Origin of the sequence: Sorangium sp. So ce448 (genome assembly GCF_051520915.1) — a bacterium.
GTDB classification, from domain to species: domain Bacteria; phylum Myxococcota_A; class Polyangia; order Polyangiales; family Polyangiaceae; genus Sorangium; species Sorangium cellulosum_B.
Map to the genome: position 1 here is coordinate 2,820,745 of NZ_CP150343.1, position 230,686 is coordinate 3,051,430.

General features: G+C 71.9%; 177 protein-coding genes, 2 tRNA genes and 1 pseudogene (2 of these 180 running past the window's edge). 89 read left to right on the forward strand and 91 right to left on the reverse strand.

The annotated features are described in order from the left end of the window. From WMF45_RS10870 to WMF45_RS10920, 11 genes are all read left to right on the forward strand, one after another. Positions 1–345, forward strand: partial view of an NAD(P)-dependent oxidoreductase gene (locus WMF45_RS10870; RefSeq protein ID WP_437716843.1) — the final stretch only. The gene continues 555 nt to the left of window position 1, outside the view; the window shows 345 of its 900 coding nt (coding positions 556–900); its start codon lies off the left edge, out of view; its stop codon occupies positions 343–345. Beyond that, entirely contained in the window at positions 342–1,631 is a 1,290-nt protein-coding gene (locus WMF45_RS10875) for an ABC transporter substrate-binding protein (RefSeq protein ID WP_437716844.1), read from the forward strand. The genes WMF45_RS10870 and WMF45_RS10875 overlap by 4 nt, the downstream gene beginning before the upstream one ends. Positions 1,632–1,634: 3 nt before the next feature. Further along, positions 1,635–2,540, forward strand: coding sequence for a branched-chain amino acid ABC transporter permease (locus WMF45_RS10880; RefSeq protein WP_437716845.1), 906 nt, complete (start codon positions 1,635–1,637; stop codon positions 2,538–2,540). Positions 2,541–2,612: 72 nt separating this feature from the next. Next, a complete protein-coding gene (locus WMF45_RS10885) occupies positions 2,613–3,590 on the forward strand; it encodes a branched-chain amino acid ABC transporter permease (RefSeq protein WP_437716846.1) in 978 nt (325 codons plus the stop codon). Then, positions 3,577–4,326 (forward strand): ABC transporter ATP-binding protein, encoded by a 750-nt coding sequence (locus WMF45_RS10890; RefSeq protein ID WP_437551686.1) that lies wholly within the window; start codon positions 3,577–3,579, stop codon positions 4,324–4,326. Before WMF45_RS10885 ends, WMF45_RS10890 begins: the two co-directional genes overlap by 14 nt. Then, positions 4,319–5,008, forward strand: coding sequence for an ABC transporter ATP-binding protein (locus WMF45_RS10895; RefSeq protein ID WP_437551688.1), 690 nt, complete (start codon positions 4,319–4,321; stop codon positions 5,006–5,008). The genes WMF45_RS10890 and WMF45_RS10895 overlap by 8 nt, the downstream gene beginning before the upstream one ends. Next, entirely contained in the window at positions 5,005–5,622 is a 618-nt protein-coding gene (locus tag WMF45_RS10900) for an ATP-binding cassette domain-containing protein (protein ID WP_437551690.1), read from the forward strand. Before WMF45_RS10895 ends, WMF45_RS10900 begins: the two co-directional genes overlap by 4 nt. Positions 5,623–5,631: 9 nt before the next feature. After that, complete coding sequence (locus WMF45_RS10905) at positions 5,632–6,405, forward strand: SDR family NAD(P)-dependent oxidoreductase (RefSeq protein WP_437716847.1); 774 nt, start codon at positions 5,632–5,634, stop codon at positions 6,403–6,405. A 7-nt stretch (positions 6,406–6,412) separates the two neighbouring features. Beyond that, positions 6,413–7,201 carry an SDR family NAD(P)-dependent oxidoreductase gene (locus WMF45_RS10910; protein ID WP_437716848.1) on the forward strand — a complete coding sequence of 263 codons (789 nt, stop codon included), beginning with the start codon at positions 6,413–6,415 and terminating at the stop codon, positions 7,199–7,201. Between the two features lie 31 nt (positions 7,202–7,232). Beyond that, on the forward strand, positions 7,233–8,732 hold the full coding sequence (locus tag WMF45_RS10915) for a CoA-acylating methylmalonate-semialdehyde dehydrogenase (RefSeq protein ID WP_437716849.1): 1,500 nt from the start codon (positions 7,233–7,235) through the stop codon (positions 8,730–8,732). After that, positions 8,733–9,617 (forward strand): MurR/RpiR family transcriptional regulator, encoded by an 885-nt coding sequence (locus WMF45_RS10920; protein WP_437716850.1) that lies wholly within the window; start codon positions 8,733–8,735, stop codon positions 9,615–9,617. A gap of 125 nt (positions 9,618–9,742) precedes the next feature. Here WMF45_RS10920 and WMF45_RS10925 read toward each other — a convergent pair whose 3' ends face one another. Further along, positions 9,743–10,825 carry a transaldolase family protein gene (locus WMF45_RS10925; protein ID WP_437716851.1) on the reverse strand — a complete coding sequence of 361 codons (1,083 nt, stop codon included), beginning with the start codon at positions 10,823–10,825 and terminating at the stop codon, positions 9,743–9,745. Between the two features lie 105 nt (positions 10,826–10,930). Here WMF45_RS10925 and WMF45_RS10930 point away from each other — a divergent pair, with 105 nt between their 5' ends. The 4 genes from WMF45_RS10930 (at position 10,931) to WMF45_RS10945 (ending at position 17,103) form a co-directional block, all read left to right on the forward strand. Next, entirely contained in the window at positions 10,931–11,149 is a 219-nt protein-coding gene (locus tag WMF45_RS10930) for a hypothetical protein (RefSeq protein ID WP_437716852.1), read from the forward strand. A 490-nt stretch (positions 11,150–11,639) separates the two neighbouring features. After that, positions 11,640–13,337, forward strand: coding sequence for an Ig-like domain-containing protein (locus WMF45_RS10935; RefSeq protein ID WP_437716853.1), 1,698 nt, complete (start codon positions 11,640–11,642; stop codon positions 13,335–13,337). Positions 13,338–13,339: 2 nt separating this feature from the next. After that, positions 13,340–15,694, forward strand: coding sequence for a PKD domain-containing protein (locus tag WMF45_RS10940; RefSeq protein WP_437716854.1), 2,355 nt, complete (start codon positions 13,340–13,342; stop codon positions 15,692–15,694). Continuing rightward, positions 15,691–17,103, forward strand: a complete 1,413-nt coding sequence (locus tag WMF45_RS10945) for a c-type cytochrome (RefSeq protein WP_437716855.1) — start codon at positions 15,691–15,693, stop codon at positions 17,101–17,103. The genes WMF45_RS10940 and WMF45_RS10945 overlap by 4 nt, the downstream gene beginning before the upstream one ends. Positions 17,104–17,958: 855 nt before the next feature. Here the strand turns inward: WMF45_RS10945 and WMF45_RS10950 are convergent. Further along, the gene (locus WMF45_RS10950) at positions 17,959–19,623 is read right to left on the reverse strand and encodes a glycoside hydrolase family 43 protein (RefSeq protein WP_437716856.1); all 1,665 of its coding nucleotides are present in this window, start codon (positions 19,621–19,623) and stop codon (positions 17,959–17,961) included. 582 nt (positions 19,624–20,205) lie between these two features. Between WMF45_RS10950 and WMF45_RS10955 the strand changes: the two genes are divergently transcribed. Next, positions 20,206–20,625, forward strand: coding sequence for a hypothetical protein (locus tag WMF45_RS10955; protein WP_437716857.1), 420 nt, complete (start codon positions 20,206–20,208; stop codon positions 20,623–20,625). 529 nt (positions 20,626–21,154) lie between these two features. After that, positions 21,155–22,207, forward strand: coding sequence for a LacI family DNA-binding transcriptional regulator (locus WMF45_RS10960; protein WP_437716858.1), 1,053 nt, complete (start codon positions 21,155–21,157; stop codon positions 22,205–22,207). Between the two features lie 234 nt (positions 22,208–22,441). Here WMF45_RS10960 and WMF45_RS10965 read toward each other — a convergent pair whose 3' ends face one another. Continuing rightward, positions 22,442–23,065, reverse strand: coding sequence for an RNA 2'-phosphotransferase (locus tag WMF45_RS10965; RefSeq protein ID WP_437716859.1), 624 nt, complete (start codon positions 23,063–23,065; stop codon positions 22,442–22,444). Positions 23,066–23,273: 208 nt separating this feature from the next. On the opposite strand from WMF45_RS10965, the gene WMF45_RS10970 reads away from it, so the two are divergent. Continuing rightward, positions 23,274–24,212: a LysR family transcriptional regulator gene (locus WMF45_RS10970; RefSeq protein WP_437716860.1), complete on the forward strand. Its 939-nt coding sequence runs from the start codon at positions 23,274–23,276 to the stop codon at positions 24,210–24,212. A 69-nt stretch (positions 24,213–24,281) separates the two neighbouring features. Here the strand turns inward: WMF45_RS10970 and WMF45_RS10975 are convergent, their stop codons facing one another. Beyond that, on the reverse strand, positions 24,282–24,623 hold the full coding sequence (locus tag WMF45_RS10975) for a hypothetical protein (RefSeq protein WP_437716861.1): 342 nt from the start codon (positions 24,621–24,623) through the stop codon (positions 24,282–24,284). Between the two features lie 597 nt (positions 24,624–25,220). Here WMF45_RS10975 and WMF45_RS10980 point away from each other — a divergent pair. Beyond that, positions 25,221–26,600: a hypothetical protein gene (locus tag WMF45_RS10980; RefSeq protein WP_437716862.1), complete on the forward strand. Its 1,380-nt coding sequence runs from the start codon at positions 25,221–25,223 to the stop codon at positions 26,598–26,600. Positions 26,601–26,682: 82 nt separating this feature from the next. On the opposite strand, the gene WMF45_RS10985 is transcribed toward WMF45_RS10980, so the two are convergent. Continuing rightward, a complete protein-coding gene (locus WMF45_RS10985; RefSeq protein ID WP_437716863.1) occupies positions 26,683–27,225 on the reverse strand; it encodes a DinB family protein in 543 nt (180 codons plus the stop codon). A gap of 286 nt (positions 27,226–27,511) precedes the next feature. Here WMF45_RS10985 and WMF45_RS10990 point away from each other — a divergent pair, with 286 nt between their 5' ends. The 5 genes from WMF45_RS10990 to WMF45_RS11010 all read left to right on the forward strand — a co-directional run bounded on the left by WMF45_RS10990 (position 27,512) and on the right by WMF45_RS11010 (position 33,972). Further along, entirely contained in the window at positions 27,512–28,315 is an 804-nt protein-coding gene (locus tag WMF45_RS10990; protein ID WP_437716864.1) for a class I SAM-dependent methyltransferase, read from the forward strand. Positions 28,316–28,537: 222 nt separating this feature from the next. Next, positions 28,538–30,487 (forward strand): GNAT family N-acetyltransferase, encoded by a 1,950-nt coding sequence (locus tag WMF45_RS10995; protein WP_437716865.1) that lies wholly within the window; start codon positions 28,538–28,540, stop codon positions 30,485–30,487. A 143-nt stretch (positions 30,488–30,630) separates the two neighbouring features. Next, positions 30,631–31,020 carry a DUF4156 domain-containing protein gene (locus tag WMF45_RS11000; RefSeq protein ID WP_437551736.1) on the forward strand — a complete coding sequence of 130 codons (390 nt, stop codon included), beginning with the start codon at positions 30,631–30,633 and terminating at the stop codon, positions 31,018–31,020. A gap of 349 nt (positions 31,021–31,369) precedes the next feature. Beyond that, on the forward strand, positions 31,370–32,101 hold the full coding sequence (gene aqpZ, locus WMF45_RS11005) for an aquaporin Z (RefSeq protein ID WP_437716866.1): 732 nt from the start codon (positions 31,370–31,372) through the stop codon (positions 32,099–32,101). Between the two features lie 137 nt (positions 32,102–32,238). After that, positions 32,239–33,972 (forward strand): DUF6798 domain-containing protein, encoded by a 1,734-nt coding sequence (locus WMF45_RS11010; RefSeq protein WP_437716867.1) that lies wholly within the window; start codon positions 32,239–32,241, stop codon positions 33,970–33,972. Here the strand turns inward: WMF45_RS11010 and WMF45_RS11015 are convergent. The 4 genes from WMF45_RS11015 to rfbF are packed head-to-tail and all read right to left on the reverse strand — an operon-like array spanning position 33,930 to position 37,766. After that, a complete protein-coding gene (locus WMF45_RS11015) occupies positions 33,930–34,967 on the reverse strand; it encodes a glycosyltransferase family 2 protein (RefSeq protein ID WP_437716868.1) in 1,038 nt (345 codons plus the stop codon). The genes WMF45_RS11010 and WMF45_RS11015 overlap by 43 nt on opposite strands. Next, positions 34,964–35,926 (reverse strand): NAD-dependent epimerase/dehydratase family protein, encoded by a 963-nt coding sequence (locus WMF45_RS11020; RefSeq protein ID WP_437716869.1) that lies wholly within the window; start codon positions 35,924–35,926, stop codon positions 34,964–34,966. Before WMF45_RS11020 ends, WMF45_RS11015 begins: the two co-directional genes overlap by 4 nt. Beyond that, entirely contained in the window at positions 35,923–36,999 is a 1,077-nt protein-coding gene (gene rfbG, locus WMF45_RS11025; protein ID WP_437716870.1) for a CDP-glucose 4,6-dehydratase, read from the reverse strand. Before rfbG ends, WMF45_RS11020 begins: the two co-directional genes overlap by 4 nt. After that, positions 36,996–37,766 (reverse strand): glucose-1-phosphate cytidylyltransferase, encoded by a 771-nt coding sequence (gene rfbF, locus WMF45_RS11030; RefSeq protein ID WP_437719520.1) that lies wholly within the window; start codon positions 37,764–37,766, stop codon positions 36,996–36,998. Before rfbF ends, rfbG begins: the two co-directional genes overlap by 4 nt. Before the next feature lie 112 nt (positions 37,767–37,878). On the opposite strand from rfbF, the gene WMF45_RS11035 reads away from it, so the two are divergent. Further along, positions 37,879–39,012, forward strand: coding sequence for a lysylphosphatidylglycerol synthase transmembrane domain-containing protein (locus tag WMF45_RS11035; RefSeq protein ID WP_437716871.1), 1,134 nt, complete (start codon positions 37,879–37,881; stop codon positions 39,010–39,012). A gap of 15 nt (positions 39,013–39,027) precedes the next feature. Further along, a complete protein-coding gene (locus WMF45_RS11040; protein ID WP_437551752.1) occupies positions 39,028–39,648 on the forward strand; it encodes an SAM-dependent methyltransferase in 621 nt (206 codons plus the stop codon). Between the two features lie 21 nt (positions 39,649–39,669). Here WMF45_RS11040 and WMF45_RS11045 read toward each other — a convergent pair whose 3' ends face one another. After that, entirely contained in the window at positions 39,670–40,467 is a 798-nt protein-coding gene (locus WMF45_RS11045) for a sulfite exporter TauE/SafE family protein (RefSeq protein WP_437716872.1), read from the reverse strand. A gap of 124 nt (positions 40,468–40,591) precedes the next feature. Here WMF45_RS11045 and WMF45_RS11050 point away from each other — a divergent pair, with 124 nt between their 5' ends. Then, positions 40,592–42,655, forward strand: coding sequence for a hypothetical protein (locus tag WMF45_RS11050; protein WP_437716873.1), 2,064 nt, complete (start codon positions 40,592–40,594; stop codon positions 42,653–42,655). Between the two features lie 106 nt (positions 42,656–42,761). Here the strand turns inward: WMF45_RS11050 and WMF45_RS11055 are convergent, their stop codons facing one another. Continuing rightward, positions 42,762–43,190 carry a hypothetical protein gene (locus WMF45_RS11055; RefSeq protein WP_437716874.1) on the reverse strand — a complete coding sequence of 143 codons (429 nt, stop codon included), beginning with the start codon at positions 43,188–43,190 and terminating at the stop codon, positions 42,762–42,764. A gap of 431 nt (positions 43,191–43,621) precedes the next feature. Between WMF45_RS11055 and WMF45_RS11060 the strand changes: the two genes are divergently transcribed. Further along, positions 43,622–45,691 (forward strand): hypothetical protein, encoded by a 2,070-nt coding sequence (locus WMF45_RS11060; protein ID WP_437716875.1) that lies wholly within the window; start codon positions 43,622–43,624, stop codon positions 45,689–45,691. Positions 45,692–45,890: 199 nt separating this feature from the next. Here the strand turns inward: WMF45_RS11060 and WMF45_RS11065 are convergent, their stop codons facing one another. The 7 genes from WMF45_RS11065 to WMF45_RS11095 form a co-directional block, all read right to left on the reverse strand. Then, positions 45,891–46,958 (reverse strand): S41 family peptidase, encoded by a 1,068-nt coding sequence (locus WMF45_RS11065; RefSeq protein ID WP_437716876.1) that lies wholly within the window; start codon positions 46,956–46,958, stop codon positions 45,891–45,893. 12 nt (positions 46,959–46,970) lie between these two features. Continuing rightward, the gene (locus WMF45_RS11070) at positions 46,971–47,663 is read right to left on the reverse strand and encodes a DUF3540 domain-containing protein (RefSeq protein ID WP_437716877.1); all 693 of its coding nucleotides are present in this window, start codon (positions 47,661–47,663) and stop codon (positions 46,971–46,973) included. A gap of 16 nt (positions 47,664–47,679) precedes the next feature. Further along, positions 47,680–49,419, reverse strand: a complete 1,740-nt coding sequence (locus WMF45_RS11075; protein ID WP_437716878.1) for a pentapeptide repeat-containing protein — start codon at positions 49,417–49,419, stop codon at positions 47,680–47,682. Then, positions 49,416–51,851, reverse strand: a complete 2,436-nt coding sequence (locus WMF45_RS11080) for a DUF2169 family type VI secretion system accessory protein (protein WP_437716879.1) — start codon at positions 51,849–51,851, stop codon at positions 49,416–49,418. The genes WMF45_RS11075 and WMF45_RS11080 overlap by 4 nt, the downstream gene beginning before the upstream one ends. A 25-nt stretch (positions 51,852–51,876) precedes the next feature. After that, a complete protein-coding gene (locus WMF45_RS11085) occupies positions 51,877–52,995 on the reverse strand; it encodes a hypothetical protein (protein ID WP_437716880.1) in 1,119 nt (372 codons plus the stop codon). A 45-nt stretch (positions 52,996–53,040) separates the two neighbouring features. Beyond that, the gene (locus tag WMF45_RS11090; protein WP_437716881.1) at positions 53,041–54,294 is read right to left on the reverse strand and encodes a hypothetical protein; all 1,254 of its coding nucleotides are present in this window, start codon (positions 54,292–54,294) and stop codon (positions 53,041–53,043) included. 144 nt (positions 54,295–54,438) lie between these two features. Then, positions 54,439–55,560, reverse strand: coding sequence for a DUF4419 domain-containing protein (locus WMF45_RS11095; RefSeq protein ID WP_437716882.1), 1,122 nt, complete (start codon positions 55,558–55,560; stop codon positions 54,439–54,441). 308 nt (positions 55,561–55,868) lie between these two features. Here WMF45_RS11095 and WMF45_RS11100 point away from each other — a divergent pair, with 308 nt between their 5' ends. Together WMF45_RS11100 and WMF45_RS11105 are read left to right on the forward strand one after the other, a co-directional pair. After that, positions 55,869–56,615, forward strand: a complete 747-nt coding sequence (locus tag WMF45_RS11100; RefSeq protein WP_437716883.1) for a Bax inhibitor-1/YccA family protein — start codon at positions 55,869–55,871, stop codon at positions 56,613–56,615. 130 nt (positions 56,616–56,745) lie between these two features. Then, positions 56,746–57,150: a cupredoxin domain-containing protein gene (locus WMF45_RS11105; RefSeq protein ID WP_437716884.1), complete on the forward strand. Its 405-nt coding sequence runs from the start codon at positions 56,746–56,748 to the stop codon at positions 57,148–57,150. A gap of 33 nt (positions 57,151–57,183) precedes the next feature. On the opposite strand, the gene WMF45_RS11110 is transcribed toward WMF45_RS11105, so the two are convergent. Further along, complete coding sequence (locus WMF45_RS11110) at positions 57,184–57,693, reverse strand: hypothetical protein (protein WP_437716885.1); 510 nt, start codon at positions 57,691–57,693, stop codon at positions 57,184–57,186. Positions 57,694–58,040: 347 nt separating this feature from the next. Here WMF45_RS11110 and rplC point away from each other — a divergent pair, with 347 nt between their 5' ends. Then, positions 58,041–58,739 carry a 50S ribosomal protein L3 gene (rplC, locus tag WMF45_RS11115; RefSeq protein ID WP_437716886.1) on the forward strand — a complete coding sequence of 233 codons (699 nt, stop codon included), beginning with the start codon at positions 58,041–58,043 and terminating at the stop codon, positions 58,737–58,739. A gap of 69 nt (positions 58,740–58,808) precedes the next feature. Beyond that, positions 58,809–59,414, forward strand: coding sequence for an SAM-dependent methyltransferase (locus WMF45_RS11120; protein ID WP_437716887.1), 606 nt, complete (start codon positions 58,809–58,811; stop codon positions 59,412–59,414). Between the two features lie 108 nt (positions 59,415–59,522). Here the strand turns inward: WMF45_RS11120 and WMF45_RS11125 are convergent, their stop codons facing one another. From WMF45_RS11125 to WMF45_RS11175, 11 genes and pseudogenes are all read right to left on the reverse strand, one after another. Continuing rightward, entirely contained in the window at positions 59,523–60,707 is a 1,185-nt protein-coding gene (locus tag WMF45_RS11125) for an acyl-CoA dehydrogenase family protein (RefSeq protein WP_437299045.1), read from the reverse strand. 62 nt (positions 60,708–60,769) lie between these two features. Then, positions 60,770–62,773 carry a L,D-transpeptidase family protein gene (locus WMF45_RS11130; RefSeq protein ID WP_437716888.1) on the reverse strand — a complete coding sequence of 668 codons (2,004 nt, stop codon included), beginning with the start codon at positions 62,771–62,773 and terminating at the stop codon, positions 60,770–60,772. Between the two features lie 222 nt (positions 62,774–62,995). Beyond that, on the reverse strand, positions 62,996–64,873 hold the full coding sequence (locus WMF45_RS11135; protein ID WP_437716889.1) for a DNRLRE domain-containing protein: 1,878 nt from the start codon (positions 64,871–64,873) through the stop codon (positions 62,996–62,998). A 579-nt stretch (positions 64,874–65,452) separates the two neighbouring features. Continuing rightward, positions 65,453–66,247 (reverse strand): creatininase family protein, encoded by a 795-nt coding sequence (locus tag WMF45_RS11140; protein WP_437716890.1) that lies wholly within the window; start codon positions 66,245–66,247, stop codon positions 65,453–65,455. A 3-nt stretch (positions 66,248–66,250) separates the two neighbouring features. Further along, positions 66,251–67,954 (reverse strand): benzoate-CoA ligase family protein, encoded by a 1,704-nt coding sequence (locus WMF45_RS11145; RefSeq protein WP_437716891.1) that lies wholly within the window; start codon positions 67,952–67,954, stop codon positions 66,251–66,253. After that, positions 67,932–69,431: an NADH:flavin oxidoreductase gene (locus WMF45_RS11150; protein WP_437716892.1), complete on the reverse strand. Its 1,500-nt coding sequence runs from the start codon at positions 69,429–69,431 to the stop codon at positions 67,932–67,934. Before WMF45_RS11150 ends, WMF45_RS11145 begins: the two co-directional genes overlap by 23 nt. A gap of 2 nt (positions 69,432–69,433) precedes the next feature. Further along, positions 69,434–70,723, reverse strand: a complete 1,290-nt coding sequence (locus WMF45_RS11155) for an acyl-CoA dehydrogenase family protein (RefSeq protein ID WP_437716893.1) — start codon at positions 70,721–70,723, stop codon at positions 69,434–69,436. Continuing rightward, positions 70,720–71,694: pseudogene (locus WMF45_RS11160) on the reverse strand (enoyl-CoA hydratase family protein); the annotation flags it as partial. The gene WMF45_RS11155 and the pseudogene WMF45_RS11160, both read right to left, overlap by 4 nt. Further along, positions 71,648–72,226 (reverse strand): MarR family transcriptional regulator, encoded by a 579-nt coding sequence (locus tag WMF45_RS11165; RefSeq protein WP_049876225.1) that lies wholly within the window; start codon positions 72,224–72,226, stop codon positions 71,648–71,650. The gene WMF45_RS11165 and the pseudogene WMF45_RS11160, both read right to left, overlap by 47 nt. Further along, positions 72,223–72,654: a RidA family protein gene (locus WMF45_RS11170; RefSeq protein WP_437716894.1), complete on the reverse strand. Its 432-nt coding sequence runs from the start codon at positions 72,652–72,654 to the stop codon at positions 72,223–72,225. The genes WMF45_RS11165 and WMF45_RS11170 overlap by 4 nt, the downstream gene beginning before the upstream one ends. Further along, entirely contained in the window at positions 72,651–73,412 is a 762-nt protein-coding gene (locus tag WMF45_RS11175; protein ID WP_437555358.1) for an SDR family NAD(P)-dependent oxidoreductase, read from the reverse strand. Before WMF45_RS11175 ends, WMF45_RS11170 begins: the two co-directional genes overlap by 4 nt. 241 nt (positions 73,413–73,653) lie before the next feature. Between WMF45_RS11175 and WMF45_RS11180 the strand changes: the two genes are divergently transcribed. Both WMF45_RS11180 and WMF45_RS11185 read left to right on the forward strand, forming a co-directional pair. Then, complete coding sequence (locus tag WMF45_RS11180) at positions 73,654–73,962, forward strand: hypothetical protein (RefSeq protein WP_437716895.1); 309 nt, start codon at positions 73,654–73,656, stop codon at positions 73,960–73,962. Further along, positions 73,926–74,720, forward strand: a complete 795-nt coding sequence (locus WMF45_RS11185; RefSeq protein ID WP_437716896.1) for a hypothetical protein — start codon at positions 73,926–73,928, stop codon at positions 74,718–74,720. Before WMF45_RS11180 ends, WMF45_RS11185 begins: the two co-directional genes overlap by 37 nt. A gap of 56 nt (positions 74,721–74,776) precedes the next feature. On the opposite strand, the gene WMF45_RS11190 is transcribed toward WMF45_RS11185, so the two are convergent. The 3 genes from WMF45_RS11190 to WMF45_RS11200 all read right to left on the reverse strand — a co-directional run bounded on the left by WMF45_RS11190 (position 74,777) and on the right by WMF45_RS11200 (position 77,558). Beyond that, positions 74,777–75,421: a Uma2 family endonuclease gene (locus WMF45_RS11190; RefSeq protein ID WP_437716897.1), complete on the reverse strand. Its 645-nt coding sequence runs from the start codon at positions 75,419–75,421 to the stop codon at positions 74,777–74,779. Between the two features lie 161 nt (positions 75,422–75,582). Further along, positions 75,583–76,980, reverse strand: a complete 1,398-nt coding sequence (gene sthA / locus WMF45_RS11195; RefSeq protein WP_437716898.1) for a Si-specific NAD(P)(+) transhydrogenase — start codon at positions 76,978–76,980, stop codon at positions 75,583–75,585. Between the two features lie 50 nt (positions 76,981–77,030). Then, positions 77,031–77,558, reverse strand: a complete 528-nt coding sequence (locus tag WMF45_RS11200; RefSeq protein ID WP_437551803.1) for a tetratricopeptide repeat protein — start codon at positions 77,556–77,558, stop codon at positions 77,031–77,033. 62 nt (positions 77,559–77,620) lie between these two features. Here WMF45_RS11200 and WMF45_RS11205 point away from each other — a divergent pair, with 62 nt between their 5' ends. The 5 genes from WMF45_RS11205 to WMF45_RS11225 all read left to right on the forward strand — a co-directional run bounded on the left by WMF45_RS11205 (position 77,621) and on the right by WMF45_RS11225 (position 83,733). Next, the gene (locus WMF45_RS11205) at positions 77,621–79,672 is read left to right on the forward strand and encodes a hypothetical protein (protein ID WP_437716899.1); all 2,052 of its coding nucleotides are present in this window, start codon (positions 77,621–77,623) and stop codon (positions 79,670–79,672) included. Next, positions 79,669–80,553 (forward strand): hypothetical protein, encoded by an 885-nt coding sequence (locus WMF45_RS11210; protein WP_437716900.1) that lies wholly within the window; start codon positions 79,669–79,671, stop codon positions 80,551–80,553. The genes WMF45_RS11205 and WMF45_RS11210 overlap by 4 nt, the downstream gene beginning before the upstream one ends. Before the next feature lie 48 nt (positions 80,554–80,601). Then, complete coding sequence (locus tag WMF45_RS11215; RefSeq protein WP_437716901.1) at positions 80,602–81,168, forward strand: hypothetical protein; 567 nt, start codon at positions 80,602–80,604, stop codon at positions 81,166–81,168. A gap of 1,119 nt (positions 81,169–82,287) precedes the next feature. After that, positions 82,288–82,848 (forward strand): hypothetical protein, encoded by a 561-nt coding sequence (locus WMF45_RS11220; RefSeq protein WP_437716902.1) that lies wholly within the window; start codon positions 82,288–82,290, stop codon positions 82,846–82,848. A gap of 681 nt (positions 82,849–83,529) precedes the next feature. Further along, the gene (locus tag WMF45_RS11225) at positions 83,530–83,733 is read left to right on the forward strand and encodes a hypothetical protein (RefSeq protein WP_437716903.1); all 204 of its coding nucleotides are present in this window, start codon (positions 83,530–83,532) and stop codon (positions 83,731–83,733) included. Between the two features lie 58 nt (positions 83,734–83,791). On the opposite strand, the gene WMF45_RS11230 is transcribed toward WMF45_RS11225, so the two are convergent. The 10 genes from WMF45_RS11230 to WMF45_RS11275 all read right to left on the reverse strand — a co-directional run bounded on the left by WMF45_RS11230 (position 83,792) and on the right by WMF45_RS11275 (position 98,438). Next, positions 83,792–87,751: a protein kinase domain-containing protein gene (locus WMF45_RS11230; RefSeq protein WP_437716904.1), complete on the reverse strand. Its 3,960-nt coding sequence runs from the start codon at positions 87,749–87,751 to the stop codon at positions 83,792–83,794. A gap of 98 nt (positions 87,752–87,849) precedes the next feature. After that, entirely contained in the window at positions 87,850–89,214 is a 1,365-nt protein-coding gene (gene gcvPA, locus WMF45_RS11235; protein WP_437716905.1) for an aminomethyl-transferring glycine dehydrogenase subunit GcvPA, read from the reverse strand. Between the two features lie 56 nt (positions 89,215–89,270). Next, complete coding sequence (gcvH, locus tag WMF45_RS11240; RefSeq protein ID WP_437716906.1) at positions 89,271–89,672, reverse strand: glycine cleavage system protein GcvH; 402 nt, start codon at positions 89,670–89,672, stop codon at positions 89,271–89,273. 88 nt (positions 89,673–89,760) lie between these two features. Next, positions 89,761–90,882, reverse strand: coding sequence for a glycine cleavage system aminomethyltransferase GcvT (gene gcvT / locus WMF45_RS11245; RefSeq protein ID WP_437716907.1), 1,122 nt, complete (start codon positions 90,880–90,882; stop codon positions 89,761–89,763). A gap of 116 nt (positions 90,883–90,998) precedes the next feature. Continuing rightward, a complete protein-coding gene (locus WMF45_RS11250) occupies positions 90,999–91,550 on the reverse strand; it encodes a hypothetical protein (protein ID WP_437716908.1) in 552 nt (183 codons plus the stop codon). Further along, on the reverse strand, positions 91,547–95,170 hold the full coding sequence (locus WMF45_RS11255; RefSeq protein ID WP_437716909.1) for a hypothetical protein: 3,624 nt from the start codon (positions 95,168–95,170) through the stop codon (positions 91,547–91,549). Before WMF45_RS11255 ends, WMF45_RS11250 begins: the two co-directional genes overlap by 4 nt. Before the next feature lie 16 nt (positions 95,171–95,186). Further along, positions 95,187–95,786, reverse strand: a complete 600-nt coding sequence (locus WMF45_RS11260; protein WP_437716910.1) for a hypothetical protein — start codon at positions 95,784–95,786, stop codon at positions 95,187–95,189. After that, positions 95,780–97,120 carry a PilW family protein gene (locus WMF45_RS11265; RefSeq protein ID WP_437716911.1) on the reverse strand — a complete coding sequence of 447 codons (1,341 nt, stop codon included), beginning with the start codon at positions 97,118–97,120 and terminating at the stop codon, positions 95,780–95,782. The genes WMF45_RS11260 and WMF45_RS11265 overlap by 7 nt, the downstream gene beginning before the upstream one ends. After that, on the reverse strand, positions 97,117–97,722 hold the full coding sequence (locus WMF45_RS11270) for a type IV pilus modification PilV family protein (RefSeq protein ID WP_437716912.1): 606 nt from the start codon (positions 97,720–97,722) through the stop codon (positions 97,117–97,119). The genes WMF45_RS11265 and WMF45_RS11270 overlap by 4 nt, the downstream gene beginning before the upstream one ends. After that, a complete protein-coding gene (locus tag WMF45_RS11275; protein WP_437716913.1) occupies positions 97,719–98,438 on the reverse strand; it encodes a pilus assembly FimT family protein in 720 nt (239 codons plus the stop codon). The genes WMF45_RS11270 and WMF45_RS11275 overlap by 4 nt, the downstream gene beginning before the upstream one ends. Positions 98,439–98,620: 182 nt before the next feature. Between WMF45_RS11275 and WMF45_RS11280 the strand changes: the two genes are divergently transcribed. Continuing rightward, positions 98,621–99,727: a DUF6599 family protein gene (locus WMF45_RS11280; RefSeq protein ID WP_437716914.1), complete on the forward strand. Its 1,107-nt coding sequence runs from the start codon at positions 98,621–98,623 to the stop codon at positions 99,725–99,727. A 72-nt stretch (positions 99,728–99,799) separates the two neighbouring features. Here WMF45_RS11280 and WMF45_RS11285 read toward each other — a convergent pair whose 3' ends face one another. The 4 genes from WMF45_RS11285 to WMF45_RS11300 form a co-directional block, all read right to left on the reverse strand. Beyond that, on the reverse strand, positions 99,800–100,522 hold the full coding sequence (locus WMF45_RS11285; RefSeq protein WP_437716915.1) for a peptidylprolyl isomerase: 723 nt from the start codon (positions 100,520–100,522) through the stop codon (positions 99,800–99,802). Positions 100,523–100,573: 51 nt separating this feature from the next. Next, positions 100,574–101,422, reverse strand: coding sequence for a MaoC/PaaZ C-terminal domain-containing protein (locus WMF45_RS11290; protein ID WP_437551835.1), 849 nt, complete (start codon positions 101,420–101,422; stop codon positions 100,574–100,576). A gap of 129 nt (positions 101,423–101,551) precedes the next feature. Next, on the reverse strand, positions 101,552–102,403 hold the full coding sequence (locus tag WMF45_RS11295; RefSeq protein WP_437716916.1) for a hypothetical protein: 852 nt from the start codon (positions 102,401–102,403) through the stop codon (positions 101,552–101,554). Positions 102,404–102,413: 10 nt separating this feature from the next. Then, the gene (locus tag WMF45_RS11300) at positions 102,414–104,777 is read right to left on the reverse strand and encodes a serine/threonine-protein kinase (RefSeq protein ID WP_437716917.1); all 2,364 of its coding nucleotides are present in this window, start codon (positions 104,775–104,777) and stop codon (positions 102,414–102,416) included. 125 nt (positions 104,778–104,902) lie between these two features. Here WMF45_RS11300 and WMF45_RS11305 point away from each other — a divergent pair, with 125 nt between their 5' ends. Together WMF45_RS11305 and scpB are read left to right on the forward strand one after the other, a co-directional pair. After that, entirely contained in the window at positions 104,903–106,834 is a 1,932-nt protein-coding gene (locus WMF45_RS11305) for a segregation/condensation protein A (protein ID WP_437716918.1), read from the forward strand. Continuing rightward, positions 106,821–108,425, forward strand: a complete 1,605-nt coding sequence (scpB, locus tag WMF45_RS11310; RefSeq protein WP_437716919.1) for an SMC-Scp complex subunit ScpB — start codon at positions 106,821–106,823, stop codon at positions 108,423–108,425. The genes WMF45_RS11305 and scpB overlap by 14 nt, the downstream gene beginning before the upstream one ends. 42 nt (positions 108,426–108,467) lie before the next feature. Here scpB and WMF45_RS11315 read toward each other — a convergent pair whose 3' ends face one another. Further along, positions 108,468–108,812: a helix-turn-helix domain-containing protein gene (locus WMF45_RS11315; protein ID WP_437716920.1), complete on the reverse strand. Its 345-nt coding sequence runs from the start codon at positions 108,810–108,812 to the stop codon at positions 108,468–108,470. 78 nt (positions 108,813–108,890) lie between these two features. On the opposite strand from WMF45_RS11315, the gene WMF45_RS11320 reads away from it, so the two are divergent. Together WMF45_RS11320 and WMF45_RS11325 are read left to right on the forward strand one after the other, a co-directional pair. Continuing rightward, complete coding sequence (locus WMF45_RS11320) at positions 108,891–110,501, forward strand: lamin tail domain-containing protein (RefSeq protein WP_437716921.1); 1,611 nt, start codon at positions 108,891–108,893, stop codon at positions 110,499–110,501. Between the two features lie 199 nt (positions 110,502–110,700). Beyond that, the gene (locus WMF45_RS11325) at positions 110,701–111,330 is read left to right on the forward strand and encodes a helix-turn-helix domain-containing protein (protein WP_437716922.1); all 630 of its coding nucleotides are present in this window, start codon (positions 110,701–110,703) and stop codon (positions 111,328–111,330) included. A gap of 241 nt (positions 111,331–111,571) precedes the next feature. Here WMF45_RS11325 and WMF45_RS11330 read toward each other — a convergent pair whose 3' ends face one another. Together WMF45_RS11330 and WMF45_RS11335 are read right to left on the reverse strand one after the other, a co-directional pair. After that, positions 111,572–112,954, reverse strand: a complete 1,383-nt coding sequence (locus WMF45_RS11330; RefSeq protein ID WP_437716923.1) for a TldD/PmbA family protein — start codon at positions 112,952–112,954, stop codon at positions 111,572–111,574. Positions 112,955–113,044: 90 nt separating this feature from the next. Beyond that, the gene (locus tag WMF45_RS11335; RefSeq protein ID WP_437716924.1) at positions 113,045–113,797 is read right to left on the reverse strand and encodes a hypothetical protein; all 753 of its coding nucleotides are present in this window, start codon (positions 113,795–113,797) and stop codon (positions 113,045–113,047) included. Positions 113,798–113,962: 165 nt separating this feature from the next. Here WMF45_RS11335 and larB point away from each other — a divergent pair, with 165 nt between their 5' ends. After that, a complete protein-coding gene (larB, locus tag WMF45_RS11340) occupies positions 113,963–114,715 on the forward strand; it encodes a nickel pincer cofactor biosynthesis protein LarB (protein ID WP_437716925.1) in 753 nt (250 codons plus the stop codon). A gap of 72 nt (positions 114,716–114,787) precedes the next feature. Then, positions 114,788–116,242: a nickel pincer cofactor biosynthesis protein LarC gene (gene larC, locus WMF45_RS11345; RefSeq protein WP_437716926.1), complete on the forward strand. Its 1,455-nt coding sequence runs from the start codon at positions 114,788–114,790 to the stop codon at positions 116,240–116,242. Positions 116,243–116,315: 73 nt separating this feature from the next. On the opposite strand, the gene trxA is transcribed toward larC, so the two are convergent. From trxA to WMF45_RS11385, 8 genes are all read right to left on the reverse strand, one after another. Beyond that, positions 116,316–116,957 carry a thioredoxin gene (gene trxA, locus WMF45_RS11350; protein WP_044964524.1) on the reverse strand — a complete coding sequence of 214 codons (642 nt, stop codon included), beginning with the start codon at positions 116,955–116,957 and terminating at the stop codon, positions 116,316–116,318. A gap of 159 nt (positions 116,958–117,116) precedes the next feature. Beyond that, positions 117,117–118,109: an ABC transporter permease gene (locus WMF45_RS11355; RefSeq protein WP_437716927.1), complete on the reverse strand. Its 993-nt coding sequence runs from the start codon at positions 118,107–118,109 to the stop codon at positions 117,117–117,119. Then, positions 118,106–119,635, reverse strand: a complete 1,530-nt coding sequence (locus WMF45_RS11360) for an ABC transporter permease (protein ID WP_437716928.1) — start codon at positions 119,633–119,635, stop codon at positions 118,106–118,108. The genes WMF45_RS11355 and WMF45_RS11360 overlap by 4 nt, the downstream gene beginning before the upstream one ends. Positions 119,636–119,651: 16 nt before the next feature. After that, positions 119,652–121,253 (reverse strand): trypsin-like peptidase domain-containing protein, encoded by a 1,602-nt coding sequence (locus WMF45_RS11365; RefSeq protein WP_437719521.1) that lies wholly within the window; start codon positions 121,251–121,253, stop codon positions 119,652–119,654. After that, complete coding sequence (locus tag WMF45_RS11370) at positions 121,253–122,362, reverse strand: S1 family peptidase (RefSeq protein ID WP_437716929.1); 1,110 nt, start codon at positions 122,360–122,362, stop codon at positions 121,253–121,255. The genes WMF45_RS11365 and WMF45_RS11370 overlap by 1 nt, the downstream gene beginning before the upstream one ends. 1 nt (position 122,363) lies before the next feature. Next, the gene (locus tag WMF45_RS11375; protein ID WP_437716930.1) at positions 122,364–124,175 is read right to left on the reverse strand and encodes a Stp1/IreP family PP2C-type Ser/Thr phosphatase; all 1,812 of its coding nucleotides are present in this window, start codon (positions 124,173–124,175) and stop codon (positions 122,364–122,366) included. Then, a complete protein-coding gene (locus WMF45_RS11380) occupies positions 124,172–126,133 on the reverse strand; it encodes an FHA domain-containing protein (protein WP_437716931.1) in 1,962 nt (653 codons plus the stop codon). The genes WMF45_RS11375 and WMF45_RS11380 overlap by 4 nt, the downstream gene beginning before the upstream one ends. Before the next feature lie 74 nt (positions 126,134–126,207). Beyond that, the gene (locus tag WMF45_RS11385) at positions 126,208–127,050 is read right to left on the reverse strand and encodes a hypothetical protein (protein WP_437716932.1); all 843 of its coding nucleotides are present in this window, start codon (positions 127,048–127,050) and stop codon (positions 126,208–126,210) included. Between the two features lie 138 nt (positions 127,051–127,188). On the opposite strand from WMF45_RS11385, the gene WMF45_RS11390 reads away from it, so the two are divergent. Then, positions 127,189–127,722, forward strand: a complete 534-nt coding sequence (locus WMF45_RS11390) for a hypothetical protein (RefSeq protein WP_437716933.1) — start codon at positions 127,189–127,191, stop codon at positions 127,720–127,722. A 48-nt stretch (positions 127,723–127,770) separates the two neighbouring features. On the opposite strand, the gene WMF45_RS11395 is transcribed toward WMF45_RS11390, so the two are convergent. The 4 genes from WMF45_RS11395 to WMF45_RS11410 all read right to left on the reverse strand — a co-directional run bounded on the left by WMF45_RS11395 (position 127,771) and on the right by WMF45_RS11410 (position 132,176). Then, the gene (locus tag WMF45_RS11395) at positions 127,771–128,886 is read right to left on the reverse strand and encodes a tetratricopeptide repeat protein (protein WP_437716934.1); all 1,116 of its coding nucleotides are present in this window, start codon (positions 128,884–128,886) and stop codon (positions 127,771–127,773) included. Beyond that, positions 128,883–129,986: a low-specificity L-threonine aldolase gene (ltaE, locus tag WMF45_RS11400; RefSeq protein ID WP_437716935.1), complete on the reverse strand. Its 1,104-nt coding sequence runs from the start codon at positions 129,984–129,986 to the stop codon at positions 128,883–128,885. The genes WMF45_RS11395 and ltaE overlap by 4 nt, the downstream gene beginning before the upstream one ends. 97 nt (positions 129,987–130,083) lie before the next feature. Beyond that, on the reverse strand, positions 130,084–131,658 hold the full coding sequence (locus tag WMF45_RS11405; RefSeq protein WP_437716936.1) for a GMC family oxidoreductase N-terminal domain-containing protein: 1,575 nt from the start codon (positions 131,656–131,658) through the stop codon (positions 130,084–130,086). Then, the gene (locus WMF45_RS11410; protein ID WP_437716937.1) at positions 131,655–132,176 is read right to left on the reverse strand and encodes a hypothetical protein; all 522 of its coding nucleotides are present in this window, start codon (positions 132,174–132,176) and stop codon (positions 131,655–131,657) included. The genes WMF45_RS11405 and WMF45_RS11410 overlap by 4 nt, the downstream gene beginning before the upstream one ends. A gap of 279 nt (positions 132,177–132,455) precedes the next feature. Here WMF45_RS11410 and WMF45_RS11415 point away from each other — a divergent pair, with 279 nt between their 5' ends. The 8 genes from WMF45_RS11415 (at position 132,456) to WMF45_RS11450 (ending at position 139,831) form a co-directional block, all read left to right on the forward strand. Then, positions 132,456–134,033 (forward strand): hypothetical protein, encoded by a 1,578-nt coding sequence (locus tag WMF45_RS11415; protein ID WP_437716938.1) that lies wholly within the window; start codon positions 132,456–132,458, stop codon positions 134,031–134,033. Positions 134,034–134,350: 317 nt separating this feature from the next. Next, positions 134,351–134,848, forward strand: coding sequence for a Spy/CpxP family protein refolding chaperone (locus WMF45_RS11420; RefSeq protein WP_437719522.1), 498 nt, complete (start codon positions 134,351–134,353; stop codon positions 134,846–134,848). A gap of 16 nt (positions 134,849–134,864) precedes the next feature. Further along, positions 134,865–135,101 (forward strand): hypothetical protein, encoded by a 237-nt coding sequence (locus WMF45_RS11425; protein WP_437716939.1) that lies wholly within the window; start codon positions 134,865–134,867, stop codon positions 135,099–135,101. 58 nt (positions 135,102–135,159) lie between these two features. After that, the gene (locus WMF45_RS11430; RefSeq protein WP_437299102.1) at positions 135,160–135,846 is read left to right on the forward strand and encodes a response regulator; all 687 of its coding nucleotides are present in this window, start codon (positions 135,160–135,162) and stop codon (positions 135,844–135,846) included. Beyond that, complete coding sequence (locus tag WMF45_RS11435) at positions 135,843–137,297, forward strand: ATP-binding protein (RefSeq protein WP_437716940.1); 1,455 nt, start codon at positions 135,843–135,845, stop codon at positions 137,295–137,297. Before WMF45_RS11430 ends, WMF45_RS11435 begins: the two co-directional genes overlap by 4 nt. Positions 137,298–137,352: 55 nt before the next feature. Further along, the gene (locus WMF45_RS11440; RefSeq protein ID WP_437716941.1) at positions 137,353–137,727 is read left to right on the forward strand and encodes a response regulator; all 375 of its coding nucleotides are present in this window, start codon (positions 137,353–137,355) and stop codon (positions 137,725–137,727) included. Positions 137,728–137,842: 115 nt separating this feature from the next. Then, a complete protein-coding gene (locus WMF45_RS11445) occupies positions 137,843–138,985 on the forward strand; it encodes a hypothetical protein (RefSeq protein WP_437716942.1) in 1,143 nt (380 codons plus the stop codon). A 369-nt stretch (positions 138,986–139,354) separates the two neighbouring features. Next, positions 139,355–139,831, forward strand: a complete 477-nt coding sequence (locus WMF45_RS11450; RefSeq protein ID WP_437716943.1) for a hypothetical protein — start codon at positions 139,355–139,357, stop codon at positions 139,829–139,831. Positions 139,832–139,846: 15 nt separating this feature from the next. Here the strand turns inward: WMF45_RS11450 and WMF45_RS11455 are convergent, their stop codons facing one another. The 6 genes from WMF45_RS11455 to WMF45_RS11480 all read right to left on the reverse strand — a co-directional run bounded on the left by WMF45_RS11455 (position 139,847) and on the right by WMF45_RS11480 (position 148,971). Continuing rightward, on the reverse strand, positions 139,847–140,860 hold the full coding sequence (locus tag WMF45_RS11455) for a hypothetical protein (RefSeq protein WP_437716944.1): 1,014 nt from the start codon (positions 140,858–140,860) through the stop codon (positions 139,847–139,849). Next, a complete protein-coding gene (locus WMF45_RS11460) occupies positions 140,857–143,475 on the reverse strand; it encodes a Kelch repeat-containing protein (protein ID WP_437716945.1) in 2,619 nt (872 codons plus the stop codon). Before WMF45_RS11460 ends, WMF45_RS11455 begins: the two co-directional genes overlap by 4 nt. Before the next feature lie 7 nt (positions 143,476–143,482). After that, positions 143,483–145,153: a protein kinase domain-containing protein gene (locus WMF45_RS11465; protein WP_437716946.1), complete on the reverse strand. Its 1,671-nt coding sequence runs from the start codon at positions 145,151–145,153 to the stop codon at positions 143,483–143,485. Positions 145,154–145,293: 140 nt separating this feature from the next. Continuing rightward, complete coding sequence (locus WMF45_RS11470; protein WP_437716947.1) at positions 145,294–146,325, reverse strand: diacylglycerol/lipid kinase family protein; 1,032 nt, start codon at positions 146,323–146,325, stop codon at positions 145,294–145,296. Further along, positions 146,326–147,531 (reverse strand): hypothetical protein, encoded by a 1,206-nt coding sequence (locus WMF45_RS11475; protein ID WP_437716948.1) that lies wholly within the window; start codon positions 147,529–147,531, stop codon positions 146,326–146,328. 156 nt (positions 147,532–147,687) lie between these two features. After that, a complete protein-coding gene (locus tag WMF45_RS11480; RefSeq protein WP_437716949.1) occupies positions 147,688–148,971 on the reverse strand; it encodes a hypothetical protein in 1,284 nt (427 codons plus the stop codon). A 356-nt stretch (positions 148,972–149,327) separates the two neighbouring features. Between WMF45_RS11480 and WMF45_RS11485 the strand changes: the two genes are divergently transcribed. Continuing rightward, complete coding sequence (locus WMF45_RS11485) at positions 149,328–150,668, forward strand: MFS transporter (protein ID WP_437716950.1); 1,341 nt, start codon at positions 149,328–149,330, stop codon at positions 150,666–150,668. A gap of 24 nt (positions 150,669–150,692) precedes the next feature. Here WMF45_RS11485 and WMF45_RS11490 read toward each other — a convergent pair whose 3' ends face one another. Continuing rightward, positions 150,693–151,556 carry a hypothetical protein gene (locus tag WMF45_RS11490; protein ID WP_437716951.1) on the reverse strand — a complete coding sequence of 288 codons (864 nt, stop codon included), beginning with the start codon at positions 151,554–151,556 and terminating at the stop codon, positions 150,693–150,695. A gap of 1,280 nt (positions 151,557–152,836) precedes the next feature. On the opposite strand from WMF45_RS11490, the gene WMF45_RS11495 reads away from it, so the two are divergent. Then, the gene (locus WMF45_RS11495; protein WP_437716952.1) at positions 152,837–153,610 is read left to right on the forward strand and encodes a CPBP family glutamic-type intramembrane protease; all 774 of its coding nucleotides are present in this window, start codon (positions 152,837–152,839) and stop codon (positions 153,608–153,610) included. Positions 153,611–153,615: 5 nt separating this feature from the next. Here the strand turns inward: WMF45_RS11495 and WMF45_RS11500 are convergent, their stop codons facing one another. The 7 genes from WMF45_RS11500 to WMF45_RS11530 form a co-directional block, all read right to left on the reverse strand. Further along, the gene (locus WMF45_RS11500; RefSeq protein WP_437716953.1) at positions 153,616–155,031 is read right to left on the reverse strand and encodes a phospholipase D-like domain-containing protein; all 1,416 of its coding nucleotides are present in this window, start codon (positions 155,029–155,031) and stop codon (positions 153,616–153,618) included. Next, complete coding sequence (locus tag WMF45_RS11505) at positions 155,028–155,993, reverse strand: diiron oxygenase (protein ID WP_437716954.1); 966 nt, start codon at positions 155,991–155,993, stop codon at positions 155,028–155,030. Before WMF45_RS11505 ends, WMF45_RS11500 begins: the two co-directional genes overlap by 4 nt. After that, positions 155,990–157,996: an asparagine synthase (glutamine-hydrolyzing) gene (asnB, locus tag WMF45_RS11510; RefSeq protein WP_437716955.1), complete on the reverse strand. Its 2,007-nt coding sequence runs from the start codon at positions 157,994–157,996 to the stop codon at positions 155,990–155,992. The genes WMF45_RS11505 and asnB overlap by 4 nt, the downstream gene beginning before the upstream one ends. A gap of 9 nt (positions 157,997–158,005) precedes the next feature. Next, positions 158,006–160,291: an iron-containing redox enzyme family protein gene (locus WMF45_RS11515; protein ID WP_437716956.1), complete on the reverse strand. Its 2,286-nt coding sequence runs from the start codon at positions 160,289–160,291 to the stop codon at positions 158,006–158,008. A gap of 89 nt (positions 160,292–160,380) precedes the next feature. Then, a complete protein-coding gene (locus WMF45_RS11520; protein WP_437716957.1) occupies positions 160,381–161,001 on the reverse strand; it encodes a LysE family transporter in 621 nt (206 codons plus the stop codon). A gap of 118 nt (positions 161,002–161,119) precedes the next feature. Beyond that, positions 161,120–162,151, reverse strand: coding sequence for a hypothetical protein (locus tag WMF45_RS11525; RefSeq protein WP_437716958.1), 1,032 nt, complete (start codon positions 162,149–162,151; stop codon positions 161,120–161,122). Continuing rightward, the gene (locus WMF45_RS11530; RefSeq protein ID WP_437716959.1) at positions 162,148–163,359 is read right to left on the reverse strand and encodes a hypothetical protein; all 1,212 of its coding nucleotides are present in this window, start codon (positions 163,357–163,359) and stop codon (positions 162,148–162,150) included. The genes WMF45_RS11525 and WMF45_RS11530 overlap by 4 nt, the downstream gene beginning before the upstream one ends. A gap of 919 nt (positions 163,360–164,278) precedes the next feature. On the opposite strand from WMF45_RS11530, the gene WMF45_RS11535 reads away from it, so the two are divergent. Then, positions 164,279–165,598, forward strand: coding sequence for a M16 family metallopeptidase (locus WMF45_RS11535; protein WP_437716960.1), 1,320 nt, complete (start codon positions 164,279–164,281; stop codon positions 165,596–165,598). Next, positions 165,595–167,154: a M16 family metallopeptidase gene (locus tag WMF45_RS11540; protein ID WP_437716961.1), complete on the forward strand. Its 1,560-nt coding sequence runs from the start codon at positions 165,595–165,597 to the stop codon at positions 167,152–167,154. The genes WMF45_RS11535 and WMF45_RS11540 overlap by 4 nt, the downstream gene beginning before the upstream one ends. A gap of 72 nt (positions 167,155–167,226) precedes the next feature. On the opposite strand, the gene WMF45_RS11545 is transcribed toward WMF45_RS11540, so the two are convergent. The 3 genes from WMF45_RS11545 to WMF45_RS11555 all read right to left on the reverse strand — a co-directional run bounded on the left by WMF45_RS11545 (position 167,227) and on the right by WMF45_RS11555 (position 173,346). Then, a complete protein-coding gene (locus tag WMF45_RS11545; RefSeq protein ID WP_437716962.1) occupies positions 167,227–167,832 on the reverse strand; it encodes a hypothetical protein in 606 nt (201 codons plus the stop codon). A gap of 66 nt (positions 167,833–167,898) precedes the next feature. Next, positions 167,899–169,350: a DUF6600 domain-containing protein gene (locus tag WMF45_RS11550; protein WP_437716963.1), complete on the reverse strand. Its 1,452-nt coding sequence runs from the start codon at positions 169,348–169,350 to the stop codon at positions 167,899–167,901. A 384-nt stretch (positions 169,351–169,734) separates the two neighbouring features. Then, positions 169,735–173,346 (reverse strand): HEAT repeat domain-containing protein, encoded by a 3,612-nt coding sequence (locus tag WMF45_RS11555; protein WP_437716964.1) that lies wholly within the window; start codon positions 173,344–173,346, stop codon positions 169,735–169,737. A gap of 351 nt (positions 173,347–173,697) precedes the next feature. On the opposite strand from WMF45_RS11555, the gene WMF45_RS11560 reads away from it, so the two are divergent. Together WMF45_RS11560 and WMF45_RS11565 are read left to right on the forward strand one after the other, a co-directional pair. After that, positions 173,698–174,912, forward strand: a complete 1,215-nt coding sequence (locus tag WMF45_RS11560) for a hypothetical protein (RefSeq protein ID WP_437716965.1) — start codon at positions 173,698–173,700, stop codon at positions 174,910–174,912. Beyond that, positions 174,909–175,703, forward strand: coding sequence for an MXAN_2562 family outer membrane beta-barrel protein (locus tag WMF45_RS11565; protein ID WP_437716966.1), 795 nt, complete (start codon positions 174,909–174,911; stop codon positions 175,701–175,703). The genes WMF45_RS11560 and WMF45_RS11565 overlap by 4 nt, the downstream gene beginning before the upstream one ends. Before the next feature lie 49 nt (positions 175,704–175,752). On the opposite strand, the gene WMF45_RS11570 is transcribed toward WMF45_RS11565, so the two are convergent. After that, entirely contained in the window at positions 175,753–176,343 is a 591-nt protein-coding gene (locus WMF45_RS11570; RefSeq protein WP_437716967.1) for a serine protease, read from the reverse strand. A gap of 155 nt (positions 176,344–176,498) precedes the next feature. Continuing rightward, a tRNA-Pro gene (locus WMF45_RS11575) sits at positions 176,499–176,572 on the reverse strand. Positions 176,573–176,787: 215 nt separating this feature from the next. Here WMF45_RS11575 and WMF45_RS11580 point away from each other — a divergent pair. The 20 genes from WMF45_RS11580 to WMF45_RS11675 all read left to right on the forward strand — a co-directional run bounded on the left by WMF45_RS11580 (position 176,788) and on the right by WMF45_RS11675 (position 201,300). Then, the gene (locus WMF45_RS11580; protein ID WP_437716968.1) at positions 176,788–177,195 is read left to right on the forward strand and encodes a VOC family protein; all 408 of its coding nucleotides are present in this window, start codon (positions 176,788–176,790) and stop codon (positions 177,193–177,195) included. Between the two features lie 157 nt (positions 177,196–177,352). After that, positions 177,353–178,357, forward strand: a complete 1,005-nt coding sequence (locus WMF45_RS11585; RefSeq protein WP_437716969.1) for a hypothetical protein — start codon at positions 177,353–177,355, stop codon at positions 178,355–178,357. A 177-nt stretch (positions 178,358–178,534) separates the two neighbouring features. Beyond that, positions 178,535–178,607 (forward strand) — tRNA-Arg (locus tag WMF45_RS11590). 583 nt (positions 178,608–179,190) lie between these two features. Continuing rightward, positions 179,191–179,850: a DUF4255 domain-containing protein gene (locus WMF45_RS11595; protein ID WP_437716970.1), complete on the forward strand. Its 660-nt coding sequence runs from the start codon at positions 179,191–179,193 to the stop codon at positions 179,848–179,850. Then, on the forward strand, positions 179,847–180,746 hold the full coding sequence (locus WMF45_RS11600; protein WP_437716971.1) for a hypothetical protein: 900 nt from the start codon (positions 179,847–179,849) through the stop codon (positions 180,744–180,746). Before WMF45_RS11595 ends, WMF45_RS11600 begins: the two co-directional genes overlap by 4 nt. A gap of 27 nt (positions 180,747–180,773) precedes the next feature. Beyond that, entirely contained in the window at positions 180,774–182,657 is a 1,884-nt protein-coding gene (locus WMF45_RS11605; RefSeq protein WP_437716972.1) for a phage tail sheath family protein, read from the forward strand. 30 nt (positions 182,658–182,687) lie between these two features. Continuing rightward, positions 182,688–183,140 (forward strand): phage tail protein, encoded by a 453-nt coding sequence (locus WMF45_RS11610; RefSeq protein WP_437299152.1) that lies wholly within the window; start codon positions 182,688–182,690, stop codon positions 183,138–183,140. Between the two features lie 91 nt (positions 183,141–183,231). Then, the gene (locus tag WMF45_RS11615; RefSeq protein WP_437716973.1) at positions 183,232–185,838 is read left to right on the forward strand and encodes a hypothetical protein; all 2,607 of its coding nucleotides are present in this window, start codon (positions 183,232–183,234) and stop codon (positions 185,836–185,838) included. Between the two features lie 4 nt (positions 185,839–185,842). Next, the gene (locus WMF45_RS11620; protein WP_437716974.1) at positions 185,843–186,349 is read left to right on the forward strand and encodes a phage tail protein; all 507 of its coding nucleotides are present in this window, start codon (positions 185,843–185,845) and stop codon (positions 186,347–186,349) included. 3 nt (positions 186,350–186,352) lie between these two features. Beyond that, the gene (locus tag WMF45_RS11625) at positions 186,353–187,123 is read left to right on the forward strand and encodes a CIS tube protein (protein ID WP_437716975.1); all 771 of its coding nucleotides are present in this window, start codon (positions 186,353–186,355) and stop codon (positions 187,121–187,123) included. A gap of 13 nt (positions 187,124–187,136) precedes the next feature. After that, positions 187,137–187,301 carry a hypothetical protein gene (locus tag WMF45_RS11630; protein WP_437716976.1) on the forward strand — a complete coding sequence of 55 codons (165 nt, stop codon included), beginning with the start codon at positions 187,137–187,139 and terminating at the stop codon, positions 187,299–187,301. Positions 187,302–187,307: 6 nt separating this feature from the next. After that, on the forward strand, positions 187,308–188,369 hold the full coding sequence (locus WMF45_RS11635) for a phage late control D family protein (protein WP_437716977.1): 1,062 nt from the start codon (positions 187,308–187,310) through the stop codon (positions 188,367–188,369). Positions 188,370–188,373: 4 nt separating this feature from the next. Continuing rightward, positions 188,374–189,093, forward strand: a complete 720-nt coding sequence (locus WMF45_RS11640; RefSeq protein WP_437716978.1) for a phage baseplate assembly protein V — start codon at positions 188,374–188,376, stop codon at positions 189,091–189,093. Between the two features lie 13 nt (positions 189,094–189,106). Then, complete coding sequence (locus WMF45_RS11645; RefSeq protein ID WP_437716979.1) at positions 189,107–190,705, forward strand: hypothetical protein; 1,599 nt, start codon at positions 189,107–189,109, stop codon at positions 190,703–190,705. Positions 190,706–190,713: 8 nt separating this feature from the next. Continuing rightward, positions 190,714–191,106 carry a GPW/gp25 family protein gene (locus WMF45_RS11650; RefSeq protein WP_437716980.1) on the forward strand — a complete coding sequence of 131 codons (393 nt, stop codon included), beginning with the start codon at positions 190,714–190,716 and terminating at the stop codon, positions 191,104–191,106. Positions 191,107–191,119: 13 nt separating this feature from the next. Continuing rightward, the gene (locus tag WMF45_RS11655; protein ID WP_437716981.1) at positions 191,120–193,414 is read left to right on the forward strand and encodes a baseplate J/gp47 family protein; all 2,295 of its coding nucleotides are present in this window, start codon (positions 191,120–191,122) and stop codon (positions 193,412–193,414) included. Between the two features lies 1 nt (position 193,415). Next, positions 193,416–196,331 carry a phage tail protein gene (locus WMF45_RS11660; protein WP_437716982.1) on the forward strand — a complete coding sequence of 972 codons (2,916 nt, stop codon included), beginning with the start codon at positions 193,416–193,418 and terminating at the stop codon, positions 196,329–196,331. Beyond that, a complete protein-coding gene (locus tag WMF45_RS11665; protein WP_437716983.1) occupies positions 196,328–198,067 on the forward strand; it encodes a collagen-like triple helix repeat-containing protein in 1,740 nt (579 codons plus the stop codon). The genes WMF45_RS11660 and WMF45_RS11665 overlap by 4 nt, the downstream gene beginning before the upstream one ends. An 18-nt stretch (positions 198,068–198,085) precedes the next feature. Continuing rightward, positions 198,086–199,420 (forward strand): hypothetical protein, encoded by a 1,335-nt coding sequence (locus WMF45_RS11670; protein ID WP_437716984.1) that lies wholly within the window; start codon positions 198,086–198,088, stop codon positions 199,418–199,420. 35 nt (positions 199,421–199,455) lie between these two features. Continuing rightward, positions 199,456–201,300 carry a hypothetical protein gene (locus WMF45_RS11675; RefSeq protein ID WP_437716985.1) on the forward strand — a complete coding sequence of 615 codons (1,845 nt, stop codon included), beginning with the start codon at positions 199,456–199,458 and terminating at the stop codon, positions 201,298–201,300. Between the two features lie 3 nt (positions 201,301–201,303). Here the strand turns inward: WMF45_RS11675 and WMF45_RS11680 are convergent, their stop codons facing one another. Both WMF45_RS11680 and WMF45_RS11685 read right to left on the reverse strand, forming a co-directional pair. Next, positions 201,304–202,014 carry a hypothetical protein gene (locus WMF45_RS11680; protein ID WP_437716986.1) on the reverse strand — a complete coding sequence of 237 codons (711 nt, stop codon included), beginning with the start codon at positions 202,012–202,014 and terminating at the stop codon, positions 201,304–201,306. Between the two features lie 16 nt (positions 202,015–202,030). Beyond that, positions 202,031–202,819: a hypothetical protein gene (locus WMF45_RS11685; protein WP_437716987.1), complete on the reverse strand. Its 789-nt coding sequence runs from the start codon at positions 202,817–202,819 to the stop codon at positions 202,031–202,033. 312 nt (positions 202,820–203,131) lie between these two features. On the opposite strand from WMF45_RS11685, the gene WMF45_RS11690 reads away from it, so the two are divergent. The 6 genes from WMF45_RS11690 (at position 203,132) to WMF45_RS11715 (ending at position 215,964) form a co-directional block, all read left to right on the forward strand. Continuing rightward, positions 203,132–205,162 (forward strand): ATP-binding protein, encoded by a 2,031-nt coding sequence (locus WMF45_RS11690; RefSeq protein WP_437716988.1) that lies wholly within the window; start codon positions 203,132–203,134, stop codon positions 205,160–205,162. A 4-nt stretch (positions 205,163–205,166) separates the two neighbouring features. Beyond that, the gene (locus tag WMF45_RS11695; protein ID WP_437716989.1) at positions 205,167–208,472 is read left to right on the forward strand and encodes a phage tail protein; all 3,306 of its coding nucleotides are present in this window, start codon (positions 205,167–205,169) and stop codon (positions 208,470–208,472) included. A gap of 35 nt (positions 208,473–208,507) precedes the next feature. Continuing rightward, positions 208,508–208,810 (forward strand): Imm32 family immunity protein, encoded by a 303-nt coding sequence (locus tag WMF45_RS11700; RefSeq protein ID WP_437716990.1) that lies wholly within the window; start codon positions 208,508–208,510, stop codon positions 208,808–208,810. A gap of 226 nt (positions 208,811–209,036) precedes the next feature. Then, on the forward strand, positions 209,037–211,040 hold the full coding sequence (locus WMF45_RS11705) for a CmcI family methyltransferase (RefSeq protein WP_437716991.1): 2,004 nt from the start codon (positions 209,037–209,039) through the stop codon (positions 211,038–211,040). A 42-nt stretch (positions 211,041–211,082) separates the two neighbouring features. Further along, complete coding sequence (locus WMF45_RS11710; protein WP_437716992.1) at positions 211,083–213,338, forward strand: glycosyltransferase family 2 protein; 2,256 nt, start codon at positions 211,083–211,085, stop codon at positions 213,336–213,338. 106 nt (positions 213,339–213,444) lie between these two features. Next, positions 213,445–215,964, forward strand: a complete 2,520-nt coding sequence (locus WMF45_RS11715; RefSeq protein ID WP_437716993.1) for a catalase — start codon at positions 213,445–213,447, stop codon at positions 215,962–215,964. Positions 215,965–215,970: 6 nt separating this feature from the next. Here the strand turns inward: WMF45_RS11715 and WMF45_RS11720 are convergent, their stop codons facing one another. Then, entirely contained in the window at positions 215,971–218,196 is a 2,226-nt protein-coding gene (locus WMF45_RS11720) for an amylo-alpha-1,6-glucosidase (protein ID WP_437716994.1), read from the reverse strand. Positions 218,197–218,648: 452 nt separating this feature from the next. Between WMF45_RS11720 and WMF45_RS11725 the strand changes: the two genes are divergently transcribed. Further along, positions 218,649–219,212, forward strand: a complete 564-nt coding sequence (locus WMF45_RS11725; protein ID WP_437716995.1) for a vitamin K epoxide reductase family protein — start codon at positions 218,649–218,651, stop codon at positions 219,210–219,212. 77 nt (positions 219,213–219,289) lie between these two features. On the opposite strand, the gene WMF45_RS11730 is transcribed toward WMF45_RS11725, so the two are convergent. The 6 genes from WMF45_RS11730 to WMF45_RS11755 all read right to left on the reverse strand — a co-directional run bounded on the left by WMF45_RS11730 (position 219,290) and on the right by WMF45_RS11755 (position 229,138). Then, positions 219,290–219,595 (reverse strand): hypothetical protein, encoded by a 306-nt coding sequence (locus tag WMF45_RS11730; RefSeq protein ID WP_437716996.1) that lies wholly within the window; start codon positions 219,593–219,595, stop codon positions 219,290–219,292. A gap of 79 nt (positions 219,596–219,674) precedes the next feature. Next, positions 219,675–223,013, reverse strand: a complete 3,339-nt coding sequence (locus WMF45_RS11735; protein ID WP_437716997.1) for an FAD-binding and (Fe-S)-binding domain-containing protein — start codon at positions 223,011–223,013, stop codon at positions 219,675–219,677. A 9-nt stretch (positions 223,014–223,022) separates the two neighbouring features. Beyond that, on the reverse strand, positions 223,023–224,129 hold the full coding sequence (locus WMF45_RS11740) for an enolase C-terminal domain-like protein (protein WP_437716998.1): 1,107 nt from the start codon (positions 224,127–224,129) through the stop codon (positions 223,023–223,025). 2 nt (positions 224,130–224,131) lie between these two features. Next, a complete protein-coding gene (locus tag WMF45_RS11745) occupies positions 224,132–225,919 on the reverse strand; it encodes a thiamine pyrophosphate-requiring protein (protein WP_437716999.1) in 1,788 nt (595 codons plus the stop codon). 151 nt (positions 225,920–226,070) lie between these two features. Continuing rightward, positions 226,071–227,108, reverse strand: a complete 1,038-nt coding sequence (locus WMF45_RS11750) for an SDR family oxidoreductase (RefSeq protein WP_437719523.1) — start codon at positions 227,106–227,108, stop codon at positions 226,071–226,073. 74 nt (positions 227,109–227,182) lie between these two features. Beyond that, on the reverse strand, positions 227,183–229,138 hold the full coding sequence (locus tag WMF45_RS11755; RefSeq protein ID WP_437717000.1) for a multicopper oxidase family protein: 1,956 nt from the start codon (positions 229,136–229,138) through the stop codon (positions 227,183–227,185). Positions 229,139–229,236: 98 nt separating this feature from the next. On the opposite strand from WMF45_RS11755, the gene WMF45_RS11760 reads away from it, so the two are divergent. After that, positions 229,237–230,121 (forward strand): LysR family transcriptional regulator, encoded by an 885-nt coding sequence (locus WMF45_RS11760; RefSeq protein ID WP_437717001.1) that lies wholly within the window; start codon positions 229,237–229,239, stop codon positions 230,119–230,121. A 308-nt stretch (positions 230,122–230,429) separates the two neighbouring features. On the opposite strand, the gene WMF45_RS11765 is transcribed toward WMF45_RS11760, so the two are convergent. Further along, positions 230,430–230,686 carry the end of a TIGR02679 family protein gene (locus WMF45_RS11765; RefSeq protein ID WP_437717002.1) on the reverse strand. It continues 985 nt past the right edge of the window, so the window shows 257 of its 1,242 coding nt (coding positions 986–1,242); the start codon falls outside the window, past its right edge; it ends in the stop codon at positions 230,430–230,432.

Sequence of the window (230,686 nt, forward strand, 5' to 3'; positions counted from 1 at the left end):
CTGATCGCGGAGGCGCTGTGCGCGTGCGCGGCCACCGGCGTCGACCTCGGCAAGTTCGCCAAGGTGGTGGGCGGCGGCGGCGCCAACAGCGGCATCTTCCAGCTGATCGTGCCGAAGATCCTGGAGAGCGGAGACTTCAGCGGGCTCAACTTCACGCTCGCCAACGCCGCGAAGGATCTCCGTTACTACAACCGCATGGTGGCGGACGTGCCGCTCACGGCGCCGATGGGGCCGGCGGTGCTCAATTCGCTCGTGTCCGCGCTCAACTCCGGCTTCTCCGACGGGCTGGTCGGACACATGGTCGCCTCCCACTGCAAGCAAAACGGCATCGAGCTCAGGAAATGACCTCTCGCGTCCTGAACCTCGTGGGGGTGGGCGTGCTGTGCGTGCTCGCCGCAGCGTGCGACAAGAAGGCTGGCGCCGCGGGAGCTTCGTCCTCGCAAGCGGAGTCAGGCAAGCCGCCGATCCTGATCGGCATCACGGCGGACGCCAGCGGCCAGTACGCGAACAGCGGCGATTCCGACAAGCGCGGCATCATCATGGCCATCGAAGAGGCCAACGCCAGGGGCGGCGTGCTCGGTCGCCCCGTGAAGTGGGTTCACATGGATACCGAGACGACGCCCGCCACGGGGTCGCGCGTCGCCGAGCGCATGATCAAGCAGGACAAGGTCGCCTTTCTCGTCGGCGGCGTCAGCTCCGGTGTGGCCAACGCCATATCCCAGGTGGCGCAGAAGTACGGTGTCATCTACCTCAACACCAACAGCAGCTCCGCCACGGAAGCCGGCGAGAACTGCCACCGCGTGAAGTTCGTGTGGGACGCCAACGGCAGCAACTTCACCCAGGCTTCCACCAAGGGCGCGATCGAGAAGTTCGGCAAGAAGTGGCTCTTGCTCACCAACGATTACGTGTGGGGTCACGACACCGCCAAGGCTACCAAGAAGGTGGTCATGGACAACGGCGGCGAGATCATCGACGAGATCCTGGTGCCGCAAGGCACGCGTGACTTCAGCGCCATCCTGCTCAAAGTGCAGCAGAAGGCACCGAACGTTATCGCCGCCGCCGTCGGCGGCGACGACTTGAAGGCCCTGCGCGCGCAGGTCGCGCAGACGAAGCTGGGCGACAAGTACGCCTGGATCAACAACCAGCAAGACTGGCCGGACATCTACGGCTTGCCACGCACGGACCTGTTCGGCGTGTTCGGCACGACCTGGTACCAGGGGCTCGACTTGCCTGGGGTCAAGGAGTTCAACGCCAGGTACGCGAAGGCCAACCCCGACTCCAAGATCAAGACGCCGGGCAACGTGTTCTACAACGGCTACTGGGCGACCCGCTCGCTGCTGGAGGCGGTCGAGCGCGCCAAGACCACCAAGAACCACGCGGTGATCAAGGAGCTGGAAGGCCTGAAAATTCCAGCCAAAGACCGCATGCAGCACCACGACGCCTACATGAACCCGGCGACGCACCAGCTGCAGCAGACCATCTACCTGGCCACCGCCGACCTCGAGTCGCAGAACCCCGACGAGCTGTTCAAGATCCTCAGCCACGCCGACCCCAGCCAGGTCGTCGACAGGGACGCGGACGCCAAGTGCAAGCTGGAGCCGATCGAGTCGATGCCCGTCTACGAGCCGTGAGCCGTGCTGCCCCACCTGATCAACGGCATCTCGCTCGGCATTCTGTTCGGGCTGCTGGCGCTCGGCTTCATGCTCATCGTCGGCGTCATGGAGGTGATCAACCTGGCGCACGGCTCGCTGTTCGCGCTCGGCGCCTACCTGGCGGTGGAGATCATCAATCCCGGGTTCATGGGTGAGGCGGCCAGCCCGTACCTGGAGCTGCCGCTGGCGCTCAGGTACGGGCTGGCGCTGATCGTGGCGCCCCTGGTGCTCGGGGTCGTGGGCATGGGCCTGGAGCGCTGCGTCCGCCGCACCTACGGCAAGAAGGCCGAGTACGGCCTCCTGCTCACCTTCGGCGCCTCCCTGGTGCTCGAAGAAGGCATTCGCATCGCGTGGGGCCCGGGCGAGAAGAACCTGCCGGTGCCGGAGGCCGTGAACGGCGCGTTCATGGCCGGTGACCTCTTCTATTCCAAGTACCGGTTCTTCGCCGCTTTTCTGGGCATCGTGCTGATGGCGCTGGTGTGGCTCTTCCTGGAGAAGACGCCCTACGGAGCCCGCGTGAAGGCCGGCGCGCACGACGCCGAGATGGTGCGCGCGCTCGGGATCAACATCGGTCGGCTGCGGCTGTTCGTGTTCGCCATCGGCGCCGGCCTGGCGGCGCTGGCCGGCATCATCCTGACGCCGATCTGGGGCCTGCGCCCGCACGTGGGCGTCGACGCGGTGATTCCGTCGTTTCTCATCATCGTGCTGGGCGGGGTCGGCAGCTTCTGGGGCGCCGTGCTCGCCGGGATGCTCGTCGGCATCACGGTCGGCATCACCGGTGGATACGCCGCCGAGTGGTCGGTCATGTCCATGTACCTCTTGCTCATCCTGGTGCTCAGCGTCCGCGCGCGCGGGCTGATGGGTAAGAAGAGCGCGCTCGAGGCCTGACCGATGTCGCTGTACACACCCATCACCGCCAGAGATAGTCAGGCTCGCGGCCAAGCCTGGGTCACGAGGCCCATGCTGATCACGCTGGCCTTGATGGCGAGCTTCCCGCTCTGGGCCGAGCACGTCGGGCTCTATCAGTACCTCGGCATCGAGGTCGCGATCTGGACGCTGTACGCGCTCGGCTACAACTTGCTCATGGGCTACACGGGCCTGCCCGCGTTCGGCCAGGGCGCGTTCCTGGGCGTCGGCGCCTACGTCTACGGCCTGTGTTACCTGAACTGGTCGCAAAATCCGCTGATTTGCCTGGCGCTCGGCGCGGTCGCGGGCGGCGTCGGCGCCGCGCTGGTCGGGGCGCTCGTGGCGCACCGGCGCGGCATCTACTTTGCCCTCCTCACGATCGCCTGCGGGCAGGTGTTCTGGTTCGTGGCCATGAAGGCGCACTCGATCACGGGCGGGGAAGACGGCTTGCTCAACGTTCGCCGGCCGGCGCTGGCTGGGCTCGATCTGGGGGACAACGTCACGCTCTACTACGTGGTGCTCGCCATCCTGGCGCTCGCGATCGTGGCGCTGTGGCGCCTGGTGCACTCGCCGTTCGGCAAGGCGCTGCAAGCCATCCGCATGAACGAGTCTCGCGCGCGCTTCGTCGGTTACAACGTGTGGCTCACGAAGTGGGCCGTGATAGCGCTGTCCGGCGTGTTCGCTGGGCTGGCCGGCGGGCTCCTGGCCGTGTCGCAAGAGAGCGCCTATCCGGACGTGATGAGCGTGCACAGCTCCGGCTTCATCGTCATGGCGGTGCTGATCGGCGGCGGCACCGTGAGCTTCTGGGGGCCGGTGCTGGGCGCGCTGGTGTTCATCGTCGCGCGTGACCTGCTCGGCGCCGCGACCGAGACCTGGCTGCTCTGGTACGGCCTGCTCTTCATGGCGGTGGTGCTGTTCCAGCCCGAAGGCATCGCCGGCGCGTTTCAACATCACCGCGCCAAGCTCCTGGGCCGATCTCGCGCGGCCGGACCCGAGCAGCTGCCCACGGAGGCTGAAAATGGCTCTGTTTGAGGCCATCCACCTGAGCAAGCGCTTCGGCGATCGGGTGGTCCTGGAGGACATCACGCTGTCGTTCGAAGAGGGCCAGCTGTCGGGCATCATGGGCCCGAACGGCGCCGGCAAGTCGACCTGCTTCAACGTGCTCACCGGTCACTTTCCGCCGGATCGCGGGCAGGTGCTGCTGGATGGACAGGACATCACCGGCCTGTCGCCGCGGCAGATCGCGCAGAGGGGTGTGGCGCGCTCGTTCCAGATCATGAGCTTGTTCGACGGGTTCACGGTGCTGGAGAACGTGCTGTTCGCCGTGCCGGAGATGCGCCGCTCCGGCATGAACCCGTTCAAGAGCGTCGCCGCCGACTCCGCCGCCATGGATAAGGCGATCCGCATCGTCGAGCAGGTGGGGCTCGGCCAGCACCTGGACAGCAGATCGATCAACCTGTCCTACGGCCAGCGCCGCGCGCTCGAGATCGCCGTGGCGCTCGCGGCGGAGCCGCGCGTGCTCTTCCTGGACGAGCCCACGCAAGGCATGGGCGCCGAAGGGCGCGACCGGTTGCTGGAGCTGATCCTCACGCTCAAGCGCCGCTTCACCATCGTCATGATCGAGCACGACATGGACTTCTTGTTCCGCCTGGCCGATCGCGTGTCGGTGATCCACTGGGGCCAGGTGATCGCGCAGGGCACGCCGGACGAGCTGCGCTCGGATCCCTGGGTGCGCCGAGCGAAGCTGGGAGCGCCGGCCGATGCTTGAGATCCGGGGGATCGAGACCTTCTACGGCGAGACGCAGGCGCTGTTCGGCGTCGATCTGAGCGTCGGCAAGGGCGAGGCCGTGGCACTCCTGGGACCGAACGGAGCGGGCAAGACGACCGTCTTGCGCTCCATCCTCGGTCTCACGCCGGCTCGCCGCGGGGCCATCCGCTTCCGCGGCAGCGAGATCACGCGCGCGGCCACGAGCGACATCGCCTGCGCCGGCATCGGCTGGGTGCCGGATGATCGCCGCATCTTCCCCGCGCTCAAGGTGAGGACAAACCTTCAGCTGGGCAAGAAGAAGACGGCGTTCCGCAGCTGGAGCGAGAAGGACGTGTTCGGCCTGTTCCCCGCGCTGGAGTACCTTCTCGATCGCGACAGCGAGAACCTCTCCGGCGGCGAGATGCAGATGGTCGCCATCGGCCGGGCGCTGCTGGGCGGTCCCGGCCTGGTGCTGCTGGACGAGCCGTCGCAAGGCCTCGCGCCCAAGCTGGTGCAGGACGTCATGAAGACCATCGCGCGCCTGCGTGACGAGGGCATCAGCGTGCTGGTGGTGGAACAAAACGTGCGCAGCGTGCTGGCGGTGTGCGATCGCGCGTACGTCATCCGCAGCGGCCGGGTCGTGCACCACGGGCCGGCCAGGGCGTTGCTGCAGGACGAACACCTGCTGGGAGAGCTGTCATGACGGCGCCGATCCTCGAGGTGCGGAACCTGAAGAAGACGTACTCGCGCGGCCTGTTCACCAGGAAGCAGACGTTCAGCCTCAGCGCCTCGTTCACCATCGAAGGGCCGGAGATCATAGGCGTGATGGGGCCGAACGGCGCCGGCAAGACGACCTTGTTCGAGATGCTGTCGGGCAGCAACGTGCCGACCAGCGGGCAGATCCTGTGCGGCGGGCGCGACATTCAATCAGTGAAGTACCGCGAGCGTGACCGCATGGTGATTCACTATCACCAGTCGTATCAGGTGCGCTCGGTCAAGAAGACCAAGCCCAATTTCATGCTGCAGCCGGCGGGGTCCGACTACCCGCTGGTGCACATCTTCGACGAGCCGCAGTTCAGCACGCAAGACGGCTACATCGGCTTCATGCTGAGCTTCTTCAAGCAGCTCCGCGCGAGCGGCCGCGTGGTCATGCTGTGCGTTCACCCCTACGAGCCGTTTCACATCGACATCATGCGTGACCACTGCGAGCGCTTCCTGTTCGTGGCCGGTGGTCAGGTCGCGGAGCTGCCGACGTACGGCAGGCTGCTGGACCATACGGGCGTGCGCGACTACCTGGGCGCGCTCGCAGATTGCTGAGCAACGAAAATGACTCCGCCTAGAATCGAAACGAAGAACAAGAGCAACAACCCGAGCCGCGTCGCGATGGTGACGGGCGCCGGCGGCGCCATGGGCGCGGCGATCGCGCGCTTCTTGCACGCCGAAGGCCACCGCGTGGTGCTGGCCGACGCAGATCGCGCGGCGCTCGATGCGGTGACGGCCTCCCTTGGCGAAGGCTCCTACCCGCTCCTGTTCGATCTGAGCGACCCGGCGCAGATCGAGGCCGCGTGCGCCGACGTGCGCGAGCGCGTCGGGGCGGTGGAGATCCTGGTCAACAACGCGGGCGTGCTCTCCAACCACAAGCTGGCGGAGACCACTCCGGAGGAGTGGCGCAAGATCATGGCCGTCAACCTGGACGGACCGTACCACCTGAGCCGCGAGTGGGTGCCTTATATGCGCGAGCGCAAGTGGGGCCGCATCATCAACATGTGCTCGGTGGCCATGAAGACCGGCGGGCTCACGGCCGGCACCGCCTACACGGCGTCCAAAGGCGCGCTCGGCGGGCTCACGTTCTCGCTGGCGCGAGAGCTGGCGCCGCATGGCGTGACCGTGAACGCCATCGCGCCGGCCTACGTGAAGACCAGGATGATCACCGAGCAGCTCACGGAGGAGCAGCGGCAGCAGACGCTGAAGCAGATCCCCGTCGGCCGCTTCTGCGAGCCGGAGGAGATCGCGCACGCCGTGGTGTTCCTGTCCTCGCCCCTGGCCGGCTTCATCACCGGTGAGCTGCTCGACATCAACGGCGGTTTGCACCTGGATTGAGGCCATCATGAGGACCACCGCGCCCAGCATCTCAAGGACCTTGCCCGACAAGGTCGCGTACGTACCGGGCGGCACCGGCGTGCTCGGCGCGGCGATCGCGCGCGGCCTGGGCCAAGCCGGCGCCAAGGTGGTGGTGGGCGGCACCGACGAGCTCAAGCTGCGCGCGGTGACGGACTCGGTGCTCGCTACCGGGGCGGAAGCCAAGGCCGTCGCCTTCGACGCCCGCTCGGTGAAGGACATCGGGCGCTCGGTCGACGCGGTCTGCGACTACTTCGGGCGCTGCGACATCCTCGTCAACGCCGTCGGCATTCATCGCGAGCAGAGCGTGCTCGAGGCGACCGAGGAGAGCTTCGACAGCGTGCTCGACCTCAACCTGAAGGCGGCCATGTTCCTGGGGCAGGCCGTCGCGCGGCGTCAGGTGCAGCAAGGGCAAGGCGGGCGCCAGGTGCAGATCCTGTCCGTGCGCGCCTCGCTGGCCCTGCGGGGTAAAGGCTATTCGGCCTACACCTCGAGCAAGGGCGGCCTGGCCATGATCGTCAGACAGCACGCGGTGGAGCTCGCGCCGCATCGCATCAACGTGAACGGCGTGGCGCCGACCTTCGTGCAGAGCGAAATGGCGCAACACGTCCTCGAGAACCTCGAGCAACGAGCCAAGCTGCTCGAGCGCATCCCGCTCGGTCGCGCCGCGGAGCCGGAGGACGTCGTCGGACCGACGCTGTTCTTCTGCGGCCCAGGCAGCGACTTCGTGACCGGGCAAATCCTGTACGTCGACGGAGGCCTGACGGCCTGCCAGTAGCGCGGCCCGAGCCTCGATAGGTAACGAAGACATGATCAAAAAACTGCAGAACCACGTGGGCGGCAAGATGACGGACAGCTCCACTCAGCGCTGGGGCGACGTCTTCAACCCGGCGCTCGGCGCCGTCACGAGCAAGGTGCCGATGTCGACGGCCGCCGAGGTGTCGAGCGCTGTGGCCGTCGCCAAGCAGGCATTCGAGAGCTGGTCGGCGACGCCACCGGTGCGGCGCGCGCGCGTCATGTTCGAGCTCAAGGGCCTGATCGACCAGCACATGGACGAGCTGGCGGGGCTCGTCACCGCCGAGCACGGCAAGGTGCTGGAGGACGCGCGCGGCTCCGTGACGCGCGGCATGGAGGTCGTGGAATTCGCCGCCGGTATTCCGCAGCTGCTCAAGGGTGAGTACTCGGAGGGCGTGGCGCGCGGCGTCGACAGCTGGTCCTTTCGCCAGCCGCTCGGCGTTTGCGCCGGCATCGGGCCGTTCAACTTCCCGGCCATGATCCCGCTGTGGATGGCGCCGATCGCCATCGCCTGCGGCAACACCTTCGTCATGAAGCCGTCGGAGAAGGTGCCGTCGCTGTCGCTGCGCCTCGCGGAGCTGTGGGCGCAGGCAGGGCTGCCGCCGGGCGTGTTCAACGTCGTGAGCGGCGACAAGGAAGTCGTCGACGCCTTCATCGAGCATCCAGACGTCGCGGCGATCAGCCTGGTCGGCTCCACGCCCGTGGCCGAGAACGTCTACCAGCGCGCGACGCGGGCCGGTAAGCGGGTGCAGGCTCTGGGCGGCGCCAAGAACCACATGATCGTCATGCCCGACGCCGACCTGAGCCACACGGTCGACGCGCTGATGGGCGCCGCCTACGGCTCGGCCGGTGAGCGCTGCATGGCCATCTCGGTGGCCGTCGCGGTCGGCCCGGAAACGGGCGACCGCCTGGTCGAGGCGCTCATCCCCAGGGTCAAGGCGCTCAAGATCGGGCCCGGCAACCAGCCGGGGATGGACATGGGGCCGCTGGTCACCAAGCAACACCTCGAGAAGGTTTCCGGCTACGTGGACCTCGGCGTCAAGGAAGGCGCCAAGCTGCTGGTCGACGGGCGCGGCCTCAAGATTCCGGGATCTGAAAACGGCTTCTTCCTGGGTGGCTGCCTGTTCGACCACGTCACCTCGGCCATGACGATCTACCAGGAAGAGATCTTCGGCCCGGTGCTCGCCGTCGTCCGCGTGCCGACGCTCGACGCCGCCATCCAGCTGGTGAACGCCCACCGCTATGGCAACGGCGGCGCCATCTTCACCAGCCGCGGCGACGCTGCGGACGAGTTCACCAAGCGCATCCAGATCGGCATGGTTGGCGTGAACGTGCCCATCCCCGTGCCGATGGCGTTCCACAGCTTCGGCGGCTGGAAGGCCTCGCTGTTCGGCGATCACTACATGCACGGTCCGGAAGGCGTCCGCTTCTTCACGCGCATGAAGACCGTCACGTCGCGCTGGCCGCGAGGCGCCAGCGTCGGCGCGAGCTTCGCCATGCCCACGGTGAAATGAATGAGGCCGCGCGAACCCCCGCATCCGGAGACGTACGATCAGCTGGAAAAAGCGATCATCAAGCAATTTCCCAGCCTGAGCAAGCGTCTCCAGCAGATCGCCAGCCACGCTCTCGACAACCCCAGTGAGCTCGCGCTCGATACCATCGCGCAGGTCTCGCAGCGCGCCGGTGTGCAACCCAGCAGCCTCATCCGCTTCGCCAAGGAGTTCGGCTTCTCCGGTTACAGCGACATGCAGCGCGTGTTCCGCACACGGCTGACCGACGCCATGCCGGACTATAAAGAGCGCCTGCGCTCCCTCAACGGCACCGATGGCGCCCCGAGCGAAGAAGCCAAGGACGACGCCAGCGCGCTGCTCGACCAGTTCATCGAAGCGGACATCGTCGGCCTGCGCCGGTTGCAGCAGCAAAAGCGGATGGGGCCGCTGCTGGAGCGAGCCTACCAGCTGATCACGGACTCGGAGATCGTGTACCTGGTGGCGCACCGCCGCTCCTTCCCGATCGCCTGCTACCTGGCCTACGCCTTCAGCCAGATGAACGTGCGAAACGTGCTGGTGGACGGCGTGGGCGGCATGTTCATGCAGCAGGTCGGCCACGCCACGAATCGCGACGTCATCCTCGCCATCAGCTCCAAGGCGTATTCGCCGGACGTGGCGCAGGTCGTGCGTGAAGCCAAGCAGCGTGGCGTCAAGATCATCGCCATGACCGACAGCCCGCTCAGCCCGCTGGCCGAGCACGCCGACGTCAGCCTGGAAGTACAGCAAGCCTCGGTCGGCATGTTCCGCTCGCTCGCCGTCACCATTACGTTGGCCGTCACGCTCATCGTCGGCGTCGGCCGCGCCGTGGAGGCCAAGCGCAGCCACAGTAACGGCAAGAAGTCGAAATGATTGTCCTGAAGGCTTCAGGCGGGGTCAGGCGTCAGGCAAGCGGTCGCGGAGAGGTGCGACAACGCGGGGGCGGGCTGCGACGCGGCAGCCCCCCGGGCCCCAGCCGCCGGCCGGCGCTGGTCAGCTCACTTGTCTGGATTCGGAATACGCAGGTCGCGGATGAAGCTGAGCAGCCCGTAATACGCATCGAGGAAGGCGCGCAGCGCGCGGCGGGTGGCGGCGAAGCCGTCGAACTCGGCCACCTTCATGCCCTTGGGATCGTAGGCGCGCCGGAAGTCCTCGAACTGCTCGGAAAGTTCGGTCATGGCTTGCGGCGGAACCGGGTTGTCGATGCGCGGGATGACCGGGACGGTGGAGGCGTTGAACTTGCGCTGCCACTCCGGAGGAATCGTGAGGATGACGTCCCCGCCGATCAGCTCCGACCAGTGCAGGTGATGGCGGTAGGCGGCGGCGAGCAGGCGCGTGCGGTAACCGGACTGCTTGAAGGTCTTGAGCGCGTTCTTGAACACCGCGACACCGGCCCAATCCAACGTGCCGGGAGTCGGCACCTTGCCCTGTTGTTCGCACACGACCTTGAGCCAGTCGTCGAGGCGGCCGACCATGATGGTGCAGACCGGGACCATGTTGGCCGTGGAATGACCCGCTGCCTCACGGCGCTTGAGCCCTCGTTCGACGGCTTCGGCGACGGCGACGGCCTGCGGCGCCGTGAACGATACAGTGGCGTTGACGTTGACGCCCTGCGCCGTCACTTCCTCGATAGCCTGGATGCCGGCCGCGGTCGCCGGAATCTTCACCTGCAGGTTGGGGGCGAGCGACGCGAAGTGCAGCGCCTGGCTCACGAGCGCATCCGGGCTCTTGTGAAATTCCGCATTGGTCTGGATCGACAACCAGCCCTTCTTGCCTCCCGTCCGCTCGAACACGGGCATGAGCAGGCCGGCAGCCTTCACGGACATCTGTTCCATCAGCTTCCAGGCAATCTGCGCCTCCGTCCACGTGGGCTGCGCTTGAAACAGCTCCTCGACGCGCGCCTTCCAGTCGCCGAACTCGGTCTTGAGCACGCTGGCGATGATGGTGGGATTGCTGGTGGCGCCGACCGCGCCGTGCTCGATGGCATACTTGAGCTCGCCTACCGCGCACGAGTCGCTCCAAAAGTCCGTGGGGGTGGTGGAGGCCATTTCGTGCAGTGGGCTGCGGAATGCGGTGGACATTTTGATATTGGAACATATTTTTTATGAATTGGCAAGATTTGGAATAGGAATTCGCAGCTCGCTCACTGTGACCGCGGCGCCCGCCCCGGGTTATAACTTCCTCGGATGGATCGGGACTCGAGCCTCGACGGCCCGTGGTCAGAGCCCAAGAAGATCGATGTTTTTCCCCACACGCCGCCCGGCAGCGACATGTCGTACGAGCGGGGGACCGGCTTTGACAACTGGGTCTTCGTCGTTCCCGGCAGCTGCAAGACTTCCATGCTCATCAAAAATGGCCTGTGCAATGGGACGTCGACCATCCCAATGATTTCGGCATCAACCTGATCACGGAGATCGATCCGACGAGGGCCGGTCACGTGGTTCCGTCCCCCCGACGATCCAGGCAATCCGTCGCGCGGGCGCGGACTCTCGTCGCTCGGCACCGCACGCGCCGGCTGCATTGCCTTGCCAGCGGCGCTGGCCAGCCTGAAGGCACGCATCGCGAACGCGATGAGGGGTGCGTCATCCCCCGCGGGGCGAGGGCATGCTGGCCCGCGTTGTTGTGCACGGTCACGCCGCCTTCACACGGCATAAGTTCTCGAGAACTCGAGCGGTGATTGAGCTTGACGAACAATACGTGAACGTTCACAATCGCTCCTCAACAGGTCACCTTGCGCGTCGGCGAGTCCGTGCGTCGGTGGGGACGCGCGTCCGTGCGTCGGTGGGGACGCGCGGCAGCGGGCGGACACTGTCGGCTTCAAGCTACCGCGGGGTGACCATCCGTCGTGATTCCCGCCTACAGAAGAGGATAGGAATGCATTCGAAGACGATAAGGATGCGTTGGGTTGGCTTTCCTTCGTTCGCCGCCCTGCTCGCGGCGTGTTCCGGCGGCGCCGAGCTCGGCCCGACGCCGGAAGATAACGACGGCGGCAGCTCCGGCGTCACCACATCCGTTGTGACGGGCTCTGGCGGCGGGGCGCCGATGCCTGTGACAGGAGCCACGAGCGGCAACTCCAGCTCCAGCTCCAGCTCCAGCTCCACGAGCGGCTCGGGCGGAGGCGCCACGACCGGCAGCGGCGGCTCCGAGCCCATCGGCTCGGAAATGATCACCGCCCCGGAAGGCAAGATCCCGAACATGCCCATGCCGGCGAACAAGGTCAACTTGCCGCGCAACAGCTGGCGAGACGGCCTGGTGTCGCCGACGCTCGAGGCGGGCCATCACCAGAACCAGCCGATCGTCATCAACGGCTACGTACAGGGCGCCGGCAACGCCGAGATCGTCTTCTACGACATCGCCGATCCGACCAATCCGAAGATGCTATCGCGCATCCAGAGCCCTGGCTTCGATCCCAGGGGAGGGCCCAAGGGCGTCGGCGAGGCGGAGTCGCACCAGACCTCGCTCGGCCGCTATGGCGACAAGTTCTACCAGGTCACCACCTCGGGCACCGGCGTCGACATCTGGGACGTCACCGACGCCCGCGCGCCTCGTCACGTGAGGCTCGTCAAGCTCGACGGCATCAACTACGGGGACTTCACCGACTCCGTCTGGGGAATGTACTGGCAGGGCAGCGTCATCTACGTCGGCGGCACCAACACGGGCCTGCACATCCTGGACGCCGCGGATCCCGAGGACGTGAAGTTCGTCAAGAAGATCCCGATCTCGCAGTTCGGCGGCGTGAGCGCCGGTCCGCTGTGGGCCGTGGGCAATACGCTGGTCATCACGACGCCCAAGGACAACGGCGGCATCGCGACGATGGACATCAGCGATCCGATGAACCCGGTCGCGCTCGACTTCATCACCCCGAGCAAGAGCTACATCTGCGGTCTGTACGGCAAGCACATCTACGTGCAGTCGCCGCTGCGCGTGTGGGACGTGCTGACCGACCCCACCGACATCGGCTCGGCCAATTCACCCATCGCCACGCTGCCCGACTCGGCGTTCAGGGCCAAGGGCTACCCCGCCGGCTCCGAGTACATGAGCTTCTCCGACGGCACTCTGTTCCTCGGTCACCTGCGGCCGGACGCCGGCGTCTCCAAGATCGACGTGAGCGACATCCACAAGATGTCGATCGAGAGCCGGGTCTGGGGGCGGCTCGAGTTCACGAACGGCGACGACCAGTTCTCGATCCCGGTCGGCAGCCTGCTGGTGCTGGCCGACGACGAGCTGCCCTATCGCGGCATGGTCATCGCCGCGCACTCGACCGAGCCGGACACCACGCCCCCGGCGGTCGACACGGTGCTGCCGAAGAACGGAGCGACGGGGCTGTCCAAAAAGTCGCGCATCGGCCTCAGCCTCACCGACAACGTCGAGATCGCCACGGTTCACCACGGCAGCTTCATCGTAAGGCCGATGGGCGGGCAGCCGTTGAAGGGGAGCTTCGGCCTGTACATGGGCATCGTCAGCTTCGATCCCGACGAGGACCTGATGCCGAACACGACCTACGAGATCGTCCTGCCGAAGGACGGCATGAAGGATCTCGTGGGCAACGGCATGGCGGCTGAGTTCAAGTCGACGTTCACGACCGGTCCCTGAGCATGCGCTCGCTCCCGAAGCTCCTCGGCCTGCTCGGAGGCATCTGCGCGGCGGCGGCCTGGCCGGCCGAGGCGCGCGCCGTGACGGCCAGCGTCCCCGTGCGCGCGCCCTCGCTCGCCGGCGAGGCCGTCACGTTCGACCTGACGATCGGCGACGCGGTCGGCCCCGTTCAGGTGCGCTGGGACATGGGAGACGAGACGCGCACCGAGTTCATGGTCGACGACGTGCAGCAGGTCCACACCTACGCCGCTCCCGGCCACTACCCGGTGCTCGTGACGGTGAAAGACGATGTCGGGTTCACCAGCGTCGCCTTCGTGCACACGGCGCACCGGCCGCTCGTCACGGGCAGCGCGGCGGGCTCGACCGACCTCGTGTACGACCCGCCGAACGCGAAGGTCTACACGGCCAATTACGAGAACGACAGCGTGAGCGTGCTCGACGCGAGCGCGCTGACCAAGGTCGCGGAGGTGCCGGTGGCGCGCGGCCCGGTCGGGCTCGCGCTCACCGCGCAAGGCACGCTGTGGGTGCTGCACCGGGATGCGCACTCCGTCTCCATCCTCGACACCGCGTCGCTCTCGGTGGAGCGCGAGATCGCGCTGCCGTACGCGTCGCAACCGATGGGCCTCGCGATCAGCCCGACCGGGGACGCCGCGTACGTGACGCTGATGGCGGTCGGCAAGGTGCTGAAGCTGGACGTGGCGAGCGGCGCCGTCGTGGCCGAGCTTTCGCTCGGCGGTACGCCGCGGGGCGTCTCGGTGTCGCACGACGGCTCGCAGATCTACGTCACGCGCTTCCTCTCCGAGGACAGCCACGGCGAGGTGGCGCGCATCGACGCGGCGACCTTCCAGGTGAGCACGCGCTTCGCGCTCGCCGCGGACACCACGACGGAGGACACGGACCAACAAGGGCGCGGCCTGCCGAACTACCTGTTCTCGGTGGGGCTCTCGCCCGACGGCTCGTTCGCGTGGGTGCCGGGCAAGAAGGACAACATCTTTCGTGGTCCATTTCGCGATGGGCTCGACCTCACCGACGACAACACGGTACGTCCGCTCGTGGCGCTGCTGAACCTCGCGGAGGGCACAGAGGACGTCGCGCGGCGCATCGATCTGGACGATCGCAACCTGCCGAACCAGGTCGTGTTCACGCCGCTGGGCGACTACGCGTTCATCAGCGTCGCCGGCTCGGCCCTGGTGGAGGTCCGCGACGCCTACACCGGCGAGTTCGTGACCGCGCTGAAAGAGGCGGGCTTCGCGCCGCGCGGCCTGGCGCTGACCGAGACCAACAAGCTGTTCGTGCACGCGTCGCTCAGCCGCACGGTGACGGTCTACGACGTCGCAGACATCGTCAGCTCGCACGACCTCATCACCAAGAAGCTGGCCGACATTCCGACGGTCGCCGTGGAGAAGCTCGACCCGCAGGTCTTGCGCGGCAAGCAGCTGTTCTTCAACTCGGCCGATATCCGCATGAGCGACCAGGGCTACATCAGCTGCGCGTCGTGTCACTTCGACGGCGCGGAGGACGGGCGAGTCTGGGACTTCGGCAGCGCGGGGGAGGGGCTCCGCAACACCATCTCGCTGCTGGGGCGGCGCGGCACGGGCCACGGCAACGTCAACTGGAGCGGCAGCTTCGACGAGATCCAGGACTCGGACGACAACATCCGCCACCTGTTCGGCGGGAAGGGCTTCCTGACCGCCGAGCAGCTCGCCGTGGGGACGGTCGGCACGCCGCGCGGAGACAAGAAGGCCGGCCTGAGCCCCGAGCTCGACGCGCTGGCGGCGTTCCTCGGCTCGCTCGACACGTACCGGCCGAGCCCGTTTCGCAACCCCGACGGCTCGCTCACCCAGGACGGCGTGGCGGGTCGCGCCATCTTCAAGCGCCTGGGTTGCGGCTTCTGCCACACGGGTTCCGACGGGACCGACAGCGTGGGTGGCAAGCTGCACGACGTCGGCACCGTGAAGGCGTCGTCTGGTATGCGCGCCGGTGAGCCGCTGTTCGGCATCGACACGCCGACCTTGAACGGCGTCTGGGAGACGGCGCCGTACCTGCACGACGGCTCCGCGCCGACGCTGCGCGATGTCCTCGTCACGGCCAACCCCGACGATCGCCACGCCTTCATCAGCGGGCTCAGCGAAGCCGAGCTCGGGCAGCTCATCGCCTATGTGCAGCAGCTGGACGGCACCGTCGACGCGGAGGCGCCGAGCGAGGACGATGCGGAGGCGCCGAGCGAGGACGGAGGCTTCTTAGGCTTAGGCTGCAGCGTGACGGGCGGGCCTTCGGACCGTCGCGCGCCGCTCCTGGCGTTCGCGCTCGTGGCCAGTTTGATGACGTTCGGCGCTCGCCGCAGGAAACCGTCATGAAGCACCTTCCGAGCCTGTGCCTGGTTTCGCTCCTCCTACCGGCATGCGTCGTCGGCGACATCGGCGAGGTGATTGCCACGGACGAGGCCACGAACAATTGGGACACGCTGCCGCCCGTGAGCGCTCCCGACCCGGAGCTGTCGGCCCTACCCACGCGCGAGGCGCAGTACAGCGCGTTCTGCGCCACGCCGCGCGGCGACAGCTTCTTCCAGGCGGTGTGCGCCACGCCGCGACCGAGCATCACCGACGTCGCCAGCTTGCTCAAAGTCGCGAAGCTCGACGAAAATCGCGCCTTCGCGCTCACCGGCAACTCCACCTCGCTCGTGAAGAGGGCCGTCTCCTCCATCAATCCGCGCCTCATCGTCTTTCCGCGCGTGAGCGAGATGCGCGAGAGGCCGGCCGATATGACCGCGCTCGGCTTCGTTCGCGGCGAGCCCTTCGTCGAGATCGTGAGCCGCGACCTCTCGACCGGTGACTACAACTTCTACCTATTGACCTTCGAGCGACAGTGTGACTACGACGGCGGCTGCGATCTGGCGAGCCTGCTCACCGAAGAGATAGAGCACGGCTGGACGGCGTTCAGCATTTACGGCGAGGAAGACGTCGAGAACACCTCGTTCGACTGTCGCTCGTGCCACCAGCCCGACGGCTACGGCACGAAGAAGATCTTGCGCATGCAGGAGCTGGAGTTCCCCTGGACGCACTGGTTCCCGCAGCGCTTCGTGCAGCGCACGGACTCCGATCGGGTGCTCACGGCGCAGTTCCTGGAAGCCCACGCGCACGACGCGCAGTACGGCGGCATCCCCATCGCGACCATCCAGAATGCGATCGACGAGGGCAGCGGGGCGCAGCTCGAGGCGTTGCTCGTGGCCGAAGGCCAGTCGGCGCAACCGAACGCGTTCGACCCGCGCATCGAGGCCGAGGCCAAGGCCGGCCCGTCGAGCCCGATCTGGGAGAAGCAGTTCACCGTGTCGCTGGCGGGTGATTCGATTTCGGTGCCTTACCCGCTCGTGGACGTGACGGATCCCGCGCTCCGTGCGGAGCGGACGAGGTCCTACCTCGACGTGGTGACGGGCGCGGTCCCGCGACAGTCCCTGCTCGATTTGCGCGACCTCTTCTCCGCAGACGCCAAGGTGAAGCTCGGCCTGGTGCCGCCGCCGGGAGCGAGCGGGCGCGCCGTGCTCACACAGCTCTGCTCGCGATGCCATGACGGCCGCTCGAACCCGGCGCTGAGGCGCTCCGCGTTCAACGTGAAGAACCTGGACGCCATGCCGCGAGAAGTGAAGGACGCGGCCATCCTTCGGCTGCAGGAGCCCGCGACCTCGCCGCTGCGCATGCCGCCCTGGCGCGCCGCCGACAGTCTGCCCCCCGCGGAGCTCGCCGCGGCCATCGAAGAGCTGCGCAAGTAGCACTGTCTCCTTCCGGTTGACAGGCGCCGTCTGCGCTTCTCGTCGGCGTGGATCGAGTGCCAGAGCGCCATGCTCGGCGAGGACGCGACATATCGTGCGGATCGAGCAGATATAGCGTTCCTCGAGCGACAGCGTGCGCGGCGACCGCCGTGGCCTGTGCGGCCCATGGACCGGGGGCTTCCAGCGGTGATAGGTGGCACGCGAAACGCCGAGAGCGCTGCAGTGCGGCGCGATGCCGACGCGGGGGCCATGCCGGTCGATGGTCTCCATGAAGGCTGCCTGATCGGCTACTCCAGCGGCCTCCCCAACAAGGCGGCCAGTTTTTTTGAATCTCCACCAGCGCCTCGGCGCGCTCTGCACGCGCGGTGGCCCGGGAGAGCTGGCGCTTGAGATCCTCAATCAGGCGATCGCGCGGATCGGGTAAGGTGGCCTTCGGTCCGCGCTTCTTCGGTTGGAGCGCTTCAAGCGCGCCGCGCTCTTGCTCACGTTGCCAGTGCGTCAGGTGCGACGAGAACAGCCCTCGCGCCGCAAGAGCCCAGCGAGCTCGCCAGTGCGACGGGAAGCTGTACAAGCCGCCGCATCGCGCAGGATCCGCAGCTTGTACTCGGCCGTGAAGCGGCGACGGTGCGGCTTGGCCGATACCTCTGTCGGCGCGGTGGGTTGGCGTTCACTACTACCGTTTTTCATTCTATGACGCCGGTGGTGCGCTCCGTCGAGGAGGCGGGGATCGCGCGGCGCGTGACGCGGCTCTGGCCGCTCGTCACGGTCAAGGGATGAGGGCACGAGCCGGACGACGGCTCCGCCCGCGAGCGGGCGCCTGAGGGGCGCCCGCTCCTGGTTCCACCCGACGAGCGCCTACCGGCGCCGACGTCCAAGAACGAGCGCAGAAGCGGCCAGCCAGAGAGCGGCGGCGAGTCCGCCGCCCCCGGTGCTCGCGCCCGTCCGGCAAGCGCACGAGCCGTCCGAGTCGTCGCCGGCCGCGTCGTTCCCACCGGTGGGTCCGGCGCTGCCGCTGCTGCCCGCGACGGCGGAGCCGGTCGTTCCGCCGGTGCCTGCGGCGACCGCGCCGCCGCTGGCCGAGGTCGTGCCCCCGGCGGCGGCGCTGCCACCGGTGCCCGAGGTCGCGCCCCCGGCGCCGGCGGTGGCATCGCTGCCGCCCGTTCCCGGGTCCGAGCCGCCGGCACCGCCTCCGCCGCCGTCGCCCCCGTCACCCGGCATGGTGGGTCCGGTAAACCGCCACCAGTTGAACTTGAAGAGGTCGCCGCCGCCACCGACGAACTTCAGGAACAGGTCGTGTTTCCCGCTGCCCCCGCTGACCGCGCAGGTCTTGGTGGTCCAGGCCGACGCGCCCGAGACGTCGCACGTCCCGAGGAGCGTGCCGTTCTGACTGTCGAGGTGGAGCTCGATCTTCGCGTCGCCGGCCGCGGACGACACCCGCGCCTCGAAGGAGGTCACGCCGTCCAGGAAATCGACGTCCTTCACCTTGATGTAGTCGTTATTGCTGATGGACGTGACGTTCATGCCGCCGCCGGTGTCGGTGCACACCTCGGTCTTGAGCCCGGACGAGAAGGCGATGGTCTCGGCCTCGACTTGCTTGAACGGATTCAGCGTGTCGACGGCGGACGGTCCGTTCGTGGACATCATGATCTTCGGAATGCTGCCGTCGGCGCCGTAGGTGAACTCCTCCACGCACACCGAGCGCTTGAAGTCACCGCCGCCCGGCAATGCGTTGTTGTGATAGAAGAAGTACGAGTGCCCCTTGTAGTCGACGACGCCGGCGTGATTGGTGTAGGTGCGGCCAGCGCCCATGATGTCGCCGCGGATGGTCCAGGGCCCGGTCGGGCTGTTGCTGGTCGCGTAGCTGATCTTCTCGGTCCCGGCGATGGCGGCGTAGATGAGGTAGTACAGCGATCCTCGCTTGTGGAGCCACGGCCCCTCGGTGAAGCCGTTCAACGGCACCTCGGTGATGCTTCCCGAGGTGCTGATCATGTCCGAGTTCAGCTTCACGTGCCGGAGCTTGGCATTCCCCCAGTACATGTGGGCCTGTCCATCGTCGTCGACGAGCACCGTCGGGTCGATGTTGCCGCCTCCGGGCGCCACGGCCAGCTCCTTTCCCAGCGGGTCCATGAACGGGCCTGCCACATTGTCCGATACGCCCACGCCGATCTTCGCGCCGGTGTTGTTGTTCAGCGGCACGTATAGATAGTACTTGCCGTTCCTGGCGACACCCTGCGGCGCCCACGCATTGTCGGTTCCCCACTTGAAGGACTTGTAGCCCGCCACCGAGCCGTGGTCCCTCCAGTTGACCATGTCCGTGGTGGAGTAGAGCTTCCAGTCGTTCATGGTGTAGAAGTTGTTCACCGACACGTCCTCGTCGTGGGACGTGTAGAGGTACAACGTGCCTTCGTGCACCATGGGAGCGGGGTCGGCCGTGTAGTTGGTCTGCACGATCGGGTTGTCCGCCCGAGCGGGGGACGGAATCGCGGCGACGACGGCCAGCGCCATCGCCGGCAGGGTCATTCTCGTTGCTCGGTACCACGTTGTGTTCAGGCGCACGTTGAATCCTCTCGCAAGCGAAATTGCCGGCGCCCCGCACCCCTGGTGCTGACTCGACGAAGGCGCCATCGATGAGAGGATGGCCTGCGCAAAGGCACGCAGGGCGACCCCCCAGGGCAAAGAACAAGTATACCCTTTCGAAATGTGAACGATCACATTCCTGGTGTCAAACCCAATCGACCGGCCCGGGCGGCGTCCTCGATCCGAAGGAGGACAGCGCCGGCGGGCTCATCCGGCGCACCGCGTCACGGGGAGTGGGCGGGCGCCGGACCGCGGTGATCGCAGGCTCGATGCGCTCGACGCCGACCTGCGCACGGACGGCTGGCGCTCGATGGAGGCCTGCGCGCGGACGGCCGGCGCTCCATGCCGCAGGCGACAGGCGCCCTGGGTATCGCCCCTTGTGCGCGACGACTCGAGCGCGCGCTCCGGCCAAGGGCTCGCCCCATCATCGGCCGATTTGGATTGACGTTGCCCATGTGAACGATCACATTTCGAGCTGCGATGGGTTTGTTGAGCTTGCCCTTTCACCGGATCAGGAGACGCCAGATGTCGATAAGCAGGAAGCTGATGGGGGTCATGATCATGAGCGTCGGCATCGGCTCTGCCGGCGGCTTTGCGGGCGCAGCATGGGCCGCGGGCGCGAAGGCGGACGTCCCCGCATCCGTCGCCGAGGGGAAGGATTTCGGCTGCGGCGCAAAAGGACAGAAGGCCTGTCCGATGCAGGGCTGGATGAAGACGGTGATGCAGTCGGCGACCACGAGCGGCGATGGCGCGAAGATCGCGTCGGCGCTGGACTATGTGGCGTCGAAGCCGCCGCCCGGGATGGCGAAGTGGGTCGCGATATCGAAGGAAGGCGCGGAGAAGGCCAAGAAGGGCGACATCGACGGCGCCAAGGCGAGCTGCAAGGCCTGCCATGATCTGTACAAGGCGGAGTACAAGGCGAAGCTCCGTGATGCCGCCTTCTGAGGCGCCGCGCTCTGCTCTCGCATTTATCAAGCGACAGTAGAACTGGCTCTCCCGCGCAGCCCCGGACCGGCGGAGCGCCCGCGATGCGCAACCAGGCGCGAAAGTGAGCGAGGTTTCGCTCAACTCCGCGCCCGAGTGAGCGAGGTTTCGCTCACCATGCCCACGCGCGCCTCCGAGGGCTGTCGCATCGTGCCCACGAGGCACCGAGACACCATGCGAAGGAGGCGGCGTCACAGGCAGGCGTCCGGCGGCCACGGCCCACTGGGAATGGCCCGAAGCTGCGGGGGGTTGATGCGCGGGCACCGGGCGAGCGGCGCGACCCCCGGCGGCTGACGACCCACTCAGGGCAAAGCCGGAGGACGAGGCCGGACCGGGGACGTTCACTCCGATCCGCCCCTCCGTCGCCGAGATGGGGCCCGGCCAATGGCAAGCCTCCGCTCGAGCGGCGCATCAAGAGAGGCGAGCGCCGGGGCGCGGTCGTGGTGGATGTCGATTCCATTCCCCCCGCGCGCGACTAAGCTTGGCCCCGATGGACGAAAACTCTCCTCCCGAGGGGCGCATCAAGAGAGGCGGGCGCCGGGCCGCGGTCATGGTCGATGTGGCCAAGCTCGCCGGCGTCTCGTATCAGACGGTCTCGCGGGTCCTGCACGACAGCCCCCACGTGCATCGGGACACGCGGGAGCGCGTGCTCGACGCGATCCGCCAGCTCGACTACCGCCCGAGCTCCGTGGCGCAGGCGCTCGTCACCGGGCGCTCGCGGACGTTCGGTGTGGTCAGCTTCAACACGACGCACTACGGCCCGGCGTCGACGCTCCACGGGCTCGAGACGGCGGCGCACGACGCCGGGTACGGCGTCAGCGTCGTCAGCCTGAAATCGCTCAGCCGCGCGCCGGTGGTGGATGCGGTGAAGGGGCTGTGCGATCAGGGGGTCGACGGCATCATGGTCGTCGCCCCGCTGCGGTCGGCGGTGGACGCGCTCCGCCACGTCACCTCCGACGTGCCGGTGGTCGCCGTCGAGGGGGGGCCGGACGATTCGGTCCCGGTGGTCGCCGTCGACCAGCACGGCGGCGCGACGGCCGCCACGCGCCATCTCCTCGACCTGGGTCACCGGACGGTGTGGCACATCGCCGGTTCGATCGAGTCGCTCGAGGCCGAGCAGCGCATCGACGGCTGGCGTTCGACGCTGGAGGCCGCGGGCGTCGAGCCGCCGCCTCTCCTGCGCGGCGACTGGAGCGCACGCTCGGGCTACGAGCTCGCCCCGCAGCTGGCGCGCACGCCAGGCGTCACCGCCCTGTTCGTGGCCAACGACCAGATGGCGCTGGGCGTGCTCCGCTACCTCCACGAGATCGGACGCGCGGTGCCGCGGGACATCAGCATCGTCGGCTTCGACGACATCCCGGAGGCGGCCTACTTCACGCCTCCGCTCACCACCGTCCGCCAGGACTTCTCCGAGCTGGGGCGCAGGTGCCTCCACTTGCTGCTCGGGCAGATCGAGAGCGGCCGCCGCTCCTGCTCGCGCGTCGTGGTCGACGCCGAGCTGATCTTGCGCAAGAGCACCGCCGCGGTCCCCCGGGACCGATGAGCGCTCCAGCCTGCCAGCTTCGTCTGCACGCATCCCTCACGGATCAGAGACCCGTCCTAGATCCGATAAGACAGTGCAATATCCACCGCAGCCATGAGGCGCTTGTCCTCGTCGGGGTAGAGAGGGCTTTGGGTCTTGTTGCTGTCTGCCTCGGGAGCCCATCCACGTGGCAACGGATTGCTGGCGATGAGACGCGCGGGACAGGTCGCGAGCGCGAGTATCCGGTGAAGGCCATCACGCCGCCCCGCGCGACCCGTCGCCGAAGAGCATCGCCCGCAGCGCCTCGGCCTCCCGCTGCGCCCGCGCCACGATGGGCAAGAGCCCCACGAGGCACGGGGCCGGCACCTCCCGCACCAGGATCACCCCGTTCTGGCTGCGGAACACGCGCACGCCGCGCGCCCGGAGCCTCGCCGGGCTGATCTCGAGCATCACGTCGACCTTCGCGCGCTTGCCCACGGCGCTGCCCAGCGCGTCGGTGCAGTGGACGTGCGTGCGCGCTACCGGCCGGATCCCGTCGCGCGCGATGCCCCTCACGGCGTCCACGCTGGTTCCGTGCCAGATCGACGCGTCGCCGTGGACCTCCTCCCACGACGCCTCGAGGCCCGCGAGCGTCACCGGCATCCCGTCGCGCGAGTGCCCTTGCGAGGCGCGCACCCGGTCGCCGCGGATCTCGAGGCGGTTCTTCGTGTTCTTCTCCACCACCTCGTCGAGCACCGGCCGGGAGATCCGGAGCGCCTTGAGGACGTCGTCCACGGCGACCCAGCCGGCGTCGTCCATGGCGACGCCCTGCGAGGGCGCCGCGTGGCGGAGCAGCCAGGAGAGCTTCTTGCTCGTGTCGGTCAAGCGATCGCGGCCCATCGTCAAGCTCCATTCCCGTCTCGTGAACCGGAGCCGCAGCCCGCGATTCGCGCGGGCACGCAGAGGCCTCCGGAAGGCCCCTGGACGGTGCAGGGACCGGGACCGAAACCGTGAAGGGTATCGGTACGAGGATAAGAATAGACGCCCGGTTATCGTGCGGAAGAAGTATTTCTGGAGTCGCTATCGCATTTCGCGATAGCTTGCCGCCATGCTCAACCTCGACTGGCTCGGCGCCTTCGTGGTCTTCACCGAGCACCTCAACTTCACGCGCGCGGCGCGGGCGCTCCACGTCTCGCAGCCGGCGCTCCACGCCCAGATCGGCAAGCTGGGCGAGGCGCTCGGCGTCACGCTCTACCAGCGGCGCGGGCAGCGGCTGGAGCTCACGGCCGACGGCAAGCGCGTCGCCGCGTTCGGGCGCGAGGTCGGCGAGCGGACGCGCTCGTTCCTCGACGTGCTCCGTCACGGCGAGAGCCGGGAGCCGGTGGTGCTCTGCGCCGGGGAGGGCTCGTACCTCTACCTGCTCGGCGAGGGGATCCGCGCCTTCTCCGCGCGCGGCGCCGCCCCCCTCCGGCTGCTCACGCGCGACCGCGAGGGCACGATCGAGGCCGTCGCGGCGGGCGAGGCGCACCTCGGCGTCGCGCCGCTCGAGGGGGCGCCGGACGGGCTCGCCGCCGATCGCCTCACCGAGGTGGCGCAGGTCCTGGTCGTCCCCGACGACCACCCGCTCGCCCGGAAGCGCCACATCCGGCTGCGCGACCTCGAGGGGGCGCGGCTCGTCGTCCCCGGCCCGTCGCGGCCCCACCGGGCCCTGCTTGCGCAGGCGCTGCTCTCGGCGGGTGTCCGCTGGGAGCCGGCGGTCGAGGCGAACGGCTGGGAGCTGATGCTCCACTTCGTCCAGCTCGGCGTCGGCATCGCGGTGGTCAACGCCTGCTGCCGCCTCCCCCGCGGCCTCGTCGCGCGCCCGCTGCCCGAGCTGCCGCGCAAGGTCTTCTACCTCGTCCGCCGTCGCGGCGGTGAGCTCCAGGGCGCGGCCGCGGAGCTCCGGGAGGCGCTGCTCGCGCACGCCGCGGCGTGGCAGAGAAACCCTGCGTCAGGCGCGTCGGGCGCGCCCGACGCCGCCCCGACGGGGCCCGCGCGCCGGCGCTGAGCCCCGCCATCGCTCTTCCTGCCGCCTGCCGTCCTCTGCCGATCTCCTCCCGGGCTCCGGCTTCCGGGCTCAGGCCGCCTTTCTCGACTTCTGCTTGCCCTGCTTCGCCTTCTTGCCACCGACGTCGTCCGGGCGGCTCACCAGCTTGGAGAAGTTGCTCGGCTGCCCGTCCGCTGTCTTCTCCTGGTACACGAAGGCGAGGTTCGACTCCTCGAACTTGTCGAAGAAGTCCTCCCACGAGATCTCCTCCAGCGTGTCTTCCCCGCTGTACCCAGGGAAATCGATGCGGAGGATGCCAGGCTCGCCGCCCTCCTCGGTGCTCTTCACCGTCGCCGGGCGGCCTCCGCGCGATTCGGCCCACTGCCGGATCTCGTCATGAACGATGGTCGTCTTCGATGAGCTGGCGGACATGGTCTTCCCTCCTGTGCTCGTGGTTCGATGGCGCGGGAAACGGCAATCCGCATGCCATAGGCCGATGAGAAGATCCGGGCACGCGATGGCCGACCTCGTCCATACGGAGGCTCCCGGGGCCGAGCGCGGCGCGCCGCGGAGCCCGTCGCGCCGCCGAACAACCGTGCCGTCGTGCAGGCGGCGCGTCGAGGTCACCAGGCCGAGTCCGTGGTGAAAGCAGGGGATCTCTGCTGTGGTCGAGGATGGGCTCGGCGATGCAATTTGCCCCGCCTGCGGCGGAGTGCTGCCGGCTGGCGCAGGCCCTCGTCGGAGATCGCGTTACCCTGGAGCCGCTTGAACCTGAAGCAGACAGGCCGACAGACTGCCTGCTTGAGTGCTGACAGATAGACTGCCTAACTAACAGAAACAGACCGACACGCGACGCGCGGCGCCTCATGGAGGCACACGTGTACGCCGTGAGGGCATCCCGGTGGCGCTCGCCACGGAACCAGGCGTCCCCAGTGTAGCTCGCGCTCGATGTAACCCCCGTGGGCCGGGCCAACCCGGTTGGGCGGCCGAGAGATCGAGAGAGCGCGTGTCGACGCGGGGGAGCCGGTCGTGCTACCTAGAATCGAGCGCCGCGATGCGCGCGCTGCCGAGGCCGAGGACGTGACCGCCGCGCACCATCTGCTCCTCCGGGTCGCTGTGATCGCCGTCGCCATGGCGACCGCCGCGACGGCGGGCGCGCGCCCGCCGCGCCCCGCGCCGGCCGCCCCGCAGGCGCCCCCGGCTTCGCCCGCCCCGCCGGCCCTGCCTTCCGCGGCTTCCCCCGAGCCCGCGGCCTGGCGCGCGCTCGTCGTGGGCGGCGGCCCGAGGCCGCCCATGAACCAGGTGGCCATCGAAGGCCACATCCGGTACTTCCAGTCGCTGCTCCCGGCCAGGGCGGAGCGGCGCGTCCTCTTCGCCGACGGGCGCCGGGGCACGCCGAGCGTGCAGTTCCTCGACGGCGACCAGACGCGCTACCGCGCGCCCAGGCTGCCGCGCATCGACGGGGCGACCACCCGCCCCGGGTTCGACGCGATCTGGCGCAGGTTCGTCCACGCGCGCCCCGCCGACCCGTTGCTGCTGTATTTCGCCGGCCACGGGAGCCCGGATCCAGGGCACGACCTCGACAACAACGTATTCGACCTCTGGGGCGGCGGAGCGCTGTCCGTGCGCGATCTCGCTGCCCGCATGAAGGAGCTGCCCGCCGGCACTCCCGTCGTCCTCGTCATGGCCCAGTGCTACTCCGGCTCGTTCGCGAACCTCCTCTTCGAGGGCGGCAGGCCCGACGGCGAGCTTGTCGAGCGAGACGTCGTCGGCTTCTTCGCGGCGACCCGGGACCGCCCCGCGTCGGGCTGCACGCCCGAGATCGACGAGGCGGATTACACCGATTTCAGCAGCTTCTTCTTTGCAGCCCTCTCGGGCGTCGATCGCCTCGGGAAGCGCGTCGACGGCGCCGACTACGACCGGAACCAGCTCGTGGGGATGAACGAGGCGTTCGCGTACGCCCTCCTCCACCAGGAGACGGGGGATGTGCCGGTCGCGACGTCCGATGTGTTCCTGCGCCGCTTCGTCAACAAGCCCGATCACGAGACCATGGCGACGCCCTATTCCAGGGTCCTCTCGTGGTCGACCCCGGCGGAGCGGGCCGCGCTCGAGGGGCTCTCGGACGCGCTGGGCCTCCACGGAGAGCACCGGCTCCGGGCCGCCTACGAGCGCGAGTTCGGGCCCCGGGCGGGCAGGAGAGACGTCGAGGACGTGGACTCGGCCCACCGCCTGCGGTTCATCCGGCTCGCCAAGAGCGTGGTGCTCGCGCGGACGCTGCGGCAGAGCGGCAACCGCGCGCGGATCGAGCGCTTCGAGCGGCTGCGCGCCGCGGAGGCGCGCAATCCGCTCGTCGAGGTCAGGGCGGCGAGCCGGGCCCGGCAGGACGGCCGGCGGCGCGCCGCCCGGTGATCCCGGGCTGGCCCCGCCCGCCTGCCCAAGGTGCTATCGGATCATCGGACAGCCGCGCTCGCCGCGGGGCGAGGCGCGCGTGTCATGACGCACGGCTCTCGTCCCGCAGCATCGCGATCAGATCGGTCGAGCCAGGGTCGATCCCCATTTGTGTGAGCAGGGTGGTCACCTGACCCCGGTGATGGGTCTGATGATTGAAGAAGTGCCCCACGGACCACCAGAGCGGAGAGGTGTAGACCGTCCCGCTCCGCGTGTACGTCAGGTCGCCCGCGAGCGCCCGGTCATCGATCTCGTGCACCCAGGCGAGGATGTCCGCGTCCGTCCTGGCGCGCTCGCGGGAGAGATCGCCGAAGTCCGCGTAGAGCTCCTGCGAGAGCGCCGTGATCTCGATGGCCTTCCCGCTCGGATCGCGGGAGGTGAACCGATCCGCGCCGCCGGTGAAGCGCCCCATCCACGTGCGGTCCGCGAGCAGGATATGGTTCAACGTGCCGTGGATCGACCGGAAGAAGGCCCCGCGATCGCGCTTGCGCTCCACGTCGTCGAGCTTGCCGACCAGCGCAAAGAGCTTGTCGTTCATCCACCGGTTGTAGCGAGCCAAGGCGCGGTACTGGTCGATCCAGCTCATGAGCGACTCCTCGTGGTTCGAGAGCAGGCGCGAACGCTACCATGCCCGCCCCCGACGGCGAAACCTGGCCAGCACCGCCGCTATCACCCGCGGCGTCACGGCCGGCGCGCTATCCCGGGACCGCGCGTCGAGGGCGCATCGCCGCCATCGCGCGCAGCCGTCGAGATCGCGCTTGCTAGGTCCGTTATGGCGGACTATTGTCCTCGATAACAGACGCGTGGTGCTCGGGGAGACATTCCATCTGGAGCTGTCTTTCGCCGATCTCCACCTCCTCTCCCAAGGAGCCATGATGGTCAGCCTTTCGCTCGATTCAGCTGTCCTGGCCGAGACGTACGATCGCGTCAGCGATCGGCAGTTCAACCACGGGAAGCTGCTCATCGACGATCTCCAGATTTCCCCGGGCGAGCGCGTCCTCGACGTCGGGTGTGGGACGGGCCGGCTCGGGGCGTACGTCGCCGATCGGGTCGGCCCCTCCGGCGCGGTGGCGGGCGTCGATCCGCTGCCGCTCCGGGTCGAGCTGGCGAACGAGAAGCGCCGGCCGAACTTCCGCGCCAGCGTCGGGCAGGCCGAGGATCTCTCGCAGTTCGCGGCCGGGAGCTTCGATGTCGTGTTCCTGAACAGCGTGCTCCACTGGCTGCCCGAGAAGCTCGGCCCGCTGCGCGAGGCGCGCCGGGTGCTCAAGCGGGGAGGGCGCCTCGGCATCAGCTCGGCCGCCAGGGAGCGCCCGCACGAGTTCGAGCAGGTGATCGAGGGTGTGCTGTCGTCTCTCGGCCTGACCGGCACCGCGGAGACGCTCGGCAGCACGACCTACAAGGTGACCTCGGACGACCTGACCAGCACCCTCCTGCTCGCCGGCTTCGAGGATCCGAGGCTCCAGATCCGCACCTTCACGGACCATTTCGCGGACACGGACGACGTGATCGCGTTCTACCTGGCCAGCTCGTTCGGCAACTTCCTGTCCAACCTCGATCCGGCGGAGGCCGCGGGGGTCAAGGCTGCGCTCGCCGCCGAGCTCGAGCGCCGCCGCGCGTCGGAGGGGATCCGGCTGCAACGTCACCTGATCTTCGCCGTGGCGCGCGCCGACGGCTGACCGGCCGCACCCGGTGCTCGGTCACAGCTGAGCGCGCTCGGGCCTCGGTCTATCGTCCTGGATCGGTCAGCGGCAATCAGAGCCCTCTCCGAGGTAGCGCGCCGGTTGCGTGGTCGCGCGCCTCTGCGAGGATACGGCGCCGGCAGGGGCGGGGAGCCCGGTGAGCGTCCGCGCGCGCTCGACGACGACCGAGGAGCGCTGAGCCCGCCGCTCGGAGGGCAGGTGAGCGAACGACTCGACGTAGAGGTGCTGAGCCGCCGCGAGGAGCTCGAGGCGCTGCGGGAGCCCTGGAGCGCGCTGTGGCATCGCTGCCCGGCGGCGACGGCGTTTCAGCGGCCGGAGTGGCTGATCCCCTGGTGCCGCGCGCTCGGGCCCGAGGACGTGCTCGCCCTGGTCTTCCGGTCGGACGAGGGGCTCGTCGGCCTCGCGCCCCTCGCGGTTCACCGCATCGGCGACGAGCGCGTCGTCGCGCTGCTCGGCGCCGGGATCACCGATTACAACGATGTCCTGGCCGCGTCCGGGTACGAGCGCGCGGTCGCGGGCGCGGCGCTCGCTTGCCTCGAAGAGCGCGCCGACGCGTGGGACGTCGCCGATCTCCACGACCTGCGGGCGTCGTCGCCGCTGCTCCTCGCCGAGGCGCCCCCCGGCTGGTCGGACGAGGTCGAGAAGCACGAGGCGTGTCCGGCGGTGATGATCCCCGAGGGCGTTGCGCCGGACGAGCTGTTTCCGCCGGGGATGCGCGCGCGCGTCGCCCGCGCGCGGAAGCGGCTCGCGCGGGCCGGGGACCTGCGCCTCGACGTGGCCGACGCGGCGACCGTGGACGAGCTGCTCGACGCGCTGTTCGCGAACCACAAGGCGCGCTGGCGCTCGCGCGGCGAGGGGGGCGTGCTCGACGAGGCGCTCCGGCCGTTCCACCGCGAGGCCGCGCGCGCGCTGTGCGCGCGGGGCGCGCTGCGGCTCTTCGGCCTGCGGCTCGACGGGCGGATCATCGCGTCGCTCTACGGGTTCGCCGAGCGCGGTGGGCTCGCGTCGTACATCACCGGCTTCGATCCGGAGCTCGCGTGGTACAGCCCGGGGCTCGTGATGCTCGCCAGCGCGATCGAGCACGCGGCGCGCGAGGGCGCGCGGACCGTGGACTTCCTCCGCGGCCGCGAGCCGTACAAGTACGACTGGGGCGCCGTCGACCGGTGGACGTTCCGCCGGCGGCTGCGGCGCCGGGGCGCGCGCGAGCCCGGGCGGGAGGTCGAGGAGGGCGAGGGCGCGGTGCAGGCCGTGATGTCCGGCGAGGCGTCGCCGGAGGTCGGCCTGGTGCGGCTGCTCGGCGCCGCGGGGGACCTCGAGGCCGCCGCGCGCGCGATTGACGCCGCGCACGTCGCGCACGCCGCGCACGCCGCGCGGCCGGCGGCGGGGGAGGGGGAGGGGGAGCGGGCGGCGCGCCTCGAGGCGCTGCGCCGCTGCCTGGACGAGCGGCGCGCCGCGTGCGCGATCGTGGCGGCGATGCTGGGCGCGCACCGGGACGCGCGCGCCGCCGGGGAGGACGCGCTGGGGGCCTGCCGCTCCGCCGCGCGGCTGTTCGACGAGCTCTGCGAGCGCTCGGAGGAGGCGAGCGTCGCCGCGTACTCGCTCGGCGATCCGGAGATCCTCGAGCGCGCGACGCGGGAGGTGGTCGAGCTCCTCGAGCGGTGGGGCGCGATCGGGGAGGACCGCGCCATCCTGCAGATCGGCTGCGGGATCGGCCGCTTCGAGGCGGCGCTCGCGCCGAGGGTGCGCGAGGCGTGGGGGCTCGACGTCTCGCCGCGCATGATCGAGGCCGCGCGGCGCCGCTGCGCGGGGCGCTCGAACGTCGTGCTCGCGGTCTCGTCGGGCGTCGATCTGGGCGACGCGCCGTCGGCCCGCTTCGATCTCGTGTACGCGGTCGACTCGTTCCCGTACGTCGTCGCCGCGGGCGCGGAGGTCGTGGATCGGCTCGTCGCGGAGGCGCGCCGGGCGCTGCGGCCGGGAGGGGAGCTCGTCGTCCTGGGCTACTCGTACCGCGGCGACCCCGCGCGCGACGCGGCCGACGTCGCGCGGCTGGCGGCCCGCCACGGGTTCGACATCCTCGCGAGCGGCGAGCGGGCGTTCTCGCTGTGGGACGCGCGGGCGTACCGGCTGAGGAAGATCGAGCACCGGTGAGGCGCGCTCGAACCGCGACGTCACGCGGGAGATCGACGCGAGCCCGACCGGGGACGAGGCCTGTCGGAATCCTGCTGACCCGGCGGTCCAGCGAGGAAGAAGCGCTCGCGCGCGCACGTAGCAATCGACACAAGGTGCTTGCCATGAAGACATCGATCCACGGTGCGTTTGCTCTCCTCCTGTGTTGCCTGACCCTCCCCGCGTGTGCCGCCGTCGAGCTCAACCCCGGCGCCGAGAAGGTCATCGTCACCAAGCAGTCGGCCCCGCAGGGGTGCCGGTTCCTGGGGACGGTGATCGGCGAGCAGGGCGGCTCCGTGTCTGGAGCGTTCACCAGCAATGCGAACCTGCAGGAGGGCGCGGTCAACGACATGAAGAACAAGGCCCATGACCTGGGCGGCAACTACGTGGTCCTGGAGAACACGAACGCAGGGACCACCCTCTCCGGCGACCGAGACAGCATCTCTGGCCAGCAGACCGACGTCACCCACATGGGCAACGCGTACAGCTGCCCGCCGCAGCTCGTCGGCCTGTAAGACGCGCCGATCTCGCGAGGTCGCTGCGGCGAGGGTCCGCGGCGCGAGGCTCCCGACGGCGCCGCCGGCGAAGGCCTCATGGCCTCTGGGCCGCGCGGCCCGTCCGGCCGCCGCCGGGGAGGCGCGCTCGACCAGGTGAACCGATCCGGAGCGGCCCGACCGCAACGCGATGGGCCGGGGCTCATCCAATGTCGACGAAGGGCTGGCGGAGCGTCGCCTCGGCGGGGTGCCCGCCGGTCGACCGTACGGCCTGCGCCAGCCGTCGGGATGGCTCCACGGTCGGGCGCGGCCGCTGCCGCGCGTCGATCCGCGCCGAGGGGCCTGCCGCAGGGGGGATGAAGAGATGGAGATGTCGTTGTCCAGGCGTACGGCCGCAGAGTTTCTCGGAACGTTCTGGCTCGTGCTCGGCGGCTGCGGGAGCGCCGTGCTCTCCGCGGCGTATCCCAGGATGGGGATCGGCTTCCTCGGCGTGGCGCTCGCGTTCGGGCTCTCCTTCCTGACGATGGCCTACGCGGTGGGCCACATCTCGGGCGCGCACTTCAACCCCGCCGTGACGATCGGCCTGATCGCCGGCGGGCGCTTCCCAGCGCGGGACCTCCTGCCGTACGTCCTCGCCCAGATCGCCGGCGCCATCGTCGCCGCCGGGATCCTCTATGCGATCGCCAGCGGCGCCGCCGGGTTCGCCGTGCACGCAGGCTTCGCGTCGAACGGCTATGGAGGGCGCTCGCCCGGCGGATACTCGCTCTTCGCGAGCCTCCTGACCGAGATCGTCCTCACGTTCGGCTTCGTGACGGTGGTCCTCGGCGCGACCGATCACGGCGCGCCGCGCGGGTTCGCGCCGATCGCCATCGGGCTCGCGCTCACGCTGGTTCACCTCATCGGGATCCCGGTCACGAACATGTCGGTGAACCCGGCGCGCTCCACCGGTCCTGCCCTGTTCGTCGGCGGAGGGGCGCTGTCTCAGCTCTGGCTCTTCTGGCTCGCCCCGCTCGCCGGCGGCGTGCTCGCGGGCGCCCTCTATCCGGTGCTCGTGGGCCCGAGGCCGGGTCGGGCCGTCGTCACGTCGCCGCCCGCAATCTGACGGAGCAGACGAAACAGACCAGGCAGACCAAGCAGACCAGGCAGACGAGGCCGACGAAGGCGCCGGCGGACACGCCGCGCGAGCGAGCGAGCTGCCCCTTGGCGGTGCGCTCGGCCGCGCGGTAGTCTCGCGCCGCCATGTCCGTGCTGGAACGCATCTGGGATCGCGCTGAGGTCACGCTTGCCGCGGTGGTATCGCTGCTCTTCGGGGCCTCGTTCGGGTGGAATTGCGGCGTCAACAATCAGGTCGTGTACATGCTCGGGTCGCTGCGGCTCGTGCACCCCGACATCCTCGCGCGGGACTGGTTTGCGACCAGCACGACCCACTATCACCCCGCGTTCAAGTACCTGGCTGCCGGGCTCCTCGCGCTCAATGAGAAGGGGTGGGGCGTCGGCATCGCCCAGACCGTGGTCATCGGTGTCGGCACGACAGCCGTCTACTTCCTGCTGCGCACCCTCGTCGATCGCCGCCACGCGCTGCCCAGCTTCCTGCTGCTGGTCGCGTTCGCCACGCTCACGCGCACCTGGGGTCCCTGCGATACCTACGTCTTCGATTTCATCCTCCAGCCCTCGTCGCTGGGCTCCGCGGCGTTCTTGATCTCGGTGCCCCTCTTCGTGCGGGGCCAGTGGCTCGCCTCCGGCATCGCGCTCGCTGCGAGCGGCCTCTTCCACGCCAACTACCTGATCCTCTTCTTCGGCGCCTACGCGCTCGCGCACCTCGGGCTCGGCGTGCGCGACCGGAGAGAGCTCTTTCACCGCGCCGCGCGGCAGCTCCTGCCGCCGCTCGCCGTCCTTGTGCTCTTTGCGCCGATGATCCTCGCCACCGCCGGGGCGAAGGACGCGAGGCTCGCACAGGAGATCTACACCACCATCCGGGCCCCTCATCATTTCGTCATCCAGGGCCGCGAGCGCGAGTTCTTCAGCTTCATCGCGTGGCACCTGCTCGGGCTGGGCGCGGCCTTGCCGCTCACAAGGAACCGCAAGAGCCCTGCGGCGAGGCTGGTCACCCTGATCCTCGCGCTCGTCCTCGTGATCTGGACGTGCGTCGGCCTCTCGGCCCTCGCGGGGCTGCGCCCCGTCACGCAGCTCTTCGCGTGGCGCGTCGCCCCGCACGCGGAGCTGCTCCTCACGGCGCTGGGGTGCGCGGGAGCGGTGCGCGTCCTCCTGGAGCCCTCCGCCGGGCGTCGCTACGGCGTCACCGCGATGGCCCTGATCGTCGGCGGCCTCGGGGTCCTCGCCCTGTACGGCAGCGTCGAGAAGTCCGCGCGCGTCCCGGCGCTGGCCGCCGGGGTCGTGGCCGCCGCCGCGCTGTCCCGGCTCGCCTCGGAGTCCGCCAGGCGCTTCGCGCCCGAGCCCGGCCTCGCGCGCGCCCGCGCGCTCTGGCAGCGCGGCGGCGCGCTCGTGGGGCTCGCCTCCGCGCTCGCCGTCCTGCTCGTCTTTCTCGTGCCGAAGCTCCAGGAGATCCGCCGGAGCTCCAGCGTCCTCTCCGGCCTGCGCGCCGACGAGCGGTCCCTGTACGCCTGGATGCAGGCCAGCACCCCTGTGGACGCGATCTTCCTGACGCCGCCGGAGAGCGAGAAGATGCGCTTCCACGGGCAGCGGCCGATCGTCGTCGACTGGAAGTCGAACCCCATCGTCCCGGGCGACGTGCTCGAGTGGCTCCGCCGGCTCGAGGCCGTCACCGGCCGCAAGGTCCGCGGCCAGAAGGATCTGGACGGCTATGACAGCCTCGACGAGGCCCGCGTCCGGACCCTGCGGGAGCGTTATGGCGTGGATTACGTCGTCTTGCGCCGCGGCCAGAACAAGGCGATAGACGGGTACAAGACCGTCTATTCCAACAGCGGGTTCACCGTGCTCGACGTCCGCGAATAGCGGATCTCGGCCTGGGGCGCCGCGCCCGCCTCGCGCGGCGGCGCCCGGTCCACGCTCTGGTCGATGATCGTGAGCGGGCGCCTGCGCACCTGCTGGTAGATGCGGCCCACGTACTCGCCGATGATCCCCAGGAACAGGGCGTTGATGCTCAGCGAGAGCAGGATGAGCAGCGTGGTCGTCGCGAAGCCAGCAGGCCAGTCCGCGCCATAGATGACCCTGCCGACGGCGTAGCCCCCGATCGCGAGGAGCGTGAGCGCCGAGACCACGAGCCCCGTGTAGGTCGCGACCCGGAGCGGCACGGTCGAGTGGCTGAGGATGCCGTCGAGCGCCAGCCCGACGAGATCCTTCATCCGGAACTTGCTCTCACCCCGCTCCCGCGCGGCCCGATCGTAGGCGATGCCCGTCTGCTTGAACCCGAGCGTGGCCAGCATCCCGCGCAGGTAGGGCTTGGTGTCGTCGACCTGGCGCAGCACCTCGAGCACCCGGCGATCCACGAGCCGGAAGTCGCCCGCGTCGTGGGGCAGGTGATCCTCGCTGAGGAAATCGATCAGGCGGTAGAACACCCGCCGGAGCAGGGTGATCCGATAACCCTCCTTGCGGCTGCGGCGGATCCCGTAAACCACCTGGGCGCCCGCCTCCCATTCCTTCACGAAGTCGAGGATGAGCTCCGGCGGGTCCTGCAGGTCGCAGTCGATCTGCACGGCCGCGTCGCCGCGCGCCTTCATGTACCCCGTGTAGATGGAGCGCTGGAAGCCGAAGTTGCGAGAGAAGCGGAAGACGCGGACCCGCTCGTCCCGCGCCGCCAGCTTCACGAGCTCGTCGAAGGTCCCGTCGGTGCTGCGGTTGTCGGTGAAGACGAGCTCGAAGTCGTACCGATCCGCGATGCGGCGCATCACCGCGGCGACCGCCTCGTACAGCGGGGCCACGTTGCGCTCCTCGTTGTAGACAGGCACGACGATCGAGATCAGCCTGCGCCCGCTCTCCGCGTCGCTCACGGCGCCCTCTCTGCATCGGCGGCCTCGATCATGCGCCGCACCCCCTCGTCGAGCGCGATCCGGGGCCGCCACCCGGTCGCCTCCGCGAAGTGGGATGGATCACCGACGATCCACATGGGCTCGCCGTCCCGGTAGGGGAGGCGCCCGAGGCCCAGATCGCCGCCGGGCCAGCCCGCCGCGCGCGCGACGCGCTCGGCCACCTCGCGGACGCGCACCGGCGCGCCCGAGCACACGTTGTACGCGCGGCCGGACTCGAGGCCTCTCGACGTCGCGGCGGCGATCAGCGCCTCGACCACGTCGTCGACGTAGGTGAGGTCGCGCGCCTGCGCGCCCGGCGTCAGGGCCGGCGCCTCGCCCGCCCTGAAGCGCGCGATGAGGTGAGGGATGAGGCGCGCGGGGCCCTCGCCAGGGCCGTAGACGCCGAAGAGCCGCAGCGCGACGAAGGGGATCCGGAGCCGCGCCGCGACGGCCTTGCCGCAGAGGTAGGCGGCCGCCTTGGCCGCGCCGTAGACGCACGCCGGATCGAGCGGGTGATCCTCGCGGAGGCGCGCGGGCTCCGGGGCCGGGGCGTACTCGGAGCACGAGCCCGCGTGGAGGAAGCGCGCCGGCCGGTGCGGCCCGATCTCCGCGAGCGCCGCGAGCAGGCGCGTCGTCAAACCCACGTTCCCGTCCACCACGAGCTCCGGATCCCGCTCGCTCGGGTTCACCCCGGACGCGGCCAGGTGAAAGACCACCTCGGGCTGGATCGCCGCGACGGCCCGCGCCAGCTCCGGCGTCGAGAACGACGCGACGGGCAGGACCTCCACCCCGGCGATGCCTTCGAGCCGCGCCCGGCGGGGGCTCTCCGCGCGGACGAGGCACGCCGTCCGCGCGCCCGTCGCCGCGAGCCGCGCCGCCAGCGCCGCGCCGATGAACCCCGTGGCGCCGGTGACGAGGACCGCACCGAGCCCGGCGCTCATGCGAAATCGACCCCGTACGCGCGGATCTGCGCGTCGAGCTCGGCGCGGCTCGACGCGGGATCGTCGAGGTACGCGCGGTACCAGCGCGCCGTCAGCGCGACGGTCTCGTCGAGCGTGAGCCGCGGCGTCCAGCCGAGCCGGGCGCGCGCCTTGCTGACGTCGAGGTGCAGCAGCTGCGCCTCGTGCGGGCCGGAGCGGTGCTCGGGCGGCACGAGCCTGAGCGCGCCGCGCCCGAGCTGCTGGATGAGCCGCTCGGCGACGCCGCCGACCGCGCACGTGTCGCCGTCGCGCGGCCCGAAGTTCCACCCGCCCTCGTGGGCCGCGGGCGCCTCGCACAGCCGCCGCGCGAGCAGGAGGTAGCCCCCGAGCGGCTCGAGCACGTGCTGCCAGGGCCGGGTCGCGAGCGGGTTGCGGATGACGATCGGCTCCCCGGCGGCGACGCCGCGCACGATGTCGGGCACCAGCCGATCCTCGGAGAAATCGCCCCCGCCGATGACGTTCCCCGCCCGCGCGGACGCCACCGCCGCGCCGCTGCCGGAGAAGAACGAGCGCCGGTAGGCCGCCGTGACGAGCTCGGCGCAGCCCTTGCTGCTGCTGTACGGGTCGTGCCCGCCCATGGGCTCGTCCTCGCGGTAGCCCCAGACCCACTCGCGGTTCTCGTAACACTTGTCCGAGGTCACGACGACGATGGCGCGCGCGGAGCCCACGCGCCGGCACGCCTCGAGCACGTTCACCGTCCCCATCACGTTGGTCGCGAACGTCTCCGCGGGCTCGCGGTACGAGCGCCGGACGAGCGGCTGGGCCGCGAGGTGCAGCACGATCTCGGGCCGGTGCTCCTCGACGACGGAGAGCAGCGCCGGCAGATCCCGCACGTCGCCGGTCACGGAGGCGACGTCGCCCGCGATGCCCGCGAGCTCGAACAGGTTCGGCCGCCCCTCCGGCGGCAGCGAGAAGCCCACAACGCGCGCGCCCATGAGCGTCAGCCAGCGCGAGAGCCAGCTGCCCTTGAAGCCCGTGTGCCCGGTGACGAGCACCGCGCGCCCGGCGAAGAACGAGGCGCCGCGGCCGGTCATGCCCAGGTCTTCCAGGGCGCCTTGCCGGACTCCCACAGCGACTCGAGGAGCCGCTTCTCCCGCAGCGTGTCCATCGGCTGCCAGAAGCCGTCGTGCCGGTACGCCGCGAGCTGGCCCTCCGAGGCGAGCCGCTCGAGCGGCTCGCGCTCGAGCACGGTGGTGTCGTCGGTCATGTACTCGAGCGCGCGCCGCTCGAACACGAAGAACCCGCCGTTGATCCAGCCCTCGCCGGACTGGGGCTTCTCCGAGAACTCGCGGACGAGGTTGCCCTCGAGCGAGAGCCCGCCGAAGCGCGCCGGCGGGCGGACGGCCGTGACCGTCGCGAGCTTGCCATGGGACTTGTGGAACTCGACGAGGCGGCGGATATCCACGTCGCCCACGCCGTCGCCGTAGGTGCACATGAAGCGCGGGCCGTCGAGCCACGCGTCGAGCCGCCGGAGCCGGCCGCCCGTCATCGTGTTGAGCCCGGTGTCCACGAGGGCCACCGTCCAGTCCGGCGCGGCGCTCCGGACGAAGCGCTGGGCGCCGTCTCGCAGATTCACCACGTAGTCCGCGCTGCGAACGTAGAAGTTGTGGAAGTAATCCTTGATGACCTCGCCCTTGTAGCCACAGGCCACGACGAAATCGTTGAACCCGTGGTCCGCGTAGATCTGCATGATGTGCCAGAGGATCGGATACGGGCCGATCTCGATCATCGGCTTCGGGCGAGCCTCGGTGTGCTCGGCGAGCCGGCTTCCGAAGCCTCCGGCGAGCAGGACGACCTTCATGGGTTCCATGGGGCGCCGGAGGATAGATCAGAACGAAAGAACTTACACGGCGCGAACCGCGGGCGATGTGCTTCGCTACCTCGGGCAGCGGGGCCGTGGTAGACGCGGCCGCATGAGCATGGCGAAGCCGGCGTCGCTGCGAGGCCTCTTCCGGTCAGGGAGCCTGCAGAGGCATCGCCTCGCGATCGCGGCGTCGCTCCTCGTCGCGCTCGGCTGCGCGTGGGTGCTGCGCGTCGGGGGGCTGCCCGTCGTGCCGGACAGGGCCGCGTTCGCGGGCGTGACGTGGTGGGCGCTGGCGCTGCACGGCGCGCTCTATGTCGCCGCGCTCTACCTGCGATCCCACCGCTGGACGTGGTTGCTCGCGCCCATCGAGCCCGTGCCGCTCCGGCGCGTCGTCGCCGTCTCCTTCATTGGTTATGGCGCGCTCGTGCTGATGCCGTTCCGCACCGGGGAGGCGGTGCGCCCGCTGCTCATCCGCCGCCGCGGCCTGTCCGCGTGGGCGGCGGCGGGCACGGTGGCCGCCGAGCGGATCATCGACGGCCTGTTCCTCAGCGCGCTGCTCCTCGCCGGGCTCGCGCTCGCGCGCCCCCGCGAGCCGCTCCCGGATCGGATCGGCGATCTCGCCGTCCCCGCCGCCGCCGTCCCGCGCGCCGCCTACCTGGCGCTCGCCGTCTTCGGCGCGGCGTTCGTCGCGATAGGCGTCTTCTATTTCCGCAGGGCCTGGGCGCGGCGCGCGACCGAGCGCGTGGTCGGCCTCGTCTCGACGAAGCTCGCGGGCCGCCTGGCCGACGCCGTGGAGCGGGTCGCCTCGGGCCTCGGCTTCCTGCCCCGGCTCCGGTACACGGCCCCGTTCCTCCTGGCGACGGCGGGGTACTTCCTCCTGAACGTGTGGGCGATGCAGGTCGTGGCCTTCGGGTGCGGCCTTCTGCCCATCGACTTCCCGCGGGCGGCCGTCCTCGTCGGCGTGCTCCACCTCGGCGTCCTCCTCCCGAACGCGCCGGGGTATTTCGGCACGTTCCAGATGGCGGTCTATGCGGGGCTCTCGCTCTACCTCGCGCCGGAGGTCGTGATGGGCCCCGGCTCGGCGCTCGTCTTCTCGACCTACTCGCTGCAGGTCGGGCTCGTTGTGCTGCTCGGCGCGATCGCGCTCGCGGTGGAGGGCGCGCCGCTGAGCCAGGCGTTCGCTGAAAATCCGGCCGAGGACGTGAGGCCGCAGGGGCTACCCTCGCCGCCGGGCGCGAGCTAGGCTCGCCGCCCTTTCATGGCGCTCTCCTCCCACCTGCTCGATCGCGGCCATGCCGCCCTGTACGTCCTCTCCCAGCGCCTCGTCGGGGCCGACCTGGCCCGGCGCGCGTGCCTCGAGGCGCTCGATCTGCGCCCCGGCGATCGCGTGCTCGATATCGGCTGCGGCCCTGCGTACTACTTCGATCGCCTGCCGGCGGTCGACTACCACGGGTTCGACACCGACCGACGCCACATCGCGGCGGCCCGCGCGCGCCACGGGGATCGGGCCAGGTTCTACGACGAGCCGTTCGGCGAGCTGCACGCGCGCGCGCTGGCCCCCTTCGACCGGGTGCTGATGCTGGGCCTCTTGCACCACGTGGACGACGAGGTGGCGAGCTCGCTGCTCTCCCTGGTCGCGCGCTCGATCCGCCCCTCGGGCCGCGTGATCACGCTCGACACCGCCTTCTGGGAGGGCCAGTCCTCGCTGGCGCGGCTCATCGCGAAGAACGATCGCGGCGACTACATCCGCACCCCGCAGGCGTTCCGGCGGCTCGCCGACCGGTCCTTCGGCCGGATCGAAGAGCGCTTCGTGGGCGACACCCTCAGGATGCCCGCCTCCCATTTCATGATGAGCCTCGAGGCGCCGCGGGTCGCGTAGCCGTCCGGGCGAGCCGCCGAGCTAGCCGCCGAACCGGTCCCACGCGAGCTTGGCCGTGAGCGTGAGGCCGAGCGCGACGACGAACCACCGCACCTTCCTGGGCTCGATGCGGCGGGCGACCACGGCGCCGGCGAGCGAGCCGACAACCGCCGCCGCCATCATGATCGGCGTGGCGACCGCGTCGACCGCGCCCGCGAACAGGAACGCGAGCGCCGCCACGCCGTTGATCAGGCTCGCGAGCACCGTCTTGATCCCGTTCAGCCGGTGGATGTCCACGTCGCCCGCGAACGAGGAGAGCAGCGCGAGCATCATGATGCCGATGCCCGCGCCGAAGTAGCCGCCGTAGACGCTCACGAGGAACTGGAGCAGGAACACGAGCCACGGCCGCGAGGGCAGCGCGAAGCGCTCCGCGCCGGGATCCGCCGCGGGTGACGGCGCTGCAGAGGGCTTCGCCGGGCGCAGGTTCTGCCAGAGCAGGAGCAGCGTCGCGAGGAGCACGAGCCCGGGCACCGCGGCGTCGAACACGCGCTGCGGCGTCACGAGCAGGAGCGCCGAGCCCACGACGCCGCCGAGCAGCGAGGGCAGGAACAGGACGCCGAGGACCCGGTAGTCCCGGGAGAGCTCGCGGCGATACGCCCACGCCGACGCGAGCGACGCCGGCGTGAGCGCCACGGCGTTCGTCGCGTTCGCCGCGAGCGGGGGCAGCCCCGCCGCGATCGCCGCGGGGAACGACACAAGCGTGCCGCCCCCGGCCACCGCGTTGATGGCGCCGGCCACGGCGGCGCCGCCGGCGAGGAGTGCCGCTCGGGTCAGATCCACGGCGCGAGATCGCCCGAGCCCCGCCGGCCTGTCAACCGCCGCGCTTGAGGGGGCGGGCGCGGCGCCCCTAGGATGACATTGCGGCCGACCCCGGCCGCCGCACCTCCTCGGAGAGCCGAGCGACATGCCGCGATCCTTCCCGCACCTCCCCGCCGCGCTGCTCTCCGCCATGGCGTGCGGCGCGCTCGCGAAAGCGGCCGCCGGCGAGGGGCAGCCCGAGCGCGCGCGCGTCTGGGTGGCCGACGACGGCACGCGCGTCCGCCGGGAGGACGTCGGCCTGCCGCTCTCGCGCGGCGAAGGAAACGCGGTCTTCCGGCCCGGCGAGCCGATCCGGCTCGGCGCGCTCCGCGCGGAGGTCGTCGCCTTCCAGGTCGTCGTCGAGGCCGGCGCCGAGCCCGTGCGCGGCGTGACGGTCGAGCTCTCCGCGCTCGGCCCCGCGGCCGGCCCGGGCGCGCCGGCCAAGGCGCCGCCGGCGCCGCAGCAGCCCGCGCAGGGGCAGGGAGCGGCGCCCGCGGGGGCGATCTCGATCCGCCGCTTCGTCGAGCACTACGTCGAGATCACGCAGCGCTCGCGCAACGAGCAGCGCCCCCGGGAGTCGCTCGGGTGGAGCCCTGCGGCGCGGCCGCCCGACGAAGCGCACCTCGGGTTCCTCCCCGACGCGCTCATCCCGGTCGAGCTCGCGCCCCCCTGGGCGCCGTACCCGCTCGAGGTCGGCGCCCGCGAGACCCGAGCGGTCTGGATCGATCTCCACGTCCCGGAGGGCGCCCTCCCCGGCGCCTACGAGGGGAGGGTGGTGGTCGGATCGGCGTCGCACGGCGAGCTCGCGTCGCTCGATCTGAAGCTCGACGTCGCCCCCGCGACGCTGCCGTACGGCGCTGTCGACTTCATCGCGTTCTACGACGTCGACGAGGTCGCCGCGCGGGTCGGCGACGGGCCCGCCGTGGAGCAGCAGCTCTGGCAGCTGCTCCACGAGCACCACGTCGACGGCTTCGCGTCGGTCCGGAGCCCCGCCGAGGTCGAGCGGCTGCGCTCGGCGATCGACGGCTCGCTCTTCACGGAGGCGCGCGGCTACCGGGGGCCGGGCGCGGGTGTGCCGCCCGGGGCGGTGGCGCTCGGCGCCTATGGCAGCTTCGGTGATCCCGCGGAAGCGACCCTCCGCCGCGTCGAGGCGGTCGCGGACGTCCTCCCGCCGGCGGTCGACGACGTGATGCTCTACGCGATCGACGAGCAGTGCGAGAGCCCCCGCGGGCCCGGCTGGCGCCGGCTGATCCGCGGCTCGCGCCTGTCGTCGCGCGTCCTCGTCGGGCACTCGTGCGGCGAGGTCCCTCCGGTGGAGCAGGACGTCGACCTCGTGCTCACGCCGGCGAACCGCTTCGACTCCACGTGGGCGCGGGCCGCGCGCGAGGCCGGCCAGCGGCTCTGGGTGTACAACGGCGCGCTGCCGCGGACCGGCACGTTCATGATCGACGCGCCGCTCACCGGGCTCATGGCCGACGGCTGGATCGCGGCCTCCCACGAGGTGGACCGCTGGTTCCTCTGGGAGACGGCGTTCTGGCACGACGGCAACCGCGGCGGCAAAGGGCCCATCGACCCGTTCACGGTCGCCGAGAACTTCCACAACCGCGACGGCGACGCGTGCCTCGGCGACGGCATGCTGCTCTATCCAGGGACGCAGCGGGGCGCGTTCTCCTCCCGATCCGTCGGCTTTCCCGGCGTGCTCCCCTCGATGCGCCTGAAGAGCCTTCGCCGCGGGATCCAGGACGCCGGCTACATCGCGCTCGCGAGGTCGGCGTCGCCCGGCGCGGTGGACGCGATCGTCAAGGAGGTGATCCCGGCCGCGCTCGACGAGGCGCTCGACAGCGCGCCCGCCGCGTGGAGCAGCGAGGGCGCCCCGTTCTTCAGGGCGCGCTCCGCGCTGCGGGCCCTCATCCCGGCGGGCGCCTCGCTCGACGCCGCCGGCGTCCGCCGCGCGCTCGCCGAGGCGGCGGCGGCCCGCCGCGCGCTCGTCCCGCTCCCCCGCGCCGGTGGCGAGGCGGACAGCGCGGGACAGGCCAGCCGGTGGCCGTTCGGCCGGTGGAGCACGACGGCGCGGCTCATCGCCGTCGCCGGGCTGGGCGCCGCCGTGCTCGCGCTCGTCATCGCGCTCTACCGCCGGGGGAAGCCAGGGCGGGGGGCCGAGGGGCGCTGACCGGCGTACGCCTCACTCGCCTGCCTGGCGGTTGAGCCCGTATCCCACGACGCTCGAAGAGGGCTCTATCGCCGGCCGACGGAGCGGCGTTTTGGGCTCCTCGGGCTCACGACGATCGCATGATGAGCTGCTGAGTCGCCTTGCGCTCGCCCACGACGGCGACCGCCGTCTCGGAGGCGAGCCCCGCCGCGCCCTGTGACGTGCGGCGGATCGTGCCGAGCAGCGCGAACCAGCCGAGCTGGCTGCTCGAAATGGCGCGCTCGCTGATTCCGTCCACGCGGGCCAGCGCCTTGCGCGCGACCCGGAACATGCTGCGATCGATCCCCTCGAGCAGGTCGAGCGTGGCGCCGAGCCGCTCCTGCGTCTCGACGCGCACGTCCTCGAGGAAGCCGAACCCCGCGCGCACGACCTCTTCGACGACGCCGAGGCTGCCATCAACCCAGGTGGCGATCAGGCCTTCTTGCGGAACGCTGAGCTTCGCGCGTTCAGAACCATTGCTGCCGGCCGCGGCCTGGCCGGAGATGCTCTCGTCCATCTCGAACCCCCTTCCTCAAAATGGCTCGCAGGTCATTCGCCTGCTGCGAACCCATTATCAACAGCTGAGTTCTCGGATGGGTTATCACAGGGCAACAAAGGCGTGAACTCTTTCTTTGTCATCTCGTCATCGCGAACGCGCCCTCTGGTGCTCTGGTCGGTCGCGTCCGTTGCATCGTTGTATCTTGCGTCCGTCGTGTCCGTCACGTCTGTTGCGTCCGTCACGTCTGTTGCCTCCGTTCCCGGAGCCAGACGTGCCGCGCGGAGTGAGGTCGAGGCGACGCCCTCCCAGGCGTCCTGCCGAATTCGCTCTACCTCGGTAAATTTCGCTGAAATACGCGATAAACGGCCAGCGCGTCGCAGACGTAAGCTGGCGGCCACCGAAGACCCTTGATCCTTGGCAGGCGCGCCTCGGCTGGGTACGGTCCCGCGGTGCCCACGAGGCCCACGAAGATCGAGCGATTCCTGAGGGGGACCACCTTGTCCACGCTGCTTGCCGCCTCCTGCGTCTCCGGCGCACAGCACGGCGAGGCGCCCTCCGCGCCGCCACCTGCTGAGCTCTTGGCCTTCGATCTGCATGAAGGCCAGATAGACAACCACTTCTTCCGTCGTGGTCATACCGCCGCGCATCTCTTGACGACGTCGGGCGTGTCGCCGCGGCTCATCGTCGCTTTTCCGGCAGGGAACATGGGAATCGCTGTGTGGTTCGATTCTCTGCCCGCGCCGGTCGATCTCTCGGTGGAGGGGGACGTCTCTGACGTGGAGCGCGTGGAGCGGCCCGGCGTCATGCGCGGCGTGTCGGCGCTCCTCGCGAGCGAGGCGCCGGTGCTGCGTGTCCATCGGGCGCTCCTAGGGAGTGTCCGTACACTCCGTGACGTGGGGCGCGACGCCGAGGTTCCGGCCTGGCTCGGGAACGACGTCGAGGCGATCGCCTCGCAGCGGGGCGCGGCGATCGCCGTGCGGCGGACGATGCTGGACGGCGATCATCACCTCGAGCTGCTCATCGAGCCGCAGGACGGCACGACGGCCGCGCTCGGGGACGATGGCCGGATCGAGCTGGTGGCAGGGCCGAGCGGCCTCCGTGTCCGGGTGACGGCGCTCTCGGACGAGGCGCCGCTCACGCCGGTGCCCCTCGAGGAGCTCGTGACGGAGCGCGCCAGCGACGATCCGCGCCACCGCCAGGCGCTCGGCTTCCTCGCGTACCGGGAGAAGCTGCTGGCCGGGTCCTGGCGTTTCCTCACCTACTTCGGCCGGGACACGTTGCTTGCGGTAAGGATGCTCCTGCCCGTCCTCGAGCCGGCGGTGGTCGAGGCGGGCCTCGGCTCGGTCCTCGATCGGCTGAGCCTGACCGGTGAGGTCGCGCACGAGGAGGCGATCGGCGAGTACGCGGCGCTCATGCACCTCGATTCGGGCATCCCCGGGGCGCTGCGCGAGCCCGTCTACGATTACAAGATGATCGACGACGACTTCCTCCTCGCGCCGGTCGCCGCCGAATATCTCCTCGGCAGCGCGGCCGGCCGGGAGCGCGCCGCCGAGTTCCTGTCGCGCCGGACGCCGGGGGGCGACACGTATGCGGAGGCGCTCGCGCGGAACGTGGCGCTCGTGCTCCACCTCGCCGCCCCGTTCGCCGAGACGGGGGATCCGATGAAGCTGATCGGGCTCAAGGCGGGCATGAAGGTGGGCGAGTGGCGTGACAGCCAGGAGGGCCTGGCGGGCGGCCGGATCCCCTACGACGTGAACGCCGCGCTGGTTCCGGCCGCGCTCCACGCGTCGGCGCGGCTGCTCGCGAGCCCGCTGCTCGGCGCGGACGCGGAGCGCGCCGGCCTGGCGGAGCGGCTCTCGCGCGCGTGGAAGGACGCCGGGGTGTTCTTCCGTGTGGAGCTGCCGGAGGACGAGGCCAGGCGGCGCGTGTCGTCCTATGCGGCGTCGCTGGGCCTGGACGCGGCGCCGGCGCTCGCGTCGCTCTCGGGGACGCTCTCGTTTCCTGCCGTCGCGCTCGACGCCGAGGGGAAGCCGATTCCCATCATGCACTCCGACGACAGCTTCGTCCTCCTGTTCACGGAGCCGCCGCCCGCTGCGCTGGAGGAGATCGCGGGCCGCCTGATCCGCCCGTTCCCTGCCGGCCTGCGGACGCCGGTGGGGATCCTGGTCGCGAACCCCGCGTTCGCGCAGGATCCGGCGCTCTGGAGGGATTTCACGGCGGCCCATTACCACGGGACGGTCACGTGGTCGTGGCAGCAGGCGATGCTGGCCGCGGGCCTCGAGCGGCAGCTCGGCCGCGGCGATCTGCCGGCCCGCGCTCGGGGCGCGCTGGAGCGGGCGCGGAGCGCGCTCTGGGAGGTCATCGCGGCGACGCGCGAGGCGAGCACGCGGGAGCTCTGGAGCTGGGCCTTCGAGGGCGGCTGTTACAAGCTGGTCCCCTTCGGCGCGGAGCGATTGCACCACGACGAGTCGAACGCGGTGCAGCTCTGGAGCACCGTGTACCTCGCGGTGCGCCCCTGAGCCGAGCGGCGGCCAATCCCGCGTGTCACGAATCCCGCCAGGGATCTGTCTCGCAATGAAGAGAGATTTCGACGCAATGACGCCAAGAGCGCAAAGAAACAAAAATCTGTTCTTTTTTTGCGCCTTTGCGTCTTTGCGACTTTGCGTTGAGATCTCTCTCCGGATCCCTGGCCGGACCTCTGGCGGGCGGAACTAGCGCTCAGGCCTTTGCGCCGGCGATCAAGTCCATCAGCGATCGCCGCTCCCCGCCACGATCGACCCCTTCAATCGCCCCCAGCTCGACATCCGGCCGGACCCCCGTCCCCTGGATCGGCTCTCCCCCCGGCAGGACCATCCTCGCCGCCGGCGCGAGGACCGGCGCGCGATCCTCCGGATCCGCCGCGACCTTCAGCGCCGTTCCCTTTCCGTAGGTGCGCTCCCCCGCCACGACCGCCCTCCCGTGCCACTGGAGGCAGCCGGCGAAGAGCTCCGCCGCCGACGCCGTCCCGCCATTCACGAGGATCCACAGCGGCGCGCGGCACGGATCCCGGTGGCTCGACCGGTACACGATCTCGTCGCCGTCCGCGTCGATCGCCCTCCCGAGGACGCTCCCCGGCTCCAGAAAGTCGCCCGCGAGCTCGAGGAACGCCGTCAGCTCCCCACCGGGGTTGTCCCGCAGATCCAGCACGAGCGTCTCCAGCCCTTCGGCCTCGAGCGCCCTCACCGCCGTATGGACCCGGGCGGGCACGTCCAGCGAGAAGGTGCGGATCTTCACGTACCCGACCCCCGGCTCGAGCTGGACGCTCTCGACGGGCGACGCGCCGCCGCACGGGTGGAGCGACGCGACAAGCGCGTCCAGATCGGCCAGCATCGGGGCGCCGGCGGGCCGCGCGCCCCCGGCGCTGCCCCCGTTGTACGTGATGAAGACGTTGGTCACGCTCGGCAACACCTGGACGCCGATGAAGCAGTTGTAATTGTTGCCGGCCCTCGGAGAGAGCAGCGACGTGGCGGGGGCATAGTTGATGAAGACCCGCACGTTGCCGAACGTGTACTGGCCTGATCCCATGAAGGTCCAGTGCAGCGTGCCCAGCCAGTCGCCCATCGTGAGGATCGCGCGCGCCAGGAGGCTCAGCGCAGGCCCCATCGAGAACCACACGTTGAACGAGAACGGGAACTTCACCGCGTTCGGGTCGAAATTGGGGAACGGGAACGGGCCGAGCGCAGGCGACAGGCACACGTCGGGGTAGCCGGCGCTCATGCCGGTGCACTTGTTGTTCGCAGGGAGCATCGCGCCGGCCTCCTATCCCAAGAGGATCTGCTTGCCGTTCACCGTGACCGTCTCCTCGGTCAGGATCGTGGCGTTCTTCGCCTTCGTGAACGCCGTCTTCTCCACGATCGTGTGCGACTCGCTCGCCTGCACGCTCAGCAGCGCGCTCACCCGCTGGACCATCGAGGTGAACCTCTGGACCACGGCGTCGGCCACCATCCGGATCTTGCCCGCCTGCACCTCGAGCTCCGGCCCCCGGATCGCGACGCCCTTGTCCCCGGACAGCGAGAGCTCTCCGTCCCTCGCGTGCACCGCCACGTCCCCCTGGAGCGACAGCACCGTCCGACCCGCGCCATGGAGCACGCCGATGGCGTAGTAGCGCTCCTCCCTGCCGATGACGAGCAGCGTGTCGCCCACGGCGGGCTCGTAGGGCAGCGCGAGCGCCATCTCGACGGCGACCGGCTGGCCGCCCGGCAGCTCCACCGCGATCGCGCCCCCCTCCGCCGCCGTGACCCGGCCCGGGCCCAGGTACTCCCTCGGGAGCGCCGCGGCGCCCTCCTGGCCCGCGTCGTCGGCCGCCGCGCCCCCGGCCCGCGGGAGGCCGATCCGAAGCACGTCCGCGCCGCGCGCGCCGTGCGCGCCGTACGTCCGAGGCGCGTGCTCCTCGCCCGCCGCCGCGTCCACCCGCACGGCCGCCGCGCGATCGCTCTCCTTCATGGCTCCCATCGACATCGCTCCTCCTTCATTGCGAGCGCCGCTCGGGCGGCATCCATGCCTCGGCCTCCAGGCGATCGACGTCCGTGCGCCTCGCCGTGGCGAGGTTGGCATCGAGATACCGTGTCTTCTCGTCGCGGACGTGGTGCAGGTTCGCCCAGTGCAGGTCCGCGCCGGTGAAGTCGGCGCCCGAGATGTCCGCGTGCGAGAGATCGGCGTGGTGCGCCTTGACCCCCACGAACAGCGCCCCGGCAGCGCGGACCTCGTGCATCACCGTCTCCCGGATGTCGGCCCCCGCGAGGTTCGCCCCCGAGAGATCGGCCTTCACGAAGATCGCATTGCGGAGCATCGCCTGCGTCAGCCCGGCGCCGGCGAGCACGCCGTCGCCGAAGAAGGCGGCCTTCGCCATCGCGCCCGCCAGCGACGCCTGCCGCAGGTTCGCCCCCTTGAAGTTCGCGTTCGCCAGGATGGCGTTGTCGAGGCGCGTCCGCTCCAGGTTGCACGAGGTGAAGTCGCAGTTCGACAGGTTGGACCCCGAGAGGTCCATCCCCGAGAGGTTCCCGAGCACGAAGAAGCACCGCGTGATGGTCAGCCCGGAGAGCGACGCCCGCGTCAGGTCCACGCCGGAGAAGTCCACGCAGTCGAAGATCGCCTTCTCGAAGGTGATGCCCTCCACGACCGCGGTCCGCAGCGTGGTCTGCGAGACGAGCGCGCGCGTCAGGTTCGCGCCCGTCAGGTTGGCCCCCTCCAGCACGCAGCGCACGAGCCGCGATCCGGACAGGTCGGCGCCCGAGAGATCGGCCTCCTTGAAGACCACCATCTCGAGGTCCTTGCCCGAGAGATCCGCGCCCGGCAGCCGCGCCCGGTACAGCATGCACGACCTCACCGTCGCGCCCCGGAAGTCCGCGCCGGTGAGGTCGCAGCCCGCGAGCACCGTCTGGTCGAGCGTCGCGCCCCGGAAGCTCGCGCCCCGGAGGTCCGTGCCCTGGAGCGACGACAGCGTGAGGTTCGCGTTCTCGAAGCTCACCCCGGCGAAGTCCATCCCCTCCAGCGCCGAGCCCGCGAGATCCGCCCCGGAGAGGTCGAGCCGGCCGAGGCGCGCGCCGTCGAACACCGTCTTCGTGAGCTTCTTCGGGAGCACGGCCTCCCGGAGATCGGCCTTCAGGAACACCACCGTGTCGAGCTCTGCGCCCGACAGATCGGCCCGCGTCAGGTTCGCCTCGGTGAACGACGAGCCCTCGATCCGCGCCTGCGACAGCGAGGCGCCCGAGAGATCCGCCCGCGTGAACGACGACTGCGAGACGGTCACCCCGTCGAGCGCCGCGCCCGACAGGTCGGCAAGGTCGAGCCGCGTGCCCTTCAGGGTCGCCCCGGACAGCTCCGCCCCCGCGAGCTTCGACTCGGCCAGGTTCGCCTCCTCTAGCCGCGCGCCGCGCAGGTTCGCCCCGGTCAGCTGCCCGCGGACCAGGCTCGCCCCCGTGAGGTTCGCCCCGGCGAGGTTCACGCCCGAGAGGTCGCTCTGGGCGACGGCCGCGCCCTGGAGATCAGCGCCCGACAGGTCCGCGCCGCGGAGCGCGCACCAGGCCATCTTGATGCCGCGGAGATCGGCCCCCGACAGGTCCGCGCCCTCCAGCTGCACCCGCCCGAGCTTCACCCCGCGCAGCCGCGCCTTGCGGAGATCGGCCCCCCGCAGATCCATGTCGCCGAGCGTCCTGCCCTCGAGCGCCTCGCCCGCCTGGAGCAGCGCCCTCAGCTCGTCCGGGGTCATCGATCTCGCTCCAGCGTCGACTTCTTCAGGTTCGCCCCCCTGAAATCACAGCCGGATCCCGAGGTCTCGTAGAATTTTGCATCGTAGAGGTTCGCGTCGACGAACTTCGCCTCCGGGACCCGCGCCCTGAGCAGGTCTGCCTCGAAGAGGTTCGCCCGCGTGAAGTCGGCGCGCGTGAGGTTGGCCCGGTCGAACCGGGCGCCCCGCACGTTGGCCCCGAAGAAGATCGCGCCGTCGGCCGTGGCCTCGCTGAAGAGGGCGCCCGTCAGCACGGCGAGGCTGAGATCCGCGCCGGTGAGGGTCGCGCTCATCCACACGCTCCCGTCGCCCCGCGCGCCCGTGAAGATCGCGCCTGTCAGGTCGGACCCGGAGAAGCTCGACCCGGTGAGGGTGGCGCCCGCGAACGTGGCGGAGGCGCCCTTGACCTTGGACACGAAACACCGCGTGAGCGAGGCCTGCGACAGGTCCGCGCGCTCGAGCACGGTGTCCTCCAGGAAGGCCACGGCCCACGCCGCTCCGCGCGCGACGGCCGCCGTCATGTCCGCCCTCGAGAAGACGAGCTGCGACCCTTGCGTGCCCGAGAGATCGGCCTCCATGAGCCGCGCCCCGTCGAACGTGGTGCCCTCCAGCGTGGCGTCGCGGAAGACGGCGCGCTCTGCCGAGGCGCTCTGCAGGGTGGCGAGGCTCAGGTCCGCGCCCGTGAAATCGGCCTCCCTCACGTCGGCGTCGAACAGCACGGCCTGCTTGAGGATGGCGCGCGTGAGCCTGGCGCCCCGGAGGTTGGCGCCCGTGAGAAGGGCGCCCGTGAGGTCCGCGCCCGTCAGGTCGCGGCCGCTCAGGTCCTGCTCGCTCAGGTCCTGGTCGCGGAGGTCGCTGCCGGGCCCGATCTGCCCGGGCGGCCGCGGCGGGGCCATGGAGAGGCCCATCGACGCGAGCTTCGGATCGCCGGCGAGCTTGTCCCACGCCGCGAGCGCCGGGACCTGGGTCCCGCGCGCGGCCGCGAGCGCCTTCGCCTCCTCCACCGCCCGCGCGACGCGCCGGAAGGCCGTCCGGAGCGCCGCGTCCATCAGCATGGGCGACGCGCCGGAGCTCATCGGCGGCAGGGCCTGCGAGGCCTTCGGCAGGTTGCGCAGCGCCTCCGCGATGACGCTGCCGAGGACCTTCCCCCCCGGCAACGCGACGCCCGCGAGCCCCGCCATCGCCCGGCCGATCCTCTCCTGCTGCGGCTTCGCGACGTCGCCGAGCCGCGCCTTGAGCAGCGCCGACAGCGGGTCGAGCCCCGCCGCGCCGCCGCCGTCGCGCGGCGCCGCGCCGTCGCCCTGCTTCTGCAACGCCTGCAGCGCCCCCCACTCCTCCTTGAGCTCCGGCGCGAGCTGCTCCTCGATCTCGAGCGGATCGGCCTCGAAGCGCGCAAGGATCTCCCGGTAATGCTCCTCGGGCAGCGCCGGCCCGTCGAGCGGCTCGGAGGCGACGAGCGTGGTGACGCGCGAGAGGTCGTCGTCGGTCACCTCCGTGAGGCCGCGCCACGTGAGGAACAGGGCCCCCTCGTCCAGGTTGGCGAGCAGCGTATCGAGGTGCATCGGCACCTCCCGGAACCCGCGCTCCGCGTCGTTCGCGAAGACGCGGATCCGGAGGCCCGGCAGCCGCGACCGGAAGACGTCCGCGTCCGGGTGGAGGTTCTGGAACAGGAGCTCCTCGTCCCCGCGCAGGTACGGGAGCCACTGGTCGGGCCGGGCCGAGTTGAAGAACGTCCAGTCGAAGTCGTCGGCGTAGTACGGCGCTCGCTTCTCGCGGTACGCCTTGCCGTAGTTCTTCCCGACCCGGGCGCGCCGATCGGGCCGGTTCGGCGACAGGGGCCCGAACCCCGCGGGCGCCGGCCGATCCGAGCGCGACAGCAGCAGATCGTCCGCGCCCTCGACGTTGGGGAGCTCGCGCGTCCCGTGGCCCCTGCCCACCGGGTTGAGCGGGTGCCCCGGCCCTCCGAAGCTGCGCCGATCGCCGAGCGGCATCCGGTCGAACGGCACGGGATCGCTCATGGCGGGCCCGAGCAGGCCATCCATCCACACGCGCTCGCCGACCACGCGCAGGATCTTCGACCAGGACCCGACGCCGAACCGCACCGGACACTCGGTCATGCGCGCCTTGCCCGGCGTGTGGCACGTGCCGATCAGGAGCACGTCGGCCTGGGGCTTGAAGTCCGCCAGATCGCTCGGGTACAGGCACTCGCCGGTCTGCTCGTGATCGTCGTCGTGGAACACGTCGCCGCGCAGCGTCTCCTGCGCGAGCGCCGGGTGGCCCTCGGGCAGGGAGAGCGGCGCTCCGGGCGTGAGGATGAACTTCGCCCGGACGATCAGGGTCACCTCCGGCTGGGGCGGCCTCCGCGAGGTGACCTTGCTGCCGAAGAGGAACGGGGTGAGATTCTTGTTCGCCATCCGTGAGGGTCGTCGCGCTTGCGCGTCACGTCATGAGGTGGACTGCCGCGATGTTCGTGCGGACGGGCACGACCTTGCCCCGGTCCAGGGTGACTTTCACTTTCTCCGGCCCCATCGAGAGCGTGGGCCCGATGCTGGCGTCGAGCGACGCGGCGACGGTGACGGACGCCTCCAGGCCGATCGTGGCGCTCGCCGAGATGCCGCCCGTGAAGCTCACCTCCGCGCCGAGCGTCGCCTCGATCATCCCCCCCAGGACGACCTCGTTGACCATGCCGAGGTTGATCGTCGTCTCGATCCCCTCGACGACGGTCTTGCTGTTGCCCTGCGTGTAGGAGTCCGCGTCGCCGTACTTGTCGTCCTCGGTGTCGGCGTGGGTCTCCGAGATGATCTTGCTCGCCTTCGTGTAGCTCTTGATGATGTCGGCCTCGGTGTGGTCATCCATGGTCCCGGTGACCGTCGTCGAGGTCGTGATCGACCCTGCCTTCATCGTCGACTTCGACGGTCCGTCGATGGTCGTCTCGTCGGTCATCGACGTGGCGTGGGTCTTCGACACCATCGTATCCGCCCAGGTCTCGTTGGAGATCGAGGGCACCCGCAGCTTCGCCGAGCCGGTATAAGACGAGATGCTCTTGGCCCACGTCCTGTCGACGATCGTGGGGTTCTCCCCGAGGACGCCTGAAGGCGGGAGCCCCCAGGGGTCCGTGATCTCGTCCAGGTTGCGCGGCGGGCTGTCGTGTCCGGTGACGCTCTCCAGCTTGCTGCCGTAATGGAACTCGAAGGCATCGCCGTGGTAGGTGGTGTGCACCTCGCCTTTCACGGTCTTCTCGCGCAGGCGCTTCTCGCCGCGGGGGCCCTGGATGAAGTCGAACTCGCCCGACCCGTAGAAGGTGATGCTCTTCTCGTTGATCTGCCCGTCCTCCGCCTTCCAGCCGCCCTCGAACTCGCGGTGTCCGAGGACGGTCATCTTGTACGTGCCGCCGATGACCTCGACCTTGTCGCCCCGGGTTGTGATGACCCGGTTGCCGTCGGTGTGATCTCGCCAGGTGTACTCGTCGCCCTCGGCCGCGCCGATGCGCAGGTACGACGACATGCCGTCGCCGAAATCAGGCACATGGAGGATACCGTACTTGCCATCGCCGGCCATGGGAGCTCCGTATCCGGTGGCGCGTGGAGCGTTGTGCCCGCGCCCTCAAACGAAGAGGTTGAACGCCGAGACGATCTTGTTGGCGAGCGCGATCTCCGTCTTGCTCATGTGGAGCTCCACGCCCGCCGGGCTGATCTCGAGCCTGGGGCCGGCGGAGACGTCGATGGTCCCGGTCAAGCTGAAATCCGCCTTGAGCCCGACGGTCACGTCGACGATGCCGCCGGCCGTGAAGGTCACCTCCGCGCCGAGCGTCGCCTCGATCATCCCCCCGAGGACGACCTCGTTGACCATCCCGATGTTGATCGTCGTCTCGATCCCCTCGACGACGGTCTTGCTGTTGCCCTGCGTGTAGGAGTCCGCGTCGCCGTACATATCGTCCTCGGTGTCGGCGTGGGTCTCGGAGATGATCTTGCTCGCCTTCGTATAACTCTTGATGATGTCCGACTCGGTGTGGTCATCCATGGTCCCGTCGACCTTGGTGGAGGACGTGATCGACGCGGCGCGCAGGGTGGATTTCGACTCCCCCTTGACGGTCGTCTCGTCGGTCATCGAGGTGGCGTGCGTCTTCGTCACCATCACTTCCGCCCAGGTCTCGTCCGAGATCGACGGCACCGGCAGCTTCTCCGAGCCGGTATAGGACGAGATGCTCTTGGCCCACGTCCTGTCGACGATCGTGGGGTTCTCCGTCGGGATCGCCTGGGGCGAGGGCGGGTTCTTGTCATCGATGAAATCGTCGGTGACATTCAGCGTGGGGAACGTGTCCGTGCCGGTCTGGCTCTCCTTGATCTTCCCGAAGTAATGGTCGTAGACGTCGCCGTGGTAGAGGGTGTGCACCTCGCCCTTGATGGTCGTCTCGACGACCTTCCACGTCCCGCCGTAGTTCTGCACCCACTCGATCGTTGTGCCGCCGCCGAAGGTCTCGCTGACCTCGGTGACGTGCCCTCCCGACACGTCCCAGCCCGCCTGGTGCTCCCCGCGGCCGAGGATGAGCAGGCGGTAGTTCCCCCCGATCACCTCGACCTTGTCGCCCTTGGTGGTCGAGATGCGGTTGCCGTCGGTGTGATCGCGCCAGCCGCCCTTCGTGTGCAGCTTCGCTGTCTCGGCCTTTCGCTCGCCCACAGGCACGAAATTGGGCGAGCCGTCCCGCTTTCGGTCGTCGTCGGTGAACGTCTGAATCCGCTCGGCGAGATCGTCGCCCGCGCTCTCGCCGAGCGGCGCGGCGGCCCCGAGGCGCAGGTAGGACGGTTCCCCACCATTCAGATCCGGTACTTCGAGGAGCGCAAACTTGCCTCCGGACACTGGAGCCTCCGAGCGTGATGGACGACGCAAGGCGTCGCCGTGTCGCGGACCGCACAATCCTATGTCAGCGGGAGCCGCCCGTCCACGTCGAACGGCTCGCCGCGCTCGCCGTGATCGAGCGCGCGGCTCACGGGGCGGCGTGGCTCACGAGGCCTCGGCGGGGCGCTGCGCCGCCGACTCGGGGGCTTGGTGCGCGATGGCCCAGACGAACTCCGGCAGCAGCGCGAGGGAGTGCGGATCCTGCGTCACGCCGATGAGACCGCTGATGAACTCCATCGGATGCTCGCGCCTGCTCCCGTCGATGAAGCGCAGCTGGGCGCTGGTCAGGCCGGGCGGCATCTCGGAGAGCCCTGGTCCCTGCGGGTTGCCGAGGCCCCCGAGCGCGTCGCTCCGGGCCTCCGCCGTCAACCATCGCTCGTGCCAGCTCTCGAGATAGGGATTCGGGGCGAAGTAGTCGTTGGGCCACGCGCGCAGGTAGGGAAACAGCACGTGGATCCACCCGGTCAGCTCGTCGGCCGAGCTCTCGTACCTGAAGAACGCACGCCAGAACATCGTGTCGGCGCGCCCCTCCGCCGAGGCGGCGATCTGGTCGAGCACGGGCAGGAGCGCGCGGGTCCACCGATCTTGCCCGACGGAGCCGAGCATCGCCACGCGCTGGCGCACCCAGCGCCAGTCGTCGGACGTGCCGAGCAGGTACACGCGCGGGATCCCGCGCTGCGGGAACACCATGTCGCCCGGGAACGGCGGCTCCCACGCGTGGTGCGGCGCGAGCGGGGTCGCGACCGTGAGCTCCGACGACACCCGCTCGACAGGCCCCGTGGTGGAGAAATTGGACGTCACGAGGTCCCGCAGCGAGCCGACCCGCGCCGAAACCTGCCTGGAAAAGTCCGGAAACAAAGCTGGCCACGGGTTCACCTCGCCGAGGGTGAAGTCCGGGCGATCGACGACGATCGAGAACTCGTGATCGTCGGGGAGGAAGCGGCGTCGATGCTCGTCGTTCGCGGCGAGGTGGAACGTGAAGCCGCGCGCCAGGCAGAGCCAGACCACGTCGGGCGAGAGCACGAGGGGATAACGCTGGGTGAAGGCGGTATAGGCGGCCTGGACGAGCGGGTGGAGGTCCGTGCGTCCCACGAGGGGCAGGCGGTGGCGGTAGGAGGCCTCGATCTTCGAGACGAGCAGGCTCTGCACCGCAGCCTCGCTATCGAATCCCGGCAACGGCGCCGTTGCGGGCTCGACGTCGGCAACGGCGATCGTCGTGACGTTCATGAAACCTCGTGCTCCCCAAGGCTGCGCGGCGCGCTCGTGATCCTGCGCCGTCCTTGGTACACGAGCGTGCCGCGCCCGACAACGGGGGCGTGCAGCTGCCCACCGCGGCAGCGCGACATGGAGACGTGGAGCGTGCCCCGGCGCGGCACCTTTCTGCTGTCCACCCCGCGCGCGGTCGCTGGAGCGTGATTTTTTGCGGGTGGCTGATGCCGCGGGCCTCGCCGTGGTGTTGCATGTCCCGGGTGAATGGTGCACGACTAGGGGCTCATGCAGCCGCGGCGAGACGCCCTGAAGGAGGAGCGCAGCAGATGAACTCACGCCAGGCGAGTCCCCTCGGGGCGAGCGTATCGGCCAGCCCGAAGCTGGCGCTGCGGATCGACTTTCTCAAGAAGGTCTACGGGCTCTTCACGGCGAGCCTGGTGGTCTCCTCCCTGGGCGCCATGTGCGCGCTGTACATCGGGGCGCCGGACGTGGAGGAGGGGACGCTGGGGCGCGAGATGCCGCCGCTGGTCGAGCTCTTCGCGCAGCACCCGATCCTCTCGATGGGCGTCGTGTTCGGCGTGATGTTCGGCGCGCGCGCGGTGCGCAAGATCCCCGGGGTCAACGTCCTCGCGCTCTTCGGGATGGCGGCCGTCCTGGGCGTCACGGCGGCGCCTGCGCTCTACATGGCCCAGGCGGCGGCGGGCCTCGGCGGCACCCTGTCGTCGGCCCCGGTGCGGGACACCTTCATCCTGACGGTCCTCACGTTCGGGAGCCTCACGCTGGGGGTCTTCCTCTCGAGGGAGGACCTGTCGTTCATGGCCAGCGGGCTGGTGATGGGCGCCATGGTCGTCCTCGGCGCGATGCTGCTGAACGCCCTGCTCGGGAGCACGCTCCTCGGCCTCGCGATCGCCAGCGTGTCCGTCCTCGTGTTCGGGGGATACGTCCTCTACAACACGTCGCGCCTGCTCCACTCGAACGAAGAGGACCCGGTCGGCGGCGCGCTCGACCTCTACCTCAACTTCATCAACCTCTTCTCGGCGATTCTGCAGATCCTCTCGGGCCGCCACGTTTGAGCCGGCCGCGCTGCGTTCAGGTCGCGGCGCGCGCCGGCCTGCGCCCGACCTCCCCTGGGTCTCTCGCCCGGGGCGGACGGCTGGAGGGCGGCTTGACGCGCCATTTGGGCCGGGTAAGAACGCGCTGACCATGAGCCTGCAGCTCCTCGTCACCGCGCTTGCCCTCTCCCTCTCATCGCTCTCATCGCTCTCCTTGCTCGGTTGCGACAAGCCCGCCGAGGAGGCGCCGGTGGTGGCGGCCGCCGAGCTCGCCGCGCCGGCGAACGTCAAGCGCATCGACATCGCGGTGAACGACAGCGGCTTCTCCCCGTCGACGATCGAGCTGAAGAAGGGAGAGCCCGTGGTGCTGCGCTTCACGCGGACGACGAAGAGCGAGTGTCTGAAGGCGATCGCGATTCCCGATCTGAAGATCGAGAAGGACCTGCCGCTCAACACGCAGGTCGAGGTGGCCATCACCCCGCAGAAGGAGGGGAAGATGGTGCTTCAGTGCTGGATGGCGATGGTCAAGGCGACCATCAACGTGGTCGGCTCGTGACGCGGCCGCGCCCGTCGCGAGACGCGCGCGCCGTCAGAGCATGAGCCAGAGCTCGGCGTCGTAGCGCTTCGCGCCGCCGCCCGCGTCCTGCGCCGCGCGGCGCCTCCCCGAGGCGGGCTCCCCCGCGCTGTCCGGCGCGTCGTCCCGGCGCGCCCCGTCGCCTCGAACGCGCGCGCCGGCGTGAGCCAGGTCGATGCCGGAGGCGGCGCACCGGGCGACGGCGAAGCGGAGCATCTCACGCACGTCGCCCGAGCGGAGCATGCCGCGCGTCCGGTGGCGCGCGATCGCGGCCGCGCGCTCGACGCACTCGGCGCAGGGGGCCACGTCCGATCGGAACCTGAAGAGCAGCGTCCCCTCGGGCCACCCGAGCGCCGACGCCTCGATGCTCACCACGACGAACTCGCCGTCGCGGACCACCCGGGTCCGGGCCGCGCTCGCGCTGTCCTCGCCGGCGCCGTGCGCCTCGCCTCTCAGCAGGAACCAGTAACGATCCATGAGGCGCTCGACGTCGCGCGGCTCACCGTGAGCGATGATGTCTGTCATCCCTGACCTCCGATGACCCAATGTGAGGCCCGCTCCTCCGAACTTCGATGACAGGGAGAGACAGGAAATGTCCGCGCAGAAGGACAATGTCCGAGCGGTCGTGACGCGACACGACGCGGCGCGTCTCCGTTTGATGTGGTCTGTATTACCGTTGTGGTGGTGGTTTTCGCTTCCCTTTGGGGGCCCCGTGAGTAAGCTCTGCGCCCCCCAACGTGCCCGGCGGGAAGCCGCCCCGGTTCTTCGCTCCGAACCGGCTCGTGACGAGGCGCGCCGAGGGGATCGCTCCCGCGGCGCGCCGCGCGGAGCCAGTTTCAGCCACCCCAGACGGAGCGAAAGGCGATCCCATCATGAATCAGCATCCCGGCATCATCGGCAAGAAGATCGGCATGACGCAGATCTTCAACGAGACGGGCGAGGTCCTGCGCTGCACGGTCGTGCAGGCGGGCTGCGTCGTCATCGGCAAGCGCACGCTCGAGAAGGACGGCTACAGCGCCCTCATCCTCGGCCTCGGCGAGCGGGCGGAGAAGCACACGACGAAGCCGGTCGCCGGCGCGTACAAGAAGTCGGGGCAGACGCCGAAGCGGATCGTGCGCGAGCTGCGCTGCAGCCCGGAGCACGCGGCGAAGTACGAGATCGGGACCGCGCTCAAGGTCGACGAGATCTTCGAGGTGGGCCAGCGTGTGGACGCGCAGGGCCGCTCGCGCGGCCGCGGCTTCAGCGGCGTCATCCGCCGGTGGAGCTTCGCCGGCGCGGTCAGCTCGCACGGCACGCACGAGTACTTCCGCCACGGCGGCTCGATCGGTACGAACATGACCCCCGGCCGCACGCTGCCCGGCCTGAAGATGCCCGGCCACTACGGCGACGAGACGGTGAGCGCGCTCAACCTCAAGATCGCGAAGCTCCTCCCCGAGGACAACCTGATCCTCATCGAGGGCCCGGTCCCTGGCCCGAAGAACCAGCTGGTGACCATCCGCGGCGCCGTGAAGAAGCGCGGCGGCAAGGGGATCGTGCCGGTGCAGCAGCCGACCAAGAAGAAGGGCGGCTGATCCCGGCCGCCGGCGGGGCAGCTCCCCTGAGCGAGCGCCCCGCCGGTCGTGCCCGCCGAGCGTCCCTCCGTGTCGCAGAAGCCGAAGAACCCGTACAAGCGGCCTGACGCCTTCACGAAGGCGGCGAAGGCGCAGGGCTATCCTGCGCGCAGCGTCTTCAAGCTCGAGGAGATCGATCGCCGGGTGCGGCTGCTCCGCCCTGGCCAGCGGGTGCTCGACCTGGGCGCCGCGCCGGGGTCATGGTCGATGTACGCGGCGCAGCGGATCGGCGCGGGGGGCAAGCTGCTCGCGGTGGATCTGTCGCCGATCACGGCGGCGTTCGGCCCGCAGGCGACGGTGGTGCAGGGGGACGCGCTGTCGCTGACGAACGAGGCGCTCGCGCAGTTCGCGCCGTACGACGTGGTGCTGTCGGACATGGCGCCCGCGACGAGCGGCAGCAAGATCGCCGACCAGGCCCGGAGCTACGAGCTGTTCATGCGCGCCGTGGCCGTGGCCGAGGCGCTGCTCGCGCCGGGCGGGGCGTTCGTCGGGAAGATCTTCATGAGCGAGGACTTCGTGAAGGCCCGGGACGCGCTGCGGAACCTCTGCGAGGAGGTCCGGAGCATCCGGCCCGAGGGGACGCGGGCGAGCAGCGTGGAGATCTTCCTGGTGGGGCTGAAGCGGAAGGCGGGGTAGGCGCCTGTCGCTGCTCAGGAGAAGCCGATAAGAGAGGTCTCCTGAGCTTCCTCTCTTCTCTTGGCGTCCTTGGCCGTCAATCCGCTCTGAACACCCGCCGACATCCTCTCAGAACGCGTTGTGCCCCGTGATCGCGTTGCCGAGGATCAGGCAATGCACCTCGTCGGTGCCCTCGTACGTGTACACGCTCTCCAGGTTGAGCATGTGCCGGATGACGGGGTAATCGAGCAGGATCCCGTTCGCGCCGAGCACGCCCCGCGCGGTCCGCGCGATCTTGAGCGCCCAGCCCACGTTGTTCCGCTTGCACAGCGAGACCTGCACCGGGCTGATGCCGGTCGTGTCCTTCAGCCGCCCGAAGTGCAGCGCCATGAGCTGCCCCTTCGCGATCTCCGTCGCCATCTCGACGAGCTCCGACTGGATGAGCTGCCGTGACGCGATCGGCTGGCCGAACTGGACTCGCTCGCGCGCATAGGAGACCGCCGTCTCGTAGCAGGCGCGCGCGGCGCCCAGCGCGCCCCACGCGATGCCGAAGCGCGCCTGCGTCAGGCAGCCGAGCGGGCCCTTCAGGCCAACCACGCCCGGGAGCACGTTCTCCTCCGGCACGCGCACCTCGTTCAGGACGATCTCCCCGGTCGGGCTGGCGCGCAGGCTCATCTTGCCGTGGATGAGCGGGGTCTCCAGGCCCTTCATCCCGCGCTCCACCACGAAGCCGCGGATGGACTCGGCCCCTCCGTCGTCGACCTTGGCCCACACAACGCAGAGGTCAGCGATGGGCGCGCTCGTGATCCACATCTTCGTGCCCGTCAGCACGTACGAGCTCCCGTCCTTCCGGGCGCGGGTCTTCATCGAGCTCGGATCCGACCCGCTGTCGGGCTCCGTCAGGCCGAAACACCCGATCAGCTCGGCGGCGGCCATCTTCGGCAGCCAGCGCTGCTTCTGCGCCTCGGAGCCGTACTTCCAGATGGGATACATCGCCAGCGAGCCCTGGACGCTCACGAAGCTGCGCAGGCCGCTGTCGCCATATTCGAGCTCCTGCAGCGCGAGGCCGTAAGCGACCGAGTTCATGCCGGCGCAGCCGTAGCCGGTCAGCGAGCCCCCGAGCAGGCCGAGCGCGGCGATCTCGGGGATCAGGTCGGTCGCGAACTCCTCGCGCGCGAACAGGTCCGCGGCGCGCGGCAGGTACCGCTCGCGCACGAAGCGACGGACGGCATCGCGGATCATGCGCTCTTCCTCGGAGAGCAGCGGATCGATCGCCATGAGCTGATCGAGCGAGAGGGGCTCCTGGATGGCCATGGAGCGAGCGTGTAGCGTGCCTGCGCGCGGCGCGGAAGGGGCAGCGCCGGCGGGCCGCCGGCTCAGGGGCGGATGGAGACGAGCGTGCCCTTCCGTAGCGAGAGCGCGCCGTGCCATTCGGCCGGCACCTCGGGGGTCGTCCACTCGAACAGCCAGGCGGCGTCGAGCGGAGAGAGGTTCACACAGCCGTGGCTGCGCGCGGTGCCGAAATCGTCGTGCCAGTAGGCCGCGTGGAACGCGAAGCCCTCCGTGAAGTACTGGACGAAAGGCACGTCGCGGAAGTCGAACGGATCCTCGTCCTCCTCGTCGCCGTCCATCGTGACCGTGACATGCTTCGTGTGGATGCGGAACAGCCCCTGGATGGTGGAGCGCGTCGTCTTGGGGTCGCCGAGGCCGTCCGCCCCCGTCGAGACGAGCGTCACGTAGACCGGGCGGGTGCCCTCGTAGGCGACGAGGCTCTGCTTGTCGATCGAGACGTCGATCCACTTCCGCCCGCGCAGCGCCCACGCGGGCGTCCTGGGGAGCGGGTCGACGCGCACGACCTCGTCCGAGCGGACGAGCGAGCCGTCCCGCGCCTCGAGGTAGTCGATGCCGCCGAGGCGCCGCGAGGCGCCGGACAGCGGGATCGCCTCGCGGAAGCGGAGCGGGGCGCGGGTGACGCCACCGCGTTCGCCCGGGACGAGGCGCGCGGCGTGGCGGCGCCTGGCGAAGGCCACGGGCAAGGTGACGCCCTCCGGGAGCGCCAGCCCGGCGAAGGCGCTCGGCCGGATGACGCGGGTGCGGTCGAGCGGCAGGACGGCGAGGTCGGTCGTCAGGCCGAAGCGGCGGCCGTCGTGATCGAACGTCGAGAGCAGGGCGAAGCCGGAGCGCGTCCGGGCGCGGCCCAGGACGAGCGCGTCGGGAGAGCGGCGATCGCCGGCGAGCCCGGGCGCCGGCCGCCCGTAGAGCAGGACCGAGGGGGTCGCGTCCGGAGGCGGCGGCGCGACGAAGTCCGGAGCGCGCGCGGCGGTCGCGGCGCGGAGCAGGTGCCCGGCGAGGTCGGGCTCGGCGCCGCGCTGCTCGTCCCCGTCCGGAAGGCGCGCATAGAGCGGCGGGGTGGGGGAGCGAGACATCACGTACGTGTAGGGCAGGCCGCCGAGCAGGGCTGTCGCGTCTCCTGCCTGCGTCGCGGCAAGTGGGTTTGCGCCCGGCTGCGTTGCGGCAAGTGGGTTTGCGCCCGGCTGCGTTGCGGCAAGTGCTGCCTCGCCTGGCTGCGTTGCGGCAAGTGCGGTCTCGCCTGGCTGCGTTGCGGCAAGTGCGGTCTCGCCTGGCTGCGTTGCAGCAAGTGGGTTTGCGCCCGGCTGCGTTGCAGCAAGTGCGGTCTCGCCCGCCTGCGCGGCGGCAAGTGTGGCCTCGCCGGACTGTGTCGTGGCAGGCGCGGCCTCGCCACGAACGACCGGCAAGGTGGGCGAGGCGAACCGGCGGACAGGGCGGCGCGACGATGCCTCGACCGCGAGGTCGTGAATGTTGAGCGTCGCGCTGGCGCCGATGCAGACGTAGCCGTTCGGCTCGATGTGGTACCAGCCGTCGGCGCACGACGTCCTGCCGGACGGCTCCGGCCTGCGCGCGACCACGGCGCCGGCACGCAGGTACCCGATGCGCCGGCTGGTCCAGCGCGGTTCGGCGAAGATCCACGTCTCCCTGGCGACGCTCGCGAGCTCGTGGACATCCTCCTCGGCCACCGTCGGCGAGGTGGCCGGGGGAGGATCGATCTCGGGCAGCTTGTCGGACCCGTCATCGACGAGCTCCGGCGGCAGCGCCGGCAACGCGAGCGGGTCGCCGCCCGGCGCCGCGGCGAGCGCGCCCGGCGCCGTCGCGGCCTCCTCGCCGGGCGGCGCGGCGTCCTCCGCGCGGGCGGCGGAGGGCGCCGGGGCAGCGACGGTCGGCGCGGCTGCGGCGAGCGGCGCGGTGACGGCGGAGGCGGGCGCAGGGGACGTCGCGGCGGGCTCGGAGGCAGGGCGCGGGCAGCTCACGCTCAGCGTCGCGAGCGCCATCGCCGGCAGGAGGAAAATGCCTCTCACGCGCATGGAGCGCGCGTATCAGGGGGCACCGGCGAGGGCCAAGTTCAAGGGGGGCACTCAGGAGAGCGGGAGGGCAGGGAGCGAGCAGTTCGCCGGCAGGAGGCGCCCGCCCGGGAGGCCCGGCAGGGCCGGCGGGCGCCTTGGCACGAGGTGCGCGGCGGACCCGCGCCCGCCGGCTTCACCAGCGCGGCGCGCATTCGCCTCGCCGGGCCGCCGGCCGGAGCGGCGTCACGGCGTGGGGAGATCGCGCGCGCACGTCGCTGTGACGTAGTAGCGCCGCGAGGTGCCCGCGTAGGAAGCCCGAAAGTCCGTCGTCTGCTTGTACCCGGCGGCCAGGAAGCTGCCGCCGTGCATGAAGCGCCCGCTCGAGGTGTTGTCGAGCCGCGAGCAGTCGTTGCAGGGCGTCAGCAGCTGATAGTTGTCCGAACCGTCACGGGTGGCCTTGTACGCGTTGCCAGCCAGGTCGAGCTGCCCCCACCGCCCGGCGCCCTGGGGGAACTTGCCGACGTCCGTGAGATCGGCGTGCGCGCAGGGATAGTTGCTCGGGTACGGCTCCACCAGGCAGCGGTTCGTTCCATCCCCCGCGACCGTGCCGTCGCCCTGGCAGCACCAGGAGGCATACCGTGTGACATCCGTGGAGCCGTCCTGGTTGACGCCGATGATGCTCTCGACGCTCGAGCCGCCCCACGGGAAGATCCGCTGCTCGTTGCCGCCGGCAGAGGCGTAGTTCATCTCCGCCTGGGTCGGCAGCCGGCCGCCGTCCCACGCGCAGAACGCGAACAGCTCGTACCACGTCGCGCAGACGATCGGCTTCTTCTCCTTGGCTCCCGGCGTGTCGCTCCAGGACGGCCATCCATAGGGATCGCAGATGAGCGCCGTCTTGAGCGCGCCCGTGTTGGCCGCGAGATACGTGTTCCACGACGGGTCCCAGCCGCTGTTCGCGATCTTCGGGTGCGCACCCGCGCCGGCGGCCGGCGGGTTGGCCTGGGTCGGGCCGCCGGTCTGCTCGAGGTACCGCCGGAAGCGCCCCACCGTGACCGTGTACTTGTCGAGATAGAAGCTGCTGACCGTCGCCGGCAGACCCGCGTTGTTGAGCCGGTTGAACGTGCCGCCCTGGACCGGAAGGGTCGAGCAGCAGTTATCGCCCCCCTCGACGCCGCAATTGGCGCCTGCGCCAGGAGTGCCGCTGTTGCAGCTGATCGGCAGGCCAGGCACGCCGCCCCCGCCTCCGCCGCCCGCTCCACCCGAGCCCCCCGCGCCGCCCGCGCCGCCCGCGCCGCCCGCGCCGCTGGAGCTCGACGTCGTGGAGGAGGTCGTCGAGGCGCTGGAGCTCGACGTCGTGGAGGAGGTCGTCGAGGCGCTGGAGCTCGACGTCGTGGAGGAGGTCGTCGAGGCGCTGGAGCTCGACGTCGTGGAGGAGGTCGTCGAGGCGCTGGAGCTGCTCGACGTCGCCGTCGTGCCCCCTGTCTCGCTGTCGTAGCAGACGCGGAGATACGGCCGCCGATCCAGCGAGGCCTCGCTCGTTCGGATGTGGGTGCGATTCATGGTTTGCGTGAAGTACACGCCGTTGTTCGCGACGGTGCGGTTCACCCAGCTCTGTACGGTGCTGGTGAGGCTGAGCGTGTGGTAAGTGTACGTGTATTGCGAGCTCGCCGTGAAGGTCCCCAGGACCGTGTCATCCCAGGCGGTCGAGTGCGAGTTCCACGTCACGGTGTTCTCGTCCCAGGGCGTCGTGACCCGGTGCACGCGCATCTCTTCGGGGGTCACGGCGCCGATGTAGAGGTAGAGATCCGCCGAGACGATGGTGGCGTTGGCAGGGATCGACGAGAGATCGAACGCGATCAGCCCACGCAGCTGGGAGCCGGAGCTCTCGCCGGCGTACATGTCAGCCCCGGTGGGCGTGTAGTTGGGATAGGTCGAATTGATGAGGGCATCCTTGACCACGCCCGTCGTGCCGGTGCGCTGGAGAGTCACACAGACCGTCGCGGCCTGCTGCGCCTCACCGAGCAGCTCGTCACCTTCGTCTTGTGCGCCGACGCACCCGGCGAGCGCCGCGCCGGAGGCGGCGGCGAGAGACGCCAGGAGCAGATGCCGAGACCCTCTCATGATCGTTCGATTCCTCATGATGCTCTCCGATCCGCATCGCCGGGCCAGCTCCGCCCGCGAGGCTGCGTGTGATGCCGTCGCGCAGGAACGCCAGAGAGCGCCCCCGCCAAAACCCCACCATCTGCCTGCGCGCCGTAAAGCATCACCTTCATCAGGTCAGCCGTCGGATCGTTCTGGCGTCAAACAGCGCGCGAGGAAAACGATACCGTTTTACGGCTTCTAATTGAATACGTCAATTGGGAAGCGAGGTTTGTTGTCAAAAATCTGTTGATGTTGATTGTGATGTCAGAGCAAAACTAATCATTATTGATCGAGTCCTTGGTGATTGTCGAGCGCCGTGAGGCGCATTTGTGATGCAGCTCGCGTTTAGCTCACGTCTTGCTCACGTCTTGCTCACCTTCTGCGCGTGCCGCGCGACATGAGCAGCCCCATCAGCCTGAGCAGCCTGAGCAGCCTGAGCAGCCTGAGCAGCTTGCCGGGGCGCGTGAGTCGATGGCGGATTCTGCCGTTCAGTCGAGCGTGCGGGGGGTGGCGCTGGAGCAGAAATGCCTGCGTTTGTCTACCTGAACGCTCGTTGGCCTACCTGCTGCTTTTTCCTGGCGGGGGCTCGTGGCTGGAAGCGCTGGAGAGGCCTTCTTCGACCTCGGTGACAATCATCGTCGCGAGCAGATCGAGCAACGCGCGGCCTTCGTCCTCGGACGCTTCGCGCGGAGATCCGGTGTAGGCGGCGTCCATGCCCAGCGCGCGGAAGCTCTTCGCTCCTGCCTTGATGCCCTCGGACAGGCTCAGACCGACGTCCGGCAGCGCCTGGGCGATGTCTTTACGGACGAGCGCAGAGGCCGCGGCGAGGACGAGCGAGGTCTCGTAACGGCCCGCATGGCAGGCGCCGCTCCGGAACTCCGCGGAGAGCGTCCGTGCCCAGCGGCGCGCGAGCGGACACGCGACCGAGGCGCGGCCGAGGGGCAGGTCGCTGGTGGCGGCGCGCACGGCGCGGTCGTGCTCCGGCTCGAGGTGGTTGTTGATGAAGCAGACATGCGACAGGCCGGCCGACAGGTAGGCCTCGGCGACGGCGCGCAGAAAGGCGGTGAGCGCGGGCGCCGGGATCGAGATCGCGCCGGCGAAGCCCGCCGCGAAGTCGGTCACGCCATACCCTACGGGCGGGGCGAGGAGCGCAGCGACGCCGCGCGCCCAGAGCCGGCGGCCGGCCTGCTCGGCCGCGGCCTCGCCGATGAACGTGTCCGTACCGAGCGGCAGGTGCGGGCCGTGCGGCTCGACCGACCCGACCGGCACGAGCGCGACGCACGGCGCGCCGCCTGCCAGGAGCGCGGCGAGCTCCTCCGTCGTGAGCTCCGCGAGGCGCGGCGCGGCCTGCATGGGCTACAGGCCCGCCGGGTTCTCGCCGGCGACCTCGCGCTGCCGGAGCGCCTTGCGATCGACCTTGCCGCGATCGTTCCTGGGGACGTCATCGACGAAGGCGACCCAGCGCGGGTACTTGTGCTTGCTCAGCCGGTCCTTCACGAAGGCCTTGAGCTCCTGGGCGAGCTCGGCCCTCCCCTCGTCGGTGGCGACGCGGCCGCGCGCGTCGTCGCGGACCACGATGAACGCCTTCGGCTTCACGAGGCCCGCCTCCTCTGCGCCGATCACGGCGGCGAGGCTGACGGCCGGGTGCTCGGTCAGGCACTCCTCCACCTCGACCGGCGCGACCCAGACGCCGCCCACCTTGAGCAGCTCGTCGGCGCGCCCGCTGAACCAGAGGTAGCCCTCGGCATCCATGCGGAAGAGATCTCCGGTGCGGCACCAGTGGCCATGGAAGGTGCCCCAGCTCTTCTCGCGATCCTGGAAGTAGCCGAGCGCGACCGAGTCGCCCTTCACCCACATGACGCCGGTCTCGCCGGGCGGGAGCTCGGGCGCGCCCGCTCCAGGCGCGTCCGAGGAGAGGATCTTGATCGTGTACCCCTCCACGACGCGGCCGAGCGACCCGGGGCGCACGTCGCCGGGGCGGTTCGTGCAGTAGATGTGGAACATCTCCGCGGAACCGATGCCGTCATAGACGTCGGCGTGGAACCGCGCGCGGAAGCGCTCGAGGAGCGCCGGCGGCAGCGCCTCGCCCGCGGACAGGTGGAAGCGGACGCTGGAGAGGTCGAGGCGCGGCGCGCCGCGCGCCGCGCGGGCGTCGTCGTCATCGAGCAGCTTGCCCATCATCGTCGGGACGTTGGTGACCACCGTCGGGCGATAAAGCTCGATGTACCGCGCGAGCGACTCCGGCGTCGGCCGCTCGACGAAGAGGCCCGACGTCGCGCCGACGGCGAAGGGGAACATCAGGTTGGTGCCCGTGGCGTAGCCGAAGAAGAGGCGCGGCACCGAGACGGTGATGTCGTCCTCGCGGTAGCCCACGGTCGCCTTGGCGTAGCGCTCGGTGTTGAAGGCGAAGTCGCGGTGCGTGTGCATGGCCGCCTTGCTCCTGCCGGTGGAGCCGGACGTGAAGAGCCAGATGGCGATGTCGTCGCGCCGGGTGGGGCGGGGGCCTTCCGGGGCGCGCTTCGCCGCGAGCGCCGCGCGCCCCTGCGCGAGGGCGCCGCGGAGCGAGGTGCCCCGCAGCGCCGCGAGGGCCGGCGAGACCGGGAGATCGGCCTCGAGATCGCCGCCGGTCGGGACCTCGGGCACCAGCACGACGGTGCGGACGTCCGTGGCCGCGAGCGCGCCTTGAAGCGCGAGCGCCTCGGCCACGCGCGGGATCGTGACGATCGCGGCGGCCCGCGTGTACTCGACGAGGTGCGCGAGGTCGGGCGCGGGCGCCTCGGGGTTGCCCATCGCCACGACCGCGCCGTGGCTCAGCGCCGCGAAGAAGGCCCAGACGAACGCGGGCGAGTCGTGCAGGACGATGAGCACCCGCTGCTCGAGCGCGACGCCCTCGACGGCGAGGTGCGCTCGGAGCATCCGCACCTTCTCGGCGACGTCGGCGTAGGTGTGCCGCTGATCGCCGAAGAGCAGCGCGACCTTGTCGCCGAGCCCCTCGCGCAGCCGATCGAACAGGAAGTAGTCGGCGAGGTTGAGCTCGTCAGGGAACGTCGGTGCGGTCATCGTCACGCCTCCATCGCGGCGCCGTGAGCCGCCGCTTTCCGCCCTCCGTGGTCGCGACCCCCGGCTCGTCGAGCCCCTCGCGATCCCAGAGCTGGCACGTCACGGGTCGGTGGCGCTGATCGAGCGCCTCGCAGTAATTGGAATAGATGCAACGTCGGACCTCCCCGCTGCGCCCGAGCCGCACCTTCAGGAACCAGTCGGGATCCGCGAGCGTCTGCCGTGCCGCCCCGATGAGATCGGCCTCGCCGCGCACGAGGATCGCCTCGGCCTGGGCGAACGTGCAGATCCCCCCCGCCACGACGACCGGCGTGCCGAGGCCGGCCTTGCGCAGGGCGCGCCGGATCTGCGCCTGCTTCGGCACCTGCCGCCCGAACGGCCCCGCCGCGTCCGAGAGCGCGGTCGGCATGCACTCGTAACCGCTCGGGCCGGTGTAGGGGTACGCGGCCTCGCCGACCTTGGGCTGCTTCGCGTCCTCGAACTTGCCGCCGGTCGACAGCGAGAGGAAGTCCATGCCGGCGCGCGCGAACGCGAGCGCGAAGAACGCGGCGTCGTCGACCCGGCTGCCCCCCGCGATGATGTCGTCGCAGAGGAAGCGGCAGCCCACCGTGAAGCGAGCGGAGACGGCGGCGCGCACCGCCGCGTAGACCTCGAGCGGGAGGCGCGCGCGGCGCTCGCGATCGCCGCCGTAGCCGTCCGGGCGGGTGTTCAGCGCGGACAGGAACGAGGCCATGGTGTAGGCGTGCGCGTAGTGGAGCTCGACGCCGTCGAAGCCCGCCTCGCGCGCCCTCACGGCGGCCTCGGCGAAGAGGCCCGGCAGCGTCCGCGGCAGATCGCGGATGTGAGGGAGCGCGACGTCGGTGACGCGCTCGCGCTCGCCGAAGCGCAGCGCCTCGAGCTCGCGGGGCGCGAGCACGGCCTCGAGCCGCGCGTCGTCGAGCGCGACGAGCCGCTCGCGCACATCGAGCTCCGGCGCGTCCCGGAGCGGCGGCTCCCCGAGCGCCTCGGACAGGGCGCGCCGGTGCGCGCCGGTGATCTCGAGGAACTCCCGCAGGAACCTGTCCTTCGCCGGGCGCCTGCGGATGCGGAGGAAGTCGATGAGCTGCAGGAACACGCGCGTCCTGCCGGCGCTCCGCGCGCGGACCGTCCGGACGAGCTCCCGGAGCCCCGGGACGAACCGATCGTGCCCGACGCGGAGCAGCGGGCCGCTCGGCACGTCGCGGATCCCGGTCGCCTCGACCACGAGGGCGCCGGGCTGGCCTTCGGCGAAGCGGCCGTACCAGTCGAGCACGTCCTGGGTGACGACGCCCTCCTCGGTCGCGCGCCACGGGACCATCGCGGGCACCCACGTGCGTTCGGCGAGCTCGAGGCCCGAGGCGAGGCGGAGCGGCGAGAAGAGGCGCGCGCGCGCCGCCTCACCCGCGGTCAGAGGCTCCTCGCGGGGCAGCGCGTGGCGGATCCTCTCCGGCGGCCTCCACATGGCTACCGCGCCCCGTCAGGAGCGCGCTCGTCGGCCGGGGGCTCCGCGGCGGCGCGCTCGAGGATGCCCTTCGCGATGATGAGCTTCTGGATCTCCGTCGTCCCCTCGTAGATGCGCAGCGGCCGGATCTCGCGGTACAGCCGCTCGACCTCGGTCCCCTCGATGACCCCCATGCCGCCGTGGAGCTGGACCGCGCGATCGATGATCCGCTGCGCCGCCTCGGTGGCGAACATCTTCGCCATGGCCGCTTCGGTCGAGACGCGCGCCGCCGCGCCGGCCGTCCTCTCCGGCGCCGTATCGCGCTTGTGGGCCGCGCGCGCGACGAGCAGGCGGGCCGCGTCGAGCTCGGTCGCCATCTCGGCGAGGTAGGCACGCACCATCTGCTGCTCGGACAGGGGCGCCCCGAACTGCCTCCGCCGCGTGACGTGCGCGATCGCCTCGCGGAGCGCGCGCGCCGCCATCCCGTTCGCCGCCGCGCCGACCGAGATCCGGAAGGCGTCGAGCGTCTGCATCGCGAGCTTGAAGCCGCCGCCCACCTCGCCGAGCCGCGCGCTGTCCGGCACGCGGCAGCCCTCGAAGCGGAGCCGGCCGATCGGGTGCGGGACCGACATCGGGAGCGGCTCGGAGGCGACGCCCTGCGCGCCGCTGTCGACGAGGAACGCCGTGATCGCGGCGCGCCCGCCGCCGCGCTCGCCCGCCGCGCCGCCGCCGTCGCGCGGCGGCGCGCCCGTGCGGGCGAAGACCACGAGGTGGTGCGCGAGCGGCACGTTCGAGATCAGCACCTTCTCGCCGTCGAGGACCCACCCGTCGCCCTCGCGGCGGGCCTCGGTCCTCAGCGAGGCGACGTCGCTGCCCGCCTCGGGCTCGGTCAGCGCGAAGGCCCCGATGCGCCGCCCCGAGAGCACGTCGGGCAAGATCGCTCGGCGCTGCGCGTCGCTGCCGGCCAGCACGATCGGGTACGAGCCGAGCCCCTGCACCGCGAAGATCGCGTCGGCGAGCGGGGCGACCTGGCCGAGCGCCTCGCGGATGAGGACCAGCGAGCGCACGTCGATGGTGGTCGCGTCCGCGGGAAGGCCGCCGCCGCTCGGCGCCCCGCCGAGCGCCTCGGGGACGAGGTGCGCGTAGAGCCCGAGCGGCTCGCCCATGCTGCGCGCGACGGCGGCGGCGTCGTGGGTCTTGGCGAGCCGCGCGAGCGGCGCGAGCGCCTCGGGCGTCAGCCGCGCGGCGAGCGCGGCGTGGCGCTCCTCGAAGAAGACGGGGAGCTCGGCGGAGGAGAGCGCGAGCCCGCTCATACGCGGGGCGTCTCCTGGCCGGTGGACCGCGGGGTGGGGGGCGCGTCGGCGTCGCCGGGCGCGGCGGGCGCTTCGCCCCGGTCGGCGCCCTCGAAGCGCGGCGGGCGCTTCGCCCTGGTCGCCTCGTGGGCCTCGCGGAAGTCGGGGTGGGCCATGCAGATGGCCTGCGCCTGCGCCTCGGCCTCGATCGCGGCGGCGAGGGGCATCGTGCGCTCGCTCTCGAGCATCTGCTTGGTGATCGCGTGCGCGAACGCCGGCCCGCGGGCGAGGCGCTCGGCCCAGCCGCGCGCCACGCCCAGCGCGTCGCTGTCGGCGACGACGCGGTTCACGAGGCCGATGCGGAGCGCCTCGTCGGCGCCGATGAGATCGCCGAGGAGGAGCAGCTCGGCGGCGCGCCCCTGGCCGACGATGCGCGGCAGGAGGTACGAGGCGCCCATGTCGGCGCCGGACAGGCCGACCTTGGGGAAGATGAACCCGAAGCGGGCGCTCGCCGCGGCGATGCGCAGGTCGCAGGCGGCGGCGATCACCGCGCCCGCGCCGACGGCGACCCCGTTGACGGCGGCGATGACCGGGCGCCGCAGCTCGCAGATGCTCTGGATCAGCGCGCCGGTCGCGCGGGTGAACTCGAGCAGCCCCCGCGCGTCGCGCGCGAACAGCTCGGCGATGATCCCCTCCACGTCGCCGCCCGAGCAGAAGCCGCGCCCCGCGCCGGTGAGCACGACCGCGCGCGCGGCCGAGCGCTCGAGCGAGCGGAACGTGGCCGTGAGCTCGCCGTAGACCTCGAAGGTGAGGGCGTTCAGGCGGTCGGGGCGGCTCAGCGTGATCTCAGCGACGCCGCGGCTGAGCTCGAGATGGAAGGAGCGGGGTGTGAGGGTCATGGGCATCTCCTGGGTCCGGCGGGCGCCGGACGCGAGCCTCGCGCGATCAGGGCTTCGTCCGCGTGCGCCGCGGGGGGCTCCGCGCGCTCCGCTCGGCGTGCGCGCGGGCGCTGCCGGGGCGCGACGGGACGGGCATGTCCGGCTCGCGGAGCGTGGTGCGCAGCTTGTCGAGCAGCCGCGTCAGCGTGGAGAGCTCGGCCGGGCTCAGCCCGGAGAACACCTTCGCCACGCGCGCGGCGTGCCGCCGCTCGGCGTCGCGGAACGCGCGCTGCCCCTTGGCGGTCAGGTGCACCCGCCACGCGCGGCGGTCGCTCGGGTCGGCCCGCCGCTCGACCATGCCGTCGCGCGCCGCGCGATCGACGAGCCCGGTGAGGTTGCCCGCCGTGACGAGCATGCTGCGGGAGAGCGACGCGAGCGTCTGCCCGTCGCTTCGCACGAGGTTCGCCAGGAGGTCGAAGCGCGGGAGGGTCATCTCGTGCTCCAGGTCCTCCCGGATGGCCGCGAGCGCGCGCTTGTGGACCGCGAGGATGCGCACCCAGGCGCGCACGGCGGCCTGGTCGCCCCGCGCGCTCTCCGGCGGGGGGACCACGGCGAGCGGCCGCCTCGCCGGCGCCCCGCGCCTCACGGGCCGCCCTCGCCCCCGCCGCGCGCGTCGAGCGCCGCGACCGCCTCGATCTCCACGAGCGCGCGCCGCTCGACGAGCCCCGCGACGCCGAGGAGGGCCATCGCGGGGAAATGCTTGCCGAACCGCGCCCGCCACGCGGCGCCGATCGCGCGGAGCGAGCCCCTGTACGCCTCGAGATCGGTCACGTAGACGGTCATGCGCGCGACGTCGCCCGGCTCCCCGCCGGCGGCCGCGACGACCGCGAGCACGTTGTCGAGCGCCTGGGCGAACTGCTCGGCCAGATCGTCGCTCCGGAACCGCCCGGACGCGGGGTCCCACCCGATCTGCCCCGCGATGTGCAGCGTCCTGCCGCTCGTCACGACGCCGTTGGCGTAGCCTCGCGGCGCGGGCCACCCGGCCGGCTGCACGATCTCGAGATCGCCGTTCACCGCATCACCTGCCCCCCGTCGACCGGGATCGCCTGGCCATGGATGCTGCGCGCCTCGTCGCTGCAGAGCATCGCCACGACGAGCGCGACCTCGCCGGGCTCGACCATCCGGCCCTGAGGCGACATCGACTCGAGCGACCGCCGCGCCGCGTCCTCGCCCCGCCCGGTCTTCTCCGCGATGCGGGAGATCGCCTCGTCCGCCATCCTCGTGTTCACCCACCCGGGGCAGACGCAGTTGATGGTCACCGGCGTCCGGGCGATCTCCAGCGCGATGGCGCGGGTCATTCCGACCATGGCGTGCTTCGACGCGCAGTACGCGGTCGAGTAGGCGCACCCGACGAGCCCGGCGGTCGAGGCGACGTTGACGACGCGCCCGAACCCGCGCGCGATCATCTTCGGGATCAGGGCGCGGCAGAGCGCGAAGGCGCCGGTCACGTTGACCGCGAGCATGCGGTCCCAGAGCGCGTCGCTGGTCCTGTCGAACGGCGCGCTCTCGGCGACGCCCGCGTTGTTGACGAGCACGTCGATGCGCCCGAGCTGGGCTTCGAGCGCGGCGATCGCCGGCGGCGCGCCCTCGCGATCGCCGACGTCGAGCCGGACGGCGACGCCCCCGATGGCCGCCGCCGTCTCCTCGATCTCGGCCTGCGTGCGGCCTGCGACGGCGACGCGCGCGCCGCCCTGCGCGAGCCGCTCGGCGATCGCCCGGCCGATGCCGCGACCCCCACCCGTGACGAGCGCGATCCTGCCTTCCAGGGACATCCGGAGCACCTAAATCATATATATATGAAGCACAAGCCGAAGTCACCCTGGTCGGCGCGCGCTGCAGCGCCCGCTCGCTGAGGTCGGAGTCGGCCACGTCGCGACGGAACGCGCGGATCGGCCTCGTTTTCCTCGCTCTCTTCGCTCTCCTCGCTCGTCTGGCGCTCGCCGCGCGGCGTACGCTGCGCGTCGTCGTCTGGAACGTAGCGGGTGGAGAGCATGGACGAAGACCAGAGCGGGCGTGGCCGAACGACCTGCGCCGCGAGGGCGGCATGATCCGGCTCGACGGCTGCTCCGGGCTCGCCGGGGCGAGGTGAACCAGTTCCACCCCGCGATCTCGCTCGCGCAGTCGATCGTCGACGTGGTCGATCCGATCCACTACGCTGCGCGCCTGTTCGCCGCGCCCCGTGACGGCGTCGCGCCGAAGAGCATCTACATGACCGAGAGCATCAACCGGATGGCACCGGCGACACGTTCGCGCCGCCTCGCGGCATCGAGATGCATGCCCTGGCGATGGGCTTGCCGCTGCAGCTGCCGGCGGGCGCCGTGAGCGCGGCGGGCGTGCTCGCGTCGCGCGTCGCCGCGCTGCTCGCATGCGCCGGCGTGGAGGCGCGGCCCCCGGCGGCAGGGGCGGGCGCGTGGTCCCTCGCGCTGGCCGAGCCGCCGGATCTCGCGGCGCTCTACGCGGCGGCGGACGGCATGGCGCTCCCGGACGGCACGCTCATCCTGCCGCGCGGCGACGTCGCGCGGGCGACGGCGTGGCTCGCGGAGGAGCGCTCGCTCGACTGGGCGCGCGACCTCCTGGTCATCGGGGAGCGGGAGGATCTCGTCATCGTGCTCGACCTCGACGTCGCGGGCGCGCGCGCCGGGGGCGGCGTGCTCGAGGCGCCGACCGACGGGCTCTCCTCGTTCCAGCGCGTCGCCCGCTCGGTGGTCGGCTACCTGGAGCGGCGCCTCGGCGTCGCAGGGGCCGAGGCCGCGGCGCCCGAGGTGCGGGCGCGCGAGGCCGCGGCGCGCCGCGACCTCCCGGCGCTCGTCGAGGCGCTCGCGGAGGAGATGTACCCGGGCGCGGAGCGGCAGATCGCGCACGCGGCGCTCACGCTGGGCGGGCTCCTGTCGGAGCGCGGGGACGAGGCGGCGCTGGACGCCTTCGCGCGCTCGGTCGAGGCGCGGATCGCGGCGGCGCCGCGGGGCGCCGCGGGGCCGGAGCGGCTCGCAGCGTGGCGCGCATGCGAGATCGCGGCGCGGGAGGCGGGGGCTGAGGCGATCGCCGCGGCGTGCGCGGCGCGGGCGAGCGGCAGGGGGTAAGGAACTGGCCTCGAAGCGCCTCGGTGGACGGCGCTTCGTCGCTCAGCGGACCGAGCTCACCTGTCGCCCCGCTCCCGGAGCCTCGCGCGCCATGCGCGCACCACGGTCGTCTGGTCGCCCTTGCGCAGCATGAACTCCGTCATCCCCGCGACGTCGAGCCCGGGGAGGAGCCGGCTCTGCCCCACCTCCGCGTAGCCGTCCGGGCCGAGGAGGTGGATGGAGAGCTTTCCCTTCTTCAGGAACCAGACCTCGGGCACGCCGAGACCCGCATAGACGGAGAGCTTGTTGATTGTCCCGCTCTTCTCGATGATCTCGATCGCGAGCTCCGGGATCTCCCCGTCCTCGACCGTCCCGAGCACGTAGCACTCATCCGGCTCGACCCCCCGCTGCGCGAGCTTCTTGCGGACGGTCATGCTGCCGTACCCGCTGAGCGGCAGATCCGCCTCCTCCGCGTAGGTCTCGACGAGGCGGGCCAGGATCGTCTTCCGCCCCTCGTGCGGTCCGCCCGGGCTCATCAGCTCCAGCACTCCCTCGCAGTACGTCACCCGCACGCCAGCCCGGTCGCCGAGGGCGGCCAGGATGGCCTCGTACTGCTCCCACGAGACGTCATGAACGACGAAGAGCTGGTCTTCCGAGCCGTCCGCCGCGACAGCGTCGGTGGCGCCGGCAGGGGGGGCGAGGAGGGGTGCAACGGCGACCATGACAGCGTGCTCCTTCGGAGAGTATCACCGCCGGGCCGCGCCCTGGCAACCGCCGATCCGAGCGCCCGCGCGCGCTGCCCCGCTGGACGGCCCTGAAGCGCGCCACGGACTCGCCGGACGCTGCCAGGGGCGGGCCCCGGGCGCGCCCGGGAGCCGTGCCTTCAGAACACGCGCCCCAGCCCGTCGAGCGCCGCGACGCGGTAGGCCTCGGCCATGGTGGGGTAGTTGAACGTCGTGTTCACGAAGTACCGGATCGTGTTGTGCGGCGCAGGTTGCGACATGATCGCCTGCCCGATGTGGATGATCTCCGCGGCGTTCTCGCCGAAGCAGTGGATGCCGAGCAGCGCGAGCGTCTCGCGGTGGAAGATCAGCTTCAGCATCCCGACCTGCTGGCCCGTGATCTGCGCGCGCGCGAGCGTCTTGAACGTCGACTTCCCCACCTCGTACGGCACCTTCTCCGCCGTGAGCTCCCGCTCGCTCTTGCCCAGCGACGAGATCTCGGGCGTCGTGTAGATGCCCGTGGGGATGTCCCGGACCAGCTTGTCGTCGGCGTGGCCGCAGATGTGGCTGGCCGCGTACCGGCCCTGGTCGTAGCTCGCGCTCGCGAGCGCCGGGAAGCCGACAACGTCGCCGACCGCGTAGATGTGCGGCTGGCTCGTCTGGAAGGTCTCGCTCACCTCGAGCTGACCGCGCTTGTTCGGCGTGATGCCGACGCTCTCGAGGCCGAGATCGGCCGTGTTGCCCGACCTCCCGTTGGCCCAGAGGAAGACCTCGCTCCGGAGCTTCTTCCCGCTCTTCAGGGAGAGCACGACGCCCTCCTTCGTGGCCTCGACCGCCTCGTGCTCCTCGCCGTTCAGGACGCGGATCCCCTTGTCGCAGAAGTGGTACCCGAGCGCGTCGGTGATCTCGTCGTCGAGGAACTCCAGGAGATGGGAGCGCGTGTTCACGAGGTTCACGGCGACCTGCATGTTGCGCAGCATCGACGCGTACTCGCAGCCGATGACGCCCGCCCCGAAGATGGTGATGCTCCGGGGGGTGTGATCCATGCGCAGCAGCGTGTCGCTGTCGAAGACGCGCGGGTGGCTGAAGTCGATGTCGGCCGGCCGGTACGGGCGCGAGCCGGTCGCGATGACGAAGCTGTCGGCCGTGTACCGCCGGCGCTGGCCGCCGTCGCCCTCCACCTCGATCGTGTGCGGATCGACGAACCTGGCCTGCCCCGGAACGAGCTGGACGCGGTTCCGGTCGTAGAAGCTCTCCCGCAGGTCGACCTGCTCGTCGATGACGCGGTTCGCGGTCGCGAGGAGCTCGGCGAACGGGTACTCCGGAACCACATCCATCCGCTTGTAGATGGGGCTCTGGTTGATCAGGTTCATGTGGTAAATCGCGCGGCGCAGCGCCTTGCTGGGGATCGTCCCCCAGTGGGTGCAGCCCCCGCCGACCCGCGCGTAGCGCTCGATCGCCGCGACCGATTTGCCGTGCTTCGCGGCCGTCATGGCGGCGCCTTCGCCGCCCGGCCCCGTGCCGATGATGATGAGATCGAAGTGCGGGGTGGTCACCATCGAGTTCCTTGCCTCCGGCGCGCCGAGCGCGCGCGTGCGCCGGGAGAAGGCTACTCGAACTGGAGCGGCTCGTCGTCGCCCCCGACGCCGAGCATCTCGAGGATCTGCCGCACCTCCATCGCGGCCTCGACCTCCGGGCCCGCGTCCAGGAAGCCCTGGAGGTGCTTCCGCGCGAGCGCGCGGTTGCCGCGGGCCGCGTACGCCAGCCCCATCGCGTGCATCGCCTCGCCGTCCTTCGGGAACCGGCGGAGCGCCTCCTTCGCCTGCGCGGTCGCGCCGTCCGTGTCGCCGAGGCGACGGAGCGCGTGCGACAGGGCGACCCTCGCCCCGAGGAAGCTCGGCGCGAGCCGCACGGCGGCGCGGTAAGCGTCGCGCGCCGGCTCGAGCTGGCCGAGCTCGTAGAGCGCGTGCCCGAGCAGGTTGTACGCGTACGGGTTCGACGGGGAGGCCTTGATCACGTCGCGCAGCGCGACGAGCGCCTCCTGGACTTGCTCCTCTTGCAGGAGCTCGGCCGCCTCCTCGACGGCCTCCCAGTGGGCGGCGTCGATCGATTCGTCCACCACGGCTCTGAGCACCATGGCGCGCAGTCTAGCCAGATTCGGCGCGCCGTCCTGGGCTCCTTCGTGGTACCGGCCGGGCGGTGAGGCGCCCGCCGTGGATCCGGCCGCTCTTGTGGCACGCGAGCGCCGCGATCCCGGTGCTCGGCGCCGCCGCGGCGTTCTACGGGCCCGCGCTCGCCAGGACGGGCGGCGTCTGGCCGGCGCCCCTCGACGACGTCTACATCCACTTCGGGTTCGCCCGCGCCGCGGCCCTGGGCCACCCGTTCTCGTGGATCCCGGGCAACGGCTACTCGTCGGGCGGGACCAGCCTGGCCTACCCCCTCGCCCTGGCGCCCGGGTACCTGCTCGGGTTTCGCGGCGCGTGGCTCGGCCTCTTCGCCGCGCTCCTCGCGTGCGCCGCGCTGCTCGACCTCTGCCGATCGCTCCGGCGGCTCCTCGATCCGCGCGGCGGGCCGGGCGCCGCCTCCTCCCGCTGGGTCGCCTGGGCCGCGCCGCTCTTCGTCGTGGCCGTGCCGCTGCTCGACTGGAGCTGGTTCTCCGGGATGGAGGTCGCGCTGCTCGGCGCGGTGATGGGCCGGGCGCTCGTCGCGGTGCGGCGCGCCGAGCTCGCCCCGCCGGCGCAGCGCCCGGCCGAGCAGCTCCGGGCCGGGCTCCTTGCGGCGCTGCTCGTCGCGACCCGGCCCGAGGCCGTCGCGCTCGCGGCGCCGCTCGCGGTCGCCGTGGCCCACGCGGCGGGCTCGCTGGGCGCGGCGGCGTCGCTCGCGCGCGCGTCCCTGCCGACCGCGCTGCTCCTCGGCGCGCAGGCCGCCGCGAACCGCGCGCTCACGGGGGAGTGGAGCGCGGCGGGGGCGGTGCGCAAGCTCATCCTCTCGAACCCGTACCCGGCGCCGCTCGAGAAGGCGCTGGAGGTGATCAAGAACCTCGCCGCGCTGCGGGTGCAGGCGCTGGAGAGCGCGCTCGGCGGCCCGTCCTGCGCCTTCCTCTTGCCGCTGCTCGGCGCGATCGCGGCGCTCGACCGGCGGACGCGGCGCCTCGCCGTGCCGCTCCTGATCGGCGCCTACGGCTCGCTGCTCCTCGTCGCGCTCAACGCGACGGCGCGCTACCAGAACTTCCGCTACGCCGCCCCGGCGCTCGCGATGCTGCTCGTCGCCGCGGCCCTCGGGACCGGGGCGCTCGCGCGGCGGGGGCGGCTCGCGGCCGGCGTCGCCGCGGCGCTCGCGCTCGCGGCGCTCGCGGCGCCCTCGGCGTGGTTCGCGCGGCAGATCGACCACTTCGCCCGCTCCTCGGCCAACATCGCCGGGCAGCAGGTCGAGGTCGCGCGGCGGCTGGCCGCGCGCGCGCGCCAACACCGAGCGCCGCGGCGGGTGCTGGTCGGCGACGCGGGCGCGATCCCGTACCTGTCGGGGATCCCCGCCATCGACGGGCTCGGGCTCGGCGGGTACCGGGGGATGCCGTTCGCGCGCGCCTCGGTGCACGGGGTGCCGGCCGTTGTCGAGCTCATCGAGCGGCTCGACGCCGCCGAGCGGCCCGACGTCTTGGCCCTGTACCCCTCGTGGTGGGGCGGGCTCGCGGACGTCTTCGGCCGGCGCGTCGACGCGGTGAAGATCGAGGACAACGTGATGTGCGCCGCGGACGAGAAGGTGATCTACGAGGCGGACTGGTCGGCGCTCGCGCCGCCGGGGGAGCGCCGCGACGGGGCCATCGACGAGGTGGACATCGCCGACCTGGTCGACGAGCGGGCGCACGGCTACGCGTTCCCGTCGCCGCGCGGCGGCTGGGTCGTCGGCGCCGTGCTGCGGGACGGGAGCGACGGCGGCGGTGCGCCGCGGTTCGACGCCGGCAGGATCATCCCCGAGGGGCGCGAGCAGTCGTTCGCAATCCGAGCGGCCGCCGAGAGCGCCCTCGGGCCCGCCGTGCTCGCGCTGCGCACCGACGGGGGCGGCCCGATCGCGATCGGCGTGGCGATCGAGCGCGCCGCGGACGAGGCGCGCGTCGAGGTGCCGGAGCGCCCTCTGGACCGCTGGGCCGAGATCCGGGTGCCGCTGCGCGACGTCGCGCCGGGGGACGTTGTCCGGATCCGCGCGCTCCGGGGGACGTTCCGCAGCTTCCATGTCTGGCTGCTGCGGCCGTGATCGGCCTCCTTGCCGCCCGCGCGGCGACCTCGCGGCGCGCGCCCGCGACACAGCGCGTCGCGAGCCGCGAGGACGTCGCGCGGCGGATCCATGGTAAGAGCCACCACGTGGCGAGGTGGTTCCGTGCGTCGGCCTTCGCGGCGACAGCTGGCAGGGAGGTGGCCTCGTTCGCGAGGCAAGCCGTCCTCCTGCCGTACGACACCCTCGCGCCGGTGATCCCTGACGGGGCGCGCGACGGCGACGAGGTGGTGGTCATCCTTCACGGGCTCTTCGCCTCCGCCGGCGTGCTCCGGCCGTTGCGCACGGCGATCGAGCGCCACGCCGCGATGTCGCGCGCCTCGCGGGCGCGCGGTCGGGCGGACCCGGCGCGCGCCGAGCCGTCGTGGTCGGTCCACACGGCGACGATGTCCTACGCGCCGGGGCCCGGCGTCGAGGCGCTGTCGGCGCGCCTCGCGGCGCTCGTGGCGGCGCTCCCGGACGGGGCGCGCTTGCACCTCGTCGGCCACAGCATGGGCGGCATCGTGTGCCGCTTCTTCGCGCAGGAGGTCGGCGATCCGCGCGTCGTGCAGACCCTCTCCATGGCGAGCCCGTTCGGCGGCATCCCGCGCGCAGGGCTGCTCGGCTTCGGCGGCGCGCGCGATCTCGACGCGTCGAGCCCGGTCCTCCGGCGCGTCCTCCTCGGGACGGCGCGGTCGAGCATCCCGCACCTGTCGATCGTCGCGGGGGCCGACACGCTGGTCCGCTCGCCCATCGCGCACGCGCTGCCGGGCGGCGAGGTGCGGGTGATGGAGGGGCGGGGACACAACACGCTCCTCTTCGATCCCGAGGTGGCCGCGCTCGTGGCGCGGCGCATCGTCGAGCGGCGCGGCACCTTGCGTTGAAAGAGCGCTGACCTATCCCCGCTCGGCGCTTCGTGGTAGCTCGCTCGCGTGCGCTCGCCCATCGCCTGCCTCGTCGCCGTCGGGGCCTTGCTCGCCCCGCTCGCCTGGTCCTCGCCTTCGCGCGCGGACGCCTCCGCGTGGACCTTCGTGGGCGCCGGCGCGGTCGGCTGGAAGCAGGGCGAAAGCGATCTCGTCTTCGACGGCGCGCTGTCGTGCGACGTCGGCGTCGGGACCACGCCCGACGCGCCCGTCATCGTCGGCGGCCTGATGCGCGCGACGCCGATCCTCGACAGCGGCATCGATCTCGCGCTGCTCGCCCGGGTCGCGACGCGCGGCTTCCAGGCTGGCCAGCTGGGCATTGCCCTCGACGCGGGCGGCTACCGCCGCTTCTGGGGCGCAGGTTCCACCGGCGTGGCCGGCGCGCTCACGCTGGGGGCGCCGCTCGGCATCAGCCTCTCGCTCCAGGGGAGCTACGGGACCGACAAGGCGATGGCGTTCGCCGCCATCGCGGGCATCGACCTGCTGCGCCTCACCGTCTACCGGCAGTCGCTCCTGCCGCTGTGGCCGAACCCGTTCCCCGCGCAGCAGCGCGGGCAGGACGTCGCCTCGCGCTGATTGCACGCCGGAGACTCGCTCCTGACACGCCGGCGGGTCGGTCGAGCCGGGAAGCGAGCTGTCGAGAACCGGGCGTGTCACGGCGCGCCGGTGCTGTGGGGGCCGCTTGACCGGCAAAGCGCGCCCCGATAGCGTGCGGCCGAGGGGGGGGGCCATGGGAGTCATCGTGGCGCTCGCCGCCCTGCGCGCGATGAGGCGGCAGGTGCGACGGGGCGTCGACAAGAGGGGTGAGGCGCATGGGGCAGGCGCTCGGCATCGCGTGCCGGCGCCCGTGGTGAAGTACCGGCCGGCGCCCATTTCCGTCCGCGGCGCGCCATTCCCCCGCCTCGCTCTGAAGCAGAGGACCCAGCAGGGTTCTCATCGCCCTCGCGACCCTGCCGGCGCGCGACATGGTTCCACAGTGCCCAGAGGGCTAAACAGCCTGGCGATGTGCCGTCGAAGCTACACCTTCCTCGCCGCTGTTGCGCTGGCTTTATTCGGGTGCAACGCCGAGCGGGAATTGCTCTGGCATCGAACTCGGGACAATCCCAGGTGTTACTACCACGAGGAGTGTTTCTCGATGGGCTGTCCACCGGCGGATGGAGTCTTATGCGTCTGGAACGAAAGAATAAGGCACGGGGTCTGTGTGTGTCAGCAGAATGGGCTGGGATTGAAGCCGTCGGATCTGGTGGATGCAGGTCCCCCCTGAGCCGGTCCTCATTACACTTTGGAACCTATCAGTGCGCAACTTGGGAGCCGCGAACCAAAAGAGGTAACAATGTGCCGTCAGCGCTGCACCGTCTTCGCTGTTTTTTGCGCTGACCTTCGCCGGGTGCAACACGGAGCGGGAATGGTTTTGGTATAAAACTCGGGACAATCCCAGGTGCCTCTCCGATGCGGAGTGTTTTCCATGGCCTGTCCGCCTCCCAACGGCGTCTTGTGCGTATGGCATAAGAGGGTACAGGAAGGAGTCTGCGTATGTCAGCGGGACGGACTGAAGCCTTCGGATCTCGTGGATGCAGGTCCGCCTTGAGCCTGGCTATCGTCGCGTTTTCGGGTTTTCTGGCGTGCGACATGATGCCATATTGCCCCGCGGGCCAAACCAGATGGAAATGTACAATCCAGGCGACCGCGTGTCATATGGCCTATGTCAACCACGTGTGTGCTGCCGATATGCAGTCCGCGATTGCTGAGGCGAACAAGGATGCGATATTTCAATTAAAACTGCAAGACCAGAACATCGTCGGCACGACGTGCACGGACACCGGCGACACGAGGGCTCCGCTGAACTTCAATCCGCCGAAGTACAGACCCCAGGGCGTCGCGTCTTGCGATCTGACGGAGGCGGACGATGCCTGCATCGCGTGCGCCAAGGTCTATTGCTGCGACCAATACCTAGCCTGCTCCCAGGATGCGAACTGCTCCTGCCTCGTCGGCTGCCTCTACCAGGGGAACTCGGTCGAGACCTGCACGAGCCCTGCGCACTGCGGCGCAGCGTCGTTCACCTCGATCGCGACGGCGGACTGCCTCAGCCTGGCATGCGGCGACTGCTCGGGCGCCGCCGGCCTCGGCGAATCGCTCTGTCCCGAGGCGCCGCCGGACCCCACATGCACGGGCACTTCCCTGGGCGGCGAGACGTGCTCGCGGGACAGCGAGTGCATCTCTTGTTTCTGCAATCCGGTCACCCGGACGTGCGATTGACCGCAGCCCGAGCGGGTCAGACGATCCCCGGCGAATCGGTCCGATGAGGCGGCGCCGCCGCCGGCCTCGTCCGGTCGTTACGTACGGCGATCGAGCGCCACGCCGCCATGTCGCGCGCCTCGGCGGCGCATGGTCGGACGGACTCGGCACACGCCGAGCCGCCTTGGTCGGTCCACACGGCGACGATGTCCTACGCGCCGGGGCCTGGCGTCGAGGCGCTGTCGGCGCACCTCGCGGCGTTGTCGGACTGCGCGCGCTTGCACCTCCTCGGCCACAGGTGGCCACGCTCGTTGCGCGGTGGATCGTCGAGCGGCGAGGCGCCGCGCGCTGACCTAGAGCGACAAACGGGTTGAAATTCCGAGAAAAAGCAGAAATTTCACAGGGAGGCGAGGAGGCGGGGAGCGAGAGACGGCAAGAGGGAGAAATTCATTTTTTTCTTCCTCCCCGCCTCCTCGCCTCCCTGTGAAATTTCACCGGGTTTCAACATGATTGGTGCTCTAGCCGACGCGCCCGTCATCGTCGGCGGCCTGGTGCGCGCGACGCCGATCCTCGACAGCGGCATCGATCTCGCGCTGCTCGCCCGGGTCGCGACGCGCGGCTTCCAGGCAGGCCAGCTGGGCCTCGCCCTCGACGCGGGCGGCTACCGCCTACCGCCGCTTCTGGGGCGCAGGTTCCACGGGCGTGGCCGGCGCGCTCACGCTGGGGGCGCCGCTCGGCATCAGCCTCTCGCTCCAGGGGAGCTACCGGACCGACAAGGCGATGGCGTTCGCCGCGATCGCGGGCATCGACCTGCTGCGCCTCACCGTCTACCGGCAGTCGCTCCTGCCGCTGTGGCCGAACCCGTTCCCCGCGCAGCAGCGCGGGCAGGACGTCGCCTCGCGCTGACCTGGCCGCCCCCGGCGAGCGGGTTCGTCGCGCCAGCGACCCGACGAAGGCGGCGAGCTCACTCGGCGGGGCGTCCCCCCGAGCCGTCGTCGAGCCACGCCTCCGAGAGCTCGAGCGTGCGGGCATTCTCCTCGACATTGTGGAGGAATCCGTCGCGCGTCCGGGGATCGGCGATCTGCACGGCCACGGCGAGGAGCCGGTCGCGCGCGTCGGCGATCGCGGCCCGGGCCGCGCCGCGCTCGCCCGCCGCATAGAGCGCCTCCGCGTGCACGAGGCGGGCGAGCGCTTCGCCCTCCTCGACCTTCGTCACCGTGGCCAGCAGCGCCATGGCCGCGTGGCTCTCCGCGAGCGCCTCGGCCGACCGGCCGCGCGCGAGCAGCACGGAAGCCAGCGTCGCTCGGGCCGCGACCTGGGCTTGCTGCGCGGTCTCCAGCAGCGCCACCGCGCGGCGGGCCTCGCCCTCCGCCTCGTCGAGCCGGCCCGCGCTTCGCAGGATCCCCGCCAGGTAGGTGCGAGACCAGCCCTCCCCCCGCCGGCTGCCCTGCGCGGCGCACAGGGCGGCGGCCTTCGCCTCCACCACGCACGCCTCCTCGAGGGCGCCAGTACGGCCGAGGACACGACCCAGGTCGTGCAACGTGAAGCCGAGGACGTAGTCCAGCCCCATCTGCTCGGCTTCAGCGACCGCGGCGCGCAGGCGCGTCCTCGCTTCCGCGTACGCGCCGAGCAGGGATTCCCGGAATCCGAGGTTGCACCGCTCGACGCACGCCCTCCGTAGGTCGCCCACCTCCTCGTAGCAACGGAGCGCACGCGCGGCGAACGCGCAGCTCTCTTCCAGATGGCCGGCGAAGAGCTCACGCATCCCGCGCTGTCGGTAAATCGGCCCGCTCACGCTCGGGTCGTCGCGAAAGCGCTCCGCGACCGACTCGATGCGCGCATCGATCGCCTCGGCCCGCTCGTGGAGACCCGCGAGCAGGAGGTCCAGCGCGATCGAGGCGGCCGTCGTCACCGCCGGAGCGGTCGCCTGCCCGTCGGGCCGCCAGGCGTCTGCGAGCATCGTGTCGAGCAGGAGGAGATCCTCCCGCTGCCCGAGGTGCCTCGCCGCCCGTCCGGCCTCGGCCAGCGCCACATACCAGGGCGCAGTGCCCCTCGGCAGCACGCGCAAGGCCACCTGGGCGCACCGACCGAACTCCGCGATGTCCCCGCGCCACCGGCGCGCCTCCGTGCGCAGCAAGAGCAGCTCCTCCCGCGCCGCGCCGCTGACCCCGAGGGAGAGGGCGCGCTCGGCCCACCGCAGCACCGCGGCGAAGTCGTTCGCGGCGAACGCCTGCGCCGCCGCGGTCCGGTAGAGCTCGGCGGCGCGCGCGCGCTCGCCGGCGCGATCGAAATGCTCCGCGATCACCGCCGCCGACGGCTCGGCGGCGCGCTCGAGCCACGCCCCCGCCAGCCGATGCCCGAGCGCGCGATCCTCCTCGGTGAGCATCCCGTAGGCCGCCTCGCGCACGAGCGCGTGCCGGAACGCGATCTCCCGTTCGCCTTGGAACCTCGAAGCAGAACGCGTGATGATCCACTCCAGGCCCTCCAGCCGGGCGAGGTGAGCGTCGATCGACCCGTCGTCCATGCCACCCAGCAGCGCGTCGATCGCGCCTCGCCAGAAGACGTCGCCGAACACGCTCCCGGCGCGCAGCAGCCGGCGCGCCATGTCGTCCAGCCCTTCGAGCCGGGACCGCACCATGGCCAGCACCGTCTCCGGAGTGTTCTTCTTGTTCCCTTCGGAGGTCGCGCGGATCAGCTCTTCCAGGTAGAACGCGTTGCCTTCGGCCTGCGTCACGATGCGCTCCAGGGTCGCTTCGCTCACCTGGTCGCCGAGCACTTGCCTCACGAGCCGCGCGCTCGCCCTGGAGGTCAGCGGATCGAGGCGAATCTCCTGGAGCTGCCGCTCGGCCCACAACCGGGGGAACACCTCGTGGACCTCCGGGCGCGCCAGCGCCAGCAGCATCCATGGCCGATCGCGGACGCGGCGCAGCGCCTCGTCGAGGTATTGAACCGTCGGCGCGTCGCTCCAGTGCAGGTCCTCCATCACCAGGAGCAAAGGGCGCTCGCCGGACACCGCCTCGAGGAAATCCACCCAGGCGCGCTGCATCTGATCGCCGAGGAGCCGGACGTCCCGGCGCGCGGCGTGCAGCTGAATGCTGTCCTCGTCGGGAAACGGCGTATTCAGGAGCTCTCCGAGGAACTCCGAGACGCGCCGCGCGTCGGCCCCGTCGAAATGCTTGTTCACGTGGGCGCGGAGCTTCTCGCGGCGCTCCTCCAGCGGCTCTCCGTCCTGGATGCCCCCGCAGGCCTGCCGCAGCGCCTGACCGAGCAGACCGAGCGCGGCGCCCGTGCGCAGCGGGTCCCCTCGGCCGACCCACAAGGCGAAGGGGGGGTCGCGCTGGCGGACGCGGAGCAGCAGCTCGTAGGCGATGCGCGATTTGCCCATGCCGGCCGGCCCCGTCACGAGCACCGCGCGCGCCCTCGACTCCTCGATGGATTGGGTGCGCAGCGCCTCGATGGCCGCGATCACCCAGTCGCGCCCGACACATGCGGTCGGCCTGCCGAGCAGCGTTCGCGCGCCCTTCGCGAGCGCCTGTTCGCCCTGGAGCCACAGGCCGGTCTCCGTCTCGAAGACATCGAAGCGGGCGTCGAGCAGCCCGGCGGTCACCTCGTCGATCGCGATCGGCCGCGCCTGGCCTGCCGCGTGCGCGGCGCCGGCGGAGGGCGCGGACTGCGCCAGCGTCCGTGTCGCGCGGTCGACAAGCTCGCTGGCAGGCAGCCTCCCCGACAGCTCTGCGGTGCCCGTCGCGAGCGCCAGCCGACGGCCGCCGGCGTGCTTGCGCAGCGAGAGCGCGCAGCGGGCCGCTCGCACGGCCTGATCGGTCGCCAGGCCAGTCCCAGTGAACGTCATGAGGATCGAGCTGTCCATCAAGAGGTCGAGCTGAACCCCGAGCGCAGCGACCTCCCGGGTCATCTCCTCGGCGGCGGACGCGATCTCGGTCTCCGCGTCCGATCGCCCCGCGCCGCCAGCCATGGGTGGCTCCGGGGCCATCAGAAGCACGCACGTCACCCTTCGTTCCTTGTGGGTCAGCGATGGCGAGGAGGAGGATGGCGACGCGCGGACCGAGGCCACCGGGGTCGACACCTCCGCAATGGGGAGCGTCGCTCCAAGGCCCACCGCATTGAGCGCCGCGGCCACCGCTGCGCCGTCGCGCGGGCGCTCCGCCGGGTCCTTTGCGAGCATCCGGGTGCACAGCACGTCGAGGGACGGCGGCACATCGGCCCGCAGCTCGCTCGCCCGCTGGACGTCCTCCAGCACGATCTTCAGCAGGATGGACATGAAGCTGTCGCCCCTGAAGGCCTGTACGCCGGTCAGGCATTCGAACAGCACGCAGCCGAGCGCGAATACATCGGCGCGCGCGTCGACCGCCGCCCTGCTCCGGGCCTGCTCAGGCGCGATGTAGGCGGGAGTCCCGAGGATCATCCCCGACTGGGTCATTCGTGATTCGTCGGAGAACCGGGCGATCCCGAAGTCGAGCAGCTTCACCCGCGCGACGTCGCGCTCCACGAGGAACAGATTGGAAGGCTTGAGATCGCGGTGCACTATCCGGCGCGCGTGCACGACAGCGAGCGCCTCCGCTGCGCGTGTCACGAGCGTGACCGTCTCGTCCACGCTGAGCCCTCGACGCTCGAGCCTCGCGCAGAGATCCTCGCCCTCGAGCCACTCCATGGCGAGGTAGGGCACTCCCTGCGCCGTCATCCCGTGCGCCACATAGCGGCAGATGCCCGGGTGCTCGAGCTCGGCGAGCAGAGCGGCTTCGCGCATCAGGCGCTCGACGTTCCTCGGGTCGAGCTGCTGCAATAGCTTGACGGCGACGGGCTGGCCCGAGGCTCGATCGCGAGCCTGGTAGACTTCCCCCATGCCGCCGATTCCCCCGAGCTTTTCGATTTCGAATCGCCCGGCGATTACCTCTCCCCCCCGCATGGGGGCGCAGTATCCCCCGGAACGAGGAATACTTGCATCAGAGGAAATCTCGACCGTCCAGGCATCAGCCGGACAGCTTGTGGGGGCCCGCGCCCGCGTCAGCCCGTGAACCCCGCGAGCCCCTCCACGAGCCGATCGAGATCCGCGCGGCTGTGCCGCTCGGTCACGGCGACGAGCAGCTCGTCCCGCCGCCGCGCGTCGATCCGCCCGAGATCGAGCCCCGCGATGATCCCCTGCTCGGCCAGCGCCCGCGTGAGCCTCCCCGCGTCCCCGCCGCGGACCTTCACGACGAACTCGTGGAACGTCGGCGCCGACATCGGCAGCGAGTAGCCGTCGAGCCGCGCGATCTCCCGCTTCAGGTGCTCGGCCTTCGCGAGGCACTGCTTCGCCGCCTCCACGAAGCCGCGCTTGCCGAGCATGCACATCCGCATGGTGACCGCCGTCGCGCAGAGGCCGCTGTTCGTGCAGATGTTGCTCGTCGCCCGCTCGCGGCGGATGTGCTGCTCGCGCGTCGCGAGCGTCAGCACGTACCCGCGGGTCCCGTGCTTGTCGACCGTCTCGCCGACCAGCCGGCCGGGCACCTGCTGGAGGTACTTGCGGTCGTTCCGGCACGCGAACAGCCCGACGTTGGGGCCGCCGTACTGCGGCGGCAGCCCGAGCGGCTGGCCCTCCGCCACCGCGATGTCGGCGCCGAGCGCGCCCGGCGACTCGAGCAGCGCGAGCGCGTACGGGTCCAGGGTGACCGTGATCAGCAGCGCGCCCTTCTGGTGGCACACCTCGGCCACCTTCCGGATGTCGCCCACGACGCCGAAGAAATTCGGATAGCCGACCACAACGCAGGCGGTCGTCTCGTCGATCGCCCGCGTCAGCGCCTCGACGTCCGCCGTGCCGTCGCGGCCGACGTCGACCCCGACCAGCGACGCCTTGCCGGTCCCGATGCCGTGCACGTACGTCTCGACGGTGCCGATGTAGTCGGGGTGCACGCCGCCGGACAGGACGGTGCGCTCGCGCCCCGTCAGCCGGCGGGCCATCAGCACGGCCTCCGCGAGCGCGCTCGCGCCGTCGTACATCGACGCGTTGGCGATCGGCAGCCCGAGGATCTCGCTCACGATCGTCTGGAACTCGAAGATCACCTGGAGCGTGCCCTGGGAGACCTCGGGCTGGTACGGCGTGTACGCGGTGTAGAACTCGCTGCGGAGCAGCAGCTGATCGGCGGCCGGCGGGAAATGGTGCTCGTAGGCGCCGGCCCCCAGGAACGAGAGCATGCGCCCTGCGCGGTTCTTCTGGGCGAGCTCCTCGAGGTGCCGCATGAGCGAGGCCTCGTCGAGCGAAGGCTCCATCGAGAGCGGGCGCGTGAGGCGCGCCTCCTCCGGGATCGCGCTGTAGAGCTCCTCGAGCGACGACAGGCCGACGGCCTGCAGCATCTCGCTGATTTCCTCGGGTGTGTGGGGCAGGTAGCGCATGGTCTTGTGCAGCGGGAAGCGGGAAGGGTGATGCGGAACGCGGAGGGGCGCGGCGCTCAGTGCGCCGCGGTCTTCAGGAGCTCGCTGTACGCGTCAGGATCCATGAGCGTGCCGAGCTCGCCCTGGTCCGAGGGGACGACCTCGATCATCCACGCCTTGCCGTAGCAGTCGTCGTTGACCAGCTCGGGGCGGCTCTCGAGATCCCCGTTCACGCGCTGGATCTTGCCGCTCACCGGCGCGAACAGATCGCTCAGCGTCTTGACGCTCTCGATCGTGCCGAAGGCCGTGCCCGCGGTGATCGTGTCGCCCGGCTTCACGTCGAGGTTGACCAGCGTGATGTCGCCGAGCTGCTCGACCGCGAAGGCGGTGATCCCGATCACGACGAGATCGTTCTCCTGCTTGGCCCACTCGTGGTCCTTCGTGTACCGCCGGTCCGTTCGGACATTGTCGCTCGCCATGTGACTTCTTCTCCCTTTGCCAACCTGGATCTCTGGTCGCCGCGCGCGGCCGCTCGGATCGGCCCGCCGCGGCGCGCCTCGGCGCGGGTCAGGCCCGCTTGTAGAACGGGGTCTTGACCACGACCGCCTCGACCGAGCGCCCGCGGCAGTCCACCTGGAAGGCCGTCCCGATCGCCGCCATCGGCGCCGGCAGGTAGCCGAGCCCGATGTTCTTGCCGACGGTCGGCCCCGGGCTGCCGCTCGTGCAGACGCCGACCTTCGCGCCGCTCACGTCGAGCAGCGGGTAGCCGTGGCGCGCGATGCCGCGCCCCGTCATCTCGAAGCCGACCAGCTTGCGCGCGGGGCCCTCGTCCTTGATGCGCTGGAGCGCGGCGCGCCCCACGAAATCGCCCTTGTCGAGCTTCACCACCCAGCCGAGGCCCGCCTCGATGGGGTTCGTCGTCTCGTCGATGTCGTTGCCGTACAGGGACAGGCGCGCCTCGAGGCGGAGCGTGTCGCGCGCGCCGAGGCCCGTCGCCTCGAGGCCGAGCGGACCGCCGAGCTCGACGAGCGCGCGCCAGAGCCGCTGCGCGTCGGACGGCGAGCAGAAGATCTCGATGCCGTCCTCGCCGGTGTAGCCGGTGCGGGCCACGGTGCAGCGCACGTTGGCGAGCGTCGCGTCGCGGAAGTGGAACGGCGCGAGCTCGCGCAGCGAAGGGCCGTCGCCGCCCGCGAGCGCGACGATGTCGAGCGCCTTCGGCCCCTGGAGCGCCATCATCGCCGTGCGATCCGACGCGTCCTCGAAGCTGCAGTGGCCCTGCGCCGCGCCCCGGATGTGGGCGGCGATCTTGTCGCGGTTCGATGCATTGCAGACGATGAGCCACTGCCGCGCGTCGATCCGGTACACGATGAGGTCGTCGAGGATCGTTCCGGCCTCGTTGCACGCGCACGTGTAGAGCGCGTGGCCGTCCTCCAGCTTCTTCACGTCGTTCGTGACGAGGTAGTCGACCACCTGTCCGGAGTGCTCGCCGCTCAGGATGATCTCGCCCATGTGCGAGACGTCGAACAGCCCGGCGGCGGTGCGCACCGCCTTGTGCTCTTCGGTGACGCCTTTGTACTGGACCGGCATCTCCCAGCCGGCGAACGGGACCATGCGGCCGCCGAGCTTGATGTGCTCGTCGTAAAGCGGCGTCCTTCGGAGCGGAGCGGTGGGGAGCGGCTTGGTCGACACGGCCGCGATCTACTTCGAAAGGTCGGAGATGTCGACTGGCGCCGACTGGCGCCGACTGGCGCCGACCGGCGCAGCGGCCCCCGCGGCGCTGGAGGTCGAGGCCGCCGCCGCCGCGCTCACTCGAGGCGGGTGGGATCGATCACCTTGCCGTCCGGCGTGAGCCCGCTGCGGCGCCAGCGCTCCTCGACCGACAGGCCCTGCTCCGCAGGGGCCCGGGTCTCGTCGCGGACGACGAGCTCCGAGATGTGCGCGCGAGAGACGACCTCGATCCGGATCATCCGCTGCGGCGCGCTCTTCACGGTGGCGCGCGAGAAGATCGTCTTCGCAGGCCCGGTCTCGACATTTCCGGCGAGGACGCGCGTGCGCACGTAGTTCGCCACCCGCTCGGCAGGGATTTCCCCGACGGCGAAGACGGCATCGGAGAAGCGCGCGCGCACCTTCATGCGGCGCGGGATGGGCAGGCCGAACGCCTGCTCTGCCCCCTCGGCGAGCTCGCCCGGCAGCGCCTGGTCGACCGGCGGCTTCAGGGTCGCGGCCTCGCTCGGCGGCGGCGCCGGCGCCGGCGCGCTGGCGTCGCTGCGGCAGGCGGGCGCGGCCGAGGCGCACGCGACGAGCGCGGCGAGCGCGGCGAGCGCGCCGGCGGCGCGAGAGAGGCCGGCTCGCGTCATTCGATGAGGGTGGCCCACGAGTCGATCTTAACGACCTTGCGCGGCCGCTGCAGCGTCCTCGTGCTCGTTCGCGTCGCGCCCCCCTGGGCGTCCGCGTCGCCGGCGGCGCCGGTGTGGAACACGAGCTGGTACTCGGGCGGGGTGGACTGCTGGACGATCGTCTGCGGGCCGAAGACCGCATCGGTGTACTCCGTCGTATCCACGCACGTCGGCTTCTGGGTCACGGCCACGCCGAAGACGATCGTGCCCGGCGACTGCAGCTCGAAGTGCTCCGGAGGAGCGGCCGGATCGACGACGAGGCAAGCCTGCGGGTACGCCGGCGTGTCCGTGTTGCCGAGCAGGTAGTCGACGCCCCAGATCGCGCCGCGCCCGTCCGCGCACGCGTAGGTCCCGGGCGCGACGGGCGTGAACGTCGCGAAGTACGCGCAGCCGTTGAAGAGGGAGATGGGCCCGGTCACGCGCTGGCCGCCCGTGAAGGGGACGACCCAGTTCTCGCTGAAGCGGAGGCTGGTGTTGTGCGGTCGCTCGGTGATCGACCAGACCCGCGTCTCGATGGCGGCGCTCGCAGTGAACGCCTCCTGATCGCCGGTGGAGAACAGGATGACCTTGTTGCCGAGCGGATCGGTGCTCACGATCGGCGTCGTCTGGATCGGCTGGCTGCTCGCCGCGCTGTCGGTCGGGAACGAGTACGCGTCCCAGGCGAGGTCCACGGTCCAGTTGTCCGGGTTGGTGCTCGTCAGGCTGACGCGCCAGAGCGTCCCGTCGGCGTCGCCGACGTAGATGCGCTCGGCGACCTCACCGACGCCCGCCGGGAACGGCACGGGGACGCCGGTGATCGGCGAGTCGAAGTCGACCTCCGTGGTCCGCGAGGCGATCCCGGCCGGGGCCTCGGAGGGGAGGCCGCGGAACGTGCGGATGATCTCGCCCGTGTCGAGCCGGACGATCGTGAGCGAGCGCGACGGGCCGACGGGGCCGCCGGTGCCCGCGCTGCCCCAGCACCGGACCGAGTCGCGGACCGCCAGGGTGCCCGTCGGATAGAAGAGCGGGTGCGCCGTGTTCTTCCGGTTGCACGCAGGCTGGCTCGTATCGAGCGGAGCAGAGCCGCCGGGCAGGATGGCGACCGCGATCTCCTTGATCTGGCCGCCGGACTCCATCTCCACCATGCCGATCGCCGGCGTCGGCGTCGCCTCGCCGAACAGCGGGGCGCCGCTGCCGTCCGTCGAGAGCTGCCAGAGGAACCGCGGATCACGGGGGTTCGTCACGTCGAGCGCGTAGTAGAAGCTGCCGCCCGCGCCGCCGCTGGCGAGGAGCACGGTGTTCCAGGTCGCGTTGGCGCTGCTCACCTGCGCCGACGTGCGCTCGAAGACGACGTTCTTCACGACGGGCGCGCCGTCGAGCAGCAGCGATTGCTGGTTGAACGTCGCGAGCAGCCGGGGGAGCACGTGAGGCGGCAGGAACGACCAGAGCTCGTTGTTCTCGACCTTGTCCACCTTGAGCGGGTCCGCCGCGTTCGCCGCGGTCACCTGGAAGGCGTGCAGCTGCCCGTCGGTCGTCGCCGTGTAGAGCACGAGCGGCCGGGCCGCCTGATCGGGGTGCTCCGCGAAGGCCCGGTAGGACTCGTCGGGGATGTAGTCGTTCGGCGGCCCCACGACGACCGGCGTGGAGTGATAGATGCTGCCGAGCTCGTTGCCGTCGCGGGAGGCGACGCCCGAGGGCATCGGCTGGCCGACCTCCCACTCGATGAGGCGCCGGGCGCAGTCCGCGGCGTTCGTCGCCTGCAGCCCGCCCGAGCACTGCGGCGGGACCGCCGCGCTGGGATCGAGGTCGAGCGCGCGGGACGCGCTGGAGAACGCGCTCGCGAAGATCGCCCCCTGCGCGAGCGCGCCGCTGTTGGTCACCGTGCCCGTGTAGCTGCCCAGGCCGTCCGTGGCGACGGTGGCGGGGCGGATGCTCCGGCTCGACCAGATGCGCTGCGCGGTGGTGTCCAGCTCGCCGATCACGGTGAAGAACCGCCGCGGCTGCCCGGCGTTCGAGTTGACGTTGGCCGCGAAGTCATCGCCCTTGCCGGGGTCGATGTCCTTCAGCTGCGTCGTCATGACGCCGCTCACGGACTCGCAGACGAAGCGCTTGCGCTCGAGGTTGCCGCTCCAGAGCGAGCCGTCCGGCGGCGGGCTGAACGAGGAGCCGAACTGGTAGGCGACCCCCTCGTCGGTGCTGCCGTTGTTCGCGGTCGTGGTCGCGTTGGCGAAGACGGGGAGGGTGCGGCTCGTCGAGTTCGCGGCGATCTGCGCGAAGATCCGCGACATCACCGCGGAGAGCTCGTTGGCGTCGTCCGGAAAATAGCCGCGGTCGGTCCCGCCCTCGATGGCGATGCGCGAGAGCGTGCAGCACGCCTTGAGCGCGCCGGACGCGCCGTCGCAGCGCCCGCCGGCCAGGAAATCGGCCGAGGAGATCGTCGAGCAGTCGATGCCCGCCTCCGTGGAGAGGCCGAACCCGACGGTATAGGTCGGCACACGCCGGTTCGGGTTGACGTGGGAGTTGAGCGACTGGGCGATGACCTGCGGCTCCTCGTAGGGACAGCCCGTCCCATCGCGGCCGGGGCCGAGGCCCTGCGCGCAGGTCGGGCGCAGGTCGAGGTTCGGCTCGCCGTCGGAGATGAGCACGATCGAGGTCTTGCGGCAGCCGCCGCTGATGAACGGATCGTCGCGCGGCCCGAGCGGCCGGCTCTTCCAGGTCGAGGCGTCGTCAAGGATGTAGTCGCGCGCGTCGGACAGCATCCCCGCGAGCGGCGTCGCGCCGTAGGGGCGCATCGCGATGAGCGCGTTCTGGATGCTCTCGTTCACGCTGCGGATCTCGGTGGTGTCCGCCGTGTAGGTCGGGAAGGGGATGAGCGGCCCTTCCCAGAGCGGCGCGGACGGGTTCCTGGCGCCGACCTCCATGTCCGCGGGAGCGCAGGCGGGCGGGTTGCCCCGCGCCGGGAATCCTGGGCCGGGTTCGAACCCGAGGAAGTAGCTCCACATCCCCTCGATGCCACCCACGGGATCGGGAGCGCCGGAGAGGAGCCCGGTGCTCGCGTCGGGGAGCGTGTCGAACGTCATGAGCGAGAACCGGATCCGATCCTGATAGACGTCGAGCAGGCCGGCGTTGAGCTGCGTGAACGGCGTCGTACAAGGAGTGGCCGCGTTGTCCCAGCGATGCTCTCCCAGCAGATCGTAGGTCGCCCCCGGGCCCTTCGTGCAGTGGCCCGAGATCATGCGATGGAACGGGATGTAGTAGTTCCTGTCGTAGGGCGGCTCTCCCGCGAGGCTGAACTCGTTGACGAACGCGGTGCCCGTGCGGGGCTGCGCGACGCAGCTGAAGTCCTGGATCGGGCCCGTGAGCGACTCGACGAGCTTCGTCCAGCGGCTCTTCAGGGCCTCGGAGGCGGGGGGAGTGCCTGGGTTGCAGTCCGGCTCCCCGCCCGCCACCGTCTTCTCCATCGAGCCCGACGTGTCGACGAGCAAGAGCACGTTGGGCAGCGGCGGCTCCACATCCATGGCCTGCGCGCGCGCGCGCCCCGCGACGAGGCCGAGCGTCGCCGCGGAGCTCATGGTGACAAGGACCTTCGTCAGGTTTCGCATCGTGCGCTCCGGTTCGTCACTTCGAGCAGAGGATATCGGCAACGACAGACATGGATTCCTGGCTGCCCGCCGTCGCGATGGCGGAGCCGCCGGGCCAGGCGATGAGCCGCGCGTTCATGGTGACCGTGCAGTAATCGACGCTCACCGGGTTCGGGCCGCCCATGTCGCTGCCGGCGCGGTTCCCTATCGCAGGCCTTATCTTATCAGTGATCTCCACCTTGGCGATCCACTGGACGGGGGCGCGACCAAGGCTCCCGGGCGTCTCCGGCGGGCCGGGCAAGGGCGGCTCCAGGAGCTCTTCTGCCGCGTCGAACGTGTGCGGCAAGAGCGGCCAGCACGCGTCGGTGATGACCGAGCAGCTCGTCGACCTGGGGATCATCTCCAGGCCTCCCTTCTGCTCGATCTCGGCGATCGCGAGCTGCATCGCGTACTCGGTGAGATAGTGGGTCTGCGTCATCCGGCGCTCGTGGCCGCTGGCGATGGTCGACAGCGTGGCCGCGTGGGCCGCGAACAGGCCGATGGCGGTGAGCATCGTGATGACCAGCACGACGATGAAGACGGCGGCGCCCCGCTCGCGGGAGCGCCGGCGGGACCGGGCGATGCTTGCGTTCACCATTGGACGTAGGCCTGGTTGGGGAGCGCGATGTCGGCGTAGAGCGTGCGCATCCGGGCATAGACCGGCGGCGATCCCGAGGGCGCCGTGTCCCCGAAGGTGTTGGCGCTGGCGGAGATGCCGGGGATCAGGAACCTGAGCCTGCGGCCATCGGCGCCCAGGGGGAAGCCGACGTCGCGATCGGGCGCGCGGGTGCGGGTCGAGAGCCGGACCTGGACCGACCGCACGCGCTGCGGCATGGCCCCTGGCTGGTCGTTCGCGGCGGCGTTGGTGTACACCGACGCATTGTCGATCGCGGTGATCGGAAACCGCGTGATCTGCGGATTGGTCACCCCGGGCACGGTGCCCGCGGTTGCGGTGGAGATCCCGAACTTCAGATCGACGGTGTACTCCGCGATGAGCTCGAGCGTGTCCGGGAGCTCCTGATCCTCTTCGCCGAGCTCGACCCGCACGAGCTCGGTGCGGCCGTTGTCGCCGGTGAGCGCCGGCGTGACGGGCGCCACGAGGGGGGCGTAGGCCGTCGTCTTGCCGACGAGGCTCCGGATGTCGTAGCGGACGCGGGAGACGACGTTCACCCATCCTCCGTCGCCGGTGGCGCCGCCGGGGGTCACGCCGCAATCGGCGAGCCCGACCAGCGTCGGCAGGCCGGGATCCGCCTTCAGCGTGATGGAGATCTGGATGGGCGGATTACCGATCACGTTGACCTGATCGATGACGCCATACAGGAACTTCTCCTGACCGCGGACCATGATGCGCAGGAAGCGGTGAGGAGCGAAGATCTGGGTCAGGCTCTGCCCGCCGCCCCGCGAGCGCTCCAGCGTGCGCTGCACGGCGGTGCTGCTCGGGTTGAGCTCGACGACCCAGTCGCCCGACTCATCGCTGATCTTCCTGAACTCGAACAGCTCGGTGCTGTTCAAGCTGCCGCCGATGATGATGGAGTCAGGGTGCAGCCCGTTGGCGATGCTCTGGTTGAGCTCCGTCGCATGGAGGAACTCCGACCCTTGACGCAGGATCGAGATCCCGGCGAGGCGCCGCAGGCCGACCGGCGAGGCCGGGACCTGACAGACCTCCGGGTCCTGGAGGATGTTGGGCGACGAGAGGTAGCCCGCGCGCTGCAGGTCCGCGGTGAGCCGGTTCATCCCGAGCGTCGCCGCGAGGTGCGAAGCGGAGGCCCTCGCCTCGTTCTGGAAGAAGCGCGTCGCGTTCTTCGAGAGCAGGAAGGCCGCCAGCGACACGATGAGGCCGGCAGCCATCGCCACGAGCAGCTCCACGAGCGTGAAGCCTCGCTGTCCTGAGGCGCGCGCGCGGGGGCGGGTGGTGCGTCGGCTCGTCGTCATCGCCTGTCCTCGCTCGTGTTCCGGAGCACGCCCGTCGTCAGGTAGACCGCGCCGAAGCGCCCCGGGTCCGCGTCGACGGCGATCGGGGCGATCCCGCAGTTGATCGGGTCCCCGTTGCGCTCCCAGATGACGCGGATCTCGGCGCGGAGCAGGCTGTCCCAGATCAGCGCGCCCGACACGGGATCGGTGAACTGGCGGAAGCGGATGTGCGTGCAGAACGCGGACGGCGATGTGTCGCCCGCGTAGATGTCGGCCCCGAGCACGTCGGCGCTCGGCGACCCGAGCGCGGGGATCTCCGTGGGGGTCACCCTCGCGGGGAACGGGGAGGTGGTGCTGACCGTGAGCCAGTCGGTGTCGCTGTTGATGTCGGGGACCCGCATGGGATCGTTCCACTGGAGCGCGTCCACCCGCAGCCGCTCTGCCCAGGTCATGGCGATGCTGTTGGCGATCGCGAGGTTGCGCGCGTTCGTGTTGCTGATGAGCGTCGCCTTCTGCAGCGCGAGCACCCCGGTGGCGCCGATCGCGAGCACGCCGAGCGCCGCCATGACCTCGATGAGCGTGTAGCCGCGGCTCGCCGCTCTCCTCGCACGCGCCGCGCTCACAGCCCGAGCCTCGCGACGCCGTTCGGCGGGACGAAGACCGAGCGCAGGAGGCCGGTCCTTGTGTTGGTCACATCGACCCGGAGCGCGCCGAGCAGCGGCGCGAACCCGGCGGCGGTGTCGTAGCGGACGAACGTCCGCCCCCGCGGCGTGAAGCAGACGTCGGCGTCGGCGCGCGCCACGCCGGTGGGATCGAGCAGCTGCATCGCCGCCAGATCGACGCCCTGGGTGTGGAACGTCGTGACCGGCTCGGTCTCGGCCGGGTTCATCCAGTCGGCGACGCTGAGGCAGCTCTTCGCGATCAGCGGGCCGGCGGGGGTGCTATCGACCAGCGCCTGCTGCACCTGGAACGCGCCTGTCGAGGCGGTCCACCGCACGAGGACCGCCGTCCCGCGACCGATCGCCTGGTAGCGCGCGAGCCGGTAGATGCCGCTGATCTCCATCGCGGTGCGGTTCACGCGGCGATCGCGCATGCCGCTCACGAAGCTCGGCGACGCCGCGGCGGCCAGGATGCCGATGAGGACCACCACCGCGAGCAGCTCCGGCAGGGTGAAGCCGCGCGCGCCACGGCGGCGCAGCGCGCGCTGCCCCGGAGAGCAGGCCCGCGGTCGATCGGAATCACGAGGAGGAGGTCGCGAACAGGAGGGAAGGCGCACCAAAGGTTCGGCAAAGGCAAGCTGCATGCCCTCGACGTGGGGCGCTAAGTCATTGAACTTCATGGTGAATCTCTCAAAGCGATTCGCCGCGGGCGCTAACGATTGCGGCGCTATGAAAAAAGGTGCAAGGCGAACATGCCATGCGATTCCTGCCCGAAAGGTGTTCACCGAGAGGCCCACTGGACCACAGCGTGTCAGCTGCGACACGCGCGACACGCGCGACGCGCGCGTGCCCCGGGAGGCCGTTGCGCTCCCGTGCGTGGAGCTGCGCGCTGCTCGCCGGCGCGCTCGTGGCCGCGCTGTCTTCGGGCTGCAGCAAGAAGGAAGAGCCCCTCGGCGCGCCGCCGCCTCCTCCGCCGGCCGCGAAGCCGGCCGCCTGCGCTGGCGGCGGAGGGACGATCAGCGACGCGGCGAGCGCGCCGTTCTTCCCGCGCACGACGGGCGGGTTCTGCCTCGACCCGAACGGCGGGGAGAAGACGTTCGGCGAATCGGCGCCCCTGCCGCTCGACAGCATCTGCGACATGTTCGACGGGGAGTGCGAGATCTACAAGGGATTCGGCGTGCGGCGGGTGGTCGAGGCGCGGTACGTGAGCGGCGAGGGCGGCTCCGCGACCGTCGACGTCCACCTCTCGAAATTCGGATCCACGGAGGGCGCTTACGGGATGTTCACGAAGCGCACCGTGGGCGACGGTGACCCCGCCGACGAGGCGACGCCCCGCGCGATCGAGGGGGGCGGCGCGGCCGCGATGGGGGTCGGGAACGCATACCTCTGGCGCGGGCAGTACCTCGCCGAGATCACCTACAACGACGAGGCGCTGGCCGAGGCGGCGCTCAAGTCGTCGAGCGAGAAGGTCCTGCCTGGGCTCGTGAAGGAGATGGGCGCGAAGCTGCCCGGCGAGCCGTCGCTGCCGCCTGCCGCGGCGGCGCTGCCCAGGGACAACATGATCCCCCTCGGGATCCGCTACGAGACCAAGGACGTGCTCGGGGTGGATGGCGCCGGCCCCGGCGCGTTCGGCTACTACAAGGAGGTCGATAAGCGCTACCGGGTGGTCGCGATCGTGCGCGACGACGTCGACCAGGCCAAGGACGTGCTGTCGACGCTGGCGAAGCTGCCGGGCGCGGCCAGGGAGAAGGGCATCGGCGACGGCTCGGTGCGCCTCATGAACAAGGACGGCGAGGGCTCCGCGACCGAGTGGGTGTTCGCGCGCGCCGACAAGACCGTCTACGGCATCGGCGACGAGGCCCGCGTGCTCCGCAGCGGCATGACGGCCGACGAGCACGCCAAGCTGACGCTGACCAAGGAAGAGAAGACGGCGAGGCTGAAGAAGCTCGTCACCGCGCCGGCGCGCTGACCGCAGCGGGAGGGGTCGAGCCGCCCGGGGCTCGCGACGCAGTGAGCGCGCGGCCCCGGCGGCGCCGCGCGCTCACTGCGTGCGGAGGATGACGTGGTAGCCGAACGCGGTCTCGACGAGTTCGCTCACCTGGCCGACCTTGATCTTCTCGAGACCCGCCTGGAACTCCGGGACCATCGCGCCCTTCGGGAACTTGCCGAGGTCTCCGCCGCGCTTGTCCGCCCCCGGCTCGTCCGAGTACTCCTTCACGACGTCCGCGAACTTGCTCGGATCGGCCTTGGCCTTCGTCATGGCCTCGGTCGCGCGGGCCTTGGCTTCGTCCTTCGTGCGCTCGATGGTCGGAGGCGCTCGGCGGCTCCCCTTGTACATGACGAGCAGGTGCTTCGCGCCGAACATCTCCCTCGGCGCCTGCGCCGACTGCGCCGGGCGGGGCGTGGGAGCGGGCGGCGGAGCGGCGGCGGTGGCGTGCTCGTGCTCGTCGGGCTCCGGGGCGACGGGGGCCGCGAGGCGGGCGAGCGGCGTCTTGTTGAACATGCCGAAGAAGCCCAGGAGCCCGATCAGCACGAGCGCGCTGAGCACGGCGTGCGGCGCCCACCAGTACGGATCTTCGGGCTCGGCGCCGTCGTCCTCCGCGTCGTCGTCGTCGTCGTGCGCGTGGCCGTGTCCACGGCCGCGGGCCGCGGTGGCCTTCGCCTCTTCCTCCTCGCCGTCGTCGTTGCCTTCGTCGGTCGACCCGGCCTCGTCGTCGAGGTCCTCGTCGTCCTTGGCCCTGTCCTTCTCGCTCGTCTTGCTCATAACGCTTCCCCGATCAGGGCCTCGGCCCTTAGCACGCGACCACGCCGGCCGTCAGCCGATCTCCGCCCACGCGCTCGTGAGCACCGGATCGGGGCGTTCCTTGACAGAGGTGACCACCGCGACCTTGCCGCCGGCCAGCGCCCAGCCCCGCGTGATGAGGGTGTCGCCCGGCCACACCGGCTTGCGGAACTGCGCGCCGTACGCCCGCAGCCGGCTCGCGTCGCCGCCCGCCGCCTTCTGGATGATCGCGCGCGCCGCGAAGCCGTACGTGCAGAGGCCGTGCAGGATGGGGCCCTGCGTGAAGCTCGCCTTCGCGGCGACCTCCGGATCGGCGTGCAGCGGGTTCTCGTCGCCCGAGAGCCGGTAAAGCAGCGCCTGCTCGGGCGCCGTCGCCTGCTCGACGACCCAGTCGGGCTCGCGGTCCTTCGGCACGGGGGCCTCCGACTCGGCGTGCGGCGGGCGCGGCCCGCCGAAGCCGCCGACGCCGCGCACGATGATCGACCACACCGTGTCGAAGAGCGGCTCGTCGTTGAGCGTGGTCTTCGTCTCGACGATCACCTGCGCGAACTTCTTGAGGTCGTAGATGGCCGCCAGCGTGGCGGTCGTGAACAGCGTCCCGCTCGTCGGGAGCGGGCGGTGCACCCGGAGCGTCTGCCCTCCGTGGACGATGAGCGCCAGCTCGGCCCCGGCCACCTCGAGCGCCTCGAACACCGTCCCCTGGGAGGGGATCACGCCGAACGTGGGGTAGACCTTCATGCCTCCCGGCGTGCCCTCGTACAGGTACTCGAGCTCCTCGCGCTTGGCGCCGATCCCGAGCGCGTAGGTGGCCAGGGTCTTCCAGTTGAAGGTGAACGCGCTGGGCTGGGTCGTGTAGCCGACCTTCGAGAGATTCAGCGGCATCGGGGGCTCCTCGCAGGATGGAAACGGCCGCGAAGGCGTACCGACCTGGCGATGTCGCGTCAACTGCCGCCCGCCGAGCGGAGCGCGGCGTCAGGGCGTGAGGCGCCGCAGCCGGCGCCTGGCGCGGCGTCAGAGCGCCAGGCGGTACGCGATCAGGACGCCGATGTTGAACATGTCGACGCGCTCGGAGAGCGACGCGAGATCGCCGGTGGGGGAGACCTTGCGCTGCTCGGGGAGGAACCAGCTCGAGTAGCGGATGTGGCTCCCGACGCTCCAGTTGTCGGCGAAGGCCCAGTCGCCGCCGATCGCGAGCCCCGCGGCGACACCTTCGGTGCCGATCGTCGCGGCCCTGGGCCCGACATACGCCGTGTCCGAGTACGGGTTGCGATCGGCCTCGACCGACCACGAGTCGTTGACGACGACGCCGCCGACCGTCACGCCGGCCCACCACTCCGAGCTGCGGATGCGGAGGGCGTAGTAGCGAAACAGCCCGTCGAGCATGAAGTAGCTGCGCGCGTGATCGCGCTCGAGGCCGCGCGCGCCGCGCGCCGCGTCGGAGGTCAGCGTCGCCGCCCAGAAGATGCCTGCGCCGAAGCCGATGTCGCGAAAGCGGTAGAGGTTGTGGATGCCGAGGGAGACGCTCGTCTCGCCCTGCTCGCAGGCCCCCGGAGCCAGCGAGACGGGGCAGACGTCGGCGCCCGGGAGCGTCATCACGCCGCTGCTCACCTCCACCATGGTGTAGGGGAAACCGCGCTCGCGCGCGGCGACGGCGCGGCGGGCGGCCCTGCTCTCGTCGGCCCGGCCGGGGGCGGAGATCAGGAGCGAGGCGAGCGCGGCGGCGCACGCGGCGAGCGCGCCGCCGCGCGAGCGACGAGCGCGCGCTCGCGCGCTGCCACGCCCCACCAGCGCTGCTCGGCCGCCCTGCCCGGCGCGGGCGTTGGCGGGCGCTTGCGACGTCGGGTACCGGCCGCGTGGACTCACCTTCTCTGGATTATAACCAAGGACCCGTCGACGAGGGGAGCGGCGAGGCGGCGTCCGTGGGAAGCGGCGGCGGCGAGGGCGGAAGGACCGGCGCAGGTGCGGCGCTGGCCGGCGGCGAGGCGGTGCCTGTGCTGTCGGGCGAACCCGCGCCGCCCGGCGTCGGAGACGGGGCCGGCGCGCCCCGGGGGGCGGGCGCCGGCGGCTGGCCCTGGGGAGCGCCGCGGATCTCGGCCGCCGCGGGGCGGCGCGGCGGAGGCCTGCGGTCGGCGCCTGCGGCCTGTGGCCCCGAGCTCTGTGGGGCGACCTGAGGGGGCGGCGCCGGGGCGTCGCCCGGCGGGCCGCCGGAGAGCTCGGCGACGAGGTGCTGGGCGGTGGTGAGCGCCGGCTGCAGCTCGAGCGCGAGCTTCGCCAGCCGGATGGCGCCGGCCTTGTCGCCGGCGTATTTCCGCCCGAGGGCGTCGGCGACGATGCGCTCGGACGACTCGCGGCGGAGCTCGGCGAGGCGCGCGTCCCCTGGCCACCGCGCGAGCGCCTGCGAGACGATCTCCTTGACGTTCTCGCGGGGCGGGGTGTCCCAGGCGTGCCTGCCCATGCAGTCGCGCGCGCGCTCGACGTGTGCTTCGAGGGTGTCGCGCGCGGCCGGCCCCCCGAAGGCGCCGAGGTGCCGCCCGCCGAGGAACACGACGAACCCGACCGCGCTGGCACACGCGAGGAGGGCGGTCGCCCGCGCGATCATCGCCCGACGGGGGAGCGGCCGCGCCGCGGACTCGACGCCTTGCATGGTCGACGGGACGGGCGCGGCGTCGCGCATGGGATCGATGCCGAGGCCGATCGCCGTGCGCGCCGGCTCGTCCGCCGCGCCGCCGTGGTGAGCGGGGCCCCACGATGCGCGCGCTCCGGCGTCGAGCCGCTCCACCGGTTCGGCGAGCGCGCCGCCGAACCGCGCGCCGCTCGAAGGCCGCTCGCCCTGGGACGACGCTGCGAGCGGCGTGGTCCAGGAGGGCGCCGAGCTCATCGAGCTGGACGAAGCGCGCTCGACGCCGCTGGAGGAAGAGCGCTCCTCCTCGCGGCGGTGCGACGCGGGGTCGCTCTCGCGGCGGTGCGACGCGGGGTCGCTCTCGCGGCGGTGCGACGCGGGGTCGCTGTAGCGCGCTGCCTCGCCCCGCGGAAGGCGGGGATCGCGGTCGCCGATGTGGGCGCTCTCGAGCGTCGGCGCGGCGATGCCGCCGATCTGGGCGGCGAGCGCGGGGGAGAGGTCGAGCGATTTGGTGCGCGACTTCGAGGCCAGCTTCATGACCGCGCTGGCGCGCAGGAGCCCGGGCTGGGCGGCGATCTCATCGGGATCGAGCCCGCTCGCCCGGACGGCGAGGGCGAGGTCGCGGCCGAGGGCGCGCGCGTCGGGGGCCCGGTCCGACGGCTTCTTGGCGAGGTTCTGCATGACGATCCGCGCGATGGGCTCGGGCACGTAGCTGGAGCGCGCGATGCTGCGCAGGTCCGCCGGCGGGGCGTGCGTGTGCTGGACCAGGAGCGCGACGGGCGAGTCGCCCTCGAACGGGGCGCGCCCCGCGAGGCACTGGTACAGCATCGTCGCGATGGAGTAGACGTCCGCCGGCGGACCGACCCGCTGCCCTTCGGCGCCTTCGGGCGAGATGTACTTGGCGGTGCCGAAGATGAGCCCCGCCTGGGTGGTCATCGCCTTGTCTGCCCAGTCGAGGCGGGCGATGCCGAAGTCGAGCACCTTCACGTAATCCGGGTCCTCGCCGCGGCGGACGAGCATGATGTTCTCGGGCTTGAGATCCCGGTGGACGATGCCCTGCGCGTGCGCCTCGCCGACCGCGTCGCACACCTGGAGGGCGATGTGGAGCGCCCTCGGGAGCGGCAGCGCTTCGCTCTCGCCGCCTGCCCCTGCCGCGGCGAGCGCGGAGAGCAGCGAGATGCCGTCGAGGTGCTCCATGACGAGGTAGAGCTCCCCGCCGATCCGGGGGTCGGCCGTGGGGGGCACGCTCCCGGTCATGAGGACCTGGACGACGTTCGGGTGGACGAGCCGGCTCGAGATCTTGGCCTCGCGGTGGAAGCGGCTCACGAGCTCGGCGTTGCTGCTGAGCTCGCGGTGGAGGATCTTCACGGCCACGTCGCGCTCTATCCCGGCCTGGAAAGCGCGGTAGACGCGGCCCATCGAGCCGATGCCGATGAGGTGGCGGGTCTGGATCTGCCCCCCGAGCGTGATGCCCACGTACGGGTCGCGCTCCGCGGCGCCGAAGCTGGGGCTCTTGCGCGAGCTCGCGAGCGGGGTGCCGTCGCGCGGGCAGTAGAGAACGCCCGCGTCGTAGCGCTCGCCGCACGAGGGGCAGCTCTTCGCGGGGGACGGCTCCATCGACGGCGCTGATCCTAGCACCGCTCCCGCCATAAATTCTCGGACGGAGCGGCGTTTCGGCGCGCCGCGGCGCCCGAGGACGCTCGGACGTGGACCGACCGGCGCCTTGCGACTACGGTCGCGGCGTGAGCGGTTCCAAGGCGGGTGCAGCACGGGCGCGCAGCGGCAAGGGGCGCGGCAACGCGGGCGCCGCCCCTGCGCCCGCCGCGCGCCAGGCCGCCGCCTCGCTGGCCCGGGAGGCCGCCTCGCCGCCCCGGGAGGTCGCCTCGCCGGGGGCCGATGCAGGGCCGCGCGAGGGCGAGTACGTCGTCACGCTCCCCACGTTCGAGGGGCCGCTCGACCTGCTGCTGCACCTCATCCAGCAGCACGAGCTCGACATCCTCGACATCCCCGTGAGCTTCGTCACGGAAAAATACCTCGAGTACCTGAAGATCATGCGCTCGCTCTCGATCGACCTCGCGAGCGAGTACCTCGTGATGGCGGCGACGCTGACGCACATCAAGTCGAAGATGCTCCTGCCGAGCGTGCCTGCGGGGCAGGACGAGGACGGGATGCCGGGTGAGGAGGAGGATCCGCGGGCGGAGCTCGTCCGGCGGCTCCTGGAGTACCAGAAGTACAAGGTCGCCGCGGCCGACCTGGCCGAGCGCGGGACGCTCGGGCGCGACGTGTTCACGCGCGGCATGAGCGAGAGCGAGGTGCCGAAGGGCCCGGCTCCGTTCGCGCAGACGGCCATCTTCAGCCTGCTGGACGCCTTCGAGCGCGTGCTGAAGCGGACGAACGTCCAGATTGATCATGAGGTCGTCTTCGATCGCATCAGCATCACGGATCGCATCGTCGAGCTCACGGAGAAGCTCTCGGTGCGGCGCGCCATGCGGTTCGAGGATCTGCTGCTCGACAGCGTCTCGAAGGGCGGAGTGATCCCTCGCTTCGAGGTCGTCATCACGTTCCTGGCCGTGCTCGAGATGTGCAAGCTGAGGCTCATCCGGGTCCATCAGACGGATTCGCTGGCGCCGATTCACATCCAGCTCGCTGTAGCCGATGGCGCGCCGGTGGCGGACGACGGATTCGAGGACGTCGCGCCGGTGGCGGAGCGGATCGAGACGGCGGGGAGCGAGGAGGCAGGAGCGCCGCCTTCTGCCGCCGAGAGCGAGGTCGCGGAGGCGGTCGAGGTAGGGCGAAGCGAGCCGGCTGGTCCGGAGCTCGTCGAGCCGATCGAGCAGGCGCGCGGAGAACTGTCGGAATCGGAGCTCGCGGGGGCGCCGAGCGGCGCACCGGAGAGCCTGGAGCCGGTCGAGCCCGCGGAGCAGGCGGAGGACGACACCAGCGTCGCGGAGGCAGAACCGGAGCCTGCGGAGGCGTCGAGCAGCGAACCGGCGAGGTTGGAGCTGATCGAGCCTGTGGAGCAGGTGGAGGACGTCAGCGTCGCGGAGGCAGAACCGGAGCCCGCGGAGGCAGCGGAGGCGTCGAGCAGCGAACCGGCGAGGTTGGAGCTGATCGAGCCTGTGGAGCAGGTGGAGGACGTCAGCCTCTCGGAGGTAGAACCGGAGCCCGCGGAAGCAGCGGAGGCGTCGAGCAGCGAACCGGCGAGGTCGGAGCCGGCCGAGCCTGTGGAGCAGGTGCAGGTGGAGGACGTCAGCGTCGCGGAGGCAGAACCGGAGGCTGCGGAGGCGTCGAGCAGCGAACCAGCGTGGCCGGAGCTGGTGGAGCCCGTGGAAGAGAGGAACGTCGAGGCGGGTGACGCGGACCTGGCAGAGGCCGCGGAGCCACCGACCGGCGAACCGACGGGCCCGGAGCTGGCCGAGCCAGCTGAGGAGTCGAGCGGCGAAGTATCGGGGACGGAGCTTCCCGGGATGGCGGAGGAGGCGAGTCGTGCGCACGACGTCGCCGGGGGCGAGCCTGCGGTGGACGCGGCGGAAGTCGATGCCGGTCCGGCTCCGGATGAGGCGGAGCGCGATGCGGCGGTGGGCCCGAACGCGCACTCGACCGCTGAGGACTTCGCAGCGCCGCCGACAGAGGTGGATGAGGTAGACGCGGGGAGTGGCCGTGACGGTGGCTGATGCCGCGGCGAAGCGGCGGCGCATAGCAAAGACGACGACAGGTCAGGGCGCTTCGGCGCGGCTGCGGGCCGCGGCGCACGCATGGCTCGGCGAAACGAAGCGGCCGAGGGGCGGGAAGAAGGAGCCGCGTACACCGAAGACGGCAGGGCAGGGCACGCCGGCCAAGGCGAGCGCACAGGCCACGCCGGCGCGGCTGAGGGCGGCGGCGCACACATGGCTCGGCGGAACGAAGCGGCCGAGGGGTGGGAAGAAGGAGCCGCGTACACCGAAGACGGCCGGGCAGGGCACGCCGGCCAAGGCGAGCGCGCAGGCCACGCCGGCGCGGCTGAGGACGGCGGCGCACGCATGGCTCGGCGGAGCGAAGCGGCCGAGGGGCGGGAAGAAGGAGCCGCGTGCACCGAAAGGGACACGGCAAGATCCGGTCGCTCGCTTCCGCGCTGGCGCATGGGACCAGCTCGGTCACCCGGCGCGCCGCGCCGACGTTCCTGTCCGGAGCGCAACCACGGTGCCCGGGCTCTCTGCCGTCGCGCGCAAGCACCTGAAGGGAGTGCTGGAAGCGCTCATCTTCGTGGCGGAGCGACCGGTGCCGGCCCGTGATCTCGCGCGTTCGGCGAATGCAGAGCACCGCGTCGTGCGAGAGCTGCTGGCCGAGCTCGTCACGGAGTACGACGGACGAGGATTTCGTCTGGACGAGGTCGCCGGAGGGTACGTCTTTCGAACGAGCCCCGCATTTGCGCCCTTCGTTCGCGAGGTGACAGAGCAGAAGCCGGTCAAGATGTCTCGCGCCCAGACCGAGACGCTCGCGATCGTCGCGTACCGGCAACCGATCACGCGGCCCGAGATCGACGAGATCCGCGGTGTGGATTCCGGCGCGGCGCTCAAGTCGCTCCTGGAGCGTGATCTCGTGAGGATCCTGGGCAAGAAGGACGAGCCTGGGCGCCCGATGCTGTATGGCACGACGGCGCAGTTCCTCGAGTTCTTCGGCCTGAAGGCGCTCGGCGAGCTGCCCACCCTGCGCGAGTTCACCGAGCTGACCGACGAGTCGCGCCGTGCCTATGAGCGTGAGCTCGGCGAAGAGCCGCCCGAGACGGGGGTGGTGACATCGGGACAGGAGAGCTTCGCCGGCGCGGAGGGATCGCTCCGGACGAGCGTCGCCAGTGCGGGCGAGAACCTATCGGAAGACGTCGGCGCGTCGTCTGCTGCGCCGCGGGAGGGAGAGGTCGCGATGGAAGCAAGGGAAGACGAAATGTCTGAGGAGATCTCTGTCGTGGGAGCGGACGCAGCGCTTGGTGAGCCTGCTGAAGCGGACGCTTTCCAGCACGCCAACGACGTCGCGGAGGAACCGCGCGACGAGGACGACGAGGACGACGAAGACGACGAGGACGACGAAGACGAGGAGGAGGAGGAGGACGAAGGCGACGAGGACGACGAGGACGGGGACGAGGACGACGAGGACGAAGACGAGGAGGACGGGGACGAGGACGACGAGGACGAGGAGGACGGGGACGAAGACGAGGAGGACGAAGACGAGGACGAGGACGAGGAGGACGACGAAGATGAAGAGGACGAAGACGAAGATGACGAGGACTGAACGTTCACCCTTGTCTGAACGTCCATCGCGTCGCCCCGTCGCTCACGGCGGTGGAGCATCCGTCGGATCCGGATAGGCCTCGGCCAGCTTCGTTACGGTGCTTCTCAGCTCGGGGTGGGCGAGGAGCTTGCGGAAGAGCCGCCAGAGCTCGGGATCGGCGAGCACCTGGAGCGGCGAGGTGGCGACCTGCCTCCTCTTCTTGCGGGGGATCGCCTCCGGACCTTTTCGTCGAAGCTCCTCCATCATTCCCACGAAGCGCTTCGTGGGAAAGAGATCTCCGTGCTCCCACGCGAGCACGGTCTCCTGCTCGATGCCCAGCGCTCCGGCGAGCTCGCGGGCCGTGCAGCCGAGCTCCTGCCGGAGCTTCTTGATGTCCTCGGGGGCCATGCGGGGCGAGGGTAGCGGCCTCGAAAAAAGAAAGCGACGTCGAGCAACCGGCAGCGAGCTCCCGCCGAACTCCGCGTCATGACCCATCGTTGCCCGATTCGCCCCTCGTGGACTCCCCGCGCGCTCCGCGCGCTGCCGCTTGCGCTCGTGCTCACGCCGCTCGTGGCCTCACCCCTGTCCTGCGCGCCGGAGCTCGTCGTCCCCCCGCAACTCGATGAAAGCGGAGACGAAGAGGACGCCGAGGTCGCCGGCCCCGCAGACCCGGGCCCCGAGCTCCAGATCGAGCCCGCCGCGCCGCTGGACGCCGCGCCTCCGGTGCTGCGGGCGCGCGTGCTCCTCCCCGGCGCCGCTCTCGGGAGCGTCGATCCCGCCCGGGCGCTGGTCATCCGCGGCAAGCTCAGCGCGGCTCACCTCCGGCAGATAGAGCGAAGCGAGCTGTCGACCGCGCTGTCGGAGCGCGTCGTCCCCTCGATCGCGTGGCTGAACGGGACTCCCCCTGGCGAACTCTCGCTGACCGTGGCGCCGCTCGCCCCGCTCGCACCCGGGGAGACCTACGCCATCGCGAGCGGCAGCCCTGTGTTCTCGCACCACATCCAGATCGCCACGGAGGGCTCGCCGCCCGTGCTCTCACGGCTCTGGCCGCCGCCCGACGCCGGCGCGACCCTCGGCCTGGGAGTGTGGTGCGGCGACGCGCCCCTCCCGGAGGTGGTCGTCGCTGCGACACTCGCGCCTGGCGGACCGGCGGGCGAGCTGCGCCGCGGCGCTGTCGACGACATCGGCGCGCGCTGCCTGCGCTTCGAAGGAGAGCCAACCGCCACGGCGCCGCCCGAGGCCGACGGCGTGCGCCTCGTGGGGCCTCCCGTCGCGCTCCCGGGCGAGCCGACGGCAGTGAGCCTCGATCCACGTCCGTTCATGCTGGAATCAGATCCGCTTCCCGCCATCGCGGCGGCGTGTGCGCCGGACGAGCTCACGCTCGGGCCGGGCTGCGCTCAGGTCGCCGACGATCGGATTTTCGTTCGTTCGGCGGATGCGCCCCTGCTCTGGGCGATCGCGGGCGCGGGGTTCGACGAAGTCCTCGCGGTACCGCCGGGCGGGCCGTTCGTCCTCGCTCCCCTGCCGCCCTTGAGCCTCGTCGAGCTCGCCATTGCGACCGTCGACAACGCCGGTGTCGTGGAGCGCCGGACGTTCTCGGCCATGACGCGCGCGCCCATGCCCCATGTGATCATCAACGAGGTGCTGGCGAACCCCGTCGGGCCAGAGCCAGGGCAGGAGTGGGTCGAGCTCTACAATGACGGTGACGTCCCTGCTGAGCTCACAGGGGTTGTACTCGCCGATGTGGGTGGTGAAACCGAATTGCCCCCTATTTCCCTCATGCCCGGCGCGTACGCTCTGGTCGTCAACGAGGGCTATATTTCTGACGATGAGCTCGACCCTCCGCCTTCTCCCGAGACGCTTCTTCTCCGCGTCCCCAAACTTGGCAGCCACGGGCTGTCGAACTCGGGAGAACCGCTCAAATTGAAGGATCGAGGAGGTGTTGTCTTGTCCAGGTCGCCCGCCGCGCCCCTGCCAAAGCCGGGAATGAGCCTGGCCCGCGTCGCTCCGCACGCTCCAGACGGCTCGGCTGGCTCCTTCGCGACCAGCTGGCCGACGCCCGGTCGCGTGAACATAATGAACCAGGAGATCCCCTGAAGGATGGGGAGTTTGCCTCCGCGCGGGGCGAACTCGCCATGGGGCCGAGAAAATTCGAGCAAAGCGGGTGACGGACCCGTCTATGAGAGCTAGGTTTCAATCGAGTAGACAGACGGGTGGGGGGGCCGCCACCTGAGGAGACGCTGCCGCGCTGTGAACGCGAGCTGTGCGGCAGGTGCCTTTCGCGTGGAGTTCGGCGATGGCTGGTGTTCGTGAAAAGCTGTTGACGGCATCGGACCTCGCAGCCTTGTGCGAGGTCGACTTGAAGACAATCCATAACTGGGTAGATCGGGGGAGGATTGCCCATTTCCGTACGCCGGGGAGACACTTGCGCTTCAAGGCTGCGGACGTGGCCGAGTTCCTCCGTGCATGGGGCTATTCGGTGCCCCGGGAGCTCGCCAAGGCGACCTCCAAGTCGATGATGGCCATCGGCACCAAGGATACGATGGCCCACGTGGCGCGAGCCCTCGGGGAAGGCGTGCCCATCCGGCACGCGAGCCACCCGTATGACGCGCTGATCTTCGCGGGGGCGGACCCCGCGGACGTGTACATCGTCGACGTGCGGGCGGTGTCCAGCGACGTGGACGTCCCCTCCCTCTTCGAGGCGCTCCACCGAGCGAACTCGCAGGGGACCTTCGTCGCCTTGTCGGATGAGCCGATCAGCCTGCCGTCGTTCGTCGGCCGGATCGGCCGGAGCGACGCGCAGCAGCTGAAGGGCTTCCTCATGCCCGAAGCGGCCGCGCAGGCGGCGACGCCCCTCCAGGCGGCGAGCGGTCCGGCGTCGGAAGAGCCGCCGCGGAGCCTCGCCGCAGGCGGGTCCTCGCGCTGAGCCAGGGCCCCGGCCGTCCTACGCCCAGCAGAAGAGGCTGGGCTAGGACGGCCGGTCGCGCCCGACTAGGCTCCGCCAGGAGCCGCAGCACTGCAGAGCGAGCCGCTGAGGTCAGAACCCCCTCCTGCAGCACAACCCGGGGCCGGTTGATGGGTCGCTCGCAACCCCGCTGTCGAGTCCGCTTCGGCGTCTCCTGGAGGAAGACGCGCCCGAGGAGCACGGCTCCTCGGACGGAGGCGCTTCAGCTTCCAGCGATGGTCATGGAGGAGACCCGGAACGTCGGTGAGCACGTCGACGTCCGGAGATCCAGGTCGTCCCCGACGGCGTCGATCCGCTGCAAGAGCTCGTCAAGGTTGAGTGAGATGGTCACCTCGCTCACCGGATAGGCGAGCTCTCCATTCTCGATCCAGAAGCCGGACGCACCCCGAGAAAAGTCGCCGGTCACGGCGTTGAAGCCGAAGCCCATCATCTCGGTGACGTACAGCCCGCGCGGCGTGGAACGCACGATCTCGGCCGCCGGCGTGGAGGTGGGCTGGAGGAGGAAGTTCGACGTGGACGGCCCGACGCCGCCGCCAGCGCCGCGCGAGGCGCTGGCGGTCGGCGGGCGCTTGAGCTTCCGGCCGCTGTAGCTGTCGCAGAGGTACGTCTTCAGGATGCCTTGCTCGACCACGACGTTGCGCCGGGCGAGGAGGCCCTCGCCGTCGAACGGGCGCGAGCCGGGCGCGCGCGGGATCAGCGGGTCGTCGACGATCGTGATGAGATCGCTGGCGATGCGCGTCCCCTCGCGGCCGACGAGGTAGCTCGACTTGCGCCAGATCGAGCTGCCCATGATGCAGGAGCCGAGCAACCCGAGCATCGACCGGGCGACGTCCGGGTCGAAGACGACGGGCGCCTCGCAGGTCGCCACCTTGCGGGCGCCGAGCTTGCGCAGGGTCCGGCGCGCCGCCTCGCGTCCCACGGCGTCCGGGGCGTCCAGGTCGGCGAGGTGGCGCCGGCCGGTGAAGTAGAAGCCGCGGCGCTTCTTGTCGCCGCTGTCGTCGGCGATCGGGGAGACCACGAGCTGCGCGTACGAGCCGGCGAAGCCGCCGCGGAACCCGCCGGACAGGACGAGGGCGAAGGCGCCCGCGCTCCGCGAGAACGTCGCGCCCTCGCTGTTCGTGATCCGCGGGTCGGCGTCGCGCGCGGCCTGCTCGCCTCGGCGCGCGATGTCGATCGCCTGCGCGGCCGTGACCTCGCCGCCCGAGGGATCGTAGAGATCGAGCGCGGGGAACGGCCCCTTGGCGATGAGCTCCGGATCGGCGGGGCCGGCGAACGCGTCCTCCTGGGAGATGTCGGCGAGCTCGAGCGCGTCCGCCACGAAGCGATCGATGCCGCGGGGCGTGAGGTCGGACGTCGAGGTCAGCGCGACGCGCTGCTTCTTGATGATCCGCATGCCGAGGCCCTTGTGGACGGCCTCCTCGACGAGCTCGGGCTCGCCGAGGCGCACCTTGGTGGTGAGCTCGGAGCCGGAGCGGGCGATCGCCTCCGCGACGTCGGCGCCGCCCTTCCTGGCGCGCGTCACCACCTGCTCGGCGAGCTCCATGAGTTCCTCGACCTGCTGCTCCACGCGGGCTCGTTCGGACATGGGGCGACAGGGTGGTGGAGCGGGCTGGCTCCGTCAACGCGGTGACGCGGTCGCCTCCCCGCGCGCATCCCAGCGCGCACGAACGGCGTCTCAGCCCGGCCGGTTGGAGCGCCCGCCGCTGCCGACGCCGAGCCGCCGCTGAGGGCGTGTCGAGGCGGGCCGGGGCGGAACGACCTCAGGCGCTGGCTCACTCGGGACGGCGCGGGGGCGCGCGGCGGGGGAGGGCTCGACCTTCGGCGCGTTGCCCGCGGGTTCGCGCCGGAGCAGGGCGCTCACGGTGACCGCGAAGCCGGCGGCCAGCATGGTGTACATCCAGAGGAGCGCATACCCGAGCGGACCGCCGGCGACCGGGTGGACGCCGAAGTCGCCCTCGACCTGCCGGTAGGTGCCGTCGAGCGCGAGCCGCCGGGACAGGGCCAGGACGGCGACCAGGGCGATCGACAGCGGCGCGCCGGCGAGGACGGCGAGCGCGTGCACCGCGCGCTGCGCGGTCCACCTGCCGCCAGCGCTCCCGGCGAAGCGATTCGCGGCCGCGAACCCGGCGGGCACCGAGGCGGCGTTGACGAGGACGAGCACGAGGTCGACGGCGGACGGGATGCGGCGCGTGTCGACGAGGTACGCGAAGCTCCAGTCAGGGGCGAACACGAGGAAGTACGCGCAAACCGGCGCGAAGACGAGGCAGGCGAACAAGGAGACGACCGCGAGCGGCCGAGCGCGCGCGCCCGGCGCCAGCCGAGGTTCCGCCGCGCGCAGCGCGCCCAGGCGGTGAGGGGCTGCAGCGCTGAACCAGGCGAGCAGCGCACCGAGAGCAAAGCCGACGAGGGGAGCGACGAAGGCGGGCACGCGGCGCCGAAAGTAGTCCTGTCGCCCCCTCCTGAGCAAAGTGCCTGGACCTTTTCCTGACCAGGACGACTCGAGCGGCCCACACCGGGGCTCTTCCGGGCGCGGCTGGGCAGGCTGGGCGGAACGTTTGCCCTGGGGACGCCGCCGCGCTAAGCGGCTGCGCACATGGAGCCGCGCCTCGTCCGGGAGATGCTTGAGCGCGTTCGGACCGGCGAGCTTGCCGTCGAGGAGGCGCTCGATGGCCTCCGAGGGCTGCCTTTCCGGGACCTGGGCGTCGCGACCGTCGATCATCACCGCGCGCTCAGGCAGGGCGTCCCCGAGGTGATCTTCGGCGAAGGGAAGACACCGGAGCAGATCGCCCTGATCGCCGGGGAAATCTCGGGGGCGGGGCAGAACGTGCTCGTGACCCGGGTCGACGCCGCGAAGGGCGCGGCGGTCTCGGCGCTCTTGCCCGCGTTCCGTTATGTGCCCCTCGCGCGGACCGGCAGCATCGAGGTCGCGCCGCCGCCGAAGCGCGCCGCCGGGGCGGTCGCCGTCGTGACCGCGGGCACGAGCGATCTCCCGGTCGCCGAGGAGGCCATCGAGACGCTGCGCGCCGTGGGCCTCGAGGCGAAGCGGCTCTACGACGTGGGGGTCGCGGGGCTGCACCGCTTCCTCCATCGCGTCGAGGAGCTGCGCAAGGCGTCGGCCGTGATCGTGGTCGCGGGCATGGAAGGCGCGCTGCCGAGCGTGGTCGGCGGGCTCGTGGCGGCGCCGGTGATCGCGGTGCCGACGTCGGTCGGCTACGGCACTGCCCTGGGCGGCTTCACCCCGCTCTTCGCCATGCTCACGTCGTGCGCCTCCGGGGTCGCCGTGGTCAACATCGACAGCGGCTTCGGCGCGGCGATGGTGGCGCATCGCATGTTGCCGAAGGAGTAGCGCGGAACGAGCGCGACCGCGGGAGCGCCGCGCCGCGCCGCGAAGGCGCCCGGGGAACGGAGAAGGCGAGAGATGGGACACGGGCACGATCACGACGACGCGCACGGAGGCCAGCACCACCACGGGCACGCGCACGGGGGCCATGACGATCACGGGCACGCGCACGGGGACGATCACGGCCACGCGCACGGGGACGATCACGGCCACGCGCACGGGGGCCATGACGATCACGGGCACGCGCACGGGGACGATCACGGGCACGCGCACGGGGACGATCACGGGCACGCGCACGGGGACGATCACGGGCACGCGCACGACCATCCGCGCGCGCCGCTCCTCGAGGAGGGCGCGGGCACGGGCAAGGTCCTGTTCTTCGACGCCTTCAGCGGGATCGCGGGCGATATGACCATCGCCGCGCTGCTCGATCTCGGGGTGCCCCTCCTCGTCATCGAGCGCGCCGTCGCCGCGCTGCCGCTCGATGGGTTCCACCTGCACCGGGGCCACGCCCATCGGAGCGGCATCGTGGCGACCTCGTTCGACGTGCACGTCGAGGCGCCGCAGCCGGAGCGCACCTACGGATCCATCGACGCCATGCTCGCCGCCGCGCCGCTCGATCCACCGGTCGCCGCGCTGGCGCGCCGGATCTTCCGGCGCCTCGGCGAGGCGGAGGCCGCCGTGCACCGGATCCGCCTGGAAGACGTGCACTTCCACGAGGTCGGCGCCGTCGACGCGATCGTCGACATCGTGGGCTCCGCCGCGGCGATCGTGCACATCGGGGCGGAGGTCGTCGGATCGCCGCTGCCCATGGGGCGCGGGTTCGTGAAGGCGCGGCACGGGATCCTCCCGCTGCCGCCGCCCGCGGCAGTCGCGTGCCTCCGCGGCGTCCCGACCTACGGCGTCGAGCTCGACGCCGAGCTGGTCACGCCCACCGGCGCGGCCATCATCGCCACGCTGGCGACCCGGTTCGAGCGCTGGCCTACGTTCGCCCCCGATCGGATCGGCTTCGGCGCCGGTCAGCGCGAGCTGCCGGACCGCCCCAACCTGCTGCGGGTCGTGCTCGGGACGCGCACGGGTGGAGACGAGAGCCTCGGCAGCGCGTCGCACGTGATCGTCGAGGCGAACGTCGACGATCTGACGGGCGAGGTGGCAGGGCACGCGATCGAGGCGCTGTTCGCGGCGGGCGCGCTCGACGCCTGGGCGGCGCCGATCACCATGAAGAAAGGGCGCCCCGCCCTGACGATCGCGGCGCTCGCGGCCGCCCCCCAGGCCGACGCCGTCGCGACGGCGCTGCTCCGCGAGACCACCAGCATCGGGCTACGGAAGATCCCGGTCGGGCGCACCGAGCGGCCGCGGCGGATCACCACGGTGCAGACGGCATACGGAGCCATCCGGGTGAAGATCAGCGAGGGGCCGTTCGGGCCGCCGCAGATCAAGCCGGAGTTCGACGATTGCGCCGCGGCGGCGAGGACGCACGGCGTGCCGGTGCGTGAGGTCGTCTCGGCGGCGCTGTCGGCCGCCAAGAAGTGACGCCGCGCCGCGCAGAGGGCTGCCGCGCGGCGCCGAGCTCGCCGAGCGGCGCAGCGTCACCCCGCGGCAGCGGTCAGTCGGGGCGCTGGATCGGGAGCGCCTCGGCCTCCCACGAGAGGAAGCCGCCCTCGAGGAACGCGACGGGCACGCCCTCCTCGGCGAGCTTCGCGGCGACGTCCTTCGACTTGTCGCCGGAGCGGCAATAGAGGACGGGCGCGCCGGCCAGCATGTGGAGCTCGGCGAGCCGGCCCTCGATCTCCTCGATCGGGATGTGCACAGCGCCCGGGATGTGGGCGCGGCCGTAGGCGGGGGTCTCACGCGTGTCCACGGGGACCACTTGACCCTCGCGGATCAGCTGCGCCAGCTCGGCCGCCCGGATGGCGCCCTCGGCGCGCGGGAGGAACGGATCGAGCAGCTCGCGGAGCTGCTTTCGGTTGAGGACGCCCTGCTCGGCGGCCACCGGGCGGCCTCGATGAAAGACCATGAACGTCGGGACAGCCTGGATGCGCAGCGTGGTGGCGATGCGCTTCGACCGGTCGATGTCGACCTTGACCACCTTGGCCTTGCCTTCGAGCTCGCGCGCGATGGCGTCGACCTCCGGCGCGACCGTCTTGCACGGTCCGCACCAGGTGGCGGTGAAATCGATGAGCACGGGCAACTCGCTGCGGAGCACCTCGCGCTCGAACTCCTGCTCGTTGATCTCGGGAACGGCCATGGCGGGCGAATTCATAGCGGGCCTTTCCTGCGAGATCGAGCGGCGCGAGGGCTCCGGCGCCGAGATCGCGGAGATGAACGGGATTTCAGCGCAATTTCGGCGCGCGGAGCGCTGCACGGCCGGCGGCGCCTGCGGACGTGCGGCCCGCGCCCCGCCCCGTCAGCGCGGGACGCGCGCGCGCACGGTGCGTGTATCGATGGAGTCGCGCAGGGCGTCGGCGATGAGGTAAGAGCCGCCGACCGTCGCCAGGAGCAGCACGAACGGGAAGACGAGCAGCCGGATCTCGCTCGGGTGCCGCGCCGCCTGGCCCAGCGTCTCTCCCCACGAGGCCGCGCGCGCGGGCGCGCCCATCCCGAGGAACGAGATCGCCGCCTCGAGCAGGACGACGGACGCCACGCCGAGCACCGAGCTCACGATCACGGGGCCGAGCGCGTTCGGGAGGATGTGGCGGTAGAAGACGCGCAGCCGGGTGCTGCCGAGCGCGCGCGCGGCCATCACGTACTCCTCGCTCGACGCGCGCAGCACCTCGGCGCGCACGAGGCGCGCGATCTCCGCCCAGCGGACGAAGGCGACCGCGAGCACCAGCGACAGCGCGGAAGGCTCACGCTCGATCGCCCGCACGATGGCCACGACGAGGATCGCCGGGAAGGTGTCGACCGTCTCGACGAGGCGGACGAGGCCGTCGTTCCAGACGCCGCGCAGCGTGCCCGCGAGCCCGCCGAGCACGACGCCGAGGAACATGCCCACGAGCACCGCGCTGAGCGACAGGCCGAGCGCCGTGCGCGCGCCGTAGATCAGCCGCGCGGCGAGATCGCGGCTCTCGAAGTCCGTGCCGAGCGGGTGGTCGAGGGACGGCGACGCGTTCGGGCCGGCGTCGGTGCGCTGCTCCGGGCCGTAGCGGATGGGCGGCCAGATCGCGAAGCCCTCGAAGCGCACCCTGAGCTCGGCCTCGGTGAGCGACTCGAGCGCGGCGCCCTCGGTGACCGCGGGCAGGATCTCCGCGCGGCCCGGCCCGAAGCAGGCGATCGGCGCGGGGGCGGCGAGGAGCTCGGCGAAGATGGCTAGCAGGGCGAGGACGCCGAGCAGCACGGCGCCGATGGCGACGCGCTTGCTGCCCACCATCCGGCGGAGGAACGCGGTCGCGTGGGTCACGCCTCGCTCCTCCGTGAGAGCACCGCCGGGCCGAGCCGCGGATCGACGAGCACATAGGCGAGGTCGGTCGCGATCACGCCGAGCGCGGCGATGGCCGCGGCGCCGATCGAGATGGCCATGAGCCAGCTCACGTCGCGCGCCTGCACGGCGAGGAGCGTGAGCTCGCCGAGCCCGTGGAGCTCGAAGACGCGCTCGACGACGAAGGCGCCGCCGAGCGCCATCGGCGGCTCGAGCATGGCGAGCGTCACGACCGGGAGCACGGCGTTGCGGAGCCCGTGGACGGCGATGGCGCGCGCGGGGCAGGCGCCGCGCGCCCGGGCGGCCCGGATGAAGTCCTGCGTGAGGACCGCGACGAGCGCGGCGCGCTGCTGCCGCGTCGGCGCGGCGACCAGCGAGAGCGCGATGATGCACGTCGGCAGGAGCAGGGACCGCGCGCCGCCCGAGAGGAGCGCGGCGGCCACGGCCACGACGGCGGTCGGGAGGACGGCGGCGGTGAGCACGGCGGCCGCGATCGCGGAGTCGCTCCGCCGGCCCTGCGAGGCCGCGCTGAGCGCGCCGAGCGGGATCGCCACGGCGTAGGCCAGCGCGATCGCCCCGAAGACGAGCGCGAGGGTGACGGGCGCGCGCCGCGCGAGCTCGTCGAGCACCGGCTCTCCGGTCGCCGCGACGCCGAGCCGGTGGGTGACCGCGCCGAGCGCCCACTTGCCGTAGCGGGTCTCGAGCACGGTCGCCGCGAGCTGCGCCGGGCCGGTGAACACCTCGAAGTCGCTGCGGTACACGTTCCAGAACGACCTCCACCGCGTGACGCACGCGCGGGCCTCCGCGAGGTCGTCGCCCGGGGCGATCCGGTCGTCGATCTCCGCGATGTGGGCCGCGACGTCGACGAGGGCGCGCGCCTGCTCGAGCGTGGCGGCGTCGCGCGGCGGCTGCAGCGCGGCGATCACCGCCTGCAGGGCGAACGTGTCGAGCTCCAGCAGCTCGGCGGCGCGCGACGCGGAGCCGTAGCGGACGAGGCGCCGCACGGCGCTCCGGACCGACGCGCTCCGGAACTCGATGCCGCGGTCGTCCCAGAAGCGCGTCCAGAACGCGACCGCGTGCGCCGGGTCCGCGGCGTCGTCGGCCCGCGGCAGGCCCATCCGCGCCGCGACGGGGGCGAGCGCGAGCGCGACGCGGGTGCGCGGCTCGGGCGCGAGCGCGTCGAGCGGCAGGATGTGCGGCAGCGCGGCGCCGCCGAGGCGACGCAGCTCGTCGGCGGCGGCTGCCGCGTCGTCGCCGCCGGCCGCGATGGCCTGCGCGGCCGCGAGGGCGCGCAGGCGCACGTCGCGCGGCGCCAGGTTGATGAAGCGCGGCAGGTCGAGGAAGCGCTCCCGGCGGAGCCGCGCGAGCTCCGCGCTGGAGAGCGAGCTGGCGAGGAGCGGATCGTCCGTCGGATCCGGGACGAAGGAGAGCACGAAGAAGGTCAGCAGCGAGACGCCGACGAGGGTCGGCAGCGTCCAGAGGAGCCTGCGGAGCGCGTGGCGGAGCATCTCTCTCGGCCCGGAGTCAGCGCAGGATGGCGTCGAGCAGGTCGATGCGCATCCCGAACTTGTAGGGGGAGGCCTTTACCACCTCCATCTTCTGGCCAGAGATCGTCTCGTCGTTGCCCTCGAGGTACCCGCCGGCGTTGATGCCGATGACCCTGCCCTGGCCGTTGAAGATGGGGCTCCCGCTCATGCCGCTCGTGCTGCGGGCGTCGTGCTGGATCAGCCAGGCCTCCGCCGCGGGCGCGGGCCGGCCGTTCGCGCCCGTGATCCGGCCGATGTTGGCGGCGAGGAACGTGGCGACGGGGTTCGCGGTGTCCGTGAGCCGCTCCGGGAAGCCGATCAGGTACACGTCGTCGCCGGCGCCGGCCGCCGCGAGCTCTTCCCGCGTCGCGAGCTCGAGCACGGCGGCCGCGCGCCCCGCGATCGTCACGGTGCCGATGTCGGGGGTGAGCTGATCCGCGCTGTCGCGGTACTGCGGGTGCGTCCGCATGCCGGTCACGGCGAAGCTTATCTGGCCCCGGCCCTCGTTCTCGAGCGCCGCGATCGCGCCGCCGCGGCGCTTGGCCGCGGTGATGCAGTGGGCGTTCGTCACGAGGACGGAGGGACGCACCGCGAACGCCGTGCAGAACCCCTCGCGCCCTGCGGCGAGCATGAAGATCCCTTTCCTGGAGCGGTCGTGGAGGTTGCGCCCGAAGTTCGCGTTCGACGGGTGGAGCGTCCCGAGGCGGCGCTCGATCTCCTTGCGCCGGGGGTCCTCCGGCGAGAGGCCCGCGAGCTCCTCCCGCAGCTGGCTGATCTCGTCGTGGGAGGAGCGGTTGTAGACGATGAGCGCGGCGAGGCTCGCGAGCGCGATCACGAGGAGCGCGGCGAGGATGTAGGTCGTGCGGCGCTGGCCTGCCGTCGCGGCGTGCACCTCCTTGTGGAGCATGGCGTTGATCTCGACGGTGCCGCGGGGCTTCGCGCGCCCCGTGGCGGCCGCGACGGCGGAGGAGATCATCATGGCGATCGTCCGCTCGCCGACCCGCCGAGCTCCGGCCGGCGGCGCCGCCGGGACGTGCCCAGGGGGGGCGGCAGCGGGCGCCGGGTACGCGGCGGGCGCGGGGTACGCAGCGGGCGCCGGGTATGCAGCGGGCGCGGGGTACGCGGCGGGCGCGGGGTACGCGGCGGGCGCGGGGTACGCGGCGGGCGCGGAGTAGCCCGCAGTAGGCACGGGGTACGCGGCGGGCGCGGGATGGCCCGTCACTGGCGCAGGGTAAGCCGCGGCAGGAGAGGGGTGATGCGCCACAGCGTGCGCCTGCGGCGGGCCCGACGTGCGGCGCTCGACGATCTCCAGCCGCACCCGCGGGCCCTTGGCGCCGAACGTGATCTCGTCGCCCGACGCGATCGGGTGCCGCTTGATCCGCTGCCCGCCCGCGTAGGTCCCGTTGCGGCTGTCGAGGTCGTAGAGCACCCAGCCAGCCGCCTCGAGGCGCGCCTCGGCGTGGTGGCTGCTCGCGTCGCGATCGTGGTTCGGGTCGAAGACGACGTCGTTGTCCGGCGCTCGACCGAAGCGCACCGCGCGCCGGTCATGGATCTCCACAGAACCGGCGTTGCGCCCGAAGGTATGTACGACGCGCAGCATCACGGCGCCGGGACCCCCTGCAGCAGATCGATCCGCATCCCGATGCGGAACGGCGAGCTCTGCGTCACCGTCGCCTTCCGGCCGTCGATCGTGACGTTGTCCTCGTCGTCGATGTGCGCCGCGTGGATGCCGATGACGTGCCCGTACTGGTTGAAGATGGGGCTCCCGCTGTTGCCCCCGCGCGTGACGGCGTCGTGCTGGATCAGTACCGCTCGATCCGGCGTCGTCGCCTCCTCGTCGATGCCGGTCACGCGCCCGATGCGGCCCTCCAGGAACGTCGCCGAGGGGCTCAGCGGGTCCATCAGGCGACCGGGGAAGCCGATGACGTAGGCGTCGTCGCCCGGCCCGATCGCCCGCAGCTCGGCGTCGTTCGCGAGCTTCACCGTGCGCGTCGCCTTGCCGGCGATCCGGAGCAGGGCGACGTCCGGCGAGCCGGCGCCCGCCTGCCCCGGCTTGTACGCCGGGTGGGCCGACATCGCGACGATGGGGAAGCGGACCTTCCCCATCGAGTCGTTCTGCGTGACGATCGAGGTGCCGCCGCGGGCGCGGCAGTCGCGGACGCAGTGAGCGTTCGTCGCGAGCAGATCGGGCGCGATGGCGAACGCCGAGCAGCAACCGCCGATGCGGTTGTCCACCTTGTAGCCCATCACGTAGAGCGCCAGCCTGTTCTGCTCGAAGATGGCGCGCCCCGAGAGCACCTGCTCCGGGATCGCGCCCGACGGGCGCGCCGCCGGCGCGATCCCGAGGCCGACCTCGCGCGCCAGCGCGTCGGCCGCCTGGCGCGATCGGTACGTGACCACGAACGCCACGGCCACGGCGACGAGCGCCGCGGCGACGCCTAGCCCGAGGATCAGGTTGTGGCGCGACACCTTGCGCCTCGCCTCGTCCGCCTTGGCCCGCACGAGCGCCAGCGCCTTCTCCTCGCGCCGCATCGCCTGCACGACGGCATCCTTGACGATGCGCTGCGCGGTCTCGACGTCGACGCGGCCGTCCGCGTCCGGGCGCCCGGGGGGCCACTCTTCCTGCGGGGCGGCCGGAGTCTGCCGGCCACGCTTGTCGTTGCTGCGCAGCATCGCGGTGGGGGGCGCGCGCACGTGCGCTACGCGCACCCTAACGAAGCAGGTAGTAGCCGGCGATGGTAACGCACGCGACGGCGCTCACGATCATCAAGATCACCAGCCACTGCGGCGCGCCGTCGGTCGGGATCATGATCGGCTCGTCGCCCTGGACGGGCGCGCGGGCGTTGCGCTCGTCCAGCGCGTCGTCGGCCGGCACGGGCGAGGCGACGTGGTCGTAGTCGTCCCCGTCGTCGTCCATGTCGCTGTCCGCGCTGCTCAGCCACGATTTCGGCGAGGGGGGGCGCTGCGAGATCTTCTTCTCGTCGAGCTCCTTCACCTTGCGCGCCGGCTCGGACGCGGCGGCGTTCTGGGCCAGGAGGTGCTCGGGCAGCGCGTACTTCTGGTAGCGGAGGTCCTCGATGTCCTCGAGCTCCGGCAGGGCGAGCCCGTCGCCGTCGAACTTCGCGACCACCACCGTGATGTTGTCGTGCCCGCCGGCCTGGTTGGCCCGATCCGTCAGCACCTTGCAGGCCTCGATCGGATCGTCGACGCTCCGCAGCACCTCGCGGATCTCCTCGTTCCGCACCATGCCCGAGAGCCCGTCGGAACAGAGCATCAGCGTGTCGCCCCGCCTGAGCTCCACGAAGGTGAGGTCGACCTGCACCGAGTCCGCGGTGCCGAGCGCCTGGAGGATGATGTTGTTGTGCTCGAAGGTCTCGGCCTCCTCCTCGGTGAGCTGGCCCGCCTCGATGAGCTGGTTCACGAGCGACTGGTCGCGCGTCACCTGCACGAGCCGATCGCCGCGGAGGACGTACGCGCGGCTGTCGCCGACCTGGCCGAGGAACAGGTGATCGTCCATCAGCGCGGCGATGGTCGAGGTGGTCCCCATCCCCCGCCGGGTCCGATCGAGCTTCGCCTCGCTGAAGATCCGGAGGCCCGCCGCCTCGATCGCCTGCACCAGCCGCGCCGCGAGCTCGTCGTGGTTCTCCGGGGGACCGGCGGCGCTCATCCGCTGGTAGATGATGTCGACCGCGAGCTGGCTCGCGACCTCGCCCGCCGCGGCGCCGCCCATGCCGTCGCACACGCCGAGCAGGGCGCCCCGCTCGCCGACGACCTGGTAGCGATCCATCTCCATCAGGCCGCGGCTCGCGTTCGTGAGATCCGCGACGATGAAGTTGTCCTCGTTGTGCTCGCGGACCTGGCCCACGTCGGTCCGGCCGAACAGCCGCAGCACGACCTCGGGGCGACGCGGCTCGTCGGGCGGTGTCGCCGCGCCGTCCATGCCGTCGGGGCGCTGCCCGCCCTCGTCCGGCTCGCCACCCCCCGGCGCCTCGCCCGCGAAGCGCCCGGAAGCGCCGCCGTGGGCGGCCTCCGCGGCGGGGGTCTCGTCGAGCGCGCCGTCGTACGACGCGGCCGCGAGGGAGGCGTGCGCCTGAGCGGCGGCCGGCGGAGCATCGGGGGTCACAGCGTCTCCTAGGTCGTCCGACCGTGCGGCGCTTCCATCCGTGTCCTCCTCGCGCGACCCGCCGGCGGTGAGCCGCACCCGCGGCGGCGGAGGGAGCTTCCGCCCGACCTTCTCCGGGCTCGATGCGCTGGGCGCCTTCACGGGCTTCACTGCGATGCCAGCCTTGTGCGCGGCGTTCGCAGCCGGACGCGTCTTGGGCGGCGGGGGCTTCCAGTTCACGGGCTTGCCTGCTTCCACAGACCCCGCCTTGCCGGGCTCGAGCGACGCGGCGCCGTGCGGGGAGTCATGAAGCGCCTTGCCGGCGTGGCTGCTCGAGTCGGTTCCTGCGGACGTCGCGCCGGGGAGCCCCTCGACTTCCAGCGCCTCGGTCGGCGTTTCGCGGACGGTCTGGTCGCTCATCTGGGGAGATCCACGCGGAACAGGTGCTGCCCGATGCGCACGAAATCGCGATCGAGGAGGCTGACGTCCTCGCGGATGGCGACGTAGGTCCCGTTCGACGAGTCCAGGTCGCTGAGCGTGAACTCCCCCGTGGCCGGGTTCCTCCGGATGGCGGCGTGGCGTCGCGAGAGGAACGGATCGGCCGTGAATACGATGTCTCCCGTCTCCCGTCCGATCACCGTCTCATCCCGGTAGAGGTGGTACACGTCCCGCGTCACGCCCTCCACCGTCCGCTGGCAGAGTCTCGCCCGGCGGTGGATGGCGGGCGAGCCAAACAGCAACGTTCCATGCTGGATGGCATGGCCGAGGCCTCGCTCGCCGTCGTTCACGGTCTGAAACTGTAACACCTCGAGGCCCAGGAGGAGCAAGTCGCCATCTCTGAGGGGGTGCGTCTTCCGGATGCGGAGGTAGATGCGGTTGACGCTGCCCAGGTCACGGAGAACCCAGGACCCGTCCTGCGGGATGATCCGCGCGTGCCGCGGCGAGACGTACTGGTCGTCCTCGAGGAGGATATCCCCCTCGGTTCGGCCGATGTCGATCTGCGGGCCCGCGAGGGGGAAGCTCTTTCCCTCGGTCCCGTCTTCGACGATCACGATGAGCTTGCCCTCGAGCGCTCGGGTCGGCTGGGTGTCAGCCGGGACCCACGCCGGCGGGCGGACCGAGAGGGACGCGCGCAGCGGCGCGAGCGGCCGCTGGGAGGCTGGCGGCGCGCTGCTCGCCTCGTTCGAGATCGGCCCGGCGGGCTCGGCTGTCTGCGGGGGCCGCTGCGGGTCGCGCCGGGCGTCCGGGGCGAGCGCGGGCGCGGGCTGCGGGCGCTCGGAGGCGGCCCTGGATGGGCGCTCGGAGGCGGGCCGCTCGCCCTCGAGGGGCGCACCGCAATATTTGCAGAACCGCGTGCCCGCCAGGCACTGACCGCGACAGCGCGCGCACTCGACCGGCGGGACGGGAGCCCGCTGCGACGACGCGATGTCGACAACCGGCGAGCCGACGATCTTGTCCGCGTTGCTCCCGCTGGCCGCGGGCGGGGACAGCCGCGCTGGGGGCAGGGCGACCGGGGGCAGCGGGGGCGGAGCCGGCCGGGCCGGCGCGCCGGCCCGTTGATGCGCGTCTCCGGCGCCGGAGCGCTCGTCGCGCGCCGCTGGCGGCGGCGCGGCCTCGGCAGGCGGCGCGTTCCGGGGCGCGGCGGGCGTGACGTCGTGGAGACCTCGCGCGGTCGTCCCGATCTCCTCGTGAGGCGGGGGCGCCATGTACGGCGCGCCAGGGGAGAGCGCGGTGCCTGGCTCGCCGCGCTCTCCCCTGGCGCGCTTCGACACCTGGCTCACCGGCTGCGGGGCGCCCGCCGGCGCTCCGCCATCTCTCCTGTTCAGCGCCGCGCCGCACGTCACGCAGAAGCGGTAGCCCGGAGGGTTCTCCCCGTTGCAGTTCGCGCAGGAGAGCCCCAGGATCGCGTCGGTGATCGAGGGCGTCGCGGGCGGCGCGGGCGCATCACCCCGCTCGGTGACCCTCGGCCCTTGCAGGGCTGGCACCATCTGGATCGCGCTGTCCAGCGCGCCAGCGGCCGGCGTCGCGGCGCCCTCGCGCGCCGGGCGCGAGGCGCCCTCGGCGCGGCCGTGCACCACCGGCATCGCTGGCTCCGTCCTCGCCGCGCTGAGCGGGCTGAAGGAGAACACGGGCGCCTCCGGGCGAAGGCGCCCCGGCGCGCCGCGAGGCCCCGGCGCCCTGGCGGCCGCGCGGGCGTCGTTCGCCGGCGGCGTCTCGGCCTGCGCGGGCGCCGGCAGGGCCGGGAGCGACACCTGCGGCAAGCCGCTCGGCGGCGTCGGCGGGACGACCCGCGCCTCTCGAGCCTTCAGCCGGCGACCGCAATCCTGACAGAACGTCAGATCGCCAGCGTTGTCGCGGCCGCACACATCGCAGATCACGCTGCCGAGGGGACCGCGGAGCGACGGTCGAGTCAAGTAGCCGGTGCGTTCTCTCGATCGGACAGGGGAACCGCTCAGCGCCGGCCGACCTCGGTCCGCACCTCGAGGAGGAGCTCGAAGCCGACGAATTGCGCGATGGCGGTGGCCCGCTCGTAGTTGGCCGTGTCCCTCCAGCCAGCGAGCAGCACCGGCCGGTACACGCAGCTCACGCCGAGCACCGCGCGGCGCGAGACCTCCAGCTCGACCCCGACGCCGCCGAAGATGAGCGCGCCGCCCGTCTCGACGCCCCACTCGTTCCCGTAGGCGACGCCGCCGATCCCGGCGGAAAAGTAGGGAGCCGCCCGGTAACCGATGTCCGGCAGGTACCTCATCTCGGCCCGGAGCTGCTGGAAGATTCCAAGCCGGTAGAGGTTGCTCGAGTCCATCTTGGTGAACTGGTACGCGCCGCCGAAGTACCAGGGCCCCGGCGAGCGGTATCCGCCGCGGATCGCGAGCCCGCCTCCGCTGCCCAGGATGCACGCGTAGAGGGGCCCGGAGCGCGGGCAGGCAGCGCCAGGATCGAGGCTCATCTCGGCCACGAGGGCGACGCCGTACTGCACGTACTCGACGTGCAGCGGCGGCGGCCGGGAGGCGAGCTCGACGCGCGGCTTGACGGCAGGCGATGGCTCCTGCGCGGCGGCGGCCTCGTCCCCCGCCGCGTCGAGCCGAGCGCTCCCGGCGGGCGTGGCGCGGCCGTCCTCGGCCCCTTCGCCTCGGCCTCCTCCCGTCCGACCACCGGCGGGAGCGCCTGGCGCGGCGCCGTGGGGCGCGCCGTCGGGCTGGGGGGCCGGAGGCGCGGCCCGCGCTGTCAAGGACAGCAGGGCGCCGGCCGCGATGATCGCGGCCAAGAGCGCGCCGGGCGGAGATCGCAAACGCACGAGTTGTTTGAGATACGCGAGAGATCTCCCGCCGGCAACGCTCCTCCGCCGCGCGGGCGCGGGGGCGCCTCGGAGCCGAACTCCGACGTGGGCGCGCGCGGCCGCCTGGGGGCACCTCCGCGCCTCTACGTGGCCGCCGTGCCCGCCGCGCCCCCTTCGCGTCTCGCGCGCCCCTCAGGAAAAGACGCGACGGAAGGGGGAGGCGAGCGGTCTCTTGAAGCCCGACACCATACGCCGCTTGACGGCAGCTGCGAGGGTCGCCTAAACGAAGCCACCTTCATGGAGATTCACCTCGACAAGCGTGCCGTAAAGCAGATCCGCCTCTCTGCGGCGGATGCCGTTGAGGAAGGCGACACCGAAGCGCTGCGCGAGGACGTCCTCGAGGCGTTCTCGGAGGAGCAGGTCGAAGAGATCGAGCGTCGTCTGGACAGCGGTGATTTTTTTGAGTTCTTGACCGACGTGCTCGACGAGTGGGGGGGCGACGACGTGGACGAGCTCTTCGAGCTCCTCGAGACCCAGCTCGGCGACATCGGCATCGATCTGAAGTACGAGCCGCGCGAGGACGACGACGACCTCGACGAGGCCGACGATGACGACCTCGCCGACGACGACGAGGACGAGGACGGCGACGACGACGCCGAGCTGGAGCCCGAGGACGACGAGGACGACTGAGCGCGGTCGGCGCGCCGCCGCGGCGACGCGCCGCGCGGCGTCCCCGCGTCAGCGGTCCTTCCCGCCGTCGAGCTCGCGGAGGATGTAGTCCGCGCACGGGCGAGGCGCCGCAGGGAGCGACGGACATATTGCGTGCGCGCAGCGCGCGTAGCGCGAGTCGGGGAGCTCCCGGGCAATCCGGGCCGCGGTGGCGCACGCCTCCTCGCTCCGACCCTCCTCGCGCCACAGCTTCGCCTCGGCCCAGAGCGCGTCGTCGCGCAGGATGGACGCGGGGTGGTCCGTATAAAGCTTGCGCAGCTCGCGGCGCGCGGCCGCGCGATCGCCGAGCGCGTCGCGGTAGAGGCGCGCGATCTCGAGCTGCGCGTCGTCGAACTTCTCGCGGTCGTAGCTGCCGGTGACGGCCGGCTCGCGCGCCGAGAGCATCTCCCTCAGGTAGCCGATGGCCTCCTCGGGGCGCCCGAGGGACGCGGCGAGCTCCGCCGCGTGGAACAGGGCGTCGTCCGTCAAGCTGCCGACCGGATACGGGTGTGCGCGCGCGGCGGCGACGAGCGCGCGCAGCGCGGCCTCGCGATCGCCGCTCCGCTCCAGGAGGAGCGCTGTGTGGTAGGCGACGTCCTGATCGAGCTCCGTCCCGCGGAGCGCGGGGCCGTGCTGCCGCAGCCACGCGAGCGCGCCCGCCGCGCCGGCGCGATCTTCTTCGCGCTGGATGAGCCGCTTCAGCGCGTTGCGCGCGAGCCCGTGCGACGGGCGGCGCAGCGTCGCCGCCAGCAGCATCGCGTAGCCCGCGTCCGCGTCGCCGTGTTCGATCGCGAGATCGGCGAGCTCGAACTCCGCGCGCTCGGAGCGCGGCCCGCGCGGCGAGTCGGCGAGCAGCCGCTCGTACGACGCGCGCGCCTCGCCCCAGGACTCCGCGCGCTCGAACGAGCGCGCCTGCATGAGGCGGGCCTCGTCGCGGTCCTTCACGCGCAGCGCCTGCGACGCGGCGTCGTCGAACGAGCGGGCCGCCTCTCGGTAGCGCCCCGCGTGGTAGGCGCGCTCGCCGGCGGTCATCGCGGTGAGGTAGGCGTCGCCGCGCACCGGCGCGCACGCGGGGCCGAGCAGCGCGGCGATCGCGATCGCGAGGGCGAGCGCCGGCGCGGGGGCGTTCGTGGGGCGGCGGCTCATGCGCGCGCGCCCTCGGCGCCGCGATCGCGCGGCAGCGCCAGCACCTCGGCGAGCGCCTCGGCGAGGGCGCTCGCCGCGGGCGCGACCTGCTCCGGCGCGAGATCGAGGTGGGTCACGGCGCGGACGGCGCTCCGGCCCGTCGCCCCCACGAGCACGCCGCGCCGCCCGGCGGCCTCGACGAGCCGCTCCGCCGGGATGCCGGGCGTCTCGATGTAGAGGATGTTCGTCTCGGGCTCCTCGATCGTCGCGGGCGGCGCGCCCGTCGCGGACCGCGCCACCGCGCGAAGGGCCGCCGCGCGCATCGCCCGCGCGATGGCGCGCGCGGCCTCGTGGTCCTCGGTGATGCGGCCCTGGTGGTGCGTGAGCGCGTACAGGGCGGCGGCCGCGAGCACGCCGGCCTGCCGCATGCCGCCGCCGAGCATCTTCCGGAAGCGCAGCGCGGCGCGGACCACGTCGGCGCTGCCGCACAGCGCGGAGCCGACGGGCGCGCCGAGCCCCTTCGAGAAGCAGACGCTCACCGTGTCGAACGGCGCGGCGAGCTCGGCGGGCGTTCGACCGGCGGCGACCGCCGCGTTCCAGAGGCGCGCCCCGTCGAGGTGCAGCGCGAGCCCGTGCGCGCGCGCGACCGACGCGATGGCGAGCACGTCCTCCTGCGGGAAGACCCGGCCGCCCGCGCGGTTGTGGGTGTTCTCGATCGCGACGAGGCGCGTGCGCGGGAGGTAGTACTGCGGCGGCTTGATCGCGTCCTCGACGTCGGCCGCCTTGAAGAGGCCGCCGCGCCCGGCGAAGACGAACTGCACGCCGCTCCAGGCCGGCGCGGCGCCGCTCTCGTAGAACGCGCAGTGCGCGCCCTCGCCCGCGATCACCTCGTCGCCGCGCTGCGTGTGACAGAGGAGCGCGATCTGGTTGCCCATCGTCCCGCTCGGCACGAAGAGCGCCGCCTCCTTGCCCGTGAGCTCCGCGACGCGCTCCTCGAGCGCCCGCACGGTGGGGTCCTCCCGGTACACGTCGTCGCCGACCTCGGCCGCGGCCATGGCGGCGCGCATGGCCGCGGTCGGTCGGGTGACGGTGTCGGAGCGGAGATCGATCGTCGCTTGCATCCTGGAACCTCGGCTGTCGGCGTCGGCCGACGTTGTAGCACCGCGTGGCGCCGCGCCCGCTACGCGGCGCCGCGCCCGCTACGTGGCGCCGCGCCCGCTACGCGGAGCTCGCCGCCGCGAGCCGCGGGAACCGCTCGGCCATCCGCCACGCGATGCGCGTCGCCATCGCCATGATCGGCACCTGCGAGTTCACGCCGATGCTCGTGGGGAGGATCGAGCCGTCGGCGACGAAGAGCCCCGGCAGCGCGAAGCACTCGCCGCTCTGATCGACGATCCCGCGCCGCGGATCGTTCGCCACCCGCGCGCTCCCGAGCGGGTGGAACGCCATGCACTCGATGCGGCGCGCGTCGATGGGCGCGCGCTCGGCCGCGCGCGCGGCGTCCATCGACGTGACCGGCGGCGCGCCGAGCAGCGCGGTGTAGACCTCGCGCGCGCCGGCGGCGAGCGCCATCTCGCTGAGGATCGTGATGGACCGGCGGAGCCGCGCGAGGTCGCGCGGCGCCATCGCGTACGAGACGAGCGGCTCCCGGCCGGGGCCGGGGCGGACGCGGCCGCCGCCCTCGTCGTGGATCATGGCGCCGAAGACGGCGCAGCGCGACAGCGCGGCGGCCCGACGCCGCAGCGCGGGCCCGACGCCGGGCAGGCCCGCCGCGAGCACGTTCACCGCCGAGTAGACGCCGACGAGCTTGATCCCCTCGGCGTCGAAGTGGTCGGAGTAAACGCTCTGGAGCGCGCCGTCCCAGCCGTTCAGCGCGTCGTCGAACCGGGCGACCACGCGCACCGCGGGGTGCAGCGTCACGCCGTCGCCGAGCCCGGAGCTCGCCCCGAACGCGCCCGTCGTGCGGAGGAGCAGCGGCGTGTGCAGCGTGCCGCACGCGGCGACGACGGCCTTCGCGCGCACCCGGAACCGGCGCGGCGAGGCCCCGGGCTCGCCGCCGAGCAGCCTCCCCTCGACGCCGACGGCGCGCCCGCGCTTCACGGCGATCCGCTCGACCAGCGCGTCGGCCACCACGCGCGCGCCCTGCGCGGTCGCCGACGGCAGGTAGGCGACGTCGACCGAGCGCTTGGCCCCGGCGGGGCAGGTGAAATTGCACCGGCCGTTGCCCTCGCACGCGTCGCCGGTGTTGCGGCGGAGCGGGCGCATCGGGATGCCGAGCCGCCTCGCCCCCTCGACGAGCCGCGCCGTCGAGGCGGAGCGCAGCACCTCGGGGACCTCGCGGACCTGCAGCCGGTGCTCGACGCTGTCGTGCGCCGCCTCGAGGGCGCGCTCCGACAGCTCGTCGAGGCCGAGGTCGCGGGTCCACCGCGCGTGGACGCTGCCCGGGATGCGGAAGCACACCCCGCCGGTCACGACCGACGATCCGCCGACGGCGCGCCCCAGGGTGAGCGAGATCATCGGCGTCTGGCCCACGCCGAACGCGGTGAACAGGCCAGCCTCGCGGAACAGCCGCCTCACCGACTCGCTGGGCTTCCAGCGCTGGTAGTCGTCAGGGCGAACGTAGGGGCCCTCCTCCAGCACGATCACGCGCCGCCCCGCCTCGGCGAGCAGCGCGGCGACGACCGCGCCGCCGGCGCCGGAGCCCACCACGACGACGTCGCACGCCTCGTCGAACCCCGCGGGCAGGTCGCGCCCGCTGACGATCGGCTCGCTCGACGCGATGCCGCCGCTCACGCGCCGCCCCCGGCGCCGAGCCCCGGCAGCCTGCGCCGCGCCGCGGTGCTCTGCCGGTCGAAGCCCGTCAGCGCGAGCTCCGCGCCTTCCTCGAAGGCGGCGATGCTCATCGGCACCTTGAAGGCGAGGAGCAGCATCGCGAGGAGCCCGGAGCGGCTCGACTCGAGCGCCTCCAGGTACGCGAGCCGCCGGCCGAGCGAGAGCCGGCTCATCCGGCCGAAGGCGCCGATCACGAAGGGCGGCAGCAGCTCGAGGCAGGCGGCCAGCAGCGCGAAGCTGCGCCGGGTCTCGGGGCTGCCCTGCCCGAGCGCGAGATCCAGCGCCGCGACCGCGCGCTCGCACACCTCGGCGCCCGGCGGGGCGAGCTCCCCGCGCTCGTCCTCGTCGCAGAGCATCGCCTCGGCGGCGGCCCACGCGACGCGTCGCGCCCACGGCGAGAGCCCGCGCCCGGCGCGCTCCCACCGCTCGATCCCTCGCGCGGCGCGCCGGGGCGCGCTCCCTCCCCCGTCCTCTTGCATGGCCGCGAGAGCCTAGCCCGGATCGACGCAGCGCCGAGGTCGAAGGCGGCGCGCGACGGGGTCGGGTGATCCCGGGCGCTTGGCTCGGCCACGCGGACGGGCTGTTCGCGTGCCATTGCAGAACGACATCCTGACGGTCCGCTGAAGGCGCGCGCCGTGCCGCGTCGAGCGCTGCGCCGCGGCGCGCGGATCGCTCCTCGCGGCCGCGCGCGGGCTGGCTGTCCGCCGCGGATCCGGTTCTGGTATTGAGCAGTGCGGCCGGGGGAGCACGGAGGAACGATGGCGGAGCGATCGCTGCAGCACCGGGATCCCGATAGCAAGGACGACGAGACGCTGAGGAGAGAGGCGCGCGTGCACCTCGCGAGCGAGCCGGCGCTGCAGCTCGTGGCCGAGCTGATCGCGCGGCTGCGCGAGCTCGATCTGCCGTGGTGGACGCCGGTCAAGCTGCGCGATCAGTTCGGCGCGGTCGAGCGGATGGGCTGGTTCCGCGAGCGGAGCGACGTGCGCCAGCAGATCACGACGTCCCTCACCGGCCTCTCGCCCAAGGCGGCCCGCCGCAAGACGCCCGACTTCCAGGGCGCGCTCATCGACTCCGTCATCGACGAGGGCGACATCACCCCGCGCGCGTTCGAGGACGCGTTCGATCCGCGCGATCTCGCGGTGTACGGCCCCGCGGGCGGCTACTGGCAGTTCTTCCGGGACTCGATGCCGTGGGATCAGGACACGCCGCAGCTCCAGGAGATCGTCGCCTGGCTGCTCAAGGCGCTGCTCGCGGATCGCAGCCCGTTCGAGGGCATCGGCAGGACGCCGATCCTGACGCCGTGGGACGTGCGCACGGCGATCGACGGCCGGCTGTGGCAGACCCGCATCCCGCTCGAGATCCGCGTCGCCATCGACAACGCGCGGCTCAAGCAGGAGCGCGAGCGCCCGGGCGTGCCGTTCCACGCCGACGGTGAGCTCGCGATCGCCGGGCCGGACGTCATCGCCGCGAACATCCCGCCGCGCGACATCCTCCCCGTGGTGCAGCTCGCGCAGAAGGCGATGCGCTTCGACGGGCCGCGGGCCGCCACGCCGAAGGCGGCGGCGCCGGTGGAGCTCTCGTCCGGCCGCGGCGGGGCGCCCGCTGCCGCTCCGCCGGCCGGAGCGGCAGCGCCTGCATCGGCGCCTGGGGCCTCCGCCCCCGTGTCGAAGCCGGCGACGACTGCGTCCGGCGGGCCCGTGTCGGGGCCGGCGGCGTCAGCGCCTGTGTCGTCCGGCGGCGGGCCCGTGTCGGCGCCTGCCTCCGGCTCGTCCGGCGGCGCGCCCGACGCGGGCCAGGCCGGCAAGGCCGCCGCGAGCGCCGCGCCCTCCGGGGCGGCCGGCTCGCCGCCGGGAGGCCTCGCCGCGTCGGTGAGCAGCCCGCCGGCCGGCTCCCCCGCGGGGCCGAAGGCCGCCGGCGGCATCACGCCGCCGAGCGCGATCGCCGCGAGGCCGCTCGCAGCGGCGGGCGCCGCGGCGGCGGTTTCACCGCTGGGGGGGGAGCCGTCGCGCAACAGGCTCCCGAGCGACCCTGGCACCTCGTCGGCGCGCGCTTCGACGCCGCCCCCTCCGGCGGTGCGCCCGTCGACGCCGCCCGCGCCGCGCGCATCGACGCCGCCCGCGCCCCCGGCGCCGCGCGCGTCGACGCCGCCTGCGCCGAGCGCCTCGCCGGACGGGGCCAAGGTCGAGTCGCTCGACGACCTCGAAGAGGAGGAGGACGATGACGACGGAGACAGCGGCGTGCCCGAGAGCGAGCGCACGAATCCGTGGGCGACCTCGGGCGACGGGAAACCGAAGGACGACCTCGACGACATCGGCGACGTCGAGTCGGTGAAGTAGCGCCGCCGGAGCGCGGAGCGCCGTCCGCGAGCGGATGGCGCGCTCCGTCAGGGCGCCGCGCCGCGCTGCCCGCGGCGGTCTTCATGTTTCTTCACACACGCTCCTGAACATCCTTCACACGCGCTGCGCAGCTTCGAGGTGTCCCGGAGCCGCGCGTCTGCGGCTCCGGTCGTTGCTGCCCGGGGCGGCGCCCGCGCTCGGACGAACCGAAGCCGCGCGCACATGCCCCGTGCACGGATCGACGGCGGAGACGCTCACGGAGGGTACGCATCATGCTGGGATTCGTGGTTGGAACGGCCTGTCTGATAGGCCTCGTCATGACGTTGAAGCGCGGCTCTAGGTACGACTGCGGGGCGCCCTGGGGCGCTGGGCCGCGCTTCTTCGGGCGGCGCGGGTTCGGGGGGCACGGCTTCCGCCGTCGCTTCTTCCTGTCCTTCCTCTTCGATCGGCTCGGCACCACGCCGACGCAGGAGAAGGTCATCGTCGCGGCCGTCGATGAGCTCCGCTCCGCCGCAGAGGCGCAGCGGAGCGAGATCCGCAGCACGCGCGCGGACGTCGCCGCGGCGATGCGGAGCCCGAGCTTCGACGAGACGCGCCTCGGCGAGCTCTTCGCGCGCCACGACACGGCCATCGAGTCGCTGCGCAGGGCCGCGGTCGGCGCGCTCGGGAAGGTCCACGCCGTGCTCGAGGACCGCCAGCGCGAGCAGCTCGCCGATCTCATCGAGATCGGGCCCGCCGCGTTCCGCGACATGTGGTCCGGAAGGGCCGAGCGGCGCGGCGACGATCCCTACAGGACCCACGGCCGGTGGGCGTGAAGGAGGCGATGAGACCATGATGCGACGTCAGATCACCATCGCGCTGCTCGCGCTCGGCACCGTCGCCGGGTTCGCCTCCGGCTTCTCCTCGCTGCGCTGCCGGGCGGAGGCCCGCCGCGACGCCTTCCAGCGCCACGTCGCGTCCATCTGCGTGGACGCCGCGCGGGAGGCCGATCGCTCCTGGCCGCGGAGCGCCCCGCGCGCGGTCCACGCGCCCGCGGCGGCCGACGCCGACACCGGCGCGGGTCCCTGAGCTATACAAGGGGTGAGCGGCGGCCGGTCGCCGCCGCACCTGCCCCCCGGGTCCTTCCATGGCGCTGCGGCTCCTGCTCATCGACGACGACACACGGCTCCACGCCTTGCTCGCGAGCTACCTCGAGCAGAACGGATTCGCGGTGACCGTGGCGTGCGACGGCGCGCGCGGCCTTCTGGCGCTCGCCGCGGGCACCTTCGACGCCGTCCTGCTCGACGTGATGATGCCGGGCATGGACGGCATCGAGGTCGTCCGCCGCATCCGGCAGAAGAGCTCGATGCCGATCCTCATGCTCACCGCCCGCGGCGACGAGGCCGATCGCGTGGTCGGCCTCGAGATCGGCGCCGACGACTACATCGCGAAGCCCTTCAGCCCGCGCGAGCTGCTCGCGCGCCTCCGCGCGGTGCTCCGGCGGGCCACGCCCGACGCCGCCGGCGAGCGGATCGTGGCCGGCGACATCGCCATCGACGTGCCCGGCCGCGTCGTCACCGTGTCGGGCAAGCCCGCCGATCTCACCGGCATCGAGTTCGACATCCTCGTCGCCCTCGCGCGGCGCGCCGGCCGCGTCGTCGCCCGCGAGGCGCTGCTCGAGGAGGCCGGCCGCGGCGACGTCAACGTCGGCGGGCGGACGGTCGACGTGCACATCTCGCACCTGCGGCAGAAGCTGTCCGACGACCCGAGGTCGCCGAGGCTCATCAAGACGGTGCGCGGCGTCGGCTACGTGCTCGCCAAGGACCGCGTGTGAGGAGGAGGTACCGGTCCTGGCTCTACGAGAACGGGCGCAAGGTCTCGATCGGCCGCTTCCTGAGCGCGCGGCTGCACCGCCGGATCTTCATGTGGTTCGGCGCGACCATCCTGATCACCGCGCTCGCCGCGGTCGCCACGATCGGGGCCATCGATCGCGTCGGCAACTCCGGCTGGCGGCGCGAGCACGCCCGCGCCCAGTCGTTCGTGGCCCACGAGTTCGAGCGGGTATGGGACGATCCCTCGGCCCGTGACGCCCTCGCCCGCGCGTTCGCCGAGGATCTCGAGATCGATCTGGAGCTCGTCGACACGACCGGGCGGCGGCTCGCGAGGTACGGCCAGCCCTGCCGGGCGCAGACCCTGGTCGCCCCGGTCCGCGACGAAGGGGGGCCGCTCGGCACCGTGCTCCTCTGCCCCGCGCGCGGCCGCTCCGGCGGATCGCTCCGGTTCGCTCTGCCGCTGCTCGCCGTGGCCATCGTCATGTGGGGGGCCTCGGGCCTCATCGCGCGCCGCCTCGCCCGCCCGCTCGTCGATCTGGCCCACGTCGCGCACGAGATCGGCGCCGGCAAGCTGTCGAGCCGCGTCCGGCTCGACTGCCACGGGCAGCAGGGCGAGGTCGGCATCGTCGCCGAGGCGGTCAACGACATGGCCGCGCGCATCGAGCGCCAGATCGCCGACCAGAGAGAGCTCCTCGCCGCCGTGTCGCACGAGCTCCGCACGCCGCTCGCCCGCATCCGCCTGCTGACGGAGATGGCCCGCGAGGGCGGCGGGCCGAGCGCCTGCGTGCTCGACGACCTCGACCGCGAGGTCATGGAGATCGACGCGCTCGTCGGCGACCTCCTGGCCAGCTCGCGCCTCGACTTCGCGGCCCTCACCGTGGCCCGCCTCGACCCGGCCGAGGCCGGGATCCGCGCCCTGGAGCGCGCAGGGCTGGATCCGACGCTGCTGGAGGTCGTCGAGGGGACGCCGGCGCTCCAGGTGGACGCGACGCTGCTGGCGCGCGCCCTCGCCAACTTGCTGGAGAACGCGCGCGCGCACGCTGGCGGGGCCGAGCGGCTGCGGGTCCGTCCCGGCGGCCAGCGCGGCGTCGTCTTCGAGGTCGAGGATCGCGGGCCCGGGTTCGCGGACGGGGAGGAGACGCGCATCTTCGAGCCGTTCTTCCGGCGCGAACGGGGGCAGGGCGGCGAGAGCGGCGCCGAGCGCGGCTCGCTCGGCCTCGGTCTGGCGCTGTGCAAGCGCATCGCCGAGGCGCACGGGGGCCGCGCGTTCGCCGAGCGCCGCGAGGGCGGCGGGGCGCGCGTCGGCATCGAGCTCGCGCTGCGTCCGCCGACCAGCGCCGCGCGCCCACAGGGACGCGACAGGGAAGCAACCACAGCAGACAGAGCAAACACAGCAGACAGAAGAGACAGAGGAGACAGAGCAGACGGAGAGGCCCGCCCTCGCCGCGCGTAGCGTTCCCGCTTGACCGCGCGATGGGGCGGGTGCGACGCTCCCCGTGCTCGCGACCATGCGAATCCTCCTCTGCGAAGATCAGGACGCGATCCGGCGCATGATCGAGGCGCTGGTCGGAGCGAGTGGTCACGAGGTGATCGGCGTGGGCACCGGCCGCGAGGCGGTCGAGCGCGCCCTGACCGAGCCCTTCGACGTGCTGCTGCTCGACCTCATGCTGCCCGGGAGCATGGATGGCTTCGAGGTCTGCGAGCGCCTCCGCGCGCACCCGAGCACCTCCAGCCTGCCGATCATCGTGATCAGCGCCCTCGACGATCACGAGGCGCGCGCCCGCGCCTTGAAGCTCGGCGCGACCGCCTACTACGCCAAGCCGTTCCGGCCCCTCGAGCTCCTGGAGCACATCGGCGGGCTCAAGGCCACGCGGCGGGCCTGAAGCGGGGCCCCGCCCCGGCGGGAGCCGTCCGTCCGGCGCAACGCAACGGAGCGCTGGAACATGGCGCCCGTTTTGACTACACCCGGCCGTCATGCACACTCGGTGGCGCTGGGTCATGGCTTCGACGCTCGCGGCGGTCGCCCTCTCGGGGCTCGCGGGCTGCGAGGGGGAAAAGAGCAAGGCGCAGGTCGCCGCCGACGCCGGCGCGCTCGATGCCGGCCCGGCGCTGCCCGTCGTCGGCGGCAAGCTGGGCGCGGAGCTCGCGGAGGCGGCGTCCGGCAGCACCGAGAAGAAGGGGTCCGCGGCGGGCGGCACGGCGGGCGAGCCGCCGGAGAGCGGCGTGTTCTCGGCGTCCGAAGCGGCCGCCGCGCTGCCGAAGGACGTGCCTTACAAGATCGAGGTCATCGGCGACGGCAGCGAGCCGCGGGCCAGGCTCGCCCCGAAGATCGACCCGAAATCCGAGCAGAAGCTCGACATCACGCTCGGGCTGCGCATGGGCGGGCCGCAGGGGCTGCCGAACCTGGAGCTCGGCGTGAGCTTCAAGGCGGAGAAGCCGGCGGACGCACCCAAGGAGGGCGCGGCCGCGCGCGTGGCGTCGACGGCGAGCGCGGCTCCGACGAGGGTGAGCGCGAAGATCACGTCGGCGATGCTCGCCTCGATGTCGATCGGCGGCCCGCCGAAGCAGCTCGCCGACGCGCTCGCGAAGCTGAAGGGGAGCGCGCTGCGGTACGAGCTCTCGCCGGCGAACGCGGTCAGCAACCTCCAGTTCGAGCTCTCCAAGGACGCCGATCCAGGGCTCCAGCCGCTGATCGGCGCGCTCGGGGAGGCCATCACGCTCCTCACGCCGCCGCTCCCGGACAAGCCCGTCGGCGCAGGCGCCTACTGGATGGTCACCGATCGCGTGGTGGCGTCGGGCGCGCAGCTGCCGGTGCTGCGGTACCGGGTCTTCAAGATCGAGAAGGTGGAGGGAGGCGTCGTCTCGCTCAGCGTGGACACGCGGCAGTACGCGGAAGGGGCCGACCTCAAGCTGCCGAGCCCGAACGGGGAGATCACGATGACCATCGACCGGCTCGACTCCTCGGGCAAGGGCACGCTCACCTGGTCGCCGTCGAGCTTCGTGCCCGGCGTGGCCGACGCCTCGCAGCGGCTCCAGGCGTTGCTTGTGCCGCCCGGCGCCACCGCCCAGCAGGCCGCCGCTCAGCGCAGCGTCGCCCAGGTGGAGCTCACCGCGAAGTTCGCGCCGCCGGCAGCGCAGTAGCGCCGGTCCGCCGGGCGGGGACGCGGCAGCTCTCGCCAGGGCCACACCCTGCCGCCCGGGGCACACGGAGCGGCTCTCGCGCATCGGGCGGTGTGAGCGCATCGCCCTGGCGGCTGTGCACTTCCGTGCGAGCGTTCGCGCCTGCATCTCCCGCCGCGCGGTCGTGCGGTCTTCCAGGACGCAGGCGTGCGTCCCGGTCGCTGACCGCGAGCGATGGAAACCGTGGAGACCGCGACCAACCCTGGAGCGGCGCCGCGGTGCCGGGGGTGTTGGCTAATCCCGTGCATGAGCGCCCGTGCGGGGAGGCGTGACGGCTGTCCGACCCGGCTGTCAGAAGCGGGTGAGCAGACCGAGCCACGGTGCAGACGCATGACGTACGGGTGCGAGCGGAACATGCGCGGGTGCAGCCTCGAGGCGTACATCGAGGAGCCGGGCCTCACGGAAGGGCAGCGCCGGCGGCTGCGGTTGTTCCAGACGGTGGAGGAGGCCGTGAGCCGTCGCGTGGAGCGGCTGTGCACGTCCAGCGAGATCGAGGTGACGGACGCGGCCATCCTCGTCGTGTCCCCGGCGGCGCGCCGAGCGTTTTTCCGGATCGACGCGCGGGGCAGCGCGGAGGCGCCGGGCGCGGGCGTCATCGTCGACCACCGCGCGCGGCTCCACGAGTTCCTGCACGCCGTGCTGCCGCCCGTGGACGAGGCGCCGTTCGATCCGTACGTCGACCTGCTCGCGCCGTCTCCGCCCCAGTGCGTCCGCGTGCTGATCGTGGACGAGGACTCGCTCACGGTCCTGAATTACGGCGCGTTCGTGGTGGTGAACCTCGACCGCAGGGAGATGCCGAAGGCCTAGCTCCCGCGTCGGAAGTCAGAAGCGCACGGTGAGGCGGAACGGGTCGAGGGCGGCGCGCGGCGGGGGCTGCTTGCGCGGGGCGCCGGCGGGATCGCGGTCGAAGACCATCACGAGCACGCCGACGCCCGCCGCGAGGAGGCCGGCGCCGGCGACGATGTCGCCCGCGAGCGCCTGGGCGCGCGCGCCGTCGGCCGCGTCCCCGTCCCGCGTCGGTGCGTCCGACGCGCTCGCGACCCCGAGCAGCCCGATGGCCGCGCCGGCCGCCACGGTGGTCAGACCGCCGGCGACCAGCACGATCGGCACCACGCGGCTCGGCGCAGCGTCGGGCGCGGAGCTCGGCGGGGCGCCGCGCAGGACCGGTCTGGCCGGAGCGACGCTCGCCGGAGCGCTCGTCGAGGACACCCTCGGCCCGGCGGGCGCCGCCGTCGCGACGACCTCGCGCTCGAGGCTCAGCACGACGACGGCGCGGCTCCCAGGCGCCGCCGCGACGCTCCGCTCGGCCTCGCGGTAGCCCGGCGCGCTCGCGGTCACCGTGTGATCCCCCGGGTTGACCGGGCGCGGGCGATCGAGCGCCGCCGCGGGCACAACGACGCCGTCGATCTTCACCTCGAGGCCGGCGGCGTCGCCCGGGGAGAGCCGCAGCTCGAGCGCCGCGACCTTGTGCTCGAGCTCCTGGATCGCCTGCCGCGCGAGCTTCTCGTACCCTTTTGTCGCAGGCGCGGACGGCTCGACCAGGAACGCGCGGAAGTTCTCGAGCGCCTCGACGAGCTGCCCCGTCTGCTGCTGGGCCACCCCGAGGCTGTAGAGGGTGATCGGCGCGCGCTTGATCGCGAGCGAGCGCTCGTACCGCTCCCGCGCCTGCTCCCAGCGGCCTTGCCTGGCGAGCTCGGAGGCCTCGATGAAGATCTCGCGCGCGACCGCCACGTCGGCCGCGCTCTGGGCCGCGGCGGGCGCGGGCGCGGCGAGCATCGCCGCCGCGACGAGGAGCGCCAGGACGCCCGAGAGCGGGCGCGTCCGCCGCGGCGTCACGGCCTGAACCGCTCCCCGTCGGGCACCAGCGAGAACCCCTCGAGCCCGGACCACAAGATGAGCTCGGTCCCCGTCCACACGCCCACGCCGTAGGTGTGCTGCTTGCCCGCGGCCGACATGTTCGCTCCCCACGCCATCGTCATCGGATCGTACAGCTTCCCGTCTCGCCTGAGCGTCACGCCGCTCCGCCCGCCGGCGACGAGCGCGTGCGCGCCGGTCCACCCGCTCCAGCCGGTGCGCCGCTCGACGCGGCTGCGCTCCGAGGGGGCCCCCTTGTCGTCGATCCCGCGCCACGCGTCGGCCGCCGGATCGTAGATAGCGCCGCCCTTGCGGGCGACGCCCTCCTGGTCCTGCCCGCCCCAGACGAGGAGCCGATCGCCCATCCAGACCGCGAACGCTTCGGTCCTCGGGCTCGGCGCGTCGGCGCTGGGCAGCGACCGCCAGACGTCGGTGGTGGGGTTGTAGGCGTACCCCTCGTTCGTGGTCGCCTCGCGGGCCTCCCCGCCGAACAGGTAGAGCTCCGTGCCCGACCAGGCCCACGCGACGCCCTCGCGCGCGGGGGCCGCGCCGGCGCTGGAGGTCGGCGTCCATGCGTCGGCGACCGGGTTGTAGAGCCCGCCGCCGGCGACCGGGGCGCCGCCCTCGTTGCCGCCCCAGATCAGCAGGCGCGTGCCGGTCCACACGCCGATCGGCATCCGCCGCGCCGCGGGGGCGTTGGTGGTGCTCATCGCGCGCCAGGTCCGCGCCGCCGGGTCGTACACGCCGCCGGTGGACAGGCCGAAGGGGCTCGTGAACGAGCCGCCGCCCCAGACGAGCACCCGGGAGCCCGTCCACGCCGCGGCCGCGAGCACGCGCGGCGAGGGGGCGCCCTCGTTGCCCAGCGTCGACCAGGTGTCGCGCGCCGGATCGTAGAGCGCCCCGTCGCCCACGTCCCCGACCAACGTGCGGCCGCCCCACAGGAAGAGGGCGTTCCCGATCCAGGTCGCCGCGGCCATCTGCCGCGGCGCGGGCGCGCCGGTCCTCGTCATCGGGGCCCACGCGGGGGTGCACTGGCCGGTGCGGCACTCGCGCCCGCTCAGGCAGGCGTTCCCGCACGCGCCGCAGTGCTCGGCCGAGCTCAGGCTGACGCACTTGCCCTCGCAGGCCACGAGGCCGCCTCCGCAGGGCGGGATGCAGGCGCCGCCGGAGCAGATCTCGCCCCCGCTGCAGTCCGCGCTGGTGCAGCACTGGCGGCACGCGACGAGGCTGCAGCACTGCTCTCCGTCGGCGCAGCCCGTGCTCTTGCACCTCGCGCCGCCGTCCTCGCACACGTCGGCGGTGCAGCCGTCGCCGTCCGAGCAGTCCTCGTCCGAGCAGCAGGCGCGGCACGCCGTGCCGCAGTCGTGCGGCGTGAGCGCCCCGCACGCGCACGCGCCGGAGACGCACACGGCGCCCGGCTTGCAGGCGGTGCTGCACGCGCCGCAGTGCCGCGGATCCCTGGTGAGATCGGACTCGCAGCCCGGGGCGATCGGGTCGCAGTCCGCGAAGCCCTCGTCGCACACGAGCTCGCCTCGGTCGCAGCGCTGGTGCGGCCCCGCGGCGACGCCGCACGCGCCGCAGTGGAACGGGCTGACCTGCGTGTCGACGCACGAGGAGTCGCACACGGCGAGGCCGGCGGCGCAGCCGGCGGCGCACGCCGCGCCGTCGCAGTAGGCCGCCTCCGGCGCGCACCGCACGTCGCACGCGCCGCAGGTCGTCGGGTCGATGGCGATCGCCTCGCAGCCGGGCGCGCCGTCGCAGTCGAGGCGCCCGCTCGCGCAGGCGCAGCCGCTGCGGCCATCGCAGATCATGCCGCTCGCGCAGGCATCCCCGCAGGCCCGGCAGTCCGCCTCTGTCCCGAGCGTGGCCTCGCAGCCGTCGTCGGGCGAGCCGTTGCAGTCGGCGTATCCCGGAGCGCACCCGCACACGCCGGCCCCGCACTCCATGTTCGGCCCGCAGGTGACGCCGCAGGCGCCGCAGTTCGCGCGATCCGAGGAGCCGTCGATCTCGCACCCGGTGTCGTGGAGGTTGTCGCAGTCGAGGAGCGGCGGCGCGCACGCGCACTGCCCCGCGTCGCAGATCGCGCCCGAGGGGCAACGGAGCGAGCAACCGCCGCAGCGCTCGGGATCGCTCTTGAGATCGACCTCGCAGCCGTTGGTGACGACGTTCCCGTCGCAGTTGTCGAAGCCGAAGACGCACTCGGACGAGCAGTGGCCGCCCACGCAGAGGGTGTGCGGGCACTGCTCGTCGCACGCGCCGCAGTGCGACGGGTCGTTCAGCACGTTGGTGCACGACCCGCCGCAGCACGACTCCCCGTCGCCGCACGCGTTGCCGCAGGCGCCGCAGTGCTCCCGGCTCTCGCCCAGCGCGACGCACGTACCGCCGCAGCAGGCGCCGTCCGGGCAGTCGGGCGCGCAGCCGCCGCCCGTCGAGGTCGCGTCCTGGCCGCCCTCGGAAGGTTTGTCGGAGAGGGCGCTCTCCGCGAGCAGCGAGCAGGCGCCGGTGAGCACGGCCAGCGCGAGCAGCAGCGGCCAGCGCGCGCCGGTCGTGGGCCTTCGATGTCGCGTCTCGCGCGCGGGGCTTTCCTGGGAAGACATCGCGACGCTAGAAGTTCGGCCGGGCCGGGACCGGCAAGGCAGCGCCAGTGGTCTTCGCGCCCGCCCGCGAGGGCGCGGTCCGTCGCGAGCCGGCGCTCCGGGGCGCCGGCGCGGGCTCCCGCGCGTGGGCGCTCGCGGTGGGGCTCTCGGCCGCTCCGAGGCGGGCCGCGCCGGCCGAGGGCTGCGGCTCGGCCGTGCGCGCCGGCTCGGGGCGGCTCTCGGGCGCGGGGCCCTGTGCGGTCGATGGTGCGGCGGCGGCCTGCGGCTGGCCCTGCGACGCAGCGGGCGGCGCTGCAGGCGCGGGCTCGGCGCTGCCGTCCCGCGCGGTCATGGCGCGCAGGGAGAACAGCGCGGCGCCGAGGATCACGAGCGTCGCCAGCCCCGCCGCCGCGACGACGGCGACGCGCCGCCGGTCCCCGGTCGGGCGAGCGGCCTCCTGGTGGACAGGGTGTACAGCGACCTCCAGGTGGTCTTCGCTGCTCCTCTGCGCCCGCACCGCCGGCCGCTCGGAGATGCGCCGCTGCTGCGCCCGCAGCGCCGGCCGCTCGGAGAGGGGCCGCTGCTCGCCGTCGCTCAGCCAGTGCACGGCGAGCGAGGTCCCGGTCACGTCCTCCACGACGCCGTTCTCGGTCGCCCAGCGCGCGAGCGCAACGCCCATCTCGCGCATGGTCCGCCACCTGTTGAAGCGCTCCTTCCCGAGGCCGCGCGCGATGATGGCCCACAGCGCCTCGTCGCCCACGCCGAGCGCGGTGATCGGCGTCGGATCCTTGACGAGGATCGCCGCCACGAGGTCGTGGTAGTTGCCGCCCTGGAACGGCTTCTGGCCGGTGATCGTCTCGTAGAGCACCACGGCGAACGCCCAGACGTCGGTCTGCCCGTCGACGTCGGTGATGCCGCGCGCCTGCTCGGGTGACATGTAATCGGGGCTGCCGAGCACCGTGCCCGCCTTGGTCATCTCGCCGCTCGCCGTCTCGCTCCACACCTTGGCGATGCCGAAGTCGACGATCTTCGGGGTGATGTCGCCGCGATCGTTCTTCACCAGGAAGATGTTCTCGGGCTTGAGATCGCGGTGGACGATCCTCCGGTCGTGCGCCGCGGCGACGGCGCTCGCGATGGGCAGGAGGATGCGGAGCGCCGCCGTGGGCGAGAAGCGCTTCCTGCGCTCGATCGCCTCGACCAGCTGCTCGCCCCGGAGCACCTCCATCACGATGTACGGGTCGCGGTGCTCGGACTCCCCGAAGTCGATCACGCGGACGATCGAGGGGTGATCGATCCGCGCGGCGGCGCGCGCCTCCTGGTGGAGGCGCACCGTCGCCTCGGTCGAGTTGACCTCGCGCCGGATGAACTTGATGGCGACGTCGATGTTGAGGACGTCGTTGTGGGCCAGCCACACCATCCCCATGCCGCCCTCGCCGAGGACGTAGCGCAGGCGGTATTTGCCGCCGATCACGTCGCCCTCGCGGTAGATGCGCCGCGCCGCCTTCCCCGGAGCGGGCGACGGCGCGCTGGCCTCCGGAGGCGGTGTCACGAGGGACGGATCGAACAGCTCCGGGTCGAGCGAGTCCGGAGCGCCGGCGCGCGGGAACGCCGCAGACGAGGCGAACGAGCGGTTCGCGCTCTCGGGCCGCGGGGTCGAGTCCGTCGACGAGGCGGGCGCGGAGAAGGAGCGCGGCGGCATGGAGCGATCGCAGTCTAACTTTGCTGGCCTCTCACAGCCATGGTCTCGCGCACCCGTACGTCGCTGCCTGCCCGCGCGCCGCTGCCTGCCCGCGCGGCGGCGCGCCGTCGGCGCATGGTCAGCGCGTGATCCATGCATGATCAGCGTACGATTCCGCAGGGATGCGCGCGCTCGCCTCGGGCGCACATATCGTGCGATGTGCGCCGGGCGCGGGCGGGGCGATGGCCGGACTTGTGCTCCACCAGGATCTTCACCCGCGGGCCGATGCGCACGGTGAGCGGGCCCGTGTGCTCGTGCACGTCGCCGTCGCAGACGTAGTGGACCACGCCCGACCTGGCCTCGAGCACCGCGCGCCGGGCGATCTTCTCGAACGTGTGCGCCTCGCCCATCGGCCGCGCCCGCCAGATATCGGGCAGCTTCCTGACGAAGCCGAGCGCGGAGGTGTGGATGCCCAGCATGTGGAAGCTCTCCGGGCGCTCGTCGTGGCGGTGGAACGGGCGGAACCCGAGGCCGATCTGGTCCACCGTGCCGGCGGCGACGGCGAGGTAGTCGCGGTCCGGGAACGCCGAGCCGTCCTCGAAGTGGACGCGGCCCTGCCAGCGCGCGGCGACCTGGGTGCCCGTGTTGAGGAGCACGGCGGCGCTCGCGCGGGCGAGGACCTTCGCGGCCCAGAGCGCGCTCCGCTCCTCGCTGCGGTTGTACTCGGCGATGAAGCCGTGGACGCAGCCGGTGCCGAAGATGAAGCCGTAGTGGGCGCCGATCTGCATCACATGGCGCTCGATCCAGCGCAGCGGGTGCCGGCCGCGGTCGGTGTAGCGGGCGATGAGCCCCGCGAGCAGGCCGTCGGGGCGCCCGCGGGGGACGCCCACGGCGTTGGCCACGGTGTTCATCGTCCCGCCGCGCAGGAAGGCGATCGGCGGCAGCGGCTCGTTCTCGTAGACGTCGAGGAAGCCGGTGATGGTGACGTGGTTCGTGCCGTCGCCCCCGGAGATGCCGAGCACGTCGATGGAGAGCTTCCTGAAGTCCTCCGCGATGCGGGCGAGGTCCTCGCGGGAGCGCGCGGCGCGGACGACGCCGTGGTCGCCGAGCGCGCGCGCGAGCCGGACCGCCGCGCGGGGATCGCTCAGGTTCTGCCGCGAGCGGGGGTTGATGATGACGCCGATGCCGCCCATCTAGAGCCGGCCTCGCGGCGACTTCCACCGCGGGTTGAGGTGGATCCGCACGACGTCCGCCATCAGGCCGATGTGGGCGCAGTGATCGGGTTTGTCGTCGCCGGTGTACCCGCGGACGTGGAAGTCGCCGCGGTCGAAGCGCCGGATCATGTCGAGGCCGAGCACGTCGGCGCGGGAGGAGCCCCTCGTCTTGCCCCGCAGCTGCCGCACGATGAAGTCCGCCGTCTCCGCCGTCGACGCGTAGCCGGGCGGCAGGATGGAGGAGTGGCTCATGAACATGAACGCCTCGCCCGCCGCGGCGCGCCTCGCGAACGCGATGAACGGCTCGATCTGCGCGACCTTGAGCTTGTGCTGCTGCTCGTCGGCGTACCCCGCGTGGAGCGAGTCGAGCAGCACGAGGGCGTCGACCCGCTTGCCGGCCGGCTGACGCAGGATCTGCTCGACGGCGCCGTAGCCCGCGCTCCACGACGAGAGGCCGAGCTTGCGGATGTAGGCCTTCTTCTTGCCGGTCTTCTTCGCGACGGCGCGCTCGATGCTGTCGAGCAGGTTCTCGAAGACGTACGGCGCCGAGAACGCGCTCGAGTACGCGCCGGAGCCGATGCCGAGATCGATGCCGACGAGGACGGCGCCCTCGGCGGTCTTCACGAACTCCTTCCGGAGCGCCTCGTGGCCGTGGAAGTGGATGATGACGTCGAAGCCGCCGCGCTTCGTGACCCCGCCCCGGTGGGGCATGATCATCTGCCCGATCGAGGGCGCGCGGGACCACCGGTCGTAGACGCCCCAGCCCGGATCGGGCGTCATGCAGGGGTTGATGTCCCCGCGGCGCTTCTTCGGGGGGGCGGCGCGGCTGCTCGTCGCCCCGGGCCTGTCGCGCCGCGCCGCGCTGCGCTCGTCCGAGGCCCCGGCGCCCGCGCCGCCCGACGGCGCGCCGGCCCCGGCGGCTCCGTCCGTCGGGGGCGCGCCGCCCTCCGCCGGAGGGCTGTCGGCCTGCGGCGCGGCGGCCTGCGGGACGGCCGGAGGGCCATCGGCCTGCAGCGAGGCGACGTGCGTCGCGGGCGGAGCGTCGTCGGCCTGCGGCGCGGCGGCCTTCGGAGCGGCCGTGTCCTGCGCCGCTGCAGGGGGCGCGGCGAGCCACCAGGTGGCGGCGAGCAGCGAGAGGAGCGCCCATCGCCCGGACGGCCGGCGGGCCTGCAGGGGGTGTCTCATGTCGGGAGCGCCTCCATTCCATGGAACGGCGTGCGGATCGAGCGCTCGGTGCAGGGCCGTCGCCGCGCTGTGTTCGCGGGGACACCCCGCGGGAGTTCTGGGGTCGCGCAGGGGGCAGGCGCGCCCCCCGCGCCGGCCGGCGTCAGGCTGCCGGCGTCACCCTGGCGGCGGCTTCCCGTGGGTGAGGGCGGCGCCCGCGTCGGCGGCGGCGAGGATGCGCTCCTCGGCCTGGGAGGCGAGCTTCTCGACCGCCGCGGCGGCGTCGGCGGGGGGCAGCGAGCGGAGGAACTGGATGAACTCGAGCTCTAGGCCGGGCTTCACGCCGCTCAGGACGAGCACGATGGGGATGGCCGGCTTCTCGACCTCGGCGAGCTCCGTGGTGCGGGCGCGCCAGCGGCCCGCGCCGAGGGCGAGGCGGAAGGCCCACTGCGCGCCGAGGCCGATGAGGAGGCCCGCCATGACGCCCGCGACGAACAGGTCGGCGTCCCTCGGGGCGAGGAGGGCCGCGGAGAACCCGCCGATGGCGGCGCCGATCACGAGGCCGGGCTCGCCGCTGTTGTGCGCCGCGGCGGTCTTCAGGATCTCCGCGGCCTGCATGCCCGGGCGCCCGCTGCGGACCGCGTCGCGCAGCGGGAGCAGCGTCGCGAGGCGGCGCATCGACGCGGCCCGCACGCCCAGGTAGCTGATGAAGAGGGCGCAGACCGTCAGCCCGACGCCGACGCTCACGGCGACGCGCCGCGAGAAGACGCCCTGCGGCAGCGGCTCGCGGACCATCGCGGTGAGCGCGCGCTCCCGGTCGCGCTCCGCGTTCGCCTTGAACGCCGCCTCGGCGTCCTTCGTGGCCTGCGCGACCTTGTCGGCCGGGATGTCGGCGACGAGCGAGAGCAGCTGCTTCGCCGCCTCGAACTGCTCGGCCTCGGCGGCGCCCGGCGGCGTGATCGCGGCCGCCTTGGCGATGGCCTCCCAGGCGGGGATGGCGTTCACCCGAGCCCCGAGGAGCGCCTCGGTCGCCTCACGGCAGCCCGACAGGGTCTTGACCTGCTTGTAGAGCGGCTGGGCGGAGGCCCACGCGCCCTGCTTGTCCGGCTCCTTGGGCTTCGGCGGCGGCGGCGCGTTGCGGGGCGCGCGCCCCTTGATGGTCGTCGCCGGCGGCGGCGGCGGCGCGGGGGGCGCCTGGCCCGGGTCGGGCATGCGCGCCGATTTCGCGGCCGCCTTGAACAGGTCGATCTCGACGATCAGCTTCTCGCCGGCGAGGGCGCACGCCCGCGCGGGCGCGACGCGGGCCTCGGACTCCTCGGCCTGGCGCCGCGCGCCCGGGTCGGGGACGAGCCTGCCCTCCACGGTGACGAGCCGGAGGACCGCCACGGCGATGCACAGGACGAGGATGGCCGAGGCGATGAAGGTGGCGCGGACCTCCTCGCGCCGGGTGTACTCGTTCACGCTGGCTCCCTCGGAAAGACCGGAGATGAGCAAGGCGCCGGCCGCGTCGGCGCGAGGTCGGCGCGCGCGAGCGCGGCCGCACGGCCGGAGCGGCACGAAGCGCCACGATCGGCGTCGCCGCCGTGACGGCAGGGGGACACCGAGGGAGCGTGAGCCCGTCGCATGCAGTTCACCGTTTAAACCAGATGCGGGACCGATACCACAGCGTCGCTCGCGATGGAGTCCGCTGCGTCCTCGCCGCCTCGCGGCGTCGCGGCCTCAGGGCGTCGTGTTTGCTTCCACGGTCGGGCGCGGCGGTCGGGCGTCCTGGAACTTGCTCCGTCCCGGGGCGCATCGTGTAAGGGTGCCGAGAAGGCGTGGAGGCTGCCGTTACATCCCACAAGCCCGTCGAACCCGCGGCCCAGGCGCGCGCCGCGCTGCCCGAGCCGGGAGCGGAGGCGCCGAGGCGTGACGTCTCCTCGGAGGCGCCCGGTGAGGCGGCGGCGCTCGGCGTGGCGGCGCCCGATGCGGTGGCGGGAGGGGCGAGCCGGGGCCTGTGGATCTCGTCGACCTACTTCGCCGAGGGCCTGCCCTACGCGATCGCGCACAAGGTGGCGGGGGAGTTCTTCACGGCGGCGGGGGCGAGCCTGGAGATCATCGGGCTGACGTCGCTCTACGGGCTCCCGTGGAACCTCAAGTTCCTCTGGAGCCCGCTTGTCGACCTCCACGGCAGCCCGCGGCGCTGGCTCGTGGCGGTCGAGATCGCGCTCGCCGCGATCGTCCTCGGGCTCGCTGCGGCGGCGGACAGCGGCGCGATATGGCTGGTGGCGGCGCTGTTCGGGGCGGTCGCGGTCGCCGCGGCGACGCACGACATCGCGGTCGACGGCTTCTACCTGCAGGCGCTCGACAAGGACGCGCAGGCGGCGTTCTCCGGGCTGCGGGTCGGCGCGTACCGGCTCGCGCTGCTCGCGGGCGCGCTGCTCGTCGCGTTCGCGGGCTGGGCGTCCTTTGGCGCGGCGTTCGCGGTCGCGGCAGGCGGGCTCGCGCTGCTCGCGATCGGGCACGCCGCGGGGCTGCCGCGCCCGGCCGCGACGCCCGGAGCCGGCGCCGCGCCCGGAACGACCGGGCTGCGGCGCTACATCGAGCCGTTCCGTGTGTACCTGCGGCAGCCGCAGATCGCGTCGAGCCTGGCGTTCATCCTCTGCTACCGGGCAGGGGACGCGCTCATGTTCGCGATGTCGTCGCCGCTGCTGAAGAGCCTCGGCCTCGACACGGCGGCGCGAGGCAACGTGGGCGGGGTCGGGACGGTCGCCTCGATCGCCGGCTCGATCCTCGGCGGGGTGATCATCAAGCGGTGGGGGCTCGCGCGGACCATCTTCCCGATCGCGCTCGTGCAGAGCCTGGCGATCCTGCTGTACGTGGCGCTCGCGTGGGCGCGGCCGGCGCTCCCGTGGGTCGTCGCGCTCGTCACGCTCGAGCAGCTCGCTGCCGGCGTCGGGACGGCGGTGCTCGCGGTGTTCCTGATGCGGCGCTGCGTGGACGGGTACAAGTCGTCGCACTTCGCGATCGGGTCGGCGCTCATGTCCGTCTCCGCGACGTTCGCCGGCAGCGCGAGCGGCTACCTGGCCGCCAGCGCGGGGTTCACGGCGTTCTTCGCGATCGCGTTCGCGGCGTCGATCCCGGGGGTCGTCCTGTCGCGCCTGGTGCCGCGCGACTAGCGGCGGGGGGCGGAGGGGACCGCGCTACCCGGCGCGCGTCCGCGAGCTCCAAAGGAGCGCGTCGGAGAGGACGTCGGCGACGGCGGCGAGCGCATCGTCGCCGCCGATGCGCGCGATGAGCGGCGCGAGCTGCTCCACGCCGCCCCAGCGGCTCAGGATGGAGACGAGCTGGGCCCGATCGGTCTCCTGGCCGAGGCTCATGGCCAACAGCCTCGCTGCGTCCGGGACCGACATCCAGGGCGCGCAGCTCACCACGCTCGCCAGGCCGTCGGTGTCCTGGTCATCGTGGTAGGCAGCGACGGCGCGCGCCGCGATCTCGGGGCGCGACGGCTCGGGGGCGGCGTGGCACAGGGCCACGAGCGCCGTGATCCGCGTGTACTCCGACCCGCCTCCGCCGCGCTCCGCGACGTCCACCGCTGCGTCGAGCTCGAGCACCTGGATCGCCTCGGCCGCGTGATCGCGCATGAGCCCCGCGGCAACCCAGGCCGGATCGAGCGCGGCCACCGCGTCGCGCGCTGCTTGTACGAGGGAGCGGCCGCCCTCGGTCGCCGCGGCGCGCAGCAAGGGATGCGCGGCGAAGATTCCACCCCCGCAGCGCTCCCTGATGACGTCGAGCGCACACCCGGGCGCGCCGAGATCGGCGAAGCGCACGGCCACGGTGCCGGCGGTCGGGAGGGCCTCGTCCAGCAACCTGCGGAGCTCGGCCACCCCGAGAAAGGGGAGCAGCGCTGCGGTGCACGCGTCGATGGTGTGCAACTCGGCGCCCTCGTCGTGGTCGGCGAGGAACGCATCGAACGACGCGGAGACAGCGCGGGCGCGCTCCTCGGTGGCCAGTCGTGGCAGGAGCGGCGCCAGCGCGTTCGCGCGCGACGTCGGTGGGAGGGACATCGCGGCGCGAAAGAGGGCGAGCGCCTGGTCCGGCCCGAGCCGTTCTGCCGTGGCGAGCTGCGCGAGCGCGCCACCCGGCCTCGCGCTCGAGAGCGCGCTCGATGGCTTGCTGGACGAGCGTTTCGGCCTCGGGCAGCGGCAAGAAGCTCGCGGCGGTGAGCCACCCGGCCAGGTAGAGGTCGGGCCCTTTCTCCGTGCGCCATGTGGCCGACACCGCCCACCGCGCGAACGTCGCTGCCTCGTCCCCGGATGCCGCGCGCGCCGCGGCGAACAACGCCAGCGCATCTTCCCAGCCATCGCCGCGCCATGCCGCGCCGGTCCGCCTCACGAGGTCGAGCGCGCGCCCGGTGATGCGCTCACGGAGCGATGGAGAGGCACGCTCGGCGAGCGCGAAGAGCGCGACGGCGAGCGCGCGTTCCGTGTCGTTCCACGCATCTCTGTCGGGCTGGTCCATCTGTGGGGGCCATGCGTGGTGCAAGGTCGTGAGCGCGCCCTGCGCGATCGCGAGCCTCACGACGCTGGATATCGCTTCGGACGGGATCTCGAGCGCGTCCGTCACATCGAGCGGCGCCGCCAGGGTGCACCGCGCGCGGCCCAGCTCCGCCCGGCGCGCAGCGAGATCGTCGCGTGAGCACGGCCACGCCCAGCGCGGGTCGCAGAGCGGGAGGAGGTCGGCGTGCGACGCGCCCGCGGCGACGAGGTGGTCGCCGACGTAGCGACGGAGGTAGGTGACGGGGCCCCGCTCGGCTGTATCGGCGCTCGTCCATGCACGAGCCACCAGCACGCGCGCGGCGGGCCCTGGCTCGTCCAGCACCGAGCGGCCGGGATCGTCCGGCCAGTCCACGCATGTGTCGGGCGCGACGAGGCCGACCAGGAGCTGTGGCTGGCCGTCCTCGCCGTCCCAGTTGATGATCCGGTTCACGAGGCTCGTGCGGACGCCGAAGTGATGCGGGTCATACGGCGTGCCCTGGGGCCACGGGCCCGCCGAGAGCTGCGCGAGCGCCTCTTCCTCGAAGGCTGCGCCATGGACGCGCCCAGCGTGGACGACGAGCGTCAGCGTCCCAGGACGCGCGATCGAACCGACGAAGCGCTCGACGACCGTGCTCTTTCCCGCGCCGGGCGGCCCATGGACGATGCACGCCGCCGGGCGGCCCGCTTCGTGCCAGGATCGCAGCGCTTCGAACGCTTTGGACTGACCTTTTCCAAAGAACCGTCCCACCATCGCGCGCTCCTGAGCCCGGGAAAGAGGCATCATCGCGGTCCTGATGCAAGAGTCCTCGATGGCCCTCTCCGAGCCGAAGGCGCGCGCCGACCGCGCGCTGAGCCTGCTCTCCCTCGGCCTCCTGGCGCTCCAGGCCGCGCTCGACCCGCCCGCGTTCCCGCGCGCGACGCTCGCCGTCGCCGCGGTCGCGGCCCTGGTGGCGCTGCTCGCGGCCCGCGTGGCGCAGGGGCCGGCGCGCGCCGTCGCCGCGCTCGTGGCGTGCATCGTGGTGGCGATGCGCCTCGGCGTCGTCTGGCAGCTCGCCATGATCCTGGCGCTCGCGGCCTACGGCGGCCTCGCGCGGCTCGCGCCCGCGCTGCGCCCGCCCGAGGGCTGGCGCGCGGCCGGCGGGCTCCCGAAGCGCTGGACGGCGCTCGTCGGCGGCGTCACGCCGGTCGCGCTCGTCGGGTGGCTCGCGTTTGCGCGGCCCGACCTCCGCGACATCACCGGCTCGGAGCTGCTCCAGGTGTCGACGCCGGTGCTCATCGCGGGAGGCGCGGTCTTCGCCGTGCTGAACGCCACGCTGGAGGAGGTGATCTGGCGCGGCGTGCTCCAGCCCAGCCTCGCGGCGGCGTGGGGCGCGCGCGTCGCGGTGGTCCTGCAGGCCGCCTCGTTCGGCGCGCAGCACGCGCACGGGTTCCCGCGGGGGCTGCTGGGCGTCTTCCTGGCGGGCAGCTGGGCCGTGATGCTGGGCCTGTTGCGGCAGCACACCCGCGGGCTCCTTGCGCCCGTGCTCGCGCACATCGTCGCGGACGCGACGATCGCCGCCCTGGTGATCGGCATGCTCCGCTGAGCGCGTCAGGGCCGGAGGCCGAGCAGCTCGAACGCGCCCAGCAGCGCCGAGCGCGGCCACGACCCCCGGCCGCTCGACGCGCGCCGCGAGGCGGGCAGATCCCAGAGCCGCTCGAAGTGCGCGGCGAACGCGGCGACGAAGGCCGGATCGCGGGTCTCGAGGTCGGTCTCGAGCCACGCGCGCGAGAACGAGTTGGGCGTGAAGTTGGCCTGGCCGCCCACGAGCATCGGCCGAGCGCCCAGCCGCGCCGCGGTCTTGAGGTGCATCATCGCCCCGCCGCGCGAGTCGTGCACGCGCAGCGCGAAGCGGTCCGGCCACCGCGCCTCGGCCTCGAGCGCGCGGGTGATCCCGTGGTGGTTGACCAGGTTGCGGATGAGCCACGCCGCCGCGGGCGGCAGCGGGAGCGCGTCGATGGAGTCGATCAGCACACGCACCCGGGCGCCGCGCGCCGCCGCGCGCTCGAGCGCCTCGAGCATCGGCAGGTCCGAGAGGTACGTGGTCGCGACGAGGAGCTCGTCGCCCGCCTCCGCGCCGTCGAACAGGTCCCTGAGGCGCTCGCGGATCGCCTCGTGCTCGACGAGCGCGCACGTCTCATCGCCCGCGGCGGTGAGCGCGCCGGGCGGCGGGAGGGGGACGCGAAGGCCGCCGGCGTAACCCGGCACAGGCGCGAGCGTGGGCGTCGGGGACGCACACTCCGTCCCGGGATCGTCGGACGCGCGCGCGGCGTCTGCGACGAGCGCGTGGAGCGCGGCCCGGCCCTCGCCGCCGATCGCCTGCGGGATGCTGAGCGCCTCGTCGATCGCCGCCATCGCGACGCGCCAGAGCCGGCGGGCCACGGCGCCCGTGAGCCAGAACAGGTTCTCGTGCCAGTCGAACGCCGCGTCGATGAAGTTGTGCGACGTGACGGCGCCGGCGCGCCCGCCGTCGATCACCAGGTTCTTCCGGTGGTCCTCGACGTTGTGCAGCACCTGCCAGCGGTTCTGGTGCTCGACCCAGTCCTCGATCGGCACGCGCACCCGCGCGTGGTCGAGGTGGAAGTTCATCCGGGGCAGGAGCCGGCGGCGCCTGTCGAACCGCGCGCCGAACAGGCAGGCGTTCAGCACGAGGACGCCCGCGTCCGCGAGGCGCCTCCGCACCAGCGCGCCGCGGCGGCGCGTCAGGGCGGGGTTCGCGGGCGTGTTGCTGTCCAGGATCACGACGACGGTCACGTCGGGCCGCGCGCGCTTCTTGGCGATCAGCCAGTCGGCGACGGTGTCGGCGTAGGGGAACGCGCCCGGGCGCGGCAGCAGCGTTGTCTGGTCGCCGTTCGCCGCGAAGAGGTACATCTGCAGGACGACGCTCCGCTCGGCGGCCTCGATGAGGTCGCGGCACGCGGAGAGGATGCCGTGGCTGTCGCCGATGTACGCGAGCCCGGAGCTCACGCGGGATCCGTGCGCAGCGCGCGCCGCAGCGCCCAGCAGAGGGGCCGCGCCCCCGCGAGCCCGCGGCCCTCCAGCTTGCGCGTGAAGCTCTCGGTGCCCCAGCGATCGGACTGCGTCGGGGCGCGCGCGCCGAGCCGCCGCCGCTGCGCGGCGTCGAGGCCCAGCTCGCTGCCGGCCGAGGCCACCAGGCGGCGCCAGGCGTCGCCGACCACGCCGTCGACGTACACCAAGAAGGGCAGCGCGAGGGCCGTCTGGACGGCGGCGAGCCAGCGCGGACAGCGCTCGTTCAGGTGCAGGAGCACGCGCTCGTCGATGGCGACGTGCGGCGCCTCCTCGCGCGCGTGCAGGGCCATGATCTCGGCGACGAGCGCCGCGCTCTGGTCGGGCCGGGCCTCGATCGCCCGCGGCACGAAGAGCGTGATCTCCTCGAAATACCACGCGAGCAGGAAGAACGTGCCCGCCGGGGCGAGGCGCAGCGCCGCGTCGTCGCCCCGGCCCCAGCGCAGGAAGCGCGGCGGGGCCGCGTCGGTCGGGTAGAGATCCGGGCGGAGCCTGTGCAGGAGCCGGCGGAACATCTCCGCGTGCGTGCGCTCCTCGGCGACGAAGCGGGCGACGACGGGCGCGGACAGGTACGGCGCGCGGTGGGCCGACCGCTCGAGGTACCGGATCACGTAGCCCTCGAAGTGGATGAACAGCTCGCACGTGAAGCACGCGAACAGCCGGTTGATCACGACGCGCTGGCGCTCGGTGAGCCCGAGGACCGCGACGTCCATGTAGTGCGCCTCGGGGATCACCAGCGCTTCGGGCGGGATCGGCCGCGTCCAGTCGATGCGGTCCCAGCGCCGGCGCACCGCCGTGTGGAGCCGGTCCTCCCTCGCGGCGGCCTCTCCGTCGTGGGGCGGCGTGCGGGGGCTGCCTTCGTGGCCCGGGAGCGCGGGATCGGCGGAGATCTGGAGGCTCACGATGGCACCGTCCTCTCGGTCGACGCGACCGGGCGTTCGTCTACTGCCGCGGGCGGTGGGCCGGCCGCGGGCGCTGGTGGCGACCACGTGGGCAGCTCGCAGAGCCCGCCGCCGAGGAAGAGGTGGTGCCACAGCTGCGTGGTGACCACGGCGGTGTAGCTCCCGTCGGCGACGATCCGCCGCGGGGCGAGCGCGGGCAGGATCCGCTGGAAGCGCTGCTCGCGCGCGACCTTCGCGGGCGAGAAGTAGCCCGTCTTGCGCAGCGACTCGGGGCTCATGAGCTGCGCGATCCAGCGGGGCTGGGGCCCGAGCGCGCAGAGCGCGTGGGCCTTGAACATGCCCTTGGGCGGGTCGGCGATGTCGCGCGGGAGCACCCGCCGCGCCACCTCGCGGAGGAGCCATTTCTCCCGCAGCCCGCGGAGCTTGTACAGGGGCGAGAGGCCGCTGGCGAGGTCGACGAAGGCCTCGTCGAGGAAGGGGTAGCGGTGCTCCACGCCCGAGCGCATCGCCGCGCGGTCGCCCTTGCCCACCAGGAGGTGTCCGGCCAGCATCAGCTTGTACTCCACGTAGAGCGACCGATTCAGCGGATCCCAGCGGCGCATCCGCGCCGGCGCGATGTCGAGCTCGGAGAACGGGTCGTGGCCCGCGACGCGATCGCCCATCGTATCCGAGTAGAACAGCCAGCGCGCGCGGGAGAGCGGCTCGTACAGGTCGAGGAGGCTCGGGCGAACGTCGCCGAAATGGTCCTGGAACGTGGGCGCGGGTGTGCCGGGCGCCGCGAGCTCGGCCAGCGTGGCGCGGATCGCGCGCGGCAGGGCGGCGTGGACGCGGGCGAGGCGCTCCAGGGCGCGGTGGGTCTTGTGCCAGACGTAGCCGCCCATCGCCTCGTCCGCGCCCTCGCCCGTGAGCACGACCTTGAACCCACGGCGCGCGGCGCGCTCGGCCAGGAGGAGCACGCACCCGTCGGCCGTGTCCATCACGGGGCCCTCGGCGGCCTCCACCACGCGCGGGAGGGCCTCGAGGATCTCCGTCGGCGAGGGCACCAGGGTCTCGAGCCGCGCGCCCAGGCGCGCCGCGCTGCGGGTCGCGCGGCGGCGCTCGTCGGGCCCGGCGCCGTCGAAGCCGACGGTGAACGACGCGATGGGCGCGTCGCCGCGGGCCTCCCGGGCGAGGCCGAGCACCAGCGTCGAGTCGAGCCCGCCGCTCAGGTACGTCGCCACCGGGCCGTCGGAGACGAGGCGGCGCTGCACGGCGTCGCGCAGGCAGGCGCGCGTCTCCTCGACCAGCGCGTCGAGCGAGGCGACGCGCCGCTCCTCGCCCTGGGCCGGAAAATCCAGGTCCCAGTAGCGCCGCTGCTCCACCGCGCCGCCCTGCGCGCGGAGGTAGTGCCCGGGCCAGATCGAGCGCACGCCGCGGAAGCACGTCCGCTGCGTGCCCGCGGCGAACAGCGAGAAGACATGGTCGATGCCCGCCGGATCGGCCTCGGGGCGCACGAGCCCGCTCGCCAGGATCGCCTTGATCTCCGAGGCCCAGAGGAGCCAGCCGTCCGCCACCGCGTAGTGGAGCGGGCAGATCCCGATCCTGTCGCGGCCGAGCAGCAGCGTGCGCGCCTCGCGATCCCAGAGCGCCACGGCGAACTGCCCGCGCGCGCGGGAGAACGCGCCCTCGCCCGCGTCGAGGTAGAGCCCGGGCCACAGCTCGGTGTCGCACCGCGTGCGCTGCGTGTGCCCGCGCGCAGCGAGCTCGCGGCGCAGCTCGGCGTGGTTGAACAGCTCGCCGTTGTACGAGACCCACACGCGGCCGCCCGCGTCGGCCATCGGCTGGCGGCCGCCCGCGACGTCGACGACGGCGAGGCGCCGCGTGGCCATGGCGATCCCCGGCGCTGAAAAGGAGGCGCCGTCGTCCGGGCCGCGGTGCCGCACGCTCGCCGCCATGCGGTCGAGGCGCGCGGGATCGAACGTGCGTCGCCCGGCGAGGTCCAGCGCTCCGACGATGCCGCACATGATCGAGCGTTACCTCCCCGTGTCCCCGAGCAGATGCCGCCGGAGCCAGCGCCAGCCGAGCCGCGGGCCGAGGCGCACCGCGACGGCGCGCACGAGCGGCCGGCTCGCGCGCGCGTACGCGGCGTATCCGCGCCAGATCCGCAGCGTTGCGCGCTCGATCGCGAGCGCGTCGCCGGGCGCCGGGGAGGCGTCCATGAACCGCGTGATGGCCTCGATCGACCACGCGGTGTGGCCCGACGCGGCGTTGTCGATCGTGTTGTGCAGGTCGAAGAAGTACGGGTCGATCCGGTGGCGCCGCAGGAGCGCGGCGGCCATCGCGTACCCGCGGCCGATGCCGGCCATCTCGATCGCGAGGTTGAGGCCGAGCAGCTCGGGCAAGAGCTCCGTGGACCCTTGCGCGAACGCGAGCCAGAGCACGGGCATCGAGAACGCCTGCGGGAGGAAGTCGGGCCGTTCGATGAACGCGCGCGTGTCGCACGGCGGCAGCGTCACGCCCTGCTCCGCGAGCGCTCTGCGCAGCACGTTGCCGTGGTGCTGGGCGGGTACGCCCGCACCGAGCTCGTCGCGGTAGATCCGGAGCAGGAGCGACGCGACCGGCGTGTGGAACGCGCCGGGGGCCGTCATGCCCTGGAGCCAGGCGCCGTCGATCACCGCCGCCGGCGCGAGCTGGGTGAGGAGCCAGACGGCCTCGCCGCGCGTGATCTCGCGTGCGATGCCCGCGTCGTCCTTGGGCTGCGTGCGGTCGCGCGCGGGGTGTGCGGCCGCATGCGGTCCCACCGTGGACCGCGCGTGGGCGTGGCCCTCCTCGAAGATCTGGTCGCGCAGCCGCGCGTCGACCCAGCGCGAGAGCCCCGCGGCGGACCAGGGCCAGCGCCCATCCACGGCGAGCCGGGCGGGGGACACTTCGCTGTGTACCTCTCGGAGCATCTCTTCGACGTGTGCCCGCGCGAGCGCGCCCGCCTCGCGGTCCACGTCCCCGGGCCCGTGGGCGCAGAGAAGCCGGTGGTACAGATCCGGGAGAGGGAGCCCTGCGCGCGCCTGGGCGCGAGGGGCGGCTCCGCCTCGGCGATTCACGTCGATCGAGGGCCCCTGGTGATCGACGCGCGGCGAGCCCTCACGCTCCTCCGCGCCGCGCGTCGCGCGGAGGGCGGCTGGAGGCTCCGGCGTCTCGGTCAGCGCGCGGATCCAGGCGCGCATCACGTCGACCTCGGCGTCGGTGAAGACGCCGAACATCGGCCCGCCGAACTGCACGGAGCGCGTGACCAGCGGGCTCTCGTCGGGCCTCCCCGGAACGATCCATGGCGAGCGCGCGAGGCGCAGGAGGACGCGACGCGCGTCGAAGCGCGCCGGATCGAACCCGTCGTCCAGCGCCTGTCCGTCGATCCGGACGTGGCCGTGAAATCCGAACGCGTGGCGCGCCTTCGCCTCGACGAGCGCCAGCATCGCCTCCCACGCGGACGGCGCGGCGGCGGGCCGGAGCGAGGCGAGCCACGCGCGCCGCGCGGCCCAGAGCGACCACGCGCCGCGCCACAGGCGAGACCAGTCCGGCGCCCCGCCCGCGGCGTGCGCCTCGAGGCACCGCCGCGCGAGATCGCGGGCCCGGCAGGCGGTCTCCGCGCCCGCCGCGTGCTCGGCGAAATACAGGCCGTCGCAGCGCGCGCGCGAAGCGGCCCGGCGCACCGCGGCGGGCGGGCCCAGCACCGTGGCCGCCGCGTGGTGGCCCAGCGCCTCGGGCAGCCTCGCGGCCCCGAGCTGCGCGACCCGGAGTCCCGGGATCGCGAGCGCGAAGTCCGCGTCGGCGAGGCAGACGGAGCGCTCGAAGGCGGGGCTCCCGAGATCGGGCAGCGCGAGCCCCGCGGCGGCCAGCGCGGCGCCGTACAGGGCGCCGTGGTGCCGCGCGGGGTCGCCCTCGCCGCACTCGAGATAGAACGCGTCGAGGCAGGCCGCGCCGAGCGCGCCGTCGGCGTGGCGCACGCGCACCGCCGCGGCGAGCCAGCACCCCTCGAGCAGCGCGGTCGGCGCGTAGCCGAGCAGGACCCGCGCCGGGTCGGCGCTCTCGTCGTCGGGCGCGGCGCCTCGCTCGTCCTCGTCCTCGTCGCGGAGCGCGGTCAGGGCCGCAAAGAGCGCCTCGATGCCGTCGGGGGCCTCGGCTTCCGGCGCGGGCTCGTCCGCGAGATCCTCCGGGGCAGGCTCGCCGGCCCGCAGCCTGCGGTAGATCGCGCGCGGCGACGCGTCCGAGGCGCGCGACCCAGGGCTCGCCGCGCGGTCTGATGCGACGGTATGAAGGGCGTTCATACGACCGGACGACGCAGGCTGCCGGCGTCTACCCGCATCTGAACGACGTTATGCGGGCGCGCGACCTGCGTCCACACAGGGCACGGATCTCACGCGAGCCGCTGCAGCAGCCCCGCGAGCCCCAGCGCCACCAGCGCCCAGCCGAGGCCCCGCACCAGGTGCCCGTGCCATGCGCCGAGCCGCTCGCGGTAGCGCGCCAGCAAGCGCCCGAGCGTCGCGAACCAGCTCACCACGCCCGCGGCTGCGCCCACCGCGAGCGCGGCCGCGTGGGCCGGCGCGACGGCGGGCGCGAGGGCAGGGTACGCGCGGAGCACGGCGCACGAGGCGATCCACGACGCCAGGAACGACGGGTTGAACGCGACGAGGACGAACCCCGTCAGGAGCGCCGACGTCGCGCGCCCGGAGGAGGGCGCCTCCGAGGCGCGTCGAGGTGCGAGCGCCAGGGCGAGGCCCATCGCCACGACGAGCGCGGCGCCGCCCGTTCGCAGGGCGCGATCGACCGCGGGGTGCGCCTCGAGGACCCACCCGAGCCCGCGCGCCGCGGCGAGCGCCCAGAGCCCCTCCGCGAGGGCTCCTCCGATGGCGAGCAGCAAGACGCGCCGGGGCTGCCCCGCGAGCGCGGCGGCCACGAGCAGGACGGCCAGCGGCCCCGCCGCCGGGATCGAGCCGAAATAGCCGAGCAGGAACCCCACGACCAGCGCGAGCGCCATGGTTCATCCGAAGCGCGGTGTGCGGCGGAGAGCTGCAAAGGATGGCCCGCAGCGCGCCGCGGGCGACGGGCGCGGGGGCGAGACGCGGTCGTCAGGCGGTTTCAACCCGGTCGTCGCCTTAGCGCAGCGCCAGCGTGAACGCGAGCCCGAGGCTCACGCGCAGATCATGGACCGCCTGCACATCCAGGGCGGGCGGCAGCAGCCGGTACTCGCCCTCGATCACCGCGGCGATGGGTTGATCGTCGATCGCGGCCAGGATCCTCTCGACGTGCGCGGCCGAGCGCACGAGGACTCGCCAGCGCTCTTCGCTCGTCCAGTGCGGGACGACGTCGCCTCGACCATCGAAGACCGTCAGCCCGTCGTCGCTCTGGAGCCGCAGCCGCAGCGAGCCCGCGGTCATGGGCGCGATCCGGTGGACCACCCTGGGCTCGCCGAGCGTGCGGCGCGCGGGCGCGGCCCGGGGAGAGGGGGACTCGGCGTAAGCGTCGATGTCGTAACGGACCCCGAGCCCGATCTCGAAGCTGCGGCCCGGCTCGCCGGTGCGCCACGGATCGAGCATCGCCGTGGCGCGCGCCACGCCGACCCGGATCAGCGGCGCTGACGATCCATCGCCCTGGCGCCGTGGGATCGAGGGGATGCTCACCCGGCCCACCTCGGCTTCCACGCCGATGTCGAAGGGGAAGGGGACCGCGATGGGCGGCGACATCGGCAAGACCACCCGCGGCGATTCGTCGTGCCGCAAGAACGACGCGCCGTACAGCGCCGCGTCGAGCGCGGGCACGCCGTCGAGCGCCTGCCCCGCCGGAGACACCCGGCCGGCGAGGACGCGGTGATCCGCCTGCCAGATCACGCGGCCAGGCCCGGAGCCCGTCACGCTGCGCGCGCGGTAGGACAGGCCCGCGTCGATCTCGGGCTCGATCTCGATCGCCCCGACCGCGCCCCGGTGCAGCGCGGACGCGACGCCGAGCCACACCCGGCTCGCCGGGTCGAAGCGCACGCGGAAGCGCCGGCCCTCCTCGGAAACGGCGGTATCGCCGCCGCCCGCGCGCTCGCTCTCCCCGCGCGCCGGCTCGGCGCGGCCGGCGCGCAGGGGGAGCGCCGCGGCCGCCGCCACGACGAGCAGCGCGGCGAGGTGGCGCCGAGCCGTCACGGGTCCTCGAAGACGGGCATCGGCTCGAACACCCGTGGGGGAGCCCAGAACGACACCCGCAGGCCGGCGGCGGCCTTGACCTCCACGTCGCGAATGTCGCTGTCGAGGTCGTTGCGGCTCACCCCCATCGCGGCGAGCCGCAGCGAGATGGGCTGATCGTTGATCGCGAGGAGGATCCCCTCGTAGGCGATCGTGGCCTCGAGTCGGTTCATCGCCTCTCCCCTCCCGGTCCCGGCCGCGATGCTCGGGCGCCGGTAGGTGAACGCGGTCGAGAGCGCGTGGAGGCCGCCCTCGCCGAGGCTGAAGCGCGATTTGATGGCGCTCGTCGGGCCGACGTACAGAGCGCCGGTGTCCAGGCCGTCGTCGATCTCCGATCGATGCTCCCAGTACTCCCCCAGATCGGCGCCCGCCTCGATCCGGATGTGGCTGTACATGTCGCTCGACTGCCACGGATTCCACGCGAGGTGGACCTCGCCGAACTCCACGTCGAGCGTGTCGCGGCGCGCCGGAGGGCGGTCGTTCACCGACACCACCCGGAAGCCCCAGCCCATCCGCGGCGAGATCGGGTAAAGCCGCGGCTTGCCCACGAAGGTGCTGAGCCAGTGGGCCGGCCGCCGGTGCAGGTGCTGGTAATCGTAGCTGAGGAGCACCCCGGAGAGCTCGAGATCGTCGAACGTGGCTGTCCCCTCGAGGATGCGCAGGTCATGGCGGGCGCGGGAGCGCGTCGAGAGCACGCTCAGGTGGATGCCGGCCTCGGCCCTCCCGCGGCCCAGGGGGAAGCTCGTGGGCACGGGGAGCCCGTTCTCGCCATGGAACGTGGGCAGCCAGGACGCGCCCAGGTAAAGCCGGTTCAGGAGATCGAATTTGACCTGAAATGCCTTGCCCTCGGCCGAGCGCGCGTAGCCCGGCGGCGCCTCGGGGATCGCGGCGACGAGGCGGGCGCCGCGCGCGGTGAGGGCCCGGTAGGCCGAGGCGTCTTCAACCTCGTTGCACGGCTGCACCTTGTCGAGCGCGCCGCCGTCGTGGGCCAGCTGATTGGGCGCGACGAGGCAGCGCTCGCCCTCCGGCCCTGACTCGCATTGAACGCGCACCGCGCCGCCGTTTGGCGACTTGATGCAGCGAACCGGCTTGTCCCAGGAGAGCTGCGGCGGCTCGCCGGGGCGAGCAGGCGCGGACCAGAGCATCGCCGCCGACAGGGGGGCGAGCAACGCGTGAATCCGAGGCAGACGTCGTCTCAAAGCACCCTCACGAGGCAAAGGAGCTCCACGGCGGCAAAGCCGCCCGCGCTGTACGCGAGCGATTCATCAGGCGCTTCGCGGGCGCCGGAAGCGATAAAGCACGCGTCGTGCCCCGCGATACGGTGTCGGCACGCGCGCCGCGCTTCCAAAAATTCCGAGAATTCCGAACGTACCGACTTCTTCGAGAGGGCGAGGTGCGAAGCGGTCAGCGCGGCGACCGCTCTTGGGGGAGCAAGGCATTACCCAGGCGCGCAGGGTTCTTCACAGCGGGCTACGGGCGCTTCGCCATCGGCGGTCGCGGCGCGGCCGTCGCGCACGTCACGAACCTGAACGACGCTGGCGTCGGGAGCCTCCGTGCGGCGGTCGAGGACGACATGGGCCGGCGAGGCGGCGGAGAGCTCACCGGCTATCGCTCGAGGAACGCCTGGTCGAGGCAGACGAGGAGTTCGATGTCCGCCTCATCGTCGAGGCCAGGAAGCTCGCGGAAGACCTGCAACGGCCGTGAGCTCCGCCGTCCCGCCCGCGTCGCGCGCTCCTTCCGCAGCTGCGGTGCGTCCCTCCTCCGTGACAACTTGACAACCGCACCCGTTGGCCGGGCGCGTCTCCGCAATCCATGCTCCCGCCCGCTTGCGCCCCGCCCGTGACCGGCGCAACCCTCGGGCTCATGCAGACCCGCGCGCGTCACCCGCCGCTCCCGCGCTCCACCGGGCCGATCCTGGTCGCCGTGGCCGCGGCCCTCTCTCTGTCCGGGCCGAAGCTTGCCCCGGCAGCTCCGCCCGAGGCCACGTCCTCGCCACCGAAGTCCGCGCCGGCCGCGGCTCCGAAGGCTGCGCCAGCTTCAGCCCCGGCGGCCGCGCCAGCCGCGGCCCCGGCTTCCGCGCCCGCCGCGGTGGCTCAATCCGCGGCCTCCCAGGCGCCGAAGCTCGACATCCCGTTCACCAAGTACACCCTCAAGAACGGCCTTACCGTGATCCTCCACGAGGACCGCGCGCTGCCGATGGTCGCCCTGAACCTCATGGTCAAGGTCGGCTCGCGGTTCGAGGAGCCGGGGCGCACCGGCTTCGCGCACCTGTTCGAGCACCTCATGTTCATGGGCACGCGCCGCGTCCCCACGAAGCAGTTCGACGCCTGGATGGAGGCCGAGGGCGGCTGGAACAACGCGTGGACCAGCGAGGACCGGACCGCCTACCACGAGGTGGCGCCGGCCCACGCGCTGCCGCTCCTGCTCTGGCTCGAGGCCGATCGGTTCTCGTCGCTCGCGGACAGCATGGACCTCCCGAAGCTCAACGCGCAGCGCGACGTCGTGCGGAACGAGCGCCGCCAGACGAGCGAGAACGAGCCCTACGGCAAGGTCGACCTCCTCATGCCCTCGCTGATGTACCCGGAGGGACACCCCTACCACCACCCCGTGATCGGCTCGCACGAGGACCTCCAGGCCGCGACCGTCGACGACGTCACGACGTTCTTCCGGCGGTGGTACGTGCCGAACAACGTCTCCCTCGTCGTGGCCGGCGACTTCGATGCGCAGAAGACGCGCGAGCTCATCGAGCGGCTCTTCGGCGGCATCCCGGAGCGGCCCGTCCCCGCGGCGACAACGCCCGCGCCCGTGAAGCTGAGCGGCGTCGTCCGGAAGACGATCGAGGACAACGTGAACCTCCCCAAGGTGATCATGGCCTGGCACAGCCCCGCGCACTTCGCGCCGGGCGACGCCGAGCTCGACCTCCTCGCCACGGCGCTCGAGCAGGGGAAGGCGAGCCGCCTCTACAAGGCCCTCGTCTACGACAAGCAGCTCGCCCAGGAGGTGAGCGCGGTGCAGCACTCCGGCGATCTCGGCTCGACGTTCACCGTCGAGGCGATCGCGCGGCCGGGCGTGCCGCTCGAGAAGGTCGAGGCCGCCATCGACGCCGAGCTCGCCAAGGTGCGGGACGCGAAGCTGAGCCGCGAGGAGCTCGATCGGGCCAAGAACCAGTACGAGACGGCCTTCGTGACGGCGCTCGAGTCGGTCGCCGGCCGGGCCTCGATGCTCAACCGGTACGAGACGTCGAAGGGCCAGCCCGGGTTCGTGGAGCAGGATCTGAAGCGCTACCGCGACGCGACCGCGGAGTCGCTGCAGGCGTACGCGAAGAGCACCCTGGATCCCAACGCCCGGGTGATCCTGCGGGTCGTGCCGAAGGGCAGCGAAGAGGCGAAGAAGGCGGTGACGAAATGAGAGCGACACACGCAGGCGCGATGATCGCGCTGGTCGCGGCGGCCCTCGGCTGCGAGCCGAGGACGCCGGCGCAGTCCGCTGCCCGGGCGGAGGCGCCGCGTCCGAGCGCCCCGCCGGCGGCCGCGAAGCCCGCGGACCCGCTCGGGCCCAAGCCGGAGCTGCCGAAGCCGCAGCCGTTCACGCCGCCGGCGCCGGTCGTGCTCGACGGGCCGAACGGCGCGAAGGTGTGGCTGCTCGAGCGCCACACGCTGCCGATCGTGTCCGTGTCCATCGGCGTCGCGTCGGGCGCGGCGGACGATCCGAAGGGCGCGGCGGGGCTCGCGCACATCACCGCGGACATGCTCGACGAGGGCGCGGGGACGCGGAGCGCGGTGGAGCTGTCCAGCGCGATCAACGACCTCGGCGCGACGCTCTCGGTCGGGGCGCGCGCCGACGGCAGCGTCGCGACGCTCTCCGTGCTCAAGAAGAACTTCGACAAGGCGTTCTCGCTGCTCGCCGACGTTGTCGCGCGCCCGCGGTTCGAGGCGAAGGAGTGGAAGCGCGTCAGCGAGCTCTGGCAGAACGACCTCAGGAAGCGCGGAGACGACGCGACGCGGGTCTCGGGGCTGGTCTCGATGGCCGCGCTCTACGGGCCGGGCACGCCGTACGGGCACCCCGTCGACGGCCTTGTCGCGGATGCGAAGTCGATCGGGCTCCCGGCCGTGAAGGCGTTCTACAAGGCGGCGTGGCGCCCGGACCACGCGGTGATCACCGTGGTCGGCGACATCACCCGCGACGAGCTGCAGCAGGCGCTCTCGCGCGATCTCGGGACCTGGTCGGCGAAGGGCGCCACGGCGAGCGCCGCGCCGGCCACGAAGGGCGCGGCGGAGAGCGCAGCGCAGGGCGCGGCGGCCGCGCCGGCGTGGAAGCCGCCGCGGCTGGTGCTCGTCGACCGCCCGGGGGCGCCGCAGTCGGTGATCGCGGCCGTGCGGGAGGGGGTCGCGGCGAGCGATCCTCGGCGGCCGCTGCTCCAGCTGGTCAACTCCGCGCTCGGCGGCTCGTTCACGTCGCGCCTGAACCAGAACCTGCGCGAGGATCACGGCTGGTCCTACGGCGCCGGCTCGGCGTTCACCGAGACGAGGCTGCCGGGCGCGTTCGTGGCGCGGGCCTCCGTCGTGACCGAGGCGACAGGACCCGCCCTGAAGGAGATGCTCGCCGAGCTCGCCAAGATGGCCGACTCCGGGCTGACCCGGGACGAGCTGGCGAAGGTGCAGGCGCAGGACCGCGCGGATCTCGTCTCCGCCTACGAGACCGTGAACCGCACCGCCCAGCGCCTCGGGACGCTGGCGCGGCTGAAGCTGCCGGAGACGTTCGACGGCGACGCGAGCAAGGCGCGGCAGAGCGCGACGCTGGCGAGCCTCGCGGAGCTCGCGAGGGCCGTGGATCCGAAGACTGCGACCGTCGTGGTCGTGGGACCGCGGCAGGAGATCCTGCCGCAGCTCCAGGGGATCGGCCTCGGCGAGCCGGAGGCGTGGGACGTCGAGGGGCAGCCGATCCAGCCGAAGAAAGAGCCCTGAGCGGCGCGCGCCCTGGCCGAGCGCTCCTCCCGCCGCGCGGCAGCGGGAGGAGCGGGCGGCACGATCGCGCCCTCAGGGCGCCGTCGGCACGAAGTCGATCGGGCTGCTGGGCGCGCCCTCGTGCAGGACGCCGTCGCCGAACCAGTAGACGAAGCGGGGCTCCTCCGCCCCGTCGAGGTGGGCCTCCAGCCGGACGATGGCGCCCGGGGTGGTGGTGAACGTCATCGCGTCGATGTCCGAGCCGGTCTCGGCGTGGAAATACGCGACGCCGATGTCGACGAGGCGCGTCTCGTCCGTCTTCTCGATCTCGAGCCCCGCCAGGTCGATGAGCTCGGACGCCGTGTCGACCGAGGCATAGAGATCGAAGCTGCAGACGACCTTGGAGGTGTTGGTGTCGCAGGTCGTCCAGAGCGTCCACGTCCCGCCCTCCGTGTACTCGACGAAGACGCCGACGCCCTCGCCCGGCTCGGTGCTCAGGGTGGCGTCCGTGTCGATGGCGACGCGCCGCACGTCGTCCGCGGGCGGCGGGGGAACGGTGTCGTCGTCGCCGTCGTCCCAGTCGTCGTGGACGTGATGGCCATCGTGGTCGCCGTCCTCGTCGACGATGATGCAGCCGGCCGAGGCGAGGGGCGCCGCGACGAGAAGGAACGACCACAGCCCCAGTGAACGACGCTTCACAAAGTCAGCGGAAAGAGTCATCGGATCTGCTCCTGCTCGTGGACGTCGCAAGACGTGGACCAAGCGCTACCTCGACCGCGGGCGACCGGACGCCGGCGCTGTCTTCCCCGGAGCCGGACCCGACGGAAGGTGGATCCTGGGGCGCGGCGGGGACGCCGGCGCGCTCGGGAGCGCGCGCGGCTTCGCCATCGGCTGCGGCGCCGGCGTCGCCTGTGGCAGCGGCCGCGGCTCCGTGGCCGACGGCGATCGGTGCGGGAGGGCACGCGGGGCGGCCGGCGTGCCGGCGGTGCGCGGCGCCGGGGCCGCCGGCGGCTCCGGGGCGGGGCCGGGCGACGGCGGCGTGACCGTCGGCCGCGAGGGCCGGTGCGATGGGCTCGCGCCGGTGCGGGGCAGCGCGTCCGCGTTGGAGATGCCTCGCGCGGGGAGGCCGGGCCTGGCGATCGGGGCCGGAGCGTCGCCGCCGGGCGTCCCCCGCGGGTGCAGCGGCGTGCGCAGCGCGGGCGCCGCGCGACGGTCGTCGCCTGCAGGCGACGCCGGACGGCGCGCCGGAGGGGCCGCGAGGCGTGCGCTCGGCGTCGTGCTCCTGCGCGCGTAAGCGAGAGCGCGAGGATCCGGCCTGTCGCGGTGCCTCGGGGCGGCCGTGGAGGGAACGCCGGCCTCCGCGAGCGACGGCGACGCCGGGCGGTAGCCGCCAGGACGGATGCCGTGGGGCGGGCTCGAGCGGCCCGAGCCCCCGTCGCCGCGCGGGCGGACGTCGGCGTGCCCGGGCCTGCCCGCGGTCGGCCGCGCCGGCTTGTAGGTGTGCGAGTGCGCGGCGATGCGCCGGACGACCTCGCGATCGCGGACGACGTGCGTGTGGACGTGGCGGTGGAAGACGTGCGTCGTCGGGCAGAAGACGTACGCCGCCGGGGGAGCGGTCCACAGCGAGACCGCGACGCCGCTGCTCCAGTAGTAGGTGGGCGGCATCGGGGCCCAGCCGACGTAGCCGGCGTCACCGACGCGCCAGACGACCCACGCCGGGGCGTACGTGCGCCCCGGGATCCAGGCCCAGCCGTGGGAGGAGATCCAGACCCAGCGACCATAATGGAAGGGGATGTGGCCCCACGCGTAGTCGCTGACCCAGAGCCAGTCGCCGTCGTCGGTCAGCGCCCAGCGGCCCGCTGTCTGGTAGGGCGCGAAATCCGGGCCGACCACGACCGCGGAGGGCACCCAGACCGTGCCGTAGCCCGGGGTGTCGATCCAGGTGCCGTACGCGGCGAGCGGCTGCTGGAACTCGACAAGGGCGCTCGGGTCGGTGTCTTCGTACTCGTCCGCCTCGAGCTCGGCGTTCACGCGGACGTCGACCTGGACTGACGGGGGCTCGGCGGGCTGGGCGGCGGCGCTCGCGGGCGCGGCGATGAGCGCGGCGAGCAGCGGCAGGGCGCCGCCGAGCCGGCGGAGCCGGGCCCCGGGGATGCCCGGCGCCGCGGGGGCAGGGCGCAAGGGGGAAGCGGACAGCGGGAAAGGCATCGGCAGCATGATGGGTCCTTCTGGAGGGGGGTGCCAGGGAGAGGGCGGGCTGGCCTCGGGCGCCCTCAGATCTCTTCAGACGTCCCTGCGCGCCCGACGTTGCACATTGCAGGCCACCATCCGGAGCGTCGCGCTTGCGTGCCATGCGCCGCGGCACCCGACCGAGGTTGGGGCATGGGCACCCGACCGAGGTTGAGGCTGCGGCGCCCGACCGAGGTTGGGGCATGGGCACCCGACCGAGGTTGAGGCTGCGGCGCCCGACCGAGGTTGGGGCATGGGCACCCGACCGAGGTTGAGGCACGGGCACAAGTCATGTTCCGCATCGCCCGCGCCGGCGCACCAGGCGGCGTGGACCGGCAGCGCTCGTTCGATCGAGGTCGCGCGCGGCGCTCCTCAGTCCAGATCGCTGTCGTCGAGCGCCGGCGTCTCGTCCCCCGGAGGCGGCGCTCTCCCGGGTAGCGCCGGCGGCCTCGGAAGGAGCGACAGCCGCGCGTGCGCGTCGGCCAGCTTGCGGTCGGCCTCGCGCAGGCGCCGGTTCAGCACCCGGATCACGGCGTCCGCGATCTCGGCCGTCTCCCGCACCGCCTCGTGGAAATCCTCGGCGGAGACCCGGAGCAGCTCCGCGTCCTCGGTCACCACCGCGGTCGAGGTCCTAGGCTCGCTGTCGAAGAGCGACATCTCGCCGAACACGTCGTTCGCGCCGAGGCGCGCGATCTCGCGGCCGTCCAGCGTGAGGCTCACCTCGCCCGAGATGATCGAGTAGAGCGCGCCGCCAGGCTCGCCCTGGCGGAAGATGACGTCGCCCCGGGCCAGCGACACGACGAGCGAGCCGCGCGCCAGCGCCACCAGATCGTCGCCGGCCACGCGGGAGAAGAGCGGAACGCGCTGGAGGAACAGGACCTTCTCGATCGTCGTGTACATCTCGTCCTCGGGGTCGATGCCGGTGCCGCCGGTGACCGCCCAGTATCGTGCGTAACGGGCCACCGCAGGATCCTCATCGGCCCGCAGCGCGTCCAGCCGCTCGCCGGCGCCCGGCGGCGACGTGACGGCGACCGCGATGGCGGCCGCCTCGCGGACCAGCGGGTCCGGATCGTAGGTCGCGGCGAGCGCGTCCCCGGCTGCGCCGGAGATGGAGCTCCGGGCGACGGCATCGAGCGCGAGCGCGGCGCTGTAGGGGTCGCCGCGCACGATCTCGTGGCGGATCCAGGAGATGACCCCGGCCTCCGGCGGCAGGGGCCTCCGGGGGAACGCCGCGGACAGCTCGAGCAGCCGCTCGACGAGGGAGACGAGGCGCTCGCGCAGCGGGCGGTCGAGGAGCGACTCCAGCACCTCGAACGCGTTGGCCCGCAGCGCGGGATCCGGGCCGAAGACGTGGGTGCGCACGAGGGCGACGACCTCGCGCGGGTAGGCGAGCTCGCACAGGCGGAGCACGCGGATAAGCCCCTTCCGCAGCCGGCGGAGCAGGTGCTGATCGAGCAGCGCGCCGACGACGCGGGGGCGCACCGCGATGTACGCCTCGCGCGTGCGGACGTGCTCCACGGTCTCGTCGTCGATGCAGGCGCGGATCACGCGGAGAGGCGCCGGCGGCGCGCGCAGCGCGAGGCGCAGGCGCGACGCCGACGCGAGCACCTTCTGGCGGAGGGCCTCGTTCGGGTCGTCGATCCGGGCGAGCAGCACGTCGAGCGCGTCGTGGCTGCAGAGCCGCGCGAGCACCCGCGGGATCGCGAGCCGCACGACCCGCGGGGTGCCGTCGTCGCCGAGGCGCGCCGCGAGCTCGGGGATGGCGTCGTCGCCGAGCGCCTCGATGGCCCGGGCCGCGGCCGGCGCGAGGGCGCGCTCGGCGAGCGCGTCCGCGAGCAGGGGGAGCAGGCGCGGATCGGCGACGCTCGACGAGGAGCGCACGGCCGCGCGCCGCACCGCGGGGTCGGGATCGCCGATGAGCCGCGCGAGCGCGCGCTGGAGCGACGCGTGGCCGACCAGGCCGAGGATCCGGGCGGCTGCGACGCGATCGCGGGGCGACGGGCTGTCGAGCAGCGCGCGCAGCCGCGGCGCGCCCTCGAGCATGCCGTCGAGGCCGCAGTAGCGCAGGAGCGCGGCGATCGCGGCGGCCCGGAGCGCCTCGCCGCCGTTCGCGTCCGCGGCGGCGCGCGGCGCGGCGCCCTCCCGGGCCAGCGCGAGCAGCTCGTCGTGGGCGTCCTCCCGCAGCAGCGCGGCGAGCGCGGCGACGGCGGCGACGCGGACGTCGGTGTTCCGGTCGTGGATCGCCGCGCGCGCGATGCTCGCCCCCTCCTCGTGCTCGAGCTCGGCCGTGAGGCGCACCGCGAGCGCGCGCACCCTGGCCGAGCCGTGGCGCGCGAGCGCGGGCACGGACTCGCGCACGAGGCTCGGGTCGAGCTGCTGGAGCTGTTCGACCGCGAAGAGCACCTGCACCATGGCGCGGCTGTAGAGCGCCTCCTTGAGGATCGCGCGCGTCTGGGGGCCGTACGCGACGCTGTCCGGCTCGATCTGGCGGCGCATCAAGGTCCGGCGCATGGCGTCGAAGTAGCCGCGCCGCACGAGCGGGAGGAGGGCGATGGACGCGACGCAGAGCGGGAGGGAGTAGACCCCGATCCACGCGGCCTCCTCGACGAGCGCGGCGCCCGTCGCGGCCGTGGGCGCCACGGCGAGCAGGATCAGCGCGCCGAGCCCGTAGCCGAGGGGCTTGGCGATCGTGGAGACGAGCGTCCGCACCCGCTCCCGCAGCGCCGGCTGGAACGGGAAGAACAAGAGCTGCATCGTCGCGTCGTAGATCGTGAGCTGCAGCGCGTTGTCGCTCAGCTTGAGGATCGCGCCCCAGGCGAGCGACGGCGCCGCGAGCAGCGCGACCGTGCTCGCGGTGAACGCGGCCGGCATGGCGAGCAGCCCGCCGAGCACGCCGTGGCGCCGGAGGACCCGGGGGGTCGCGACGAGCTGCACGAAGAGGCCGACCACGCCGACGGCGCCGTAGAGGAACCCCATGAACCGGGTGAGGTCGTCGACCTGGGGGTAGGCCGTGAGGGCGATCGCCTTGAACTGGTAGTCGCCGATCGTGAGGACCGTGAAGAGGAGGAAGGTCAGCAGCGCGACGGTGAGGGCGTAGCGCGATCTCCACACGTCCACGCGCGGAAGGCGGGCCTGGAGGAGCTCCTCGTCGCCGGACGGGGGGCGCCCTAGCGGGTAGCGCCGCGCGAGCGCGGTCGTGAGCGCGGCCATGGCGAGGAGCGCCGCGATGAGCACGAACAGGAGGTTCTCGGTGCCGATCCACCGGACGACGGCGCCCGTCGCGAAGCCGCAGGCGACGGTGCCGACGACGCGCCCGCTGCCGATCAGGCCGAAGAGGCGCTTGGCGCTGCGCGGGTCGTGCAGGTCCTGGGCGACGGCCCAGACGAGGACGGCGGTGAAGTTCGCGATGATCTCGGACCAGATGTAGAAGACAAGGTACGCGGCGCGCACCTCCTGGCCGATGAGCACGCGCAGCAGCGCGAACGTGGCGGCGCCGAAGAGGGCGAAGGCGACGCACAGCTGGGCGCGCGGCAGGTGGCGGGCGACGCGGTTATACGCGAGCGCGGCGACGGCGGAGGCGACGCCGTAGACGATCCACATCGGCGCGATCCAGGTGACGGGGAACCTGGTGAGGAAGAGCGCGTCGCGCGCGGAGCGGCCGACGACGAAGAGGAGGGCGGCGAGGAAGAGCAGGCAAAAGAGCAGCGCGGTCCGGTGCAGCTCGATGCGGGTGAGGGGGACGCCGAGGACGGCCGTGTGGGCGTCAGGGGCGGCGCCGCTCGGCGCCAGCCGGCTGGGCCGGCTCGAGGTCGGGCGCACCGACGGGGTGGCGCCGGACGCGGGGTACGCGGGCGCGCCTTCCGGGCGCGCGCTGGGCTGGCTGGGCTGCCCAGCGCGCGCCGTCTCCGGCGCCGTGGCGCGCTCCTTCGCGCTCGGCCCTGCCTTCGAGCCCGGCTGCGGGGGAGCGGCGTCGGTCGAATCCACCTGCCTCAAGCTAGCCGAGCTCTCTCGAAGAGCGCGTGTTTCGGGCCACGCAGCCCGTCCGTCGGCCCATGGCGCTGCGCGGCGGTCTGCTCACCCTCCTGCTCCGCGGCGTCGATGCCAACTTGTCAGGAACGGACGGCGACCATGGCCAGCTCGTCATGCGGCGCGCCTCCGAGCCTCCGAGGTGGGGCGTCGAGGACGCCTCTGACGGGACCGCGGGGGCCTCCGAGGGCGCGTTCGACGCGGCATCCGGCGCGGGCGCACGCGGGCGCACGAACGATTTCCGCGCCGTTCGAAGGGCTGTGCGAGGCATTTGCGGCGTGGTACGAGCTGTGCTGAAAGGACGCGCCCATGGACACGACAAGGTATCTCGTGCGGTCCCGGCGGCGAGGGCGTCGGCACCTCCCCCGGCTTTGCGCGGTGGCCCTCGCGGCGGCGGCGCTCGCCGGTGGCGCGCGCCAGGCCGGCGCGGCGGTGACCATCAGCAGCGACGTGGTGCGCACCAAGCTCACGCGCCCGGACGCGGAGAACCCCCTCTGGATCAGCCATCAAGACTGCGTCACCGACAACGATCTGCAGTTCACGCTCACGCTCGACAACGTCTCGACCAGCGAGAGCCTGGAGGTGTGGGTCACCCAGTCGACGGATTGCAGCGTGGCCGAGAATCGCAGGTCCGGCGGTTACTGCAAGCCGCTCCCGCTGACGCTCACCCCGGCGACCACGGTGACCGTCACACTGCCGGCAAAGATGATAGCGAAGGAGTTCCTCGGCGCCGACAACTGTGAGGTCGCGTCGCAGGCGAGCACCAATGCGACCCAGATGACGATCTACTTCCTGCGGCTGCCCACAGCGGACCAGAACGCATCGAGTTACGCTCCATGGGACAAGACCAAGGTGGACCTCCTGGGCCCGAAGCCGCCGACGGACGTGAAAGCGCACTCCGGCGATGGGCGTATCCTCGTCGATTACACGCAGAACGAGGCCGATGAAGTGCTCGGCTACTATCTCTACTGCGACGACGGCGGGCAGTCCTCGCCTGCCTCGAGCGGGGCAGGGGCAGCCGGCGGAGGCGACGGCGCGGCGGGAGCCGGCGGCGGGGCAGCCGGCGGAGGCGACGGCGCGGCGGGAACCGGCGGGGGAACGACGAGCGGCGGCAGCTCCGGCTGCCAGTCGTCGCTCCTGGTGCCGGGGGAGATCCCGGACTCCGCGCAGCGGTGCGGCAGCGTGGGGAGGGCCAGCCGCGGCGAGGCCACGGAGAACATCGTCAACGGCAGGTCGTATGTCGTCGGCGTCGCGGCCTATGACCAGGTGGGCAATGCCGGGCCGCTGTCGGCGATCTCCTGTGCGACCGCGGCCGACGTCGACGGGTTCTTCGAGCAATACCGGGACGCCGGCGGGCAAGCCGGTGGGGGCTTTTGCAGCATCGAAGGGCCGGTAGGGGCTGGCCGATGGGCCGCTGCGCCGCTCGCCGCCGTCGCGGCCGGCGCGGCGCTCGGGTTGTTGCGCAGGAGCCGTCGTCGTCGACGCCACGCGCACGCGCGTTCCTTCACGCAGGAGAGCGAATGAGCTGTCATCTCCGTCATCAGGTGGCCGCCTGCCTCGCCGGCAGCGCGGCGCTCCTCGCTGCCTCCGTCGCCGGCGCGCAGACGAGCTACGGGATGGGCGATTGGCGGCAGCACGATCGCTCGAGGATCCAGCGAGAGGAGCGCTATGCGTCTCCTCAGAGCTTCGCGTTCGAGCTCCGCTTCGCCCCGTACTCTCCCCAGGTCGACGAGGAGTTCTCCGGCACGGGCCCCTACGGGAAGACCTTCGGCGATGGCCAGGAGTTCTATTTCGGGGTCGAGGTCGACTGGCTGCCGCTCCGGATCCCGTACGTCGGCGCGATCGGCCCAGGGTTCGGCTGGGGGTACACGTCGGCGTCGGCGAGCGCCTTCGTGGCGGGCAGCGACGACAGGGCCGAGGCAGAGGAGACCTCGCTCACCATCATGCCGATGCACCTGTCCGCCGTCCTGCGCGCCGACGAGCTGATGCGCAAGACGGGCGTCCCGATCGTGCCTTACGCGAAGGTGGGCCTGGGGATGGGGTTATGGACCACGACGTCTGGCCCTGGCACGCCGAAGCCCGATGGCGTTCGGGGCGAGGGCATCACGTGGGGCACCCACCTCGCGTTCGGCGGGATGCTCGCGCTCAACTGGCTGGACCGCCGCTCGGCCTCCCAGCTCGATGAGACGACGGGCATCAACCACACGTACCTGTTCGGCGAGTGGATGTTCGCGAACCTCGACGGGCTGGGCTCGCGCCCGCAGATGCACGTCGGCACCTCGACGTGGGTCCTGGGGCTGGCCTTCGACATGTGAGGCGCGGCGCCGCGTGCGCGGCGCGTGGCGCGCGGCGCCGGTACGCGCTTCACGGCGCGCTGCCCTCGAGCGGCGCGCCGCCGTCGTCTTCCTCGATCACCGTCGTTCCGCGCGGCCGGGCGGTCGTCGCGCGGCGCGGGGGGCTGTCGCTCGCGAAGACCTCGACGGTCTCCTTGGACGGGGCCCCGACGATGGGCACGACGAGCTCGCGCGCGGCGCCCTCGCGCTCGTACGTGATCTTGAGCTCGCTGGCGCTGGCCAGGGCGCGATAGGCCGCGAACAGGTCGTCCGGGCGCTCCAGGGTCGAGCCGTTGACCTGGGTGACGACGTCGCCGGTCTTGAGCTCGATGCTGCTCCAGTCCGCGGGCAGCGCGAGGATCTTCCAGCCGATGAACGCGCCCGCCCGGACGACCTCCTCGACCGGCACGCGCCGCAGGATCCAGGGCGGCCCCTGCAGCAGCACCCGGTCGACGTCGGCGCGGGCGAGCTGCCCGGCGGGGACCGCCTGCTTGGGCGGCGCCGCGCTCTGCGCGCGCGGCGCCGGAGCCGCTGCCGGGGCGGCCGTCTGCGGCCCGCCGCACCCTGCGACGACGGACAGGGAGAGACATGCGCCGAGCAGGAGTCTTACGGGCGTCGACATCGGCGGGACTATGCGCAGCGGACCCGCGGAGGCCAAGTTCGATGCGCGGCGGGTGCGATGGGGACGCGAGCGGCGATCCAGCTGAGCCGCAGGGCCGGGGCCACCGGGCTCCGGGGACCACCGGGCTCGCGAGGGGCGAGGATCGTCGGAGAGGGTCGGGGAGGCGGGATTTGAACCCGCGACAACGAGCACCCAAAGCTCGTGCACTACCGGACTGTGCGACTCCCCGGGCAGAGCGCGTCCGCGAGCGGGACCATAGACGAGGCGCCCTGCCGGAGCAAGACAGGTCGCGCCGATGGTCGAATGCGTCGAGCGCGTCGAACGCGTCGAGCGCCCGGCGCCGGCCGATCGAGCGCCCGGCGTCGGCGAGGCGTCGGCCGCGCGGCGCCCGCGTGGCTTTTCAGGTGCGTCACCGCATGAAAGGCGCTGAAATGAGGGCGCAGCATGAGCGGGACGGTCGCGCCGCTGTCGGTCCATCACCTGGCCGTGGTCGTGCGCGACCTGGCGCGGGCCGAGGCGTTCTACGTGGGCGTCCTCGGATTGCCGGTGGTGCGGCGCTGGACGGACGAGGCCGGAGCGCCTCGGTCGGTGTGGCTCGAAGTCGGGGGCGGCGCCTTTCTGGCCGTGGAGCGGGCGGGCGCCGCCGGGCCGATGCGCGCGGACGAGGCGCCAGGCTGGCACTGCGTCGCCCTTGGGATCGCGCCGTCCGAGCGGGAGGCATGGCGCCGCCGGCTGACCGCGGGGGGCGTGATCGTCGAGCGGGAGAGCGCTTACACGATGTACGCGCGCGATCCCGACGGGAACCTGGTGGCGCTCAGCCACTACCCGCACCCGCAGGCGGGGCCGGGCTGATGGCGCGGACCGCGTGCAGTGCGCGTGGAGCGCCGTGGTGAGATGATGGAAGGTCGGGCGGCGCGCCAGGGACCTGGAAGCTGATCGAGGGCCTGCGCGTCGAAGGGGAACGAACGAGCCGGAGGGTTTCAAGATGCCGCGTTCAACGTCCGATTCCATGTCGCCTGATGCGCCCGTGTCGCTCGTGCTCCCCTGCGGGGCGATCGGGCTCGTGGGCGGCTGGCTCACGGCCGACGTTCTCGAGATGGACGAGCTCGTGCCCCGCTTCCTGCTCGCGGGTGTGACCCCGATCGTCGCGGCGCTGCTGGGTCACTACCTGACGCCGCGGATCGGAGGCGTCTGGGGTGATGGATCGATGGCGTTCGGCGCGGGCGATGCGCCGGCGGACGGCGCGCCATGGGTCGACGCGCCGGGGAAGTGGACCCGGCGGGGGCCGTTCGTGGCGGGCGTGCTGGCGCTGTGGGCCATCGTGGTGGCCGGCGTCGTGAACGGGATGACCATCGGGCTCGTGGCGGGGCCGGCAGGGATGATCGTCGGCGCGGCGTTCGGCGCCGTGTTCGCGCTGCCGTTCGTTCCGGCGCTCGCGGTGGTGCTGATCGCGGCGAACCGCGTCGGGCGGGCCCGCGCCGGCTCGATCGTGGCGCTCTCGGATCGGCGGGCGGTGTGGGCGGCGACGGCGGCGGTGATCGCGGTGGCGCTCCAGCTGGGGTCGGGGCTGACGGGGGCAGCGGCGCCCGACCTGGGGCGCCTCGTGGCGGTGATGGGGTTCGCCGTGGTGGCGGGGCTGTGCGCTCTGGACGCGCTGGAGATCGCGAGGGTGCTGAAGCTGCCGCGGGAGCGGAGCGGGGTAGGGGACGAAGTGGCGGAGCGGATCGCAGCGGAGATCGAGGCGGGGGCGACGGGGGCAGGAGAAGACGGCGGGGCGAGCGGCGTTGCGTGGGCCGGGGGGAAGGGGACGGGGGAGAGGATCGATCTCGGCCTCGGGGACGAGGTGCACGTCGAGGTGGTGAGGCCGACCCACGCCTACCGGGGGGCGCAGCAGATCGCCCGGGTGGTGCGGGGGAACCGCGAGCGCGCCGTGGCGGCGCTGCGGGCAGGGCTGATGCGGGGCGCGGGCGCGCTGGCGATCGGGGCGGCTCTTTGGGGCGAGGTCTGGAAGTGATCGAGGCGCGCGGAGGGCGGTGGAAGGCGGAAGAGCGCGTGCTGGCGGCCAGCGGAGGAGCGCGGGCCGGTGAGGCGCGGCGGAAGAGCGGGCTGGACGAGGGCGTGGCTGGGGATCTGGCTTGATGCGTGAGGCGAGGTGTGCCAGGGTCCGGCGCCCGTAGCGGCTGTTGCCCCTGCCCCCGTAGCTCAGTGGATAGAGCAGCGGTTTCCTAAACCGAAGGTCGCAAGTTCAATTCTTGCCGGGGGTGCCGAAGGATTTCGGGCACTTACGAGAACGAGCCCGCGGGCCATGGGCCGATTGTGGGCTGCTCGCTCTGCCCATGGACCGCCGCGGCGGTGAGGTGCTTCTTCCAGCGGCGCGGCGCCTTCGCTGCCTGCCATCGCTCTCCTCGCGCGCCTTCGCTGCCTGCCGTCGCTCTCCTCTCGCGCCAGAGGGAACCGCTACGCGGGGGAGGACCCGATCGCCGAAGGTGCACCGCGCGCCGCCGTGGCTGCTCGAGCGCGTGTTGCCGCCGCCTCCGCGCCGGCGGAGCAAGCCAGGGGGCGGCCTGACGAGCGAGCTGCGCCTGCGGACGCACACCGAAGTCGCGCTTTCACCGGGGGGTGTTCGTCGCTCGAGTCGATCGCGTCGTTCGTATCGTGAGCGAATTGCTCGTCGCAAACGATGTGGCCGTCACCGTCGGGTAATCGGGTATGCCATTGCGATTGCGGAGCCGCTGACTCGCTCGGGGCGGCGGATGTCATCGTCATCGACTCACCGGTGTCCGTCCTGACGATTTACTGGTTGACACCAAGCGCGCCCCCCACGTTACATTGCGGACAGTTCTGGGTGTGTGTGCGAGGTCATTGCGAGACCTCGCCGAGGGGGTAGTCCTTTCTCTGGAAGGCGGGGCTGGTTTGGCTACGCACCACGCTGCAGCCGCGATTGGCGAGACGCTCGCGAAGCTCCTCGAGGGCGCAGCCCTCCAGAGCTCCGAGACGTTTCAGCGTGCGCCATTCACATTCGTGCGCGACCTCCGCACCCCGCCGGCGCAGGGCGCGACGGTGTACCTCTACCGCGTGTCTGTCAGCGCGTCTCGGCACAACTTTCAGGCACGCACCAACGCCCAGGGTCAGCGATTCCGCGCGCCGCTGCCGATCGACTTCCATTACCTCGTGACGGCCTGGGGGCGCGACGCGAGGGAGCAGAGCGCCCTGCTCGTGTGGGTGATGCGGCAGCTCGAAGACCTCGGCCCGCTCCGCGCTGCAGTGCTGAACCACCATTACGGCACCACCGCAGCCCCGTTTCATGAAGACGAAGAGGTGCAGGTCACGTTCGAGCCGCTGACCCTCCAGGACCACGTGAACGTCTGGGAGGTCGCCAAGGCGAGCATGCAGACCTCCGCGGCCTATGTCGCGCGCGCGGTGCCCATCGAGAGCACCGAGACCGAATCGCGTCACGGCCCGGTGCAAACCAGGGAGTTCGTCGCAGGGCCGCAGGTGTCGCCGTGACGGCCGACGTGATGACCCGCGTCGCCCCGCTCGGCCTGCGCTTCTGGGACGAGGTGAATCGCGATCTCGTGCGCGACGGGCTCGCCGTCTCCGCGTGGCCCGAGTCGCTGCCCTCGCGCCCTCGGTCCGCCAGCGTGAATGCTTCGGGGGTGTGGGCCCTCCACGATCTCGCCCTCATGGCTGCGTTCGAGCGAGGCGCGGGCGACGCGAGGTACTGGGAGGCGGTGGCGTCGGGAGCCGACCCCGCGCTCTCCTCGCGCAGGCCGTTCGTCGTCGAGGTGCGCGACACCGCCAGGCGCTTCTTGCCCGTGCGGCTGCGCGTCACGCTGCCCGTGCGAGGGCTCTATGACTGGCCTGCGGCGGTGGGGCTCGCGGCCGAGGCGCGCGCCCTCTCCGCGGGAGCGCCGCCCGGGGTGATCCCGCTGCCTGTCGCGCCCTCGCGCCCGGTGCGCGCGCTCGCGGTGGTGCGCGCCGAGCTCGCGGTCGACGGCGATGAGCCCGCGGCCAGCGCCCTCGTCGAGGTGTTCGCCTCGGGGCGCCTCGTGGGGCGCGGCATGTCGGACGAGCGCGGCCGCGTGGCCGTGATCTTCCCGTATCCCGACACGCTCGTCGTGTCGTCGGGCTCTCCGCTCGGGTCGCCTTCGGCGGGCGCGAGCCCGTCCGAATGGCGCTGGAACATCGAGGTGGTGGTCCGGTACGCGCCGCCGGTCGCCGGCGCGCGCCGCGGTGACGCGCCCGAGCTCGCCGCGGTGTTCGCGCAGCCGCCCACCACGGCGCTCCTCCGGCTGAGCCCCGAGGAGCCCTTGAGAGACTTCGAGTTACGCCACAGGGACGAGCAGGTGCTGCGCACCGAAGGCGCCTCCGACGGGCGGCTCTGGATTCGAACCGTGATCTGACCATTCATCGACGAGGGAGAAGAATAGATGCCCGAGTACCTGTCACCCGGTGTCTATGTCGAAGAGACATCGTTCCGGTCGAAGTCGATCGAGGGCGTGAGCACCTCGACCGCGGGCTTCGTCGGCCCCTCGCGATATGGGCCGCTCGACCTCGTCCCCGAGATCGTCACAAGCCTGGGCGAGTTCGAGCGCATCTATGGCGACGGTCAGAAGCTCGATTTTGGCAGTAGCGAGCGGCACAACTTCCTCTGGCACGCGGCGAGGGCGTTCTTCGCCGAGGGCGGCCGGCGGCTCTATGTCTCCCGCATCTTCAGGCCCAGGTCCACGACCGACGACGGCATCGCGCATGCGACCCTCGCCGCGGGCAGCCCCATCGACGACGATCTCACCATCCGCGCGCGGTACCCCGGATCGGGCGGCAACGTCCGCGTTCGCCTCACGCTGCGCGCCGGGCAGAACGTGCGCACCGGCAGCGGCGCCGACGCGCGCCTGCGCGGCGCGACCGACCGCGACGTGGTGCTCCTGTGGCAGAACGCGAATGCGCCCCTCTCCCCGGGCCAGAGCCCCTTCTATATCGCCCGCCGCAGCGCCGACGGGGTCTGGGCATTCACGCGCGACGGTGAGCGCGGGGCTGGCGAGATCCTGCTCACGTCGCTGACCGCGACGAGCGACGTGCGTCTGGTCACCGTCAGCGTCCAGGTGTCGTACGGCGCCGGGGCCGACGAGACATGGGACGGCCTCGCCCTCGACCCCTCGCACCAGCGCGACGGGGCCCGAGACGCGATCACCTCGCGCTTCGGCTTCGATCCCGACGACCCGTCGCCGCTGCGCGCGATTCCCATCGTCATCACCGCAGGGGCCGCGCTCGATCACGGCGTCGGCATCACCGAGGCCCTGATCAACAGCAACCTCGGCCTCTCCTCCGCGCTGGCGGCGGCCACCTCCGTGAGCGAGTACGTCGGCGCGCTTGCCGACAACGGCGCGCTCGAGGTCACCCTCGAGCACGGCAACGATGGCGCGCTGCCCGAGCCCGGTGAGTACGAGGGCGTCGAGAACGCCGCCAACGCGCGCAAGACGGGGCTCAAGCAGTTCGAGGACCTGGACGACATCTCCATCGTGGCAGCGCCGGGGTCCTCGTTCGGCACCGACTCGGACGTCGCCGCGACCATCGCGGGCCACCTGGTCACCCACGCGGCGACGATGCGGTACCGCATTGCCGTGCTCGACAGCATGAACAACCAGGCGATCGGCGCCGTGCGCGCGTACAGGGCCCGCTTCGACTCGACCTACGCAGCGCTCTACTACCCCTGGGTGAAGGTGCTCGACCCCATCACGCGGGCGCCCATCGCGCTCCCGCCGAGCGGGTTCGTCACGGGCATCTACGCGCGCAACGACGTCGAGCGCGCCGTGTACAAGGCGCCCGCCAACGAGGTGGTTCGCCTCGCGCTCGGCTTCGAGGTCACCCTCAACAAGAGCCAGCAGGACGTGCTCAACCCCGAGGGCGTCAACTGCTTTCGCTTCTTCGAGGGCCGCGGCAACCGGCTCTGGGGCGCTCGCACGATCAGCTCGGATCCGGAGTGGAAGTACGTCAACCTCAGGCGATACTTCGCCTACCTCGAGCACTCGATCGACAAGGGCACGCAGTGGGCCGTGTTCGAGCCGAACGGCGAGCGGCTCTGGGCCAACGTGCGGCGCACCATCGAGGACTTCCTCTTCAACGAGTACCAGAACGGCGCGCTCCTCGGCGACCGGCCCGAGCGCGCGTTCTTCGTGAAGTGCGATCGGTCGACGATGACCCAGAACGACCTCGATAACGGGCGGCTCGTGTGCCTCATCGGCGTGGCGCCGCTCAGGCCCGCGGAGTTCGTGATCTTTCGCATCGGGCAGTGGACGGGCGACCGCAAGGTCTGATGCCAGCTCGCAACGGAGGGAGTGAGATCCATGCCAGTGCAGCGTGAACGACCGTACATGCAGTTCAACTTCCTCGTGGACCTCGGCACGGGCACCGACGGGCCTGACGCCGCGTTCCAGGAGGTGAGCAACCTCGGCACCGAGTTCGCCGTGGCCGAGTACCGCGCGGGCAACGACAAGGAAAACAACGTCCGTAAGTACACGGGTCTCAACAAGGCCACGGACGTGACCCTCAAGCGCGGCATCGTGGGCTACCGGTCGTTCTACGACTGGGTCGAGCAGGTGCGCCGCGGCGACAAGGAGGCCGTCCGCCCGTCGATCACCATCAGCCTCCAGAACGAGGCCCACGAGACCGTGATGACCTGGACCCTCAAGAACGCCAGGATCATCAAGTATGTCTCGGGGCCCTTCAACGCGAAGGGCGGCGATGTGGCGATGGAAGAGATGACCCTCGCCTACGAACAGCTCGTGCTGGAGTCCTGACCCGAGGATGAGCCCCCGCGCGCCCCGACGTCTGCCCGGCGTACGCTTCGAAGCGCCGCCTCCCCGCCCGGGCGCGTTACCGCGCATGGACGTGGCGGCGTTCGTGGGCTTCGCGGCGTCGGGGCCGCGCGATCTCCCCGTGCTCATCGAAGACCCGCGGCGCTTCGCCGACCTGTTCGGCGACGATCTCGAGCTCGCGTGGGACGGCCGTCGCGGTGAGGTGGTGACATCACGCCTCGGCGCGGCCGTGCGCGACTTCTTCCGCAACGGGGGCCAGCGCTGCTGGGTGGTGCGCGTCACAGGGGCTCAGGCCGCTACCAACCAGTTTGTGGTGCCGGGGCTCATCGACATGAACAACCCCACGGGCCCGGGGATCACCCTCCAGGCGCGGTCGCCCGGGAGCTGGTCCGACCGGGTGGTCGTGGGCGCCTCGCTCGAGGCCACCGCGCTTCGCCCGGACCCCGCTCACGCCCCGGGGACGGCGTCATGGCTCGCTGCCATCGCCGCCTCCACGCCCCGCCTCGCGCTCGTCGTCGACGCAGCGTCGGGCGTCTCGGCGGGCGACCTCGTGCGCGTCACCGTCTCGCACTGGCCCGGCGCCACGTCGAGCTGGGAAGCGTGGCTGTTCGTCGATCGCATCGAGGAAGCCCGCAGCGCGGCCAGGGGCTCGCGCAGGATCGAGATCGTGGGCGCCACGCCCGCGCGGTGGCTCACCCGCATCGCGACAGCGAGCGGCGACGCGCCCGCGACGTACACCCCCTCCGTCGCCCCGGCGGCGCTCCCGCCCGGCGCGGTTGTGCGCATCGACCGCATCGAGATGGAGCTCAGGGTGCGTATCGAAGGCGAGGAGCGCTTCAGGCTCAACGGCCTCGGGTTCCACCGCGCGCACCCGCGGTGGTGGGAGGCGCTCCCGCGCGATCTCGACCTGCTCCAGCAGGACGACCCGTGGCCTTTCGAGCATCATGCCACCTTTCGCCGCGAGCTCCTCGCGCCGAGGTTCCCGCTCGCGTCGAGCCGCACGTGTGATGTCGGCGCGACGGACACGGCGGCTCTCCCCCTCGCCATGGGGCCGTGGCCGACGTACGGCGCCCCCCTCGAGCTCGCCGCACCGGCGCTGGCGCGCGATGGCCTCGCGCGCTTCGACGCCGGCGTCTTCGTCGATCAGGGCCTCGCGGACCTCCTGCCCCACCAGGTGGCGCTCGAGGCCGAACACGTGCTCCGCGCGCACGACCGCTCGCAGGGCGCGCCGTTCCAGGGCGTGCACGCGGTCTGGGCGGTCGACGAGGTGACGCTGATCGCGGCGCCTGACGCGGCTCACCGCGGCTGGGAAGCCGCTTCCGCGCCCGATGACCTCGCGCTCGGCTTCGACGTCGCGGCGCCCAGCGAGCCGCCCGTTGTCGCGCGCTGCGGCTGCGACGACAGCCGATTGCCAACCCTGCCGCGATGCCCCCCTGAAGAGGCCCCCGCCGGCGCGTTCGGCCCGTCCGAGCGCGGGCCCGCCGCCCCCGGGAATTTCACGGTCGAGCCGCGCGAGGCCCCGCCCGAAGGTCCGGTCGCGCTCCCCGTCGGCGCGCGCGCGTTCACCCTGCGCTGGACGCATACCGATGGAGCGACGTACGTGGTGCGGGAGAGCACCACGCTCGAGCGTGGGAACGGGGAGATCCGCCTCCACGACCCGAGCGTCCTGTACGAGGGACCCGGCGCGGGGGGCGACGCGACAGCCCACGTGCGCGCTCTCCCCGTCTTCGGGCGCTCGCCGGGCCTGTGGCACTACCAGGTGCGGGCCGTTGTCGACGGCGTCGCAGGGCGCTGGTCCAGCATCGTCTCGGTGAGGGTGACGACCCCCGAACGCGCGCTCCTGAGCGACGTCGACGACGGGGGGGACGCGCTCGCGCGGGTGCAGCGCGTGCTCCTGAGGATGTGCGCGGCGCGCGGCGACCTGCTGGCGGTGCTCTCGTTGTCCGAGCGCTTCCGCGAGGCGGAGGCGATCGAGCACGCCGCGCGGCTGCGCTCCTACGACGACCCCGCCGACCGCGCCGGGCTCCCCCCCGAGGCGCTGAGCTACGGCATGCTCGTCCACCCCTGGCCCGTCGTGCCCGAGCCCACGCACCGGGGCAACGCCCGGCGCGCACCGCCCGACGGCGCCGCGTCCGGCGTGCTGGCCTCGCGCGCGATCCGCCGGGGAGCGTGGATCTCCCCAGCGAACGAGGCCCTGGCCGACGTGGTAGCCCTCTCGCCCGCGCTCTCCCCGTCGCGATGGGAGGCCCTGCTCGACGCGCGGGTCAACGTCCTTCGCCAGGAGGCGCGCGGGTTCGTGGCGCTCGGCGCAGACACGCTCTCCGACGACCCCGACCTCGTGTCGGTGACCGCCCGGCGGCTGCTCTGCTTCCTGCGCCGCGTGGCGCTCCAGAAGGGCGCGGAGTACGTGTTCGAGCCGCACGACGACTTCTTCCGCCGCGAGGTGATCGGCTCGTTCGAACGGCTGTTCTCCGATCTCTTTCGCGCCGGAGCCTTCGCGGGGCGGAGCCCCGAGACTGCGTACCAGGTGCGGGCGGACACGGCGCTCAACCCGCCGTCGGCGGTCAATCAAGGGCGCTTCGTGATCGAGCTCAAGGTCGCGCCGTCCATCCCGCTGAGCTTCATCACCGTACGACTCACGCAGCGCGGCGACGTCACCGCGGTCGCGGAGGTGCGCTGACGCCATGGCCGAGCGCGAGACCGACCAGGTTGCGCGGCCCTTCATGGGCTTCGCCTTCGCCATCGAGATCTCGGTGCCGGGCACGGTGCCGCGCGTCTGCAACGCGGCGTTCGCGGAGTGCGACGGGCTCGAGATGACCATGGACGTGAAGACCATCCGCCAGGGCGGCGACAATGGTCGGCAGGTGCGCCTCACGGGGCCGATGGGCTTCGGCACGCTCACCCTCAAGCGCGGGATGACCGCGAACTTCGACCTGTGGACGTGGTTCGACAAGCTGGTCGAGAGCCCCGGGCTCCGCGCCGACGCCGTTGTCGTGCTCTACGCCGCCGGACAGACCGCGAGCCCGGAGGCCCAGCGGGCCGTGAGCGCGTCGTGGGAGCTGTCGCGCTGCGTGCCGGTGAAGCTCAAGGCGCCGCCGCTCAACGCGCGCGATGGGATGGTCGCCATCGAGGAGTTCCAGCTCGCATACGAGTCCCTGCGGCTCCGGCCGCCAGGGCAGGGAGGACGTTGAGCGATGCCAGCGCCTGTGGTGCTCGAGAAGGCTTTCCTCGTCGCTGTCGACACGGCGGGCAAGGAGCAGGGCGAGCGGGTCGTCGTGCAGTTCAACCCCGAGAGCCTCAAGGTGAGCTTCGCCAACCAGATCGCCCAGCCCCAGGGCGGAGGCAACCAGAGCGAGAAGGACCCGCAGCAGTTCGTCGGCGCGGGGACGACGAAGCTCGCCGTGCAGCTCTGGTTCGACGTGACCGTGCGCGCCGACGGCGTCGACGACGTGCGCAAGCTGACCGAGAAGGTCGCGGCCTTCATCACGCCCGAGCAGGACAAGAGCGACAAGAACAAGTTCGTGCCCCCGAAGGCGCGCTTCGGGTGGGGCACCTTTCAATACGACGGGATCATGGAGTCGCTCGAAGAGTCGCTGGAGTTCTTCTCCAACGACGGGCGGCCGCTCCGGGCGAGCGTGACATTCACCCTGTCGCAGCAGCGGATCACGAAGTTCGCGTTCGGCAGCGCGAAGGCGGCGTCGGCGCCTCCGGGCGCGCCCAACCTGGGTCAGAAGCCGCTCGACGCGGCGCCGAACAACGGGTCCGTGCAACAGATGGCGGCCGCGAAGGGCAAGGGCAACGACTGGCAGTCGATCGCCGCGGCCAACAAGATCGAGAACCCCAGGAGCCTCGCGCCAGGGACGCTGCTCGACCTGAATGTGCGTGTGCCTTCGGTGCAGCCGCCGTCGATCGCTGTATCGCAGCCGCCGTTACCGCAGCCGCCGCGCGTGGGGCTGAGGCGTTGAGGAGGGAGCGCTGATGTCGGTCGTCATCAAGGAGTTCGAGGTCGCCCCCGCGCCTGCCGCGCCCGCGCCGACGTCCCAGGCGGCGCCGCCCGGGAAGCCGCCCCCCGTCGACCCGAACGAGCTGCGTCGAGCGCTGGCCTGGCAAGCGCGGCGGGCGCTGCGCGTGAGGGCGTACTGAGCCGCCATGAACGCGCCCGCGACGATCAAGGATGCTCGGCCGACGTTCCTCATCGAGGGGAGCGAGGAGGTGGAGCTCGGCCGGGGGCTCATCGCGCTCTCGATCATCGAGGAGGCCGGCGGCCCCTCGCGCTGCGAGGCCACCTTCGGCAACTGGGGCACGAAGGATCAGACGAAGGACTTTCTGTATTTCGATCGCCGCACGCTCGACTTCGGCAAAGGGATGCAGGTGCGCTACGGGACCGACACCGTCTTCGACGGGCGGATCATGGCGCTGGAGGGGCATTTCCCCGAGGGCTCGGCGCCCGAGATCACCGTGCTCGCCGACGACAGGCTCCAGGACCTTCGCATGACCCGCCGTTCGCGCGTATTCGAGGACATGAGCGACGCCGCCGTGTTCCAGCGCGTCGCGCAGGACCACGGGCTGCAGACCGACGTGCAGCTCCAGGGGCCCACCCACAAGGTGCTCGCGCAGGTGAACCAGAGCGATCTCGCGTTCTTGCAGGGGCGCGCCCGCGCGATCGACGCCGAGCTTCACGTCGACGGGCGAACGCTGCGGGCGAAGTCGCGCGCGCGCGGGTCGTCGAGCCCCGTGGAGCTGGCTTATGGGGCGGCGCTCCGGTCGTTCAAAGTGACGGCCGATCTCGCCCACCAGCGGACCGCGGTGAAGGCGACCGGGTGGGATCCAGAGGACAAGCGGGCGCTCTCGTACGAGGCCACCGACAGCGCCATCCAGGCCGAGCTCGGGAACGACGAGAGCGGCGCGAGCGTGCTGCGCGCGAAGCTCTCGGAGCGAAAAGAGGTCGTCGCGCACGGGGGGACCTGGAGCGACGGGGAGACCCGGGCGCGCGCCGAAGCGCACTTCCGCCATGGCGCGAGGCGCTTCGTCGTCGGCGAGGGGGTGGCCGCGCCCGACGCGCAGCTCCGCGCCGGGGCGAGGGTGAAGCTCGATGGCCTCGGGGCCCTGTTCAACGGCACCTACCACCTCGCCGAGGTGCGATGGCTCTTCGACGAGGGCGGGCTCAGGGTGGAGTTTCGCGCCGAGCGCGCTGGGATTGGGAGGCCATAGACCGATGTCGCAACGTGACCCTCTGGAGTCGACCATCGATGAGCGCATCCCCTCGGGGCTGGGCGGTCGGTGGTACGGCGTCTATCCCGCGCAGGTGCGCGACATCAAGGACCCCGCGGGCAAGGGGCGGGTCAAGGTCGCGCTCCCGTGGTCGCCGGATCCGTCGGGAAGCGACGGCTACGAGGCCTGGGCGCGCATCGCGGCGATGGGCGCGGGGAAGCAGCGTGGTGCGTGGTGGATCCCCGACCTCGACGACGAGGTGCTCGTGGCCTTCGAGGGGGGCGACCCGCGCAGGCCTTATGTGATCGGCGGGCTCTGGAACGGAAAGGACGGCCCGCCCGAGTCGATGGATGGCGCGGGGAAGAACCCGCTCAAGGTGCTCCGCTCGCGCAACGGGGTGAAGGTCACCCTGGATGACACCGACGGTCAGGAGAAGCTCATTCTCGAGACCCCCGGCGGGTGCAAGCTCACGATGCGCGACGGCCCCGGCACCGTCGAGATCGCGGACGGGAACGGGAATACCCTCAAGATGGAGGCGAGCGGGGTCACGCTCACGGCCAGCAAGCTCACGATCAACGCGGGGGCCAAGATGGACGTGACCGCAGGGGCGGTGAACGTCAACGCAGGGATGTCGAAGTTCAGCGGGGTGGTGAAGTCCGACACGAACATCACCAACGCCACCGTGAGCGCGTCGTACACGCCCGGCGCGGGGAACATCTGGTGAGGCGCGCGTGACGATGAAGCACGAGATCGGCTGGGTGACCGCGGCGCCCCTGTGGCGAGGCCGCGCGGTGGCGCCCGGGGTCATCGCGGCCCCCGATCTCCTGCGCTTCGACTCCGACGATTTCATGGACGATCTCACGGCGCTCCTCGCGAAGCGCCCCGCGGATCTCGCCGGCAAGATCGCCACGAAGAAGACCTACCGCGCCAGGCCGCCCGGGGCGCCGGTGGACTGGCCCCCGCCGCCCGCCGCGCTCCGGCTCTATCAACCCGTGCACGGGCATTTCAACCTCGTGATCGCGAGCCTCGTTTGCCATACGCCGGGGCTCCCCGACCACGGCGTCGACCCGGCGAAGGGCGAGGAGGCGTGGTTCGTGCTCCGGCGGCTCCGCAAGAGCGACGCCCGCGAGATGGCCTGGGTGACCGACGCGCAGAAGCGCAACACGTGGTCGCCGATCGCGGGCGACGCGAAGCTCGGCGAGGTGGCCGAGGGGGAGCAGCTCCTGCCGCTGTTCATGGTGCCCTTCACCGAGAACGGGCGCACGCGGAGGCTCTGGGCGGGGCTCATCCCGACGTCGAGCCGCGAGACGTTCGTGGCGACGCGCGAGGCCGTGCCCGAGGTGTTCCCGGAGGAGGCCGCGCCGGCGCCCGGCGCGCCGCATCCCAGCATCCCCGAGCCGCCCTTCACGGACCCCGAGCTCGTCGAGGCGCGGGCGCGCGTCATCGGCGGGCTCCAGGCGCTCGTCACCCCGCGGACGACGCTCGCGCAGACCTCCGCCGAGCGGCACGCCGAGGAGCTCATGGAGCAGGAGGTCACGCGCTTCTTCCTCCTCGACCTCGCCGACCTGCTCACGAGGTACGCGCCTTCGGTGATGGGCTCCTCACGACCGCCCTCCACGGCCCCGAAGGCCCGGGCGCTCTACGACCTGCTCCCCGCGAGCGGGGTGCGCGCTCAGCTCGCGGTGGCGCTCTCGCAATGGGCGCAGATCACCGGTGAGAGCGAGGGCACGAGCTCGATCACCGTGAACCTCCGGAACGTCGCGCTCGATGTCTATACCTTCGCGCGCGCGCTCGATGAGGCGATCAAGGAGCACCTCGCGGCCACGCCGGCGCCGGCGCCCGCCGGGGGCGATCCGGCGCGCCCCGGGGCCATGGAGCTGCCGCAGCTCGACGACGGCGAAGCGCGTTACGTCCTCCGTTGCGTGTACAGGCGGACGAGGTGCCGGCCCCCGCACCCCGACCTCGTGAGCGCGCGATCGGCGGAGTTCACCATCGCGCCCTTCTTCGATCCCGACGCGCCGGCGCGGCCCGTGCGCATCGCGCTGCCTGTCGACACGTCGCTCAAGGGGCTGCGAAAGTTCAGGAAGGGCGTGGCATTCCTCCTGTCCGATCAGCTCCGCAAGCAGATGAGCCAGGCGTCGAACATGAAGGATCTGCTCGACGGCAAGGCGGGCTCCGAGGAGCCCTTCACGCTCGGCGAGATCTGCTCGTTCTCGATCCCGATCATCACGCTGTGCGCCTTCATCGTGCTGATGATCTTCATGATCGTCCTGAACTTCGTGTTCTGGTGGCTCCCGCTGCTGCGCTTCTGTTTCCCCATCATCAAGAGAAAGTGACGACGGTCATGGACGCAGGGAAACTCTATGGTCGTGGCATCTCGTTCCCGCCCCGCGTGGGCGAGGACGGGAGGGTCGCGTGGTCCGCGGGGGAAGAGAACATCCGCGACGCGATCCGGGTGATCCTCCTGACCGAGCCCGGCGAGAGGCTCCTCCGGCCCGATTTCGGCGCGGGCCTCCGGCGTTTCCTCTTCGAGCCGAACACCGTCACCACCCGCAGGGCCATCGAGGACGCGATCACCGTCGCCCTCAAGGACTGGGAGGCGAGGATCGCCGTGGAGTCCGTGACCGTGGAAGAAGAGCCCGACGACCCGCGCGCTGTGCTGGCGACGGTGACTTACAGGCTCGTGGCGACCAGCGCGGTCGAGCGCGTGAGCCTCAGCGTTGGCGTGGCTGGATAAGAGGAGGCGCGCGGTGCCTGTTCGCATTCCTACGATCGATGAACGCAAGTTCCAGGACCTCGTTGACGAGGCGCTGGCGCGCGTGCCCGTCCACAACCCCGAGTGGACCAATTTCAACAAGAGCGACCCCGGCGTCACGCTCATCGAGGTCTTCGCGTTCCTCACGGAGTCGCTGCTCTATCGCGCCAACCTCATCCCCGAGCGCAATCGACTGAAGTTCCTGTCGCTCCTCGGGGTGCCGCTCCAGCCCGCGTCGGCGGCGCAGGGCCTCGTGGCCTTCGCCAACGAGAAGGGCCCCCTCGCTGTGCACACGCTCACCCGGGGCGTCGAGGTGCGCGCGGGCGCGGTGCCCTTCGTGACGGGGCGCGGCGTCGACGTGCTCCCGATCGAAGCCAAGGCATTTTACAAAGCCGACGTCACCGACCTCTCCGCCGAGGCGAAGGGGTACTACGAAGATCTCTACCGATCCGCCACGGAGGAGCGCTCGGGCGCCGCGGCGCGCTTCTACCGCACGACGCCGCTGGAGACCGCGGGGCCCTCCGGCGTCGACCTCGGGGGCACCGTGGGCCACGCGCTCTGGATCGCCCTCCTCGCGCGCCCCAAGGACGACGTCGAGCAGGCGCGGAGGCTCATCGCGGGCAAGGTGCTCACGCTGGGCTGGGTGCCTGTCGTCGACGACGCAGGGCGCGCGGTGACGCCGATGACGGGCGCGGGCGCCGCCTCCACGGCGAGGCTCCTCTACGAGGTGCCGTGGATCGACGAGAACAACAAGGCCGTGCAGACGATCGGCGGCCTCCGCACGCCGCAGTACAGGCCGCTGACGGCGAGCCCGTCGGGCAACGTGCTGCTCGATCCCGGGGTCGTCGAGGTCATGCTCCCGCCCGAGGGCCGCTTCGGCATGTGGGACGACATCGAGCCCACGGAGGCCGGCGTCGGGGAGTTTCCGCCGTCGCTCGAGGACACGACCCTCGATGAGCGGCTCATCACCTGGCTCCGCGTGCGGATGGTGGGCTCGGCGGCTGCGCGCGTGTTGTGGGCCGGGATCAACACCGTGCCTGTCGCGCAGCGCGAGCGGGTGCTCAACGAGGTGCTGCCCGACGGCACGGGCGAGCCCGATCAGGCGGTGACGGTCGCGCGCAGGCCCTTTCTTCCGGGGAGCGTGCGGCTGCGCGTGCGCGCCCCGACGGCGAGCGCGTTCGAGGCGTGGGCGGCCATCGACGACCTGCTCGCCGCAGGGCCCGAGGTGCCGGCGCCCGATCCGAGGCTCCCGCCCGGGCGGCGGCAGGTCACGCCGGCGCCGTCGAAGGTCTTCGTCGAGGACGCCGAGGCGGGTGAGCTGCGCTTCGGGGACGGCCAGCGCGGCGCGAGGCCGCCGCGGGGCGCCAGGCTCGTCGTCGATTACGAGTGCTCGGTCGGCGCCGCGGGCAACGTGGGCGCCCTCGCCGTGAGCAGCGCGCCCGCGCTCCCGGCGGGGGTCACCGTCTCGAACCCCGTCGCGACCTGGGGGGGCGCCGACGCCGAGCGCGTCGACGACGGCGAGAAGCAGATCACGCGGTACCTCCAGCACCGCGATCGCCTGGTCACCGTGGCCGACTTCGAGGCGATCACCTGGCGCACCCCGGGCGTCGCGATCGGCCGCGTCGATGTGCTGCCGTCGTTCCGCCCCGTGCGCGGCGGCGAGCCGATCACCGACGCGCCCGGCGTGGTGACCGTCATGGTGGTGCCGCGCTTCGACCCGCTGCACGCCGACGCCCCGGAGGCCACGAGCGATTTCATCGACGCCGTGTGCGCGTGGCTCGACCCGCGGAGGCTCGTCACGACCGAGCTCATCTTGCGGGGCCCCGAGTACGTGGACGTGACCGTCTCGATCGGTATCGAGGCGGTGCCCGGCGCGAGCGTTCACGATGTCGTCGAGGCGGTGCGGCTCGCCATAAGGGACTTCCTTTCTCCGCTGCCGGCGCCCGGCGTCGAGAACATCGAGAAGGAAGTGGCGCTGCTCGCGCCCCCAGAGCCCACGTTCCTTCAGGTGCGCCGTGGCTGGCCGCTCCGGAAATCGGTGCTGGCGCTCGAGATCATGGCGGTCGCGAGCCGGGTCCCCGGCGTGCTCCTGGTCAAGCCCGTTGTGCTCGGGCGAGGCGCGGAGACGACGCCGGCGCCCTCGGTGGATCTCGTGGGGCTCCAGCTCCCGAGGCTCGCGGCGCTCTCGGTGATCGACGGCGATCCGCTGCCGCTCAGCGAGCTGCGAGGCGGGCCGACCACCAGCGGCGACTACCTGCCTGTGCCCGTCGTGCCCGAGGTGTGCGGCTGATATGAAGGACGTCAACGGAACGAGGTACCACCTCCTCCTCGGGCAGGACGACTGGGGCGTCCCTGGCTCCGAGTCGTCGCCGCTCACGAACGATCGGGTCGTGTGGAATGGCGCGCGCAACGAGGTCTCGCTCCGGGCGAAGACATTCAGGTTTCGTACAGGCCGGAGCGACCGCATCCCGGGCGTGAGCGACCACCGCGGCGCCGCCATGGACCATCATGGCAACTGGTACTGGATCGATCCTTCCGAGCGCGCGATCGTCGTGACCTCGTCGGGAAGCCGCGAGACAGCCACGTTCTGGCCCGTACCGGCCGAGGCGCGCGCGGAGCGCGAGACCGGCGCGTTCGGGCCCGCGGTCCGCGACGATGAGCCGCCGCGCTGGGTGCTATCGGGACTCGCGGTGACCGACGACCATTACCTCGTGGTGGGCGCACACGGCGACGACGGCTCCGTGCGGCTGCTCGTGTTCGACCTCTTCGGCGGCGGCGAGCCGATCCAGATGCTGTGGCCCAGCGCGCTGCCGCTCCGGATCCGGGACATGGCGCTCGCGCCCCAAGGGGCCCTGTGGATCCTCGACAGGGGCGATCCCGATCGAGGGGTCAGGGGCCGCTACTGGCGCCTCGACCGCCACCTCCGCGTCGTGCGGCGCGCCTCCTCGACGGCCTCGGCGCCGGGGGGCTTCTCGCCGTCGCCGCCGGCGCCGGCGTCGAGCGAACAGAGCGTCGAGCCCGCGCGCCCGGTCGACGCGAGCGACGCGTTCGACGCGCTCTCGGGCGATCCGATCGCGATCGAGGGGCTGCCCGACGGGTCGGTGATGGTCCTCGACCATGGCGGGTCCGAGTCGCGGGTGAGGCTGATTCGCCACATGACGAGCGGGGGCGCCGTCACGAGCGCCCAGGTGGCCGAGCTCTCGGTGTCGCGCTTCCAGGAGCTCCTCTGGGAGGGCGCGCGCGACGAGGCGATGGGATCGCCGGGGGACGTGCCGGAGCTCACGCCGCACGCGTTCGACGTGGCGTTCGTCCCCGACGCCGGATGCCCGTGGCCGTGGACAGGCGACGTGTTCCTCACGTCGAGCCATGGAAACCAGGCGTTTCGCGTGAGGCTCGAGGTCGACCAATCCGCGGGCGCTCTGCCCGACGCCCCTGACGCGCCGCCGCCCGTGCGGCTCGTGGCGCACACCGATTACGTGCCGATGCGCCTCCACGCGGGGCTCGGGCTCGTGACGGCCGCGGGGCGCGTGCATTACGACTCCGGCGGGCGCTGGATCCCGCTGGTGATCCAGCAGCGGCCGCGCTTCGAAGCCGAGGGCGAGATCGAGACCCGGAGCTTCGACAGCCGCGAGCCCGGGTGCGTGTGGCACAAGCTGGACCTCGACGGGGCCATTCCCGGCGGGGCCTCGGTCGAGGTGTGGAGTCGGGCGAACGACGAGCAGGACGCGCTCGCGCTCGGCGCGTGGCAGCGCGAGCCGGCGTTCACGTACAGGCGGCGCGATGGCTCGGAGCTGCCGTTCGTGCCGCAGGGCAAGCGCGAGGGCGAGGGGACTTGGGAAGTGCTCCTGCAGAACGCCCGGGGGCGGCACCTCCAGCTGCGCCTGCGCCTCTCGGGCGACGGGGTGCGGTCGCCCTCGCTGCGCGCGCTGCGGGTATGGTACCCGCGGTTTTCGTACCGGGACCGATACCTCCCGGGGGTGTACCGCGATCACGACGTGAGCGGTTTTCTCGAGCGCTTCCTGGCGAATTTCGAGGGCACCTTCACCACGATCGAGGGGCGCATCGCGGCCGGGCAGATGCTCTTCGACGTGCGCTCGTGCCCGCCCGAGGCGCTCGACTGGCTCGCCTCGTGGTTCGGCGTGCTGCTCGATCCGACGTGGGACGACCGGCGCCGGCGGCTCTTCATCCGCCATGCGATGCAGTTCTTCCAGATGCGGGGCACGGTGCGGGGGCTGCGCGCGGCGGTCGCGCTCGCCACGAGCGAATGCGTGGACGAGCGGCTCTTCTCGGACGAGGGGGCCGACGCGTACGGGCCCTTCGGGGTGCGGGTCGTCGAGCAGTTCAGGGCAAGGGAGTTCCCCGGGGCGCTGCTGGGCGACGCGAGCGGCCGCGACCCCGAAGGGACCCTCGCCGTCGTGGACCCGGGAGAGCCCTGGAAGCCTTCGGAGGGCCTGGGGGCGCTCCTGGAGCGTTATGGGCTCTTCCTCGACCGCTGGCGCCGAGGTGAGCCGTCCGACGGCCCGCGCCGCGCGGGCGAGCCCGCGGCGCCCATCCCCGAGACTTTTCCCACGCGCGCGCGCGATGGCGACGCCGACGCCGACGCGTGGCGGGCCTTCGTGCGCGGTGTCCTGGCGCTGCCCGACCTGCCCGATGGGGTCGATGAGCCTGGCTGGCGCGGTTACCTCGAGAGCCGGTACCGGAGCATCGATGCGCTCCGCGCCGCGCACGGCACGGACGCCGCGGGCTTCGGCGCGGTGATGTACCCGGACCCTCTGGCAGGCAACGCCCGGCTGCTCGACGACTGGTATCGCTACGAGTCCGCGGTGCGCCCCACGCGGAGGACAGCGCATCGCTTCACGGTGCTCGTCCCGGTGCCGCCGGGCGGCGCCGCGGACGAGGCCGCGCTCCGGGAGCGGCTCAGGGTCGCGGAGCGCGTCGTGGCCCTCGAGAAGCCCGCCCACACGACCTTCAACGTGATGTTCTACTGGGCGATGTTCCGCGTGGGGCGCGCGCGGCTCGGGCACGACACCCTCGTCGACCTCGGCGGGCGTGCGCCCGACCTCCTGCCCCCCGCGGTGGCTGGCAGGAGCTACCTGGCGCAGGCGTACGTCGCCACCGCGCTGCCCGACGGCGCCGTCGACCGGAGGCGCATCTCGGAGAGCACGCTTCAAGTGGTTCAAGGGGTTTCACAGGAGACGAGCGCATGAGTGTGTTCGAACCGTCGTCAAGGCTCAGGCCCATCGTGATCGATCCCCACAAACGCGTGAACTACACGCTGGGAATGGTGCTCGGCGTCGACGACTTCGTGCAGGAGCAGACCTGGCACGCCGAGTCGCTCCGTCACGTGGTGCGCGACCTCCTGGGCTACGGGACCGTGCGCGGGCTCAAGGTGACGACCCGGGGCGCTGCGAGCGCGCTCGAGGTGGTCGTGCGCCCGGGGGTCGCGGCCACGCCCCGGGGCGAGATCGTGCGCGTGCCCGCGGAGCAGTGCGCGCAGCTCGACACCTGGCTCGGGTCGGGGGGGTACGCGTCGGAGCGAGAGCGGAGCGCGCACCGCAATGCCGTGGCGGAGGCGGTTGTGGCGGGCTCTCCCGCGGACACCGGCACACTCACTGTCTACGTGGTGCTCGATTACGCCGAGTGCACGACCGACAAGCGGCCCATCCCGGGCGAGCCGTGCCGCAGCGAGGACGACGTGCTCGTCGACGCGCGCATCAAGGACGCGTTCTCGCTCACGCTCTCGCTCCGCCCACCGCAGCAGATCGAGCTTCAGGGGGCGCACGGCTTCGCGTGCTGGCTCGCGCGGGTCCCCCTCGTCGACACGTCGCCCGTCGACGGGCAGCTCGAGGACTTCCTCGACGCGATCCGCGCGGCCGCGGCCGCGAGCTCGCCTCCGGGACCGCCGTTCATGCAAACGCCGCCGCCCGCCGGCCTCACCATCCCGCGGAGCGAGGCCGAGCGCTGGCTGCGGGCCGCGCTGAGGCTGTACGTGACCGAGCTGCGGTCGAACGCCGACTGGCTCGCGCCGGGGCAGGACGCGACAGGGGAGCCCCCTTCGCGAGAGCGCAACGTGCCCTCGGGGATCCTGCTCGCGACGCTGCACGTGCAGGTGGTGCGCAACGCGCTCGACGCCGCGGCGCGCTGGGAGCTGTCGGCAGACCCGCTCTCCGTGACGATCGACGAGAGCGAGCGGCCGTTCCTCCTGCACTCGGATTTCTACAAAGAATACCTGCTGTGCACGGCCGACGTGATGCGCGAGGGCACCGTGGGGTCGGGCGTGCCGGGGCCTGCCGGGCCCCCTGGGCCCACGGGGCCTGCCGGAGCCGACGGCGCGACGGGGGCCGCTGGAGCGACTGGACCAGCCGGGCCCACCGGGCCTACGGGGCCTGCCGGAGCCAGCGGCGCAACGGGGCCGGCCGGGGCCACTGGGCCTACGGGGCCTGCCGGAGCCAGCGGCGCGACGGGGCCTGCCGGGCCCACTGGGCCTACCGGAGCCAGCGGCGCGCCAGGGGCCGCTGGAGCGACTGGACCTGCGGGGCCCACCGGACCTGTGGGGCCCACCGGAGCCACGGGCGATACGGGTCCGGCGGGCGATTCGCGCGCAGTGACGATCACGGCTGGCAACGTCGTCGTGGATGGACCGGCCGTGAATGGAATGCGGGCCACGTCCGTCGGGGGCGGGCCACCGGGGCCGTTCGTGTTGATCGAGTTCGAATTCGATCCGGCGGCGACCGACCCAGGGAAGTTCTTTTTCGCGCTGCATGCGATGCCCGTGATCGACATAAGGGAAGAAAGAGGCTCCAACGTCACGGTGAACATCGTCCAACCGTTCGACCACAAAGAGAAGATCGGGAGGTTCCAGCTGCGGTGCCAGCGCGACGGCGAGAACGTCACCAAGCTCGTCCTACAGATCGACATCGTGGCGTGGAGGATCGCGCCTTAGCGGGAGGCAACCAGCGTCATGAACACCGCGCAACTGCTGCAACCGCTGCTCGAGGGCGGGATCCAGTCCATCAAGTTCTTCAATGGGCGTCTGCTCTCCGCCGAGGACCTCCAGCAGGAGCAGCAGGCGCAGCGGGAGGCGCGGGCGCTGCTCGGCGTGGCCCTGGGCGACGGCGTCGTGCACGGCCTCGAGGTCTCGCGCGCGGGCGCAGCGACCGAGCCCGTGCTGCGCGTCGAGGCCGGCCTGGCCGTGAACCGCGAGGGGGTGCCGCTGCAGGTCCCCGAGGGCCTGGAGATCTCGCTCTCCCCCACGTCCCAGTCCTCGGTGAGCCCCGTGTCCGGCGGCGGCGGCGCGGGGCTGTTCCACGTGTGCGACGAGCCCGCGCGCGGCGACTACCTCAGCGGCCGTGACCTGTGGATCGTCACGATCGGGCCGGCGCAAGGGACACGCGGCCGGGCGCCGGTCACGGGCCTCGGGAGCAGCGCTGGCGCGTGCAACGCGAAGTACCTCATCGACGGCGTGACCTTCCGGACGCGCTGCATCACGAGGCGCCTCTCGGCAAGCGCCTTCGGCGCCGACGAGGAAGAGAGGTTGCGGAGCCGCCTGGCGTCGCGGTGCTTCGACCACGAGCACGCGCTCGACATGGCCCGCGATCCCTTCGGCACGCCCACGAGACAGCGGCTGGTCGACGATCTCCGCGCGGAAAAAGTGATCCCCGACGCCGAGGTGCCGCTCGCGGTCTTCTACTGGAAGGCGGGGGTTGGGTTCGTCTTCGTCGACCGATGGTCGGTGCGCAGGCGGATCGCGCTCCGCGACCGCGGCGACCGCTGGAGCCCGCTGCTCTCCGACGCGTCGAGGGCGGAGTCCGAGGCGCTGCTCGTGCAGTTTCAGGAGCAGATCGACGATCTGCTGCACATGAGCCTCGCGGAGCGCAAGGTGAAGGCCGAGGAGCTCAGGGCGTCGCGGTTCTTCACGCACCTCCCGCCTGTGGGCGTGCTGCCCATCGTGGGCAATCCCTCCCGGGGAGGGTTCTCCGTCGCGGAGTTCTTCCACGGCCTCACGCTCCGACCGCCGGGCGGCGCGATCCCCGAGGGGCCGCCGGCGTTCGAGGCGCACACGGTGATCGAGGGCTCGCGGGTCCGCGGGCTCCTCGAAGAGGCGCTGCGCCACGCGGCCGTGTCGACAGCCACCGACGAGATGTTCTGGATCTACCAGGTGCGCGAGAACATCCAGGCGGTGCGCGCGCCCGGGAGCGCGGTGCAGCCCTACGTGATCTTCGCGCGCGGGGCCGTCCCTTACCACGGCGGCGCGCCATTCAATGTGTCTCACTGGGGCTACGCCACGTACTCCTGATCTCCGCGGATATGGCCCTGCTGCGCGGAGATGCGATGACGGTCGAGCGGATGCGGGTGCGGGGCGCCCGCGATCCGCTCGCCGTGCGCCTTCGCGCGGAGTCCCTGCTCGGGGCCGTGGACCTGCGCCCTTCGTGGCTGCCCCCGGCGGCGGTGCTTATCGTGCGTTCGCTGCGCGTGCGCTCCTCGGCCGTCTTCGACCGCGGCATCGACGCGTCCGTGCTGCGCGCGTGGGAGCGGGCGCTCCAGGCCGAGGTCGATCGCGTGGCGCGCGGCGCTGCGCGGCCCGCGCGCGAGGCCGTGCCTGCCGCGGCCGAGGCCGTGCTCTTCAACGACCACGCCGAGATGCTCGCGTGCCTCGCGCGCGACGCGTGTGACGGGGTGATCGCGGAGCGCTGGTGGTGGGCCGGGCGGCTCAACGCCGGCAGTGCCGAGCGGCTCGTGGCGGGGGCCTGGCGGGAGGCGCCGGAGCACGTCCCGGGAGCGCTGTCGGCGCTCGCGCGCAGCGGCGACGCGGTGCGCTTCGTCGAGGCGCTGACGGTCGAAGAGCGACGCGCGGTGCTGCTCCCGATGCTCGAGGTGCACGGGCTTCCGGCGCTGCGCGCCGTGTTCGAAGCGGCGCCGGAGGGCGCTACGAGCGAGCGCGCGCCCGGAGAGGACCAGGGCGAGCCCACGTGGCGCGCCGTGGTGCCGGAGCGGAGGACCGGGGAAACGTACGCGGACGCGCTGGTGCTTGTGGGGTTGATGCTGGTGCGCGCGCCGTCGCGGGTGCGCAGCGGCGCCTTTGCAGAGGCCGCGCGGCGGTGGGTGCGCGGCGTGCGGCCGGAGCGCGGCGCGGGCGTCGCCGCGCGCGCTCTTTCCCCCGCGGGTGAGTCGGGCGCGCAGGCGCGCGAGCCCGGCGAACCGAGCGAGGGCGCGCGGTCCACGGCGATGGACGGGCGGACGGGCGCGAGCGGTCCTGAGGAGGCGCCGGGCGCCGCCGCGCCGATGCAGGTCGACCGGGCGCGCGAGGTCGCGCCGCGCGGCGATCGCTCGGAGCAGGCGGCCGCGGCGCCGCCGCCGATGGCGGCCGGCGCGCGAGAGACCAGCGAAGCGCGCGGCGCCCGGGAGGCGCCTGGGAGCGATGCTGTCGAGGCCGCCGCGGGCGTCTCGCTGTCTCGCGAGAGGGCGGGAGACGACGTTGCAGCAGGGAGGGGCGCAGAGCCCGCTGAGCCGCGCCCCGGGCCAGCGTGCGCGCAGGAGCGCCCCGAGCACGCCGAGCGCGGCGACGAGGAGCCGAGTTACGAGGCCATCGATGCATGGGAGATCGAGACGGCGCTCGGGGGCGTGTTCTTCCTTGTCTACGTGGGTATCAGGCTGGGCCTTTATGGCGACTGCTTCACGCCGCGGGAGCCGGGCATCTCGCTCCCTCTGTGGGACTGGCTCGCGCTGGCCGGCCGCGCGCTGCTCGGGGAGGGGCACGAGGACGACCCCCTGTGGGGATTACTCGCGGCGATCGCGGGGCGCGCAGGCTTCGAGGCGCCCGGGGAGGGCCTCGATGCGCCCGAGGGGTGGACGCTCCCCGACGAGTGGCTCGTGGACGACGGCGTGGCGCCGGCGGAGCGCTCGAGCGCGGCGGGAGGGCGCGCGATCGACCGCTGGATCGCGGGCCTGATCCCGCACGTGCGCGCGAGGCTCGCCGAGGCGCTGGGCGTGGCGCGGGGCGAGGTCGTCGAGGTGATGCTCTTGCGGAGGGCCCGCGTGCGCGCGACGGCGAGCCGAGTGGATGTGACGATGTCGCTCGCCGACCTGCCGATCGAGGTCAGGCGCGCGGGGATCGACCGCGACGTGGGCTGGGTGCCCGCGGCGGGGAGATACGTGGCGTTCTGGTTCGAGGCGTGAGCGTCAGCGGGGCAGCGGATTGTCGGAGAGGACGTCCGAGCAATTGTTCACGCCCTGGATCGTCGGCATGGGGCCGCTGCTGTTCTCGAGCTGCATCACCTGGAGCCCGGCGAGGCTCCCGCTGGTGAGCACCGCAGGCTCACCTGCGCAGGGCGGTCCGGCGGGCGCCATGCTCACGACGCAGAACCGACTCGGGACGGTGCTCTTCAGGACGATCTCCCAGTTCTGAGGGGGCGCTGGGTTGGTGATCTCGCACGTCCCATCGTTGCGCGTGGTGTGAGCCAGGGTGAGCCTGAGGCGGTAGCGGTTGCGGCGGGTGTTGTTGGTCGGGCTATCCGCAGGAATGTTCGCGGGAGGGATCAACACCGCGCTCGCGCCGCTCGCGAAGAGCGCCGTGACCGTCGGGGCGCCATAGTTCACGGCGAAGTCGGAGCCCCCAGGGAGGAATTGCGTGGGTCCGCTCCCCGTATGGTCCTTGATCTCCATGCTGAGCGGGCCCTCGAACGGCGTGCCGTCGTCGCCCGTGCTCAAGGGCCCACCATCTTCCAATCGGAGGGGCGTCTGGTCGATCCAGATGTCGACCGCGTGAATCGACGCGCTGTTCGCCGCGCGCGCGGGGATGGTGACCCTGAGGAGGTTCTTGGCGCACGCAGCCCCCGAGGCTGCCGCGAGGAGCGAGAGCGTGACGACGAGGAACTTTTTGAGCGACCGCATGGGACCTCGTGGACTCCTAGCCTGAAGGGAAGACTCGGGCGTTTGCCTGGGCGGATTGCGGTGCACCCGTGACCGATACCCGCACGGACACCTCGCGGCCGGTCAGGTTGACGTTGATCCGTGGTCTCGTGTCCGGAAATACGAAGCTGAGCTCCGAGCTCGAGCCGGTGACCGAGATGGGCTGCTCGCCTGTTGCGCTGGGGTAGACGACCTCGGTCGTGCCGTCCACGTAGAGCAGCTCGATCCGCGTCTGGTTGCCGGCGAAGTTCGTCCCGCGCACCGTCACCGGCTGGCCGATGATCAGGTTGGTGCCCGAGCCGGGGCCGCTCACCTCGCTGATTGTCGGCGAGGGCTGCGTCGCCGTCGATCGGACGAAGGCGTAGTTGCGTGAGGCGCGCCCGTTCTCGTTCTCGACCGAAACGACGAATGAAGCGCTCGACGCGCCCCCCCCCGACAGCACCGTATCGGGCACGCGGAAGCTGAGGCTCGACGCGCTGGTTCCCGTGGAGGTGAACACATAGCTCTCCACGGGAATCGGGACCTCGTTGATGCGGATGATATTGCGCAGCGTGCCCAGGACCGGATCGTACATGGGCACCACAAAATTGGCGCCGCGGATCGTCACGTTGCGCCCGACCTCCTGCTGCCCGGGGGGCTCGAACGCGTCGATGCGTACGGCCGTCGGTTCCTCCGCTTCGATCTTTTCAACGCGTGAGGCCAGGGCTTCCAGCGCATCGAGGAGGAGGTTAAACTGCTGGGCGGTGATGAGATCGCCCGGCCGAACGCGCGGGAACACCGTGGCCATTCGCTCGTCTCCTTCGCAAGAGCTGAAACCGTGCACCCCGTGAGGAGGCTCCGGCGGTCCCGATCGATCGACACCTCGTCACCTGCGCTTCTTGCAGGTGCAGCACCCGGCGATGGTCGTGAAGCCCCAGAACCCTCTTCACCTACTGAATGTCGGCGGTCACCGTGCCACATTCGATTGCGCCCGGTCAATCGGTTTCATGACCGGCGGCGATGAACCTGATGGCCCTGGGAGCGCATGCGGTCGTAGAATGACGGGGCATAACGATGGCGTTTCAGGCGCCCGGTGCAGAGCGGAGGGGTAGCGGAATCGATGTTGAGCGAGGGAGCCGCAGAGCACTTTCGGCTGCACCTCTTCGCGGCCGTCGCGCGGGTGATCGGCGAGGCCGCCCGCGGCTTCGAGAGCGTCGACGCGCTCCTCGAGCAGCTCCCCTTTCTCGCGGGGTACCGGGACGAGCTCCCCGAGGGCTCGATCGAGGACCCCGCGTGGTGGCCCGCGGCCATCGCCGATTTCGAGCGCGGCGCGGGTGAGCACCTGCCGCTGCGCGCGCTGCGGGAGGCCGCGGGGCTCGACCATGACGCCCTGACGCTGCTCCTTTCGCTGGGCCTTCAGGAAGAAGACCCGCGCTTCGGTCTGCTCTTCGACGCCGCGCAGGGCACCTCCGGACAGCAGCGCCCCACGCTCGGGCTCGTCAATGCATGGTGGCGCGGCGAGGTCGATCGCGGGGAGGTGCGCGCCCGTCTCCGGCGCCTGCACGAGCTCGGGCTCGTCGGCGTGCTCAACCCGGACGCGCCGCGCACGCAATGGCAGCTCCATGTGCATGCTCCCGTGTGGGACGCGCTCCGCGGCGAGGCGAGCGACGGCGTCGCGGCGTGGCTCACGCACCGCCCTCGCGAGGCGCTCGTGCCGCTCGGAGGGCTCATCGCACCCGAGGCGCTGCGCCGCGAGCTCGCGCGCCTGCCCGAGCTGCTCGCCTCGGGGGAGGTGAGGGCGTTGCTCGTCCGCGGCCCTCGCCATTGCGGCCGCCGGACGCTCCTCGGCGCTGTCGCGCACGCCGTGGGGCGGGGCGTGCTCGAGGCGCGCGGCCTCGCGCGTGATGATGACCACCGCTGGCGAACGCTCGGGTCGCTCGCGACGCTCCTGAACGCCGTCCCTGTGGCGGTCTTCGACGCGGGGCCCGGCGAGACCATCGATGTCCCTTCGCTCGCGGAGCGAGGCGAGCTGCTCGGCGTGGTCATGGGGCGGCAGGGGGGCGCGCGGGGCCCCGGCGTCGAGGGCGCGCTCACGCTCACGCTGGGGATGCCCGCGGCCGGCGAGCGCCGCGCCCACTGGCGCGCGGCGCTCGGCGACACGCCCTGCCCAGCCCTCGACGACCTCGCGTCGCGCTTCCGCATGACCAGCGGGCACATCCGCCGCGCCGCCCCGGTGGCGCGCTCGCTCGCCCGGCTCGACGGCCGCCGCGAGGTCGCCCTCGATGACGTGCGCCGCGCCGCGCAGACGCTGCACCGCCAGGCGCTCGACACGCTGGCCGCCAGGGTGACGTGCGAGGGCGCGTGGACGTCCCTCGCGCTGCCTCCCGAGACGCTGCGCGACCTGCGCGATCTCGAGGCGCGCTGCCGCCAGCGGGAGACGATCCGCGAGCGCGTGGGGCCGGTGCTGCGCAGCGGGCTCAACCCGGGCGTGCGCGCGATGTTCCAGGGGCCGAGCGGCACGGGCAAGACCTTCGCGGCGCGCGTCCTCGCGGCGGAGCTCGGCATGGAGCTCTACCGCGTCGACCTGGCCTCGGTCGTGAACAAGTACATCGGTGAGACGGAGAAGAGCCTGAACCAGGTGTTCACGCTCGCCGAGGAGCTCGACGTGATCCTCCTGCTCGACGAGGGGGACGCCCTGCTCGCGCAGCGCACGGGGGTGCAGAGCTCCAACGACCGTTACGCCAACCTCGAGACCAACTTCCTGCTGCAACGGCTGGAGGCGTACGAGGGCATCGTGGTGGTGACCACCAACGCGGGCTCGCACATCGACACGGCCTTTCAGCGCCGCATGGATGTCGTCGTGGACTTTCGCGCGCCCGACGCCTCCGAGCGTCACGCGCTCTGGCAGCTCCACCTCCCGCCCGAGCACGCTGTCGACGGGGCGCTGCTCGCCGAGGTGGCCTCTCGGTGCCAGCTCACGGGGGGACAGATCCGGAACGCGGTGCTCCACGCCGCGCTGCTCGCGGCGGAGGTCAACGCGCTCGTGAGCAACCCACAGATCGAGGCCGCGGTGGTGCGCGAATACCGCAAGTCGGGCGGGCAATGCCCGCTGCGGCACCTCTCGGACTTCGCAAGGCAAGGGGGTCGCTGAGCCCATGGCCGGCGCCGCGCGGCTGTTCCCTCCGTCGCCGAAGCCGGCGGGGGGCATCGTCACGCCTGCGGTGCGCTCACCTCGCGTCCGGGTCGCGAAGGCCGCGAAGGACCCGCGCTTCCTGAAGGTGATGGCGCAGCTGCAGGCGAGCGCCAAGAAGGTCGGTCAGCGCCCGCCGGCCGCGAGAGTGGCGGCCGAGGCGCAGGCCGCGGCGAAGGCGCCCGCGAACGAGAAGGTGGCAGGGGCGCGCGCCAACCAGGTCGACGAGATCAAGGACGCGAAGGCGGAGAAGCCCACGACGGGCGGCTTCCTCGCCGTGCTGCGCGCCGAGATCGACAAGGTGATGCCCAAGAACCTCGACGACGCCGACAAGTTCATGAAGGGCGGCGAGAGCGGGCAGATCAAGGGCTCTGTCGCGAGCAACGTCAAGCAGCAGAAGGAGGGCGCCTCCGGCCCCACGGAGCAGGCCACGAAGGCGCCGCCAGACACCGGCAAGGTCGAGGGCAAGGAGGTGACGCCGCTCCCGTCGGAGCCCGCGACCGCCGCGCCGCCGGTCGCGGGCGCCGAGGCGATGCCCGCGCCCAAGCCGCAGGCCCAGGTCGACAAGACCGCCAAGGACGCGTCGGCCTCGGCCGACCAGAAGATGAAGGACGCGGAGCTCACCTCCGAGCAGATGACCAAGGCCAACGATCCTCGCTTCAGCTCGGTGCTGACGGCCCGGGACAAGGCCAAGGAGACGGCTGCAGCGGGGCCGGCGAAGTACCGCGCGGGCGAGCAGAAGGCGCTTGTGCAGGCGAAGGCGGGCGCCACGGGCGACTCGGGCAAGGGGCTCGCGGCCCTGACGGCGACGAAGGGGTCGACGGGCAACAAGGCCAAGTCGCGGCAGCAGCTCGCCAAGGAGAAGGACGAGGCCGAGCGCAAGAAGGTCACCGACACGATCGCCGCGATCTTCGACAAGACCAAGGCGAAGGTCGAGGCGAAGCTCAGCACGCTCGAGGCCGACGTGATGGCCGTGTTCGACGCCGGCGCCGACGCGGCGCTCGCGGCGATGAAGAGCAGCGCCAACGCGGAGATCGACCGCTTCAAGTCCGACCGCTACAGCGGGATCACGGGCGGGGCGCGCTGGATCGCCGACCTGTTCCGCGACACGCCGCCCGAGATCAAGGCGATCATCGCGCGGGCGCGCCAGCGCTTCACCACGCAGATGGACGCGCTCGCGGTGCGGGTGGCCGGCATGGTCGACCAGCGGCTCGCCGAGGCGAAGGCCATCGTGGCCGCGGGTCAGGCCGAGGTGAAGACGTATGTCGCGGGCCTGTCGCCGAGCCTCAGGGCCGTCGGGCAGCAGGCCCAGGCGGACGTGCAGTCGAGGTTCGACGAGCTGAAGCAGTCGATCGACGACAAGGCGCAGGATCTCGCCGAGAAGCTCGCGCAGAAATACAAGGACGCCTCGGAGAAGGCCGACGCCGCGGCCAAGGAGATGGAGGACGCCAACAAGGGCGCGCTGAAGGGCCTGGCCGACAAGATCGGCGAGATCGTCAAGATCCTGGCGGAGTTCGCCGATCGCGTGGTGTCGCTGTTCAAGAAGGCGGCCGGCGTCGTCAAGAAGATCGTCGCCGACCCCATCGGGTTCCTCGGCAACCTGCTCTCGGCGATCAAACAGGGCATCTCGCGCTTCGTCGGCAACATCTGGACGCACATCAAGAAGGGCTTCATGACATGGCTCTTCGGCGAGCTGACGAAGGCCGGCGTCGAGATCCCGTCGGACCTGACGCTCCCGTCGATCCTGAAGCTCGTGCTGGGGGTGCTCGGCCTGACGTGGGCGAACATCCGGCCGAAGATCGTCAAGAAGGTCGGCGAGCGCGCCGTCTCGGTGCTCGAGAAGGTCGTCGAGATCTTGATGAAGCTCTTCACCTCCGGCCCGGCCGCGCTCTGGGCGGAGATGGAGGCGTTCGTCGGCAACCTGAAGGGGATGGTGATCGACGCCATCCTCGACTGGGTGATCGCCAAGGTGATCACGTCGGCGATCACCAAGATCGCGTCGATGTTCAACCCCGCGGGCGCGATCATTCAGGCCATCATCATGGTCTACAACGTCGGGGCGTGGCTGGCGGCGAACCTCAGCCGCATCCTCGACTTCATCGAGTCGGTCGTGAACTCGGTCGACCGCATCGCCAACGGCGACGTGGGCGGCGCCGCGGCGTGGATCGAGCAGGCGCTCTCAAGGATGATCCCGATCCTTATCGGGTTCCTCGCGAGCTTGCTCGGCCTCGGGGGGCTTGCGGCGAAGGTGAAGAGCTTTATCACGAAGGTGCAGGCCAAGGTCAGCAAGGCCGTGGACTTCGTGATCGACAAGGTCTTCAACGTCGTCAAGAAGATCATCGGCAGGGTCACGGGGAAGGACAAGAAGGACGGCAAGCCGGACGAGCGCACGGACGCGCAGAAGAAGGCGGACCTGCACAATGCCGTGCGGGATGCGGACAAACTTCTCGCTGGGAAGAATGCGAACCTCGGAAAGGTTCGGAGCCGCCTACCTGCGATTCGCAACAAGTACAAGCTGACATCGCTCGAGCTGATCACCGTCACCAGCGGCAAGAAGGTCAAGGTCCATGTCCACGGAGTGATCAATCCAGAGGAGGACGGACCCGAGAAGGAGCAGTCCGACGAAGATCGCTTCAAGCAGGCGTTGGCGGCGGCGACTGCAGCGACAGGCGACTGCAAGACCGCGATCGATAACGAATTGAAGGCCAACGAGACGGCTACGCATGCGGCTAACGAAAGCATCCGCACTGCAGGTACCGCCGACCGCCAGCCGTTCATCGATCACAAGAACGCGCTCCAGAGGCAAAAGATCGAGCTTCAGCGACTTCAGCCGTCTGTGACATCGTTGGAGGGGCGTGTCGAGCAGTCGAAGAAGGACGGCGCCGATCCGGAATTGCAACCGATCGCCGCAGAGGACCTCGGAAAAATCAAGACTGAAGCGGATCAGCTGAGGGCATCGATCCAGGCGGTGCCCAAGCCCGTGTTGAGCGGCGGCGCCGCATCAGCGAAGAAGGAGTGGAAGCACGGAAGTATTACCAAGCTCGGTCGACGACGTTTTGGAACGCACCAGGTCGAGGTGCATGTCGACGAACGCGGTCCGCATGTGCATCTCGACCGAGGTGCTGCTGACGAGAAGTATATCAACCTCAAGGGGTTCTCTTCCGCGGCAGATGGCGACGCTCAGCTGCCCGGGGCCCTTCAGGGTAACGGCACCATCGTCTCGGCGATGCAGGAGGCGATCGATACGTGGAAGCGCGAGACGGGCGAGTGAGAAGATGGTGCGAATCAATCATTTAGGCTCAAGGTATGATTGTTGATACAGTTGTTCGGATTGAATACAATGAGAGCGGGCTGCCCGTTCTGATCCCTACCCCGGGCTGCCGTCTCACGGCGGCGAAGCACGGAAACAGCTTCACGATCAAGGGGAACCGGGAGGGGCTCTTGCTCCTCGCGCGCAGCCTGATCGGCTTGGCGCAGATGCCAGAGAACGAGGCCAACCGCGGGTACCACATCCACCTCGACGATCTCTACGAGATCAATGACCAGGGCGTTGATGTGCTCGTAGCGCTCGACGAGACGCCCACCGGATTGGAGGGGCAGGGTGGATGAATGAGCTCGTCGCCTTCTTCTGTCGCTTCGACATGAGCGCGCGGCACCCCGCGCTGGCGCATGACCCGACGCCGCGCGGTTGTTGCCTCCGTCGCCGAAGCCCGCGGGAAGCATCATCACGCCCGCGGTCAAGCTCGGGCCTGGAGCACCTTGTGGCTTGAACGCGAGGGGCATTTCAACGACCATCGGCGTCAAGAGACGCCCCGCGGCGATGGAGCCCCTTCCCGTGTATCTCACCGACCTCACGCCCACCCAGGTTCGTGTCGGCTATGGCCAGCTCGGTCTTCACGGCAGCCTCGGCTACGAGAACAAGCCCGTGCGCGTCGCCGACCGCTCGTATTCGCACGCCCTGAGCGCGCATCCGCCCTCGCGCGTGCGCTTCTCGCTCGGCGGGCGCTACGGCGCCCTCCGCTGCCACGTGGCGCTCAACGACGACGTGCCGCCGGGCCGCTCCTCCGCGGATTTCTCGGTATTCGCCGATGGCCGCCTCGTCGCCGTCGTGCCTCACGTGCTCGCGGGAGCGCCGCCGCGGGAGCTCGTCGCCGACGTGCGCGGCGCGAACACCCTGGAGCTCGAGATCCGCACGAGCCGCTGGGAGTTCTGCCACGCGGTCTGGCTCGACCCGGTGCTCGACGAGGCGCCGCCGGCGCGCGCCGCGGAGCGCCTCCTCGATTGCCTGGGACGCGCCGAGATCACCCTGCCTCGCGTGGTGCCGTCCGCGCGGCGCTGCATCGCGACGGTTGTGTCTCCGGGGTACACCGAGCTGCTCGACGACATGCTCGGGTCGCTGTACGCCCACGGCGGCTGCCAGGACGCGCTGCTCGTCGTGTTCGCGCTCGACGCCGACGCGGAGTGCGTGAGGGTGGCCGGCAAGTACGGCGCGACGCTCATCCCGTGCCGGTCGCACGCGCGCATCAACGCGACGAGCAAGGCGCTGCTCTACACGGTCGCACGCGTTGTCGACGCGGAGCGGTACCTCTGCCTGGACGCCGATATGCTCGTGCTGGGCGACCTGCGCCCGATCTTCGCCGCGCTCGAGGCGGCGCCCAGCGGGAGCATCCTTGTGTGCCGCGAGGGCAACAGCCGGGGGCTCGCGAACCTCGGCCACGCGTTCCGCGACGCGTACTGGGGCAACGCGAACGACCTCAAGGCGCTGAAGATCACCGACGCCGAGCTCGCGTACCCGCTCGCCGTCAACGACGGGCTGTTCGCGGCCGAACGCTCGGCGATGCTCGCGCTCGACGGCTTCATCCGAGAGCTCCCCGGCGCGGTCGCGTGGGTGGACCAGCGACGCGACAACTGGTGGCGTAACCAGTTCATCTTCAACCTGGCGCTGGCCCGGCTGGACTGCGCCGTCGAGCTCGATCCAACCTGGAACCTCCAGCTCCACGCGCAGGACGTGGAGTGGGCCGAGCGCGACGGCCGCGCGCGCGCCGAGTGGCACGGCAGGCCGGTGCGGGTGCTCCACTTCAGCGGCGTGGGCCGGCGCAAGTACCCGGAGCAGCGCAACAAGTTCGTGCGGGTCTCCGACCCCCTCGCGGGGGGAGGCGGCGGCGACCCCTACGCGGCGTTCCTCGACGCGCTGCGCGCGTGGATCGGGCGCTTCGGGCTCGCGTCGCTCGCCTGGTCGTTCTACGGCGTCACCGACGCCACAACCGCCCGGGTGGCCGACCCCTCGACGTTCCCTCTGCTGGCGCTGCTCCACTACCTGGTGCGCACCAATGGATGCGTGCGCGTCCTCGAGACGGGCACCGCCCGCGGCATCTCCGCCGCCTGCCTCGCGTCGGCGGTGGCCCATCGCGCCGAGGGCCGGGTGGTCACCCTCGACCCCTATCGCCACGCGGAGCGGAGCGAGCTGTGGAGAATGCTGCCCGAATCCATCGGTCGGTGCATCGACGAGCGCACGGTGGGTTCGCTCGAGGGCATGGCCGCCGCGCTGGAGGCCGGGGAGCGGTACGAGGCCGCGCTGCTCGACTCGATCCACACCGAGGAGCACGTCTGGGCCGAGTTCGAGCTGGCGTCACGCCTGGTATGCCCCGGAGGCCTGATCCTGATCCACGACGCGATCTATGCGCACGGCACGGTCGGCAAAGCCCTCTCGCGGATCCAGGCCGCGGGGTATGATGTCACGCGCCTTTGGACGGCGGAGTCCGGCATGCACGAAGATGACCGTCTGGGTCTCGCCGTGATCGAGAACCGCCGCACCCGTGAGGCCGCCACGCCGTCGTGAGCGGAGCGCCGACGCCGCCGACCGATGCTCGCCACCTGCATCATGCCCACGCACGATCGACGCGCCTTCGTGCCGCGCGCGATCGAGGGCTTTCTCTCGCAGGACATCGACGCGATCGAGCTCGTGATCCTCGACGACGGCGCCGACGCGGTGAGAGACCTCGTGCCCGAGCACCCGCGGATACGCTACCTGCGCCATCCTGCGAAGCTCTCGCTGGGCGAAAAGCGCAACGCGCTCTGCCGCGAGGCGCGGGGCGCGGTCATCGTGCACTGGGACGACGACGACTGGTACCCTCCGTGGCGCGTGCGCATTCAGCTCGAGGCGCTGCGCTCGCGCGACGCCGACGCGTGCGGCAGCCGCACGACCTGGTACCACGAGCCCGCGACGGGGCGCGCGTGGCGTTATGAGTATCGCGGCGCCGACGCGTACGTGACGGGCAACACCCTCGTGTATCGAAAGGCCTTCTGGGAGAAGAACCCCTTCGCCGAGGTGCAGGTGGGCGAGGACACCCGCTTCGTGCGCTCGGTGCCGCGCGGGCGCCTCGTCGACCTCGCGGATCCTGGCCTCTGCGTCGCCACGGTGCACCCGGGCAACGTGTCGCCCAAGCGCCCCGCGAGCAGCGCGTGGACGCGGGTGGACCCCGACGCGCTGCCGTCGGCGAGGGGCGCGGACGGGCAGCCGCGGCGTTCACCCGAGCTGCCTCGCGTGTCGTGCATCATGCCCACGGCCGACCGGAGGCCCTTCGTGACGCTCGCGCTGGAGCTCTTCGCCGCGCAGACGCTGCCCGATCGCGAGCTCGTTGTTGTCGACGACGGCGGCGATCCGGTGGGCGACCTCTGCGAGGGCGCTCCCGGCGTGCGCTACCTGCGCCTCCCGCAGAAGATGTCCATCGGCGCGAAGCGCAACGTCGCGTGCCAGAGCGCCACGGGGGAGCTCATCGCCCACTGGGACGACGATGACTGGTACGGCCCCGAGCGATTGCGCCTCCAGGCCGAGCCCATCGCGGCGGGGCGCGCGGACGTCACGGGGCTCGAGAACGCGTATACCCTGAAGCTGCCCGAGGGGGAGTTCTGGGGCACGTCGAGGCGGCTCCACCAGCGGATGTTCGTGGAAGACGTGCACGGAGGGACATTGATGTTCCGCAGGTCCCTCTTCGATGGCGGCGTCCGGTATCCGGACACGAACCTCGCCGAGGACGCCGCCCTGCTCCGGGCGCTCACGACCCGCGGGGCTCGGCTCGAGCGCGTGGGGAACGGCGGCGTGTTCGTGTATGTGCGCCACGGGCGCAACGCGTGGCGCTTCGACGCGGGGCGTTTCCTCGACAGCTCGGGCTGGCGCCGCGTCGAGGCGCCGCGGGCGATGCCGCAGGCCGCTGTCGAGCGGTACCGCGCCGCGGCCTCGGGGGCAGCCGTTGCGCGCGACGTGCCGCCGCCGGCGGGGCGCGACGCGTTCCGCGATTGCCTCGATGCAGCGGACGTGACGCTCCCCGATGCGCCCCTCCGCGCGGAGCGTTGCGTGGCCGTCGTCGCGGGGGAGGGGCAGGCGGGCCTCCTCGACGCGCTGCTCGACTCCATCGAACGCCGCGGCGGCATCCCGGACGCGCTGAAGGTGGTGTTCATCGAGGGGGTGTCGCCGGGCTGCGAGCGGGTGGCCGCGCAGCACCGCGCCGAGGTCGTGCGATGCCGCGCGACGCGCGCGCCGTCGCCCGCGCTGAAAGGCGTGCTCTACGCGATGGCCCGCGCGGTCGATGCGCGGCAGTACCTCTGCCTCGACGCCGACCTGCTCGTGCTCGACTCGCTCGCCGAGCTCTTCGAGCAGCACGCGCGCCTGCCGGCCGGGAAAGTGCTCATCGCGCCCGAATCCATGCCCGGCGGCCCCGCGTGCCTCGGCGCTGCCCTCACGGCGATCTATCATGCGACCGCCGGGGAGATCGCTTCACTCACGCGCGGAGACCCCGCCCTCGCCGCGTATCCCCACGTCGTGAACGACGGGCTCTTCGTGGCCGACCGCGTGGGTCTGGAGGCGGTCGACGGGTGGCTCCGCTCCTCCGCCGGGATCGCGCAATGGGTGCATGGGCGCCGCGACGTCCGGTGGCGCCAGAAGGCCGCGCTCAACCTCGCCCTCGCCAGCATCGGCGCCGGCGCCGCGCTCGACCCTTCGTACAACGTGCAGTTGCACGCCGAGCGGGCCGAGCCCGACGGCGGCGGCGCGCGATGGCGAGGTGGACGTGCGAGGGTGCTGCACTTCAACGGCGCAGGACGCAGGCTCCACGCCGCCTGGTGCACCCGATTGCGGTGAGCGTCCGCCCGCGGGCGACGGCCCCGATCCGGCTGTGTCCGCCGCCCTGCCGGGACGCGTGTTGGTGCGCACTTTGCTGAAGCCCCGGCTCCCCGGAGGACATCTCATGACCGATCGCAAAGACCCCACGAAGCTGTCGTCCAGTGAGCCGGCGCCGACCGAGAAGGGCGCGGGCAGCGCGAAGCAATCGATGGGCGGCCCGTCGGCCAAGCCGCGGGCGGCACGGCCGAAACGTAGCCTCCTCGAGCGCGCGGCGACCGCGCTCGGCAGCGGGACGAGCAGTGAGGACGCCCGGGTGCGCCACGTGGCAGCAGCCGACCGACTCGACGCGAAGGTCGACGCCACAGAAGCGCTCGTCGCCGCGATCCCCGAGAACGTGAACAAAGGCGCCGAGTACGCGCTACGCGGCAAAATGCCACAGCCGCCGCAAGGTGCCACGGCGAAGCCCGAGAACCTCGACGCGACCGCGAGCACGATCACCGAGAGCAACGAGTCCGAGAAGAACGGGGCCAAGGCGGCGCCGGGCGAGAATCCGAACCAGGGGCCTCTGCAGAAGCATCGTGTCGACTCGCTCGGTCGGGCGCTGACGACGAACCAGGGCGTGCCCGTCGGGGACAACCAGAACTCGCTGCGCGCGGGGCTGCGCGGCCCGACGCTGCTCGAGGACTTCATCCTGCGCGAGAAGATCACGCACTTCGATCACGAGCGCATCCCCGAGCGCGTGGTGCACGCGCGCGGCTCGGGCGCGCACGGCTACTTCGAGTGCACCGAGGACATCACCTCGCTCACCAAGGCAGCGCCCTTCGCCAAGGTCGGCAAGCGGACGCCTGTCTTCGTGCGCTTCTCGACCGTCGCGGGCGAGCGCGGCAGCGCCGATACGGTGCGCGACGTGCGCGGCTTCGCCGTGAAGTTCTACACCGAAGAGGGCAACTGGGATCTCGTCGGCAACAACATCCCTGTCTTCTTCATCCAGGACGCGATGAAGTTCCCGGACGTGGTGCACGCCGTCAAACCCGAGCCGCACCACCAGATGCCGCAGGCGTCGAGCGCACACGACACCTTCTGGGACTTCATCTCGCTCATGCCCGAGTCGATGCACATGGTCATGTGGCAGATGAGCGACCGGGCGATCCCGCGCAGCTTCCGGACGATGCAGGGCTTCGGCGTGCACACCTTCCGGCTCGTCAACGCGGCCGGCGAGGCGACGCTCGTGAAGTTCCACTGGACTCCCGTGCTCGGCACACACTCGCTCGACTGGGACGAGGCGGTGAAGATCGCGGGCGCCGACCCCGACTTCCACCGCCGCGACCTCTGGGAGGCCATCGAGGGCGGCGCGTTCCCCGAGTACCTCTTGCAGATCCAGACGTTCACGGAGGCCGAGGCCGAGCGGTGGAGCTTCGACGTGCTCGACGCGACCAAGATCGTGCCGGAGGAGCTCGCGCCCCTGCGCACCGTCGGCCGGCTCGTCTTGAACCGCAACCCCGACAACTTCTTCGCCGAGACAGAGCAGGTCGCGTTCTGCACGCAGCACATCGTGCCCGGCATCGACTTCACGAACGACCCGCTGCTCCAGGGGCGCAACTTCTCGTACCTCGACACGCAGCTCACGCGCCTCGGCGGGCCGAACTTCCACGAGATCCCGATCAACGCGCCTGTCGCCGAGGTGCACAACAACCAGCGCGACGGGTTCCACCGCCAGGCGATCAACCGCGGCCGCGTGAACTATGAGCCCAACTCGCTCGCCGGTGGCTGCCCCTTCCAGGCCGGCGCGCGCGGCTTCGCCTCGGTCGCCGAGCGGCTCCTGGCGCAGCAGGCCGCGACCGAGCCGAGCAAGCTGCGCGCGAAGCCCGAGAAGTTCGCGGACCATTACACGCAGGCGCGCCTCTTCTGGGCGAGCCAGGCGCCCGTCGAGCGCGCGCACATCGCGCGCGCCTTCCGCTTCGAGCTGACGCGCGTGCAGACGCAGGCGATCCGCGAGCGCATGGTCCGGATGCTGCGGAACGTCGACGAGGGGCTGGCCGCGCAGGTCGCGGCCGACCTCGGCATGCCGCTCCCCGAGCCGCTCTCGATGGTGGCGCCGCCCGTCAAGGACCCGGAGGTCGCTGTGTCGCCGGCCCTGTCGCTGTTCGCCCGGCCCGGCGATGGCCGCATCCTCGGCCGCCGCGTCGCGCTCGTCGTCGCCGACGGCGTGAGCGGGGCGGAGGCGGGCGCGCTCTACGAGGCGCTGCTGCTGGCGGGCGCGGTGCCCCGCTACGTCGGCGCGCGCCTCGGGGTGGTGCGCACCGCCGAGGGCGACGAGCTGCCGGTCGAGGTCACGATCGAGGCGGCCCCGAGCGTCCTCTTCGACGCCGCGGCGCTGCTGCCCGGCAAGGGCGCGGCGGCGCTGGCGCGCGACGGGCTCGCTGTCGAGTTCGTCCAGCTCCAGTACCGCCACTGCAAGCCGCTGCTCGTGCCCGCGTCGGCCGCGCCGCTCGCCGAGGCCGCCGGCCTGAAGGCCGCCGCGGGGGCCGACCCGGGCCTGCTCGTCCTGCCGGACGACGCGGTGTCCGCGGCGGCGCCGGCGTTCGTCAAGGCGATCGCCATGCACCGCGCGTGGCAACGCCAGACCGAGCCGCCGGCGGTGTGACCCGGCTCAGCGCTCCTCGACAACGACGTCGACGTCGCCCTCGACCCGGAGCACGTCGACGTCGACCGCGCCGCCCCGCCTCCTCCGGAACTCCAGATCGACGCGGCCGTCCGCCACCGCCAGCCCGCGCACCGTCGCGCGGCGCACGAGCCGGGGCAGGATCGGGCGAACGACGCGCAGGCGCCGGTCGAAGCCCTCGGGCTCGAGCCCGAGGAGCGAGGCGAGCATGTACGGGACCGCCCCCGCGGCCCACGCCTGCGGGTGACACGCGACCGGGTAGCGGACCGGAGCGCCGTGCTCGGCGCGCGGGAAGCCGCAGAAGAGCTCCGGTAGCCGGTGCATTCGATAGCGCATGGCGGCGCTCACGATGCCGCCGAACACGGTGCGCGCCTCGCGGTCGAGGCCGTAGCGGCGCAGCCCGGCGACGATGAGCGCGTTGTCGTGGGGCCACACCGTCCCGCGGTGGTAGGACATAGGATTGTAGGCCTTCTCGTCCGCCGCGAGCGTGCGGATGCCCCAGCCCGAATACATGCTCTCCGACATGAGCCGCTCGGCGCAGCGCCGCGCCCTGGACGGCTCGGCGATGCCCGCCCACAGCGCGTGGCCGGCGTTGGACGAGCACACCGCCGCGCGGCGGCCGCCGTCCATGAGCGCCAGGGCGTAGATCCCTCGCTCCGGGAGCCAGAAATCCCGCTCGAAGCGCTGCTGCAGGTCCGCTGCCTCGCGCCGGAGCCGGGCGGCCGTCTCGGGCTCGCCCGCGCGCTCGAACAGATCGGCGATCCCCGACTTGGCGAGGTACACATAGGCCTGCACCTCGACGAGCGCGATCGGCGGCGCCGCGATCCGCCCCTCTTCATCGACGATCGCGTCGCCGGAGTCCTTCCACCCCTGGTTGACGAGGCCCGAGGTCGAGGTCGAGTCGTAGGCGAGGTAGCCGTCGATGTCCGGATGCGCGTCCGGGCTCGACAGCCACGCGAGCGCCGCGTCGACATTCCCCCTGAGCTCGCGGAAGACGTCGAGTCGACCCGCCCACGCCGCGTGCCGCGCGAGGAGGATCAGGAAGAGGGCGGTCGCGTCCACCGTGCCGTAATACGGTGTCTGGGGGATCTCGCCGACCCGCGCGAGCTCGCCGACCCGGAGCTCGTGCAGTATCTTTCCAGGCTGCTCGTCGCGCCACGGATCCCGCTCGCGCGCCTGGAACTGCGCGAGGAGCCGCAGCGTGTCCACGGCGACGGCCCTCCGGTAAGGCAGCACCTCGAGCGCCGTGATCAGGCTGTCGCGGCCGAAGAGCGTCGTGAACCACGGAACACCGGCCGCGAAGAACACGTCGTGATCGAGCGGGGTCCGCAGGACGCGCAGGTCGTCGAAGGATCGCGAGAGGACGCGATTCACGAGCAGGCTATCCGTCTCGACGCTCGCTTGCTCTGCCGCCTGGGCGGCGATGCGCTCGTCGACCCGCCGCTTCACCGCGGCGACGTCCACGCCCGAGGACGCCGGCGCGCGCTCGGCGGCGGGCGCCGCGCCCGAGGACTCGGAGAGGGTGATCACGAGGGGGATCTGCTGGCTGCCCCCCGGCGGCAGCCGGACGCGGAAGCGGGCGGACGTGCCGTCGGTCGCGTCCGGGCGGAGGCCCCAGCGGATGGTCACGGCGCGCTGGAGATCGTCCGCTCCATCGTACGTGAAGCGGAGCTCGCCGGCGTCCCAGGTGGGGGCGCGGAGCTCGCCCAGCGCCTCGGGCAGGAGGCCGCGGACCGCGTACACGTCCTCGAACTCGGCGCGGAAGGTGAATGTCAGCTCGAGATCGACCGCCGAGCGAGCGTGGTTGTGAACCGTGATGTCCTCGTAGACCGCGGTCGCGTCGCCGTCGATGACCCGCTCCCACCGGAGGCCGACCTCATGCTGGGACATGATGTGCCCGTCGCGCATCCGGGTCCGGGGGTTCGCGAGCTGAAAGACGCCTGTATGGCCTGCCTCCGCCGTCGCGGCGAGCGCCTCCGGCCGGGCGCCGTCGAGCTCGATGGTATAGCCGTTCAGGAACCGGCAATCATGGTAGTAGAGGCCAAAGCCGTGCGCGCCGCGCAGGGGGATCGCGCCGCTCTGCTCGGTGAGCAGGAAGACGCCGCCCTGCTTCAGGACGATCGCATCCGCGATGCTCTGCGCCATCGAGGAGGTGCCCTGGGTGAGCACACGCTCCTTGCGCTCCTGGCGTTCGCCCGGTGAACGCTCGGCCATCCCTTCGCCGGACCGCGGCCGGCGCTCGCTCCCTGGCTCGACACGGCGAGTCGACTCATGAGCTCCCATCACACGCCCCCTTTGTGGCTCTCTGTGGCTCCTTGTTCCGTTCGGCAAAGGTCCAGCCGGGGATCCGGCGAGAGATTTCAACGCAAAGGCGCAAAGACGCGAAGGCGCAAAAAAGAACAGATTTTGTGTATTTTTGCGTCTTTGCGCCCTTGGCGCCTTTGCGTCAAATTCTCGCTTCGTTCGCGAGACAGATCGCTCGCCCCCGCAGCGCGGCGCGCTTTTCGGGCAAACCGTGCAGATGCCGTCCTTCGTCCCGAGGTACACGGGTTGCAATTGCAAATCGACGATCGTTGATCGTCATGGCGTGCCGCGCGGTCGTGCGGCGAAAGCGCTCGGGGCCGGCCGAACGAAGAGGTGGCGAGCGCGCGCTCGGGGGGAATGTCATGAGGAAAGGCCAGGGCGCATCGGGCACTGCTCGGCGGGCGAGGCGGCGGGCGTCGCGCCTGCCCGGCGCCGGCGCGCTTCGCGCCGCGCTCCGGCGCGGCCGCTCGATCGATCTCTCCCGGCGCCGCCTCATCGCCGCCGCGTCCCTCGCGGGCGGCGCCAGCATGGCGGCCGTCTCGCTGTTTCAGCTCGGGATCCTCGAGCACCTGCCCGATCCGCCGCTCCCAGGGTTTGACTCGGACAAGGTGACGAGCTCGGATATCGCGTTCGGGCTCACCGTGCCGGACGCGCCGCTCTCGCTCACCAGCTTCGCCTCGAACCTGGCGCTGGCCGGCTGGGGAGGCGCCGAGCGCGCCAGGGACACGCCCTGGATCCCCATCGCCGTGGCGGCCAAGGCGGCCGTCGAAGCGGCCGTGTCCGGGTGGCTCTTCGTCCAGATGCGGAGACGGGAGAGGGCCTGGTGCGCGTACTGCCTCGTCGCCATGACGGCGAACATGGTCGTCCTTGCGCTCTCGCTCCCGGAGGGGCGGAGGGCGCTGGCGAACGTGCGCGCGCGGTCGTGACAGGTCAGCGCGGCGGTCAGGCCTGGCCCTGGAGCCGGCGAGCAGGCGTCCCCCGACGTCGCCGGAGCCTCGCGCCCTCACCAGATGCGCCGGCGTTCGCGACGTGCACCTGCCGCCATGGCCGCGGCGGTCCCCAGGGCGAGCACGACGGCCGCGGCGGCGGCGATGCGCTTGGCCGTGGGCGCGGCGCCGCCCTCGATGACGCGCAGGTTCGCCTTCGCCCTGACCCGATCGCGCGCGAGCCGCTCCTCGCCGCGCTGCTCGAGCCGCTCGGCGAGGCCCGGCGGCGCCGCGAGAACGGCCTCGGCGCAGACATGGCCGCGCTCGCCGAGGGAGCGCGAGACGCTCTCCAGATCGAACCGGATCACACCGGATGAGTTCATGGCCCCGGCATTTGCAATCGCCGTTCCCCGTCGGCGCACCGGCGCGCTCGCCGGCTCGCGGCGCTCGGCGCGCGCGGGCTCAAGGCGAGGCCTTCATCGCGGCGCGCTTCGCGGCGCCCGATCGCGCTCCACGGCGCCACGCGACCCGCCCGAGCAACCCCACCGCCGCGAGCGCCGCGGCGGCCACGCCCGCCGCCGGGAGCCAGCGCTCGCGTCGGGCCCGCCGCCGCTCGGCCGCGAGCCGCCGTCCGCCCGCCCAGAGCAGCGCCGCGCCCGCAGGCGCCGCGGCGAACGCCGCCAGCGTCGCGCGCGGCGTCACGACCACGTCCGAGGGCCCCGGCAGGTAGGCGCGCTCGGGGTAGTCGCCCGACGGCCCCTCGGGGCCGTGCAGCGCCGCCATGCGCACGACCTGGGCGAGGTGCAGCGCCTGCCTGTCGGTCGTCTGCTTGATCTGCTCGCGGCAGCTGAAGCCGTCGGCCACGATCAGCGCGTCCGTCGGCGCCGACCGGACCGCGGGCAGGAGCACGCGCTCGCCGCACCGGATCGAGACCTCGTACTTGGCGCCCTTCTCGAAGCCGAACGCGCCCGCCATGCCGCAACAGCCCGAGTCCAGGAGCTCGACGTCGAGGCCCATGCCGCGGAGCACGTCGCGCTCCCCGCCCATCTCCAGGATCGCCTTGTGATGGCAGTGGCCGTGCACCACCGCGCGCCGATCGAGGCGCGGCAGCTCGCGCGGGCCGGGCGACGGCCGGCCGGGATCGCCCCCCGCCGCCCCCTTCAGGAAGTCGCCGAACATGTGTGTCTGCTCCCGGAGCTTCGTCGCCAGCGGGTCGTCGGGGAAGAGCCCGTGGAGCTCGTCGCGGAAGACCGAGACGCAGCTCGGCTCGAGGCCGACCACAGGCACGCCGCGCTCGATCGGATCGCGCAGCGCGCTCATCACGTCCCGCAGCATTCGCCTGGCCGTCTTCAGGAAGCCGAAGTCGTAGAGGGGCCGGCCGCAGCAGAGCTTCTGCTCCGGGACGATCACCTCGTAGCCCGCCCACTCGAGCACCTCGGTCGCTGCGATCGCCGTCTCCGGGAAGAAGTGGTCGTTGAACGTGTCCGGCCAGAGCACGACCTGGGGCGCGCCGGCGTTGCGCCGCGGCCGTCCCTGGAACCACTGCCTGAACGACGTCCGCGCGAACGGCGGGATGCTCCGCTCGGGCGCGATGCCCGCGATCCTCTTCGCCACCGTCGCGAGCGCGGGCGTCTGCGTCACGAGGTTCGCGAGCCCCGGCACGAGCTGCCCGAGGCGGGCCCACCAGTGGATGAGCCCCATCGTGTAGGCGGCGCGCGGGCGCAGCCGCCCCGCATAGTAGTGGGACAGGAACTCCGCCTTGTACGTGGCCATGTCGACGTGGACCGGGCACTCGCCCTTGCACCCCTTGCAGGCGAGGCACAGGTCGAGCGACTCGCGCACCTCGCGGTCGCGGAAGCCCTGGAGCTCCTTCCCCTCCAGCATCTCGAAGAGCAGGCGCGCCCGCCCGCGCGTCGTGTGCTCCTCCTCGTGCGTCACCCTGTAGCTCGGGCACATCGTGCCGCCGTCGTGGCGCCGGCACTTGCCGACGCCCACGCAGCGCAGGGTCGCGCGCGTGAAGTCGCCGTCGTCGTCCGGGAAGCGGAAGTGGGTCTCCACGGGGGCGGGGCGGAAATCGGCGCCGAGGCGGAGGTCCTCGTCGACGCGGTGCGGGTCGACGACCTTGCCGGGGTTCATGCGCCATTCGGGATCCCAGGCGGCCTTGAAGCGGCGGAACGCGGCGATGAGCTCCTCGCCGTACATCTTCGGCAGGAACTGCGCGCGCGCCTGGCCGTCGCCGTGCTCGCCGGAGAACGAGCCGCCGTAGCGGACCACGAGATCGGTCGCCTCGTCGAGGAAGCGGGTCCAGTTGCGGATGCCCTCGGGCGTCGCCACGTCGAAGTCCACGCGGCAGTGCACGCAGGCCTGCCCGAAGTGGCCGTAGAGCGCGGGCTGGTAGCCGTGGCGATCGAACAGCGCGCGCAGGTCGCGGAGGTACCCGCCCAGGTTGTCCGGGTGCACGGCGGAGTCCTCCCAGCCGGGCCACGTGTCGGGCTCGCCCGGGACGCGCGCCGTCGCGCCGAGGCCGGATTTGCGCACCTCCCAGAGCGCGCTCTCCTGGTCGGGGTCGTCGTAGAGCTTCATCGTGGGCGGGTTCGGCCCGCGCTCGAGCGCGCGCATGGCGTCGAGCGCCCGCGCGTCGGCCTCCTCCCGCGTGTCGCCCCCGAACTCGGCCAGCAGGAAGCCGCGGCCCTCCGGGAGGTAGCGCAGGTAGCGCTCGTTCAGCCCCTTCTTGTGCATGTCATCGATGAGGCGGTCGTCGATCCCCTCGAGCGCGATCGGCTGGAAGCGCATGACCTCGGGGACGTGATCGCCCGCGGAGAACACGTCGGGGTAGCCGAGCACGAGGAGCGACCGGAACCTGGGCCAGTCGACGAGGCGCAGGGTGGCCTCGAGCACCGTGACGCACGTGCCCTCGGTGCCGACCAGGGCGCGCGCCACGTGGAAGCCGTTCTCCGGCAAGAGTTCGTCGAGGTTGTAGCCCGACACGCGGCGCGGGATCCGCGGGTAGCGGGCGCGGATGAGATCGGCGTACGTGTCGCGGATGGCGCGCAGCTCGGCGTAGATGCGCCCGCGCCGCCCGCCCTCGCGGACGATGGCGTCGAGCTCCCCCTCGCTCGTCGGCCCCACGCGCAGCCGCAGGCCGTCGTAGGTCAGCACCTCGAGCTCGTGCACGTTGTCGGCCGTGCGCCCGCCGAGGACCGAGTGCGTGCCGCAGGAGTTGTTGCCGATCATCCCGCCGAGCGTGCAGTACTCGTGGGTCGACGGATCCGGCGCGAACGTCAGGTCGACCTCGTTCGCGGCGTTGCGCAGGGTGTCGAGCACCGTGCCCGGCAGCACCCTGGCGCGCTTGTTCGCGGGGTCGAGCGCGAGGACGCCGCGCATGTACTTCGAGAAGTCGAGCACGACGGCGACGTTGCACGTCTGCCCGGCGAGGCTCGTGCCGCCCCCGCGCGCGAGGATGGGCGCGCCGTGCCGGCGGCACGCGGCGATCGCGGCGATCACGTCGTCCTTGTGGCGCGGCACGACGACGCCGATGGGCAGCTGCCGGTAGTTCGACCCGTCGGTCGCGTAGAGCGCCCGGTCGCCCGCGGTGAAGCGGACCTCGCCCTCGATCGCGCGCGAGAGGTCGTCCGCGAGCGCCTCCACCTCGGGGCCGGCCGCGGGCGCGAGCCGCACGCGCCGCTCGCCGGGAAAGCGGATCACGCCGCGATCGATCTCCCGCTGGACGGCCTCGGCGGGCCTGCCCTCCGCCGGCGCCCTCTCTCGCTCCTGCTCCTGTTTCTGTTCGACGTGCTGCATGATCTCTCCTCACACCGCGAAGCGCTCTGCGTCGGCGCGCTTCAGCGAGAGCCCCATGCCGGTGCGCCCGAGGTCCGGGGCGAGCGCGCCGCCAGCGGGCGCCGCCGCGCCGTCGAAGAGCATCCGCTCGATGCGGACGTGGTCGTGAAAGAACTCGAGGTGCGCGAGCCGCTGCACCGCGCACGCCGGGTGCAGGTGCAACGAGGGCGCGCAGTGGCCCGACAGGTCGAGCGAGCGCGCCTCGCACAGCGCCGCGACGGCGAGGAAGCCGGTGATCCCGCAGCGGCTCGCGTCCGCCTGCAGGACGTCGACGGCGCCGGCGTCCAGCATGCGGCGGAAATAGACGAGATCGTAGCCGTACTCGCCTGCAGCGATGTCCATGCCGCCGGGCGCCCGGTCGCGCAGGAGCCGCAGCCCGTCGAGATCGTCCGAGGTCACGGGCTCCTCGAACCACCGCACGCCCTCGGCGGCGAACCGCTCGGCGAAGGCGAGCGCCTGCTTGCGGGAGTAGGCACCGTTGGCGTCGACGAACAGCGCGGCGTCCTGGCCGATGGCGCGGCGCGCGGCGCGCACGCGCGCGAGATCCGCGCCGGGGTCGCGCCCCACCTTCATCTTCACGCGCGGGATCCCCGCGGCGACCCAGCCAGCGAGCTGCTCCGCGAGCTCGACCTCGGTGTACGAGGTGAACCCGCCGCTGCCGTAGAGGGGCACGCGGTCGCGCGCCATGCCGAGCAGCGCCGCGAGCGGGAGCGCGAGCAGGCGGGCCTTCAGGTCCCACAGCGCCGCGTCGACGGCGGCGATCGCCATCTGCGCGATCCCGGGCCGGCCGAGGTTGCGGACGCTGCTCACCATCGCGGCCCACGCGCCGGGGACGGCCATCGCGTCGCGCCCGCGCACGACGCCGGCGAGCCTGTCGGCCACGAGCCGCGCCGTCGCGACGTCGGCGTACGTGTAGCCGAGCCCTCGCTCGCCCCCGGCCGACGCGTGCACGACGACGAGCGTCGTCTCGCGCCACGCGAGCGTGCCGTCCGACTCCGGCCGATCGGTCGGGACGGTGTACGCGGCCACCTCGATCCGCTCGATCGGGACCGACGCGCGATGCACCTCGTCGCCCATCGTCAGCCCCAGTGCGGGATCCAGCTCTCGATCATGTCGCGGTACGCCTGCCGGACGATCCCGCGCCCGCCCGGATCGCCCCGGAGCAGCGCCGACGTGAGCATCGCGGCCTGCTTCACGGTGATGTGTGGCGGCAGCGGCGGGACCTCCGGGTCGGTGATCGCCTCCACCACCACCGGCCGGTCGACACGGAAGGCCTCGTCCCACGTGCGCGCGACCTGGTCCGGGCGGTCGATCCGCACGCCGCGCAGCCCGAGCGCCTCGGCGTAGGCCGCGTACGGGAAGTCCGGCAGCGTCTGGGACGCCTCGAGCTTGGGATCGCCGCTCATGGCGCGCAGCTCCCAGGTGACCATGTTCAGGTCGCGGTTGTTGAGCACCAGCACGACGAGGCGCGGGTCCTTCCACTCGCGCCAGTACTTCGCGACGGTGATGAGCGTGTTGATGCCGTTCATCTGCATCGCGCCGTCGCCGACCATCGCGACGACCGGGCGGTCGGGGAAGGCGAACTTCGCCGCGACCGCGTACGGCATCGCGGGACCCATCGTCGCCAGCGTCCCCGAGAGCGAGGCCATCATCCCCGCCCGGATCTTGATGTCGCGCGCGTACCAGTTCGCCGACGTCCCGGAGTCGGCGGTCAGGATGCAGTTGTCGGGCAGCCGCGGCGACAGCTCCCAGTAGACGCGCTGCGGGTTCAGCGGATCGGCGTCGTTCATCGCCCGCGCCTCGAGCACCTTCCACCAGTCGGCGACGCTCTCCTCGAGCCTGCGCCGCCACGAGCGGTCGGTCTTGAGCTTGAGGTACGGGATGAGCGCCCGCAGCGTCTCGGCGCTGTCGCCGATCAGGTTGATCTCCATCGGGTAGCGCAGGCCGAGCATCCGGCCGTCGATGTCGATCTGGACGCCGCGCGCCTTGCCCTCCTCCGGCAGGAACTCCGGGTAGGGGAAGTTCGAGCCGACCATGAAGAGCGTGTCGCAGTTGGCCATCATCTCCCAGCTCGGCTTGGTGCCGAGCAGGCCGATGGCGCCGGTGACCCAGGGCAGGTCGTCGGGGAGCGCCGCCTTGCCGAGCAGCGCCTTCGCGACGCCGCACCCGAGGATCTCGGCGGCGCGCACGATCTCCGGCGCGGCTCCGAGCGCGCCCTGGCCGATCAGCATCGCGACCCGCTTGCCGGCGTTCAGCACGTCGGCCGCGCGCCGCAGGTCCTCCTCCTTCGGCACCACGCGCGGCGAGGTGTAGCCGATGCCTGTGTGCACGGTCCCGTGCGCGTGCGGGGGCTGCTCGACGGCGTCGAGCTCCTGGACGTCCTTCGGGACGATGACGCAGGTGACGGTGCGCTCCGCCCTGGCGATGCGCATCGCGCGGTCGATGAGGTGGCGGAGCTGCATGGGAGAGGACGCCATCTGCACGTACTCGTGCGCGACGTCCTTGAAGAGCGTCACGAGATCGACCTCCTGCTGGTAGTGCCCGCCGAGCGCGGCGCGGTCCTGCTGGCCGACGATGGCCACGACCGGCTGGTGGTCCAGCTTCGCGTCGTAGAGCCCGTTCAGGAGGTGGATGGCGCCGGGCCCCGAGGTCGCCAGGCACACGCCGACCTCGCCGGTGAACTTCGCGTGGGCGCACGCCATGAACGCGGCCATCTCCTCGTGCCGCACCTGGATGAACCGGAGGTCCGGAACGCGGTGGAACGCCCCGACGATCCCGTTGATGCCGTCGCCTGGATAGGCATAGACCCGCCGGACACCCCACGCGACGAGGCGCCTCAGCAGGAACTCGCCGACGGTCTGGGCCATGATTTCCCCCAGTCCGAGCTCGTGCGTGAGCTCGACCCTGCGCGCCGTGCGACAAACGTGCCGCCTCGCGGCGCCGTGCGCTGCGTGCCGAGGCTGCGCGTGCGAGCGTGCGCTATGCGCGCGGGCGCAGGCAGGCAGGGCGGCGTTTCGCTCACGTGAGGAGGCGCCGCCATGGGCTCGCGCGCCGCGCGGCGGCGCTGCGCGCGCCGAACCCGACAAGGGCCGCCGCGCACAGCGCGAACGCGCCGAGCGACCCGCGATGAAGGTCGAGCCAGAGCTCCAGGCTCGACGGCTTCGCGCGCCGGTCGAACGGGCCGTGGGCGCCGAAATCGCCCGGCACAGGCGCCCACAGGTCGTCGACGCGATCGGGATCGACGGGCTCGTCGGTCAGCTGCCGCGTGTACCCGACCCGGGCGAGCCATCGATCGAGCAGCCCGGGGATCACGCGGTTCCCCCAGATCGCCTTGACCGTCGGGAAGCCGACCATGACGTCGCGGCGATCGTGGTGCGCGGCCCAGTAGAGCGCGTCGGCGCCCACCTCGGGCTGAAAGATCGGCGGGACGGGCTGTGGCTTCCGGGGGAGGCGCGACTTCGACCAGAGGAACTGCGGCGTGTTCATCGCCGGCAGGTGCACCATGCTCACGCGCACGCGGCTCCCGTCGTGGAACAGCTCGCTGCGCAGCGACTCGGTGAAGCCCACGATCGCGTGCTTCGACGCGCAGTAGGCCGACTGGAGCGGGATGCTCCGGTGAGCGAGCGCGGAGCTTGCCTGGACGATCGTGCCGTGATCGCGGGGGAGCATCCGCGCGAGCGCCGCGAGCGTCCCGTGCACATAGCCGAGGTAGTTGACCCTGGTGACGCGCTCGTACTCCTCCGCTCGCGTCTCCTTCACGGGCGAGAAGACCGACGTCATCGCGACGTTGATCCAGGCGTCGATCGGGCCGAAGCGCTCCTCGACGGCCGCGGCCGCGGCCTCGACCTGCGCGAAATCGGCGACGTCGGTCGGCAGGACGAGCGCGCTCGCCCCGGCGTCCTCGGCCTCGCGCCGCGCCCCCTCGAGCCCGTCGAGCCCGCGCGCGACGAGCCCGATGCGAGCGCCTTCGCGCGCGAACCGCCTCACCGTCGCGCGCCCAACGCCCGCCGACGCCCCCGTGATCACAACGACCTCTGGCCGCCTGGCACCGTTCATTCCCATCGTGCACCCACCTCGCCCGTGGCGTCAGGCAACGTGAATGCCACCCGGCGCGACGCACCGGGGCGAGTTCACGGCCCGCAGAGCTCGGGGTTCGGCGGCGGCGGCGCCGGGTACGCGTCGGTCGCCGTCTTCGCGAACTGGCACGCGAGATCGTCCGGCTGACACCCTGCCTGGGAGATGCACGCGCCGCTCTCGTCCGTCCCCTGACACAGGCACTCCGCATCTCCCGGGTCGCAGATCTCCACGAGCTCCATCATCCCTTCGTCCTCGTGGTTCAGCTTGTGGCAGTGCGCCACGAACTGGCCCGTGAACTTCCGGGGGTTCATGATCACGTCGCGCGGCCCGTCCTCGACCTGGACCCACATCGTGTCTCGCCAGTGGGCGAAGTTGGGCTCCTTGTTCGACGTGTTGGGGCACACGAGGAACGGGTTGATGTGGATATGGAAGGGGTGCCCGTCGAACGCGCGGATCTCCCACCGCTCCGCGCTCCCGACGGTCATGACCCGATCGCTCCGGTAGCCGCGGGCGCGCCGCTCGTCGAACTTGCGGCAGCTGATGTTCGGATCCGGGCAGATGCACACAGGCGCGTCCGGATCGACCTCGTGCGGGTGGTCTCCCGGGTCACAGGACATGAGCGCCACATCGCTGCTGAGATCGGGCGGGTTGCTCCCCGGCGTGGGCACGAGGAGCACCACCTTCTGGTGCACGGCCTCGACCGAATCGCAGCTCACCTCCATCTCCTTCCCGTCGACCGTGCCGGTCCACGACGTCGGCGGCGCGAGCGCGGCCACGTCCGCCTCCGCGGGCAGGTTCACCTCGGTGGGCTCGCCCGCGCTCGGATCCACGTCGACGATCGCGATCACGCTCCCCAGGAGATCGTTCGGCCGGCGCCCGACGAGGCAGAGCGTCTGCTTGCCCTCAGGCATCTTCACCATCACGTCGGCGCGGTACCCCGGGGAGACCCACACCGTGTCGCTCCTGTAGAGCTGCGGGAGCGTCAGCCCGTCGCGCGCGATCTGCGTCGTCTCGATGGGCGTCTTGTCGAAGTCGGAGCACGAGGCGTCCTTCGCGACGTGGAGCTTCATCCCCATCTCGTCCGGGCTGCCCGCGTAGATCATGCGCCAGCGCTCCACCTGCCCGGGCGGCGTCGTGAGCCGCGGCCTGAGCTTGCCGTTGATCAGCGTGGCCCGGAGCGACTCGACAGCGAGGAAGTCGGTCACCGACAGGTTGTCCTCGGTGCAGGCCTCTCCCTCCTTCAAGGGCACCGTGTTCTGGTGATCGATGGGCACCTGCGTCATGACCATCACCCGCTCTCTGGCCCTGGCGATGCCGGGCACCTCGTCGAGCGCGCCCTCGATGAGGAGCGCCCCGGCGGCCCCATCCATGACCTGGATGGCCGTCGAGCCGTGGATGTGAGGGTGGTACCAGTCCGTGCCCTCGTGGTGGATCCCGTCCTCGTCCAGGTCCCAGCGGTACCGGGCGCTCTCGCCCGGCCCCACCTCGTGCAGCACGTGGTCGCCGAAATACCTCCCCTCGGGCGCGCAGCCGTCCCCCTCGCACGGGTCCGCGGGATCGTCCGTCGCGAAGTTGGGCTGCACGTGCAGGCCGTGGCCGTGCAAGTTCGTCAGGTTGAAGTCGTGGCACGACCTGTTGCCGTGGCCCATCATGCTCGCGATCTCGCGGAAGTCGCTCTTCGTGAAGTCGTTATGCAGGTTCACGTGGACCTTGCGATCCTGGCCCTTCGGAATGCGGATCGTGGGGCCGTTCGTCATTCCGTTGTACGCGCGGAGACAGAACCGCCGCCCGTCGATCTCGACCTCGCTCGGGCCGAAGCGCAGCTCGTACGCTCCATCCGCGCCCGGCTGGAGCTCGGGGGGGTCCTCGTACGTGGACGTCGTCTGCGGCGTCGTGCTCGTCGTGCTCGTCTCCTCGCCTCCGCCGCAGCCCGCGGGCGCCGCGAGGGAGAGGGCCAGCGCCGCGAGCGAGCCTGTGCGCGTGAGCGCGTGCGAATCGTCTCGTGCCATCAACTTGTCTCCTCCTTTCGCGACACTATCGAGCGGCGCCGCATGTGGATGGCCGAAGACGGTCACCCCTGGCTAGAATGCGGACAGTGGCAGGGTGTATGGACCTTGAAGAGCTTCGCGCCTTCCTCGCCGTGGTCGAGGCCGGCTCCTTCCTGGGCGCGGCGCGCGCGCTCGGCTCGTCGCGCACGACGCTCCGGCGTCAGGTCGCGTCGCTGGAGGCGCGCGCCGGCGTCCTCCTGCTGGAGAGCGTGCGGAACGGCGTCGTGCCGACGGAGGCCGGGCAGGTGCTCGCCCGGAAGGGGCGCGGCATGGTGCAGGAGGCCGCCGCGCTCCTCGCCTCGATCCGGGAGGTGGGCGACGCGCCCTCGGGCACCCTGCGGGTCATCCTGCCCGTGGGGCTGCCGCCGCACATGATGACGCCGCTCTTCGCCGCCGTCCGCAGCGCGTATCCGAGGCTCCACGTCCACTGCCGCTTCAGCAACGATCCGCTGGGGGAGGCGCTCACGGACATCGACATCGCCGTCCACTTCGGCGAGGACGCGCCGAGCGGACACTGGATATCGCACGTCGTCCTGCGCGTCCGCGAGTGGCTCATCGCCAGCCGCGCGTACCTGGAGCGGCGCGGCACGCCACAGACGATCGACGATCTGAAGCACCATGAGCTGTTCGCGTGGCAGGCCCCGGGCGAGGACGCGCGCACCTGGCGGACATGGCGGGGCGCGCCCTTCACCGTGCAGCCGGCGCTCATCGCGACGGACATCCACTTCATCCGGCACTGCTGCATCTCCGGCCTGGGCATCGGCCTCGTCCCCGACGCGCTCGTGCCCGACCCCGACGTGGGGCCGGGCGTGCTCGTGCCGGTGCTGCCCGACGTGGTCGGGCAGGAGCGGCCCGTGCGGCTCAGCGTCCCGGGGGCGCTGTCGGAGATACCGAAGATCAAGGTGTTCATCGGGCACGTGCGCGCGTCCCTCGGGAAGCTGTAGAGAGCGGCGGTCACCCGCTTCGGATACGGGCCCACCTCGACGTTTTCGGTGCTCAGCGCACAGGAGTGCGCTTGCGCGCCGAAAACGCCGATCTGGGCCCGTCTCCTGTGCGGGAGACCGCCGCTCTGCTGCGGCTCTGGATGGGGCAGAGGGGGGCGGAAACCGCTGTGGAGCGACAAGCGGGTTGAAACTGCCTGAAAAGCGCAGGGTTTCGAATTTCAAGGCGCCATAAGACGCCAAGCTATTTGTTATTCTTATGGCGTCTTATGGCGTCTGGCACGCCAGGCACAAAGGCCGCGCTCCCCCTCTCAGCCCGCGCCCTCTCCCCGCCGCAGATCCTCGATCAGCGCCTCCACCACCCCCTCCTCGTGCACCGCGCGCCGCTCGTCGCTCATGGCCGCGCAGAGCTCGTCGTCCCAGGCTGCGGCCACGGGCACCCCGGCGAGCTCCGACCCCTTGGGCGCGGCGCGGTAGTCCGCGGCCCCATACCGCCAGGGCAGGGCGCCGTGCCTCCCGACCACCACGTTCCCGATGCGGATGCCGCCCCAGTCGAAGTCGCCGTGGT

Bases quoted from the DNA above. Each gene is read 5' to 3' on its own strand.
- WMF45_RS10875 (WP_437716844.1), top strand. From the start codon at position 342: ATGACCTCTCGCGTCCTGAACCTCGTGGGGGTGGGCGTGCTGTGCGTG.
- WMF45_RS10885 (WP_437716846.1), top strand. From the start codon at position 2,613: ATGCTGATCACGCTGGCCTTGATGGCGAGCTTCCCGCTCTGGGCCGAG.
- WMF45_RS10890 (WP_437551686.1), top strand. From the start codon at position 3,577: ATGGCTCTGTTTGAGGCCATCCACCTGAGCAAGCGCTTCGGCGATCGG.
- WMF45_RS10895 (WP_437551688.1), top strand. From the start codon at position 4,319: ATGCTTGAGATCCGGGGGATCGAGACCTTCTACGGCGAGACGCAGGCG.
- WMF45_RS10900 (WP_437551690.1), top strand. From the start codon at position 5,005: ATGACGGCGCCGATCCTCGAGGTGCGGAACCTGAAGAAGACGTACTCG.
- WMF45_RS10905 (WP_437716847.1), top strand. From the start codon at position 5,632: ATGACTCCGCCTAGAATCGAAACGAAGAACAAGAGCAACAACCCGAGC.
- WMF45_RS10910 (WP_437716848.1), top strand. From the start codon at position 6,413: ATGAGGACCACCGCGCCCAGCATCTCAAGGACCTTGCCCGACAAGGTC.
- WMF45_RS10915 (WP_437716849.1), top strand. From the start codon at position 7,233: ATGATCAAAAAACTGCAGAACCACGTGGGCGGCAAGATGACGGACAGC.
- WMF45_RS10920 (WP_437716850.1), top strand. From the start codon at position 8,733: ATGAGGCCGCGCGAACCCCCGCATCCGGAGACGTACGATCAGCTGGAA.
- WMF45_RS10925 (WP_437716851.1), bottom strand. From the start codon at position 10,825: ATGTCCACCGCATTCCGCAGCCCACTGCACGAAATGGCCTCCACCACC.
- WMF45_RS10930 (WP_437716852.1), top strand. From the start codon at position 10,931: ATGGATCGGGACTCGAGCCTCGACGGCCCGTGGTCAGAGCCCAAGAAG.
- WMF45_RS10935 (WP_437716853.1), top strand. From the start codon at position 11,640: ATGCGTTGGGTTGGCTTTCCTTCGTTCGCCGCCCTGCTCGCGGCGTGT.
- WMF45_RS10940 (WP_437716854.1), top strand. From the start codon at position 13,340: ATGCGCTCGCTCCCGAAGCTCCTCGGCCTGCTCGGAGGCATCTGCGCG.
- WMF45_RS10945 (WP_437716855.1), top strand. From the start codon at position 15,691: ATGAAGCACCTTCCGAGCCTGTGCCTGGTTTCGCTCCTCCTACCGGCA.
- WMF45_RS10950 (WP_437716856.1), bottom strand. From the start codon at position 19,623: ATGACCCTGCCGGCGATGGCGCTGGCCGTCGTCGCCGCGATTCCGTCC.
- WMF45_RS10955 (WP_437716857.1), top strand. From the start codon at position 20,206: ATGTCGATAAGCAGGAAGCTGATGGGGGTCATGATCATGAGCGTCGGC.
- WMF45_RS10960 (WP_437716858.1), top strand. From the start codon at position 21,155: ATGGACGAAAACTCTCCTCCCGAGGGGCGCATCAAGAGAGGCGGGCGC.
- WMF45_RS10965 (WP_437716859.1), bottom strand. From the start codon at position 23,065: ATGGGCCGCGATCGCTTGACCGACACGAGCAAGAAGCTCTCCTGGCTG.
- WMF45_RS10970 (WP_437716860.1), top strand. From the start codon at position 23,274: ATGCTCAACCTCGACTGGCTCGGCGCCTTCGTGGTCTTCACCGAGCAC.
- WMF45_RS10975 (WP_437716861.1), bottom strand. From the start codon at position 24,623: ATGTCCGCCAGCTCATCGAAGACGACCATCGTTCATGACGAGATCCGG.
- WMF45_RS10985 (WP_437716863.1), bottom strand. From the start codon at position 27,225: ATGAGCTGGATCGACCAGTACCGCGCCTTGGCTCGCTACAACCGGTGG.
- WMF45_RS10990 (WP_437716864.1), top strand. From the start codon at position 27,512: ATGATGGTCAGCCTTTCGCTCGATTCAGCTGTCCTGGCCGAGACGTAC.
- WMF45_RS11000 (WP_437551736.1), top strand. From the start codon at position 30,631: ATGAAGACATCGATCCACGGTGCGTTTGCTCTCCTCCTGTGTTGCCTG.
- aqpZ (WP_437716866.1), top strand. From the start codon at position 31,370: ATGTCGTTGTCCAGGCGTACGGCCGCAGAGTTTCTCGGAACGTTCTGG.
- WMF45_RS11010 (WP_437716867.1), top strand. From the start codon at position 32,239: ATGTCCGTGCTGGAACGCATCTGGGATCGCGCTGAGGTCACGCTTGCC.
- WMF45_RS11020 (WP_437716869.1), bottom strand. From the start codon at position 35,926: ATGAGCGCCGGGCTCGGTGCGGTCCTCGTCACCGGCGCCACGGGGTTC.
- rfbG (WP_437716870.1), bottom strand. From the start codon at position 36,999: ATGACCGGCCGCGGCGCCTCGTTCTTCGCCGGGCGCGCGGTGCTCGTC.
- rfbF (WP_437719520.1), bottom strand. From the start codon at position 37,766: ATGAAGGTCGTCCTGCTCGCCGGAGGCTTCGGAAGCCGGCTCGCCGAG.
- WMF45_RS11035 (WP_437716871.1), top strand. From the start codon at position 37,879: ATGAGCATGGCGAAGCCGGCGTCGCTGCGAGGCCTCTTCCGGTCAGGG.
- WMF45_RS11040 (WP_437551752.1), top strand. From the start codon at position 39,028: ATGGCGCTCTCCTCCCACCTGCTCGATCGCGGCCATGCCGCCCTGTAC.
- WMF45_RS11050 (WP_437716873.1), top strand. From the start codon at position 40,592: ATGCCGCGATCCTTCCCGCACCTCCCCGCCGCGCTGCTCTCCGCCATG.
- WMF45_RS11055 (WP_437716874.1), bottom strand. From the start codon at position 43,190: ATGGACGAGAGCATCTCCGGCCAGGCCGCGGCCGGCAGCAATGGTTCT.
- WMF45_RS11065 (WP_437716876.1), bottom strand. From the start codon at position 46,958: ATGCTCCCTGCGAACAACAAGTGCACCGGCATGAGCGCCGGCTACCCC.
- WMF45_RS11070 (WP_437716877.1), bottom strand. From the start codon at position 47,663: ATGGGAGCCATGAAGGAGAGCGATCGCGCGGCGGCCGTGCGGGTGGAC.
- WMF45_RS11075 (WP_437716878.1), bottom strand. From the start codon at position 49,419: ATGACCCCGGACGAGCTGAGGGCGCTGCTCCAGGCGGGCGAGGCGCTC.
- WMF45_RS11080 (WP_437716879.1), bottom strand. From the start codon at position 51,851: ATGGCGAACAAGAATCTCACCCCGTTCCTCTTCGGCAGCAAGGTCACC.
- WMF45_RS11085 (WP_437716880.1), bottom strand. From the start codon at position 52,995: ATGGCCGGCGATGGCAAGTACGGTATCCTCCATGTGCCTGATTTCGGC.
- WMF45_RS11095 (WP_437716882.1), bottom strand. From the start codon at position 55,560: ATGAACGTCACGACGATCGCCGTTGCCGACGTCGAGCCCGCAACGGCG.
- WMF45_RS11100 (WP_437716883.1), top strand. From the start codon at position 55,869: ATGAACTCACGCCAGGCGAGTCCCCTCGGGGCGAGCGTATCGGCCAGC.
- WMF45_RS11105 (WP_437716884.1), top strand. From the start codon at position 56,746: ATGAGCCTGCAGCTCCTCGTCACCGCGCTTGCCCTCTCCCTCTCATCG.
- WMF45_RS11110 (WP_437716885.1), bottom strand. From the start codon at position 57,693: ATGACAGACATCATCGCTCACGGTGAGCCGCGCGACGTCGAGCGCCTC.
- rplC (WP_437716886.1), top strand. From the start codon at position 58,041: ATGAATCAGCATCCCGGCATCATCGGCAAGAAGATCGGCATGACGCAG.
- WMF45_RS11125 (WP_437299045.1), bottom strand. From the start codon at position 60,707: ATGGCCATCCAGGAGCCCCTCTCGCTCGATCAGCTCATGGCGATCGAT.
- WMF45_RS11130 (WP_437716888.1), bottom strand. From the start codon at position 62,773: ATGCGCGTGAGAGGCATTTTCCTCCTGCCGGCGATGGCGCTCGCGACG.
- WMF45_RS11135 (WP_437716889.1), bottom strand. From the start codon at position 64,873: ATGAGAGGGTCTCGGCATCTGCTCCTGGCGTCTCTCGCCGCCGCCTCC.
- WMF45_RS11140 (WP_437716890.1), bottom strand. From the start codon at position 66,247: ATGCAGGCCGCGCCGCGCCTCGCGGAGCTCACGACGGAGGAGCTCGCC.
- WMF45_RS11145 (WP_437716891.1), bottom strand. From the start codon at position 67,954: ATGACCGCACCGACGTTCCCTGACGAGCTCAACCTCGCCGACTACTTC.
- WMF45_RS11150 (WP_437716892.1), bottom strand. From the start codon at position 69,431: ATGTGGAGGCCGCCGGAGAGGATCCGCCACGCGCTGCCCCGCGAGGAG.
- WMF45_RS11155 (WP_437716893.1), bottom strand. From the start codon at position 70,723: ATGAGCGGGCTCGCGCTCTCCTCCGCCGAGCTCCCCGTCTTCTTCGAG.
- WMF45_RS11175 (WP_437555358.1), bottom strand. From the start codon at position 73,412: ATGTCCCTGGAAGGCAGGATCGCGCTCGTCACGGGTGGGGGTCGCGGC.
- WMF45_RS11185 (WP_437716896.1), top strand. From the start codon at position 73,926: ATGGGCTTGCCGCTGCAGCTGCCGGCGGGCGCCGTGAGCGCGGCGGGC.
- WMF45_RS11190 (WP_437716897.1), bottom strand. From the start codon at position 75,421: ATGGTCGCCGTTGCACCCCTCCTCGCCCCCCCTGCCGGCGCCACCGAC.
- sthA (WP_437716898.1), bottom strand. From the start codon at position 76,980: ATGGTGACCACCCCGCACTTCGATCTCATCATCATCGGCACGGGGCCG.
- WMF45_RS11200 (WP_437551803.1), bottom strand. From the start codon at position 77,558: ATGGTGCTCAGAGCCGTGGTGGACGAATCGATCGACGCCGCCCACTGG.
- WMF45_RS11220 (WP_437716902.1), top strand. From the start codon at position 82,288: ATGGCCTATGTCAACCACGTGTGTGCTGCCGATATGCAGTCCGCGATT.
- WMF45_RS11230 (WP_437716904.1), bottom strand. From the start codon at position 87,751: ATGCGGGGGGGAGAGGTAATCGCCGGGCGATTCGAAATCGAAAAGCTC.
- gcvPA (WP_437716905.1), bottom strand. From the start codon at position 89,214: ATGCGCTACCTGCCCCACACACCCGAGGAAATCAGCGAGATGCTGCAG.
- gcvH (WP_437716906.1), bottom strand. From the start codon at position 89,672: ATGGCGAGCGACAATGTCCGAACGGACCGGCGGTACACGAAGGACCAC.
- WMF45_RS11250 (WP_437716908.1), bottom strand. From the start codon at position 91,550: ATGACGCGAGCCGGCCTCTCTCGCGCCGCCGGCGCGCTCGCCGCGCTC.
- WMF45_RS11255 (WP_437716909.1), bottom strand. From the start codon at position 95,170: ATGCGAAACCTGACGAAGGTCCTTGTCACCATGAGCTCCGCGGCGACG.
- WMF45_RS11260 (WP_437716910.1), bottom strand. From the start codon at position 95,786: ATGGTGAACGCAAGCATCGCCCGGTCCCGCCGGCGCTCCCGCGAGCGG.
- WMF45_RS11265 (WP_437716911.1), bottom strand. From the start codon at position 97,120: ATGACGACGAGCCGACGCACCACCCGCCCCCGCGCGCGCGCCTCAGGA.
- WMF45_RS11275 (WP_437716913.1), bottom strand. From the start codon at position 98,438: ATGAAGTTCAATGACTTAGCGCCCCACGTCGAGGGCATGCAGCTTGCC.
- WMF45_RS11285 (WP_437716915.1), bottom strand. From the start codon at position 100,522: ATGAGCAAGACGAGCGAGAAGGACAGGGCCAAGGACGACGAGGACCTC.
- WMF45_RS11290 (WP_437551835.1), bottom strand. From the start codon at position 101,422: ATGCCGCTGAATCTCTCGAAGGTCGGCTACACGACCCAGCCCAGCGCG.
- WMF45_RS11300 (WP_437716917.1), bottom strand. From the start codon at position 104,777: ATGGAGCCGTCCCCCGCGAAGAGCTGCCCCTCGTGCGGCGAGCGCTAC.
- WMF45_RS11315 (WP_437716920.1), bottom strand. From the start codon at position 108,812: ATGGCCCCCGAGGACATCAAGAAGCTCCGGCAGGAGCTCGGCTGCACG.
- WMF45_RS11320 (WP_437716921.1), top strand. From the start codon at position 108,891: ATGACCCATCGTTGCCCGATTCGCCCCTCGTGGACTCCCCGCGCGCTC.
- WMF45_RS11325 (WP_437716922.1), top strand. From the start codon at position 110,701: ATGGCTGGTGTTCGTGAAAAGCTGTTGACGGCATCGGACCTCGCAGCC.
- WMF45_RS11330 (WP_437716923.1), bottom strand. From the start codon at position 112,954: ATGTCCGAACGAGCCCGCGTGGAGCAGCAGGTCGAGGAACTCATGGAG.
- larB (WP_437716925.1), top strand. From the start codon at position 113,963: ATGGAGCCGCGCCTCGTCCGGGAGATGCTTGAGCGCGTTCGGACCGGC.
- larC (WP_437716926.1), top strand. From the start codon at position 114,788: ATGGGACACGGGCACGATCACGACGACGCGCACGGAGGCCAGCACCAC.
- trxA (WP_044964524.1), bottom strand. From the start codon at position 116,957: ATGGCCGTTCCCGAGATCAACGAGCAGGAGTTCGAGCGCGAGGTGCTC.
- WMF45_RS11360 (WP_437716928.1), bottom strand. From the start codon at position 119,635: ATGCTCCGCCACGCGCTCCGCAGGCTCCTCTGGACGCTGCCGACCCTC.
- WMF45_RS11365 (WP_437719521.1), bottom strand. From the start codon at position 121,253: ATGCTGCGCGTCGTACATACCTTCGGGCGCAACGCCGGTTCTGTGGAG.
- WMF45_RS11375 (WP_437716930.1), bottom strand. From the start codon at position 124,175: ATGAGCGACCAGACCGTCCGCGAAACGCCGACCGAGGCGCTGGAAGTC.
- WMF45_RS11395 (WP_437716934.1), bottom strand. From the start codon at position 128,886: ATGAGCCGCCGCCCCACGAACGCCCCCGCGCCGGCGCTCGCCCTCGCG.
- ltaE (WP_437716935.1), bottom strand. From the start codon at position 129,986: ATGCAAGCGACGATCGATCTCCGCTCCGACACCGTCACCCGACCGACC.
- WMF45_RS11410 (WP_437716937.1), bottom strand. From the start codon at position 132,176: ATGCAAGAGGACGGGGGAGGGAGCGCGCCCCGGCGCGCCGCGCGAGGG.
- WMF45_RS11415 (WP_437716938.1), top strand. From the start codon at position 132,456: ATGGCGGAGCGATCGCTGCAGCACCGGGATCCCGATAGCAAGGACGAC.
- WMF45_RS11420 (WP_437719522.1), top strand. From the start codon at position 134,351: ATGACGTTGAAGCGCGGCTCTAGGTACGACTGCGGGGCGCCCTGGGGC.
- WMF45_RS11425 (WP_437716939.1), top strand. From the start codon at position 134,865: ATGATGCGACGTCAGATCACCATCGCGCTGCTCGCGCTCGGCACCGTC.
- WMF45_RS11430 (WP_437299102.1), top strand. From the start codon at position 135,160: ATGGCGCTGCGGCTCCTGCTCATCGACGACGACACACGGCTCCACGCC.
- WMF45_RS11440 (WP_437716941.1), top strand. From the start codon at position 137,353: ATGCGAATCCTCCTCTGCGAAGATCAGGACGCGATCCGGCGCATGATC.
- WMF45_RS11445 (WP_437716942.1), top strand. From the start codon at position 137,843: ATGGCTTCGACGCTCGCGGCGGTCGCCCTCTCGGGGCTCGCGGGCTGC.
- WMF45_RS11450 (WP_437716943.1), top strand. From the start codon at position 139,355: ATGACGTACGGGTGCGAGCGGAACATGCGCGGGTGCAGCCTCGAGGCG.
- WMF45_RS11460 (WP_437716945.1), bottom strand. From the start codon at position 143,475: ATGTCTTCCCAGGAAAGCCCCGCGCGCGAGACGCGACATCGAAGGCCC.
- WMF45_RS11465 (WP_437716946.1), bottom strand. From the start codon at position 145,153: ATGCCGCCGCGCTCCTTCTCCGCGCCCGCCTCGTCGACGGACTCGACC.
- WMF45_RS11470 (WP_437716947.1), bottom strand. From the start codon at position 146,325: ATGGGCGGCATCGGCGTCATCATCAACCCCCGCTCGCGGCAGAACCTG.
- WMF45_RS11475 (WP_437716948.1), bottom strand. From the start codon at position 147,531: ATGAGACACCCCCTGCAGGCCCGCCGGCCGTCCGGGCGATGGGCGCTC.
- WMF45_RS11490 (WP_437716951.1), bottom strand. From the start codon at position 151,556: ATGTCCCTCCCACCGACGTCGCGCGCGAACGCGCTGGCGCCGCTCCTG.
- WMF45_RS11495 (WP_437716952.1), top strand. From the start codon at position 152,837: ATGGCCCTCTCCGAGCCGAAGGCGCGCGCCGACCGCGCGCTGAGCCTG.
- asnB (WP_437716955.1), bottom strand. From the start codon at position 157,996: ATGTGCGGCATCGTCGGAGCGCTGGACCTCGCCGGGCGACGCACGTTC.
- WMF45_RS11515 (WP_437716956.1), bottom strand. From the start codon at position 160,291: ATGAACGCCCTTCATACCGTCGCATCAGACCGCGCGGCGAGCCCTGGG.
- WMF45_RS11520 (WP_437716957.1), bottom strand. From the start codon at position 161,001: ATGGCGCTCGCGCTGGTCGTGGGGTTCCTGCTCGGCTATTTCGGCTCG.
- WMF45_RS11540 (WP_437716961.1), top strand. From the start codon at position 165,595: ATGAGAGCGACACACGCAGGCGCGATGATCGCGCTGGTCGCGGCGGCC.
- WMF45_RS11550 (WP_437716963.1), bottom strand. From the start codon at position 169,350: ATGCTGCCGATGCCTTTCCCGCTGTCCGCTTCCCCCTTGCGCCCTGCC.
- WMF45_RS11560 (WP_437716965.1), top strand. From the start codon at position 173,698: ATGGACACGACAAGGTATCTCGTGCGGTCCCGGCGGCGAGGGCGTCGG.
- WMF45_RS11565 (WP_437716966.1), top strand. From the start codon at position 174,909: ATGAGCTGTCATCTCCGTCATCAGGTGGCCGCCTGCCTCGCCGGCAGC.
- WMF45_RS11570 (WP_437716967.1), bottom strand. From the start codon at position 176,343: ATGTCGACGCCCGTAAGACTCCTGCTCGGCGCATGTCTCTCCCTGTCC.
- WMF45_RS11580 (WP_437716968.1), top strand. From the start codon at position 176,788: ATGAGCGGGACGGTCGCGCCGCTGTCGGTCCATCACCTGGCCGTGGTC.
- WMF45_RS11585 (WP_437716969.1), top strand. From the start codon at position 177,353: ATGTCGCCTGATGCGCCCGTGTCGCTCGTGCTCCCCTGCGGGGCGATC.
- WMF45_RS11605 (WP_437716972.1), top strand. From the start codon at position 180,774: ATGCCCGAGTACCTGTCACCCGGTGTCTATGTCGAAGAGACATCGTTC.
- WMF45_RS11610 (WP_437299152.1), top strand. From the start codon at position 182,688: ATGCCAGTGCAGCGTGAACGACCGTACATGCAGTTCAACTTCCTCGTG.
- WMF45_RS11620 (WP_437716974.1), top strand. From the start codon at position 185,843: ATGGCCGAGCGCGAGACCGACCAGGTTGCGCGGCCCTTCATGGGCTTC.
- WMF45_RS11625 (WP_437716975.1), top strand. From the start codon at position 186,353: ATGCCAGCGCCTGTGGTGCTCGAGAAGGCTTTCCTCGTCGCTGTCGAC.
- WMF45_RS11630 (WP_437716976.1), top strand. From the start codon at position 187,137: ATGTCGGTCGTCATCAAGGAGTTCGAGGTCGCCCCCGCGCCTGCCGCG.
- WMF45_RS11635 (WP_437716977.1), top strand. From the start codon at position 187,308: ATGAACGCGCCCGCGACGATCAAGGATGCTCGGCCGACGTTCCTCATC.
- WMF45_RS11640 (WP_437716978.1), top strand. From the start codon at position 188,374: ATGTCGCAACGTGACCCTCTGGAGTCGACCATCGATGAGCGCATCCCC.
- WMF45_RS11645 (WP_437716979.1), top strand. From the start codon at position 189,107: ATGAAGCACGAGATCGGCTGGGTGACCGCGGCGCCCCTGTGGCGAGGC.
- WMF45_RS11650 (WP_437716980.1), top strand. From the start codon at position 190,714: ATGGACGCAGGGAAACTCTATGGTCGTGGCATCTCGTTCCCGCCCCGC.
- WMF45_RS11660 (WP_437716982.1), top strand. From the start codon at position 193,416: ATGAAGGACGTCAACGGAACGAGGTACCACCTCCTCCTCGGGCAGGAC.
- WMF45_RS11665 (WP_437716983.1), top strand. From the start codon at position 196,328: ATGAGTGTGTTCGAACCGTCGTCAAGGCTCAGGCCCATCGTGATCGAT.
- WMF45_RS11670 (WP_437716984.1), top strand. From the start codon at position 198,086: ATGAACACCGCGCAACTGCTGCAACCGCTGCTCGAGGGCGGGATCCAG.
- WMF45_RS11675 (WP_437716985.1), top strand. From the start codon at position 199,456: ATGACGGTCGAGCGGATGCGGGTGCGGGGCGCCCGCGATCCGCTCGCC.
- WMF45_RS11680 (WP_437716986.1), bottom strand. From the start codon at position 202,014: ATGCGGTCGCTCAAAAAGTTCCTCGTCGTCACGCTCTCGCTCCTCGCG.
- WMF45_RS11685 (WP_437716987.1), bottom strand. From the start codon at position 202,819: ATGGCCACGGTGTTCCCGCGCGTTCGGCCGGGCGATCTCATCACCGCC.
- WMF45_RS11690 (WP_437716988.1), top strand. From the start codon at position 203,132: ATGTTGAGCGAGGGAGCCGCAGAGCACTTTCGGCTGCACCTCTTCGCG.
- WMF45_RS11695 (WP_437716989.1), top strand. From the start codon at position 205,167: ATGGCCGGCGCCGCGCGGCTGTTCCCTCCGTCGCCGAAGCCGGCGGGG.
- WMF45_RS11700 (WP_437716990.1), top strand. From the start codon at position 208,508: ATGATTGTTGATACAGTTGTTCGGATTGAATACAATGAGAGCGGGCTG.
- WMF45_RS11710 (WP_437716992.1), top strand. From the start codon at position 211,083: ATGCCCACGCACGATCGACGCGCCTTCGTGCCGCGCGCGATCGAGGGC.
- WMF45_RS11715 (WP_437716993.1), top strand. From the start codon at position 213,445: ATGACCGATCGCAAAGACCCCACGAAGCTGTCGTCCAGTGAGCCGGCG.
- WMF45_RS11720 (WP_437716994.1), bottom strand. From the start codon at position 218,196: ATGGCCGAGCGTTCACCGGGCGAACGCCAGGAGCGCAAGGAGCGTGTG.
- WMF45_RS11725 (WP_437716995.1), top strand. From the start codon at position 218,649: ATGAGGAAAGGCCAGGGCGCATCGGGCACTGCTCGGCGGGCGAGGCGG.
- WMF45_RS11730 (WP_437716996.1), bottom strand. From the start codon at position 219,595: ATGAACTCATCCGGTGTGATCCGGTTCGATCTGGAGAGCGTCTCGCGC.
- WMF45_RS11735 (WP_437716997.1), bottom strand. From the start codon at position 223,013: ATGCAGCACGTCGAACAGAAACAGGAGCAGGAGCGAGAGAGGGCGCCG.
- WMF45_RS11740 (WP_437716998.1), bottom strand. From the start codon at position 224,129: ATGGGCGACGAGGTGCATCGCGCGTCGGTCCCGATCGAGCGGATCGAG.
- WMF45_RS11745 (WP_437716999.1), bottom strand. From the start codon at position 225,919: ATGGCCCAGACCGTCGGCGAGTTCCTGCTGAGGCGCCTCGTCGCGTGG.
- WMF45_RS11750 (WP_437719523.1), bottom strand. From the start codon at position 227,108: ATGAACGGTGCCAGGCGGCCAGAGGTCGTTGTGATCACGGGGGCGTCG.
- WMF45_RS11755 (WP_437717000.1), bottom strand. From the start codon at position 229,138: ATGGCACGAGACGATTCGCACGCGCTCACGCGCACAGGCTCGCTCGCG.
- WMF45_RS11760 (WP_437717001.1), top strand. From the start codon at position 229,237: ATGGACCTTGAAGAGCTTCGCGCCTTCCTCGCCGTGGTCGAGGCCGGC.